Origin of the sequence: Methylosinus sporium, from assembly GCF_003113265.1 — a bacterium.
Lineage (GTDB): Bacteria > Pseudomonadota > Alphaproteobacteria > Rhizobiales > Beijerinckiaceae > Methylosinus > Methylosinus sporium.
In genome coordinates this window covers 1-226,321 of the sequence record NZ_PUIV01000001.1, presented here as the reverse complement: position 1 = coordinate 226,321, position 226,321 = coordinate 1, and the positions used below count along the sequence as shown (strand labels likewise).

The 226,321-nt window shown below is 65.1% G+C and carries 206 protein-coding genes, 2 tRNA genes and 4 pseudogenes (1 of these 212 cut by a window edge); 119 read left to right on the top strand and 93 right to left on the bottom strand.

The window, feature by feature from the left end:
- Positions 1–443 carry the 5' portion of a DUF4274 domain-containing protein gene (locus tag C5689_RS01060; protein WP_158271724.1) on the bottom strand. 103 nt of this gene lie to the left of the window's left edge, so the window shows 443 of its 546 coding nt (coding positions 1–443); the start codon lies at positions 441–443; the stop codon falls past the left edge of the window.
- Between the two features lie 529 nt (positions 444–972).
- Between C5689_RS01060 and C5689_RS01055 the strand changes: the two genes are divergently transcribed.
- The 4 genes from C5689_RS01055 to rpsA all read left to right on the top strand — a co-directional run bounded on the left by C5689_RS01055 (position 973) and on the right by rpsA (position 5,939).
- Positions 973–2,283: a TIGR03808 family TAT-translocated repetitive protein gene (locus C5689_RS01055; protein ID WP_108915407.1), complete on the top strand. Its 1,311-nt coding sequence runs from the start codon at positions 973–975 to the stop codon at positions 2,281–2,283.
- Positions 2,284–2,337: 54 nt separating this feature from the next.
- Positions 2,338–3,135, top strand: coding sequence for a DUF1217 domain-containing protein (locus tag C5689_RS01050; RefSeq protein WP_108915605.1), 798 nt, complete (start codon positions 2,338–2,340; stop codon positions 3,133–3,135).
- A 154-nt stretch (positions 3,136–3,289) separates the two neighbouring features.
- Positions 3,290–3,946, top strand: a complete 657-nt coding sequence (locus C5689_RS01045) for an outer membrane protein (protein WP_108915406.1) — start codon at positions 3,290–3,292, stop codon at positions 3,944–3,946.
- 265 nt (positions 3,947–4,211) lie between these two features.
- Positions 4,212–5,939: a 30S ribosomal protein S1 gene (gene rpsA, locus C5689_RS01040; protein WP_108915405.1), complete on the top strand. Its 1,728-nt coding sequence runs from the start codon at positions 4,212–4,214 to the stop codon at positions 5,937–5,939.
- Between the two features lie 257 nt (positions 5,940–6,196).
- Here rpsA and C5689_RS01035 read toward each other — a convergent pair whose 3' ends face one another.
- Both C5689_RS01035 and C5689_RS01030 read right to left on the bottom strand, forming a co-directional pair.
- Positions 6,197–7,915: an AAA family ATPase gene (locus C5689_RS01035; RefSeq protein WP_108915404.1), complete on the bottom strand. Its 1,719-nt coding sequence runs from the start codon at positions 7,913–7,915 to the stop codon at positions 6,197–6,199.
- A complete protein-coding gene (locus C5689_RS01030; RefSeq protein WP_167398667.1) occupies positions 7,912–9,522 on the bottom strand; it encodes a SagB/ThcOx family dehydrogenase in 1,611 nt (536 codons plus the stop codon). Before C5689_RS01030 ends, C5689_RS01035 begins: the two co-directional genes overlap by 4 nt.
- Before the next feature lie 211 nt (positions 9,523–9,733).
- Between C5689_RS01030 and C5689_RS01025 the strand changes: the two genes are divergently transcribed.
- The 6 genes from C5689_RS01025 (at position 9,734) to C5689_RS01000 (ending at position 16,983) form a co-directional block, all read left to right on the top strand.
- Positions 9,734–10,051 carry a hypothetical protein gene (locus C5689_RS01025; protein ID WP_108915403.1) on the top strand — a complete coding sequence of 106 codons (318 nt, stop codon included), beginning with the start codon at positions 9,734–9,736 and terminating at the stop codon, positions 10,049–10,051.
- Between the two features lie 304 nt (positions 10,052–10,355).
- On the top strand, positions 10,356–11,927 hold the full coding sequence (locus tag C5689_RS01020) for a 2-isopropylmalate synthase (protein WP_108915402.1): 1,572 nt from the start codon (positions 10,356–10,358) through the stop codon (positions 11,925–11,927).
- A gap of 310 nt (positions 11,928–12,237) precedes the next feature.
- A complete protein-coding gene (locus C5689_RS01015; protein WP_108915401.1) occupies positions 12,238–12,780 on the top strand; it encodes a hypothetical protein in 543 nt (180 codons plus the stop codon).
- A gap of 252 nt (positions 12,781–13,032) precedes the next feature.
- A complete protein-coding gene (acnA, locus tag C5689_RS01010; RefSeq protein ID WP_108915400.1) occupies positions 13,033–15,762 on the top strand; it encodes an aconitate hydratase AcnA in 2,730 nt (909 codons plus the stop codon).
- A gap of 106 nt (positions 15,763–15,868) precedes the next feature.
- On the top strand, positions 15,869–16,480 hold the full coding sequence (locus C5689_RS01005; RefSeq protein ID WP_108915399.1) for a glutathione S-transferase family protein: 612 nt from the start codon (positions 15,869–15,871) through the stop codon (positions 16,478–16,480).
- A 140-nt stretch (positions 16,481–16,620) separates the two neighbouring features.
- Positions 16,621–16,983, top strand: a complete 363-nt coding sequence (locus tag C5689_RS01000) for a hypothetical protein (protein WP_108915398.1) — start codon at positions 16,621–16,623, stop codon at positions 16,981–16,983.
- Between the two features lie 359 nt (positions 16,984–17,342).
- Here C5689_RS01000 and C5689_RS00995 read toward each other — a convergent pair whose 3' ends face one another.
- Together C5689_RS00995 and C5689_RS00990 are read right to left on the bottom strand one after the other, a co-directional pair.
- Complete coding sequence (locus C5689_RS00995) at positions 17,343–18,713, bottom strand: PleD family two-component system response regulator (protein WP_108915397.1); 1,371 nt, start codon at positions 18,711–18,713, stop codon at positions 17,343–17,345.
- 13 nt (positions 18,714–18,726) lie between these two features.
- Complete coding sequence (locus C5689_RS00990) at positions 18,727–19,098, bottom strand: response regulator (protein WP_108915396.1); 372 nt, start codon at positions 19,096–19,098, stop codon at positions 18,727–18,729.
- 148 nt (positions 19,099–19,246) lie between these two features.
- On the opposite strand from C5689_RS00990, the gene C5689_RS18925 reads away from it, so the two are divergent.
- Positions 19,247–19,585 carry a DUF3572 domain-containing protein gene (locus C5689_RS18925; RefSeq protein WP_108915395.1) on the top strand — a complete coding sequence of 113 codons (339 nt, stop codon included), beginning with the start codon at positions 19,247–19,249 and terminating at the stop codon, positions 19,583–19,585.
- 54 nt (positions 19,586–19,639) lie between these two features.
- On the opposite strand, the gene C5689_RS00980 is transcribed toward C5689_RS18925, so the two are convergent.
- Complete coding sequence (locus C5689_RS00980) at positions 19,640–20,053, bottom strand: GlcG/HbpS family heme-binding protein (RefSeq protein ID WP_108915394.1); 414 nt, start codon at positions 20,051–20,053, stop codon at positions 19,640–19,642.
- A 151-nt stretch (positions 20,054–20,204) separates the two neighbouring features.
- Here C5689_RS00980 and C5689_RS00975 point away from each other — a divergent pair, with 151 nt between their 5' ends.
- Positions 20,205–21,698 (top strand): FAD-linked oxidase C-terminal domain-containing protein, encoded by a 1,494-nt coding sequence (locus C5689_RS00975; RefSeq protein ID WP_108915393.1) that lies wholly within the window; start codon positions 20,205–20,207, stop codon positions 21,696–21,698.
- A 173-nt stretch (positions 21,699–21,871) separates the two neighbouring features.
- Positions 21,872–22,786 carry a LysR substrate-binding domain-containing protein gene (locus C5689_RS00970; RefSeq protein ID WP_167398666.1) on the top strand — a complete coding sequence of 305 codons (915 nt, stop codon included), beginning with the start codon at positions 21,872–21,874 and terminating at the stop codon, positions 22,784–22,786.
- Positions 22,787–22,801: 15 nt separating this feature from the next.
- On the opposite strand, the gene C5689_RS00965 is transcribed toward C5689_RS00970, so the two are convergent.
- The gene (locus tag C5689_RS00965; protein ID WP_108915392.1) at positions 22,802–23,386 is read right to left on the bottom strand and encodes a L,D-transpeptidase; all 585 of its coding nucleotides are present in this window, start codon (positions 23,384–23,386) and stop codon (positions 22,802–22,804) included.
- A gap of 242 nt (positions 23,387–23,628) precedes the next feature.
- On the opposite strand from C5689_RS00965, the gene mepA reads away from it, so the two are divergent.
- Complete coding sequence (gene mepA, locus C5689_RS00960) at positions 23,629–24,543, top strand: penicillin-insensitive murein endopeptidase (RefSeq protein ID WP_108915391.1); 915 nt, start codon at positions 23,629–23,631, stop codon at positions 24,541–24,543.
- A 30-nt stretch (positions 24,544–24,573) separates the two neighbouring features.
- Here the strand turns inward: mepA and msrA are convergent, their stop codons facing one another.
- The 3 genes from msrA to epmA all read right to left on the bottom strand — a co-directional run bounded on the left by msrA (position 24,574) and on the right by epmA (position 26,675).
- Positions 24,574–25,167: a peptide-methionine (S)-S-oxide reductase MsrA gene (gene msrA / locus C5689_RS00955; protein WP_108915602.1), complete on the bottom strand. Its 594-nt coding sequence runs from the start codon at positions 25,165–25,167 to the stop codon at positions 24,574–24,576.
- 72 nt (positions 25,168–25,239) lie between these two features.
- Positions 25,240–25,557: a hypothetical protein gene (locus tag C5689_RS00950; protein ID WP_108915601.1), complete on the bottom strand. Its 318-nt coding sequence runs from the start codon at positions 25,555–25,557 to the stop codon at positions 25,240–25,242.
- A gap of 80 nt (positions 25,558–25,637) precedes the next feature.
- On the bottom strand, positions 25,638–26,675 hold the full coding sequence (gene epmA / locus C5689_RS00945) for an EF-P lysine aminoacylase EpmA (RefSeq protein ID WP_108915390.1): 1,038 nt from the start codon (positions 26,673–26,675) through the stop codon (positions 25,638–25,640).
- 213 nt (positions 26,676–26,888) lie between these two features.
- Here epmA and efp point away from each other — a divergent pair, with 213 nt between their 5' ends.
- On the top strand, positions 26,889–27,458 hold the full coding sequence (efp, locus tag C5689_RS00940) for an elongation factor P (protein ID WP_108915389.1): 570 nt from the start codon (positions 26,889–26,891) through the stop codon (positions 27,456–27,458).
- Between the two features lie 62 nt (positions 27,459–27,520).
- Here the strand turns inward: efp and C5689_RS00935 are convergent, their stop codons facing one another.
- From C5689_RS00935 to C5689_RS00900, 8 genes are all read right to left on the bottom strand, one after another.
- Positions 27,521–27,922: a very short patch repair endonuclease gene (locus C5689_RS00935; RefSeq protein ID WP_108915388.1), complete on the bottom strand. Its 402-nt coding sequence runs from the start codon at positions 27,920–27,922 to the stop codon at positions 27,521–27,523.
- 5 nt (positions 27,923–27,927) lie between these two features.
- Positions 27,928–29,079: a DNA cytosine methyltransferase gene (locus tag C5689_RS00930; protein ID WP_108915387.1), complete on the bottom strand. Its 1,152-nt coding sequence runs from the start codon at positions 29,077–29,079 to the stop codon at positions 27,928–27,930.
- Between the two features lie 194 nt (positions 29,080–29,273).
- Positions 29,274–29,762 (bottom strand): cytochrome c-type biogenesis protein, encoded by a 489-nt coding sequence (locus C5689_RS00925; protein WP_425293389.1) that lies wholly within the window; start codon positions 29,760–29,762, stop codon positions 29,274–29,276.
- 167 nt (positions 29,763–29,929) lie between these two features.
- Entirely contained in the window at positions 29,930–31,891 is a 1,962-nt protein-coding gene (locus tag C5689_RS00920; RefSeq protein ID WP_108915386.1) for a heme lyase CcmF/NrfE family subunit, read from the bottom strand.
- Positions 31,888–32,334 (bottom strand): cytochrome c maturation protein CcmE, encoded by a 447-nt coding sequence (gene ccmE / locus C5689_RS00915; protein ID WP_108915385.1) that lies wholly within the window; start codon positions 32,332–32,334, stop codon positions 31,888–31,890. The genes C5689_RS00920 and ccmE overlap by 4 nt, the downstream gene beginning before the upstream one ends.
- 1 nt (position 32,335) lies before the next feature.
- The gene (ccmI, locus tag C5689_RS00910; protein WP_108915384.1) at positions 32,336–33,442 is read right to left on the bottom strand and encodes a c-type cytochrome biogenesis protein CcmI; all 1,107 of its coding nucleotides are present in this window, start codon (positions 33,440–33,442) and stop codon (positions 32,336–32,338) included.
- 58 nt (positions 33,443–33,500) lie between these two features.
- Complete coding sequence (locus tag C5689_RS00905; protein WP_108915383.1) at positions 33,501–34,922, bottom strand: cryptochrome/photolyase family protein; 1,422 nt, start codon at positions 34,920–34,922, stop codon at positions 33,501–33,503.
- A 4-nt stretch (positions 34,923–34,926) separates the two neighbouring features.
- On the bottom strand, positions 34,927–36,402 hold the full coding sequence (locus tag C5689_RS00900; protein WP_108915382.1) for an amino acid permease: 1,476 nt from the start codon (positions 36,400–36,402) through the stop codon (positions 34,927–34,929).
- Positions 36,403–36,684: 282 nt separating this feature from the next.
- Between C5689_RS00900 and C5689_RS00895 the strand changes: the two genes are divergently transcribed.
- Positions 36,685–37,650, top strand: coding sequence for an LLM class flavin-dependent oxidoreductase (locus C5689_RS00895; protein WP_244594520.1), 966 nt, complete (start codon positions 36,685–36,687; stop codon positions 37,648–37,650).
- A 38-nt stretch (positions 37,651–37,688) separates the two neighbouring features.
- Here C5689_RS00895 and C5689_RS00890 read toward each other — a convergent pair whose 3' ends face one another.
- Positions 37,689–38,183, bottom strand: a complete 495-nt coding sequence (locus C5689_RS00890) for a GlcG/HbpS family heme-binding protein (protein ID WP_108915380.1) — start codon at positions 38,181–38,183, stop codon at positions 37,689–37,691.
- A 300-nt stretch (positions 38,184–38,483) separates the two neighbouring features.
- Between C5689_RS00890 and C5689_RS00885 the strand changes: the two genes are divergently transcribed.
- From C5689_RS00885 to C5689_RS18740, 11 genes and pseudogenes are all read left to right on the top strand, one after another.
- Positions 38,484–39,125, top strand: a complete 642-nt coding sequence (locus C5689_RS00885) for a helix-turn-helix domain-containing protein (protein ID WP_108915599.1) — start codon at positions 38,484–38,486, stop codon at positions 39,123–39,125.
- A 219-nt stretch (positions 39,126–39,344) separates the two neighbouring features.
- Positions 39,345–41,672: a DUF1549 and DUF1553 domain-containing protein gene (locus C5689_RS00880; protein WP_108915379.1), complete on the top strand. Its 2,328-nt coding sequence runs from the start codon at positions 39,345–39,347 to the stop codon at positions 41,670–41,672.
- 17 nt (positions 41,673–41,689) lie between these two features.
- A complete protein-coding gene (locus tag C5689_RS00875; RefSeq protein ID WP_108915378.1) occupies positions 41,690–43,147 on the top strand; it encodes a DUF1501 domain-containing protein in 1,458 nt (485 codons plus the stop codon).
- Between the two features lie 75 nt (positions 43,148–43,222).
- Positions 43,223–43,636 carry a hypothetical protein gene (locus tag C5689_RS00870; RefSeq protein ID WP_108915377.1) on the top strand — a complete coding sequence of 138 codons (414 nt, stop codon included), beginning with the start codon at positions 43,223–43,225 and terminating at the stop codon, positions 43,634–43,636.
- Positions 43,637–43,652: 16 nt separating this feature from the next.
- Positions 43,653–44,543, top strand: coding sequence for a dienelactone hydrolase family protein (locus C5689_RS00865; protein ID WP_108915376.1), 891 nt, complete (start codon positions 43,653–43,655; stop codon positions 44,541–44,543).
- 16 nt (positions 44,544–44,559) lie between these two features.
- Positions 44,560–45,123 (top strand): rhodanese-like domain-containing protein, encoded by a 564-nt coding sequence (locus C5689_RS00860; protein ID WP_244594519.1) that lies wholly within the window; start codon positions 44,560–44,562, stop codon positions 45,121–45,123.
- A 7-nt stretch (positions 45,124–45,130) separates the two neighbouring features.
- Entirely contained in the window at positions 45,131–45,685 is a 555-nt protein-coding gene (locus tag C5689_RS00855; RefSeq protein WP_108915374.1) for a peroxiredoxin, read from the top strand.
- A 29-nt stretch (positions 45,686–45,714) separates the two neighbouring features.
- Positions 45,715–46,206 carry a c-type cytochrome gene (locus C5689_RS00850; protein WP_108915373.1) on the top strand — a complete coding sequence of 164 codons (492 nt, stop codon included), beginning with the start codon at positions 45,715–45,717 and terminating at the stop codon, positions 46,204–46,206.
- A 28-nt stretch (positions 46,207–46,234) separates the two neighbouring features.
- Positions 46,235–46,978, top strand: coding sequence for a cytochrome b/b6 domain-containing protein (locus tag C5689_RS00845; RefSeq protein ID WP_108915372.1), 744 nt, complete (start codon positions 46,235–46,237; stop codon positions 46,976–46,978).
- Between the two features lie 832 nt (positions 46,979–47,810).
- Positions 47,811–50,102, top strand: a pseudogene (locus C5689_RS00840) (heavy metal translocating P-type ATPase); the annotation flags it as partial.
- 87 nt (positions 50,103–50,189) lie between these two features.
- The gene (locus tag C5689_RS18740; protein WP_244594537.1) at positions 50,190–51,083 is read left to right on the top strand and encodes an efflux RND transporter periplasmic adaptor subunit; all 894 of its coding nucleotides are present in this window, start codon (positions 50,190–50,192) and stop codon (positions 51,081–51,083) included.
- A gap of 800 nt (positions 51,084–51,883) precedes the next feature.
- Here C5689_RS18740 and ftsH read toward each other — a convergent pair.
- Both ftsH and C5689_RS00830 read right to left on the bottom strand, forming a co-directional pair.
- Positions 51,884–53,779: an ATP-dependent zinc metalloprotease FtsH gene (gene ftsH, locus C5689_RS00835; protein ID WP_108915370.1), complete on the bottom strand. Its 1,896-nt coding sequence runs from the start codon at positions 53,777–53,779 to the stop codon at positions 51,884–51,886.
- Positions 53,780–53,879: 100 nt separating this feature from the next.
- A complete protein-coding gene (locus C5689_RS00830; RefSeq protein ID WP_108915369.1) occupies positions 53,880–56,105 on the bottom strand; it encodes an O-linked N-acetylglucosamine transferase, SPINDLY family protein in 2,226 nt (741 codons plus the stop codon).
- A gap of 234 nt (positions 56,106–56,339) precedes the next feature.
- On the opposite strand from C5689_RS00830, the gene C5689_RS00825 reads away from it, so the two are divergent.
- The 5 genes from C5689_RS00825 (at position 56,340) to C5689_RS00805 (ending at position 59,487) form a co-directional block, all read left to right on the top strand.
- The gene (locus tag C5689_RS00825; RefSeq protein ID WP_108915368.1) at positions 56,340–56,933 is read left to right on the top strand and encodes a hypothetical protein; all 594 of its coding nucleotides are present in this window, start codon (positions 56,340–56,342) and stop codon (positions 56,931–56,933) included.
- A gap of 19 nt (positions 56,934–56,952) precedes the next feature.
- Positions 56,953–57,426: a CYTH domain-containing protein gene (locus C5689_RS00820; RefSeq protein ID WP_108915367.1), complete on the top strand. Its 474-nt coding sequence runs from the start codon at positions 56,953–56,955 to the stop codon at positions 57,424–57,426.
- Positions 57,427–57,506: 80 nt separating this feature from the next.
- Positions 57,507–58,121: a ribonuclease D gene (locus C5689_RS00815; protein WP_108915366.1), complete on the top strand. Its 615-nt coding sequence runs from the start codon at positions 57,507–57,509 to the stop codon at positions 58,119–58,121.
- A 56-nt stretch (positions 58,122–58,177) separates the two neighbouring features.
- Entirely contained in the window at positions 58,178–58,879 is a 702-nt protein-coding gene (lptC, locus tag C5689_RS00810; protein ID WP_108915365.1) for an LPS export ABC transporter periplasmic protein LptC, read from the top strand.
- Positions 58,876–59,487, top strand: coding sequence for an LptA/OstA family protein (locus C5689_RS00805; protein WP_108915364.1), 612 nt, complete (start codon positions 58,876–58,878; stop codon positions 59,485–59,487). Before lptC ends, C5689_RS00805 begins: the two co-directional genes overlap by 4 nt.
- A 9-nt stretch (positions 59,488–59,496) precedes the next feature.
- On the opposite strand, the gene C5689_RS00800 is transcribed toward C5689_RS00805, so the two are convergent.
- The 4 genes from C5689_RS00800 to C5689_RS00785 all read right to left on the bottom strand — a co-directional run bounded on the left by C5689_RS00800 (position 59,497) and on the right by C5689_RS00785 (position 62,396).
- Positions 59,497–59,958, bottom strand: coding sequence for a YbhB/YbcL family Raf kinase inhibitor-like protein (locus C5689_RS00800; RefSeq protein ID WP_108915363.1), 462 nt, complete (start codon positions 59,956–59,958; stop codon positions 59,497–59,499).
- A 20-nt stretch (positions 59,959–59,978) separates the two neighbouring features.
- Positions 59,979–61,094, bottom strand: a complete 1,116-nt coding sequence (gene ald / locus C5689_RS00795) for an alanine dehydrogenase (RefSeq protein ID WP_108915362.1) — start codon at positions 61,092–61,094, stop codon at positions 59,979–59,981.
- Positions 61,095–61,106: 12 nt separating this feature from the next.
- On the bottom strand, positions 61,107–61,754 hold the full coding sequence (locus C5689_RS00790; protein WP_108915361.1) for a phosphoribosyltransferase: 648 nt from the start codon (positions 61,752–61,754) through the stop codon (positions 61,107–61,109).
- A gap of 75 nt (positions 61,755–61,829) precedes the next feature.
- Complete coding sequence (locus C5689_RS00785; RefSeq protein WP_108915360.1) at positions 61,830–62,396, bottom strand: cold shock domain-containing protein; 567 nt, start codon at positions 62,394–62,396, stop codon at positions 61,830–61,832.
- Between the two features lie 119 nt (positions 62,397–62,515).
- Between C5689_RS00785 and C5689_RS00780 the strand changes: the two genes are divergently transcribed.
- Genes C5689_RS00780 through C5689_RS00770 form a run of 3 tightly spaced genes read left to right on the top strand, consistent with a single transcriptional unit; the run spans position 62,516 to position 66,059 of the window.
- Entirely contained in the window at positions 62,516–63,172 is a 657-nt protein-coding gene (locus C5689_RS00780; protein ID WP_244594518.1) for a dienelactone hydrolase family protein, read from the top strand.
- The gene (locus C5689_RS00775) at positions 63,169–64,686 is read left to right on the top strand and encodes a ribose-phosphate diphosphokinase (protein ID WP_108915358.1); all 1,518 of its coding nucleotides are present in this window, start codon (positions 63,169–63,171) and stop codon (positions 64,684–64,686) included. Before C5689_RS00780 ends, C5689_RS00775 begins: the two co-directional genes overlap by 4 nt.
- A complete protein-coding gene (locus C5689_RS00770) occupies positions 64,683–66,059 on the top strand; it encodes a nicotinate phosphoribosyltransferase (protein ID WP_108915357.1) in 1,377 nt (458 codons plus the stop codon). Before C5689_RS00775 ends, C5689_RS00770 begins: the two co-directional genes overlap by 4 nt.
- Here C5689_RS00770 and C5689_RS00765 read toward each other — a convergent pair.
- Positions 66,043–67,077 carry a hypothetical protein gene (locus tag C5689_RS00765; protein ID WP_108915598.1) on the bottom strand — a complete coding sequence of 345 codons (1,035 nt, stop codon included), beginning with the start codon at positions 67,075–67,077 and terminating at the stop codon, positions 66,043–66,045. The genes C5689_RS00770 and C5689_RS00765 overlap by 17 nt on opposite strands.
- A gap of 26 nt (positions 67,078–67,103) precedes the next feature.
- Here C5689_RS00765 and C5689_RS00760 point away from each other — a divergent pair, with 26 nt between their 5' ends.
- Positions 67,104–67,712, top strand: coding sequence for a nicotinamidase (locus C5689_RS00760; protein WP_108915356.1), 609 nt, complete (start codon positions 67,104–67,106; stop codon positions 67,710–67,712).
- 3 nt (positions 67,713–67,715) lie between these two features.
- Positions 67,716–68,117: a DUF3775 domain-containing protein gene (locus C5689_RS00755; protein ID WP_108915355.1), complete on the top strand. Its 402-nt coding sequence runs from the start codon at positions 67,716–67,718 to the stop codon at positions 68,115–68,117.
- Here the strand turns inward: C5689_RS00755 and C5689_RS00750 are convergent, their stop codons facing one another.
- Together C5689_RS00750 and C5689_RS00745 are read right to left on the bottom strand one after the other, a co-directional pair.
- Positions 68,118–69,068 carry an endonuclease/exonuclease/phosphatase family protein gene (locus tag C5689_RS00750; RefSeq protein WP_108915354.1) on the bottom strand — a complete coding sequence of 317 codons (951 nt, stop codon included), beginning with the start codon at positions 69,066–69,068 and terminating at the stop codon, positions 68,118–68,120.
- A 64-nt stretch (positions 69,069–69,132) separates the two neighbouring features.
- On the bottom strand, positions 69,133–69,654 hold the full coding sequence (locus C5689_RS00745; RefSeq protein WP_108915597.1) for an Hsp20/alpha crystallin family protein: 522 nt from the start codon (positions 69,652–69,654) through the stop codon (positions 69,133–69,135).
- A gap of 195 nt (positions 69,655–69,849) precedes the next feature.
- On the opposite strand from C5689_RS00745, the gene C5689_RS00740 reads away from it, so the two are divergent.
- Both C5689_RS00740 and C5689_RS00735 read left to right on the top strand, forming a co-directional pair.
- Positions 69,850–70,791, top strand: coding sequence for a metallophosphoesterase (locus tag C5689_RS00740; protein ID WP_167398665.1), 942 nt, complete (start codon positions 69,850–69,852; stop codon positions 70,789–70,791).
- A gap of 123 nt (positions 70,792–70,914) precedes the next feature.
- The gene (locus C5689_RS00735; protein ID WP_244594517.1) at positions 70,915–71,694 is read left to right on the top strand and encodes a trypsin-like serine peptidase; all 780 of its coding nucleotides are present in this window, start codon (positions 70,915–70,917) and stop codon (positions 71,692–71,694) included.
- 15 nt (positions 71,695–71,709) lie between these two features.
- Here the strand turns inward: C5689_RS00735 and C5689_RS00730 are convergent, their stop codons facing one another.
- Positions 71,710–72,591 carry a c-type cytochrome gene (locus tag C5689_RS00730; protein ID WP_108915352.1) on the bottom strand — a complete coding sequence of 294 codons (882 nt, stop codon included), beginning with the start codon at positions 72,589–72,591 and terminating at the stop codon, positions 71,710–71,712.
- 97 nt (positions 72,592–72,688) lie between these two features.
- Positions 72,689–73,177 (bottom strand): CDP-archaeol synthase, encoded by a 489-nt coding sequence (locus C5689_RS00725; RefSeq protein WP_108915351.1) that lies wholly within the window; start codon positions 73,175–73,177, stop codon positions 72,689–72,691.
- A gap of 220 nt (positions 73,178–73,397) precedes the next feature.
- On the opposite strand from C5689_RS00725, the gene C5689_RS00720 reads away from it, so the two are divergent.
- The 3 genes from C5689_RS00720 to C5689_RS00710 all read left to right on the top strand — a co-directional run bounded on the left by C5689_RS00720 (position 73,398) and on the right by C5689_RS00710 (position 76,533).
- Positions 73,398–74,930, top strand: coding sequence for an FAD-dependent oxidoreductase (locus tag C5689_RS00720; RefSeq protein WP_108915350.1), 1,533 nt, complete (start codon positions 73,398–73,400; stop codon positions 74,928–74,930).
- 382 nt (positions 74,931–75,312) lie between these two features.
- A complete protein-coding gene (locus tag C5689_RS00715; protein ID WP_108915349.1) occupies positions 75,313–75,723 on the top strand; it encodes a Ros/MucR family transcriptional regulator in 411 nt (136 codons plus the stop codon).
- Between the two features lie 225 nt (positions 75,724–75,948).
- Entirely contained in the window at positions 75,949–76,533 is a 585-nt protein-coding gene (locus C5689_RS00710; RefSeq protein ID WP_167398664.1) for a L,D-transpeptidase, read from the top strand.
- 57 nt (positions 76,534–76,590) lie between these two features.
- Here C5689_RS00710 and C5689_RS00705 read toward each other — a convergent pair whose 3' ends face one another.
- Entirely contained in the window at positions 76,591–76,968 is a 378-nt protein-coding gene (locus tag C5689_RS00705; RefSeq protein ID WP_108915594.1) for a gamma-butyrobetaine hydroxylase family protein, read from the bottom strand.
- Between the two features lie 139 nt (positions 76,969–77,107).
- Between C5689_RS00705 and moaA the strand changes: the two genes are divergently transcribed.
- The 3 genes from moaA (at position 77,108) to C5689_RS00690 (ending at position 79,851) form a co-directional block, all read left to right on the top strand.
- The gene (moaA, locus tag C5689_RS00700) at positions 77,108–78,148 is read left to right on the top strand and encodes a GTP 3',8-cyclase MoaA (RefSeq protein ID WP_108915348.1); all 1,041 of its coding nucleotides are present in this window, start codon (positions 77,108–77,110) and stop codon (positions 78,146–78,148) included.
- Positions 78,145–78,912, top strand: a complete 768-nt coding sequence (locus C5689_RS00695; protein WP_108915347.1) for a transporter substrate-binding domain-containing protein — start codon at positions 78,145–78,147, stop codon at positions 78,910–78,912. The genes moaA and C5689_RS00695 overlap by 4 nt, the downstream gene beginning before the upstream one ends.
- A 63-nt stretch (positions 78,913–78,975) precedes the next feature.
- Positions 78,976–79,851 (top strand): NAD(P)-dependent oxidoreductase, encoded by an 876-nt coding sequence (locus C5689_RS00690; protein ID WP_108915346.1) that lies wholly within the window; start codon positions 78,976–78,978, stop codon positions 79,849–79,851.
- A gap of 162 nt (positions 79,852–80,013) precedes the next feature.
- On the opposite strand, the gene C5689_RS00685 is transcribed toward C5689_RS00690, so the two are convergent.
- Positions 80,014–80,448: a hypothetical protein gene (locus tag C5689_RS00685; protein WP_146188291.1), complete on the bottom strand. Its 435-nt coding sequence runs from the start codon at positions 80,446–80,448 to the stop codon at positions 80,014–80,016.
- 237 nt (positions 80,449–80,685) lie between these two features.
- On the opposite strand from C5689_RS00685, the gene C5689_RS00680 reads away from it, so the two are divergent.
- From C5689_RS00680 to nusG, 5 genes are all read left to right on the top strand, one after another.
- Positions 80,686–80,916 (top strand): hypothetical protein, encoded by a 231-nt coding sequence (locus tag C5689_RS00680; protein ID WP_108915593.1) that lies wholly within the window; start codon positions 80,686–80,688, stop codon positions 80,914–80,916.
- Positions 80,917–81,002: 86 nt separating this feature from the next.
- A complete protein-coding gene (gene bufB, locus C5689_RS00675) occupies positions 81,003–81,848 on the top strand; it encodes an MNIO family bufferin maturase (protein WP_108915344.1) in 846 nt (281 codons plus the stop codon).
- Complete coding sequence (locus C5689_RS00670; protein WP_108915343.1) at positions 81,845–82,636, top strand: HvfC/BufC N-terminal domain-containing protein; 792 nt, start codon at positions 81,845–81,847, stop codon at positions 82,634–82,636. Before bufB ends, C5689_RS00670 begins: the two co-directional genes overlap by 4 nt.
- Positions 82,637–82,761: 125 nt before the next feature.
- A complete protein-coding gene (locus C5689_RS00665; protein WP_207783271.1) occupies positions 82,762–85,080 on the top strand; it encodes an ATP-dependent helicase in 2,319 nt (772 codons plus the stop codon).
- Between the two features lie 295 nt (positions 85,081–85,375).
- Positions 85,376–85,918 carry a transcription termination/antitermination protein NusG gene (gene nusG, locus C5689_RS00660; protein ID WP_108915341.1) on the top strand — a complete coding sequence of 181 codons (543 nt, stop codon included), beginning with the start codon at positions 85,376–85,378 and terminating at the stop codon, positions 85,916–85,918.
- Here the strand turns inward: nusG and C5689_RS00655 are convergent.
- The 8 genes from C5689_RS00655 to C5689_RS00625 form a co-directional block, all read right to left on the bottom strand.
- Positions 85,884–87,221, bottom strand: coding sequence for a sialidase family protein (locus C5689_RS00655; RefSeq protein ID WP_108915340.1), 1,338 nt, complete (start codon positions 87,219–87,221; stop codon positions 85,884–85,886). The genes nusG and C5689_RS00655 overlap by 35 nt on opposite strands.
- Before the next feature lie 69 nt (positions 87,222–87,290).
- On the bottom strand, positions 87,291–87,650 hold the full coding sequence (locus C5689_RS00650; protein ID WP_108915339.1) for an energy transducer TonB: 360 nt from the start codon (positions 87,648–87,650) through the stop codon (positions 87,291–87,293).
- Between the two features lie 12 nt (positions 87,651–87,662).
- Complete coding sequence (locus C5689_RS18090) at positions 87,663–87,980, bottom strand: hypothetical protein (protein ID WP_146188290.1); 318 nt, start codon at positions 87,978–87,980, stop codon at positions 87,663–87,665.
- A 15-nt stretch (positions 87,981–87,995) separates the two neighbouring features.
- Positions 87,996–88,520 carry an energy transducer TonB gene (locus C5689_RS00645; RefSeq protein ID WP_108915338.1) on the bottom strand — a complete coding sequence of 175 codons (525 nt, stop codon included), beginning with the start codon at positions 88,518–88,520 and terminating at the stop codon, positions 87,996–87,998.
- Between the two features lie 16 nt (positions 88,521–88,536).
- Positions 88,537–89,256 carry a hypothetical protein gene (locus C5689_RS00640; protein ID WP_108915337.1) on the bottom strand — a complete coding sequence of 240 codons (720 nt, stop codon included), beginning with the start codon at positions 89,254–89,256 and terminating at the stop codon, positions 88,537–88,539.
- Positions 89,253–89,765 carry an ExbD/TolR family protein gene (locus C5689_RS00635; RefSeq protein WP_108915336.1) on the bottom strand — a complete coding sequence of 171 codons (513 nt, stop codon included), beginning with the start codon at positions 89,763–89,765 and terminating at the stop codon, positions 89,253–89,255. The genes C5689_RS00640 and C5689_RS00635 overlap by 4 nt, the downstream gene beginning before the upstream one ends.
- Complete coding sequence (locus tag C5689_RS00630; protein WP_108915335.1) at positions 89,765–90,406, bottom strand: MotA/TolQ/ExbB proton channel family protein; 642 nt, start codon at positions 90,404–90,406, stop codon at positions 89,765–89,767. The genes C5689_RS00635 and C5689_RS00630 overlap by 1 nt, the downstream gene beginning before the upstream one ends.
- A gap of 179 nt (positions 90,407–90,585) precedes the next feature.
- Positions 90,586–91,002, bottom strand: a complete 417-nt coding sequence (locus C5689_RS00625) for a DUF2946 family protein (protein ID WP_108915334.1) — start codon at positions 91,000–91,002, stop codon at positions 90,586–90,588.
- A 109-nt stretch (positions 91,003–91,111) separates the two neighbouring features.
- Between C5689_RS00625 and C5689_RS00620 the strand changes: the two genes are divergently transcribed.
- Positions 91,112–91,492 carry a DUF2946 family protein gene (locus C5689_RS00620; RefSeq protein ID WP_108915333.1) on the top strand — a complete coding sequence of 127 codons (381 nt, stop codon included), beginning with the start codon at positions 91,112–91,114 and terminating at the stop codon, positions 91,490–91,492.
- 78 nt (positions 91,493–91,570) lie between these two features.
- Positions 91,571–94,075 carry a TonB-dependent receptor gene (locus C5689_RS00615; RefSeq protein WP_108915592.1) on the top strand — a complete coding sequence of 835 codons (2,505 nt, stop codon included), beginning with the start codon at positions 91,571–91,573 and terminating at the stop codon, positions 94,073–94,075.
- Between the two features lie 144 nt (positions 94,076–94,219).
- Here C5689_RS00615 and C5689_RS00610 read toward each other — a convergent pair whose 3' ends face one another.
- The 6 genes from C5689_RS00610 to C5689_RS00585 all read right to left on the bottom strand — a co-directional run bounded on the left by C5689_RS00610 (position 94,220) and on the right by C5689_RS00585 (position 100,877).
- Entirely contained in the window at positions 94,220–94,582 is a 363-nt protein-coding gene (locus C5689_RS00610; protein ID WP_108915332.1) for a cupin domain-containing protein, read from the bottom strand.
- A gap of 98 nt (positions 94,583–94,680) precedes the next feature.
- Positions 94,681–96,048 (bottom strand): glutathione-disulfide reductase, encoded by a 1,368-nt coding sequence (gor, locus tag C5689_RS00605; protein WP_108915331.1) that lies wholly within the window; start codon positions 96,046–96,048, stop codon positions 94,681–94,683.
- Between the two features lie 92 nt (positions 96,049–96,140).
- Positions 96,141–96,689 (bottom strand): DUF2059 domain-containing protein, encoded by a 549-nt coding sequence (locus tag C5689_RS00600; RefSeq protein WP_108915330.1) that lies wholly within the window; start codon positions 96,687–96,689, stop codon positions 96,141–96,143.
- 48 nt (positions 96,690–96,737) lie between these two features.
- A complete protein-coding gene (gene rpiA, locus C5689_RS00595) occupies positions 96,738–97,454 on the bottom strand; it encodes a ribose-5-phosphate isomerase RpiA (RefSeq protein WP_108915329.1) in 717 nt (238 codons plus the stop codon).
- A 109-nt stretch (positions 97,455–97,563) separates the two neighbouring features.
- On the bottom strand, positions 97,564–99,378 hold the full coding sequence (locus C5689_RS00590; protein ID WP_108915328.1) for an ABC-F family ATP-binding cassette domain-containing protein: 1,815 nt from the start codon (positions 99,376–99,378) through the stop codon (positions 97,564–97,566).
- An 80-nt stretch (positions 99,379–99,458) separates the two neighbouring features.
- Positions 99,459–100,877, bottom strand: a complete 1,419-nt coding sequence (locus tag C5689_RS00585) for a M23 family metallopeptidase (protein ID WP_158271722.1) — start codon at positions 100,875–100,877, stop codon at positions 99,459–99,461.
- 233 nt (positions 100,878–101,110) lie between these two features.
- On the opposite strand from C5689_RS00585, the gene C5689_RS00580 reads away from it, so the two are divergent.
- The 3 genes from C5689_RS00580 (at position 101,111) to C5689_RS00570 (ending at position 101,877) form a co-directional block, all read left to right on the top strand.
- A tRNA-Ser gene (locus tag C5689_RS00580) sits at positions 101,111–101,200 on the top strand.
- Between the two features lie 160 nt (positions 101,201–101,360).
- Entirely contained in the window at positions 101,361–101,573 is a 213-nt protein-coding gene (locus C5689_RS00575; protein ID WP_108915326.1) for a type II toxin-antitoxin system RelE/ParE family toxin, read from the top strand.
- 4 nt (positions 101,574–101,577) lie between these two features.
- Positions 101,578–101,877 (top strand): addiction module antidote protein, encoded by a 300-nt coding sequence (locus tag C5689_RS00570; RefSeq protein ID WP_108915325.1) that lies wholly within the window; start codon positions 101,578–101,580, stop codon positions 101,875–101,877.
- A 114-nt stretch (positions 101,878–101,991) separates the two neighbouring features.
- Here C5689_RS00570 and C5689_RS00565 read toward each other — a convergent pair whose 3' ends face one another.
- Together C5689_RS00565 and C5689_RS00560 are read right to left on the bottom strand one after the other, a co-directional pair.
- Complete coding sequence (locus C5689_RS00565) at positions 101,992–102,396, bottom strand: rhodanese-like domain-containing protein (RefSeq protein ID WP_108915324.1); 405 nt, start codon at positions 102,394–102,396, stop codon at positions 101,992–101,994.
- Positions 102,397–102,474: 78 nt separating this feature from the next.
- Positions 102,475–104,256, bottom strand: a complete 1,782-nt coding sequence (locus tag C5689_RS00560) for an ABC transporter ATP-binding protein (RefSeq protein ID WP_108915591.1) — start codon at positions 104,254–104,256, stop codon at positions 102,475–102,477.
- 219 nt (positions 104,257–104,475) lie between these two features.
- On the opposite strand from C5689_RS00560, the gene C5689_RS18310 reads away from it, so the two are divergent.
- The gene (locus C5689_RS18310) at positions 104,476–104,622 is read left to right on the top strand and encodes a hypothetical protein (RefSeq protein ID WP_158271721.1); all 147 of its coding nucleotides are present in this window, start codon (positions 104,476–104,478) and stop codon (positions 104,620–104,622) included.
- Here the strand turns inward: C5689_RS18310 and C5689_RS00555 are convergent.
- Positions 104,617–105,462 (bottom strand): DUF6456 domain-containing protein, encoded by an 846-nt coding sequence (locus C5689_RS00555; protein ID WP_108915323.1) that lies wholly within the window; start codon positions 105,460–105,462, stop codon positions 104,617–104,619. The genes C5689_RS18310 and C5689_RS00555 overlap by 6 nt on opposite strands.
- A 2-nt stretch (positions 105,463–105,464) precedes the next feature.
- Positions 105,465–105,836 carry a helix-turn-helix domain-containing protein gene (locus C5689_RS00550; protein ID WP_108915322.1) on the bottom strand — a complete coding sequence of 124 codons (372 nt, stop codon included), beginning with the start codon at positions 105,834–105,836 and terminating at the stop codon, positions 105,465–105,467.
- A gap of 137 nt (positions 105,837–105,973) precedes the next feature.
- Here C5689_RS00550 and C5689_RS18735 point away from each other — a divergent pair, with 137 nt between their 5' ends.
- Both C5689_RS18735 and C5689_RS00540 read left to right on the top strand, forming a co-directional pair.
- The gene (locus tag C5689_RS18735) at positions 105,974–106,432 is read left to right on the top strand and encodes a hypothetical protein (protein WP_244594516.1); all 459 of its coding nucleotides are present in this window, start codon (positions 105,974–105,976) and stop codon (positions 106,430–106,432) included.
- A gap of 122 nt (positions 106,433–106,554) precedes the next feature.
- Positions 106,555–107,388, top strand: coding sequence for a hypothetical protein (locus C5689_RS00540; protein WP_108915321.1), 834 nt, complete (start codon positions 106,555–106,557; stop codon positions 107,386–107,388).
- On the opposite strand, the gene yidD is transcribed toward C5689_RS00540, so the two are convergent.
- Positions 107,352–107,702: a membrane protein insertion efficiency factor YidD gene (gene yidD / locus C5689_RS00535; RefSeq protein ID WP_108915590.1), complete on the bottom strand. Its 351-nt coding sequence runs from the start codon at positions 107,700–107,702 to the stop codon at positions 107,352–107,354. The genes C5689_RS00540 and yidD overlap by 37 nt on opposite strands.
- Positions 107,703–107,715: 13 nt before the next feature.
- Positions 107,716–108,051 carry a transposase family protein gene (locus C5689_RS19020; RefSeq protein ID WP_146188289.1) on the bottom strand — a complete coding sequence of 112 codons (336 nt, stop codon included), beginning with the start codon at positions 108,049–108,051 and terminating at the stop codon, positions 107,716–107,718.
- Positions 108,052–108,212: 161 nt separating this feature from the next.
- Here C5689_RS19020 and C5689_RS00525 point away from each other — a divergent pair.
- Positions 108,213–108,289: transfer RNA gene (locus tag C5689_RS00525), tRNA-Met, on the top strand.
- 147 nt (positions 108,290–108,436) lie between these two features.
- On the opposite strand, the pseudogene C5689_RS18730 reads toward C5689_RS00525, so the two are convergent.
- The 3 pseudogenes from C5689_RS18730 to C5689_RS18725 form a co-directional block, all read right to left on the bottom strand.
- A pseudogene (locus C5689_RS18730) lies at positions 108,437–108,715 on the bottom strand (OmpA family protein); the annotation flags it as partial.
- A gap of 369 nt (positions 108,716–109,084) precedes the next feature.
- A pseudogene (locus C5689_RS00520) lies at positions 109,085–111,304 on the bottom strand (copper-transporting P-type ATPase); the annotation flags it as partial.
- 44 nt (positions 111,305–111,348) lie between these two features.
- Positions 111,349–111,447: pseudogene (locus C5689_RS18725) on the bottom strand (DUF2905 family protein); the annotation flags it as partial.
- A 699-nt stretch (positions 111,448–112,146) separates the two neighbouring features.
- On the opposite strand from C5689_RS18725, the gene C5689_RS00510 reads away from it, so the two are divergent.
- Both C5689_RS00510 and C5689_RS00505 read left to right on the top strand, forming a co-directional pair.
- On the top strand, positions 112,147–113,508 hold the full coding sequence (locus tag C5689_RS00510; RefSeq protein ID WP_244594515.1) for a TolC family protein: 1,362 nt from the start codon (positions 112,147–112,149) through the stop codon (positions 113,506–113,508).
- Positions 113,509–113,528: 20 nt separating this feature from the next.
- Positions 113,529–114,905 carry a multicopper oxidase family protein gene (locus C5689_RS00505; protein ID WP_108915317.1) on the top strand — a complete coding sequence of 459 codons (1,377 nt, stop codon included), beginning with the start codon at positions 113,529–113,531 and terminating at the stop codon, positions 114,903–114,905.
- Between the two features lie 14 nt (positions 114,906–114,919).
- Here C5689_RS00505 and C5689_RS18305 read toward each other — a convergent pair whose 3' ends face one another.
- Together C5689_RS18305 and leuB are read right to left on the bottom strand one after the other, a co-directional pair.
- Complete coding sequence (locus C5689_RS18305; RefSeq protein WP_108915316.1) at positions 114,920–115,144, bottom strand: lysozyme inhibitor LprI family protein; 225 nt, start codon at positions 115,142–115,144, stop codon at positions 114,920–114,922.
- Between the two features lie 131 nt (positions 115,145–115,275).
- Positions 115,276–116,388: a 3-isopropylmalate dehydrogenase gene (leuB, locus tag C5689_RS00495; RefSeq protein ID WP_108915315.1), complete on the bottom strand. Its 1,113-nt coding sequence runs from the start codon at positions 116,386–116,388 to the stop codon at positions 115,276–115,278.
- 233 nt (positions 116,389–116,621) lie between these two features.
- On the opposite strand from leuB, the gene C5689_RS00485 reads away from it, so the two are divergent.
- The 3 genes from C5689_RS00485 to C5689_RS00475 all read left to right on the top strand — a co-directional run bounded on the left by C5689_RS00485 (position 116,622) and on the right by C5689_RS00475 (position 119,493).
- Positions 116,622–117,089: a hypothetical protein gene (locus tag C5689_RS00485; RefSeq protein ID WP_108915313.1), complete on the top strand. Its 468-nt coding sequence runs from the start codon at positions 116,622–116,624 to the stop codon at positions 117,087–117,089.
- Between the two features lie 116 nt (positions 117,090–117,205).
- Positions 117,206–117,742 (top strand): preprotein translocase subunit SecG, encoded by a 537-nt coding sequence (secG, locus tag C5689_RS00480; protein WP_108915312.1) that lies wholly within the window; start codon positions 117,206–117,208, stop codon positions 117,740–117,742.
- 122 nt (positions 117,743–117,864) lie between these two features.
- Positions 117,865–119,493: a CTP synthase gene (locus tag C5689_RS00475; protein WP_108915311.1), complete on the top strand. Its 1,629-nt coding sequence runs from the start codon at positions 117,865–117,867 to the stop codon at positions 119,491–119,493.
- A gap of 46 nt (positions 119,494–119,539) precedes the next feature.
- Here the strand turns inward: C5689_RS00475 and C5689_RS00470 are convergent, their stop codons facing one another.
- On the bottom strand, positions 119,540–120,052 hold the full coding sequence (locus C5689_RS00470) for a hypothetical protein (protein WP_108915310.1): 513 nt from the start codon (positions 120,050–120,052) through the stop codon (positions 119,540–119,542).
- 206 nt (positions 120,053–120,258) lie between these two features.
- Between C5689_RS00470 and C5689_RS00465 the strand changes: the two genes are divergently transcribed.
- Positions 120,259–121,662: a sensor histidine kinase gene (locus C5689_RS00465; RefSeq protein ID WP_108915589.1), complete on the top strand. Its 1,404-nt coding sequence runs from the start codon at positions 120,259–120,261 to the stop codon at positions 121,660–121,662.
- Entirely contained in the window at positions 121,659–122,312 is a 654-nt protein-coding gene (locus C5689_RS00460; protein WP_108915309.1) for a response regulator, read from the top strand. Before C5689_RS00465 ends, C5689_RS00460 begins: the two co-directional genes overlap by 4 nt.
- Before the next feature lie 25 nt (positions 122,313–122,337).
- Here the strand turns inward: C5689_RS00460 and C5689_RS00455 are convergent, their stop codons facing one another.
- Complete coding sequence (locus tag C5689_RS00455) at positions 122,338–122,994, bottom strand: DsbA family protein (protein ID WP_108915308.1); 657 nt, start codon at positions 122,992–122,994, stop codon at positions 122,338–122,340.
- 130 nt (positions 122,995–123,124) lie between these two features.
- On the opposite strand from C5689_RS00455, the gene C5689_RS00450 reads away from it, so the two are divergent.
- Positions 123,125–123,667, top strand: coding sequence for a P-loop NTPase family protein (locus C5689_RS00450; protein WP_108915307.1), 543 nt, complete (start codon positions 123,125–123,127; stop codon positions 123,665–123,667).
- Here C5689_RS00450 and C5689_RS00445 read toward each other — a convergent pair.
- Entirely contained in the window at positions 123,662–124,306 is a 645-nt protein-coding gene (locus C5689_RS00445; protein ID WP_108915306.1) for a uracil-DNA glycosylase family protein, read from the bottom strand. The genes C5689_RS00450 and C5689_RS00445 overlap by 6 nt on opposite strands.
- 212 nt (positions 124,307–124,518) lie before the next feature.
- On the opposite strand from C5689_RS00445, the gene C5689_RS00440 reads away from it, so the two are divergent.
- From C5689_RS00440 to C5689_RS00350, 19 genes are all read left to right on the top strand, one after another.
- Positions 124,519–126,075 carry a sensor histidine kinase gene (locus C5689_RS00440; protein WP_108915305.1) on the top strand — a complete coding sequence of 519 codons (1,557 nt, stop codon included), beginning with the start codon at positions 124,519–124,521 and terminating at the stop codon, positions 126,073–126,075.
- Positions 126,076–126,155: 80 nt separating this feature from the next.
- Positions 126,156–126,524, top strand: coding sequence for a DUF4180 domain-containing protein (locus C5689_RS00435; protein ID WP_108915304.1), 369 nt, complete (start codon positions 126,156–126,158; stop codon positions 126,522–126,524).
- 24 nt (positions 126,525–126,548) lie between these two features.
- Positions 126,549–127,274 carry a 7-cyano-7-deazaguanine synthase QueC gene (gene queC, locus C5689_RS00430; RefSeq protein ID WP_108915588.1) on the top strand — a complete coding sequence of 242 codons (726 nt, stop codon included), beginning with the start codon at positions 126,549–126,551 and terminating at the stop codon, positions 127,272–127,274.
- 478 nt (positions 127,275–127,752) lie between these two features.
- The gene (locus tag C5689_RS00425; protein ID WP_108915587.1) at positions 127,753–128,319 is read left to right on the top strand and encodes a polysaccharide biosynthesis/export family protein; all 567 of its coding nucleotides are present in this window, start codon (positions 127,753–127,755) and stop codon (positions 128,317–128,319) included.
- A gap of 75 nt (positions 128,320–128,394) precedes the next feature.
- Positions 128,395–129,759 carry an outer membrane beta-barrel protein gene (locus C5689_RS00420; RefSeq protein ID WP_158271720.1) on the top strand — a complete coding sequence of 455 codons (1,365 nt, stop codon included), beginning with the start codon at positions 128,395–128,397 and terminating at the stop codon, positions 129,757–129,759.
- A gap of 25 nt (positions 129,760–129,784) precedes the next feature.
- Positions 129,785–130,279, top strand: coding sequence for a hypothetical protein (locus tag C5689_RS00415; protein WP_108915302.1), 495 nt, complete (start codon positions 129,785–129,787; stop codon positions 130,277–130,279).
- A gap of 136 nt (positions 130,280–130,415) precedes the next feature.
- Complete coding sequence (locus C5689_RS00410; protein ID WP_108915301.1) at positions 130,416–131,825, top strand: O-antigen ligase family protein; 1,410 nt, start codon at positions 130,416–130,418, stop codon at positions 131,823–131,825.
- 45 nt (positions 131,826–131,870) lie between these two features.
- Positions 131,871–134,072: a GumC family protein gene (locus C5689_RS00405; protein ID WP_158271719.1), complete on the top strand. Its 2,202-nt coding sequence runs from the start codon at positions 131,871–131,873 to the stop codon at positions 134,070–134,072.
- Positions 134,069–134,707: a hypothetical protein gene (locus tag C5689_RS00400; protein ID WP_146188288.1), complete on the top strand. Its 639-nt coding sequence runs from the start codon at positions 134,069–134,071 to the stop codon at positions 134,705–134,707. The genes C5689_RS00405 and C5689_RS00400 overlap by 4 nt, the downstream gene beginning before the upstream one ends.
- Before the next feature lie 63 nt (positions 134,708–134,770).
- Positions 134,771–135,850, top strand: a complete 1,080-nt coding sequence (locus tag C5689_RS00395) for a class I SAM-dependent methyltransferase (RefSeq protein WP_108915298.1) — start codon at positions 134,771–134,773, stop codon at positions 135,848–135,850.
- A 9-nt stretch (positions 135,851–135,859) separates the two neighbouring features.
- A complete protein-coding gene (locus C5689_RS00390; RefSeq protein WP_108915297.1) occupies positions 135,860–136,942 on the top strand; it encodes a glycosyltransferase in 1,083 nt (360 codons plus the stop codon).
- The gene (locus C5689_RS00385) at positions 136,935–137,903 is read left to right on the top strand and encodes a glycosyltransferase family 2 protein (protein ID WP_108915296.1); all 969 of its coding nucleotides are present in this window, start codon (positions 136,935–136,937) and stop codon (positions 137,901–137,903) included. The genes C5689_RS00390 and C5689_RS00385 overlap by 8 nt, the downstream gene beginning before the upstream one ends.
- A 111-nt stretch (positions 137,904–138,014) precedes the next feature.
- Entirely contained in the window at positions 138,015–139,019 is a 1,005-nt protein-coding gene (locus C5689_RS00380; RefSeq protein ID WP_158271718.1) for a glycosyltransferase, read from the top strand.
- Between the two features lie 72 nt (positions 139,020–139,091).
- Positions 139,092–140,189, top strand: coding sequence for a glycosyltransferase (locus C5689_RS00375; RefSeq protein WP_108915294.1), 1,098 nt, complete (start codon positions 139,092–139,094; stop codon positions 140,187–140,189).
- A 117-nt stretch (positions 140,190–140,306) separates the two neighbouring features.
- On the top strand, positions 140,307–142,298 hold the full coding sequence (gene asnB / locus C5689_RS00370) for an asparagine synthase (glutamine-hydrolyzing) (protein WP_108915293.1): 1,992 nt from the start codon (positions 140,307–140,309) through the stop codon (positions 142,296–142,298).
- A complete protein-coding gene (locus C5689_RS00365; RefSeq protein ID WP_108915292.1) occupies positions 142,295–143,503 on the top strand; it encodes a glycosyltransferase in 1,209 nt (402 codons plus the stop codon). The genes asnB and C5689_RS00365 overlap by 4 nt, the downstream gene beginning before the upstream one ends.
- Before the next feature lie 107 nt (positions 143,504–143,610).
- Positions 143,611–144,663: a glycosyltransferase family 4 protein gene (locus C5689_RS00360; RefSeq protein WP_206605347.1), complete on the top strand. Its 1,053-nt coding sequence runs from the start codon at positions 143,611–143,613 to the stop codon at positions 144,661–144,663.
- Positions 144,664–144,742: 79 nt separating this feature from the next.
- Positions 144,743–145,804 carry an EpsG family protein gene (locus tag C5689_RS00355; protein ID WP_158271717.1) on the top strand — a complete coding sequence of 354 codons (1,062 nt, stop codon included), beginning with the start codon at positions 144,743–144,745 and terminating at the stop codon, positions 145,802–145,804.
- Positions 145,805–145,850: 46 nt separating this feature from the next.
- Positions 145,851–146,987 (top strand): glycosyltransferase family 4 protein, encoded by a 1,137-nt coding sequence (locus C5689_RS00350; RefSeq protein WP_108915289.1) that lies wholly within the window; start codon positions 145,851–145,853, stop codon positions 146,985–146,987.
- A gap of 337 nt (positions 146,988–147,324) precedes the next feature.
- On the opposite strand, the gene C5689_RS00345 is transcribed toward C5689_RS00350, so the two are convergent.
- The 5 genes from C5689_RS00345 to C5689_RS00325 all read right to left on the bottom strand — a co-directional run bounded on the left by C5689_RS00345 (position 147,325) and on the right by C5689_RS00325 (position 152,911).
- Positions 147,325–148,179 carry a TylF/MycF family methyltransferase gene (locus tag C5689_RS00345; protein ID WP_206605346.1) on the bottom strand — a complete coding sequence of 285 codons (855 nt, stop codon included), beginning with the start codon at positions 148,177–148,179 and terminating at the stop codon, positions 147,325–147,327.
- Positions 148,180–148,230: 51 nt separating this feature from the next.
- On the bottom strand, positions 148,231–149,694 hold the full coding sequence (locus tag C5689_RS00340) for a flippase (protein WP_158271716.1): 1,464 nt from the start codon (positions 149,692–149,694) through the stop codon (positions 148,231–148,233).
- A 268-nt stretch (positions 149,695–149,962) separates the two neighbouring features.
- A complete protein-coding gene (locus tag C5689_RS00335; RefSeq protein WP_108915286.1) occupies positions 149,963–150,313 on the bottom strand; it encodes a DUF1491 family protein in 351 nt (116 codons plus the stop codon).
- A gap of 74 nt (positions 150,314–150,387) precedes the next feature.
- Positions 150,388–151,086 carry a peptidoglycan-binding domain-containing protein gene (locus C5689_RS00330; RefSeq protein WP_108915285.1) on the bottom strand — a complete coding sequence of 233 codons (699 nt, stop codon included), beginning with the start codon at positions 151,084–151,086 and terminating at the stop codon, positions 150,388–150,390.
- Entirely contained in the window at positions 151,079–152,911 is a 1,833-nt protein-coding gene (locus tag C5689_RS00325) for a sensor histidine kinase (RefSeq protein ID WP_244594513.1), read from the bottom strand. Before C5689_RS00325 ends, C5689_RS00330 begins: the two co-directional genes overlap by 8 nt.
- A gap of 243 nt (positions 152,912–153,154) precedes the next feature.
- Between C5689_RS00325 and C5689_RS00320 the strand changes: the two genes are divergently transcribed.
- The 3 genes from C5689_RS00320 (at position 153,155) to cobU (ending at position 154,596) form a co-directional block, all read left to right on the top strand.
- On the top strand, positions 153,155–153,505 hold the full coding sequence (locus C5689_RS00320) for a hypothetical protein (RefSeq protein WP_146188287.1): 351 nt from the start codon (positions 153,155–153,157) through the stop codon (positions 153,503–153,505).
- Between the two features lie 102 nt (positions 153,506–153,607).
- Positions 153,608–154,030, top strand: coding sequence for a SufE family protein (locus C5689_RS00315; RefSeq protein ID WP_108915283.1), 423 nt, complete (start codon positions 153,608–153,610; stop codon positions 154,028–154,030).
- Between the two features lie 50 nt (positions 154,031–154,080).
- Entirely contained in the window at positions 154,081–154,596 is a 516-nt protein-coding gene (gene cobU / locus C5689_RS00310) for a bifunctional adenosylcobinamide kinase/adenosylcobinamide-phosphate guanylyltransferase (protein ID WP_108915282.1), read from the top strand.
- On the opposite strand, the gene C5689_RS00305 is transcribed toward cobU, so the two are convergent.
- Positions 154,575–155,126, bottom strand: a complete 552-nt coding sequence (locus C5689_RS00305; protein WP_108915281.1) for a TetR/AcrR family transcriptional regulator — start codon at positions 155,124–155,126, stop codon at positions 154,575–154,577. The two genes, cobU and C5689_RS00305, sit on opposite strands and share 22 nt — an antisense overlap.
- A 111-nt stretch (positions 155,127–155,237) precedes the next feature.
- Between C5689_RS00305 and C5689_RS00300 the strand changes: the two genes are divergently transcribed.
- Positions 155,238–155,546 (top strand): carboxymuconolactone decarboxylase family protein, encoded by a 309-nt coding sequence (locus C5689_RS00300; protein WP_108915280.1) that lies wholly within the window; start codon positions 155,238–155,240, stop codon positions 155,544–155,546.
- 27 nt (positions 155,547–155,573) lie between these two features.
- On the opposite strand, the gene C5689_RS00295 is transcribed toward C5689_RS00300, so the two are convergent.
- Positions 155,574–156,272, bottom strand: coding sequence for a glycosyltransferase family protein (locus C5689_RS00295; RefSeq protein ID WP_108915279.1), 699 nt, complete (start codon positions 156,270–156,272; stop codon positions 155,574–155,576).
- 205 nt (positions 156,273–156,477) lie between these two features.
- Here C5689_RS00295 and C5689_RS00290 point away from each other — a divergent pair, with 205 nt between their 5' ends.
- Positions 156,478–158,328, top strand: a complete 1,851-nt coding sequence (locus tag C5689_RS00290; RefSeq protein ID WP_108915585.1) for a cation:proton antiporter domain-containing protein — start codon at positions 156,478–156,480, stop codon at positions 158,326–158,328.
- A 21-nt stretch (positions 158,329–158,349) separates the two neighbouring features.
- On the opposite strand, the gene C5689_RS00285 is transcribed toward C5689_RS00290, so the two are convergent.
- The 7 genes from C5689_RS00285 to pdhA all read right to left on the bottom strand — a co-directional run bounded on the left by C5689_RS00285 (position 158,350) and on the right by pdhA (position 165,385).
- Positions 158,350–159,906, bottom strand: a complete 1,557-nt coding sequence (locus C5689_RS00285) for a RecQ family ATP-dependent DNA helicase (RefSeq protein WP_108915278.1) — start codon at positions 159,904–159,906, stop codon at positions 158,350–158,352.
- A 6-nt stretch (positions 159,907–159,912) separates the two neighbouring features.
- On the bottom strand, positions 159,913–160,536 hold the full coding sequence (locus C5689_RS00280; RefSeq protein ID WP_108915277.1) for a response regulator transcription factor: 624 nt from the start codon (positions 160,534–160,536) through the stop codon (positions 159,913–159,915).
- Positions 160,537–160,768: 232 nt separating this feature from the next.
- The gene (locus C5689_RS18670; RefSeq protein WP_174800228.1) at positions 160,769–161,278 is read right to left on the bottom strand and encodes a hypothetical protein; all 510 of its coding nucleotides are present in this window, start codon (positions 161,276–161,278) and stop codon (positions 160,769–160,771) included.
- Positions 161,279–161,781: 503 nt separating this feature from the next.
- Entirely contained in the window at positions 161,782–162,126 is a 345-nt protein-coding gene (locus C5689_RS00265; RefSeq protein WP_158271715.1) for an SPW repeat protein, read from the bottom strand.
- A gap of 79 nt (positions 162,127–162,205) precedes the next feature.
- Positions 162,206–163,330 (bottom strand): dihydrolipoamide acetyltransferase family protein, encoded by a 1,125-nt coding sequence (locus C5689_RS00260; RefSeq protein ID WP_108915274.1) that lies wholly within the window; start codon positions 163,328–163,330, stop codon positions 162,206–162,208.
- Positions 163,327–164,307: an alpha-ketoacid dehydrogenase subunit beta gene (locus tag C5689_RS00255; RefSeq protein ID WP_108915273.1), complete on the bottom strand. Its 981-nt coding sequence runs from the start codon at positions 164,305–164,307 to the stop codon at positions 163,327–163,329. The genes C5689_RS00260 and C5689_RS00255 overlap by 4 nt, the downstream gene beginning before the upstream one ends.
- Complete coding sequence (gene pdhA, locus C5689_RS00250) at positions 164,300–165,385, bottom strand: pyruvate dehydrogenase (acetyl-transferring) E1 component subunit alpha (RefSeq protein ID WP_108915272.1); 1,086 nt, start codon at positions 165,383–165,385, stop codon at positions 164,300–164,302. The genes C5689_RS00255 and pdhA overlap by 8 nt, the downstream gene beginning before the upstream one ends.
- A 150-nt stretch (positions 165,386–165,535) precedes the next feature.
- Between pdhA and C5689_RS00245 the strand changes: the two genes are divergently transcribed.
- Entirely contained in the window at positions 165,536–166,657 is a 1,122-nt protein-coding gene (locus C5689_RS00245) for a Glu/Leu/Phe/Val family dehydrogenase (RefSeq protein WP_108915271.1), read from the top strand.
- A 3-nt stretch (positions 166,658–166,660) separates the two neighbouring features.
- Here C5689_RS00245 and C5689_RS00240 read toward each other — a convergent pair whose 3' ends face one another.
- From C5689_RS00240 to putA, 8 genes are all read right to left on the bottom strand, one after another.
- The gene (locus tag C5689_RS00240; protein ID WP_108915270.1) at positions 166,661–167,857 is read right to left on the bottom strand and encodes an acetyl-CoA C-acyltransferase; all 1,197 of its coding nucleotides are present in this window, start codon (positions 167,855–167,857) and stop codon (positions 166,661–166,663) included.
- Entirely contained in the window at positions 167,854–168,903 is a 1,050-nt protein-coding gene (locus tag C5689_RS00235) for an enoyl-CoA hydratase/isomerase family protein (protein WP_108915269.1), read from the bottom strand. The genes C5689_RS00240 and C5689_RS00235 overlap by 4 nt, the downstream gene beginning before the upstream one ends.
- On the bottom strand, positions 168,900–169,820 hold the full coding sequence (locus C5689_RS00230) for a hydroxymethylglutaryl-CoA lyase (RefSeq protein ID WP_108915268.1): 921 nt from the start codon (positions 169,818–169,820) through the stop codon (positions 168,900–168,902). The genes C5689_RS00235 and C5689_RS00230 overlap by 4 nt, the downstream gene beginning before the upstream one ends.
- Positions 169,817–171,805: an acetyl/propionyl/methylcrotonyl-CoA carboxylase subunit alpha gene (locus tag C5689_RS00225; RefSeq protein WP_108915267.1), complete on the bottom strand. Its 1,989-nt coding sequence runs from the start codon at positions 171,803–171,805 to the stop codon at positions 169,817–169,819. Before C5689_RS00225 ends, C5689_RS00230 begins: the two co-directional genes overlap by 4 nt.
- On the bottom strand, positions 171,795–172,601 hold the full coding sequence (locus C5689_RS00220; protein WP_108915266.1) for an enoyl-CoA hydratase-related protein: 807 nt from the start codon (positions 172,599–172,601) through the stop codon (positions 171,795–171,797). The genes C5689_RS00225 and C5689_RS00220 overlap by 11 nt, the downstream gene beginning before the upstream one ends.
- Positions 172,602–172,609: 8 nt before the next feature.
- Positions 172,610–174,217, bottom strand: coding sequence for a carboxyl transferase domain-containing protein (locus C5689_RS00215; RefSeq protein WP_108915265.1), 1,608 nt, complete (start codon positions 174,215–174,217; stop codon positions 172,610–172,612).
- 39 nt (positions 174,218–174,256) lie between these two features.
- Positions 174,257–175,426: an isovaleryl-CoA dehydrogenase gene (locus C5689_RS00210; protein WP_108915264.1), complete on the bottom strand. Its 1,170-nt coding sequence runs from the start codon at positions 175,424–175,426 to the stop codon at positions 174,257–174,259.
- Positions 175,427–175,516: 90 nt separating this feature from the next.
- A complete protein-coding gene (gene putA / locus C5689_RS00205) occupies positions 175,517–178,585 on the bottom strand; it encodes a bifunctional proline dehydrogenase/L-glutamate gamma-semialdehyde dehydrogenase PutA (protein WP_108915584.1) in 3,069 nt (1,022 codons plus the stop codon).
- A 240-nt stretch (positions 178,586–178,825) separates the two neighbouring features.
- Here putA and otsB point away from each other — a divergent pair, with 240 nt between their 5' ends.
- Genes otsB through otsA form a run of 3 tightly spaced genes read left to right on the top strand, consistent with a single transcriptional unit; the run spans position 178,826 to position 182,771 of the window.
- Entirely contained in the window at positions 178,826–179,575 is a 750-nt protein-coding gene (otsB, locus tag C5689_RS00200; RefSeq protein ID WP_108915583.1) for a trehalose-phosphatase, read from the top strand.
- Positions 179,572–181,386, top strand: a complete 1,815-nt coding sequence (locus C5689_RS00195) for a glycoside hydrolase family 15 protein (RefSeq protein WP_108915263.1) — start codon at positions 179,572–179,574, stop codon at positions 181,384–181,386. The genes otsB and C5689_RS00195 overlap by 4 nt, the downstream gene beginning before the upstream one ends.
- A complete protein-coding gene (otsA, locus tag C5689_RS00190; protein WP_108915262.1) occupies positions 181,383–182,771 on the top strand; it encodes an alpha,alpha-trehalose-phosphate synthase (UDP-forming) in 1,389 nt (462 codons plus the stop codon). Before C5689_RS00195 ends, otsA begins: the two co-directional genes overlap by 4 nt.
- A gap of 51 nt (positions 182,772–182,822) precedes the next feature.
- Here the strand turns inward: otsA and typA are convergent, their stop codons facing one another.
- From typA to C5689_RS00175, 3 genes are all read right to left on the bottom strand, one after another.
- The gene (typA, locus tag C5689_RS00185; protein WP_108915261.1) at positions 182,823–184,643 is read right to left on the bottom strand and encodes a translational GTPase TypA; all 1,821 of its coding nucleotides are present in this window, start codon (positions 184,641–184,643) and stop codon (positions 182,823–182,825) included.
- Positions 184,644–185,197: 554 nt separating this feature from the next.
- Positions 185,198–186,559, bottom strand: coding sequence for a TAXI family TRAP transporter solute-binding subunit (locus C5689_RS00180; protein WP_244594512.1), 1,362 nt, complete (start codon positions 186,557–186,559; stop codon positions 185,198–185,200).
- 131 nt (positions 186,560–186,690) lie between these two features.
- Positions 186,691–187,938 carry an argininosuccinate synthase gene (locus tag C5689_RS00175; protein WP_108915259.1) on the bottom strand — a complete coding sequence of 416 codons (1,248 nt, stop codon included), beginning with the start codon at positions 187,936–187,938 and terminating at the stop codon, positions 186,691–186,693.
- Positions 187,939–188,091: 153 nt separating this feature from the next.
- On the opposite strand from C5689_RS00175, the gene C5689_RS00170 reads away from it, so the two are divergent.
- The 5 genes from C5689_RS00170 (at position 188,092) to C5689_RS00145 (ending at position 194,427) form a co-directional block, all read left to right on the top strand.
- Positions 188,092–188,535 carry a Fur family transcriptional regulator gene (locus C5689_RS00170; protein ID WP_108915258.1) on the top strand — a complete coding sequence of 148 codons (444 nt, stop codon included), beginning with the start codon at positions 188,092–188,094 and terminating at the stop codon, positions 188,533–188,535.
- Positions 188,536–188,853: 318 nt separating this feature from the next.
- Positions 188,854–190,797, top strand: a complete 1,944-nt coding sequence (locus tag C5689_RS00160; RefSeq protein WP_108915256.1) for a PrkA family serine protein kinase — start codon at positions 188,854–188,856, stop codon at positions 190,795–190,797.
- Positions 190,798–190,830: 33 nt separating this feature from the next.
- Positions 190,831–192,138 (top strand): YeaH/YhbH family protein, encoded by a 1,308-nt coding sequence (locus C5689_RS00155; protein ID WP_108915255.1) that lies wholly within the window; start codon positions 190,831–190,833, stop codon positions 192,136–192,138.
- Complete coding sequence (locus C5689_RS00150; RefSeq protein WP_108915254.1) at positions 192,138–193,661, top strand: SpoVR family protein; 1,524 nt, start codon at positions 192,138–192,140, stop codon at positions 193,659–193,661. The genes C5689_RS00155 and C5689_RS00150 overlap by 1 nt, the downstream gene beginning before the upstream one ends.
- A gap of 154 nt (positions 193,662–193,815) precedes the next feature.
- Positions 193,816–194,427 (top strand): TetR/AcrR family transcriptional regulator, encoded by a 612-nt coding sequence (locus tag C5689_RS00145; RefSeq protein ID WP_108915253.1) that lies wholly within the window; start codon positions 193,816–193,818, stop codon positions 194,425–194,427.
- A gap of 76 nt (positions 194,428–194,503) precedes the next feature.
- Here C5689_RS00145 and clcA read toward each other — a convergent pair whose 3' ends face one another.
- Positions 194,504–196,090, bottom strand: a complete 1,587-nt coding sequence (clcA, locus tag C5689_RS00140) for a H(+)/Cl(-) exchange transporter ClcA (RefSeq protein WP_108915582.1) — start codon at positions 196,088–196,090, stop codon at positions 194,504–194,506.
- Positions 196,091–196,281: 191 nt separating this feature from the next.
- Between clcA and C5689_RS00135 the strand changes: the two genes are divergently transcribed.
- From C5689_RS00135 to C5689_RS00125, 3 genes are all read left to right on the top strand, one after another.
- Positions 196,282–196,770: a DUF2852 domain-containing protein gene (locus C5689_RS00135; RefSeq protein WP_108915252.1), complete on the top strand. Its 489-nt coding sequence runs from the start codon at positions 196,282–196,284 to the stop codon at positions 196,768–196,770.
- 152 nt (positions 196,771–196,922) lie between these two features.
- Entirely contained in the window at positions 196,923–197,858 is a 936-nt protein-coding gene (locus C5689_RS00130; protein ID WP_108915251.1) for an extensin-like domain-containing protein, read from the top strand.
- A gap of 144 nt (positions 197,859–198,002) precedes the next feature.
- Positions 198,003–198,989: a sulfate ABC transporter substrate-binding protein gene (locus C5689_RS00125; protein ID WP_108915581.1), complete on the top strand. Its 987-nt coding sequence runs from the start codon at positions 198,003–198,005 to the stop codon at positions 198,987–198,989.
- Between the two features lie 263 nt (positions 198,990–199,252).
- On the opposite strand, the gene C5689_RS00120 is transcribed toward C5689_RS00125, so the two are convergent.
- On the bottom strand, positions 199,253–200,479 hold the full coding sequence (locus C5689_RS00120; RefSeq protein ID WP_158271714.1) for a phospholipase D family protein: 1,227 nt from the start codon (positions 200,477–200,479) through the stop codon (positions 199,253–199,255).
- Positions 200,480–200,549: 70 nt separating this feature from the next.
- Positions 200,550–204,884 (bottom strand): DEAD/DEAH box helicase, encoded by a 4,335-nt coding sequence (locus tag C5689_RS00115; protein ID WP_108915249.1) that lies wholly within the window; start codon positions 204,882–204,884, stop codon positions 200,550–200,552.
- A gap of 188 nt (positions 204,885–205,072) precedes the next feature.
- On the opposite strand from C5689_RS00115, the gene C5689_RS00110 reads away from it, so the two are divergent.
- Positions 205,073–207,337 (top strand): response regulator, encoded by a 2,265-nt coding sequence (locus C5689_RS00110; RefSeq protein ID WP_108915248.1) that lies wholly within the window; start codon positions 205,073–205,075, stop codon positions 207,335–207,337.
- 70 nt (positions 207,338–207,407) lie between these two features.
- Complete coding sequence (locus tag C5689_RS00105; protein ID WP_108915247.1) at positions 207,408–208,538, top strand: sensor histidine kinase; 1,131 nt, start codon at positions 207,408–207,410, stop codon at positions 208,536–208,538.
- Here the strand turns inward: C5689_RS00105 and C5689_RS00100 are convergent.
- Both C5689_RS00100 and rocD read right to left on the bottom strand, forming a co-directional pair.
- Positions 208,513–209,376 carry a dimethylarginine dimethylaminohydrolase family protein gene (locus C5689_RS00100; protein ID WP_108915246.1) on the bottom strand — a complete coding sequence of 288 codons (864 nt, stop codon included), beginning with the start codon at positions 209,374–209,376 and terminating at the stop codon, positions 208,513–208,515. The genes C5689_RS00105 and C5689_RS00100 overlap by 26 nt on opposite strands.
- Before the next feature lie 79 nt (positions 209,377–209,455).
- Positions 209,456–210,688 carry an ornithine--oxo-acid transaminase gene (gene rocD, locus C5689_RS00095; protein WP_108915245.1) on the bottom strand — a complete coding sequence of 411 codons (1,233 nt, stop codon included), beginning with the start codon at positions 210,686–210,688 and terminating at the stop codon, positions 209,456–209,458.
- A 213-nt stretch (positions 210,689–210,901) separates the two neighbouring features.
- Here rocD and amaB point away from each other — a divergent pair, with 213 nt between their 5' ends.
- Positions 210,902–212,434, top strand: a complete 1,533-nt coding sequence (gene amaB / locus C5689_RS00090; RefSeq protein ID WP_108915580.1) for an L-piperidine-6-carboxylate dehydrogenase — start codon at positions 210,902–210,904, stop codon at positions 212,432–212,434.
- A 24-nt stretch (positions 212,435–212,458) separates the two neighbouring features.
- Positions 212,459–213,856: a 2-oxoadipate dioxygenase/decarboxylase HglS gene (gene hglS, locus C5689_RS00085; RefSeq protein WP_108915244.1), complete on the top strand. Its 1,398-nt coding sequence runs from the start codon at positions 212,459–212,461 to the stop codon at positions 213,854–213,856.
- Here hglS and C5689_RS00080 read toward each other — a convergent pair.
- Complete coding sequence (locus C5689_RS00080; protein ID WP_108915243.1) at positions 213,827–214,420, bottom strand: phosphatase PAP2 family protein; 594 nt, start codon at positions 214,418–214,420, stop codon at positions 213,827–213,829. The two genes, hglS and C5689_RS00080, sit on opposite strands and share 30 nt — an antisense overlap.
- 433 nt (positions 214,421–214,853) lie before the next feature.
- On the bottom strand, positions 214,854–215,120 hold the full coding sequence (locus C5689_RS00070) for a hypothetical protein (protein ID WP_244594511.1): 267 nt from the start codon (positions 215,118–215,120) through the stop codon (positions 214,854–214,856).
- Between the two features lie 423 nt (positions 215,121–215,543).
- Here C5689_RS00070 and C5689_RS00065 point away from each other — a divergent pair, with 423 nt between their 5' ends.
- From C5689_RS00065 to C5689_RS00010, 12 genes are all read left to right on the top strand, one after another.
- Entirely contained in the window at positions 215,544–217,409 is a 1,866-nt protein-coding gene (locus tag C5689_RS00065) for a methanol/ethanol family PQQ-dependent dehydrogenase (protein ID WP_108915578.1), read from the top strand.
- Between the two features lie 120 nt (positions 217,410–217,529).
- The gene (moxJ, locus tag C5689_RS00060; RefSeq protein ID WP_108915241.1) at positions 217,530–218,423 is read left to right on the top strand and encodes a methanol oxidation system protein MoxJ; all 894 of its coding nucleotides are present in this window, start codon (positions 217,530–217,532) and stop codon (positions 218,421–218,423) included.
- 36 nt (positions 218,424–218,459) lie between these two features.
- Complete coding sequence (moxG, locus tag C5689_RS00055; RefSeq protein ID WP_108915240.1) at positions 218,460–219,041, top strand: cytochrome c(L), periplasmic; 582 nt, start codon at positions 218,460–218,462, stop codon at positions 219,039–219,041.
- Between the two features lie 130 nt (positions 219,042–219,171).
- Complete coding sequence (locus C5689_RS00050) at positions 219,172–219,423, top strand: methanol dehydrogenase [cytochrome c] subunit (RefSeq protein ID WP_244594534.1); 252 nt, start codon at positions 219,172–219,174, stop codon at positions 219,421–219,423.
- A 223-nt stretch (positions 219,424–219,646) separates the two neighbouring features.
- Positions 219,647–220,612, top strand: a complete 966-nt coding sequence (locus C5689_RS00045) for an AAA family ATPase (protein ID WP_244594533.1) — start codon at positions 219,647–219,649, stop codon at positions 220,610–220,612.
- 13 nt (positions 220,613–220,625) lie between these two features.
- Entirely contained in the window at positions 220,626–221,474 is an 849-nt protein-coding gene (locus tag C5689_RS00040; protein ID WP_108915239.1) for a DUF58 domain-containing protein, read from the top strand.
- 6 nt (positions 221,475–221,480) lie between these two features.
- Positions 221,481–222,392 (top strand): nonribosomal peptide synthetase MxaA, encoded by a 912-nt coding sequence (locus C5689_RS00035; RefSeq protein ID WP_108915238.1) that lies wholly within the window; start codon positions 221,481–221,483, stop codon positions 222,390–222,392.
- The gene (locus tag C5689_RS00030) at positions 222,389–223,420 is read left to right on the top strand and encodes a vWA domain-containing protein (protein WP_108915237.1); all 1,032 of its coding nucleotides are present in this window, start codon (positions 222,389–222,391) and stop codon (positions 223,418–223,420) included. Before C5689_RS00035 ends, C5689_RS00030 begins: the two co-directional genes overlap by 4 nt.
- Positions 223,417–224,019 (top strand): tetratricopeptide repeat protein, encoded by a 603-nt coding sequence (locus tag C5689_RS00025; protein ID WP_108915236.1) that lies wholly within the window; start codon positions 223,417–223,419, stop codon positions 224,017–224,019. The genes C5689_RS00030 and C5689_RS00025 overlap by 4 nt, the downstream gene beginning before the upstream one ends.
- The gene (locus tag C5689_RS00020) at positions 224,016–225,014 is read left to right on the top strand and encodes a vWA domain-containing protein (protein ID WP_108915235.1); all 999 of its coding nucleotides are present in this window, start codon (positions 224,016–224,018) and stop codon (positions 225,012–225,014) included. Before C5689_RS00025 ends, C5689_RS00020 begins: the two co-directional genes overlap by 4 nt.
- A gap of 41 nt (positions 225,015–225,055) precedes the next feature.
- Positions 225,056–225,547, top strand: coding sequence for an SRPBCC family protein (locus C5689_RS00015; protein ID WP_108915575.1), 492 nt, complete (start codon positions 225,056–225,058; stop codon positions 225,545–225,547).
- Between the two features lie 2 nt (positions 225,548–225,549).
- On the top strand, positions 225,550–226,050 hold the full coding sequence (locus C5689_RS00010; RefSeq protein WP_108915234.1) for a hypothetical protein: 501 nt from the start codon (positions 225,550–225,552) through the stop codon (positions 226,048–226,050).
- A gap of 42 nt (positions 226,051–226,092) precedes the next feature.
- Here the strand turns inward: C5689_RS00010 and C5689_RS00005 are convergent.
- Positions 226,093–226,321 (bottom strand): cupin domain-containing protein (locus C5689_RS00005; RefSeq protein WP_146188286.1); only part of this gene is annotated, 229 nt, incomplete at its 5' end.

The following is a 226,321-nucleotide window of genomic DNA, read 5'->3' as shown; positions in this document are numbered from 1 at the left end:
ACGAGATCGAGCGCGCCCTGGTCGAAGCGCGCCGGCAGGCGGGCCTCCCGGCGCAGGGCCTCGACCGCGTCGAAACCGATCGTCGCTTCCCGATAGAAGCCGTTGACATAGCGCATTCGGATTTCGCCGATCAAATCGAAGGCGCGTTTCAGCCGCTCGGGAACGCGGCTGCGATCGCCGTCATGGGCGATCAGCAGGCCCGGCCGGGCGAGGTAGAAAATCCCGAGCGCGGTCGCTTTCTCGCAGCGCGGCTGCCGCATGATCCAGAACAAGGGCGCGTCGCCGAGTTCGCGATTATGGCCGAGAATCATTCTGTGCCAGTCGTCGCTCGAGGCGAGCGGCAGCCAATCGGCGATGAATTGCGCATATTCGCCGTCGCCGGGGTCCGGGCTCGCGGCGCGCTCTTCGACCCAGCGTCGCAAAAGATCGTCGACCGCGAACATCGGCAGGACTCCCCATCGGCTCGAAACATGGACGAGCACAGGCCGCTCGTTTCGACAGGCGAGAGGGCGACGCGGCGACAGGCTCTGCGGGCGGGTTCGCGTGCGACCACGCGATGTCTCTTCCCGAGCGACGGTTTTTCGGGATAGAACGCGATAGAAAAGGGGCTCCCCGTCCCGCGCGTGCGCGAAACGGGGAGTTTGGACAACACCGTGAGAACCTGAACCGCAAAGACCGACCTCGACGGATGAGGCCCGCTCCGGAGGGAAGAGCGTCATCGAAAGGAGAACCGCCTCTACGAGCCGAGCGATGTCGCAAGTCGCAAAGTCGTCGAGGCGGGACCTTAACTGGTGCTTTGCAAGACGATTACCCGTTTGGGCGCTCTCTTTATGCCGCGGCTCGTTATGTAACGCAACTACATAAATTAGGCGGAATGCCCGATTTGGCGCGCGTCTCCTGCAAAAACAACCGGCAAACCGGGCTCGGGCGTTTCCGTCGCCGAGCCGGAGTCCGCTTCTATAATTAGCGACGATGCGAGCGACCCGACGAGAGTTTTTCCATTATGGCGCCGCGGCTCTGGCGGGCCTCGCGCAGCTTCGGCGCGCTCACGCCGCCGCGCCCGACGCCACGGACTGGCTGCGGCGACGTCTGGCGGAGACCGCCCGCGGAGGCGTGTTGCGCTTGCCGGCCGGCGTGCTGCGCATTCGCTCGCTGACGATCGACAGCGACATCGCCATTCTCGGCGCCGCCGCGGGGACGACTCTGCAGGCCAGCGGGCCGCCGGGCCCTCTGCTGCGCGCGGCCGCGTTCGGGGCGCTGACGCTCGAGAATTTGCGCTTCGAGGGCGCGGGCGGTCGTTTCGCCGATCCGAAACAAGGGCTCCTCGATCTCGCCGACATACCGAAGCTCGCGATCCATGGCTGCACGATCCGCCGCTCGGGCGGAAAGGGCGTCAATCTGCTGCGCTGCGGCGGGCGCTTCGCGCAGAACATCGTCGAGGATGTGCGCGACGCCGGCTATTTCTCGCTCGACGGGCTCGGCGTCGACATAGACAATAACAAGGTGCGCCGTTGCGGCGACAATGGCGTGCAGGTGTGGACGACCTCGGCCGGGCGCTACGAGGGCTCGCGCATCCGCAACAATGAGATCGTCGATATTCGCAATCTCTCCGGCGGCGACGGCGCCTATGGCAATGGCGTCGGCATATGGGGCTCCGGCTTCGTGCGCGTGGAAAAGAATGTCATTCGCCGCTGCGCCTATACGGCGGTGCGCAACAATGCGGGCCATGACGTCGAGGTCGTCGGCAATGATTGCTCCGGCTTCGGCGAGCGCGCCATGTATGCGGAGTTCGGCGCCAAGCGCGCGAGCTTCCGCGACAATAAGATCGACGACGCCGGCGCCGGAATAGCGCTCGCCAACGCCGAGCGCGGCACGGATATCGGCTTCGTCACCGGCAATCGGATCACCGGCCTGCACGAGACGCATCCCGATGACGAGTTCGGTCCGATTATGAGCTGGCTCACCGGCATAGAGGCGGAGAGCAATGTCGAGATCGCCGGTAATACGGTCATCGGCGGCTGGATGGGCGTGCGCTGCGGCGGCTATCGCCAGAACATACGCGTCGAGGGCAATCGCCTCGTCGACAATGATTATGGCGTGACCTTTCAGATCGGCGAGGGCGTCGGCCCGGCGGTCATTGCCCGCAATAAGATCATCGGCGCGAAAAAGGCGGCGATCGCGGCGATAGCGGGTCAGGATATTCAGCCGGGCGACGTCGCCCGGCCGGGCGCGGCGGCCAAATATCCGCGATTGACGATCGAGGGCAATGAGCTCGAAACTTAACATTGCGTCAACACTCTCTGGCGCAGAATGGCGGGCCTGACCCGGAACGCCTCCATGACGACGCTCTCCACCTATCTGCAGATCGCCAATAACCAGTCGAAATGGCAGGCGATGACCGCCAAATCGCCGGAGGTGGCGACGCAGACGAAATATTTCGAGGACCATATCGGCGAGGTGACGTCGGTCGACGAATTCATGAAGGATGCGCGGCTGTTCAATTACGCCATGACCGCCTTCGGCATCGGCGACATGACCTACGCCAAGGGCCTCATGCGCAAAGTTTTGGAGGGCGGCCTCACCGACAGTTCGTCGCTCGCCAACAGGATCAACAACGCCAATATCAAGGCCTTCGCTCAGGCTTTCGATTTCGCCGCCAATGGTGAGGAGACGACCTCGTCCTCGACGCTCGTCGACAATGTGGTGAGCCGCTACACCGAGCAGGCGCTGGAGACGAGCCAGGGCGAGCAGAATCCGGGCGTGCAGCTCGCGCTCTATTTCCAGCAGCGCGCGCCGAGCCTGACCAGCATCTATGGAATTCTCGCCGACAGCAAAATATTCACCGTCGTGCAGACCGCGCTCGGCATTTCGTCGAGCACCTCCTCGCAGTCGGTCGACACGCAATATCGCCTCTTGTCCTCGAAGGTGAAGCTGGACGATTTCAAGGATCCTACGAAGCTGCAGCATTTCATCGCGCGCTTCGCAGCTCAATACGACTACAACAACGGCGGCGACGCCAATTCGCAGAGCTCGCTGCTCTCGACGCTGTTCGACACGTCGAGCTCGGGGTCGAGCTTCGGGCTCGATTCGAGCTTGCTGCTGAGCGTGCAGGGGAAGAAATTCGGCTATTTCTGATCGTGCAGAGCCGACTGAGGCGGTTTCGGCGGCTCCGCCAGAAATTCGGCGCGACTTCGCCGCCGGACGGAAATATTTCCAACCTGCCGGACAAACGAAAGAAATCCTGATCGACGAAGCCGAAGCGGGGGCGTCGAAACGAGGATTTTTTTCAATGAAGCCTGTCATCACGGCTCTGGCTCTCGCCGCAGCTTACACCGCCGGCGCCGCGCAGGCGGCCGACCTGCCTTCGCAGAAGGCGGCGCCCATCGCGCCGCAGCTTACACTGCCGGCCTTCTCCTGGACTGGGCTCTACGCCGGTCTCGACATAGGCGGCGGCCTGCTGGCGGGGGGCGCTTCGAATGGCGGCGTCTCCGGCGGCGGCCTCGTGGGCTACAACCACCAGATCGGCCCGGCCTTCGTCGTCGGCCTCGAGACCGATTTTTCGGGAACGAGCCTTGCGGGCGGCGGCCGCGGGACGGACCCGCTGGGCCTGCGTCCGCCGGAGGGGCCGCGGTCATTGCCCTGGTTCGGGACGGTGCGCGGGCGCTTCGGCGTCACCGGCTTCGATTCGCGCGTGCTGCTCTATGGCGCCGGCGGCTTCGCTTATGGCGAGACGGGCGGGAGGATAAGCGAAGGCTGGACCGTTGGCGGCGGCGTCGAATGGGCCTTCGCGCCCAAATGGTCGGCGAAGACCGAATATTTGTATACCGATCTCGGCAAGAACGGCGGCCGCGAAGGGGGCGCGTCTCGCGGCGCGGATTTTCATACTGTCCGCGTCGGCGTGAATTATCACTTCGATCTGCCGATGCTGGCGAGCGCGCGGCGCTGATCCGCGAAGCACGGCTTGCTCGCCGCCTGCCGAATTGCTAGATTGAAGCGCGGATGGCTGGCGGGGTTTCCCTTCCAGCCTCTCCGTATTTGAAACACCCTGGGTATTTTCGATCGGGCCGCGCCGGCCGGTTCTCTCGCCAGAACTCTCGTTTCCTCCATGGTTCCGCTCACGCGGCGGGAGGAGACCTCCGATCGAAGACGCCCGATCCGCAACGCCAACCTCAAGCCGGCGCCGCGCCCGAAAGGGCATTCCAGGAGAACTCATGTCAACTGCCGCTGAGCGCGCCCCGTCGCGCGAGGACTTTGCCGCCCTGCTCGAAGAAAGCTACGGAGAAAACGAAGCTTTCGAGGGTTCCGTCATCAAGGGCCGCGTGGTCGCCATCGAGAAAGACGTCGCCGTCATCGATGTGGGCCTCAAGACCGAAGGGCGCGTCGCCCTCAAGGAATTCACCGGCTTCGGCCGCGACCCGGCCCCCAAAGTGGGCGAAGAGGTCGAGGTCTATCTCGAGCGCATCGAGAACGCGCTCGGCGAGGCCGTCATCTCGCGCGACAAGGCGCGCCGCGAGGAGAGCTGGGTCAAGCTCGAGAAGGCCTTCGAAAGCAATGAGAAGGTCGAGGGCGTCATCTTCAATCAGGTCAAGGGCGGCTTCACCGTCGATCTCGACGGCGCCGTGGCCTTCCTGCCGCGTTCGCAGGTGGACATTCGTCCGATCCGCGACGTCGGCCCGCTGCTGAATGTGCCGCAGCCCTTCCATATTCTCAAAATGGATCGCCGCCGCGGCAATATCGTCGTCTCTCGCCGCACCGTGCTCGAGGAGAGCCGCGCCGAGCAGCGTCACGAGATCGTGGCCAACCTCGAAGAGGGGCAGGTCATCGAGGGCGTCGTCAAGAACATCACCGATTACGGCGCCTTCGTCGATCTCGGCGGCATCGACGGCCTGCTGCATGTCACCGACGTGGCCTGGCGCCGCGTCAATCATCCGAGCGAGGTTCTGTCCATCGGCCAGACCGTGCGCGTGAAGATCATCAAGATCAATCACGAGACGCACCGCATCTCGCTCGGCATGAAGCAGCTGCTGGAAGATCCGTGGCAGGGCATCGAGGCCAAATATCCGATCGGCGCCAAGTTCCACGGCCGCGTGACCAATATCACCGACTACGGCGCCTTCGTGGAGCTGGAGCCGGGGATCGAGGGCCTCGTCCACGTCTCGGAAATGTCCTGGACGAAGAAGAATGTGCATCCCGGCAAGATCGTCTCGACGAGCCAGGAAGTCGACGTTCAGGTGCTCGAGGTCGATCCGGTCAAGCGCCGCATCTCGCTCGGCCTCAAGCAGACGCTGCAAAATCCGTGGGAGGCTTTCGCCGAGAAGCATCCGCAGGGCTCGACCGTCTCCGGCGAGGTCAAGAACAAGACCGAGTTCGGTCTCTTCATCGGCCTCGACGGCGATGTGGACGGCATGGTCCATCTCTCCGATCTCGACTGGAACCGCCCCGGCGAGCAGGTCATCGAAGAGTATAAGAAGGGCGACGTCATCACCGCTCAGGTGCTCGACGTCGACATCGAGAAGGAGCGCATCTCGCTCGGCGTGAAGCAGCTCGCCAATGATCCTTTCGCCTCGGTCGCCGAAGAGGGCGCTGGTGGCGAGGTGAAGAAGGGCGCTGTCGTCACCACCGAGGTGATCGAGGTGAAGGAAGCCGGTCTCGAGGTGAAGATCACCGGCACCGATCTCACCACCTTCATCAAGCGCAACGAGCTGGCGCGCGACCGCGCCGACCAGCGTCCCGAGCGCTTCGCCGTCGGCGAGAAGATCGACGCGCGCGTCACTTTGTTCGACCGCAAGGCGCGCAAGGTGGCGGTGTCGATCAAGGCGCTGGAAGTGGCCGAGGAGAAGGAGGCGATCGCCCAATATGGCTCCGCCGATTCGGGCGCCTCGCTCGGCGACATTCTCGGCGCGGCCCTCAAGGCCCGCGAAGAAGCGCCGAAGAAGTAACATTACGCAAAGACCCTTCTCCCACTCGTGGGAGAAGGCGGCCCTCGCGTCAGCGAGGGTCGGATGAGGGTCCTTCGCGTCTCGTGGAAATCACGAGGACACGACGGATGCAAAGAATAGGCGAATGCCGCGTCGGACCCTCATCCGACCCGGCCAAAAGCCCGTCGCTCGCGACGGGCGTCCTCGCGGACGCCCTTATGGCCGGGCCACCTTCTCCCACGAGTGGGAGAAGGAAGCGCCCTTCCTCTCGAGTCGGCTCACTCCGCCGCCGTCTTCAGCTCCTCGACCCGCGCGACATCCAATCCGCGGAAGATCGCACAGCGCTGGAACACGGCGATGTCGGGCGAGACTTGCTTCTGATGGCAGAATTTCGCCGTCAGCTTGGCGAGGCCCTTGATGTCGCGGCCCGTCGCAAAGGGGAAGACGGTGACGAGATCGTCGATCAGCGCATCGGCGAGCTTCAGCTCGAACTGATCCGACATCACGCGCCAGATGCGGCGCTTCGCGTCATCATCCGGAGGGCTGTATTTGATGAGCGCGATGCAGCGGGAAACGATCGCCTCGTCGATATCGTCGACGCGATTGGTCGTCAGGAACAGCAGGCCGTTGAAATATTCCAGCACGCGCAGGAACACGCCGACCACGGCGTTCATGGCGATATTGTCGTCGCGCCGCTTGATGTAGACGTCGGCCTCGTCGATCAGCATCACCGCGCCCCAGCGTTGCGCGCGGGTGAGGATTTCCTTCAGCGCGGTTTCCATCGTCGCGACATTGAGGCCGAGCTGGCCGGAATGCACGCGATAGAGAGGCCGCTGAATGATCTCTGAATAGACTTCCGCGGTAAGGGTTTTGCCGACGCCGGGCGGGCCGGCGCAGAGCACTGTGGTGCCGCCCGACTTGCCGGCGACGATATCGTCCATCAGCACGTCCATCTCGGCGGTCAGAATGTCGATGAGATCGGTCTGCTCGGCGGGCAGCACCAGCTTCTGCTTCAGCGCGGGCTTATATTCATAGAGCTTCATCTCGTCGACATGCACCCACACATGGTGATGCAGATCGAGATGGAACATCAGAATGTAAGGATGCACCGGAATGCGCTTGAACAAATGTTCCGGAATCTGCTGCTGCATCACCGCGAGCTCGTCCTCGACGGTGAACTTATTGCTCTTCGACGCTTTGCGGATGAAATTGCCGAGCACGTCGCCGGGCGATTCCAGCGTCAGGCTGCGCGCCGAGAGAATGGCCTCGTCATTGACGAGACGCGCGTCGCCGCCGCTGGTCGACAGCACCACGACATCCTTGCGCGACCAATCCGTGTCGCGATGCGAGGCGTTGGGGTCCTCGGCGTGAAAGCCGGTGCCGCGGCCGGTGAACTGCTGGCCATAGCGGCCGCGCCAGTCGAAATAGGTCTCGGTCGCCGCGTCGAAGGCTTCGACCAGCTCCGGCGTCTCGCGAATATAGCCCTTGGCGGCGAGGATCTCGTTGATCGTGCGTCCCGCGACCTCCGCCGCCATGATGCGAATGGCGTTGGTGGTCAGCACGCCCTTGGCGTTGGATTTCAGCTCGATCATCACCTTGCCCGCCTCGTCGTTGGAGGCCGGCACATAGTCGAAGCGGGTGATGACGTAAGGCAGAGGCTTGGAGGCGACGCTCGCCGTGAACAGCCAGCCGCGTATGGCGTCGGCGGTCAGATAACGCACCATCGCCGGCAGCACCTGCTCGAGCTCATTGGCCTCGAAGCGCTTGCCGCCGGCCTTCAGCGCGTCGCGCAGAGTCGCGAGCTGCGCGGCGCGGGCGCGCATGTCCGGGCCGGCTGCGCGATAGAGCTCCTCGAGAAAGGTCAGCTCCTCGTCGGAGAGATGGGCGAAGTCGATTTCGACCCTGTCGCTGAAGCGCAATTGCTCGGCGAGCCCGGCGCGAGCCGGGAATCGCGCCATCAGCGCTTCGACATATTGGCGTTCGATCTGAATATTCATCGCCGCTCTCGTCTGTCATCGGGATAGGGGGGAAGCGTCAGAATGCGCGTGTCTTCGACAGGCCCTCCGACGGTGAAGTGGTAGACGTCCTGGAACTGCATATCGCCCGGCGTCAGGCCCAGAAGCTCATGGACCGTGTCGTCGAAGAAGCAGCCGATGCCGGTGCCGGCGATCCCCGCCGCGGTGGCCCAGAGATAGAGAGCCTGGCCGATGAGGCCGGCCTCGAAATGCAGGCGCCGATAGGCGAAGGCCCCGTCGGCCGCGAGCGCGCGGTCGAATTCGGCGATCATCGCGACGCTGAAGCAGCCCTTGCCGGAAATGGGCTGCAGACAGGCGAGCTTGGTCGCCTCTTTTTCCACCGAGCCCGCATAGAGCCGATAGAGCGGCAGACCTTCCAGCTCGACCAGCGCCCATTCGAAGTCCTTGCGCGCGGCGTCGCGCAGCCGCGCGGCGACATCGCTGTCGCGTTGCAGCGCATAGAGGCCGGGCTCCAGACCATCGACGCGATGCATGAAGAGAATGAGCGTGATCGCCGCGCCCCAGGGGAAGGCGGAGAGCAAAGTGGATTCGCTCGGCAGCGTCGAGGCGATGAGCGCGGCGAAGGCCGCGCGCGAGATGGAGGTGGTTCCGTCCATCTTCTGCGCGCTGCGGCGCTTGCGCACGGCGGCGCCGATGGAGACGCCTTCGAAGGACGGCGCCGGCCATTGCGCGCGAATCGGCGCCGGGGGCTTCGGCTGGCGCGGCTTGCGGCAGAACTGCCCGGCGAGATCGATGATCGGCCAGCCGTCGTGATCCTCGCTCAGCCGATTGGCCTGGCCGCGAAACTCGTGCGGCGCATCGATCAGCGCGAAAAGGTCGAGCGGCGTCGCCGGCCCCGGCTCGGTCGCGATCCACATCAGCAGATCGGGATGCTCCGGCTCGCGTCTGTGCCAGGCGTCGTCGCGATCGAGGCCGATGAGCGCGGCGATCTCGCCGTCGGACGGATCGGCCAGCGCCTGCGCCCGCCAGCCGAGCGCGGCGGCGGCCTGGGCGACGGCGCCGATCGCATGGCCGGCGTCGAGCTGGCAATAGCGAAAGGCGCGCTCGCCATATTTCCACGCCTCGCGCCAGGGAATGGAGGAGAGGGCGAGCAGAAAGCCGCCCTTGGGCAGCACGCGCGGCGCCGCATAGGTCGCGCGCTCCTCGAGCGCGTGCAGCAGCGGCGCATAATGATAGAGAGCGGCGCTCCCGCCGAGCCCCTCAACCGCATCCAGCAGCACATAGCTTTCGGTGGGATGCAGATTGCCGGAGGAGGGATTGTTGCGCAGCGCCCAGGTCGAGCCCTCATAGCTCTTCCAGGCGCTTATGCCGAAGGAAAGCTCGAGGAACAGGCCGAGCGCCCGAAGATCGAGCGCCGCCGGCTGCGGCGCAGGGCCTGGGAAGGCCGGGGTCTCTTCGATGATCGGCAGCGGCGTCTGCCGCACGCCTTCGAAGAGGCGGAAGGGCGAGGGCTGCGACGTCCAATCGAGAAAGCCCGGCCCCATCGCATAGCGGTTCGGCGCATGTTTTGTGCGACGATGGTAGCCGCGAATGTCCGTCGGCATGGTGTCGCGATCGTCGAAGCTCATCTCGTCTCCCGCTCCCCGTCGCTGGAGGCGGGGAAGGTATGGATTTTGATTGTCGGCCGCTCGACCGGAGCCCGACCCGTAGCCCATGGGATTCAAGGATCGTGCCTTGTTCGCTGCGCCGCAAAAAAATGACCGAATCACGTAAAATCAGCATGTTATAAAAATTAAGCCGTATCATTCGAGGAACGGCTCAGACAAAAGGAGCCTGTGAATGTCGCAAATCGTCGAAGTCGCCGCCGCCGAGCATCGGCATTTTGGCGCATTGGTGACGATTCGCATGGGGGAGCAGCCGGTGCGGCGACTGACCCCCAATGAGGCCGGCATTCTCTCGCGGGCGTTGAAGGCGGTCGCCGATGGCGCCAGCCTCGAGAAGCAAATTTTCATGAGCCCCATCGCCAGCGATCACGAATTCGAGGCGCTGGCGCATCCGGAGGGGGTCGCGGTGAAGGCTCCAGGCTGCCCGGATGTTTTTCTGGATTGGATAGAGACGCGCGCTCTGGCCGAGGCGCTGGCGAAGCTGGCGGGCTGAGCGGGCTGCATTTTTCCTCTTGCGTCCTCATGCTTGCAACCCGAGACGAAGGCGCGTATTTTCATGAGCAGATCGGCGAAGCGCCGACGAGACCGAGGAACTGAACTTGGCGGCAATGGCCTCCATCACGAAAGACGCGGCGCGCTCCTCGGCGCGTGATGCCGCACGTCTTCTTTCGAGCCTGCTGCTTCTTAGTCGCCCCTGAACGCCCCCAGGGCCGCCCGGCCCAGGCATTCAGGGGACTGCCGAGCTAAGACGAAACGAGAGCGCCCGCAGAGCGGGCCGAGCAGTTCAGGACGATATCATGACCGACAATAACGCTTCCGCCACTCGCGACGCCGATCGCGTCGTCATTTTCGACACGACTTTGCGCGACGGCGAGCAATCGCCCGGCGCCTCCATGACCTTCGAGGAGAAGCTCGAGGTCGCCGATATTCTGGACGAGCTGGGCGTCGATATCATCGAGGCCGGCTTCCCCATCGCCAGCCAGGGTGATTTCGAATCGGTTTTCGAGATCGCCAAGCGCGTGAAGAACGCCACTATCGCCGGCTTGGCCCGGGCCGCCGCCAAGGACATAGACCGCTGCGCCGAGGCGCTGCGTCACGCTCGCAACGCGCGCATCCACACCTTCATCTCCACCTCGCCCGTCCATATGAAATACAAGCTCCAGATGGAGCCGGAAAAAGTATTGGAGATGATCGCGTCTTCCGTCTCGCGGGCGCGCAATCATGTCGCGGACGTCGAATGGTCGGCCGAGGACGGCACGCGCACGGAACATGATTTCCTGTGCCGCTGCGTGGAGACGGCGATCAATGCCGGCGCGACGACGATCAATATTCCGGACACGGTCGGCTATTCGACGCCGCAGGAATATGAGGCGCTGTTCCGCATGGTGCGCGAGCGCGTGCCCAATGCCGACAAGGCGATCTTCTCGGTCCATTGCCATGACGATCTCGGCCTCGCGGTCGCCAATTCGCTGGCCGGCGTGCGCGGCGGCGCGCGGCAGATCGAATGCACCATCAATGGCATAGGCGAGCGCGCCGGCAACGCCGCTCTGGAAGAAGTGGTGATGGCGACGCGCACGCGCCCCGATGCGCTGCCCTTCCGCACCAATATCGACGCCGAGCTGCTGACGCGCGCGTCGAAACTCGTCTCGGCGGTGACGTCATTCCCGGTGCAATATAATAAGGCCATCGTCGGCCGGAACGCCTTCGCGCATGAGAGCGGCATCCATCAGGATGGTATGCTCAAAAATGCGCATACCTACGAAATCATGACGCCGGAGAGCGTCGGCGTGTCCAAGACCTCGCTGGTGATGGGCAAGCATTCCGGCCGCCACGCCTTCAAGGAGAAGCTCAAAGAGCTGGGCTATGAGCTGGGCGAGAATGCGCTGGAGGACGCCTTCAAGCGCTTCAAGGATTTGGCCGATCGCAAGAAGCTCGTCTATGACGAGGACATCGTGGCTCTGGTCGACGACGAGATCGTGACCGCCAATGACCATATCAAGGTCGCGGCGCTCACCGTCATCGCCGGCACCGCCGGCCCGCAGACGGCGGCGCTGACCCTGGACATAGACGGCGAGAAGAAAACGCATCAGGCGACCGGCAATGGTCCCGTCGACGCCATCTTCAACGCCATCAAAGCGCTGGCGCCGCATGAGGCCGCGCTCGAATTGTTCCAGGTCCATGCCGTAACGCAAGGCACCGACGCCCAAGCGGAAGTCTCTGTGCGTCTTTCGGAGGACGGCAAATCGGTGACGGGCCGCGGCGCCGATCCGGATACGCTGGTCGCCTCGGCGCGCGCTTACGTGGCGGCGCTGAACCGGCTGATGGTCAAGCGCGCCAAGACCAAGCCCGAGGCGATGAAGGCCGGGTGAGCGCCGCGCCGACGGGCGGCTCGGACGCCGAGCGGGGCGCGGCTTCGCGTTCCATTCGGCGCCGGGCCAGCGCGATCGCAATGGCGCTCCGGAGGCAATTTTTTTGGTGGCGGGCGCTTAGGGGAAAAAACATTCCGAGTTGAGGCCATGCACCAATTGCCGGGACGCGGTTCCGCGGCGATATTGCGCCCGACACAACTTAGACTTGTGTCAATCGGCCCTATGCTACCGTGCCTCGTGAGAGTTCACGGAGATGCGGGCCATTTTTGGAAAATACAAAATTTTTAAAGATTCAAAATCGGAGTGAGACATGTCGAATACCCTCCAAGAGGTCAGCAAGGAACACGCGGACGCTCTCGCCATTCTGTCGAAAACCGCGCTCGATCAGGAAATCGCCCGCAGCGAAGCGGCGGGGAAGCAAAACGCCGCGATCGGGACCCTGCTGCGATCTCAGCCGGAGTCCAAATGCGGATGCCAACCCAAAGTGCAAGCTTGCGGCTATTTCTGCATCAGCGCGAGCCCCTGCGCCTGCGGGCCGGGCAATATCGTCGTGACCGCCGGCCCGATGGCCATCGGCAACCGGAACGTCACCTTCACCGGGACGGGCGCCAACTTCCAGCCCGACGGGATCAATATGTCGAATGTGTATTTCTCGGGACAGCTGCCCCCGGCCGAGAGCCTGGTGGGGGTGCAGGTGCGCCTGCATATCGAGATCACCCCCTATTCGGGGACGATCTATGTCTATGAGAATTTTACGCCGGTCGGAACGCTGATCGCGGCCACGCAATATGCCGGTTGGCAGGGAGCGCGGAATTTCTCGGGCGACGTGTACGGCTACTTCTATCTGTCGTGATCGCCGCCGCCGCCCATCAGGTCGGTGAAGGCGAAGCGATCGCGGCGTTGCCGCGAACTCGTTCGGGTGACGACTTACGTCACCCGAACGAAGCCGTTTCACGACCGAAGACAGAGGGCGCGCCGAAGCGCGAGCGACGGCGCGCCCACGCCGCCGCTCCAGACGAAAAGGCAGGTTTTTTCCAATAGCCGTACGGCATGGAATTTCCTACAAGACGCGAAATGCCCGGTTCGCTCTCTGCGAGGAATTCCCATGCCGTCGCTCGACAGTTTCAAATCCCTCGAGACGCTAAAGGTCGGAGACGACACCTATCACTTTTTCTCGCTGAAGGCGGCCGAGGCCAATGGCCTCGAGGGCGTCTCGCGACTGCCCTATTCCCTGCGCGTGCTGCTCGAGAATCTGTTGCGCAACGAGGATGGCCGCTCCGTCACCAAGGAGAATATCGAAGGCTTCTCCAAATGGCTGACCGAGAAGGGCAAGGCCGAGCGTGAGATCGCCTTCCGCCCGGCCCGCGTGCTGATGCAGGATTTCACCGGCGTTCCCGCCGTCGTCGATCTCGCGGCGATGCGTGACGCTTTCGTCGCGCTCGGCGGCGATCCGCAGAAGATCAATCCGCTCGTGCCGGTCGATCTCGTCATCGATCATTCGGTCATCGTCGACGAATTCGGCACTAGAAAAGCGCTCGAGGCCAATGTCGAGCTCGAATATGAGCGCAATGGCGAGCGCTATCGCTTTTTGAAATGGGGCCAATCCTCCTTCGACAATTTCCGCGTCGTGCCGCCCGGCACGGGCATTTGTCATCAGGTCAATCTCGAATATCTCGCCCAGACCGTCTGGACGAAAAAAGAGAAGACCCGCAACGTCGATGGCAAGAAGGAGACGATCGAATACGCCTATCCCGACACGCTCGTCGGCACCGATTCGCACACGACCATGGTGAACGGTCTCGCCGTGCTCGGCTGGGGCGTCGGCGGCATCGAGGCAGAGGCGGCCATGCTGGGCCAGCCGCTTTCGATGCTCATTCCCGAGGTCGTCGGTTTCGAGCTGACGGGCGAGCCGAAGGAGGGCGTCACCGCCACCGACATCGTGCTCACCGTCACGCAAATGCTGCGCAAGAAGGGCGTGGTCGGCAAATTCGTCGAATTCTTCGGCAAGGGGCTGCCGCATCTCTCGCTCGCCGATCGCGCGACCATCGCCAATATGGCGCCGGAATATGGAGCGACCTGCGGCTTCTTCCCCGTGGACGAGGAGACGCTGGATTATTTGAAAATGTCCGGCCGCTCCAATTCACGCATCGATCTCGTCGAGGCCTACGCCAAGGCGCAAGGGCTCTTCCGCGAGGCCGACACGCCCGATCCGGAATTCACCGACACCATTTCGCTCGATCTTTCGACCGTCGTTCCGTCCCTCGCCGGTCCGAAGCGCCCGGAGGGTCGCGTCGCGCTTGAGGATGTGGGAACCGCTTTCGCGAGCGCGCTCGCGACCGAATATAAAAAGCCCGGCGATGTGACGCAGCGCTTCTCGGTCGAGGGTACGAATTACGATCTCGGCCATGGTGATGTGGTGATCGCGGCGATCACCTCCTGCACCAACACCTCGAATCCGAGCGTGCTGATCGGCGCCGGTCTGCTCGCCGCCGCCGCCCATGAGCGCGGGCTCAAGGTGAAGCCCTGGGTGAAGACCTCGCTCGCGCCGGGAAGCCGCGTCGTCGCCGAATATCTCGACAAGGCCGGCCTGCAGAAGGATCTCGACAAGCTCGGCTTCAATCTCGTCGGCTTCGGCTGCACCACCTGCATCGGCAATTCCGGCCCGCTGCCGGCGCCCGTCTCCAAGACGATCAACGATCATGACATCGTCGCGGCGGCGGTGCTGTCGGGCAATCGCAATTTCGAGGGCCGCGTCAATCCGGATGTGCAGGCGAACTACCTCGCCTCGCCGCCGCTCGTCGTCGCCTTCGCGCTGGCGGGCTCTGTGGCCAAGGATCTGACCAAGGAGCCGCTCGGCCATGACAAGAAGGGCGAGCCAGTCTTCTTGCGCGACATCTGGCCGAGCAACGCCGACATTCAGAAATATATCCGCAAGAATGTGACGCGCTCTCTGTTCCGCGACACTTATTCGGATGTCTTCGAGGGCGACAAGCATTGGCGCAAGGTCGATGCGCCGTCCGGCGAGACCTATAAATGGTCGGGCGGCTCCACCTATGTGCGCAACCCGCCCTATTTCGAGGGGCTGACCAAAGAGCCCAAGCCGATTCAGGATATCGTCGAGGCGCGGATTCTCGCCCTCTTCGGCGACAAGATCACCACCGACCACATCTCGCCGGCGGGCTCGATCAAAGCCGCCTCGCCTGCGGGACACTGGCTCACCGAGCGCCAGGTCTCGCCGGCGGACTTCAACCAATATGGCACGCGCCGCGGCAATCACGAGGTGATGATGCGCGGCACTTTCGCCAATATCCGCATCAAGAACCATATTCTGCGCGACGAGGCCGGCAATACGCCGGAAGGCGGGAACACCAAGCATTTCCCCGATGGCGAGACGCTCTCCATCTATGACGCCGCGGCGAAATACGCCGAGGAGGGCGCGCCGCTGGTCGTCTTCGCCGGGGCCGAATATGGCAATGGCTCCTCGCGCGATTGGGCGGCCAAGGGCACAATGCTGCTCGGCGTGCGCGCCGTCATTGCCCAGAGCTTCGAGCGCATCCACCGCTCCAATCTCGTCGGCATGGGCATTCTGCCTCTGACCTTCGAGGCCGGGACGAGCTGGGCCTCGCTCGGCCTCACCGGCGCGGAGAAGGTGACGATCCGCGGTCTCGCCGGCGACACGCTGACCCCGCGCCAGACGCTGCACGCCGAGATCGTCTATCCCGACGGCAAGGTGACGAGCGTCCCGCTGCTGGCGCGCATCGATACGCTGGACGAGCTCGAATATTTCAAGAATGGCGGCATTCTGCCTTATGTGCTGAGGCAGCTCGCAGACTGATACGCCGCTCTTCCTTCTCCCACTCGTGGGAGAAGGAAGAGCGCGAATGCGCGACGGATGGGCCTTTCGGCGCGCAACTTGCTTCCCGCGATAGCGGAGGCGCGCGATGAAATTCTATATGACGCCGGGGTCCTGCTCGACCGGAATTCACATTCTGCTCGAGGAGATCGGCCTCGTCTTCGAGGCCTATATCCTCAATCTGCCGCGGGGCGATCATCTCGAGCCGGAATATCTGGCCATCAACCCGCATGGCACGATACCGACGCTGGTGCGCGACGACGGCACGGCGCTCTGCGATTTTGTCTCGATCGCGACATGGCTCGCCGAGACCTATCCGCGCCGCAAGCTGCTGCCCGAGGACCCCGCCGGCAAGGAGCGGGCGATGGAAGCGCTCAATTTCGCGACGCGCTACATTCATGGCGAGGGCTTCCGCCGCGTCTTCACGCCGGAGCGCTACGCCGTCGCGGGCGACATAGAGGCGGTGAAGGCGCAGGGGCGCGAGATCGTCGCCGAGGCGCTGCTGAAAGTGAACGGCGACCTCGACGGCGAGAGCTACGCCGTCGGCGCCTTCTCGATCGCCGACGCGGGCCTGTTCTATGTGGAGTTCTGGGCCGACAAGATCGGCATGGAGCTGCCGGTCAATTGCCGCGCGCATTACGAGCTGATGAAGACGCGGCCCGCTGTGCGGCAGGTGCTGGCCGAGGAAGGCTATCGCTGAGCTTCTGCCTTTGCGCGCGACAACTTGCCGCAGGAGAGCCTTCGAGGGCTCCTTGACCCTTCGCGGCCGCTCCCCTAGCGTGGCCTCTCGCAGCTCGGAGTAGGCGGCCCGTGCAAGTCGAGACCCTTTCGATCTTCAGAATGGCGAGAGCCGTCGTCGGCATGATGACGGTTGCTGTCCTTCTGTCGCAGATCGTGGCCATCGGCTTCGCGACCGGGGCGATGGCCCAGGACGGCGCGTTCGGCGTCGTCTGCGTCACCGCTCGGCCGGGTTCTCCCTCCTCCGACACCGCGCCTGTCGAGAAGCATGTCGGCCCTTGCTGTATGCTCCATTGCAGCTCGGCGGCGGAGATCGATGGCTCCGATGCGGTGGTCATCGTCCTCGCTTTCGACTTCCCTGCGGCCTCTCCCCCGGTCTTCGACGATCGGACGGCCGTGGCTGCCGCTGCGCCGCCGGAATTGCGGCCCCTCTCGCCGCGCGCGCCACCCGCCGCCTTCGCCTGATCCCATTGTGACATCGGGGACGCGTTTCGTCGTCTCCGAGCCGGGAACAGGCCGCGTCTGACGATCGAAGCGCCTCTCGCCGCCGATCGCGACGCCTGAAAGCGGGTTTGGAGAGCGATCGACTCTTCCCCGTCCTTCAATCGATGAATTTCCGCCTGTGTCTCGCCGAGCGATCGCGCGTCTCGAACGCGTGGGCTCGCAGGCTCATCAGGCGATCCCATCGGCGTAACGCCCATAGATTGGCGCGCGCCTCTCCTCTTCACTCGGAAGCTCTCCTCCGAGTGGGGCTCCCAACTTTCAACCCCGCCCGATGACGATGGTCTCGGGCGGGTCTTTTTTTGGCAGGGGAGGGGGGAAAATCAGGCCGCGGCGGCGGTGACACGATTGCGGCCGCCGCTCTTCGACTCGTAGAGCGCCTTGTCGGCGCGGCGCAGCAGCGCCTCGGCGTTGGCGTCCTTGCCGCGCTCGGCGATGCCGATCGAGGTCGTCACCGGAATGGCGCGGCCGTTCCGGTCGATGCAGAATGGCTCGGACTGTATGGCGGCGCGCACGCGCTCGGCCACTTTGGCGGCGACGACGAGGGGCGTGTCCGGCATGACGATGACGAATTCCTCGCCGCCGAGCCGGCAGATGAGATCGGCGCTGCGCACCACGCGCTTCATGCGTTGCGCGAAATGCTTCAGCACCTCGTCGCCGGCGTCATGGCCGTGGGTGTCGTTGACCGATTTGAAGTGATCGATGTCGAGCATCATCAGCGTCAGCGCGCGGCCTTTGTGGGCGGCCTGGTCGAGCAGAGCGGCGAGATGCGTCTCGAGATAGCGCCGGTTGTTGAGGCCGGTCAGCGAATCGACGGCGGCGAGCTCGATGGCGGCCTGCAGATCGGACCGCAGGCTGTCGGCGTAGCGCTTGCGGCGCAGCTGGCTGCGCACGCGGGCGACCAGCTCGTTGCGGTCGATCGGACGCAGAATATAATCATTCACGCCGAGATCGAGCCCTCGCAATACGCGATTGCGGTCGTCGGTCTCGGCTATGACGAGAATGGGCAGCGCGCGCGTGCGCTCGAGCGAGCGAATCTGGCTGCAGAAGCGCAGCGCGTCGAAGCCATTGAGGTCGAGGCTGACGGCGATGAGGTCGAAATCGCCCTCCGCGGCGCGGAACAGCGCGTCCTGCGGATCGGAGACGATCGTCACCTCATGCTGATCGCGCAGCGCCATCGTGATGCGCTCGGCCGAGCTGCCGCGATCCTCGAGCACGAGAATGCGGCCGTTCTTGCCGGCGTCGGCCATTGCGCGCGCGCCCTTGTCGCCGAGGCCGAGGCTGGCGGAGGTGTCGGCGCGGGCGCGCAGCTCGTCGAGCATCACCTTGAGGCGGGCGAGCGAGCGGACCCGTGCGATGAGCGCGATCTCGTCGACGGGCTTGGTGAGGAAGTCGTCGGCGCCGGCCTCGAGGCCGCGCAGCCGGTCGGCCGGCTGATCGAGCGCCGTGACCATCACCACCGGGATATGCGCGGTGACAGGATCCGCCTTGAGACGCCGGCACACTTCGAAGCCGTCCATGCCGGGCATCATGACGTCGAGCAGCACGATGTCGCAGCGTTCCTCGCGGCAGAGCGCGATCGCCTCCGGCCCATTGGTCGCCGAGAGGACGTCGAAATATTCGGCGGTCAGCCGCGCCTCGAGCAATTTGATGTTGGGCAAAAGATCGTCGACGATCAGAATGCGTGCGGTCATGACGCTCGGCCTCTCACCTGTCCACCAAAAAAGCGTTCACTGTTTCCAAAAAGCGGGCCACGGAGATCGGCTTCGAGAGATAGGCCTCGCAGCCGCCCTGGCGAATTTTCTCCTCATCGCCCTTCATCGCGAAGGCGGTGATGGCGATGATCGGGATGGAGCGCAGCTGCTCGTCGTCCTTGAGCCAGCGCGTGACCTCGAGCCCGGAGATTTCCGGCAGCTGAATGTCCATCAAAATGAGGTCCGGCGAGTGGCTGCGCGCCAGCGCGATCGCCTCGACGCCGCTCTTTGTCTGCAGCGTCGAATGCCCATTGGCCTCGAGGAGATCGTTGAAGAGCTTCATGTTGAGCTCATTATCCTCTACGATGAGGACTGTTTTCGGCATTGGCTGCGACTCTCGCGATTCTGCTCTCGTTTCGGCGCGGCGCGCGCCCATTGGCGTCTCGTTCCCGAAGGCGGCGGCGGAAGGTTCCGTCTCGTCTCGAAATCGAAAGCCGGTGCATTCGAAGACGATCTCGCCTTCGGGTTAGCAGATGAAGATTGATGAAATGAAAATCGAAAAGACTAGACACCGTCTCGGTGGCGAAAAGCGGGCAGCTGCGCCATCGAAATCGGAAGCCCGATCTATGGCTTTGCGATCATTGGTCTTTCTGGCTGCGGATGATGATCGCATGGGTCGCTTTCTGGCGCTCACCGGCGTCGATCCTGGCGATATTCGCGCGCTGATGGGCGAGGAAGGCTTTCAGATCGCTCTGCTCGCGCATATTTGCGGCGACGAGTCGCTGCTCATCGATTTCGCCAGCGGAGAAAATATTTCGCCCGAGAGCGTCGTCGCGGCGCTGGCGGCGCTATCCGGCCCCATAATGGATTGAGGCGCGCGAAAGCGGCGCAATAAAGTCGAAAGTGCCGAACGTCGCCGTTTTTCGTCAGGATTGCCCATCATCGAGGCTATCGGCGCCCGCTTTGGCGACGATTCCATCCTGGAAGGATTGCACGCCAGAGACGCCGATCGCTCCCACAATATCGCCGCGATAGACGAGCGGCAGGCCGCCTTCCACCGCCGTGATCCCGGGCAGGCTGAGCATGGCGACGCGTCCGCCGGCGACGATGTCCTCGAGCGCCTTGCTCGGACGCTTGAACAAAGCCGCTGTGCGCGCCTTCTGCGTCGCGATCTCGGCGGAGGCGGGCTGCGTTCCGTCGATGCGCTGCAAAAGCACGAGATGACCGCCCTCGTCCACGATGGCGATGACGACGCTCCAGCCATTCTTGGCCGCTTCCGCCTCGGCCGTGGCGGCGACATGTCTGGCGTCGGCGAGAGTGAGAGCGAATCTGGTCTTCATCGTTTGGGAGTCCTCTTCTTCGCAACCGCAGCGAGCGCCGCTCTTGCACGTCGGCGCCTGCTCGAATAGGGAGGTTACGAGCACGACACGGCCGGGACGCGCAAGCCGGTCGCAGCGCCGAGCCGCAGTTTCGGCAATTTAGTGAGACCGCATGTCCCTCCTCATGCCGCTGCCCGAGCAGGCGATAATGGCGCGCCGCGAGGAGCTGATCGCGCGCCTCCGCGCCATTCTGCCCGCAGCCAATGTCATCGCGGACGAAACCGCGCGCCGCGCCTATGAATGCGATGCGCTGGTCATGTATCGCGCTCTGCCGCTGGTCGTGGCGCTGCCGGAGACGGTGGCGCAGGTGAGCGCGATCATGGCGCTGGCGCAAGAGATGAGTGTGAAAGTGGTGCCGCGCGGCGCCGGCACCTCGCTCTCCGGCGGCGCGCTGCCGCTCGAGGACGGCATTCTGCTCGGAATGTCCAAGTTCAATCGCATATTGGAGGTGGATTTCGAGAATCGCTGCGCGCGCGTGCAGCCCGGCGTGCAAAATCTCGCCATTTCGAAAGCCGTCGAATATGCGGGCTTCTATTACGCGCCCGATCCCTCCTCACAGATCGCCTGCACCATAGGCGGCAATGTCGGAGAGAACGCCGGCGGCGTGCATTGCCTGAAATATGGGCTGACCACCAACAACATACTCGGCCTCGAGATGGTGCTGATGGGCGGCGAGGTGCTGCGCCTCGGCGGCAAGCATCTGGACAGCGAGCTCTATGATCTCATGGGGCTGATGACGGGCTCGGAAGGGCTGCTCGGCGTGGTGACGGAAGTGACGGTGCGGCTGCTGCAAAAGCCGGTTTCCGCCCGCGGCCTGCTGCTCGCTTTTCCCACAGTGGAGGCCGGCGCGCGCTGTGTCGGCGCCATTATCGCGCATGGCATTATTCCGGGCGGGCTCGAGATGATGGACGCCGCCACCATTGGCGCTGTCGAGAATTTCCAGCCCTGCGGCTATCCGCTCGACGCCGGCGCCATCGTCATCGTGGAACTGGACGGCACGCCGGCCGAGGTCGATCATCTCGTCGCCGTCGTCGAGAGCATCGCTCGCGATGAAGGCGCAACGCAGACGCGCGTCTCGCAGAACGAGGCGGAGCGGCTACGCTTCTGGGCCGGACGCAAGAACGCTTTTCCGGCGGTGAGCTGCATCGGCCCGGATTATCTCTGCATGGACGGCACGATCCCGCGCGGCCGGCTGCCGGAGGTGCTCACGCGCATGGACGGACTGGCGAAGTTTCACGGGCTTCGCGTCGCCAATGTGTTCCACGCCGGAGACGGCAATCTGCATCCGCTCATTCTCTATGACGCCTCCAAGGAGGGCGATATCGAACGGGCCGAAAAGCTCGGCGCCGATATTCTCCGCCTCTGCGTCGAAGTCGGCGGCGTGCTGACCGGCGAGCATGGCGTCGGCGTCGAGAAGCGCGATCTGATGGGCGAGATGTTCGACGAGACTGATCTGGCGCAGCAGCAGCGGGTCAAATGCGCCTTCGATCCGCAGCACAGGCTCAATCCGGGAAAAGTGTTTCCGACTCTACATCGCTGCGCCGAACTCGGCATGATGCATGTGCAGAGCGGCAAGCTGCCGTTCCCAGAGCTGCCGAGGTTTTGAGCGCGATGAATGCCGGTTTTCAACCATCTCCGTGCGCGCTCCTTCTCCCGCCGAGCGGGAGAAGGAGGGGCTGTCAGATGAAATGGATTCATTCATCATCTTACGGCAAAGCCTTTGACAAACGGACCGATCGCCTTCATGAGATGAATAAATCTCATCCATGAGAGGCGGCGATGCGGGCTCTGCCCTCGCTTGTGTCCTTGAGGGCTTTCGAGGCGGCCGCGCGGCGGGAGAGCTTCAAGCTCGCCGCCGCCGAGCTCGGCGTCACGCCGACGGCGATCAGCCATCAGATCAAGGGCCTCGAAACCGAGCTCGGCCTGCGTCTCTTCACGCGCAAGGCGCGCGAGGTCGCGCTGACGCCGCGAGGGCTGGCGCTCTATCTCGATCTGCGCGTCGCCTTCGATTCCATGGCCGAGGCGGTGGATCGCGCGCGCCGGCCGACCGAGCGCAAGCAGGCGGCGACCCTCTCTGCGACTGTCGCCTTCACCTCGCGAGCGCTGGCGCCGCGCGCGGAATCCTTCCGCGGCCGCAATCCCGGCTGGGACTTGCGGCTGCACGCCTCCGACCGGCCGGCCAATCTGCGCGCCGGCGAGGCGGACGCCGCGATTCGCTGCGGCGTCGGCCACTATTCCGGCCAGGTGGCGACGCCGCTGTTCACCGATCGCTATGCGCCCGTATGCAGCCCGCGTCTCGACATACGCCGCCCCAAGCATCTCGCCGGGGCGACGCTCATTCACCGCGAATGGGGCCCGCACGCCAATGGCCCGCGCCTGCCGAGCTGGCGCCGCTGGGCCGACGAGCGCGGCGCCAAGAGCTTCGACCCGGAACTCGGAATCGTCGTCGCGGACGAGGAGAGCGCCATTCGCGCCGCGGTCGCCGGTCGAGGCGTGGCGCTGGCCAGCCTGTCGCTGGTCGCCGCCGAACTCGCCTCCGGCGCGCTGACGCAGCCCTTCGGCCCCGTGCTCGACGGGTTGCAATATGACTTCGTCCACCCGCTCGGCGCGGAGGACCGTCCGGCGGTCGCCGCGCTCAAAGACTGGGCCGTCGCCGAATTCGCGACCGAGCCGGCAAAGGCCGCGCTCGGCTGAATCGGCTGCGCGACGTCAATAGCCGAAGGGGCTCGTCATCGGCGCGGATTGCCAGCTCTTCACGCTCGAGGTGATGGAGCGATAGCGCTGGCTCGGCCCATAGGCGAGCGCATGGGAGCGGTGCGGCCGATGCAGCTTCGCCACCTGGGCGCGATGCGTCTTATGCGCCGCATAGCGCGTGGGCGACGAGCCGGTGATGGAAATCTGCGCGCCTTCCTCTTGCACGAGCTTATAGAGCGTCGCGGCGTTGGCCGGCGAGATGCGCACGCAGCCATGCGAGGCGGGGCGGCCGAGCGCGCCGGTCGCATTGGTGCCGTGGATCGCATAGCCGCCGTTGAAGAAGATCGAATGCGGCATGGGCGAATTGTGATATTTGCGCGAATAATGCATTTTTTGCAGGCTGGTCGGCGAATAGACGCCGCGCGGCGTCACATAGCCCGCGCGCGCCGTCGAGACAGGCCAGCTATGGGAGCCTTTGGAGGACTCGACCTGCATTCTCTGGGTCGAGAGATCGATATGGATTTGCACGGTCGCCTGAGCCGCGCCGATCGATGCGAACAGCGCGACGAGAACGAGCCCGAGGGCTTTGAAACAACGCATCACAACACTCCCCACGAACACGAGACACATGCCGCACAGTTAGGGCGGCATAAAATGGCGCCTCTTACGTAGGGGCAATCTATATCCGAGGGTAAGGTTGACGCGAAAGCCAAAAAACGAGGCGATTCGATTCGCCTTCTCTTTCCGATGCTGCGCGGACTGGCGAAAAGACCGAAAAGCGACCAGATTCCGACCGATTCTCGCTTTACCTTCCCCCCTCATCGCTGCGAAGGGCCGCAAAAATGATCCAACCGAGATCGGCCGCATTCGTTCTCTGGCTCGCCGCGATCGCCCCGGCCTTCGCGCAGGACAAGGGCACGCTGGATCCCAAGCCCTTGCCGCCGCTCGCCCATCCCGATGATCCATCGACGCCCGCCAAGGAGCTCTTCGGCCGCGCGACCGGCCCGGCCCCGCTCGATCCCGATCCGGTCGGCTTTTATTCGCATGGCTGTCTCGCCGGCGCCGAGGCGCTGCCGGTGAACGGTCCGAATTGGCAGATCATGCGCTTGTCGCGCAATCGCTTCTGGGGCCATCCGGCGCTCATCGGCTTTCTGCAGCGTCTCGCCCCGACGGCGTCGCAGGCCTCCGGCTGGCCGGGCCTGCTCATCGGCGATATTTCGCAGCCGCGCGGCGGGCCCATGCTCACCGGCCACGCCTCGCATCAGATCGGCCTCGACGCCGACATTTGGCTCACGCCGATGCCGCAGCGGGAATTGTCCCGCGCCGAGCGGGAGGAGATGTCCGCCACCGATATGGTGCGCGAGGATCGGCTCGATATCGATCCCGAGGTCTGGACCGAGGGCCATCTCGCCGTTCTGCGCACGGCGGCGCGCGCGCCGGAGGTGCAGCGCATCTTCGTCAACGCCGCCATCAAAAGAGCGCTGTGCCGGCAGGCGACCGGCGACCGCTCCTGGCTCGCCAAGGTGCGCCCCATGTTCGGGCACAATTACCACTTCCACATCAGGCTCTATTGCCCGAAGGATGCGGAGAGCTGCAAGGATCAGGACCCCGTGCCGGCGGGCGACGGCTGCGATTCATCCCTCGCCTGGTGGTTCACCGACGAGGCGCTGCACCCGAAGAAATCGACCAAGACCTGGCCGCCCATGACCATGTCCAAGCTGCCCGCCGAATGCCGCCAGGTTCTGAAGGCGAAGTAGCTCGTTGAAGGCGCGATAGGTGAATTGAATTCAGCCTGGATTCGCGCCCGGCTCGACGCCGAGCCCCACGGGGCAGGCGACGCCCGTCCCGCCGAGGCCGCAATAGCCGTCGGGGTTCTTGGCGAGATATTGCTGGTGATACTCCTCGGCGTAATAGAAGTGCGGGGCCGGCGCGATCTGCGTCGTGATCGGCCCGAAGCCTCGGCCCGCCAGCGCCTCGCCATAGGCGCGCTTGGACGCCTCGGCGATCCGCAGCTGCTCGTCCGAATAGCAGAAGATCGCCGAGCGATATTGTGTGCCGACGTCATTGCCCTGCCGATTGCCCTGCGTCGGGTCATGGCTCTCCCAAAAGACGCGCAGCAGCTCCTCATAGGAGATTTTCGCCGGATCGAAGACGACGAGCACCACTTCCGCATGGAAGGTGCGGCCGGTGCAGACCTCCTTATAGGTGGGGTTTTCGGTGGTCCCGCCGGCATAGCCGACGGCGGTCGTATAGACGCTCTCACCGAGCTTCCAAAAGCGCCGCTCCGCGCCCCAGAAGCAGCCGAGGCCGAAGACGGCCTGTTCCAGCCCCGGCGGGAAGGGACCGCGGATCGGGTGATGATTGACGAAGTGATCGGTCATCTCTGTCGACCTTTCGCTCATTGAGCGCCGAGACCTCGATATGGCCCTGCGGCGCCGGCGGCGTAAGGGCGGTCAGCGTAAAGGATAGTCGATCGCCCGGCGGCGCTTGCGGCTCAAAGCAATGAGCAGGCCACCGAGGCCGGTGAGCGTGAGGCTCAAAGGCGCGAGCAGAAGCGCGAAGACGATAGAGGCCCAGATTTGCGGGGCCTTTTCTTCCAAGGCGATGCGGAAAGCCTTCATCTGAGCCGGAAAGAGATCGGCCGCGCCTTCGCTCAGCGGCGTGACATGGAGCCCATCCCCGGCGAGCGAGCGCGTGCCGTCGACGATGAGCGCCGCGAATCCGCCGGCGAGGAGGAGAAGACCGAGAAAACGAATGAGCAATCTCAGCATGGCGGTTTCGACCCCGATGCGCAGGCTCATGAATAGAATGGGCGGGGCCGTCTGTCCATGGAGGCGGCTACGCGGCGCCGCTACGTTCCCTTTTCCGCCACCGGCGTCCACAAAACCTGCTCGATGCGCTCCGCCCCGCTGGCCAGCATGACCAGCCGATCGAAGCCGAGCGCGATCCCGCTCGCCGGCGGCATATGGGCGAGCGCGGCGAGAAAATCCTCATCCACCGGATAGCGGTCGCCATAGATGCGGGCGCGCTTTTCCATCTGCTCCTCGAAGCGGCGGCGCTGCTCGGCGGGGTCGGTCAGCTCGCCGAAGCCATTGGCGAGCTCCACCCCGCAGGCGAAGAGCTCGAAACGCTCGGCGAAGCGCGGGTCGTCCGCCTTGGGCCGGGCCAGCGCCGCCTCGCTCGCCGGATAATCGCAGAGCAGCGTCGCGCGCGCCCGGCCGAGCTGCGGCTCCACTTTCTCGGAGAGAATCTTGCTGAAGAGATCGGACCAATCATCATCCTCGGCGACGCGGATCCCGTCCAGCGCGGCGACGCGGGCGAGGCCGTCGCGGTCGCCGAGCAGAGCGGCGAGGTCCATGCCGGCGTAGCGGTCGAAGGCCTCGCGGCAGGAGATCGCCTCCGGCTCCTCATAAGGATCGACGCTCGCGCCTCTATAGGCGAATCGCTCGACGCCCAGCGCCTCGGCCGCGGCGGCGAGCAGGCCGGCGCAATCCTCCATCAGCCGCTCCGGCGGCTCATGCGCCCGATACCATTCCAGCATGGTGAATTCGGGATGGTGGAGGGCGCTGCGCTCGCGGTTGCGGAACACGCGGGCGAAGGTGAAGATGCGCTCCTCCCCCGCCGCCAACAGCTTCTTGCAGGAAAACTCCGGCGACGTATGGAGATAGAGCCGGCTCGCCGCGCCCGCATCGGAGACGAGATCGACGCCGAAAGCGCTGATATGCGTCTCATTGCCGGGCGAGAGCTGAAGGGCCGCCGTCTCCACCTCGGCGAAGCCTTGGGCGGAGAAAAACTGCCGCAGGGCGGCGGCGATCTTCGCGCGAGCCTTGAGAAATGGCTTGCGATCGGCGTAAACATCCCGGGCCCACCAGGGCGACACTCGCGTCATTCGTCGGGCCATCATAGGTTCGAGGGCGGCGGCCGGGACCCGCGCGAGATGCGCGGACGAGCCATCAGAGCGCTTTCCGCTCGAACGGGACCGTTCGAGCGATCAGAATTCGCTCCCTGCAAATTGGACTCTTTTCCGATCCCTTCGGATCGGAAAAGAGTCCAAGGCGTTCATAGACCGGCCGAACGCGGCCAGCAATCGAGGATAAAACACGTGAAAGTCATCGCCAGTTCGATCCGAAAGGGCAATATCATCGAGAAAGACGACGGCCATCTCTATGTCGTTCTGAAGGCCGAGAGCTTCTTCCCCGGCAAGGGCACGCCCACGACGCAGATCGACATGCGCCGCCTCGCCGACGGGGTGAAGGTCGCCGACCGCTACAAGACCACCGAGCAGGTCGAGCGCGCCTTCGTCGAGGATCAGGATTTCAGCTATCTCTTCGGCGATGACGACGGCTACACCTTCATGAACACGGCGACCTATGATCAGGTCATCGTGCCCAAGGACGTCATCGGCGATCAGGCGCAATGGCTGCAGGAAGGCATGGTCTGCATCCTCTCGCTGTTCAACGGAACGGCCGTGGCGATCCAGCTCCCGGCCCGCGTGACGCTCGAGATCACCGAGACCGAGCCGGCGATGAAGGGCCAGACGGCGTCCTCTTCCTACAAGCCCGCCATCGCCTCCAACGGCGCCCGCGTGATGGTGCCGCCGCATATTCAGGCCGGCACGCGCATCGTCATCCAGACGGAAGACGGCTCTTACGTCGAGCGCGCGAAGGATTGATGAGGGAGTGAGTGGTGAGTAGCGAACTCGTGAGTGGCCTGCTCACGATTGCCTACTCACTACTAACTCAAAAATCCCCGCAGCTTCGCCTCCAGCGAAGCGCGATCTTTCAATTCGCATTCCCACACGATGAGCGCGCGCCAGCCGAGGCTCGCGAGCTTTTCCTGATGCGCAATGTCGCGCGCGCGATTGCGCGCGATCTTGGCGCGCCAATAATCGGCGTTGGTTTTCGGCATTCGCGCGCCCCGCGCGCAATCATGTCCATGCCAGAAGCAGCCATGCACGAATATGGCGCGCTTTCTCCCCACATAGGCGATGTCGGGATTGCCCGGCACATCCTCGCGATGCAGCCGGTAATGCGGCGCGAAGCCGCGCAGCATCTCGCGCACGGCTTTTTCGGGAGAAGTGTCGCGCGATTTCACCGCGCGCATGATGGCGGAGCGTTTGGCGGGGTCTTCGGCCATCGCCGTCAGGCGGCGGCTCTCGAGAAGCCGCGCAGCGCGATGAGCAGCGGCTCGAGAATATGCGCCGCTATATGGCGCGCCACCGGCGCGACGACGCCGTCGCCGGTGAGGTGATAGGCCTCGTTGTAATTGCGCGGCAGCTGGTAATCCTCGGGCAGGCCCATCAGCCGCGCCGTCTCGCGCGCCGAGATCAATCGCGAGCGCACGCGGCCCTTCTCGACGATCAGCACGATTTGTCGGCTGGAGCCGCCAGCGGGCGTGCGCAGGCAGCCGGCGAGATCGTCGAAACGCGCCTCGGCGCGCTGCATCTTCTCGCCATCGGCGCCATAGCGCGTGCGGCGATAGAGCGTTCCCACCATGCGCCGCCCGGCGCGCTTCGCCGCCTCCACCTTGGCGCGATTGAGATCGCTCATCTTGGCGAGCAGCGCTTGCGTTTCTTCTCGATCATGCCAGGCGACGCCTTCCGGCCTGTCGTCGATAATATCGGCGAGGCGCGTGTTGCGCGCGGCGGGCGCGGCGAGGCGCCACCAAATCCACTTCTCGCGTAGCGCGTGCGGCAGACGCTCCTGCGCCGTGAGCAGCGCGCGCGTATGCCAGAGCGGCGAGGGCTCCGCCGTCGTCAGCTCGGCGGGGGCTACGAAATCGCCATGCAGCGCGACGATGAACAAGCGCGGCCGCGATTGCGGCACGAACAGCGCCGCGTCTATGACCAGCGCGCCGAAGCGATAGCCTTCGCCGGCGAGCGCGCCGCAGAGCGCCGTAAAATCCTTGCCGCCATGCGAGGTCAGCGCGCCGCAGACATTCTCCAGCACCAGCAGCGGCGGATGGCGACCTTCCTTGCGCAGCGCTTTGACGATCTCGAAAAACGGCCAGAAGGTCCCGGAGCGCTCGCCCTTCAGCCCCGCGCCGGCGCCGGCGAGCGAGAGGTCCTGACAGGGGAAGGAGGCCCAGACGAGATCGGCGCGGCCCGGCAGATCGGTGGTGGTCACCTTGCGCACATCGCCGGGGAAGAGCTCTTCGCCGCCCCAATTGGCGCGATAGGTCTCGCATTTCTTGAGGTCGAAATCATTGGCGAAGAGGCATCGCCAGCCGGAGCCGAGTCCGGCGCGCGCCATGCCGCCGCCGGCGAAGAATTCGTAATAGCTCGGTCTGTCCATGCGGCGAGTCTAGCGCGATTCGAGAGGCTGCGACATGCCCCCTTGTCCAGCCGTCCGCCGCTATGCGCTATCGGATTCACACATAGCGAGACACTGCGGCCGTCATGGCCAGGAAAAGCCCGGCCATGACGTCACGGGGGCGAGAGCGTGCATTCGATAGCCCGCTATGCGGAAGAGTGGGCGGACTCGGCGTTTCATGAAGGTTGCGCGTCGCCTTTGCCGTTTCCCTCTCCCGCGTCTCTTCGAGAGGGAGGGGGCTCGACGCCCAGCGCCCGCAATTGCGCGCGCTCTTCCGCGGTGAGGGCGGCGGCGCCGGAGCGGCGATTGCGGCGCATGGCGGTGAAGATTGCCCAGACGCCGCCGATCAGCGCCAGCGCCGGAGCGGCCCAGAGCAGCAGAGTCTCTCGCTTCACGGGCGGGCGGAGCAGCACGAAATCGCCGTAGCGCGCCACAACATAGTCGCGCACCTCGGCGTCGCTCGCGCCGTCCTTCAGCCGCTCTCGCACGATGACGCGCAGGTCCTTGGCGAGCGGCGCGTCGGAATCGTCGATCGATTGATTCTGGCAGACGAGGCAGCGCAATTCGCTGGCGATGGCGCGGGCGCGGGCTTCGAGCTTGGGATCGGCGAGCTTTTCGGAAGGCTCCACCGCGAGAGCGGGAGACAGAAGCGCCGTGCTCAACAGAAACGCGGAAACGATGTGCGCGACTCCCCTCTCCCGCTTGCGGGAGAGGGTGGCCCTGCGAAGCAGGGTCGGGTGAGGGCTCGTGGGACCCCCGTCCGCCGCGCATTCGCGCGCCTTCTCGCGCAGGCGGGAGAAGGCGCGCTCGCCGAGATTCCGCGACATCCGCATCACTCCGCCGCCTGTGGCTGCGCAGCCGTGCGGGCGCGGCTGGCGACGCCGATGCGCAGGCGGCGATCGGCCAGCGACAGGCCGCCGCCGAGCGCCATCACCACCGCGCCGAGCCAGATCAGCAGCACCAGCGGCTTGTAGTAGAGCCGCGCGTCCAGCGTGCCGTCCTCATGCTGCTCGCCCAGCGCCGCATAGACCTGGCCGAGGCCGAGCGTGACGATGCCCGCCTCCGTGCGCGCCATGCGCCGCGCCTGATAGAAGCGCTTCGCCGGCTCTATGCGCGCGATCGTCTCGCCGCCCTTGCGCAGCGCCATGACGGCGTAAGTTTCCGCATAATTGGGGCCGGCGCGGGAGGCGATGTCCTCGATCGTGACTTGATAGGGGCCGACCTCTTGGGCGACGCCCGGCTTCATGGCGACGATCTGCTCGACGCCCCAGCCCGTCGCGGCGAGGCCGAGCAGCGACAGCCCCATTCCCGCATGGGCGATCGACGTTCCCCAGGCCGAGAGCGGCAGCCCGCGCAAACGTGCGAGCGCATTGCCTTGCGCGGCGCGCTGCGCAATGTCGGTGAAGGCGCCGATGACCAGGTAAACGGCGAGGCCCGCGCTGACGATGGAGAGAGCCGGCGCGCCATAGAGCGCGCCGAAAGCCGCCAGCGCGACGACGCCGGCCGCAAAGGCCGCGCGCAGCCGCTGTAAGGCGGCGAGGAGATCGCCGCGCTTCCAGGCGAGCATCTGGCCGATCGGCATCAGTAGCACGAGCGGCAGAGCGATCGGGATCAGCACCGTATCGAAGAAAGGCGCGCCGACCGAAATCTTGTCGCCGGTCAGCGCCTCCAGCGCCAGCGGATAGAGCGTGCCGATGACGACGGTCGCGCAAGCGACCGTCAGCAGCAGATTATTGACGACCAGCGCGCCCTCGCGCGAGATCGGCGCGAAGAGGCCGCCCGTCGGCAGAGCGCTCGCGCGAAAGGCGAACAGCGCCAGCGCGCCGCCGATGAAGGCGACGAGTATGGCGAGGATGAACACGCCGCGCTGAGGATCGCTAGCGAAAGCGTGCACGGAGGTGAGCACGCCCGAGCGCACGAGGAAAGTGCCGAGCAGCGATAGCGAGAAGGCGAGAATGGAGAGGAAGATCGTCCAGACCTTCAGCGCCTCGCGCTTCTCCATCACGGCCGCGCAATGCAGCAGCGCCGTGCCGGCGAGCCAGGGCATGAGCGAAGCGTTCTCGACCGGATCCCAGAACCAGAACCCGCCCCAGCCCAAAGTGTAATAGGCCCAGTAGGAGCCCATTGCGATGCCGAGCGTCAGGAAGATCCAGGCGGCGAGCGTCCAGGGCCGCACGAAGCGCGCCCAGGCGGCGTCTATGCGTCCGCCGATCAGCGCCGCGGCGGCGAAGGAGAAGACGATCGAGAAGCCGACATAGCCGAGATAGAGCAGCGGCGGGTGAATGGCGAGGCCGGGGTCCTGCAGAATGGGGTTGAGGTCGCGCCCTTGCCAGGGCGGATCGGCGACGCGCGCGAAGGGATTGGAGGTCAGCAGGATGAAGGCGAGAAAGGCCGCGCCCATCAATCCCTGCACGGCGAGCGTATCGGCGCGCAGCACATCCGGCATGGCGCGCGAGAGCAGAGCGATGGCCGCGCCGCAGGAGGAGAGCACCAGCACCCACAGCAGCATGGAGCCTTCGTGATTTCCCCACACGCCGGAGATTTTATAGATCATCGGCTTCAAGGAATGGGAGTTCTCGATCACATTGACGAGCGAGAAATCCGAGACGACATGCGCATAGGTCAGCGCGCCATAGGCCGTGGCGACGAGGAGAAATTGCGCCACCGCCACAGGGCGCGCGACGCGCATCAGCGACACATCGCGAAGCCGCGCGCCGACGAAGGGAAGAATGGCCTGCGCCAGCGCGAGAGCCAGCGCCAGAACGAGCGCGAAATGGCCGGTCTCGACGATCATTTCTTCGTCCCTTCGCCTTGCCACACGCCCTGCTTCTTCAGCGAGTCGGCGACTTCGCGCGGCATGTAGCGCTCATCATGCTTGGCCAGCACGCTGTCGGCGCGAAAGGCGCCGTCGGCGCCGAGCGTTCCATCGACGACGACGCCCTGTCCCTCGCGGAAGAGGTCCGGCAACAGGCCCTTATAGGTGACGCTGAGATCGGCGGTTCTGTCGGTGACGGTGAAGGCGACATTGCGATCATCGCCGCGCTGCACCGAGCCTTCCTTGACGAGGCCCCCGATGCGCAGCCTGGTCCCTGGCGCGACACGCTTTTGCGCGAGCTCGGCCGGCGAATAGAAGAACACGATATTGTCGCGCAGCGCGAACAGCACCAGCCCGACGGCGATAGCGAGAACCGCGAGCGCGCCGGAGATGAGCGCGAGCCTCTTGCCCTTGCGAGTCATATCAACCTCCAACGCCCAATTCGCGCGCCAGCGCATCGACGCGGGCGAGCCCGTCCTTGTCCTGCGCCAGCGCCTTGCGGGCGCCGTCGAGCGCGGTCTTGGCCTTTTCCGTCTCGGCCAGCACGCTATAGGCGCGAATGAGCCGCAGCCAGCCCTCGACATCGGCGCCGTCCTGCTCGAGCTTGCCGCGCAGCCGCTCCACCATTGTGCGAATGGCGTCCATTCGCTGCGCCTCGGGCATTGCGGCGATCTTCGCGCCTTCCTCGCTCGCCGGCGCGGATTCGGGCGCTGGCGCGCCGCGCAATTGCGCGAGCAGCGTTTCGACGCGCGGACGCCAGGGGGCGTCGGCCGGGCCGTCGGCGAGCAGCTCGGACCAGATCTGCTCGGCCTTTTCGCGCTCGTTCTGCTGCGCCGCCTCGAGGCCCTTATAGAAGCGCGCCATGGCGGATTTCGGGTCGAGCGCCAGCGCCGCCTCGAATTCGCGCATGGCTTCCGGCGTCACGCGGCCTTCCGAGGCGAGCACGCGCGCCTCGCCCAGCGCATTGTGGCGATGCGGCGTCGGCCCCAGCAGGCGCAGCGCTTTCTCATAGGCGGCGGCGGCCTCGGCCGGGCGGCCATTGCGCAGATAGAAGGGCGCGATCACCTCATAGCCGCGTCCATCCTCGGGATGCTCCGCGAGATGCGCCTCTATGCGCGCCACGGCGCTCGCTATGTCGGTGTGGCCGGGCTTGGCCTCGAGCCGCGCCTCGAGCGAGGCGTCCGGCAGATCGGGACGGCCGAGCTTGCCATAGAGCAGCAGAGCGAGAGCGGGGATCAGAACGATCGCGCTCGCCGCCGCCACAATGGCGTTGCGGCGGGAGAAGGCGGCGGCGCCAGAGCTCGCGCCGCGGGCGCGCAGCAGGCGGCGGGCGGCCTCGGTCCGCGCGGTCTCTGCGTCGGCGGCAGAAAGACGCCCCTCGGCGCTCTCGCGCTCGATCTCGGCGATCTGCTCCTCGAAAAAGGCGATGTCGGGGGCGGCGGCGTCCGCGGCGTCGCTTTTGCGGGCGAGCGGCCATAGCACGCTCATGACTGCGGCGCCGGTCAGGAGAGCGAAGAGAAGCCAGATCATGGCCCGGCTGTTTAGAGGGAATCCGACTAAGAGGGAAGGGAGATAGAATTTCCGCACGTCACCGCGAACGGAGCGTCGCGAAAGCTTCGAGCGCGCGTCGGCGCGCGTCGGCGTGATCGACGATGGGGCGCGGATAGGTCTCGCCGAGCGTCACGCCGGCCTCGCGCAGAATGCGCTCCGGCGCGGCCCAGGGCTTGTGGATGTATTTGGCGCCGAGCTGCGCCAGCTCCGGGACGAAACGGCGGACGAAAGCGCCGTCGGGATCGAATTTCTCGCCCTGCAGCACGGGATTGAAGATGCGGAAATAGGGCGCGGCGTCGGCGCCGCAGCCGGCGACCCATTGCCAATTGCCGGAATTATTGGCGAGATCGGCGTCGACAAGCGTGTCCCAGAACCAAAGCTCGCCCTCCCGCCAGGGAAGCAGCAGATGCTTCACCAGAAAGGAGGCGGCGACCATGCGCAGCCGATTATGCATGAAGCCCATGCGCCACAGCTGGCGCATGGCGGCGTCGACCAGCGGATAGCCGGTCTCGCCTTTTCGCCAAGCGGCGAGGGCGGCTGCGTCATTCGCCCAGGGGAAGCGCGTGAAGGATTTGTCGAGCGGCGCCTCCGGCATATCGGGATGGGCGGCGAGCAGATGGTGGCAAAATTCCCGCCAGCCGAGCTCGCGCAGAAAGGCGCTGCGCCCCGCCTCTGGGGCAGCGGCGGTCGCGCTCCAGATCTGCAATGGCGAAATCTCGCCCCAATGGAGATGCGGCGAGAGGCGCGAGGCGCCGTCTTTCGCCGGAAAATCCCGCAGCAGAGCATAGGCGCCTATGCCATCGCGCAGAAAATCGGCGAGGCGCCGCTGCGCGCCGGCCTCGCCGGGCCGCCAGCTCTCGCGCAGGCCTTGCGCCCAATCCGGCTTTTTGGGCTGCAGTCGCCAATCGTCGAGCCGATCGCTCGCGGGCGCGGGCGCGGCGCGGAGCTTCTTCGGCGCGGGCAGCGGCGGCGCGGGCTGCAGAAGCTTGGCGAGCGCGCGCCAGAAGGGCGTGAAGACGCGGAAGGGCTTCCCTTGCGCATTGCAGACCGAGCCCGGCTCCGCGAGCAGCGCGCCGGGGAAGCTTTGCGCCGTGACGCCCTTCTCGCGCAGCTGCGCCTCGATGCGCGCGTCGCGCATCGTCGCCCAGGGCTCATAGATTCGGTTGCGATAGACGGCGGCGGCGCCGGTCTCCGCGACGAGGCGCAACAGCTCCGCCTGCGCGTCGCCGCGCCGCAGCGTGAGCGGCGCGCCGCGCTTTTCGAGATCGCGCGAGAGGGCGGCGAGGCTCTCGCGCAGCCACCAGCGCGAGGCGCCGCCGAGCCGCCATTCGCCGCCTTCTTCCTCGTCCAGAATAAAGGCGGGGATCAGCGGCGCGCCGGAGGCGACGGCGGCGGTCAGGGCGCAATTGTCGGCGAGCCGAAGATCGCGCCGAAACCAGACGATGGCCGGCGCGCTCAACGCCTCACCTGCGGCGGGTGCGCAGGCTGCCGTAGAAATAATAGAGCGCGAGCCCGGCCGCCATCCAGACGAAGAGGCGGATCCAGGTTTCGATCGGCAGCGCGCCCATCAGCGCGAGACAGGAGAAAATGCCGCAAATCGGCACCCATGGAATGCCCGGCGCGCGGAAGGGACGATGCAGCTCCGGATTCTTGCGACGCAGATAGAGCACCGCGCCGCAGACGAGCGCGAAAGCCGAGAGCGTGCCGATCGACACCATCTCGTCGAGAATCTCGATGGGGAAGAGGCCGGCGGCGATCGCCACCAGCGCGCCGACGACGACCTGGCTGATCGCCGGGGTCTTATAGACGGGATGCAGCCGCGCGAAGACGGAGGGCAGCATTCCGTCATGCGCCATGGAGTAGAAGACGCGCGTCTGACCGAAGAGTAGCGCCAGAATGACAGTGGTGAGGCCGGCGAGCGCGCCGATCTTGACGATCCAGGCCATCCAGCCGGCGCCGGTGGCGTCCATGGCCACGGCGATCGGATCCGGCACATTGAGCGTCGTATAGGAGACGACGCCGGTCGCGACCGCGGCGACGCCGACGAACAGAATGGTGCAGATGGCCAGCGAGCCGATGATGCCGATCGGCACGTCGCGCTGCGGCAGCTTGGCCTCCTGCGCCGCCGTCGAGACCGCGTCGAAGCCGATATAGGAGAAGAAGACGACGGAGGCGCCGCGCAACACGCCGCTCCAGCCGAAATGGCCGAATTCGCCCGTGTTCTCCGGCACGAAAGGCGTCCAATGCGCCTGATCGATATAGGAGACGCCGAAGAAGATGACGATCAGCACCACGGCGAGCTTCACAAAGACGATGAAATTGTTGAAGCGCGAGGATTCGTGCGTGCCGCGCGCGAGCAGCAGAGAGAGCGCCAGCACCACCAGCGCCGCCGGCAGGTTGAAGACGCCATGGCCGGCCGCCGCGCCCGCATGGCTCGGATCGGCGAAATAGGCCGTCGTCCATTCCGGCGGCAAATCAATTCCCAATCCATGCAGAACGCGGTTGAAATAGCCGGCCCATCCGACGGCGACAGTGGCGGCGCCGAGGCCATATTCCAGCACTAGATCCCAGCCGATGATCCAGGCGAAAATTTCGCCCAGCGTGGCGTAGGTATAGGTGTAGGCGCTGCCCGCGACGGGAATGAGCGCCGCGAGCTCGGAATAGCAGAGCGCGACAAAGGCGCAGGCGAGTCCGGCGAGCGCGAAGGAGAAGACGACGCCCGGCCCGGCGAATTTCGCCGCCACAGTGCCGGTGAGCACGAAAATGCCGGCGCCGATGATGCCGCCTATGCCGAGCGCGGTGAGCGAGAAGGGCCCGAGCGCGCGCGCGAAATTGCCGCCGTCCTCGAGATGATTCTCGGCGAGAATTTCATCTACGCTCTTGCGAGCGAAAAAATTGCGCGTCGGCGCAGGCGCGCCGGTCGTCGTGTCTTGCACCACGAGGAGACCCCTTCTCAGCATCGGCGCCGACGCGAAATCGCGCAGCCCGTGATCGGGCCGCGATTATGGTTGCGCTGTGAATAGGATACAAGAGGCGCAGGCGCGACCGGAGCCATGGCGGAATTGTCGTGTTTCCGACGCGGGCCGCCGCGCGACTTCGCCGAAAGAGCCGAATCGTGCGGTTTCGGTCGCGAAACGCCGAGGCGCTCGCGTGCGGCTCGGTTGTTGCAAGTCTTCGCCGATACTCCCCCGGCGCCCGGCCGGGCCAGCTGGAGCGGCGCGATGAATCCGCGTTTTGGTTATCTCTGCCTGTTCGACAATCCGACCTCGGAGGCCGGCCGCGCCTTGACGCGCCAGCTCATTTTGGTGCGCGAAGCCGAGCGAATGCGTTTCGACGACATATGGTTCGCCGAGCATCATTTCGACGATTATTTTCCGAGCGGCGCCTGCTCGGTGATGCTCGGCTATGCGGCCGGCGTCACCATGCGCGCGCGCATCGGCTCGGCGTCCTTCCTGCCGGCGCTGCGCGATCCGGTCCAGCTCGCGGAAGACGTCGCCAGCATCGATCTCCTGACCAAGGGGCGCTTCAATTTCGGCGTCGCCAGCGGCGCGGATTTTCCCAAGCAGACGGTCGATTTCGGCATTGCGCCGGAAGACGCCAATGCGCGCGGGCTGGAGGCGCTGGAGCTCGTCGAGCGCCTGTTCGCCGAGAGCGAGGTCACGCATAAGGGCAAATATTTCTCGGTCGAGAAGCTGAGCCTCGCGCCGCGGCCCGAGCAGAAGGTGCCGACCTGGATCGCGACGACGGAGGAGAGCACGATTCGTCTCGCCGCGCGCAAGGGCTATGGGCTCATGGCCGCGGCGACTTGCGGCAATGAAGAGCTACGTCGCATTCTCGACATCTATAAAAGCGAGGCGCCGGAGGGCGATCCGCGTCTCATTCTGGCGCGTTTCGGCTTTGCGACGCAGGAACGCGACGAGGCGGTGTCGATCGCCACGCCCTATCTCGAGGATTATTGCGCCAAGGCCAATGCGACGCGCGTCGGCGAGGCGCTCGATCCGCAGGCGCTTTTGTCCATGTCGCTGGTCGGCAGCTATAAGGAGGTCGCCGACCATGTGAACAGGCTGAACGAGGAGTTCGGCGTGCATGGAATCGCGGTCATTCCGACGAGCGCGCAATTCGATACGGTGAAGCGCTGCCTCGCGGCCTTCGTCGACGAGATCCGTCTGCGCCTGCCGGTGGATTGAGGCGGGAGCCGCTTCGCGCCAGCGGCTCTCGCTATTTCTCACTTGAGCTGATCGGCGACTTTGTCGAGCGCCGCCTTGGCGCAGGCCTCGTCCTTGTCGCCGCCCGGCGCGCCGGAGACGCCGACGCCGCCGATCACGACATCGCCCGCCTTGATCGGCAGAGCGCCCTGCGCCGCGATCACATTGGCGAGATGCACGGCGCTCGTCGTCGGATTGTCCTTCACCCGCTGCGCGAATTCGCCCGACGGCGTGCGGAATGTGCGCGAGGTGTAGGCCTTGCGATGGCTGTTTTCGAAAGTATGCGGCGAGGCGCCGTCGCCGCGAATGGCGATGAGAATCTGACCCTGCTCGCCGACCACCGTCACCGAAATGCGATAGCCCTGCTGATAGCAGGCGTCATAGGCCGTTTGCGCGATGGCGAGCGCGATCGGCGTCGAAAGAGTTTTCTGCGTGACGAGTTCGGCATGGGCGGGAGCGAGCGTCGCTATGAGCGCGCCGGCGGCGGCGAAAGAGGCGAGGATTTTCGACTTCATAGTCACTCCAAGGAATGCGCGATGTCGTGACGGAATGTCTCGATCGAACCCGAATGGGACGATAAATCGATAATTGCTATAGGCTATATTTCAAGTCAAGCGATTTGCTAGGGTTTGGCTGCGCGGCTCCCATTCTTCGAGCATCGGCGCCGCGAGACGATAATTCTCTCATTATATCCAATAAAAGAAGGATAATTCGTTGTACGCGGATGCGGCGCCATCGTCGAACGACGCGGCCAAAAATGCTTGACCATGGCCGAAATCGCCCATTACAAAATATGTTCCAAATGGGATTTATGGATGACGAAATCGAAGCCTTCCGCCGTCGCCGAACCGCCGTTCCGCAGTGGGATGGAAAATCCCGAGCGCCTCGCAGATACGGTCGCGCGGCGGCTCGAGCGATTGATCACGCGCAAGGGACGCAGCTTGGAGCGCATCGCCGAGTTGAGCGGCGTCGACGCCGCGGAGCTGCGCGCGATCGTGGACGGATCGACGGCGGCGACGATCGCGCATCTGTGGCGTATCGCCAATGCGATCGGCGTTCCCTTCGGAAGCCTCGTCGCCGCGAAGGAGCGCAGCGGCGTGCTCGTGATGCGCAAGGCCAGCCCGCAGGTCATCGGATCGCAGGACGGAAATTTTCTGTCCCGCCCTTTGTTTCCTTACGACAGCGCGCGTCCTGTGGAGTTCTACGAAGTCACCATTGCGCCGCTGCATCGCGAGCGCGCCGAGGCCCATGCGCCGGGCGCGAAGGAGACGCTGGTCGTCGCGCAGGGCGAGATCGAGATCGTCGCGGGACGTGAGCCGCCGGTTCGCCTCGCAGCGGGCGATGCAGTCGATTTCCTCGCCGACGTGCCGCACAGCTATCGCAATCTCGGCGAGACGCCGGCGATAATGTTTTTGGTGATGTCCTACGCAGACCCCGAAGCGACGATCGACGATTGATCGAGGGATGCGGCTGCACCCGACGTCGTGACGGCGGCGGCGTGGAGCGGGCAAAATTTCGACCATAATCCTGTCTTTTTTGTAGACTTTATGAATCGCCCCGCTTAAACTACACCTATAGCATCGGAAATAAGCCGTGCATGTCACGGAATTCAGAGGCTACCTCTTACGAAAGCACATGCAGTCGATAGGCTGTCTTGAAACGAGGGTTGCGGGCTCATGACGAAGACATTGAAAAGATCCGTGATCGCAATGATGTTGAGCGCCTCCGCGGCCGCCCTCGCGATCGCCGAGGAGCAGAAGGCTCCGGCCCAGGATTCGCCGCGCGCGAGCAAGCCGCATTGGGCGTGGCAGCCGGTCTATCAGCCCTTCGCGCCCGATGTGCAAAAGAAGGATTGGGCGCGCTCGTCCTTCGACGCCTTCGTGCTCGCGAAGATCGAAGCGCGCAAACTGACGCCGTCGCCGGAGGCCGATCGCGCCACTTTCATCCGCCGCGCGACGTTGGACGCCTGGGGCCTCATTCCGACGCCCGAAGAGGTCGCGGCTTTCGAGAGCGACGCCGGCCCCGACGCCTATGAGAAGCTCGTCGATCGTCTGCTCGCTTCGCCGCGCTACGGCGAACGGCAGGCGCGGCTGTGGCTCGATCTCGCGCGCTACGCCGACAGCGCCGGCTTCCAGAACGACAATAATCGCCTCAACATGTTTCGCTATCGCGATTATGTGATCGGCGCCTTCAACGCGGACAAGCCCTATTCGCAATTCATCCGCGAGCAGATCGCGGCGGACGAGATCGCGCCGGGCGATCAGGAGGCCCTGGTCGCGACCGGATTTCTCGCCGGCTATCCGGACAACAGCAATTCGCGCGATCTGGTGCAGCGCAAATATCAGATCACGACGGATATAGTGGACACGGTCGGCCAGGCGATCCTCGGCACGACGGTCGGCTGCGCGCGCTGCCACAATCACAAGACCGACAAGTTCACGCAGAAGGATTATTACTCGCTGCAGGCCTTCTTCGCCAACACCGCTTTCGACGAGCGGCTGCCGGCCAAGAAGGGCGAGGTGGAAGCCGAATTCCAGAAGGAGCAGGCCGTCTATAACGAGGCGACCAGGGCCATTCGCGCGCGGCAGAAGGAGATCATCGACTCGGTCCGCGAGGCGGCGCTCAAATATCACAAGGAGCGCTATCTCACCGACAGCCGCGAATCGATCTTCAAGCCGAAGGACCAATGGACCGCATTGGACCGCTGGGTCAATCACCGTCTCGATTCGGTGACGAACGACGCCGCCCTCGCCGGCTTTCTGCGTTATGCCGCCGATGACAAGAGCGCGCCCGAGCACAGCAAGGAGATCGTCGAGAAGGCGGACGAATATCAAAAGCTGACGCAAGAGCTGCGCAAGTTCCAGAATGTGCGCTCGAACAAGGGCTCGCTCAATTATACCGCCGCCACCGAGCTCGGCCATAGCGATGCGCCGCCCACCTATATTTTCTTCGGCGGCAATCACGAGAAGCCGCTCGAGGAGGTGCAGCCCGCCTTCCCCGATGCGATGACGAGCGAGACGCCGGACATAAAGCCGACGGCGACCTCCTCCGGCCGCCGCACCGCGCTCGCCGATTGGCTGGTGAGCGAGAAGAACCCGCTCACCGCCCGCGTCTTCGTCAATCGTGTTTGGAACCAATATTTCGGCAAGGGAATCGTCGGCACGGTCAGTGACTTCGGCAAGGCCGGCGACAAGCCGGCCAATCAGGAGCTGCTCGATCATCTCGCCTTCACTTTCGTGAAGGACGGCTGGAGCGTGAAGCGGCTGCATCGCTCCATCCTGCTCTCGGCGACTTATCGTCAATCCTCCGACTATCGTGAGGATGTCGCCAAGGCCGATCCCGAGAACAAGCTGCTCGCCGTCTTCCCACGCAAGCGTCTCGAGGCCGAAGAGATTCGCGATTCCATTCTGCTGGCGTCCGGCCATCTGAACGAGCGCGTCGGCGGACCGAGCGTGTTTCCGCCCATTCCCGCCAATCTCGTCGGCAGCGGCAATTTCAACAATACGGATCCTTCCTGGACGACCTCGAAGGACCCGCAGGATCACGTGCGTCGCAGTCTCTATATTTTCACGCGGCGCAGCCTGCCCTATCCGCTGCTGGAAACCTTCGACATGGCGAATCCGCAGCAGATCCACAGCAAGCGCGATGTGACGACGACGCCGCTGCAGGCGTTGACGCTCTACAACAGCGATCTCGTCTTCCAATGGTCGCAGGCGCTCGCGGGCCGGGTGATCGAGGAGGCGGGCGACAATGAGCGCGCGCAGATCGAGCGGCTCTATCTGGTCCTCTTCGGCCGCAAGCCGAGCGAGGCGGAGACGAAGGCGCTGAACGCCTTCCTCGACCAGCATCAAAAAACGATCGCCGCCAAGGCGGAGAACGGCAAATTGTCGCTCGCCGTTCCAGTGACGACGAAAGCGCGTTTCGTCGATCCGCTGCGGGCGTCGGCCTTCGTCGATCTCGTGCACACCGTCGTGAACAGCAACGACTTCGTCTATCGCTTCTGAACCAGGGAGAGCAGACAATGCTCATCGAGACATCGCGTCGCGAATGGCTGCGCAGCGCAGCCTATGGAGTGGGTGGTTTCGCCGTCGGCGGCATGATGCCCGGCGGCGGCTGGCTCGGCGTTCCGCAGGCCAACGCCGCGAGCTTCGTCGATCCGCTGGCGGCCAAGCAGCCGCATTTCCCGGCCAAGGTGAAATCGGTCATCTGGCTGCATATGGACGGCGCGCCGAGCACGCTCGATCTCTACGACTACAAGCCCGAACTCGAGCGGCTCGCCGGGCAGGACATTCCGGCCTCTTTCCTCGAGGGCATCAAGACCTCGACTCAGGGCGGCGTCGGCAAGCTCTTCGTCTCCAACAAGCGCAGCTGGAAGCAATATGGCGAGAGCGGCGCCTGGTTCTCCGACCTCCTGCCCAATCTCGCCCAGCATGCCGACAAGCTGACCTTCGTCAAATCCAGCGTCACTGTCGGCGCCACGCACGACATTTCGATCTTGAAGCTCAACACCGGCGATTTGAGCCCCGGCCGTCCCTCGCTCGGCGCCTGGGTGGCTTATGCGCTCGGCGCCGCGAACCCCGATCTGCCGCCCTATGTCGTGCTCTATGGCGGCCAGCGCGAGCCGCGCGCCGGCTCGGTCAATTGGAGCTCGGGATTTCTGCCGGCGGTCTATCAAGGCACGGCGTTCCGTCCCGGCGCGCAGCCGATATTGCATCAGGCGCCGCCGGAGCTGATCGGCCTGGAGCAGCAGCGCGAGAGCCTCGACCTCCTGCATCGGCTCAACGATCTTCGCTCCGCCGCGCGCCCCGACGACAGCGAGCTCGCGGCGCGGACCAATTCCTACGATCTCGCCTATCGCATGGAAGCCACCGCGCCGGAGGCCGTCGATCTCTCCAAGGAAACCGAGGCCACCAAGGCGCTCTACGGCCTCGACAATGAGGCGACGGTCAACATGGGCACGGTGCTGCTGCGCGCCCGTCGTCTCGTCGAACGCAATGTGCGCTTCGTGCATGTCGTGTCCGGCCCGATCAATGCGCTCGGCCAGGGCGACGACGCCAGCTGGGATGCGCATCGCGCGCTCGAGCGCAATCACGGCAATCATGCGCGCGCGATCGACAAGCCGGTCGCCGGCCTGCTCGCCGATCTGCAGTCGCGCGGCCTGCTCGACGACACGCTCGTCGTGTGGACGTCGGAATTCGGCCGCACGCCCTACGGCCAGAGCGGCGATGGGCGCGATCATAATCCGTGGGGCTATACGCAATGGCTCGCCGGCGGCGGCTTGAAGCATGGCCTCACCTATGGCCGCACCGACGAGCTCGGCCTCAAGACGGTCGAGAATCCGGTCGACACCTATGACCTTCACGCAACTGTGCTGCAGCTCCTCGGCCTCGATCATCTGAAGACGATCTATCTGCGCGCCGGCCGCGCCGAGCGTCCGACGGTCGTCTATGGCAAGGTCGTGAACGACATTCTCGCCTGACGAGAGGCGCCGGAGCCATGGGGCTCCGGCGCGCCCCGCATTCGAAAACCTCGAGCAGGATTTCAAAGCAGCGTCATGAGCCGCAATCCCGCCTATCGCATTTTCCTCACACGTTCGGCGCTCTGCGCCATCCTCGTCGCCACGCCGGCGCTGGCGGCGCTGGACCTGCGCGATTACGACGACGATCTGATGCGCGATCTCGAAAAGACCATCAAATATTTCGAGCCGGACATCACCGCGCAAAATGCGCAGGCGGCGAAAGAGGATGCGGAAGTGCTGCTCGATGGATTTCGCTATACGGAGGACTATTTCGCCAAGCGCGGCAAGGACGACGCCGTGGCGATCTCCCGCGACGGCGCGCGCCTCGTCGCCGATGTCGTCGCCAAGGTCGAGATCGGCGAATTCGAAGCCGCCGCCGCCTCGGCGCGCGAGGCGACGCAAGTCTGCAAATCCTGCCATGAAATCTACAAGCCCCGTCTCGCACGCTGAGCCAGAGGAAATTTCGATGACGCGTAAGACCGCAAACGAGTTCCCGCCCGGAATTTTGAAACTCTTCGATCTCTTCGTGCATGGCGACATCGATCGCCGCGGCTTCGTCGAAGGCGCCAAGACATTCGCCATCGGCGCCGCGGCCGCGACGGCCTTCCTCGAGGAGCTGCAGCCGCGCTTCGCCGAGGCGGAAGTGGTCAAGAAGGACGATCCGCGCATCATCGGCAAGACGATCGAGGTTCCCTCGCCGGAGGGCAATGGCGTGGCGAAGGGTTATTTCGTGCAGCCCGCCAAGCCGCAGGGCAAATTGCCGGCGGTGCTGGTGATCCACGAAAATCGCGGTCTCAATCCGCACATAGAGGATATCGCCCGCCGCCTCGCGCTCGCCGATTTCATCGTCTTCGCGCCGGATGCGCTGGCGCCGCTCGGCGGCTATCCCGGCGACGAGGACCAGGCGCGCCAGCTCTTCCAAAAGCTCGATCAGCCGAAGACGCGCAATGATTTCATCGCCGCCTTCGGCGCGCTGAAGAATTCCCCGCTCGGCAATGGCAAGGTCGGCGCTGTCGGCTTCTGCTATGGCGGCGGCGTGGTGAATTTCCTCGCCACCAAATTGCCCGACCTCGCCGCCGGCGTTCCCTTCTATGGCGCGCAGCCGCCGGCCGAGGAGGTCGCGAAGATCAAATCCCCGCTGCTCATCCAATATGCGGGCGTCGACGATCGCATCAACGCCGGCTGGCCCGCCTATGAGACGGCGCTGAAAGCCGCTCACGTCGATTATCAGGCCTTCGTCTATCCGGGCGTGCAGCACGGCTTCAACAATGACACGACGCCGCGCTATGACGCCGCGGCCGCCGAGCTCGCCTGGAAGCGCACCGTCGATTTCTTCAACGCGCGTCTGCGCGCCTGACCGGATAGGACACGCTATGAAAGCCACGACGCTCTTCCTCGGCCTCGCGCTCGGCGCCGCCTCGACGGCGCTATTCGCCGCCGGCGCCTTTGCGCAGCAGGCGGCGACGCCCGCTGCTCCTGCGCCCGCCGCTTCAGCGCCTGCTGCTCTTGCGCCCGCTGCTCCTGCAGCCGCCGCGCCCGTCACGCCGCAGAACGATCCGGCCTATACCTATAAGACGCTGCGCCTCAATCGCGCCGCCTTCGACGCGCTGCTGGCGAAGCCGGAGACGCTGCTGGTTCTCGACATTCGCCGGCCCGACGAACTGACCAAGATCGGCGGCTTCCCCGCCTATCTGAGCATTCAGACGAAAGACATTCAGAAATATCTCTCCTTCATTCCGCGCGACCGGCTGATCGTCACCGTCTCCAATCGCGCGCATCGGGCCGGCGCCGTGGGCGATATTCTCGCCGGGCTCGGCTATCATGTCGTCGGTGCGATCGGCGTGCGGGACTATCAGGACGAGGGCGGAGTTCTGACCAAGATCGAGCCCCCGGCGCCGACGGCCGCCGCTGCGGCGCCGGCCAATAGCGCCAAGTGAGGCGAAGATGCGTAAATCTGCAATTGTCTCGGCGATGCTGGCGGCGTTCGCCGCTTCTCCCGCCTCTGCCGCTCTGAAGACGGGCGCCGCCGCGCCCGATTTCAGCGCGCCGGCCGCGATCGGCGGAAAGGACTTCGTCTTCTCTTTGGCCGAGGCGCTGAAGAAAGGACCCGTGGTCCTATATTTCTACCCCAAATCCTTCACGCGCGGCTGCACTATAGAAGCGCATGAGTTCGCCGAAAATTACGACAATTTCGCCGCGGCCGGCGCATCGCTGATCGGCGTTTCCGCCGATTCGATCGCGACGCAGCGCGAATTCTCCACCAAGGAGTGCCGCGACAAATTCCCCGTCGCCGCGGACCCGAATTTCTCCATCATCGACGCCTATGACGCCAAGCGCGACCGCCCGGCGCAGAATGGCGCCGCGGTCTCGGACCGCATCTCCTATGTCGTGACGCCGGACGGCAAGATCGGCTCGACCTTTGTGAGCGCCGATCCGCTCGAGCATGTCTCACAAACGCTGCAATTCGTGCGACAATGGCGGGACAGCCACAAGCACTGAAAGTCCAACCTCTGCATAAAGGGACGAATATGAGTCGGCATTTCAATTCCGCGCGCGCGCTCGTCGGCGGCGCGCTCGTCGCCGCTTGCGTTGCGATAAGCACGGCCGATGCGCAGGCGCCCGGCCCCTCTCCGGCGAAAATCGCGGTCGAGAATCGCAAGGCGGAATTCACGCTCGTCGGCAATTTCTTCCGCTGGTTCGGCGCAGTCGCCAGGGGCAACGCCCCCTATGACGAGGCCGAGGCGAAGAAGCGCGCCGCGCGCATCGCTTATCTCGCAGAGTTTCTCGACGAATCCTTCCCCGAGATTTCCAATGTCGGCGAGCCGGACAGCAAGGCGAAGCCGGAGGTCTGGAAAGAGAAGGCGGATTTCGACAAGAAGCTCGCCAAATTCAAGGACGACGCCCGCATTTTCGCGGAGACGGTCGCCAAGGAGAAAGGCGCGACCGAAGCCTTCAAGACCGCGGTGGCGAACCTCGGCCAGGACTGCAAGGGCTGTCACGACTCCTACAAGGCGAAGTGAGCCCGAACGCGACAGCGCGGCGAGACGAATGACAGCAGTAATCGACAGGCCGCCCGACACAGGGGCGGCCGCGCATTCGAAAGAACGGCGGCTGGTGTGGGATCTGCCGGTGCGGCTGTTCCACTGGTCGCTCGTCGTCTCCTTCATCGGCGCCTATGTGACCAACAGGCTCGGCGTCGCCTGGTTCGATTGGCATGTGCGATTCGGCTACGCCGTCCTCACGCTCGTCGTCTTTCGCGCGCTCTGGGGCCTGTTCGGCGCCGAGCACGCGCGATTCGCGAGCTTTCTGCGGCATCCGCGAGAGGCGTGGCTCTATGGGCGACGCCTTTTGCGTAACGAGGCGCCGCTCTACCCCGGGCACAATCCGCTCGGCGCGCTGATGGTCGTCGCTCTGCTGCTCGGCCTATTGGCGCAGGCGACGATGGGGCTGTTCGCCAATGACGAGATTTTCAATGTCGGCCCCTTCGCCGGCGCGGTGAGCAAGGAGACGAGCCTTCTGCTCACCTCGCTGCACAAGAGGGGTTTCTATGTGCTGGCGGCCGCGGTTTTCATTCATGTCGCGGCGGTGATCGCCTATCTGGCGGTGAAGCGCGAAAACCTCGTGCGCGCCATGATCACCGGCTATAAGCGCGCCGAATCCGTCCATCCGAAGGATGAGATCACGAGCTCTCGCCTGCCGCTCGCGGCGCTATTGCTGCTGCTCGTCGCGCTCGCGCTCGCCGCGCTGACCTCGCTCACGCCTGTCGCCGGCGCCGGGAGCGATGGGTTTTGAGCGTAGCGCGTCGTTTGTTGTGAACCGCCAATCGGCTTTGGCGTTGCGTTTGTTTCGATCGGCGACCCGGGCTTCGACCTGCGTGAGGAGCGCGGCTTTGTCTGCAATGCGACGAGCGAGACATTGCGAGGACAAAGCGCCGAGTTCCGACTCGGCCATTGCGCGTGCGGAGCCACTCTGTGCGTCGCGACGGACGGGCAGATGCGCGGCAAGACAGTCGCGCCGATCGAGCGACGCGCCATAGTCATTCGAGCCGCATCGCGCTAAGCTGCCGAAGGCGGTGCGAGGACTCCGGCTCGACGAATTTGCCGGGCAGCGCTCGCAAAGCGTCAAGAGGTCGTTTCTGAATGGATATTTTCCATCGTGAAGCAATCTGGACGGCGCCTCTGCCGCGACCGACGAGCGGATTTGACGACCGCTCGCGATCGAAGGTCTTCGGGCTTTCGAATCCGCTCGCTACGAAGGAGCGGCCTTTCCGGATTTCACCGCCCGGACCTCATTGAAGCATCGAAATGGTCATTGTCGAGCTCCGTAGTAGGGGCTGCGACTTTCGCCGAGCGTCTGCTGCGTCTGTCTAGAATTTCCGATGCAGAAGCGGCGGCTCGAGGCGGCGCTGCGAAGCTCGATCTTCGCGACAGGCGTTGCCTTATTGGCGTTCCGAGTTGCAAAAGGATATTTCAACCGGGTGGGTCGTGCGCGAGCCGCCTTTCAGACCTTGATCGTGGGCGGATTCGCAGCTGCGGCGGCCTTCGGATCGGCTCGTGCTTTCGGTCGAGCCGATCTATTCGGCGATCCGCGCGCGGGTCCGTCGCGACGTTTCGGCGTGGACAGAATGAGTCCGACAGCGAAAGAACGGTTCTGGCGCCGAGCCCTGATCCTATTCTCCCTCGCATCTTTGATGGCGGGCCTCGTCGTCGCTTTCATCGGATCGCCCGGCTTCGCGCGCTGGATCTGGGCCGCGGGCGCGGTCCCAGTTGCAGCGAGCCTCGCTATCGCGATCATTCGTGACCTTCGCGCCGGGCGCACCGGCGTCGACGCCATCGCCTTTCTGTCCATGGCGGCGGCCTTGGCGCTCGGCGAGGCGCTGGCCGGCGTGATCGTCGCCGTCATGTATGCGGGCGGCAATGTGCTGGAGGATCTCGCCGTCGGGCGCGCCGAGCGCGATTTGAGATCGCTGGTCGATCGCGCTCCTCGCTCCGCCCATCGGCGCGTCGCGCAAGAGATCGAGGACGTCCCCCTCGATGCGATCCGGGTCGGCGACATGCTGCTGGTCCGCGCCGGCGAGGTCGTCCCGGTCGATGGCCAGATCGCCAGCTCAGAAGCTTCGCTCGACGAATCGGCGGTGACGGGCGAGCCTCTGCCGGTCCTTCGCCACGCCGGCGAAGCCGTGCTGAGCGGAACCGTGAACGCCGGCGAAGCCTTCGAGATGCAGGCCTCCGCTCTGGCCGGGGAGAGCACTTACGCCGGCATCGTCGCCCTGGTGACGGCGGCGCAGAGCGCCAAGGCCCCCTTCATGCGGATGGCGGATCGCTACGCCTTGCTGCTCTTGCCCACCGCGCTCCTGGTCGCTGGCGCCGCCTGGGCGCTCTCGCATGACCCGGTTCGCGGCCTGGCGGTGCTCGTCGCGGCGACGCCCTGTCCTTTGATCCTCGCCGCGCCGGCGGCTTTCATCGCGGGCGCCTCTCAGGCTGCGCGGCGCGGCATATTGATCAAAGGGGGCGGGCCTCTGGAGGCGCTCGCGCGAACCCGCACAGTCATGTTCGACAAGACCGGGACGCTGACGGTCGGCGGCGCGCGGCTCGTCGCGATCGAGACGGCCCCGGACGAGGCCCAAGATGAAGCGCTGCGGCTCGCCGCCTCGCTCGAGCAGGCGTCTCATCATGTGGTCGCCGCCGCCATCGTCTCCGCCGCGACGCAGCGGGGCCTCGCGCTGCAGCTTCCGCGCAATGTCCGCGAGACGCTCGGGACGGGAATCGCAGGCGAGGTCGAAGGCGCTGCGCTGCGCGTCGGCTCCCTTTCATTCGTTCACCAGGGGGCGCCCGTCGCGGACTGGGCGGCCCGCGCCGCGCGTCGCGCCTCCTGGCGCTCCGCGCTCACGGTCTTCATATCCGTGGACGGACAGCCCATCGCCGCCCTGCTGCTCGCCGACGAGCTTCGCCGCGAAGCGCCGCGCGCGGTTCGCGCCCTTCGCGACATTGGCGTCGCGAAGATCGTCATGGTGACCGGCGACCGGCCGGACGCGGCCGAAACGATCGCGGCGGCTCTCGATCTCGACGCCGTGCTCGCCGACAGAGTCCCCTCCGATAAGGTCGACGCGGTCGCGATGGAGCAGCGGCTCGCGCCGACGCTGATGGTCGGCGACGGAATCAATGACGCCCCCGCTTTGGCTGCCGCCGATGTCGGGGTCGCCATGGGCGCGCGCGGCGCCAGCGCCTCCTCGGAGGCCGCCGACGTCGTCATTCTCGTCGATCGCATCGACAGCGTGCCGGAGGCGGTGGCCATCGCGCGCCGCACCCGCGCCATCGCACTTCAAAGCATAGTGGTCGGGATGACGCTGTCCGGCGTGACGATGACCGCCGCCGCTTTCGGTTTCGTGACCCCGGTCGCCGGAGCGCTGATCCAGGAGGCGATCGACATCGCCGTGATCCTCAATGCGCTGCGCGCGCTCGGCCCCGGCGTCGCCGCTGGCCGAACGCCGATGCCGGAGACCGCCGCGCGCGCCTTGCGGAAGGGCCATGAAGAAATCACAGCGTGTCTCGATCGCCTGCGGCAGATCGCCGACGCATTGGACGAGGCGCCGCCGCAGCGCGCGGCCGATTATATCCTCGAGGCCGATCGGCTCGTCGGCGAGACGATCCTCGCGCATGAGCGCGAGGACGAGAGCGCCATCTATCCGCGCATTTCGAGCTTTCTTCCGGACGGCGCGGCGCTCGGCGCCATGAGTCGCGCCCATCGCGAGATTCGTCACCAGGCGAGGCTCCTGACGCGCCTGTCGGACGGACTGCGCGACAATGAGCCCGACAAATATGCGATCCGCGACGGACAGCGCATCATCGAGTCGATCGAAGCTCTGGCGCGCCTGCACAATGCGCAGGAGGAGGACATTTACGAGCAGGCGGCTTCGCCGCCGCTCGGTCGGGAGCGAGCTCGGACTATCGAACGCGCGAGAACCGAAGGAGCGGCGTCGGCGCTCGACCGGGTCTCGGACGCGATGCGCGGCGCGAGATGGCGCCGACGGCTGGCGCTCGGCGCGCTCGCGCTCGCGATCTTGCTGGGAAGCGCCTGGCTCTATGGCAGGTGGGGGAGCCCCTTTCGTTCGCCGTCGGTGACGGCGGAAGGCGTCGTCGCGGCGATCGGCACGACGCCGATCGAGACGCGCATTTCGGGAAGGATCGAAGCGGTCTATTGCGATCGTGGAACCAAGGTCGTGGCGGGCCAGATCTGCGCCGAGATCGATCCTGGGCCGTATCGGACCATCGCCTCGCAGAGCGAGGCCGATCTCGCCTCGGCGACACGCCGGCTCGAGCAGGCGAAGGCCCATCTGGCGCGCGTGAGGAAGCAGATCGAAAGCGGCCGGCCGAAGGCCCGTTTTATGGCGATGCTCGAAGCGGCGCAGCGACGCGTGGCGGCGGAGGAAGAGTCCTACGCCTCGAGCCGCGCGGCTCTGCGCGCAGCGGAAGACGATCTCGCCCGAACGAAGATCGCGGCGCCGGTCGCGGGAACGGTGGTCGCGCGTGACGCGGAGGTCGGACAAACGGTCGGCGACGCGCACAAGGCGCTTTTCCTCGTCTCCACCGACCCTGGCGTCGTGAAGATCGACGCGATCGTGCATGAAGCGGACGAGATAGGAGAGGTGAGAATCGGAAGTCTCGCGACCTTCGTCGTCGCGTCTCTCCCGAAACGCGTCTTCTCCGGACAAGTGACGCAAATCTCCAGGCTGGCGCCCGGCGCCGCCAAAGCCGCTTCATATAGAATCGTTCTCGAAGCTCCCAATGCGGACTTGCTGCTCGAACCAGAAATGACCGCGACCATCACCATCGAGCCGGAAAAAAACGCGCCATCATTTCATCATCCGAGCGGCGTCGAACCACGTCCCATCGAATGACGACGCCTGGCGCCGCTGTCTCGCTCCATTCTTCTCGAGCTCGGGGCGCAGGTCGATTTCCGCTGCGGCGGGCTCGACGCCGGACGCCGCAGCGCCGGAGCTTTTTCGTCGCCGCGGCGCCGCGCGCGTCAAACTCGAGCGCCTATACCCTTCGCTTTAGATGCTCGGGCCACTAGCCGGAGATTGGCGAACGCCCTCATGCGGTCCTGGCGCCGAAAACGCCCCGCCTTCTGAGCCCGGCGGCGCGTTCGACATAGGCCGCGATGGTCTGCGCGGTCGCCGACATTTCGATATCCTCGACCTGAACGAGGACCTTCCGTAACGGCTGTGACTCTTTCGACAGTGCTGTCACTGTCATCGACGGCGTAGATCATGTAAATGGCGCGAAGGTACGAGAGGCGGCTAACGAGCGGACGCCGATCGGGCGTCGTCGATGCAAAGTCGCGATCGAAGAGCGGCAAGGGCGAGACATGGCAAAAGCGGGACGAGAAACCGCCATCCATACTCGTCGCTGCAGCGAATTCATCGGTGCGGAAGTCCGAGTCGACGAAGCGAGCAGGCGCCCCGGCCCAGCGGCCGAGGACGATCGGCCGTCCCGCCGCCGCGAGACGGAAGCGGAAGGCCGCTCGCGCGCAGCGAAATGGATTGGCGCGAGAGCGAGAAAAAATCGCGGCTGAAGAGGTGTCGCCCCCGCTCGCTTCCTCTACGATCCTCAGCTTGGACGCCAGCAGCCATGCCCGCCTACGCAGGCGACGCCAGGAAGCGGATGGCGGAACGGGAGACGGCTCCGAGGAAAGCGGTCACTCGCCGCTCGTCACGGAAAGCGAGCCTGAAGGCTCGCGGTCCGGGGAGCGGATCGGACCGCGAGTCTTCAGGCTCGCTTCCACCTCCGCGCGGATCGGCTCCAACTCCTCCTCCGAAAAGGTCTCCTTATCGAGCAGCCGCTTCGCCGACTCCTCATGAATGCTCGCGCACGCCTTCAAAATCCCAGTCGCGCGGATGAAAGCGTCGTTCACCAGCTCCCGCACGGCGCGGTCGATGCGGGCGCTGGTCTCCTCGCTCGCCTCAGAGCGCTGGCCGAGATCGCCGATGTCGAGATAGCGCGGACGCTCGGCGATATAGGAGGCCTGACCGACCGCGGGCTCCATGCCGTAGCGCGTCGCCATGGAGCGGGCCATTTCGGTGGCGCGTTGCAGATCATCGGCGGCGCCGGTCGTCGCCTCGTGGAAGACATTCATCTCCGCCGCGCGGCCGCCGAGCAGAACCGTCATGCGATTCATCAGCTCCGAGCGCGTCATCAGATAGCGGTCCTCGGTCGGCATTTGCATCGTATAGCCGAGCGCGCCCATGCCGCGCGGAATGATCGAGACCTTCTTGATCGGGTCCATATCCGGCAGCGCCATGGCGACGATCGCATGGCCCATCTCGTGATAGGCGACGATGCGCCGCTCGCGCGGATGCAGCAGGCGATTGCGCTTCTCCGGCCCCGCGATCACGCGCTCGATCGCAGAAGTGAAGTCGTCCAACGTCACCGAGACCGCGCGCCGCCGCGTCGCCAATGTCGCCGCCTCATTGACGAGATTGGCGAGATCGGCGCCGGTGAAGCCCGGCGTCATCGCCGCAATCTGCGCGGGATCGACATCGGCGCCGAGCTTGATCTTGCGCAAATGCACCCCGAGAATCGCGGCGCGGCCGATCTTGTCCGGCCGATCGACAGAAATCTGCCGATCGAAGCGCCCGGCGCGCAGCAGCGCCGGATCGAGCACCTCGGGCCGATTGGTGGCGGCGAGCAGCACGACGCCGGAAGAAGGATCGAATCCGTCCAATTCGGCGAGCAATTGATTGAGCGTCTGCTCCTTCTCGTCATGCCCGCCGGAAAGGCCGGAGATTCCGCGCGCGCGGCCGAGCGCATCCAATTCGTCGATGAAGATGATGCAAGGCGCGGAGGCGCGCGCCTGCGTGAAGAGATCGCGCACGCGCGCGGCGCCGACGCCGACGAACATCTCCACGAATTCCGAGCCGGTGATGGAGAAGAAGGGCACGCCCGCCTCGCCCGCCACGGCGCGGGCGAGCAGGGTCTTGCCGGTGCCGGGCGGGCCGACGAGAAGAATGCCTTTGGGAACGCGCGCCCCGAGACGCCCATAGGTCTTGGGGTCTTTGAGAAAAGCGACGATCTCCTGCAATTCCTCCTTCGCCTCCTCGACTCCGGCGACATCGGCGAAGCCGACCTTCACATCCGTCTCGACGAAAATCTTGGCGCGGCTCTGGCCGATCTGCATGACCGAGCCGAGACCTTGCGTCATGCGGCGCGACAAATAGCTCCAGACGAGAAAAAACAGCGCGATCGGCACGACCCAGGAGAGCAGAGTCGAAACCCATGTGTTTTCGACGACGCCGGAATATTGAACCTTCGCCGCCTCCAGCTCCGCGGCTACGTCGGTCGGCACGCGCACGGCGACGATCTGCTTGCGGCCATCCTTCATCGGCTCCTTCAGAGTCGCGCGCATGATGTCGGCGCCGACCTCGACCGAGGCGATCTTGCTGTCGCGCAGAAGGGTCTGGAACTCGCTATAGGGAACCACCTCGGTCTGGCGATAGACTGTCCACATCTGCTGCAATATGAGCACGCCGGTCAGCGCCAGAAGAAAATAGGCGATGTGAAAAGACCAAGCCTTGTCTTTCGGGGGCTTCTCCATCGTCGGGCCTCGTCGTCGCTCTATGTGGCTCGCACGGAGAGGCGAGCCGTTTACATATAGGCGCCGACGCGAGCTTATCCACTCCGCGACGACCGCACGCTCAGACGAGGCGCCCGCGCGCCGCGGCCTCGAGGAAATCCTCGAGCGCATGGATGTAATCCATATCCTCGAAAGCCCTGTGCTTGTTCGCGGCGACGAAGCCGGCGAGCGAAGCGCGCGCGGCGCGGTCGCGTCCCAGGCGCACGGCGATCTCGACATAATCGTCGAGCGAAGAGGCGATCGTCTCCTCGCAGCCGATGCGGCGCAATATCGCCGCCGTATGGCGCCCGCGCATGAAATCGCCCGGCAGCGTCACGATCGGGCGATCGGCGCCGAGCAGGTCGAGCGTCGAGCGGCCGCCCGACCAGCCGGGCGTGTCGAGAATGAGGTCGGAAGCGGCCGCGGCCGCGATGAACAGCTCCTGCGGCATTTGCGGCAGGATCACGCAATGGTCGTCCGCACGGAGCCCCGCCGCGGCGAAGACGCGCTCCATCCGCGCGCGAAACGCCGCCGTCACCGCCTCGCTCTTGGCGAAGGCGATGAAGAGGAATTTGCACGGACCGACCGCGGCGGCGATGCGCGGAAAGACGGCGTCGTAGCAGGGCAGATATTTGTAGAGCGCCTGTCCCGAGAAGAAGATCGGCGCATAGGGCTCCGCGCCGAAGAGCGTGCGGTCGAGCTTTTGCGGCGCGAGCGTCTCCGCTGTATAATGCAGGCCGAGATTGGGCATAGGCGCCAGGCGCTCCGTATAGAAGCGTTCGGCGCCGTCCGGCTCCATCAGCGCGCTCGACAGAAAATAATCGATCGTCGACAGTCCGCTCGTCTCCGGCTGGCCCCAGGCCATGCATTGCACGGGCGCGAGACGCTGCGCCGCCAGCCAGCCGGACACGGGATCCATGCCGATCTCGGGATAGAGCAGAACATGCGGAGCGGCGGCGACGATGGCGTCGCGCCAGCCTTCCGGCGTCGAAGGCTCGCGCGGAAAATGCTCGCAGGCCTGCGCGGCGCGAATCGTGTCGGCGTCCTCGGTCTTGCCCGTATGAAAGCCGATGAGCTCGAAGCGCGCGCTGTCGAGCTCGGCGATCCAGCTCTCGAGAAAGAGACGAAAAACCGTGTGACGGCAGAAGAAGCCGCTCACTATGCCGACGCGTATGCGCTCGCCGGCCGCCGGCGGCGCGGCGAGCGGCGCCGCGGGATAGGCCCGCGCCAGAACGCGGCAGGCGAATTCGCCATAGAGCGTCTGCAATTTTCGATCGTCTTCGCCCTGATAGGGAAGGAAGAAGGGCTGCGTCGCGCCGATCGCCGGCGCGAGCGCGGCGGCGATCTCCGCATCCTGTGAAGATTCGGCGAGACGATCGAGCGCTTGCGCATAGCGCGCGCGGCGCAGGGCGATCTCCTCCTGCGTGTCATAGAGGATCGGCAGCTCGGCCATTGCGAGCGCGATGCGCGCGCCGCCGTGACGCGGATCGGCCGCGATCGCGGCGCGATGACGCGCGACCGCGTGATCCGTGCGTCCCTCGAGATGCAGCAGGCAGCCGAGATTATAATGCGCGTCGGACAGGTCGGGCTTCAGCGCGAGCGCGCTCTCATAGCAGACGATCGCTTCCGTATGGCGGCCGAGCTCTTGCAGCACGACGGCGAGATTGTTCCAATAAGCGGCGTCGCCGGGCGCGAGACGAACGGCGATCGAGAGCCGCGTCGCCGCTTCGCTCCAGCGTCCGCGCCGCATCAGCCAGGCGCCGAAATTGCCTTGCGCCTCGACGAGCCGCGGCTCGAGCTCTATGGCGCGCAGAAATGCCGCTTCCGCCTGCGCGGCCGGTCCGATCTCGGCCAGCGCATTGGCGAGATTGTACCAGATTTCCGGCCGGTCCGGCGCGCAGTGCGCGGCCTCGGCGTAATGCACGGCGGCTTCCGCGCGGCGGCCGAGCTCGGTCAGCGCGATGGCGAGATTGCAATGCAGCTCGCCCGAGCCCGGACGCAGCGCCACGGCGGCGCGATAATCCTCCACCGCCTCGTCGCGCCGCCCGAGCGAGCGCAGCGCGAGCGCGCGGCTATGGTGATAGATCGCATGGCCCGGGGCGATCGCCATCGCCTCGTCGATCAAGCAGAGGCCGGCCTCCATCGCGCCGCGCTCCACCTCGAGCAGACCGAGAAGATGCAAACTGTCGGCATGTCTCGGATGCGAAGCGAGAACGCCGCGATAGAGCGCGGCCGCTTCCTCGACCTCGCCCGCCTCATGGCGCGCGCGCGCCTCTCGAAAAGCCGAATCCGGCGTAACATCGTTCATGAGCGTCGCGAATCGTCCCGCGTCGGTCGCGCCCGAATCGGGCAGGATCGCAATCTTTGCTCTATCTCGGCCATAGCTGTTGCGCCAGCTTGTTCGGCGTGTTTCTGAAACGCGAATGAATGCGCCATGCTCTGCGCCGCGCGCCGCGCTACATGTCGTTGGCGACGCGAGGCGACATTGCAAGCCTCGGTAGGTCGTTCGCCGGCGGCGCTCGCCGTGAGAGTGAGAGGTCCAATGGACGCGCTCCAGCCGAATGCGGCTCCCCGCTGGGAATGGCGCATCTTCGGCGCCGATCTCGCGGCGCTGGAGGCCAGGCTCGGCTCGCCGACGAGCCCGCCGCGCCGCAGCGACGAAATCTATCTGCTGAACGCGCTGACGCCGCATTCGGCCAAGATTCGCGACGCGGCGCTCGAGGTGAAGCGTCTGCTGCGCGTCGACGACGGATTGGAATTATGGGAGCCGGCTTTCAGAGCGGCGTTTCCGCTGACGGCGGAGCGCCTCGCGGCGGCCGCCGCCGCTCTGGCGCTGCCGCCGAGCCGTCTCGATCGCAGCGCCTACGACGAGGCGCATTTTCTCGAGGAGGTCGTCGCCCCTTGCCCCGCTCTGCGCGCCGTCGCGGTGCGAAAATCGCGTCTGCGCTTTTCCTTTCACGATTGCCCGGCCGAATTCGTGCGATTGCAGATCGGCCCCGCGCCGATGGAGAGCGTCGCGCTGGAGAGCGCGGACGAGCGGCGGCTCGCCGAAGCGCTCGACGCGCTCGACGCCGATCCGCGGGTCAATGTGAATTTTCCCAAAGGCGTCGAACGCGCCGCCGCTCTGGCGAGCTGATCACGACGAGGAGGATGGGATGGGCGTGGAGATCGAGCGAAAATTTCTGGTGACGCGCGAGCTGTGGCGGCCGCGCAACGACGGCGTCGCCTTTCGCCAGGGCTATCTCTCGCGCGTCGAGGATCGCGTGGTGCGCGTGCGCACCGCCGGCGGCGCCGCCTTTCTGACGATCAAGGGCCGCACGTCCAACGTCACCCGCTCGGAATTCGAATATCCCATTCCCGTCGAGGATGCGCAGCTCATGCTCGATCGCCTCTGCGAGCGCCCGCTCATCGAGAAGACGCGCTATGAGGAGGTATTCGGCGGCCATATCTGGACTGTCGACGTGTTCCAGGGCGAGAATGACGGTCTGATCGTCGCCGAGATCGAGCTCGGCTCGGAAGAGGAGATTTTCGACCGCCCCGGTTGGCTCGGCCGCGAAGTCTCGGGCGATCCGCGCTATTTCAACTCGGAATTGTCCAAACGGCCCTTCGGCTATTGGGACGCGCCATAGGCCGCGGGCCGCCCCGCTTCGACAAAACCCCCGGAAATCGGCTAAAGCTCGCTCTCCCTCGAGAAAGCGAATCAAAAGCCATGACCATCCGCCTGCATTCGGGCGACCTGCCGGACGGCGCCGATCTCGGCCCCGTCGTCGCCATCGATACGGAAACGCTCGGCCTCAATCCGCATCGCGACCGGCTCTGCCTCGTCCAGCTCTCCGGCGGGAACGGCGACGCCGATCTCGTGCGCATCGCCCCGGGCCAGACCGCCGCGCCCAATCTGACGCGTCTGCTGGCCGACCCGAAAGTGCTGAAGCTCTTTCATTTCGCGCGCTTCGACATCGCTATTCTGGCCAAGACCTTCGGCGTGATGGCGGAGCCCGTCTATTGCACCAAGATCGTCTCCAAGCTCACCCGCACCTATACGGATCGGCATGGGCTGAAGGATCTCGTGCGCGAATTGCTCGGCGTGGAAATCTCCAAGCAGCAGCAATCCTCCGACTGGGGCGCGGCGACGCTCTCGGACGCCCAGCTCGCCTATGCGGCCTCCGACGTGCTCTATCTCCACGCGCTGCGCGAGAAGCTCGACGCCACGCTGGCCCGCGAGGGGCGCGTCGATCTCGCCGCCCGCTGCTTCGACTTTCTGCCGACGCGCGCGCGGCTCGATCTCGCGGGCTGGCCGGAGACAGATATTTTCTCGCATGAATGACGCCTCGAATTCGCCATGCGGCCGGCGTTATCTCGCGGACCTCGAGCAGGGACCGAATGAACGACGCATCGCCGCCGACCGATAGACGCGATCGGCTCGCCTCTATCATCGCCCCGCGCCGCGACGCCATTCCGCAGGCGCGGCGCCATTCGCAGCGCGTCGCCCGGCTGCGGCGCTGGCTGCTGTGGGGCAGCGGCGCGATCATCGCCGCCGTGGCCGTGGGCGTCGCCTTCCATTCGCTGCGCTTTCTGCCGGCCGATCTGCGCTTTTCGCGCATCGCCACAGAGGGCACGCGCATCACCATAGAGAGCCCCAAGCTCGTCGGCTATCGCAAGGACGGCCGCCCCTATGAGCTGCGCGCCCGCACCGGCGTGCAGGATATCGCCAAGCCCGATGTGTTCGAGCTGGAGCAGCTCGAAGTGCGCATACAGAGCGACAACGAGTCCAACGTCGTGCTGACGGCGGAAAAAGGCCTCTATGACGCCAAGAAGGACCGCGCCAATCTCTCCGGCGGCGCCCATCTCTATGACGGCAAGCATTACGACTTGCGCACCGACGCCGCCGTCATCGACTTTCGCGGCAATATCGTCACCTCGGACCAGCCCACGAGGCTGACGTTGGACAAATCGATCGTGACGGCGCGATCGGTCGAATTCTCGCAGAACGAGCGGCGCGCGACATTTTCCGGCGCCGTGCATACGACGCTGCCCGGCGACGACGACGCGGAGACCGGCGCGGCGCAAGGATCGTCTCCATGAAAATCGTCTCCATGAAAATCGGCTCCCTCAAAGTCATTGTCCTCCCCGTCGCCATGGCCGCGCTTCTGGCCGCTTCGCCAATCGCCGCCAAAGGCCGCTCCGGCGGCATTCTCCCCGGCTCCAGCGCCAAGGATCCGGTCGACATAGATGCGGGCAAGCTCGACTATTTCGACAAGGAGCAGAAGCTCGTCTATTCGGGCGGCGTCGTCGTCGTGAACGGCCCGTCCACGCTGAAGGCCTCTCGCCTCATTCTGCTGCTGGACAAGGCGCAGCAGGGCCAGGAGGGCAATGGCGGCAGCGACCGCGTTCGCCACATCGACGCGGAAGGGCCGGTGACGCTCGTCTCCAAGGACCAGATCGGAACCGGCGACCGCGGCAGCTACGACCGCAACGACAATAAGGTCTATCTCATCGGCAATGTGACGCTCACGCAGGGCGACAGCGTCGTGAAAGGCGACAAGCTCATCTACGACACCTCGACAGGCCAGGCGACGGTGATCGAAAAGCCCGGCCAGCGCGTGCGCAGCATCTTCACGCCCGGCGAGGCCAAGGGCGAGAAGAAGGAGAAAAAAGAGTCGGCCCCCGCCGCGGAGCGCCGCGCCGACTGAGCCCAGCTCTCAGCGCCGATAGACGCCGACGAGCGCCGTCTCCTCGAGCAGGGCCTCATTGGCGGCGCGCTCCACCTCGAGACAGCTCGGCTCCTTGCGCGCCACCGGCAGCGAGGCCGTCGAGAGCGCCATCAGGCGGAAGCGGTAGCGATGCGCGCCATGGCGCGGCGGCGGACAGGGCCCGCCATAGCCCGAACCGTCGAAATCATTGATCCCTTGCGAGAAGCCGCGCTGCGGCCCGGGACGCCCGGCGCCCTCGGGCAGCCCGGCGGCGTCGTGCGAGAGATCATAGACCGCCCAATGACGCCAGACGCCCGCCGGCGCGTCGGGATCGTCGCAGAGCAGAACGAAGCTCTTCGTATTCGCGGGCGCGCCGCTCCAGCTCAGCGGCGGCGAGACATTGGCGCCGTCGCAGGTGTATTTGCGGGGGATCTCTTCGCCATGGGCGAAGGCGGACGATTGCAACCGCATGTGACGCTCCTCGTGGAACCTCAAGCTTTCAAAAACGCTTCCGCCGGCGTGAAAGCCAGGCCGAGCGCCGCGGCGACGGAGGCGTTGACGATCGCGCCGCGCACCACTGTGAGGCCCGCAGCGAGATGAGGATCGTCGCGCAATGCGCCGAGCCCTTTGTCGGCGAGCGCCAGCACGAAAGGCAAAGTCGCGCTGGCGAGCGCGAAAGTGGAGGTGCGCGGCACGGCGCCGGGCATGTTGGTCACGCAATAATGAACGACGCCGTCGACGACATAGGTCGGATCGCTATGCGTCGTCGGCCGCGACGTCTCGCAGCAGCCGCCCTGATCGATCGCCACATCGACGATGACCGCGCCGGCTTTCATGCCCGCGATCATGCCGCGGCTGACGAGCTTGGGCGCCGCCGCGCCTGGAATGAGCGCGGCGCCGATGACGAGATCGGCGCGGCGTACGAGCTCTGCGATCGCCGTCGGCGTCGAGAATATCGTACGCGCCGCGCAGCCGAAGCGCGCGGAGAGGCGCCGCAACGGCTCGGCGCCGCGATCGGCGACGATGACGCTCGCGCCCATGCCGAGCGCGATCATCGTCGCCTGCGTCCCCACTGTTCCGGCGCCGAGAATCACCACTTCCGCCGGCGGCGCGCCCGGCGCGCCGGAGAGCAGCACGCCGCGCCCGCCCATGGATTTTTCGAGACAGCGCGCGCCCGCCTGCGGCGCGAGACGCCCGGCGATCTCGGACATCGGCGTGAGCAGCGGCAGGCCGCCGAAGGGCGACGTCACTGTCTCATAGGCGATGCAGATCGCGCCGGAAATCATGAGCTCCTGCGCCTGCGCGCGATCGGCGGCGAGATGCAGATAGGCGAACAGCAACTGCCCCGGCCGCAAGCGCGCGCGCTCCTGCGGCTGCGGCTCCTTCACTTTCACGATGAGATCGGCGGAGGAAAAAATCGACTCCGGCCCCTCGACGAGAGCTGCGCCCGCCGTCTGAAATTCGCCGTCGGAAATCCCGGCGCCGACGCCGGCGCCGCGCTCCACCATGACGAAATGGCCCCGCTGGACGAGCTCATAGACGCCCGCCGGCGTCAACGCCACGCGAAACTCATTGTCCTTGACTTCCCTCGGCGCGCCGACGCGCATCAGCGTCTCCCATCATGAAAGCGGCGTGAAGCGATCGAGAACGGCGATCACCTCTTCATCGTCGACTTGATGAAAATTCTCATAGAAAAATCCGATCGCGCCGAAGTCCCGATAGTGTTCGAGGCAGACGATCGCATCGGCCTCGCGGCGCAATGCGGCGAGTGCATCGGTCGGCGCGACGGGAATAGCGAGAATGAGCTTGCGCGGATGCAGCGCGCGCACGGCGCGCAGCGCGGCGCGCGTCGTCGCGCCGGTGGCGACGCCGTCGTCGACGACGACGGCGAGCTTGCCGGCCGGATCTGGCCGCGCCCTGCCGCCGAGATAGGCCTCGCGCCGCCGCTCGATCTCGGCGCGCTCGCGCGCGCAAACGGCCTGGAAGACCGACTCTGTCACTTCCGCCGCGGCGATCACATCCTCATTGCGCACGATGATCGGCGCACCGCCATCGGCGAGCGCGCCCATGGCGAGCTCTGGCTGATAGGGAACGCCGATCTTGCGCACCAGCACGAGATCGAGCGGCGCCTTCAGCCGCTCTGCGATATGCGCGGCGACGGGAACGCCGCCGCGCGGCAACGCATAGACCACAGCCGCTTCTCCCGCATAGGCGCCGAGCGCATCGGCGAGGCGACGACCGGCGTCGTCACGATCACGAAACGGCATGGCGTAGCGGCTCCGGCGGAAATGCGCGACGCGCTCGATATAATCGAGCGCCGCGCCGATGCGAGGGCCGCGCGCTCACGAAGGCGCCCGTTCTCCGAGCGGCCGCACGGCGCTCGCCTGCGGGCCTTTTTCACCATCTTCAGGCACATAGCGCACGCGATCGCCGCGTTCGAGCGCTGCGAATCCCGCGCCTTCGACGCTATTGCGGTGAAAATAGAGTTCGAGTCCGTCTTCGCTTTCTAGGAATCCATAGCCGTCCTCGCGCATCAGCCGCCGCACCACGCCGATCACCGGCTCGGCATGTTGCTTCACATGCCCCTCGAGCCGACGAACCTGATCCTGCAAGCGCCGCCGCGCGCGCTTGAAGGCGTCATTCAGCGCAAAGTCGAAATCCTGATAGCGCTCGTCCTCCGGCGGCGTGCGCTCGACGATCGCCTCGCGCCCATCCGGCAGAGCGAGACGAATATTGATCTCATATTGCCCGCCCGTCTGATGGCGCGCGCTCGGCGCCTTGATCACGACGCGGCAGGCGGTGACGCGGCCGAAGCGCGTCTCGAGCTCGTCTATATGGCGCGCGATGCGCGCCTGCGCCTGCGGCGAAGCCTCCATGCCTTGAAAATCGATTTCGGGCGTCGTCTGCATGGCCGAGCCTCCGTCCTCGTGACGCGAATTTCGCCGACGCTCGCGCGGCGGCGCGATAGTTAGATAGGGCGGGCGCGAGAGCGCATCATGCGCGGCAGCGACGACGAAGGATGCGCGTCATGACCATCGTGGAATCGGAGGTCGCCATCGGCCAGTATCGCCTCGGCGCTGCGCTGGCCATTCCGCAACAGGCGCGCGGACTGGTGATTTTCGTCCATGGCTCGGGCTCCTCGCGATTCAGCCCGCGCAACCGCTTCGTCGCCGCAGCATTGCATGAGCGCGGCTTTGCGACGCTGCTGCTGGATCTCCTGACCGAGGCCGAAGCGCAGGATCGCCGCAATGTCTTCGACATCCCTCTGCTCGCCGAGCGCGTCGTCGAGGCGATCGACTGGGCTGCGGACGAGCCTCTGCTCTGTGAATTGCCGATCGGCCTCTTCGGCGCGAGCACGGGCGCGGCGGCGGCGCTCATGGCGGCGGCGGAGCGTTCGCAAAACGTGCAGGCGATCGTTTCGCGCGGCGGTCGGCCCGATCTCGCGGGCGAGGCTTTGGCGCGAGCGCACGCGCCGACATTGCTCATCGTCGGCGGTCTCGATTCGCAAGTTCTTAATCTCAATCGCACGGCCGCGGGACGTCTGCCCGACGCCCGCCTCGACATCGTGCCCGGAGCGACACATTTGTTCGAGGAGCCTGGAACTCTGGAGCAGGTCGTCGCACTGGCCGCGACATGGTTCGCCGAGAAGCTGACGCGGCGCGATCACAGCGAGAGGTTCGCATGACGACGCTGGCCGAGACGCGACCCTTTCTGAAGCGTCTCTTCGAGCGCCTCGATTTCGCGCCGCGCCCGATCGGCGTTCAGACGAAGCACGCGCTCGACCATTGGCTGACGTCGCGCCGCGGCGTCGCTCCGACCTTCGCCGATGTCGTCGCGGATCTGCGCCATTGCGGCTTCGCCTTTCGCGCCGTTCCCGACGCGCGCGATTATGAGATCGTCATCGGCGCCAAGGCGGCCGCCGCCCTGCTCGGCGCGGTGGCGGACGGCGCGCGCTTGAGCGAAGCGCCCAATCGACGCGGCGCCGTGCGCCTGCGCCGGCTCTTCGACGAAGTCCTGCGCGCCGGCGAGCCGGCGCTCGTCGAATTCACGCTCGTCGCAAAAGGCCGCGATCGCGCCGGCGTCGAGCTCCTCGCCGCGCCGCTCGCGCTCGCCGACGGAACGCTCGGCGCCGTGCTCGGCGCGCTGAACATAGAGCGCTATGAAACGCCGGCGCCATCGCGCGAGCCGCCCGCTCAGAGCGACGAGCAAATCCTCCTATTCGCGCTCGGCTCGAGCCGCGCGCTCGGCGAACGAATCGCGCATGAAATGGGCTGCTCGCTCGCGCCGCATGAAGAGCGCCGCTTCGAGGACGGCGAGCGCAAGGTCCGGCCGCTCGTCGGCGTGCGCGACAAGGATGTCTATGTCCTCTCGAGCCTCGAGGGAGAGACGGGCGACAGCGGCGCCGACAAGCTCCTGCGCCTTCTCTTCTTCATCGGCGCGCTGCGCGACGCCGGCGCCGCGCGCATCACCGCCGTCGCCCCTTATCTCTGCTATGCGCGCAAGGATCGCCGCACCAAGCCGCTCGATCCTGTCGCGACGCGCTATGTCGCGCAATTGCTGGAGAGCGTCGGCGCCGATCGCATCGCGACCATAGACGCGCATAATGTCGCGGCCTTCGAGAACGCCTTCCGCATCGAAAGCGTCGCGCTCGACGCGCAAGCCTTGTTCGCGCGCTATTTCGCGCATCGGCTCGGCGCCGATCCGGTCGCCGTCGTCTCGCCCGATCTCGGCGGCGAGAAGCGCGCCGAGCTGTTTCGGCAGCGCTTGGAGACCATTCTCGCGCGGCCGGTCGCCAAAGGCTTCATGGACAAGCATCGCAGCATGGGCGAGATCACCGGCGAGATTTTCGCCGGCGATGTGGCCGGCCGCGCCGTCGTCATTCTCGACGATCTCATCAGCAGCGGCGCCACCATGGCGCGCGCCGCGCGCGCCTGCCGAGCCAATGGCGCGACGCGCATATTCCTCGCCGCGACCCATGCGCTATTCGCGCGCGACGCCGAGGCCGCGCTGCGCGAGGCGCCGATCGAGGAGATCGTCGTCACCGACACTGTCGCGCCGAGCCAGGCCGCCGCGCTGCGTCTGCGTGGACGCCTCGTCACGCTCGGCGTCGAGACGCTGCTCGCCGAAGCGATCGTCTGTCTGCACAGCGGCGGCTCCATTGACGAATTGCTCGACGCTGGTCCGAAAGGCGCCCCATGACGGCCTCTGCTCTCTTCGTCGATCTCTATGAGATCGCCATGTTGCGCGCCTATTTCGAGCTCGGCATGGCGGAGCGCCGCGCCAGCTTCGGCCTCTTCGTGCGGCGCCTGCCGCAGGAGCGCAATTTCCTGCTCGCCTGCGGCCTCGCCGATCTGCTCGAAGAGCTGCGAGCGCTTCGCTTTGACGACGACGATTTGCGCTATCTCGCTTCGCTCGGCTCTTTTCCGACGGAGTTTCTGGACTGGCTCGCGCGATTGCGATTCACTGGCGACATTCGCGCGCTGCCCGAGGGAACGCCCGTCTTCGCCAATGAGCCCATACTCGAAGTCTCGGCGCCGATCGGCGAAGCGCAGATCGTCGAGACGCTGATCCTCAATCAGATCGGGCTGCAGACGATGCTCGCCTCCAAGGCGGCGCGCATGGTCTTCGCCGCGCGGGGACGCGCGATCGTCGATTTCGGCGCGCGCCGCGCGCAGGGCTTCGACGCCGCCGTGAAAGGCGCACGGGCCTTTCATATCGCCGGCGTCGCCGCGACCTCCGATCTCGCCGCCGGCCGCGCGCATAAAATTCCCGTCGCCGGAACAATGGCGCACAGCTTCGTCGAGGCCTGTCCTTCGGAGGCCGCCGCCTTCGAGGCCTACGCCCGCATTTTTCCCCGAACCACGCTGCTCGTCGACACTTATGATACGCTCGAAAGCGTGCGCAAAGTCGTCGCGCTGGCGCGGGAGATGGGCGCGGATTTCGACGTCCACGCGATCCGGCTCGACTCCGGCGATCTCCTCGCGCTGTCGCGGCAGGCGCGGCGCATATTGGACGAAGCCGGCCTCACCCATATCGAGATCGTCGCCAGCGGCGGCCTCGACGAAGCGCGCATCGATCGCCTCGCCGCCGCCCATGCGCCGATCGACCTGTTCGGAGTCGGCACGGAAATGGCCGCCTCCACAGACGCGCCCGCGCTCGACATCGCCTATAAGCTCGTCGAATACGCCGGCGAAGGGCGCATGAAGCTCTCGCCGGGAAAACGCAGCCTTCCCGGCCGCAAGCAGATCTTCCGCCAGTTCCACGACGGCGTCGCCGTGCGCGACGTCATCGCGCGCGAAGACGAGCGCTATTCCGGCGTTCCGCTGCTCGAGCCCGTGATGCGCGACGGCGAGATCGTGAAGGCGCCGTCGAGCCTCGCCGACATTCGCGACCATGCGCGCGCCGCTATGGCGGCGCTGCCGGCGGATGTGCGCGGCCTCGCGCCTTGCGCCTCGCCCTATCCGGTGACGATCAGCCTGCGTCTCGTCGAATATGAGCGCGAAGTAGAGGCCTCTCTGGCGCGGCGGACGTGGCCGCGCGCGAGACAGCCGCATCTCACCCGATGTTCGTGAGGCGCGCGCGTGCGAGCGCGAGATAGCGGCGCGCGAGCGGCTCCCACTTCTCTTTTCGACGCGGCGCAGGATCGAGCAGATGAGCGAGACAAAGACGCGCGCGCAAAAGCGCACGACAGGCGCCATAGAGCGCAAAGAGCGCAGGCGGCGGCGCGCCGCTGAGACGCTGCGCCGTGGCGGCGACGATCGCCGCGCCGATCTGCGGCGCGCCGAGCAAATCGCATTCGAGAGCGAGAAAGGCGAGCTCGTCGAAAGGATCGACCTGACGCAATCGATCATTGAATTCGAGACAATCGAAAATCGCCAGCGGCTCGCAAAAGCAGATATGCTCGGGCCTCAAATCCCCATGTCCGTCGACGATGCGCTTTTCGCGCACGCGCGCCGCGAGCGCCGGCTGTTGCGCGACGAGCAGTCGATCGGCCTCGTCGAGCACAGCCTTTGCGTCGCAATGATCGAGCGCGAAGTCGCGCATGGCGATGATGCGGCGGCTTTCCGCCTGCTCCCGAACGAAGCGCGCGATGTAATCGCGCTCGGAAATCGTCGAGCGCGCGGCGGCTGCGTAGAATTCGGAGAGTCGCGCCGCGAGCTCCTCTATCCGGCCCGTATCGACGTCCCCGCTCGCGAGCAGCCGATCGAGCATCAGCTCGGCGGGCAGGCGCTTCATCACGACGAGCCAGTCGATAGTCTCGCCTTCGCCTCCGATCGACAATTTTCCCGCGTCGAACGTCAGCGGAACCACATCGAGATAGACATCCGGGGCGAGCCGCCGGTTGAGCCGCAGCTCGGCGCGGCAATCAGCCTCGCGCGCGAGCGGCGTCGAGAAATCGAGGAAGGCGAAGCGCACCGGCTTCTTCATTTTGTAGACGCGGTCTCCCGCGAGGAACAAGTGAGACATATGTGTCTCGAGGAGATCGACGCGCGCGGGCGCGTGCGGATAGGCGGAAGGCTCGGCGAGACGCTTCAGCTCATCGGCGAGAGACGGGCGATCGATCTGTGCTCGGCTGGGATCCGAAAGCATGTGCGGCTTCATCGGAGGAGGTCGCGATGAGAAAGAAGATAGGGCTGCGCTCGACCGACGCTCTGCTGATCGTCGATCTGCAGCTCGACTTTTTTTCGGGCGGCAAGCTCGCGGTTCCGCACGCCGAAGAGATTCTTCCCGTCGTGAATGATCTCGTCGACGAAGCGCGCAAGTCGGGAACGCAGATCATCGTCTCGCGCGATTGGCATCCACCGGATCATATCAGCTTTGCCGCCCAGGGCGGCGATTGGCCGCAGCATTGCGTGCGTGGCACCAGAGGCGCGGAATTTCATCCGCAGCTGCGCCTGCCGGCGGGCGTGCTGTTCGTCTCCAAGGCCAAGCGTCCCGAGCGCGAGCAATATTCCGATTTCGACGGCACCAGCCTCGCCGAGGAGCTGCGCCGACGCGCGATCGATCGCATTTTCGTCGTCGGCCTCGCCGAGGATTTCTGCGTGAAATGCAGCGCGATCGACGCCGCGCGGCTCGGTTTCGAGACCCATGTTCTGCGCGCCGCCACTCGTCCGGTGACGCGAGAGGGCGGCGAGAGTGCGCGCGCGGAAATGCGCGCCGCGGGCGTGACGGTGATCGAGTCGTCGCGCTCCCCCCAAGATGTCGATCACCTATCGAGGATATGAGCCATGCCGGAGATCAATACCGACAAAGTGTGTTTCGTCATCGTCAAAGCGCGCGAGCTCGAGGCCGAGGATGAAGGAATGCGGCCCGACGCGTCCAATCCATCCGACGATAAATTCGTGAGCGTGCTGACGGAAGAAGGCTGGTCGCCCAATCGCCGCGAGCTCGTCGAATTCATCGAGGCGATGGATGACGACGAGCAGGCGGAGCTGGTCGCGCTCTGCTGGGTGGGGCGCGGCGATTTCACCGCCGATGATTGGGATTCCGCCGTCATTCAGGCGAAGGAGCGGCGCAAAGGCCCGACGTCGAAATATCTGCTCGGCATTCCGCTGCTCGCGAGCTATCTCGAAGCGGGACTCGACGAATTCGACGAGAGCTGCGAAGGCTTCGAGGACGATCGACAATAGTCACAAGCGAAAGCGCGCGACGAGCGGCGCGTGGAGCGATCCGAGGATCGGGTCCGGCGCCGTCGCTTCGTCGGCGAGGCCCTGATTCAATATCGTCACGCCCTCGCAACGCGCCGCCAGCGCGGGCGAGGCCATTATCTGGTCGAGAAGCGTCTTTCTGCCCGCGTGAATCACGGTGAAGCGCGCCGGCTCCGCGATACGCAGGGCGAGCGGCGTCAGGCTGCGCGGCCCGTCCGCTGCCTCTTCCGCGCCCCATAATATGCGCGCGGGCGCGTCATAGGCGTCGCAGTTGAGATCGCCGCAGAGCGCGATGAGCGGCGCGCTTTCCGCATCGAATATCCGATCGACGAAGAGCCGCGCCTCCAGCGCCTGCCCTTCGCGCTTTTGCGCGGCGAGCCATTGCCCCTCCGCATAGGCGCGACCGGCTCTGCGATCCGCTTCTCCCGGCAGAGGCACGGCGCGCGGCGCGCGCAAATGCAGATCGAGCACATGCAAGGCCGCGCCGCCTGGAAGCGCGATGCGCGCATAGAGAATTGGACGTTCGAACAAAATATCGATGGGCTGGGCGACAGCGTGATCGGCGGGCGGCGTCCAGCGCCAGGGCGCGACAATGTCGTGAAAGAGCTGGCGCCGCTCGACGATCGGCCAGCGCGAGAGCAGGGCGAGATTATGGATGTCCGCCGGCGCATCTCCGCCCGGCCGCAATGTCGTCGCGCGGAAGAAACGCTCGTAGCCGCCGCCCGCGACGAGGCGGTCGAGCGCGACGAAGCGGCGCGGCTCATGCGCGCTCGGACGCTGCGCGTCGACTTCCTGAAGGCAGAGAATATCGGCGTCGATGGCGGCGAGCTGCGGCCGCAACACGGCGAGGCGCCGCTCGAATTCGTCCTGCGCCGAAGGCGACCAGTCCAAATTCTCTATGTTGAAAGTCGCGAGGCGAAAGCGGCCCGCCATTCGTCGGAAGTCCGGCGCGCCCTCTCCCGCGCGCTGCGGGAGAGGAAGATTGCAAATGTCCGCGTCACGCGGCCTTTATGTCGATGGTCTTCTCGGCCTTTTTCGCCTGCGCGGATTTCGGCAGGCGGACGGTCAGCACGCCTTTGGCGAAGCTGGCGTCGATCTTGTCGGCCTCGACATTCTCCGGCACGCGAAAGGCGCGACGGAAAGAGCCATAGCGACGCTCGGACAGGAAATAGCTTTTGTCCTTCTCCTCGCGCTGCTCTTTCTTCTCGCCGCTGATGATCAGCGAGCCATTGGAGAGCTTCACCTCGACATTCTTCTCGTCCATGCCGGGAATTTCCGCGGTGATCTGATATTCCTGGTCCTTCTCGACGAGATCGACGGCGGGCGTCGCCGCCCAGCCTATGGTGAAGCGGCCGAAGGGCTCGAGATCGGGCGTCGCTCCCTTCTGGAAAGGCGCGTCCTCGAACAAGCGGTCGATCTGCCGCCGCAAGGTTTCCAGAGGATGCCAATCGAACAAGCCATAGTTCGGCAGCGTCTCCTTCGATTCTTTCACGGGAACTCTCGTCTGCGCTTCCGCCATTTCCGCCTCCTGATGCAAGTCTGGGAAACCGGCGCTGGCGCGCCGGCGCATCGCGCTCGCACGACGCCTCAGACGTAGGAGAGCGGCGAAAAAAAACAATCGGGCGCGAGCGGCCTTCGGGCCGCATAGGCAAATGGTCGCAGCCGTTTATATTGATCACAGGCGGAGCGCTGCGACATGTCCGAAGAGCCGGCGATGACCGAAGACGACATCATGCGCGCGCTGGAGACGCGGCTCGGGCGTCTCCATGCGCGCCAGCGGCTCGGCATAGAGCGCGACCATGAGGCGCAGATATTCGGCCAGGGCCTCAATTTCTTCCATCCGGAAAATCTCGCCGCCTCGCCATTGCTGATCCGCGCCGCGCTCACGATCGCCGGACTCTATCGCCGCGGCCTGGGCAATGCGGAGAATGTGCGGCTGCGCGAGAATACGATCGTCAGCGCGAGGCTGCCGCGCGCCTTCGACGGTTACACGATTCTTCACTTGAGTGATCTGCATGTCGACATGTGTCCGCAGGCGATGGCGCGCGTGCGCGCGCTCGTCGCGGATCTCTCTTATGATCTTTGCGTGCTGACCGGCGATTATCGCGGCGCGACGCACGGTCCGCACGAGGCCGCGCTCGCCGGCATGGCGGAGCTGCGCGACGTTCTGCGCGCGCCGATCCTCGCCGTGCTCGGCAATCACGACACGATCATGATGACGCTGCGGCTCGAGCAAATGGGAATGCGCGTTCTGCTCAATGAGCGCGAGACGCTCTGGCGCGAAGGCGCATGTCTTCATGTCGCGGGCGTCGACGACGCGCATTATTTTCGTGTCGACAATATAGAGAAGGCCGGGGAGGGAATTCCGCAAGGAGAATTCTCCATTCTCCTCTCGCATACGCCGGAGATTTTCCGCCAGGCGGCCCATGCCGGCTTCGACATTCTTCTCGCCGGCCACACCCATGGCGGGCAGATCTGCCTGCCGGGCGGTGTCGCGCTCACGCTCGACTCCGCGCTGCCGCGCGCCTATGGCGCCGGCGCTTGGAAATATCACGACATGCAGGGCTATACTTCGGTCGGCGCCGGCTCCTCCGTGCTGCCGGTGCGCTTCAATTGCCCGCCGGAGATCACGCTTCATCGGCTGATGACGGCCTGAAAGGCGAAATCGTCCGCGCATCTGGTCGAGCTTGTCGGCGCCCGCTAGAATATGACGCTAGCGTGAAGGAAAGGGCGTTCGATGCGAGGCGGTGTGCGAAGGACGGGCGCGGGGCGTCGCGGCTTGCGGACGGCGATCGGCGCGGCGCTGCTGCTCGCGGCCAGCGTAGCTGCGGCCGTAGCTGCGCTCTATCCGCGCGAGGCGCGGCGATTCATGGCGGAGGAGGATTTTCGGCGCTATCCCGGCGCCGGCGTGCTGATGTGCCGGACCGAGGAAGGCGTTCCCGAGCGGGCCGCCGCCGCTTGGCTCATCGGCGACCGCGGGCTCGTCGTCCTCAACGCCCATAATTTCGTCGATCGCAAGCTGCGGCCGACCCATCCCATCGACGATTGCACTTTCTTCATCGGCGAGAAGGAATATTTCTTCGAGACGGAGAGCCTGCGCTTCGGCTTTTCCCGCGACGCCAAGGCGCTGAACATCACCGACGATTGGGCGCTGGTGCGGCTGCGCGAGCCGGTCGACGCAGCCATAGCGCCGCAGCCGATCCCCGACGGGCCGATGCCGCCGACCGGCGTCGGGACCCTGCGCGTGGTGATGGTGTCGCCCGCCGGCCACTCCAATTTCCGCCGCGCGACCAGTATAGAAGAATGCCAGATCCGCCAGATCGACGCGCCGACGGAGGCCGGGATTCGCCGCGCGCGGCATGATTGCAACGACGGCTATGGCGGCTCGGGCTCCGGGGTTTTCGCCGATGACGGACGGCTCATCGCCATGCACAGCGCCTCGCTGGATATGAATTCGCGCCGAGATTTCGACATGGAGCGTCATTTCGGCATGGCGCTGCTGTTCGAGGGCGAATTGCTGGACGCCATTCGGGCGAATCTGCGCGCGGACGCGCGCTGAACGTGGCCTAGCGGCTCACGGCCCCCCGCGCGGTGGAATCGTTCGCAGCCAGAGGATGAGCGCGTCCAAATCCTGTGGCGTCATCTTGGCGAAATGCGCCTTGGAGAGATTGGCCATGGTCGGCTTGAGCGGCCTGCCGTCGCGGCCGACGCCCTTGGTGATGGCGGCTTTGATCTCCTCGTCGCTCCAGACGCCGATCCCGGCTGTCGGATGCTGTGTGATATTGGCGCCGACCGCCGTTCCCGCCGGCGTGCGGAACAGCTTACCGCCGGCGCCGAGCTTCTCTCTATGGTCGAGCGCGCCATTGGTCTCGCCGCTGTGGCATTCCATGCAGCGCGCCAGAGTCGCGACATAAAAGCCGCGCCGTAGCGGATCGTCGAGCGCCTTCTCCTCGAAGGGCGCCTCGGCGCCGGGGAAGGTTTCGGCTCTCGGCTCGCCGTCGCGGCGCTGCTCCGGCCGCGCCGAGGCGACGGGCGCCGCCTCGCGCAGATAGGCGACCACCGCCTCGAGGTCGCGCATGGTGAGAATGCGGTAATATTCGGAGGGCATGGCCGGCGCGAGGCGCCCATCCGGGCCGATCCCGGCGACGATGGCGGCTTTCACCGCATCGTCGCTCCAGACGCCGATTCCCGACGCGGCGTCGGACGAAATATTCGGCCCGCGGACGCTGTAATTCGGCCCGTTGAAAGTCTGCGGCCCGCCGGAGAAGCGCTTCTCCCGCACATAGCCGTCGGGGCCGCGCGGCGTATGGCAATTGTCGCAGGCGGTCAGCGCCTCGACGAGATAGCGGCCGCGCTCGACATCGGCGGCGGCGGCGGCCGGGGCGGCGAGGGCGAGAGCGAGACAGAGCGGCGAAAGAACGCGGCGCGCCCAGAGGCGGAGGGAGGTGGCGGACACAGCCTATCCAATCGATCGGAATGTCGCGCTAAAATAGACAGCGGCGCGGCGCGCTTCATTTCAAAAAAGTCTCGAAAAGCTCGGCGAATTCTCCCGCTCAGAACGGGCGCTCGCGCACGCGGAGGTCGAACATCAGCCGCGAGAGCGCTTGCGAGCCGAAAAAGAACAGGCCGGTGACGATGGCGATCTCCGCCGCGCCGAGGCCTGCGGGCGCGGCTATGGCGAGCAGCGGAAGCAGCGCCTCGGGAATTTGATCGAGGCCGGGCGCGCGGCTGCTGGCCGGCAGGCCGAGCCGGCGTTTGACGAAGCTCGACAAGAGGTCGCCCGCCATCGCGAAAGCCGCGAGCCGCGCGCCGAGCCCGGCCGGCAATCCGACGAGCGGCGCGCAGACGGCGGTCGCGACGAGGGCGAGAGCGACGCCGCGCCAGGTCTTCGCCGCGCCCAGCAGCGGCCGCCCGTCGAAAAAGCGCGCGCCTCTGTCGATCGGCCGAGCGAAGGCCGCGCCCAGCAGCCGCTTGCCGAGGACCGGCGCGCCATTGGCGACGATCAGCAGAAACAGCAGACGGAGAATCAGAACTCCATCCATGCGCGCATCCTCGCCTGCGGCGCCCTAACCACACCAGACGAAACCCACGCCAGGGCTCATGGCTTCCTCGCCATATAGCGGGCGCTGCGGCGTCGTCATGGGCGCGAATAGCCTCTCGATCCGATCAGGCGCCTTTTCATGCGTCGTGACCTTGTCGGCGGACTCTCTCCTCTCTACATGACGACCGAAATCCCGCGTGGCGCGGTCTTCGAGGCGGACTATGGGCGAGGACGCAGTGGCGGCCGAGGGCCCCGATTTCTCGCTCGGCGTCGCCGTCGCCGATCTGGCCGACGGCGCGATGCGCGTCGGCCGCGTCGGCTCCGAGCCGGCGCTGCTCATTCGCCGTGGCGACGAGTTCTTCGCGATCGGCGCCGTCTGCACCCATTATCAGGGCCCGCTCGCCGAGGGCCTCGTCGTCGCCGACACGATCCGCTGTCCGTGGCATCACGCCTGCTTCAGCCTGCGCAATGGAGCGGCGTTGCGGGCGCCGGCGCTCGACCCCGTTCCCTGCTGGCGGACGGAAAGGCGCGGCGCGCTCCTTTTCGCGGTCGAGAAGATCGATCCGACGGAGCGCGAGCGTCCGCCGCCGCCGCTGCGCCTCGGCCGCGTCGTCATCATCGGCGGCGGAGCGGCGGGCCTCGCCGCCGCCCACGAGTTGCGGGAAGAGGGCTATTCCGGCTCGCTCGTCATGATCAGCGCCGATGCCGCCGCGCCCTATGACCGGCCCAATCTGTCGAAGGATTACCTCGCAGGCTCGGCGCCGGAGGAATGGCTGCCGCTGCGTCCGCGCGATTATTACGAAGATCGGCGCATAGAGCTGCTGCTCGAGACGCGCGTGAGCGCCATCGATCCCGGCGCGCGCCTCGTCGCGCTCGAGCATGGCGAGCCGCTGCGCTATGACGCGCTGCTGCTCGCGACCGGCGCGGAGCCGCTGCGCCTCGCCATTCCCGGCGCCGCGTTGCCGCATGTGCATTATCTGCGCAGCCTCGCCGACAGCCGCGCGCTCATCGCCGCGGCGGCGCCGCCCTCGCGGCGCGTCGCAGTGATCGGCGCGAGCTTCATCGGCCTCGAGACCGCGGCCGCGCTGCGCGAGCGCGGGCTCGACGTCCATGTCGTGGCGCCGGATGCGACGCCTATGCAGAAGACTCTCGGCGAGGACATAGGCAGGCTGGTGCGCGCCGAGCACGAGGCGCATGGCGTCGTCTTTCATCTTTGCGAGAGCGTCGCGGCGATCGGCGAAGATCATATCGTTCTGGCCAGCGGCGCGACGATCGCCGCCGATCTCGTCGTCGTCGGAATCGGCGTTCGCCCGCTCACGCGCCTCGCCGAAGACGCCGGACTCGCGGCGGATCGGGGCGTCCTCGTCGACGAATATCTCGAAACCAGCGCGCGCGGCGTCTTCGCGGCCGGCGACATTGCGCGCTGGCCGGATCGCCGTAGCGGCGAAAAGATCAGAATCGAACATTTCGTCACCGCCGAACGCCAAGGCCAGACAGCGGCGCGCAACATGCTGGGCGCGCAAGAGCGCTTCGAAGCGGCGCCTTTCTTCTGGAGCCGCCATTACGACATGACGATCGCTTATGTCGGACACGCCCGCGCATGGGATCGCGTCGAAATTGCCGGCAGCGTCGAGAAAAAGGATTGCGTCGTCGCCTATTTCTGTCGCGATCACAGAATGGCCGTGGCGACGATCGGCCGCGACTTGGACAATTTGCGCGCCGAAGTGGAGCTCGAGGAGTCGACCGGCGGTTGAATCAACATAGTCTGCGCGCAGGCGCTGCATTCGACTTCGATCCGCGACTTGAATTCGGCCAATTCTTCTGCCGAATGACGGCGGGTTCCTTTCGCGTTACGCCTGCGGAGCCTGCTGTCGAAGTCAAACGGCGGCGTCGACGGCCGCTCGATTTCCGAGCGTAGTTCTACGTAGCAGTCGCAGCAAATATTTATGCCCAGATTTAGTGGAGCTTGGTTAGGAATTAGTTGCGAGGGGTAGAGCATTGATGTATAGCTGACAATGTCTTTGCGGTCGATACGGCGCAGACTAGTTCGCCCTGGAAATTGCCGGGCTTCGGCCCTTCGACCGCGCCGCCTGTCAGGAATAGCGGCGCCGAAACGAGAAAGTGAAGAGTGAAGAGATGACATCGACGAACAACATCGAACTCGCGGCCGACATCGTTTCCGCCTATGTGAGCAACAACTCGGTTCCCGCCGGCGATCTCCCAGGCCTCATCAACGAAGTCTATGGCGCGCTCATGCGAGTTGGCTCCGGCGTGGTCGTCGAGCCGGCCGAAGCGCCCAAACCCGCCATTTCGGTGCGCAAATCCGTCACCAACGACTTCATCGTCTGCCTCGAGGACGGTAAGAAGTTCAAGTCTCTCAAGCGCCATCTGCGCACGCAATACGGTCTCTCGCCGGAAGAATATCGCGAGAAGTGGGGTCTTGCGGCCGATTATCCGATGGTCGCTCCCAATTACGCCAAGGCGCGCTCCACGCTCGCCAAGCAGATGGGCCTCGGCCAGCAGCGCCGCCGCCGCGGCAGCCGCTGATCCGCGTGTCGACGAGGCGCGCCCGGCTCCGGCGCGCCCGAGGGCGACGGCTCCGCCGCAATCGCTTCGTCGCCGCGAGAGTCTAAACGATCATCCCGCGCGCTTTCGCCTTGAGCGAGGGCGTGCGAAGAAACGACGCCGGATCCGACATCCGGCCTCGCAACGCGGTCGCGCCAGCGGCCGCGGCCGCTCGATTGTTGTCACTGAGGCGAATGGGGGAAGCTCATGCGGCGTATCGCAGTTGCTCTGTGCATTTTATTCACGAGTTGCTCGGCCGGGTCTGCGTACGAAACAGGGGGCTTGGCCGGATTGTTCGATTTGAGTCCGCGTGGACAACAGCAGCCGGCCGACGGCCGGCCGCAGGCGACCGCCGTCGCCCGCGAGATCGTGTCCTATCCCGGCGGCTATTCGCCTGGCACCATCATCGTTTCGACCAATGAGCGGCGGCTCTATTACGTGCTCGGCAATAATCAGGCGATCCGCTATGGCGTCGGCGTCGGCCGGCCGGGCTTCGAATGGACCGGCACGCGCGTCGTCTCCAGTAAGCGCGAGTGGCCGGATTGGACGCCGCCGGCGCAAATGCTGCGTCGACGTCCCGACCTGCCGCGCCACATGCAGGGCGGGCTCGCCAATCCGCTCGGCGCGCGCGCCATGTATCTCGGCGGCTCGCTCTACCGCATCCACGGCTCCAACGAGCCGGAGACCATCGGCCAGGCGGTCTCCTCCGGCTGCATCCGCATGACCAATGAGGATGTCGTCGATCTCTACGAGCGCGTGCACGTCGGCGCGCGGGTCATCGTCAACCGCTGATCTCCAAACACGTAAAAATCGCGCGCCGAGGCCCGCAAGGGTCCGGCGCGCATTTTTTTATCGCTCGCCGGGCCGATCCCGATCGAGGCCCTTTTCCGCGAGTTCCTGTTCATAGGCAGCGAAATCCGCCGCGCCGCCGGCGCCGAGCTCGTGGAGATAGCCCCAGGTGTAGATGCCCGTATTGTGCAGATCGTCGAAATCGAGCCGCACGGCGTAATGGCCCACCGGCTCGACGCCGATTATGGCGACATTGCGCTTACCGCCGACCGTCTTGCGCTCCTCCGGCGAATGGCCCTGCACCTCGGCCGAGGGGCTGCGCACCCTCAAATGCTCGGCGGAGAGATCATAGCTCGCGCCATCCTCGAAGCTCACCTTGAGCTTGCGCCCCTCTTCCATGAGGCGTATCTCGCTCGGCCATATATCCGCGTCGGCCATATCCTTCTCCCGCTCGGCTCGTCGCCCGCCCGCCCTCTCCACTCGTCACTCGGGGCTTCACGCGCGGCCATTCCGTCAATATATAGGAACCCTCTCGGGACCCTATACGCCGGACGGAACGCCGCAAACGGTCGACTATATGAATCCGCATCCGAAAATCGCCTATGATCCGACGGCCCCCGCGCCGCTTCTCGACCCGTTCGGACGGGCCATTTCCTACCTGCGCGTTTCGGTCACGGATCGTTGCGATTTCCGCTGCGTCTACTGCATGTCCGAGCACATGCAATTTTTGCCCCGCCGCGATCTGCTGACGCTGGAGGAGCTCGACCGTCTCTGCACCGCCTTCATCGAGCGGGGAACCCGCAAGCTGCGCATCACCGGCGGCGAGCCCTTGATGCGGCGCGACATTCTCTCGCTGTTCGAGCGTCTGTCCCGCCATCTCCTCTCCGGCCGGCTGGAAGAGCTGACGCTCACCACCAATGGCTCGCAGCTCGAGCGTTTCGCGCGAGCGCTCGCCGATTGCGGCGTCAATCGCATCAATGTCTCGCTCGACACGCTCGATGCGGAGCGTTTCCGACAATTGACGCGCACCGGCGATCATGCGCGCGTGCTCGCCGGAATCGACGCCGCGCTGCGCGCCGGTCTTTCCGTGAAGCTCAACGCCGTGGCGCTGAAGGGCGTCAATGAGGACGAATTCGTCGCTCTGACGCGTTTCGCCCATGAGCGCGGCATGGATATGACTTTCATCGAGGTGATGCCGCTCGGCGAGATCGATGGCGGCGAGCGCATCGATCAATATGTCCCGCTCACCCTGGTGCGCGAGCGTCTCGCCGAGCGCTTCACCCTGGCGGAGATCGACTATCGCAGCGGCGGCCCGGCCCGCTATATGCGCGTCGCCGAGACCGGCGGGCGCGTCGGCTTCATCACGCCGCTCTCGCATAATTTCTGCGAATCCTGCAATCGTGTGCGCGTCACCTGCACCGGCACGCTGTTCATGTGCCTCGGCCAGGAGGACGCCGCCGATCTGCGCGCCCCGCTGCGCGCCGATCCGAGCGACGTCTCGCTCAACGCCGCCATAGACGAGGCCATCGCCCGCAAGCCCAAGGGCCATGATTTCGTCATCGACCGGGCCACGCGGGCGCCGGCCGTCGCGCGGCATATGAGCACGACCGGGGGATGAGCCGGCGCTTCGTCCTCGCCGCGGCGACGATCGCCCTCCACTTCGCGCCGGCCGCCGCCGAGCCGCGCCATTTGCGCGTCGCCAGCGAGGGCGCGCGGCCGCCCTTCAACTATCTCGACGCCAATAATCAGCTCGCCGGCTTCGAGATCGAGCTGACGCGCGAAATCTGCCGGCGGATCGAGGCCGATTGCGTCTTCGTCACGCAAGAGTGGGAGAGCCTGATCTCCGGGCTCGAGAGCAAGCAATATGATCTCGTCGCCTCCGCCATGGAGATAAACGACGACCGGCTGCGCAAGATCGTCTTCTCCAAGCCCTATGCGCATACGCCCTCGGCGCTGATCGCGCAGCGGCAGTCGGCGCTCGCCAGCGCGGAGCCAAAAGCGCTGCGGGGCCAGCGTATCGGCGTCGTCGCGGACAGCGCCCAGCAGGCCTACGCCGAGGACAAGCTCGAGGAAAGCGAGGTGCAGCGCTATGCGACGCTCGAAGCCGCCATGCTGGACCTCGCCGAGGGCCGCGTCGACATCGTCGCCGAGGACAAGCTCGCCGCCGTCGATTTTCTGCGCGAGCGCAAGGAGGGGCGCTGCTGCCGCATCGTCGCCGATCTGCCGCAGGACGCCGCCTATTTCGGCGGCGGCTTCGGCTTCGGCCTGCGCAAAGGCGATATAGCCTTGAAGAGCGCCATAGACGCGGCGCTCGACGCCATCGTCAATGACGGAACCTATCGCACGATCCGCAGCAAATATTTCGATTTCGACATACGCTGACGGGAAGCGGCCGGCCTCCGCCTTGCTTTCTCGCACGCGCATCTCACCCGAGAGGACCGACCAATGACCGAGCCGACCGTCGCTTTCATCGGATTGGGCGTGATGGGCTATCCGATGGCCGGCCATCTCGCCACGCGCGGCGGGCGCAAAGTCGTCGTCTACAATCGCACGCCGGAGAAGGCCGCGCGTTTCGCCGCGCAATTTTCCGCGAAGACGGCGCCGACGCCGCGCCTCGCCGCTGAGGGCGCGGATTTCGTCTTCTCCTGCGTCGGCAATGACGATGATCTGCGCCAGGTCGCGATCGGCGCGGACGGCGCCTTTCACGCGCTGAAAGCCGGCGCGGTCTTCGTCGATCACACCACCGCCTCGGCGGAGGTGGCGCGCGAGCTCTATTCGCACGCGCAACAGGCCGGCTTCGGATTCATCGACGCGCCGATCTCCGGCGGCCAATCGGGCGCCGAGAATGGCGCGCTCACCGTGATGTGCGGCGGCGATGCGGAGGATTTCGCCCGTATCGAGCCGGTGGTCGCGGCCTATGCGCGCGCCTGCCGGCTGATGGGGCCGCCCGGCGCCGGACAGCTCACCAAAATGGTCAATCAGATCTGCATCGCCGGCCTCGTCCAGGGACTCGCGGAAGCGCTGGATTTCGCGACCCGCGCCGGGCTCGACGGCGCCGCGGTCGTCGATCTCATCAAGAATGGCGCGGCGCAATCCTGGCAGATGGAGAATCGCCACAAGACCATGCTGGCCGGCGAATATGATTTCGGCTTCGCGGTCGAATGGATGCGCAAGGACCTCGGCATCTGCTTCGCCGAGGCGCGCCGCAATGGCGCCAGCCTGCCGGTCGCCGCGCTCGTGGACCAATTCTACGCCGAGGTGGAGAAAATGGGAGGCCGACGCTGGGACACGTCGAGCCTCATGGCGCGGCTGCGCAAATAGCGCGCGCTCGAATTCTCATGCTCTTTTCCGAAAAACCGCTTCGCACTTTTCGGGAGCATTCCCTAGAGTCTTTCCGTGTTTCATTGAAACACGGAAAGACTCTAGGCCTTTGTTTTGACGCGTTTCCAACGCCGAACCGGGCGTCCACTGCGGCTGGATACTCTAGCGCAGCAGCAGATAGCCCCGGCGCTCGAGGCAGGCGTTCACGACGAGAACATAATCCTGCATCGCCTGCTCCGCCGTCATGGCGCCATGCCCGGCCGCCGCCGAGCCGACGGCCTCCGCCGCGCTGCCGCCGGCCCATAGGCCCTGCGCCGCGCCGAAGCCCGGAACGGGCATGTAACGCGCGATATTGCCGGCCGTCGCCAGCGCCGCGCCGCCCACCGCCTGGCCCGCGCCCTCGCGCGCCAGGCGCTCCTGCGGCAGAGCGCGATTTCGGCAAAAGGCGAGGTCCTTGGCGTATTTCCCCTCTTTGAAGCCGCGGGCGTCGCGATCGACGAGCGGCTCGTAGAGCGGCTCCTCCTGAGCGCGCGGCAGCGAAGGCGAAGAGAGCAGCGCCGCAATGCCGCAGGCGAAAGCCACGCCGATCGAAGTCAATTTTCCTATATGAGCCATATTCGAAACCCTTACTCGACTATTCGCCGTCCCCAGCTGGGCGGACGCGGGAAGAATGGGAAGCTGAAGCGGAACTGTCAACCATGCCGGGAAACCGCCGCCGCGAGCGGAATCGAAGCGGCGTTTCAAATCGTTCCGTGAGTGTTATGGTCCCGCCCGGCCCTGGAAAACCGGGTCGCGCGCGCCGCCCGCGGGCGGCGCGCGAAAAAGGAGAAAAAAATGAAAGCCAAGATCGTTTCGGGCTCGACCATCGCCGCGGCCGCTATCGCGCTGGCGCTCGCGGGCGGCGTTTCGACGCAGGCCTCCGCCAAGCATTCCAAACATGTCTGCAATATGGAAAAAGGCCATTGCGGCGGCAAGACGAAGTGCATGACCAAGAAGGGCGTCTGCAAGCACAAGAAGAGCCATAAGGCATCTTGCAGCGCCAAGGGCTCCTGCGCCGGCCGCTGAAAGGTTGAAACCGTCGATCGCGCCAATGTCGGGCGCGATCGATCTCGCGGCGGGGGCGACGCGAAAGAGCACGTGGAGCGCGAGACATGACCAGACCCCCCGCTTTGGGACACGGCCTCGGACTGAGGCCGATCTATTACGACGAAATTCTCTCGACCCGCCCCGCGGTCGACTGGTTCGAGATCATCTCGGAAAATTACATGGTGGGCGGCGGCCGGCCGACCGCCATGCTGGAGCGCGTGCGCGCCGATTATCCGATCGTCATGCATGGCGTCGCAATGTCGCTCGCCTCCACCGATCCGCTCGACTTCGACTATCTGAGCGAATTGAAAGCCCTCGCCGAGCGCATCGAGCCCGCTTGGGTCTCCGATCATCTCGCTTGGACCGGCGTGCATGGCGTGACGCTGCATGATCTTTTGCCGATTCCTTATACGGAGGAAGCGCTCGCCCATGTCGCCGAGCGCGTGATGCGCGTGCAGGATTTCCTCGGCCGCCGGCTCGTCGTCGAGAACGCCTCCACCTATGTCGCCTTTCGCGAATCCGAGATGAGCGAATGGGCCTTCGTCAACGAGCTGGCGCGGCGCGCCGACTGCCTGCTGCTGCTCGACGTCAACAATGTCTTCGTCTCGGGCTTCAATCACGGCTTCGACGCCAATGAGTTCATCGACACGATAGATCCCGATCGCGTCGCGCAATTCCATATGGCTGGCCATACCGACAATGGCACGCATCGCATCGACACGCATGACCAGCCGGTCTGCGACGAGGTGTGGGCGCTCTATGAGCGTGCGCGGCGACGCTTCGGCGCCGTCTCGACGATGATCGAGCGCGACGATAATTTTCCGCCTTTCGACGAATTGCTCACCGAACTCGGCCATATGCGCGAGATCGCCGCGCGCATAGACGCCGAAAACACACGGAGCGCCGCGTGAGGCTCGCCGATCTGCAGGCCATGTTCCAGGCCGGCGTGCTGGCCGGTGCCGAGGATGGCGCGCGCATTCTCGAATCGGTGAAGAATTCGCGTCAGGCCGACCGCACCACGCTGTTCGGCGTCTATGTGAACGCCTATCATGCGCGGCTCGCGGAATTTCTCGCGGCGGATTTCCCCGCCCTTCGCGCGCTCATCGGCGAAGCGGCCTTCGACGCGCTCGCCGACGCCTATATCGGCGCGCAGCCCTCGCGCGAGCGCAACGCCCGCTGGTACACGACGCGCTTTCCCGACTTCCTGCGCGAGCAGGACGCTTGGTGCGACAATGCGCGGGCGATCGACCTCGCAATGTTCGAGCGCGCGCTCACCGACGCTTTCGACGCGCCCGACGCCGAAGCTCTGCCGATCGAGGAACTGGCCGCCTTCGCGCCCGAGCAATGGCCGCGCCTCTCCTTCACCTTCCACCCGAGCCTCATATTGCTGGAGCTGGAAGACGGGACGATCGCGACGCATGAGGCGGCGATGGAGCAGCAGGACCTACCGCCGCCGGGCGAAGGCCGCGGCCATGTCGCGATCTGGCGCGCCGATCTCGACTCCGTGCATTGCCCGCTGGAGGCGGACGAATTCCTGGCGCTGTCGCTGGCGATGGAAGGTCACGCTTTCGGCGACATCTGCCAAATGGCCGCCTTCCGCGATCTCGCGGACGCCTCGCCGGAGCGCCTCGCGCAAATGCTCACCGGCTGGTTCCAGGAAGGGCTGGTGGTGGGCGCAAAGGCGCGCGAGGAGGGCTGACGGCGCAGCCTTTCGAGCCGCGACGGTCGCGCTTTGCGGTCTCCACATTTGGGGGCATATCGCCAATCGGGCGGTGATTCGCCTTCCGTTCTCCTGTATTCTCCGCGCTTCGAAGGAGAATCGCCTTGTCACCAGCGCCGGAAGATTTCACCCCGCTCGAGGGCGGCGTCGCCGCGCGCGCCGCGGCGCTCGCCGGACGCGGGCGCTTTCTGGAGGCGCTGAACCCAGAGCAGCGCGCCGCCGTCGAGACCATAGACGGCCCGCTGCTGGTGCTCGCCGGCGCCGGCACCGGCAAGACGCGCGTGCTGACGACGCGCATCGCGCATATTCTCTCCAGCGGGCGGGCGCGGCCGTGGGAAATCCTCGCCGTCACCTTCACCAACAAGGCCGCACGCGAAATGCGCGAGCGCATCGAGAGCTTGGCCGGCCCCGGCGCCGAGGCGCTGCAATGGCTCGGCACGTTTCACGCGATCAGCGCGAAAATCCTGCGCCGCCATGCCGAGCTGGCGGGGCTCAAATCCAATTTCACCATTCTCGACACCGACGATCAGATCCGCCTGCTCAAGCAGGTGCTGCAGGCCGAGAATATCGACGACAAGCGCTGGCCGCCGCGCGCGCTGGCGCATCAGATCGACGCCTGGAAGAACAGAGGACTTTCGCCGGATCATGTTCCCGCGGGCGAGGCGCAGAGCTTCGCCGATGGCAAGGGCAAGAAGCTCTATGCGCTCTATCAGGAGCGCTTGAAGGTGCTGAACGCCGTCGATTTCGGCGATCTTCTGCTCGAGACGCTGCGGCTCTTTCGCGAGAACGCCGATGTGCTCGACGAATATCGGCAGCGCTTCAAATATATTCTCGTCGACGAATATCAGGACACCAACACCGCGCAATATTTGTGGCTGCGCCTCATCGCGCAGGGGCGGCACAATGTCTGCTGCGTCGGCGACGACGATCAGAGCGTCTATGGCTGGCGCGGCGCCGAGGTGGAAAATATTCTCCGCTTCGAGAAGGATTTTCCCGGCGCGAAAATCGTGCGGCTGGAGCGCAATTATCGCTCCACGGGGCATATTCTCGCGGCGGCCTCGCATCTCATCGCACGCAATGAGGGCCGGCTCGGCAAGACGCTGTTCACCGAAGGCGCCGATGGCGAGAAGCCGACCGTCACCGGCGTCTGGGACAGCGAGGAAGAAGCGCGCGCCATCGGCGAAGACATAGAGCAATTGCAGCGCAAGGGGCATGATCTCGAGGAGATCGCCATTCTCGTGCGCGCCTCGTTCCAGATGCGCGAGTTCGAGGAGCGCTTCATTACGCTCGGCCTGCCCTATCGCGTGATCGGCGGCCCGCGCTTCTATGAGCGGCTGGAGATACGCGACGCGCTCGCCTATCTGCGCTGCGTCGCGCAGCCTTTCGACGATCTCGCCTTCGAGCGCATCGTCAACACGCCCAAGCGCGGATTGGGCGACGCCACTCTGCAAGTGCTGCACGAATATTCGCGCCGCGAGAGCGCGCCGCTGATGCAGGCGGCGCGCGTGATCGTCGAGACGGAGGAGCTGAAGCCCAAGCCGCGCGCGACATTGCGCACGCTGATCGCCGATTTCGATCGCTGGCGCAGCCTCATCGAGACGACGCCGCAGAACGAGCTCGCCGAAATGGTGCTGGACGAATCCGGCTATACGCAAATGTGGCGCGACGACAAGACGCCGGAGGCGGCGGGCCGGCTCGAGAATTTGAAAGAGCTGGTGCGCGCCATGGAGGAATTCCCCGATCTCGCGGGATTTCTCGAGCATGTGTCGCTGGTGATGGAGACGGATGAATCCGCCGATCAGCGGCGCGTGTCGATCATGACGCTGCATGGCGCCAAGGGGCTCGAATTCGAGACCGTCTATCTGCCCGGCTGGGAGGAGGGGCTGTTCCCGCATCAGCGCTCGCTGGACGACAGCGGCCGCGCCGGCCTCGAGGAAGAGCGCCGCCTCGCCTATGTCGGCATCACGCGCGCCAAGCGGCGATTGAAGATTTTCTTCGCCACCAATCGGCGCATTCACGGCCTGTGGCAGACGACTTTGCCCTCGCGTTTCCTCGATGATCTGCCGGCCGCCAATGTCGAGGTGAAAGAAGCCTCCGGCGGCTCGCAATACGGCTCTTACGGCGTCTCGCGCTTCGCCAATATGGACAGCTATGGCTCGAGCTATTCGACGCCGGGCTGGAAGCGCGCGCAGACCGCGCGCGAGAGCGGCGCGAGCAAGCCCGCGCGCCGCACGCCGCCGATGATCGAAGGCGAAGTGCTGGCGAAATCCTCCGCCAGCGCGCGCTTCGTGGCGGGCGCGCGCGTGTTCCACCAGAAATTCGGGCCCGGCACCGTGGCCAATGTGGACGGCAACAAGCTGCAGGTCGATTTCGACAAGGCCGGACGCAAAATGGTGCTGGAGAGCTTCGTCGAACCTACGTGATCGCCACAGGTCATAGGCGTCTTCCGGCAATTTACAGGGCGGGATTGCGCCGTATATGATCGCCGCATTGAGTGAATAGAGAACGGATCGATCATGTTTTCCATCGCGCCGCGGCTCGTCACGACCGGTTCCTGAGCTTTCTCACGCAAAGGCATATCGGCGTCTCGCCGTCCGGCGAACGCAGCGATCGGCTGCGTCTTTCGAAATTTTGATCGCATCGGCCGAACCGACGCGGACCCTCCGCGCCGGAAGGGCTCGCGGCGTCGCCGCATTGCGAAAACAGTCGAGGTTCGTCATGGCGTCATTGGTGGAAAGAGAGACTGTCGAAATCGATTTCTCGGATCGCCCGAATGGTTGGGTCGTCGTGAATACGCGGCCCCATCAAGAGCGCCTCGCTCTCGAAAATCTCCATCGTCAGCAATATCACGCCTACTGCCCATGGGCGCTCAAGCGCGTCCGCCATGCGCGCCGCACGCAGGACGTCCCCCGGCCTTTGTTTCCGGGCTATATTTTCGTCGAGATGACATCGCAGTCGCGATGGGCGCCGATCTGCTCGACATTCGGCGTGAGAACGCTCGTTCGCCTGGGCGATGGACCGAGCTTCCTTCCGTCGGATTTTGTCGAGACTCTCAGATCGAGAGAGATCGACGGCTTGATCGCCAAGCCGGAGCAAGCCTTCGAGATCGGCCAGAAGGTTCGTATCGCCGGCGGAGCCTTCCACGATTTCGTCGCGACGATCGTCGATATGAACGAGCGTGATCGCATCGTCGTTCTGATGGAATTGCTCAATCGACCCGTAAAGGTCAAAGTGACGCAGACGCAGCTCGTCGCCTGCTGACGATCGGCGTCGGCGCCGCTCGCTGTTTCTTCGCGAGCCCCGCAGTCGCGTTGCGCGCGGGCGCTCGCGCATGGTCCCGCTGCAGCGGGATCAGCCGATAGCCCTCCTCATGCGTCAGCCAGGAGAGATAGACGACGCCCTTGCTCTCGGCGAGGAGCGGATGATCGGAGGCCTCGGCGGTCTGCGCGAGCGCGCGCGGCGCGTCGAAGCTCTTGCCGCCGTCGCGCGAGATCTGCGCGAGGATCGTCGTCGTCGTTCCGTCGAACTCTTTCCAAGCGCGATAGAGCGCGCCGCCAGAGGCGAGCAGCTGCGGACGCTGCGGGGCTCGCTCGGCGTCGCCGATGCGCTCGGGCTCGGAGAAGCTCTTGCCGCCATCCTCGCTGCGCGCATAGAAGAGGCCCTGGCGCGTCTTGCCGCGCGTGAACCAGGCGATATGCCAGCGCCCGGCGGCGTCGATCGCCAGGGCCGGGCCCTGATGCGGGCAACTCGTCGCCCAATCGTCGAGGCTGACGCGCGCGCCGGTCAGCGTCTTGCCGTCGGCGGAGAGCTTGGCGGCCATATGGTCGCGGCGATTATTCTCGAACACATGCCGCCAGATGAAGACGGGCTGGCCGTCGCGATCGAGCGCCGCGCCGATGCGGCAGCATTCGCAGCTGTGATCGAGCAGAATGCTCTTGCCGGAAAAGCTCTTGCCCGCATCATCGGACCAGGCGACCGCTATGCCGCTGCCCTCGAAGCTCTCGCCGGCGGCTTTCGCTCTGGCGGCGTCGCGCTTGTCGAGCCAAGCGGCGAAGAGGCGCCCTTTGGGGCCGAGGATGAAGGTCTCGAAGCGCTGGCCCTTGTCGTCGACGAGCGGCTGCGGCGGCGCGAAGCTCCGGCCCTCATCGGTCGAGCGCGTGACGAACACCGTGCCTTCGTAACTTTTCTCGGGCCGCGTGGTGTAGCTCGCCAGCAAGGTCCCATCGGCCAGAGCGACGATCTTGGGCCGCGCCTCGCCATTGTCGTCGAGCGTTCCCGCCGGCGCCGCTATGACGAAAGGCGGCGCGAAGCTCCCGCCATTGTCGCGAGACATTGCGCCATAGACCTTGCCGGCGACGGAATAGGTCAGCCACAGCCGCCCATCGGCGCCGAAGGAGGGCGTCGCGCTGACTGCGCATCTGGGCAGCGGATCGGCGCAGGCGGGCGCCGCGGCATGGGCCATCCGGCCCATTTTCTCTTGGGCGCCTTTCTCCGCTTCTTTCTCCTGCGCGAGCGCGCTCGAAGCGGCGAGAAGGGACAGCAGAGCGAGCGCGGCGCGTTTCATGGCGATGTCTTTCTCAGCGGAAGCGGAAAATCTGGTCGAGGGAATGGAGAGCCGCCGCCCTCCCGCGCGTCAGTGGAAGTTGAACCTCTGCGATCCTTCGAAGGAGCCGCCGGGCGGCGGCGGGGCCTCGAGGCCGGTGAGTATTTTGCGGACGATCTCCGCATGTTTCGGGCTGCTCGATTGGGCGATCGTCACCTTGTCGACCTTGCCCGCGGCGTCGATGTGAAAGCTGGCCGTCGCCGAGCCGGGCCCGGCGGGACTCGCCATCGGCGTGCGCTTGGCGATCTCGCTATAGAGCAAGCCGAGGAATTTACTCTGCGAGAGGCCCGAAGGGGCCGGCGCGGCAGGAGCCGGGCCATTGGCGTCGCCGGCGGCCTGCGCCGCAATGGCGAAGAGCGCAAAAGCGAGAACAAAGATCGAGCGTCTCATCTGGCCTGTCCTTCACGCACGAAAACGAAACGATAACGCAGGTGGTATTGTCCTCGGGGGCGGCGGCGGCAGGCTGACCCGCGCCAGCCTGTCGCGCGCCAACGTCACGAGGCGCGCATCGGAACCCCGCAGGCGGGAGGAGACGACATATCCGTCAGCGCCTATCTCGATCTCGGCGTCGACCCGTCCTGCGGGATGCGGCGCCGGAAAAGTCTGCCGGTCCAGCACGCCCTTTACGAGAAGGACATAAACGGTCGGATGCTTCGGCTCGCCGCCGAGGGCGGCCCCCGCGCAGAGTGAGAGCGCTATCGCGAGGGTCAGGGATTTCATTAGCCTTTCTGCCGATCAGTGGAAGTTGAATTCCTGCACCGCGGAAAAGGAGCCGCCGGGCGGCGGCACGGTGCGGACCGCAGCGAGTATATGCGTAACGACAGGCTCGAGCGCGGGATTGGACGCGCTCTGCACCTTGTGCGACACGACGCGGCCGGCGGCGCCGATGGTGAAGGCGACATGGATCGAGCCGGTCTGCGCCTCCGAGGACTTCGGCGCATGGCGCTTGATCTCCGCGGCGAGCAGCTTGACATAGGCCTGCCTCGAGACGGCGGGCTTCGCCTTCTCGGCCTGCTTTTTGTCCTTGTCTTTGTCTTTGCTCTTGTCCTTCGCCTTGGCGCTCGTCTCTTTGACGCTCACCGCCTCGGCGTTGCCCGCCTTGGGGGCGCTGGTCTCGGCGCTGCTCGCTTCGGGCTTGGCCTCGACAGCATGGTCGGAGGCGACGGGCGCGATGGTCGCCGGGGCGGCCGCTTCATTTTCGACCGCGAGGACGGCCGTGGAGACGAGCGTCGCGGCGATTGCGTAGGAGATCAATCTCATAATGTGCCTCTGCTGGTCAGTGGTCGCTGAAATTGAAATGTTGCCGGAAGGAAAAGCCGCCGTCCGGCGGACGCGGGGCGTGCACCGAAGCCATGATCTGGCGCGCCAATGTGGCATGGGCGGGGGATGAGCCGGTTGCGGAAATGCTGGTGATGGCGCCGCTCGCGGTCACATAGAAGGTGACATCCGCGGAGCCCGCTCCGATCGCCGTCCGCGCCGGGCTACGTTCGCGAATCGCCTTCGCCAGCAGCGCCTTATAGACGCTCTGCGACATTCCCTGGCTCTGCGATTGGCCTTCCGGCGCGCCGATCCGGCGTTTGGCCTGCGCCTCACGCTTTTTATCGTGCTCGATTTCCTTTTTCTTCTCGACGATCTTCTTCTTTTTCTCGACGACTTCTTTCTGCTGCGGCAGCGGCGGCGCCTCCGGCGACATCACTTGCGGCGGCGGAATGGCGAGATCTGGCGTCTCGATCTCTTCCGGCGGCGGCGGTTCCTCATCCGCGGCGCTCACTTCTTGAGATTCGAAGAAATCGCCCTGCGGAACGAGTTCCATGCTGATGGAATCGAGGCTGGCGATCGAGGGGACGGCCAGCCTCAACAGCAGCCAGCCGACCGCCGCATGGGCGACGACCACGCCCGCGACGCTCGCCGGCCGCAGCCACGCCGGCTTGACGGAGGGTGGATCGCCCACTGGCGTGCCGCCGCTCTCGAAGGATGAGAGGATCGCATCCGTCATTTCGTCGCCCCTCCCGCGGGGACCGCCGCCGCAGGAGCCGGGGCCGCAGGAGCGGAGGCCGCAGGCGTCGCAGCCGCTGCGCCCTTGGGCCGCGAGTCGGTGAGTATGGCGATATGGGTGATGCCATTGGTCGCCAATTTGTCCATCACGGCGATCACCTCGCCGTAATTGGCCTCCTTGTCGCCGCGAACATGAACGATGCGGCTCGTGTCGGAGCCCATCATCGCCTTGATGCCGTCGACCAGCGCTTCGGCCGACACTTCATCGGCGCCGAGCGCCACCTTGCCGTCCTTGGAGACGGCGACGACGATCGGCTCCTTGGGATTGAGCGGCTGCGCCGCCTTGGACTGCGGGAGATTGACCTTCATGCCCTTGGCGAGCAGAGGCGCCGTCACCATGAAGATGATGAGCAGCACCAGCATAACGTCGACGAGCGGCGTCACATTTATCTCGGAGAGCGGCTGATAGAGGCTGTCGCCGTTCTTGAAGCGTGTCGGAAGTCCGGCCATCACGCAGCCTCCCGCTTTCTGGAGGCGACGATGTGGCCGCTGGTGACGGCGAGCGCCTTGTCCTCGACATAATGGGCGACCTGCTGGCCGGCGCGGGAGAAGGAGGCGCCGATGCGGTTATAGCCGACCGAGGCGGGAATGGCGGCCGCGAGGCCATAGGCGGTGGCGGCGAGCGCCTCGGCGATGCCCGGCGCGACCACAGCGAGGCTGGTGTCCTGCGATTGGGCGATGCCGGCGAAGCTCGTCATAATGCCCCACACCGTGCCGAACAGGCCGACGAAAGGCGCGACCGAGGAGATGACGGCGAGATTGGGCAAGCCGCCCTCCGCCTTGGTCATCAGCTCGCGGCCGACGCGGCTCATGATCTCGGCGACGCGCTCGCGCTTCTCGCCGATCGACTCGCCCGGAAGGTCGAAGCCCGCGGCATGTTCGCCCGCCGCCTCTATGGGCGCGAGCAGGCCGGCCGGCCCGCCGGAGCGCGCGATCCGCGCCGCCTTGCCGATGCGAACGGAGGCGACGACGCCTTCGACGATGAGCACCCAGGTCCATACCGAGGCCAAGAGCAGGACGGCCATCACGACCTTGCCTACCGGGCCGGCGTTGATGAACATGGTGACAGGAGAAATTGAGCCGTATTCCATAGGACGCACTCGCGCTTGGGGTTCCCCGATCTCACGGCGCCCGCCGCGGATCAGCAGATTGTTGTTGCTTGTGATTTTGTTCGTCCAACGGCAATGTCCCGTCCGCGAGGGAAGAGGACGCTCCGTCGAAGCCCGTCTTCGCCGATCCCGCGCGCCAGCGGCGCGGAACCCGCCTGTCGTCAGGAGAGAGCGAGCGGACCGGCGGGCGGCGCCCTTGCGCCATTGACCGCCTGCGACAGAGTGAAAGGCGGCCGCGCGGCGGCGAAGACTCGATAGACGGCAGGCTGCGCCGCGACCTCCCGGCGGAGGGCGGCGGAAATGCGGTCGGGCAGCACGGCCGGACCGGAATGCGCGGCGAGGCAGCAGGGGCAATTCGCCCCTTTCTTCATAGGCCGGCCCGGCGTTCCGACATTCGCATCCGTGAGCGCGTCATGGCACACGCCGCGGACGATCTGATCGCCCGCGCGTCCATCGGCGGCGGCGCTCGAAAGCCGATGCGGCGCGCCGGAAACGAGGAGAGCGAAAACGAGCGCGAAAACGGCGGCGATCGCGCAGATCGCCCGCAGTTCTATGCGCTGGCCCCCCGTGTGTGACATAAATGTCTCTTAATGGATTTTTTAACTTCTGACAATCTGCGGGGTCTTGGATTTATTTGGAAGAGCGCGCTAATTCGCGTCTGGTTAATCGGTAGAGTCAACGCGCGCGATGGCGGCGGTCGCCAAGCTCCTCTTCCTTTTCGCACTGCTGGGTCAGGCGCTGAGCGCGCCTCTCGGCGGAGCGCGCGCGCATGTCGCGGGCGGCGAGGCGACGAAGCTCTGCGTCGTCGCCCATGTCGTGGCGAGCGCTGCTTCCGCGGCGAGCGATCGCGGCGAGCCCGCGCGCAAAAGCGATCCATCGCATCGGCACGGCGCTTGCGGCTTTTGCGAGCTCGGCGCCGGCGGTCTCCCGTTTCTCGCTCTCGCCGAGCGGGTCGGCGCGCCGCCTTTGCGCGCGGCGACGACGCGCCCGTCCACGAAATTCGCCGCCATTCCCTTCTCGCGCGACGACAGCAACGCGCCGACCCGCGCCTCCCCCTCCTTTTCCTGACGCGACATGACCGCGGCGCGCGAGCGCCGCAATTCGACGCGCGCCCTCGCGAGGGCGTCAGGGGAAGGATATCCGAATATGCATCGCCATCATTTGCTGCGCGGCGTCTCCGCCGGCGCGCTCTTCATCGTCTGTTCCGCGGCGCTTCCGCCGGCCCGCGCCCAGGAGGCGCTGCCGACGATCGACATCGCCGGGGACGGGCGGCCCACACAGTCACGGCCCGCGCCGGCCTCCGTCTGGTCGCCGACGCTTCCCGACGGCAAGCCGGCCTTCGTGCAGAAATTCGCTCTGCCGAACACTGTCACCAGCATCACCCGCAAGCAGATCGACGAGACGATCAACGTCATCGACACGGAAGACGTGGTCAAATATCTGCCGAGCCTGTTCGTGCGCAAACGCAACAACGGCGACACGCAGGCCGTGCTGCAGACGCGCACATGGGGCGTCTCGTCGAGCGCCCGCAGTCTCGTCTATGCCGACGATCTGCTGCTCACCGCCCTCATCGGCAATGACAACAGCATCGGCGCGCCGCGCTGGGGCCTCGTCGCGCCGGAGGAGATCGAGCGCGTCGACATGCTCTACGGGCCGTTCTCGGCGCAATATCCGGGCAATTCGATGGGCGGCGTGCTGCAGATCACCACGCGCATGCCCGACAAGCTGGAAGTCACCGCCAAGCAGAGCGTCTCGCTGCAGGACTTCTCGCTCTATGGAACGAGCAAGCTGTTCCACACCGAGGTGACGAGCGCCTCCGTCGGCGACAAGATCGGCGATTTCTCCTGGTTCCTCACCGGCAATTACGCCCATGGCACGACGCAGCCGCTCACCTATGTGACCTCGAGCAGCCTCTACGGCTGGCCTGGCGCCTATTTCAGCAACACCAAATTCGGCGGGCCGGCCACCGTTCTCGGCTCCTCCGGCAATCTCGAGAACGATCAGGTCAACGCCAAGCTGAAATTGGCCTACGACTTCTCGCCGACCATCCGCGCGACCTACACGCTCGGCTTCTGGAGCAATGACGGAACCTCCATTCCGCAATCCTATGTCTCCGGCGGCCTGCAGGCCTTCGGCGCGACGAGCGGAACGGGCAGCATCGGCTCCGCGGCGATGCAGAGCTTCGGCAGCGGCTATTACCGCGTGCAGGAGAAGATGCTCACCAATGCGCTGGCGGTGAAATCCAACACGGGCGGACCCTTCGACTTCGAGGTCTCGGCCTCGCATTTCACCTATCTGCAATCCGATCAGCGCTCGCCCTATACGGCCGCGCCGGTGGGCTATTCCTCGACCGGCAAGGATGTCCGCTACAACGGCACCTATTGGACGCTGCTCGACCTCAAGGGCATTCTGCGGCCGGACGGCGTTCTCGCCGGCCACGACATCAGCTTCGGCCTGCATGGGGATCAGTTCCATCTGAACAATCCCACCTGGCTCACCACCAATTGGACGAGCGGCATGGCCTCGTCCTATGGCGTCGCAGCCTCGATCGGCAATGGCACGACGCGCACCCAGGCTCTATGGGCGCAGGACGCGTGGAGGATATCGAAAGAGTTCAAATTCACCGTCGGCGGCCGCTGGGAGCATTGGGTCGCGTCGGACGGCTATAATCAATCGCTTGGAAGCATCAACGCCAATGGCTTCGGCTCGACGGCCACGGCGCTCAGCATGTTGCCGACCTATCAGCCCGTTCTCAATCATACGCGCTTCTCGCCCAAGGGCTCGTTGCAATGGACGCCGGACGAGGATTGGACGATCACCGGCTCGATCGGCCTCGCCAATCGCTTCCCGACTGCCAAGGAACTCTATAATCTGACGACGATCGCCGGCGCCTCGGGCACGCTGGTCAATCCCAACCCCAATCTGCGGCCGGAAGTGGCGCTCAGCAAGGAACTCGCGGTCGAGCGCAAGATCGGCGCGGACGGCTCGGTGCGCGTCTCTCTCTTCGACGAGGAAGTGCGTGACGCGATCATCTCGCAGAGCACTTTCGTCACTGGACAGAATTTCACCGCGTCGCAGACGACCAATGTCGATCGCGTCCGCAACAGCGGCGTCGAGGTCGCGGCGCGCAAGGACAATGTTCTCGTGCAAGGGCTCGAGCTCGTCGGCAGCGCGACCTATCTCAACGCCCGCGTGATCTCCGACAGCAAATGGGCGCCTTCGGGCGGCACGAACTACGACAATTGGGCGTTGTCGGTGGCCGGCAAGCGCGTGCCCAATGTGCCGGATTGGCGCGCGACCATGCAGGCGACCTATCGGCCCGACGATCATTGGGCCTTTACGGTCGCCGCCCGCTATCAGGGCCAGATGTGGACGACGCTCGCCAATAACGACATCGCCCACGGCGTCTATCAGAGCTTCGACCGCTTCTTCGTCGTCGACACGAAAATCCATTACAAATGGAACAAGCACATCAGCTTCGACTTCGGCGTCGACAACATCGGCAACTACAAATATTTCCTGTTCCACCCCTTCCCGCAGCGCACCTACACGGTCTCGGCGAAATATGAATTCGGCCGCGAAAAGGGCGAGCGCGGCATATTCTTCGAGGGCGACGAGCCGCCGCTGTTCGACGTGTCCTTCGTGAAGTAAGAGTGAAAAGCGAGGCGATCCGAAACGCTCGGATCGCCTCGTCACGCGGATCGAGCGCCTCTGCTCGAGACGATTCCCCATGCGGCGTCGCGACGCGTCACGAGAGATTCGGGTCGATGACTGTTCGCCCACAGGTCGCAGACATCAAATCACGACGCCTTGCGGAGCGGTGAAGGTCTCATCGACGACATTGCCCGTATTGCGCGTCTCCGCGGGCTCGAAGATGATGATTTCGGCCTCCTCGTCTGCGGCTGTGCGATGTTCGACGCCGCGCGGGACGACGATATATTCCCCCGGCCCCAACTCGACGATCTTATCCCTGAACTCGACCCGGAAGCGTCCCTTCCAGACGACGAACATCTCCTCGCAGTCTTCGTGAAGATGCCAAGGAAAGACGCCCTGAACCTTCGCGAGCTTGACCTCTTGTCCATTCGTGGACGCGATGACCTTCGGCCTCCAATGCTCCGAAAACGCCGAAAATTTAGCGGCGATGTCGCCTTGCTGCATGATGAGGGAACTCCTCGGGAAATCGGCGTTCGTTCTCGTATCGGCTCGTTTCGAACGCGGTCGCGGCGCCGTGCCGGCGTCCGCTTCGACAGGAAGCGCTATTCCACGATGCGGCTCGGCGTGCGCATCGTCACCAGCTCTTCGGCGAGCGTCGGATGCAGCGCCATTGTGGCGTCGAAATCGGCCTTGCGCGCGCCGAGCCGCAGCGCGATGGCGAGAAGCTGCGCCATCTCTCCCGCCTCCGGTCCCAGAATATGCACGCCGACGACGAGATCGCTGGCCGCCTCGACCAAAATCTTCATGAAGACTTTTTCCGCGCGCTTCGACAAAGTCGCGCGCATCGGCCGGAAGCTCGTCTCGAAGATCTCGAGCCGGCCGTATTTCTCATGCGCCTCGGCCTCGCCGAGGCCCACGGTTCCGATCTCCGGCGTGGTGAACACGGCCGTCGGCACCAGCTCGTGACTGACGCGGACATCCTTGCCGCCGAACACCGTATCGGCGAAGGCATGGCCCTCGCGAATGGCGACGGGCGTCAGATTGATGCGATCCGTCACATCGCCGACGGCGTAGACGGACGGAACATTGGTGCGCGAATAATCGTCGACGATGATCGCGCCGCTCTCCTTCATCGCGACGCCCAAAGCCTCGAGCCCCAGACCCTGCGTCAGCGGCGCGCGGCCGGTCGCCAGCAGCGCGGCGTCTATGTCGAGCCGCGCGCCATTCTGCAGCGTCGCGACGAGTCCGCTCGCGGTCTTCTCGAGCTCGGTCGGCAGAGCGCCGCGGTGAATCTCTATGCCCGCATTGACGAGGCCCTCGTCGAGCAGGCGGCGCAGATTCTCGTCGAAGCCGCGCAAGGGCAGATCGGCGCGCAGCGACAAATGGACCTTGGAGCCGAGCCGCGCGAAGACGCTGGCGAATTCCACGGCGATATAGCCGCCGCCGACGACGAGCAGGCTCTTCGGCAGTTCCGGCAGATCGAAAATCTCATTGGAGGAGATGGCGTGCTCGAGGCCCGGAATGTCCGGCCGCAGCGTCGGCGCGCCGCCGGTGGCGACGAGAATGTAGCGCGTCGAGACGCGCTTGCCGCCGGCGAATGACACTTCATTCGGCCCGGCGATCACCCCGCGCTCGCGAATGACCTCCACGCCGGCCTTCTCGAGATTTTGCGCATAGAGGCCGGAAAGGCGGGTGATCTCCGCCTCCTTGGCGGCGACCAGCGCCTTCCAGTCGAACGCCACTTCGCCGACGCGCCAGCCGAAGCCAGCGGCGTCCTCGAAATCATCGTGGAAGCGGCTCGCCATCACATAGAGCTTTTTCGGCACGCAGCCGCGGATCACGCAGGTTCCGCCGATGCGGAACTCCTCGCATATGGCGACTTTCGCGCCATAGCCGGCGGCGATGCGCGCCGCGCGAACGCCGCCCGAGCCTGCGCCGATGACGACGAGATCATAATCATGCTCTGCCATTTCGAACCCCGGAATCTGCGACCCGAGGGCGAACGGCCCGCACGGGTCCCGCCAGAGCTCGCCCGCTCCAGATTTCTCCGTTCATGGGGCGGCTAGAGCTCGTGGCCCTTCTTGCGCATCTCTTCGCGCACGCGCGTCATCATGTCGACGGAAATCTTCTGCGACCACGCCTGCATGGCGACGAACATGTCGCTCATCAGCACCGGCTGCATCCCGACATATTTGCGGCCCGAGGCGCTCTTGAAGAAAGCCGCGACATCCTCGAGCTCCTTGGGCGAGAAGCGCTGCGTGTAGAGCTGCGCGGCGCTGTCGATCATCTCCTCGACCTTTTTGTCGAACTCCGGCCGCACGGCGGCGAGCACGAGATTGAGGTCCGGCACCATTTCGGGCCGCGTGCGCGTCACCGAAAGGGCGATTTGCTCGAGATATTGCGGAATGATGAGCCGGAAAGACGAAGCGATCCCGGAATCGACGACGATGGTGCGCGCCAACGCCAGTTGCGCCGGCGTGGCCGCGACCGTCGGAGCGGAGGCGATGGGCGGCGAGACGGCCGCCGCCGGGACGGCGCCGGGCCGCTCGCCGGCCAGAGCCGCGGTCGCCAGAATGAGCGTGGCGAAACCAATCGTCGGGCGAAAAATCACTCGGGACGTCTCCTCGTGAAACCAATTCGGCGGCTTCGCGTCGCTCGGTTACGCCGCGCCCGTCCGGCCGAGCGTAACGACGCCGTCGCGGCCGGCGACGACCACCGCCGTGGCGAGGCCGATGAACAAACCATGCTCGACGACGCCGGGAATCGCCGAGAGGCGATCGGCCAGCGCGTCGGGATCGGAAATCGCGCCGAATGCGCAATCGAGGATCAAATGGCCGCCGTCGGTGACGAAAACATGGCCGCCCGGCTTCAGCCGCGGGCCGACGGTCCCGATTAGGCCGAGATCGCGCGTGACCCGCTCCACATGCAGCCGCGTCGCCTTCGCGCCGAAAGGATCGATCTCGACCGGCAGCGGGAAGGCGCCCAGCGTCTCGACCCGCTTCGATTCGTCGGTGATGACGATGAAGCGTTTCGACGCCGCAGCGACGATTTTTTCGCGCAGCAGCGCGCCGCCGCCGCCCTTGATGAGGCGCATTTTCGCGTCGAACTCATCGGCGCCGTCGACTGTGAGGTCCAGCTCCGGCGCCTCATCCAGCGTCGCCAGCGGCACGCCCAGCGCTGCGGCCTGCGCGCGCGTGCGCTCGGAAGTCGGCACGCAGAGCACGTCGAGCCCCGCCTTCACCTTCGCCCCGAGCAGATCGACGAAATGCGCCGCCGTGGAGCCCGTGCCGAGCCCGAGCCGCATTCCCGGCGCGACGGCCTCGAGGGCCACGGCGGCCGCCTGTCGTTTCAGCTCATCGGCGGAAGGGGCGGGCATGGGCGGCGTCCTCTGTCGGTCGATTAGGAGAAAAGGCCGGATAGTCGTTTCGTCGGCCGAAAGCAACGGCGGGGCGGCCGGCTTTCCTTAAAGGGGAGGGTGAAGCGCCTCACCCGCCGATCTCCTCCCGCTTGATCTCGAGCTCCAGCCAGCTCTCCTCGGCGGCGGCGAGCTCTTCCTCCACTTTTGCGAGGAGCTTGCCGGCTTCGGCGAATTTCGCGGGATCGCGCGCATAGAGGCCAGGATCGTCGAGGAACTTCTGCAGCTTCTCCCTTTTGCCGCGCAACTCCTCCATTTTCGCCGGCAGCGTCGTCAGCGCATGCTGCTCGGCGAAGGAAAGGCGCGGCTTGGCGGCGGCCTTCGGCCTCGGCCCGCCGGCTGCTTTCGGCTTCTCCTCGCGCGGGGCCGCGGCGGCGCTGCGCGCCTGCACGCCTTCGCCGCGCTGCGTCACCATGTCGGAATAGCCGCCGGCATATTCGAGCCAGCGGCCATTGCCCTCCGACATCAGCACGGAAGTGGCGATGCGATCGAGAAAATCGCGATCATGGCTGACGACGATCAGCGTGCCCGGATAATCGGCGAGCATCTCCTCCAAGAGATCGAGCGTCTCGAGATCGAGGTCGTTGGTCGGCTCGTCCAGCACCAGAAGATTGGAGGGCAGCGCCAGCGCGCGGGCCAGCAGCAGGCGCCCGCGCTCGCCGCCGGAGAGCCGGCCGATGGGCGTGCGCGCCTGCTCGGAGCCGAAGAGGAAGTCCCGCATATAGCCGATGACATGCTTGCGCTGGCCGTTGATCTCGACGAAATCCGAGCCGCCGCCGGTCAGCGCGTCCTTCAATGTCGTCTGCGGATCGAGGCTGGCGCGGCTCTGATCCAGCGTCGCCATCTCGACCGAAGCGCCGAGCCGCACATGGCCGCCGTCCGGCGCCAGCGTCCCCGTCAGCATTTTGATGAGCGTCGTCTTGCCCGCGCCATTGGCGCCGACAATGCCCAGCCGATCGCCGCGCAAGACGCGCGTCGAGAAATGATCGACGATGGTCCGCTCGCCGAAGGCCTTGGAAATTCCGCGCGCCTCGACCACCAGCGCGCCGGAGGCCTGCGCCTCGGCGACCTCGAGCTTTATGTCGCCCGTGGGCCCGACATGCCGGCGCCGCCGCGCGCGCATCTCGTGAAGGTCGGAGAGGCGCTTCTGATTGCGCTTGCGGCGGCCGGTGACGCCATGCTGCAGCCAATGCTCTTCCGCGACGATCTTGCGGTCGATCTTGTGCTGCTGCTTTTCCTCTTCCTCCAGCTCGCGGTCGCGCCAGGCCTCGAACTCCTTGAAGCCGCGCGACAAATATCGCGTCCGCCCGCGATCGAGCCAAACCGTCGAGCGCGTCAGATCCTGCAGGAAGCGGCGATCATGGCTGATGATCACCATCGCCGAGCGCAGGCCGGCGAGCCGCTCCTCGAGCCAGAGAATCGCCGGCAGATCGAGATGGTTGGTGGGCTCGTCCAGCAGCAGCACGTCCGGCTCCGGCGCGAGGATGCGGGCGAGCGCGGCGCGGCGGCCCTCGCCGCCGGAGAGGCTGCGCGTATTCTCCTCGCCCGTGAGGCCGAGCTCGAGCAGCAGCGCCTTGGCGATATAGGGATCGTCGGTCGGGCCGAGGCCGTCGACCACATAATCCAGCGTGGTCGCAAATTTGGAGAGATCGGGCTCCTGCGGCAGATAGCGCAGGCTCGCGCCCGGCTGCAGGAAGCGCGCGCCGGAATCCGCCTCCACCTCGCCGGCGGCGATTCGCAGCAGGGTCGATTTGCCCGAGCCGTTGCGGCCGACGAGGCACAGCCGCTCGCCGGGCGAGACGGAAAGATCGGCCGATTCGAACAGCGGCTTGCCGCCGAGCGTCAGCCCGACATTCTGGAGCGTCAAAAGAGGTGGCGGGGCCATGGGGTCCGATATGTCCGCGCCGGCGGGACGAGGCCGGCCCCGCGTCTTTTATCGCACTCGCCCCATAACGCCAGCCCGGCTCAACGGCTCTCCGCCAGAGTCGAGGCCGCGCGCAGGAAGCGCGAGGGGTCGACCGGCTCGCCGTCCACCCGCACCTCATAGTGCAGATGCGGCCCGGTGGAGCGGCCCGTCGAGCCGAGGCGCCCGACCGTCTCGCCCGGCGCCACCTCCTGGCCGACGGCAACGGCGATGGCCGAGAGATGCGCATAGCGCGTGGCGAGGCCGGAGCCATGGTCGATCTCGACCATCTGCCCATAGCCGCCGCTCGGCCCGGCGCTGACGACGACGCCGCCCGCCGTGGCGCGCACGGGCGAGCCGTAATCATCGCGCAGATCGACGCCCGTATGCAGCGCCGCCCGCCCGAAGAAAGGATCGGTGCGATAGCCGAAGCCGGAGGTGGTCTCCACCGCGCCGGCGAGCGGCTTACGCAGCGGCACGCTGGGCAGCGCGCTGCGCAGCCCCTCGAGCGTGGTGGCAGCGGTTTCGGCGGCGCCGAGCTCGCGCTCGAAGAGATCGCTGCGCTCGGCCGGCACGAAAGGCCCGCCGGCGAAGCTCTGGCCGTCGGCCTTGGCGCCGCCCTTGGGAAGAAAGCGCTCGACCGGCAGGCCGGCGACATCGAAAGCGCGTCGCAGCTTCGCGGTCGCCGCCCGAATCGGCTCGACCAGCCGGCCGAGCCGCTGGGTCTGCTCGCGCTCGGCGCGATTGAGCGCGGCCTCCAAATGCGCGAGGCGCGACTGCATCGGCAGGCCGGCGTCGGCGGCGAGGCGGGGCGATTCGGTCTGCGGCGCGAGCGCTGCCGAGGCGCCGCCGCGTTCGGCCGTCGGCTCGGCCGAAGAGTTGGCCGTAGATTTGGCCGGCGCGTCCTCCTCGCGTCGCAGCCGCAGCTCCAGACCCTCCGGCTGCGGCTTGTCGAAGCCGGCGAAAGGCTCTGGCCGCTCCTCGGGCGCCGGCGCATAGGCGCTGGTCCCGGACGGCAATCCCACAGGCGCTACGACGCTCGCGCGGCGCGGCGCGGCGACGGGGACTCTGCCCTCCTTGGACGCGACGCCGTCGACGAGCCGCGCCACGAGAGCCGCCCGCGTCTCCAGCTTGGCCTGGCGGGCGACCAGGGTCTGCACCTTGCTCTCGACATCGCCCTGGGCGAGAAACTGCCGGCTCGTCGCCTGATCGAGCCGCAGCCGCATGGCGGCCAAGCGATCCTCATAGGCGTAGCGCATCTGAGTCTGGCGATCGACCAGCTCGGCGAGCATGTCGTCGCGAAAGGCGAGATAGGCGGCCGCGCAAGGCGCCAGCAGTCCCGCGGCGACCGCCGCCGCGCCGGCGACGACCAGAATCGGGGCGGAGAGCTCCACCCGCCGCGAATGCGCGCCGAGCGAGAATTCGATGACGAAGGGACGCCGCTCTCGTCGCGGTCTCGGTTCATTGGCTTTGGGCGTCATACGCATGTTCCAGAGGCCCGCCCTCACGCGAGAGCCGCGAGCGCGCGAGGGAGGCAGGCCGATCCGTTAGACCTCATTAAGGTTAACGATCGGCAAATCTGCGCCGCCGGCCTGGAGCGAGGCCGAACGAAGAGAAGCGCGCGCCAATCGCTTCGCCGAGCCTTGATCGCCGACGCGAACGCGTGCTATTGGGCGCTTCGCCGCGAGCGGGGCAAGTCCTCGCTTTCGCCTCCGGAGAGGTGGCTGAGTGGTTGAAAGCACCGCACTCGAAATGCGGCATACGGGCAACCGTATCGGGGGTTCAAATCCCTCCCTCTCCGCCAGCTCTCTCAAATCTACTCCTCCGCCTCATTCTAGGCCGCGGACGTCCTCTCACGAGCCGCCTGTCGATCCGCTCCGGCGTCCACCGGCGACGCCGTCCGCTTGCCATGCGGCGACCTGCGACTAGCTTGTCTTTCTGTATCCACTTGGATACGGTCGGACATGTTTACGCTCGTTCGATCATCGCCCTTCGACGAATGGCTCTCCGGTCTCGCCGATCGAAAGGGCAAGGCCCGCATATTGGCGCGGCTGACGAGCGCCGCGCATGGCAATTTCGGCGATTGCGGCGCGACCGTGCTCTGCGGCGGCGACAAGGGCTCGCAGCGACGCGACATCGAGCGCGCGAAGGAATTGGCGCGGGAGCTGAAGGAGTGACCCTATGACCAAGAATTTCGCCGCCTTCAACGTTTCCGATTATCTCGATAACGAGGAAACGATCGCAGAATATCTGACAGCCGCCGCAGAGGACGAAAACTCCGACGTCTTGCTCGCAGCGCTTTCGGAAGTAGCGAAGGCGCGCGGCATGGCGCAGGTCGCGGCAGCCGCCGGGCTCGGACGCGAAAGTCTCTATAAAGCCCTCGCCCCCGGCTCACATCCGCGGTTCGAGACGATCAGCGCGGTCTTGCGCGCGTTGAACGTCAAGATCGCTTTGATTCCGGCCTCTTCGACGACGCCGTGACCGGCGTTGCGCTTTCATTTTTTCATAAGGCGCGAGGCCGGCGGCCGGGCCTCGACTGGACGATCGAGCTTTCGCGCGCCGAACTTGCGCGCGCGCCTCGAGACGCAGCGGTCGTCAACAGGCGCAGCCCGTAACGCCGCCGGCGCGTGATTGCGCACCTTCGGTGGCGTAGCCGTCGCGCTTCCACCAGTCGAGGCCGCCGATCAGCTCTTTGACGCGAAACCCCAGGCGGGCGAGGTTCAAAGCGCCTTTGGTGGATGCGTTGCAGCCGACGCCGTCGCAATAGGTCACATAGAGCACATCGCGACGAAGATGCGTCGTCGTCTCCTCGGTCATTATCCGATACGGAAAGCCGATGGCGCCGGGAATGTGCTCTTTTTCATAGGCCTCGGGCGAGCGCGCGTCGACGATGACCACCTCCTCATCACATGCGCGAAGGTCCCAGGAGTCGATCTCATATTCGAGCTTCGCCGCATAATGGGCGATCCGCGCCGCGTCGATTTTCGATTCCTCGGCCATTCGTATCGCCTCTCTGCTCTGGTGACGGCAATTCATTTTCGATAACGGAAAATTCGTATCGCCGAAGGGGCGGGGCTCTCACCCCGCCCTCTCGATCGCCTCTTCCAGCGAGTCGCCGGCGCCGACTTGCGTCTCGAACAGGCGCCGATAGACGCCGCCCGAGAGGCGCAGCAGCTCCTCATGCGAGCCGTCCTCGACGATACGGCCGTGATCGAACACCAATATGCGGTCGAGCCGCTGCACCGTCGACAGGCGATGCGCCACGACGATCGTCGTGCGTCCCGCCGATAATTGCTCGATCGCCGCGCGAATATGGAATTCGGACACGGAATCGAGCGAGGAGGTCGCCTCGTCCAGCACCAATATGGGCGTCGCCGCGAGAATGGCGCGCGCGATCGCTACACGCTGGCGCTCGCCGCCCGAGAGCTTCACGCCGCGCTCGCCCACCAGAGTCTCATAAGCGTCGGGCAGACGCTCGATGAATATGTCCGCATGGGCGAGACGCGCGGCTTCCGCGATCTCATATTGCGCGGCGTCCGGTCGGCCGTAGGCGATATTCTCGCCGAGCGGCCGGTGGAACAGGATCGGCTCCTGCGCGACGATGCCGATCGCCTGCCGCAGCGAGGCTTGAGTCGCCGCGGCGATGTCCTGGCCGTCGATGAGAATGCGGCCGGCGTCGAGATCGAATTGGCGCTGCAGCAGCTTGACGAAGGTCGTCTTGCCGGCGCCCGAGGCCCCGACGAGGCCGACGCGCTGGCCCGGTCTGATCGTCAGCGAGAAATTCTCATAGAGCTTCCTGCGCGCATTGGGATAGCCGAAGGTCACATTGTCGAAGACGATCTCGCCGCGCGTCACTGCGAGCGGCGTCGCTCCGGGGGCGTCGACCACATCCGGCTCCTGCGCGTCGAATTCGACGACATCCTCCATCTCGTTGACGGCGCGCTGCAGATTGCGCACATGCTCGCCAATGTCGCGCAAATAGCCGTTGATGAGCCCTTGTATGCCGATGAGGCTCACCACGTCGCCGGTCGTCATGCCGCCCTGCGACCACAACATCAGCCCGCAGCCGAGCAGCACGGCCTGCATGACGATCATCACGATCGCCTGCAGCAGCCCCACGGTGGAGCCGCGATACCAGGCGACGAGCGTGCGTTTCCGCCATTCGGCGATCAGCGCCGCAAAGCTCGCATCCTCCCGCCCCTCGGCGGCGAAGCCTTTGACGATCTGATTGCCGGTGATCGAATCGGCGAGCCGCGCGCTCACCGTGGAGTCGAGCGCCTGCGAGACTTGCGCGGCCGGGCTGATCCAGCCGAGCGACAGCCCGATTCCCATCGCCAGAAACAGCGCTATGCCGATCGCCACGACGAGGCCGAGCAGCGGCCAGCGCCAGGACAGCAGCGCCGTGATCGCGACAATGACCGTCGCCGCCGGCAACATGCCGAAGATGAGCGTGTCGGTCAGCGAATCGAACGCCCAGACGCCGCGCGTGACTTTGCGCACCGTCGCGCCGGCGAAGGCGTTGGCGTGCCAGTCGGCGGAAAATCTCTGCACGCGCGCGAAAGACTCGCGCACCAGCGCCGCCATGCCATGCGCCGCGACATGGCAGACGGAGAAGGCGACGAAATTGCGCAGGCAATGAAACAGCAGCACCGTGCCGAGAAACGCGGCGAGCGCCCAGAGCGCGGGCGTGAGCTCGCGGCTCTCGCCGGCGACGACATCGGCGAGATGGCCGGAGGCGACCGGCACGAAGACGTCGACGACATTGGAGACGAGGCGAGCGACGAGCATCGCCGCCAGCAGACGCGGCGAGAGCAGCCAATAGCGGAGCGCGAAGCGCAGCGTTTTCAAATAGGCGGACATGAATCCTGCGGGACGCGCCAACGCCCCGATCCCTTTTTGCGACGAAAGGAAAGCGACGCGGGCTCCAGCGCCCCGTCGCGGCTCGTTCCGGAATGTCTTTCGAGAGAAACTCGTCAGCGCCGACAGTGTCGGCGCGACGCGCGAGAGAGAACAGCCCGGATTTTTTGAACCGGGCTCACTGCCTGAACTCTCTAGGCGCGGCCCGGGGAACGATGAGACATGACGAATTTCATCATGGCGACTCCCCGATTCGAAGATGACGACCGCATCGCCTGGGCGATGCGCCATATTGCGCTGCAATATGGCGAGACTCATGCGCCCAAAGCGCGGCTCTGTCAACCATGCCGCCTGACGCCCGGCCTATGAGATCGTAGGACGATAATCCTCAGCGCCCCAATGCAGCACATCGCGCGCACGGGCGGGCCCTCGCGCCTCGCCGGCCAGCCCATAATGCAGTGCGAGCCGCTCGAGCGCGATTTTCAGCACCACTTTGGCGGAACGCTGCGGCCAGCCGCGCTCGCTTTCGACCAACTCCAGCCCTTTCAAATAGCCGCAGACGTCGGTGAGCAGGCCGCCGAGTTCCGGCCCCACGGCGTCGAAGGCGCGGGCGAGGCGCCGGCGCGCGTCGATCGCCACATCGGCGATATTCGCGCCGGCGCCGCCGCCGCGCGCCGAGCCGAGCGCGGCCTCCCAATCGGCGGTGACGCGCTGGAGAATAGCGGCCTGCGTGACGTCGCGGCGAAAGCGCTCGCCGGCCTCGATCTGCTCCGGCGCGAGGAAGGGCCGCCCGGCGCGATCCTTGCGGCGGGCGAGCCAGGCGAGCGGGCTCTCCCCTGCGTCGACGAGCGTCGGGCGCGCGCCTTTCTCCATTATGCGCGGCGAGAGATCGCTGTGCTGGGCGAAAAACGGATTCGCCTCGGCGGGCGCGGCGAGGCGCCTCAGATGCGCGCGGCCCGCTTCCGTCAAACGCAGACGGCGCGCCTGTTCCGCCCCCTCCCAGCGCGCCAGCCCGCGCGCGGCCGCCGCATCGGCGATGGAGCGGGAGAGGCGCGCCCGCGCCACTGTGATCCCCTTGCGAGGCGCCGCCACGACGATCGAGCGCGCGCCGAGCGGGTCCGTCATCGCCTCGGCGCCGGGCTCGCTCATCGCCTCCAACAATCGGCGGAGTGCGCGCGTATCGTCATTGTCGTTATGCCGCTGGCTCATGCTCATGACTCCTCTCCGGTCGGATGCGAGATGAAAGAAAAAGCGAGCGCCTCGAGCAGGCGCTTCTGCGCGCCGAGCGCCTGTTCCAGAGCGACGACCGCGCGATCGAAATTCGCGTCGTCGCGGCGATCCTCTATGCGCGCGCAAGCATGGCGAACGCTCGCGCGGTCGCGCGACAGGGCGCGCCCGCAGGCCGAAAGGCTCGCGCCGAAAGCGACGTGGTCGAGATAGAGAGCGAGATGGCGGGCGTCGGCGACAGGGGCGCGGCCGCGACTGCGCGCGCCGAGCTCGCGCGGGGCGACGCCGCAGGCCGCCGCGACGGCGGCGACGCAGAGTGGGGAAGTGCGGATAGCGGCGTTTCGTCGGGGGCGCATTTGGTCTCGCCTTGCAGGCGTCGCGGCTCTCGGCCGACGACTCTCATGAGGCTATCATGAATTTAATCCTATACAACGGACAAAAAACTTATCCCCGTCTCTCTCCGTTCGGCGATGGTCGGCGCGGGAGGACCGCCATGCCGCGTCGAACATCATCTGCCCATGATCCTTTCCAGGCCCGAGATCCTTTCCAGACCTGCGATCATTCGGAAGCCCGCGATCGCCTTCGCGCGGCAGCGCGCAAAAGCCTGCAGATCGCGCTGCGGGAGAAGGCGGGCGCCTATCGCCGCGAGGACTTCCTGCGCTCGTTTCATCGCCTGTCGCGCGACGCCATCGCCGCCGAGACGCCGGAGGCGGCGGCCGCCGTGCTGAAGGAGCTCGAGCGCGCGCTACGAGCCGAACGCGCCCGCGCCGGACATTGGACCTATGATCTCTCCCGCCATATCGCGCTTCTCGTCGCCCATCGCGCCGAGCAGGCGCGCGCGCTGCGCCTGACGCGCCAAGCGTCCAGCAAGGCGTCCGGCAAGGCGTCCCGCAAAGGAACGGGCAAAGAAACGGGCGAGGGGGGAGACAATTCAGCTCGCCCCGCCATGTGATCCTGGGACGCCGTGTCGCGTGACGCCCTTTGTCGGCCGGCGGGTTTGGGCTAAAAAGCGGTTTCATTCGTCGATGCGTTCGAAGGTCCATTTCGCGTCGTGGGCAAATCGAGAGACCGACCATGTTCTTGGAGAGGCTGCTCGCTCTGGCGACCGGCGCGTTCGTCGCGATCTGTCTCGGCTTCGGACTGACGATGATGGCGCTCGGACCCGGCCGTCGCCTCGCCGAGGCGGCGCATGACGCGCCGCTCGCCGAAGCCGCGCCCGCGGAAGCTCCCGTCGAGCCGCTCCTTTTGGCGCGCGACCGCGTCGAGCGGGCGATCGCCGCCACGGAGGAATACCGGACCTTCTTCTTGCGCCTGCATGAGGACTTTCCGGCCGATTACGCCGCCGCGATCGATTCCTTTTCGCAGGAGCAGCCCGCCGGCGCGGAGGCGGCGAGCGTCGATTTCTATCTCGCCGAATCGGTGCGCCGGCTACGTCAGGCGCGCGGCGTGCTCGCCGCCCGAGCGGAGCCCTCTGTCCTCGCCCGCGTCTTCGATCTGCAGCTCGATGTGCTGCGCGCCATTTCGTCGGAGAACAAAAAGCTCTGCGCCGCCTTTCTCTATGGCGGCGTCGATCAGGATTTCCACAGTTTCGCCGCGCGGCGGCGTGCGCTGGTGGCGGAAATGGCGCTGGTCGGCCTGGAGGCGATCGCCAGCGGCCAGGCCAAGCAGCTCGAGCGCTCGGCGCCGAGCGAGGAGGATTTTCGCGCCTTGGAGAAGGCTCTGGCCGCGCGCGGGCTGCGCAAGGCGGAGATCGACTCGCTGCTCGACGGCAAAACGCCCGATCCGCCCTTCGACGACAAAAAAACCTGCGCTCTCGGCCAGACCTATCTCGAGGCGCTGCGCGCCCTGCCGGAGCCGGTCCGCCTGCGCATCTACGGCCTCGCCGTGGAGCTGATGGCGCGGTCCTGATCCCCGCCCTCGACAGCCTCGCAGACAGGCGGCCGCCGCCATGCGCCATAGCGCCAAGGCGCGAGCGGATGCGCCGCCTCCGGCGTCGTCTGCGGAACCGGATCATATCCATCGCCGCCGCCCGGCCGGCATCGGCAGACGCGCGCAAAGCCCATCCAGCCGCCGGCCCAGAGGCCATGACGGGAAATCGCCTCATCGGCATATTCGGAGCAGCTCGGCAGATAGCGACATTCGCGCCCGATCAACGCCGACAGGCTGAGCCGATAGAGCAGAATGAGCGCGCGAGCGGCGCGGGCGGGAAGCGACCGGAGCATGACGCGGAGCCTATCACGCCCGCGCTCCACAACCGAGGACCGACCGGGCCGAAAGTCGCGCTCGCGCTCGATCGGCGACGACCTCGCGGGCGAGCGGACGCACCGAGGCCGTCCAGGCGGCGAAGCGGGTCGAGCAGGCGGAAGACCTTGCGCAGGGTCTGGGCGGCGGCGACGCCGTTTTCAAACGGCAGATAGCCCCGCAACCAATCCAAGGCCCCCGCCGCCGCGACTCCTCGACGCCGTCCCAGTCGTCGGCCCCGCAGACGACGCCGACAAGGGCCGTCAGCAAAATCTCGTCGAGCGGATAGGTCACCATCCCAGGGATGCGGTGGTCCGGCACAATCCGCATATGAGCCAAGAAATCCGTCACTATGGCGCGTTAGCATGGTCAACGAATCGTTGACGATTTAAGACTCGGCTTTGTCCGGTCTCGCAGCGGGACCGGACCACGGCTTGACACTTTTGACGGGCGTCGACTATACCCGCCGACGCTCGCCCGAAAGGGCGTGAGGCGGAGTAGCTCAGTCGGCTAGAGCAGAGGAATCATAATCCTTGTGTCGGGGGTTCGAATCCCTCCTCCGCTACCACGAACAGAATTTATTATGTAATTTCATATAGTTGGCGACTTTCTGGCCCGCTGATTACGCGCCGTGCCGCTACGAAGCCGCTACCATCAGCGGCGTTCGCGCATTCGTCGTTGCGACGGATATTGGCATTCGCTGGCCTTCAAAATCTCACTTCAGCCGCACGCCGAGCAGCAAACCGCTGTCCGCCACTGAATTTTCGCTCGATCCCGTGGCGCCAGAGGGCTTCGACGCGAGCGCCAGCGCACGGAGACGAGCGGCGTTGACGCCCAGGCGCGTCAACGCTGCGACCACGGCCTCCGCCCGCCGCTTCGACAGTCTCTTGGCGTCGCCATAAGCCGCGACCGTCGCTCTGGCGCGAGGATGAGCGGCCAGAATGTCGGCGACCGCCCGCAATTGCGTCTGCGCGGCGGGCCGCAGGGCCGCTCCGCGCGGTTCGAAAGCGACGCCGTCGAGCTCGAACCAGGCAATTTTTCGCCCGGGAGCCGCCTCGCCGACGAGGAAGGCGCGCAACTTCGACTCCACCCCTTCGCTCGCAACGACGCTGGACCGCGTTTCCGCTTTCTGCGTTTCGGCTGAGCGCTCCGTCGGGAGAGTCGGAACGACCCCGGCCGTCGGCGCCGCCTCGGACTGCGCTGATGGAAGCGGCGGCGTTTCGGCAAGGGGAAGGCTCGGCCGCCATGGGCGCCACCACGCCAGAACGGCCACGATCGCCAGCGCGGCGGCCGTCGCCCCCGCCCATATCGAGCGTCTCGAGCCCGCCGAGCGGCGGAGGGCGTCGGTAGGGGCCGGCTCGTCGATGCGTGATCGGCGCAGCCGTAGCGAGTTGGCGATCACGCTCACCGACGACAGCGCCATGGCGGCGGCGGCGATCGTCGGCGACAGCAGCAGTCCGAAAGCGGGATAGAGCGCGCCGGCGGCGACAGGCACGCCGGCGGCGTTGTAGATGAACGCGAAGAAGAGATTCTCGCGAATGTTGCGCATCGTCGCGGCCGAGAGCCGCCGGCCGCGAACGATGCCCTGCAGATCGCCCTTCAGCAAGGTGACTCCGGCGCTCTCGATCGCGACATCGGTTCCCGTCCCCATGGCGACGCCGACATCGGCGGCGGCGAGCGCCGGCGCGTCATTGACGCCATCGCCCGCCATGGCGACGACACGGCCGGCCGCTCTCAGCCGGCTCACCACCTCGCTTTTGTCTTCTGGAAGAATCTCGGCTTCGACCTCGTCTATGCCGAGCCGCTTCGCCACGGCGCGCGCGGTAGTCCAATTGTCGCCCGTCAGCATGACGACGCGCACGCCATCCTTCCGCAGCGCCTGCAGGGCGACGGGCGTCGTCTCCTTGACGGGGTCGGCGATGCCGATCACGCCGGCGACGAAGCCGTCTAGGGCGACGAAAATCGCGGTGACTCCGTCTTCTCTGAGCCGCTCGGCTTCTGCATCGGCGGCGCCGGCGTCGACGCCGATCTCGTCCAGGAAGCGGCGATTGCCGATAATCAGCGATCGACCATCGACCACGCCCGTCACGCCTTTGCCGACTGGCGAATCGAACTCCTTCGCTTCGGAGAGCTCGAGCCCGCGCGCGAGCGCCGATTGCACGATCGCCTGCGCCAGCGGATGCTCGCTCGCCCGTTCGAGGCTGGCGGCGAGACGCAGTAGATCATTCTCGGCGAGCTCGGCTGTCGGTCGGACGTCTGTCACGCGAGGCTTGCCTTCGGTCAGCGTGCCGGTCTTGTCGACGACGAGAGTGTCGATCTTCTCGAAGCGCTCCAACGCCTCGGCGTTCTTGATGAGTACGCCGCTCTGCGCGCCGCGTCCGACGCCGACCATGATCGACATGGGCGTCGCGAGGCCTAGCGCGCAGGGGCAGGCGATGATGAGGACGGACACGGCCGCGACGAGGCCATAGGCCATGCGCGGCTCCGGTCCCCAGATGGCCCAGGCTATGAAGGCGAGGACGGCAACGCTGATGACGGCCGGAACGAACCAGCCGGAGACCTGATCGGCGAGCCGCTGGATCGGCGCGCGGCTGCGCTGCGCCGCGGCGACCATCTCGACGATGCGCGCCAGCATCGTGTCGCGGCCGACCTTGTCGGCGCGCATGACGAAGCCGCCGCTCTGGTTGAGCGCGCCGCCGATGACTTTGTCGCCGGCGTTTTTAGACACCGGCAGCGACTCGCCCGTGACCAGAGATTCGTCGACCGAGCTGCGGCCGTCGAGTAGTTCGCCGTCGACGGGGATCTTTTCGCCAGGGCGCACGCGGAGCCGATCGCCGACTGCGACTTGCTCGAGCGGAATATCCTCGTCCGATCCATCGGCGGCGACGCGCCGCGCGGATTTCGGCGCGAGATCGAGCAGAGCGCGGATCGCGCCGCCGGTCTGTTCCCTCGCGCGCAGCTCCAGCACCTGTCCGAGCAGAACGAGGACAGTGATGACCGCGGCGGCCTCGAAATAGATCGGAGCCGAGCCGTCGGCGTTGCGGAAGGCCGGCGGAAACAGCGTCGGAGCGAAAGTCGCGAGCACGCTATAGGCCCAAGCGACGCCGGCGCCCATTGCGATGAGCGTGAACATATTGAGATTGCGCGTCACGAGAGACCGCGCCGCCCGCTCGAAGAACGGCCAGCCGGCCCACAGAACGACGGGTGTCGCGAGAGCGAATTGAATCCAAATGGAGAGCTGCGGTGAAAGCAATCGATGCAGGCCGAAGAGATGTCCGCCCATCTCCAGAGCGAGGACAGGAACGGCGAGGGTGAGGCCGATCCAGAAGCGCCGCGCCATGTCGACGAGCTCCGGGCTCGGCCCGGTCTCGGCGCTTGCGACGACAGGCTCGAGCGTCATTCCGCAGATCGGGCAATTGCCCGGCTTCGGCTGGCGGATTTGCGGATGCATCGGGCAGGTGTAGATCACCTCTGGATACGCGCCTCGGCCGCGCTGTTCCCTGGGCGCCGCCCTCGCCGGAGAATGCAGATGCTCCTCGCGAGAGTGTCGGTTGGCGTGCTCATGGGCATGTTCATGGGCCATGGGAGAACCCCTAAATCGCCGCTACGACTTAGAATGCGCAGACTTCACCGACTGAAAAACCAGAACATGACGCTGAGCGCCACGCTGACGATCAGCGACGTCGTAAGGGGAATATAGGGGCGGAAATCGCCGCATTCGACAGCTTGGTCGCCGGGTGGCGGCCGAGGGCGAACCGCTTAGCGACGAATCGCGCCAGCCCGACGAGGAACGAAAAAGAAGATTTCGACGAACGAGCGGTCGCCATGCCCCGCATGACACTGTTCTTCAGCGCGCGCTTGCCGACGCGCCGCCCGAAGGGTTCGTGAAGCGACCAATAGCTTTTCCCTGCTCGAGCGAGTTAGCGTTTTTCGTTGTGATTCGGTGGCTGGCGTAAGAATCCCCTGCGACCGAGGTCTCTCAATGTCGTCGCGCGCACGAGCTTCCGCCGCTGAGCCGAAGCGACAGAATTTATTCTTTATCTACATCCTCGGGAAACTCGGCCCTGCTTCGTTGATCGTTGGAGCAGCGCATGGCTGCGCGCCAATTCCACTGCCGCTCGTCGCCCCTGAACCGTTCGACGCCGGAGCGCCTGCGCCCGCTACATATTATCGATCTACGGTCGGTTCGTATGTCAGCCAACGGCCGATCCAGCCGGGCTCCTGGAAAGAGCAAAATGCGCAACTGGCCCGATCATCGGAGCGAGCGCATCACGGCGGTTCGGAGCATGAGCATTGAAACGGCTCCCATGCTCTCTATCGACGCTGCGACGGTGGCGGAACAGTGGTCTGAGGCTTCGAGCCGGCGCGGCGCTGCTCTCTGCCATGACGCTTTCCGCTTGTGTCGGCTTTTCAGACGACGGCGGCATGAGCATTGTCGCGGACGTCGCCGGTAGCCGGCTCGAGAAGGACGTGCTGGCGATTCGCACGCCGGAGGACGCCGCATCCGCTCGGGCTCGTGTCGAGCATCTGCTCTCGCGAGCGCTGACGGCCGACTCCGCGGTGCAAATCGCCCTGCTCGACAATCGCGGCCTCCAAGCGGAGTATAATGCGCTGGGCTCCGCGGAAGCGGCGATGGTGAAAGCGATCCTTCCGCCAAACCCGAGCTTTTCCATTTCGCGGATCGCCGGACCGTTGAAATTGGAGCTCGAGGCGATCATCGCCGCCGATATTCTCGCATTGGCGACTTTGCCGGCGCGGGCGGAAATCGCTGCAGATCGATTTCATCAGGCGCAGCTGCGCGCCGCCGAGGAAACGCTCCGGCTCGCGACCCGAGCGCGCAAAGACTATTATCGCGCCGTCGCGGCGCAGGAGCTCGTCGCTTTTCTCACCAAAGCAAATTCGACGGCCGAATCGGCCGCGCAGCTCGCCAGAGCCTTGGGCGAAACCGGCGCGATGAACAAGCTCGATCAGGCGCGCGAGCAAGTCTTCTACGCCGATCTTACCGCCCAGCTCGCGAAGGCTCGCCAGCGCTCGATCGCGGAGCGCGAACAGCTGATCCGGTCGCTGGGCCTGTGGGGCGCCGATCTCGATTTCAGGCTGCCCGCGGCTCTGCCGGCGCCGCCCTCTCGTCCAAACAACATGCCCATGGTCGAGCAGGAAGCGGTGGCGCGCCGCCCCGATCTTTTCGTGGCGGGCACAGAGCTCGACGCGCTCGCAAAGTCGTACGGGCTCGTCGAAGCCACCCGCTTCGTCAATGTCTTCCAATTGTCCGGCATCTACAAGGACACTCGTGAAATCGTCACCAGAGTTTCGAGCGACGGTACGATCGACACCGAGCGTGTTCGATTCAGGGTTTTTGGCCCAGGCGCCACGATCGAAATTCCGATTTTCGACTTTGGCGAGGCGCGCACGCGCGAGGCGGAGCAGAATTTTTTGCAGGCGTTCAACCGCCTCGCCGCAAAAGCGGTCGAGGTTCGGTCGGAAGCCCGTCTCGCTTACCAGACCTATCGCTCCGCGTGGGACATAGCGAATCATTATCAGCGCGAGATTTTGCCGCTGCGCAAAATCATCATGGATGAGAGCCTGCGGCGCTACAATGCGATGCTGATCGACGTCTTCCCGCTGCTCGCCGAGGTGCGCCAGAGGATAATGGCGAATATCGCGGCGATCGAGGCCAAACGGGATTTCTGGCTCGCCAATGCCGATCTTCGGGCCGCGGTCATCGGCGGCGTCGAAACGCGAGTCGAAGAGGCGCCCGTATCGCGGATGGATGCTATCGGCCAGTGACGCATGAGGGAAGACAGACAATGATGTCTCGAAGGAACTTCATCGGCGCCGCGGCTGGATTTGCGAGCGTCGCCGCCCTGAGCGGCCGTGCGCAGGCGGCGAGCATTCCGGAGGCGCATTATGCGACGAGCGCGGAGACGCAACCTCCGCTGCTTCCCTCGAATGGTCCCGAATTTCATCCCGTCGTGACGTTGAACGGGTGGAGCCTGCCATGGCGCATGAAGGAAGACGTCAAAGAGTTCCATCTCGTCGCGGAAGCGGTCGTGCGCGAGTTTGCGCCCGGGATGAAAGTGCATCTTTGGGGCTATAACGGTCAATCGCCGGGTCCGACCATAGAGGCGGTCGAAGGCGACAAGGTCCGCATTTTCGTGACGAACAAGCTGCCGGAGCCGACCTCGGTCCATTGGCATGGAATTTTGTTGCCGAACGGCATGGACGGCGTGGCCGGCGTCACGCAGCCTCACATTCCGTCGGGCAAGACCTTCGTCTATGAATTCGAGCTGAAGACGAGCGGGACCTTCATGTACCACACGCATTCGGACGAAATGGTGCAGATGGCGATGGGCTTGATGGGAATGATCGTCGTCCATCCGCGCGATCCCGAGCAGCATAGAGTCGATCGAGATTTCGTCTTCATGCTGGCCACCTATGACGTCGATCCCGGGACCTATGTGCCGAAGGTCGTGGAGATGACGAACTTCAATATGTGGACATTCAACAATCGCGTCTTTCCCGGCATCGATCCGCTCGTCGTGCGCTTGAACGATCGCGTGCGCGTGCGGATGGGCAATCTCAGCATGACAAATCATCCGATTCATCTGCATGGCCACCATTTTTACGTCACCGGCACGGATGGGGGCTGGATTCCTCGATCGGCGCAATTGCCCGAAGCGACCGTCGACGTCCCCGTCGGAACGATTCGCGCTTTCGAGCTCGTCGCAGACAATCCGGGCGACTGGGCTTTGCATTGTCACAAGTCGCATCACACGATGAACGCCATGGGCCATGACTTGAGAACGTTCATCGGAGCAAAGCAGAGCCCCAGAGTTGCCAAAGCGATTGCCAAGCTGGTTCCGGATTACATGCCCATGGGCTCGTCCGGTATGGGCGACATGGCGTCGATGCACATGCCGGGGCCGGATAATGCGCTTCCCATGATGACCGGAACGGGCCAATTCGGGCCCATCGAAATGGGCGGCATGTTCACGCTCATGAAAATCCGAGAGGGGCTGGCGCGCAATGATTACAAAGACCCGGGTCCGTACAAGTTTCCGGAAGGAACCGTGGCTCACGACGTCGAGGGTCGACCGGCAGAGGCGTCGCGGCACGAAGGAATGAAGAGCTCGAAAAGCCCTGCGCCGAGGCCCTCCGGCCACGGCTACCATGAGCATCATTGAACAGAGGAAAATTGTTAGACTGATTTGTTCAGCTTCTCGTCGGCGGCGCGAAAGTCGTTCATCGCGCAGTCGGTCATATCGCGCTGTGATATGGCCCCGTCCCAGCACGAACCGGCGCGCGGCGGCGTAGAATTGGCTGCGGTTTCGGCGTGAGAGGCCGCGCCGAACGCAATCGATAGAATCGCCGCAACGGTAACGGTGGAGCAGGCGATGTCGAGATGTACGCTACGCCCTCGCATTCGGCGCCCTCTTTCGATTTCGCAAGTCAAATTACTTCGAGCGAGCAATTGTCGTTAATTACCGCACGCCAGGGCGCAAAAAGTCGGACCGCAATGGAACGCGCCGAGGCGCGTTCCTTCTCGCGATCGTCTCACCCCAGCGTCTTCTTCAGCTCGGCCAGAATCGCGTCGCCCATCTGGCTCGTCGAGACGGGCTTGTCGTTCGGCCCGGCGATATCGGCGGTGCGCAGGCCGGCGGCCAGCACATCGGCGATCGCCTTGTCGATCGCGTCGGCGACCGGGATCAGGCCGAAGGAATAGCGCAGCGCCATCACCAAAGAGCCGATCATGGCGATCGGATTGGCGAGCGCCTTGCCGGCAATGTCCGGCGCGGAGCCGTGACAGGGCTCGTAGAGCGCCTTGCGCTTGCCCGTGGCGGCGTCTTCGCCGCCGAGCGAGGCGGAGGGCAGCATTCCGAGCGAGCCGGTCAGCATGGAGGCGACGTCCGACAGAAGATCGCCGAAGAGATTGTCGGTGACGATCACGTCGAACTGCTTGGGCCGGCGCACCAGCTGCATTCCGAGCGCGTCGGCGAGCATATGCTCGAGCTGCACGTCGGAATATTCGCGCGCGTGCAGGGCGGTCACCACCTCGCGCCACAACAGGCCGGACTTCATCACATTCGCCTTCTCGGACGATGTGACCTTGTTGGAGCGCTTGCGGGCGAGCTCGAAGGCGATGCGGGCGATGCGCTCGATCTCATAGGTCTCATAGACCTGCGTGTCGACGCCGCGCTTCTGGCCATTGCCGAGATCGGTGATCTCCTTGGGCTCGCCGAAATAGACGCCGCCGGTCAATTCGCGGACGATCATAATGTCGAGGCCGTCGACGAGATCGGGCTTCAGCGAGGAGGCGTCGACCAGCGCCGGATAGCAGATGGCGGGGCGCAGATTGGCGAAGAGGGCGAGATCCTTGCGCAGGCGCAAGAGGCCGGCCTCGGGGCGCACCTCGTAAGGCACGCCGTCCCATTTCGGCCCGCCGACGGCGGCCAGCAGCACGGCGTCGGCGCTTTTGGCGAGAGCCATGTCGGATTCGCTGATCGCCTGTCCATGGGCGTCATAGGCGGAGCCGCCGACGAGGCCCTTCTCCGTCTCGAAAGAGGCGACGCCCGCCCGGCTCAGGAAAGAAATGAGCTTTTCGGCCTCGGCCATGATTTCCGGGCCGATGCCGTCGCCCGGCAGGAGAAGGAGCTTGTAGGCGGCCATGAAATCCTCTCTATCTCTGGTTCGCGGGGTTGCGCCGTCAATAAGGCGCGCGCCGTCGCAAGGCAACATCGCGGAGAAATCCATCGTGATGCGACAATCTGTCCGAGGCGGCCGGCTTGCCGGGATCGCGACGGCCGTGCAGCCTGCGTTCCGAGCCCCATAAGGAGCCCCGCTTCGCGCCGATCCCCAATCGGCGGGAGCGAAGGAAAAAACGAAAAGAGGAGACGCGTTTCATGTCGACATCGAAGATCGTGGCGGCCGCTCTGCTCGTGGCCGCGCTCACCGCCGGCCGCGCCGAGGCCTTTTGCCTCTTCTCCTGCGAGCCGACCGCCGACAACGCCCGCTCGGTGTTCGAGAACCGGCTGAAGAAGAAATTCGATCCGGACGCGAAAGTGGTGAAGTTCGACGTGTCGCGCTTCTGGCGGCTGGACGTCGAGGGCGCCGGCCACCATGCCGTCGAATTCTACTTCACCGGCTCGGCGGAATTCCCCAAGGGCGCCAATCTCGACTGCAAGCCGGACGAGGCCGGCGCAGTCAAGGCCGGCTGCTCGGCGAGCAAATATTATTCGACCACGGTCTCCAATCAGGAGATCAAGGACCGGCAATATATAGAGCCCGGCGCCAAGATCGACTTCAACGACGAGACCCGCTTCGACGAGAGCCCGAAGGGTTGGAAGGGTCAGGACGGCAACGTCTATTGACCCCGCCCCGGCGGCGGCCCCTTCCCTAGGCCCGTGAAATTGGTGTAGAAGGCCCGCGACAGAATATGCGCGGGCCGCGGGGCGGGCGGAACCGAAGCGCCGGGAGACAGCGGTTCATGCAGCAGGTTATCATCGTCATCCACCTGATGGTGGTGGTCGCTCTCGTCGTTCTGATTCTCTATCAGAAGTCGGAGGGCGGCGCGCTCGGCATCGGCGGCGGCGGCCTGTTCACGGGCCGCGGCCAAGCCAATGCGATCACGCGCGCGACCGGCATTCTCGGCGCCGTCTTCTTTTTGACCAGCATCGCCCTCACTGTCCTTCCGGCCTGGGAGCGCGGTCCCGAGGGTTTCGATCCCGCCAAGCTGGAATTCAAGGAACTGCCGCCGGCCGGCGCGCCGGCTCCGGGCTCTTCTGCTCCCGGCGCTTCTGCTCCCGCTCCGGCGGAGAAGAAGGAAAGCATTTTCGATCAGCTGCAGCGCGCCCAGCAGCAGCGCCAGGGCGTGACGCCGCCTGCCGCCGAGCCGCCTGCCGCTCCGGTCGAGACCGCTCCGGCGACTCCGCCGGCCGCGGAAGGCTCCAAATCGCCCGAGGCCGCGGCTCCCGAGATCAAGGCTCCCGAGGGTTCCGACAAGGCTCCGGCCGAGGAGAAGTGAGGCGCGGGCGGCCGCAGGGCCGCCCTTCGCAGCTTCGACGCGAGAACGCGCCGGTGGAATTCCCGCCGGCCGACGAAAAAACCTTTTCCGAATCGATCCCGAGGCGATAAGCGTAAGACCCCATGGCGCGGTACATCTTCATCACCGGCGGTGTGGTCTCCTCACTCGGCAAGGGCTTGGCGTCTGCGGTGCTCGGAGCGCTGCTACAGGCGCGCGGCTACACCGTGCGACTGCGCAAGCTCGATCCCTATCTCAACGTCGATCCTGGCACGATGAGCCCGTACCAGCACGGCGAGGTCTTCGTGACCGACGACGGCGCCGAGACCGATCTCGATCTCGGCCATTACGAGCGCTTCACCGGCCGTCCCGCTTGTCGCCAAGACAATGTGACGACCGGGCGCATCTATCAGGACATCATCGCCAAGGAGCGGCGCGGCGACTATCTCGGCGCGACGATCCAGGTCATTCCTCACGTCACAAACGCGATCAAGGACTTCGCCCTCGAGGGCAATGATCATGTCGATTTCGTGCTGATCGAGATCGGCGGCACGGTCGGCGACATAGAGGGCCAGCCCTTCTTCGAGGCGATCCGCCAGCTCGGCAATGAGCTGCCGGAGAAGCATTGCGTCTATATCCATCTGACGCTGCTGCCCTTCATCCCCAGCGCCGGCGAGCTGAAGACCAAGCCGACGCAGCATTCGGTGAAGGAACTGCGCTCCATCGGCATTCAGCCGGATATTCTGCTCTGCCGGACCGATCGCGAGATTCCGCGCGAGGAGCGCCGCAAGCTCGGCCTCTTCTGCAACGTCCGCGAGAGCGCCGTGATCGAGGCGCGCGACGCCGCCCATATCTATGACGTGCCGCGCGCCTATCACGCGGCCGGGCTCGACGCCCAGGTGCTCGCCGCCTTCGGCATAGACCCGGCGCCCAAGCCGGATATGAGCCGCTGGAATGCGGTGACACAGCGCGTCAACAATCCCGAAGGCGAGGTGACGATCGCCGTCGTCGGCAAATATACGGGCATGAAGGACGCCTATAAGAGCCTCATCGAGGCTCTGGCGCATGGCGGCATCGCCAATCGCGTGAAGGTCCATCTCGACTGGATCGAATCGGAAGTGTTCGAGAGCTCCGATCCGGCGGCGCATCTCGAGCATGTGAACGGCATTCTCGTGCCCGGCGGCTTCGGCCAGCGCGGCGCCGAGGGCAAGATTCTCGCGGCCCGCTTCGCCCGCGAGCGCAAGGTCCCCTATTTCGGCATCTGCTTTGGAATGCAGATGGCGGTCATAGAGGCGGCGCGCGCCCTCGCCGGGATAGAGAAGGCCAATTCGACTGAATTCGGCCCCTGCGAGGAGCCCGTCGTCGGCCTGATGACCGAATGGCTGCGCGGCAATGCGCTGGAGCAGCGCTCGGCGAGCGGCGATCTCGGCGGCACCATGCGCCTCGGCGCCTATCCAGCCCATTTGAAGCCCGGCTCGCGCATCGCCGCCATTTATGGCCGCTGCGACATCTCCGAGCGCCATCGCCATCGCTATGAGGTGAACGACGCCTATCGCGAGCGGCTGGAGGCGCACGGCCTCTCCTTCGCCGGTTCCTCGCCGGATGGCGTGCTGCCGGAGACGGTCGAGATTCCCGACCATCCCTGGTTCATCGGCGTGCAATATCACCCGGAGCTGAAGTCGCGGCCCTTCGAGCCGCATCCGCTCTTCGCCAGCTTCATCGAGGCGGCCAAGGCGCAGAGCCGGCTGGTGTGACGGCATAAGCGAGAGCGAGCCTCTAAGGCTCGCTTCGCGCTCGGAGTTACTCGGCTCGCTCGAGGCTCCGAGCGACCGTCGGCGCCGCCGCCGCGTCGCCGGCCCGCCACGCCGCGCGAACGGCGAGGAAGGCGGCCGTCAGAAATCCCACTGTCGTCAGAGTGAAGCTCACGCCCGCGATCAGCGGAAAATGCGGCTCGACCGGCGGCAGCGTCGCCGGATCGATCTTCGGCCTCAGCGCCCGTAGCGCGAAGGAGAGCGGATTATTGAATGTTCCGAAGCAGATTGAGGCGATCATCCAGATCGGCGGCCGTATGGCGTATTGGCGGAACAGCAGCCCGAAGACGAACACGAACTGGGCCATCATCAGATAATCGATATGGGCGCGGATAAGATCGTCGCGTCGGTGGATCGCCCGCGCCAGCTCGCCGTCGGGGTAGAACAAAGTGACGCCCAAGACCCAGGCGATGGCGAGCGCCATGCCCAGCAGCAAGGTCGCGAAGGCGAGTATAAAAGCATTGCGCGACGGCAGGCGCGCCCGGATCGAAAGCGGTTTCATCGTCGAATCTCCAAAGCCCCTGGTCGGGGAGGGCGCGACCGTCGCGCGCGGCGCACGCGCCGAAGAAGAGCGCAGGGACCGTTCTGCGCCGGGCATTTTGCCCGATATTTCCCGGCGAGCGCGGCGCTTCCTGCGGATCGCATTGGCGGTGAAGGCGATTCCTGCTTTACTCGGCGATGCTGGGAGACAAGCCGGAGCGAAGCCCGATGCAATTGATCATTCGCCTCATCATGCGCCTCGTCGCCATTGTGGGCTTTTGCCTCGCGCTCGCCATCGGCTGGGTGATGGACGACGCCAATCGCTCCATTCGCGCGGAGACGCAGGCCTCGGCCGAGCGCGTCGCTCATGAGCTCGAGCATCTCTTCTGGCGGGAGATTCTCTGGCGCGGCAGTCTTCGCCGCGACAATATTCTGCCCATTCCCAATTGGGAGTCGCTTTCGACGGTGAAGCTCGTCTCGCCGGGCGTCTGCATCACTTTCGCGCCGGGGACGGAGGAGCCGCGCGTCTTGTGCAGCCAGATGGACGGCGTCGGCGCCGAGGCGCCGCAGTGGTTCGCCCGTGCTTTCGAGCTTCTGTTCGGCGCGCCGGCGCCGGTGTCGCGGCCGCTCACCGTGCGCCAGCCGGAGACGGGCGCGGTGGTTGCGCGCGCCGATCAGGGAGCCGCGGTGCGGCAGGCATGGCGTGAAATCTCCATCGTAGCCGGCGTCGCCGCCTCCATGGCGGTCGGCGTCTGCCTGCTGGCGGCGCTCGCCATCTTCCATGCGCTGGCGCCGACTCAGACGATCGTCGACGGCCTGCGCCGGCTCGAGAACGGCAATTATCGCCATCGCATCAAATCCTTCACCAGCGGAGAGTTCGGCCTCATCGCCCGCGCCGCCAATGATCTCGCCGAGCGATTGGCGCAGACGACGGCGGAGCGCGTCGCGCTGACCAAGCGGCTGTTCGAGGTGCAGGAGGAGGAGCGCCGCGCTCTCGCGCGCGATCTCCATGACGAATTCGGCCAATGTCTGACGGCGACCAGCGCCTTCGCCGCGGCGATAGAGGCGGGGGCGTCCGACCGGCCCGATCTCGCCGCCGACGCCCGCTCCATCGGCAAGGTGGCGCGGCGCATGACGATGACTCTGCGCGAGGCGCTGGCGCGGCTGCGCTCGCAGGATCTCGATGAGCTGGGCCTCGAGGCCTGCCTCGTTCAGCTCGTCGCCGGTTGGAACGCGCAGACGGCGCCCCGCGCGGTCGTGCATCTCGATCTGATGGGCGATCTCGCCGGCGTGCCGCCCGCGGTCTCCACCAGCGTCTTCCGCATCGCGCAGGAATGCCTCACCAACGCCATGCGCCACGGCCGGCCGAGCGAGGTTTTCTTGCGCGTGGAGCGGCTCGCCTCCAATGACGGTTTCGTCGCGCTCACTGTGGAGGACGACGGCGAGGGCGATCCGACGCGCATCGATTTTTCCGCCGGCCATGGCCTGCTCGGAATGCGCGAGCGCGTCTCCGCCTTCGGCGGCAGCCTCTCCATCGATCGCGCCGCGCACGGCGTCTGCGTCGCGGCGCGCATTCCGCTGGCGCCGGCCAATTCCAACGCGGCGGCCAGCGCATTCGGGCGCGCGGCGTGAGCGGCGTCTCGGTCCTGCTCGTCGACGATCATCCGATCGTGCGCGAGGGGTATCGCCGATTGCTGGAGCGTCAGCCGGGCTTTCGCGTCGTCGGCGAGGCCGACAGCGCCGCGACGGCCTATGAGGCCTATCGCAAATTTTCGCCCGATGTCGTGGTGATGGATTTGCAGCTCGCCGGGGGCGCCGGCGGGCTGGAGGCGGTGCGCCATATCCGCCAATGGGACAAGAAAGCGCGGATTCTCGTCGTCACCATGCATGACGCCGCGGCCTATGCGCTCAAGGCTTTCGAGGCCGGCGCCAGCGGCTTCGTCACCAAGGGCGGCGAGGCGGTGGAGCTGGTGCGCGCGGTGGAGACGGTCGCCCGCGGGGGCCGCGCGCTCGGCGACGACATTGCGCGGGAGATAGCGGCGGAGCGCCTCGCCGAGGGCCGTTCCCCGCTCGACGATCTCGGCCCGCGCGAGACGGAGATTCTCCGTCTCGTCGCCTCCGGCCGCACGACCGACGAGATCGCGCGCGCGCTCAATCTCAGCGCCAAGACGGTGCAGAATTATCACTATCAGATCAAATCCAAGATGGGCGCCCGCACCGACGCGCATCTCGTCTGGCTCGCCATCGGCGCCGGCCTGGTCGGCGCCGAGAGGTCGGTGTGAGAAGTCGCGAGCCTCGCGCGGGGCTTTACGACTTCGCCTTCTCGGACAGAATCTTGTCGAAGTCGGCCGCGGGAATCTCGCCGCTGTAGCGTTCGCCGTTGATGAAGAAGGTCGGCGTCGAATTGATGCCGAATTTCTCCGCCGCGCGGTCGCGCACCTTGCTCACATTCTCGTAGAGCTGCTGATCCTTGAGCGTCGCCTCGAATTTCTCCTGGCCGAGACCGGTCTGCTTCAGCACATTGGCGAGGCCGTCGAGCGGCTTGTCGACAAAGGCCCAGTTCTTCTGCTGGGCGAAGAGCAGATCGACGACCGCGTCGCGCTTTTCGCCGGCGTTGCGGGCCAGCATGAAGGCCGCCGTCGCGAGCGGATCGAGCGGGAACTCGCGCAGAATGAACTTCGCCTTGCCGGTGTCGATGAAATTCTTCTTCAGCGTCGGATAGACGTCCTTGTGGAAGGCCGCGCAATGGCTGCAGGTCATGGAGGCGTATTCGACGATGGTGACGGGCGCGTCGGCCTTGCCCTCGACGATATCCGGCAGAGCATTGGGCGCCATCAGCTCCTCGACCGGGACTTTGCCGCTCGGCGCCTTGTCGGCGAAGGCGGGCGCAGAGAGGCCGAGGACGGCGGAAGCCGCCGCGGCGAGCGCGGCGCGACGGGTGAAACGAAGGTCGAAGCTTTGCATGGCCGCTCCATAGGGTCGCGAAACGGGCGGACCATAGAGCATTTTCGCCTCGCGGGGAATCGGCCGAGCGCGAGGTTTCCGGCGCCGTCGACAGGACAAGGATCGCCGCGCACAGAGGGGAGAACGGACAATGCCGCGAATTCACATATTCGGCGCGTCCGGATCCGGCGTCTCGACGCTCGGCGCCAGGATCGCCGATCTGTTGTGCGTTCCGCACATAGACTCGGACCGGCTCTATTGGGCGCCGACCGATCCACCCTTCGTCGCGCCGCGGCCTCTGTCGGAACGGTTCGCTCTGCTGCAGGAGCTCACGCCAGCGACGGGAAATTGGGTGTTTTCCGGCTCGGCGATCGGCTGGGCGGCGCCAATCGAGCCTTTTTACGAGCTGATCGTCTTTCTTCGGCTCGACCCCGCGATTCGGATGGATCGGCTGCGCCGGCGCGAGCTTGAACGCTACGGCGCGCGCATCGAGCCCGGCGGCGACATGGCGAAGGCGAGCGCGGCATTCTTCGCCTGGGCCGCCGCCTATGATACGGCCGGCGTGGATCGACGCAGTCGCGTCGCGCACGAGAGGTGGCTCGGCTCCCGGACGGCTCCGATTCTGCGCCTCGATTCTTCGCAACCGGTCGAGGCTCTGGCGCGCGCGGTCCTGTCGGCGGTCGAAGCTCTATAGGACGAGGCGCGCTACCTCCGCCCGCACCGCCGGCAAAAGCTCCTCCGCGAACCAGGGATGGCGTTTCAGCCAGCCCGTGTTGCGCCAGGAGGGATGCGGCAGCGGAACGACCTTCGGCGAAAGCGCCGAAAATTCCCGCCAGCGGCCGACCGTTTCGGCGACGCTCGCACCCGCCCGCAGCGCCACGCCGAGCCGGCGTAGATGATAGGCCTGCGCATATTTGCCGACGGCCAGTATCGTCTCCACCTGCGGCAGAGCCGCAAACAGCGCGTCATGCCAGAGCGGCGCGCATTCGCGGCGGGGCGGCAGATCGCCGCCATGGGCGTCATAGCCCGGAAAGCAGAAGCTCATGGCGGCGACGCCGACGCGGGAGACGTCGTAGAAAGTCTCGCGATCGACGCCCATCCAGTCGCGCAGCCGGTCGCCGGACGGATCATCGAAGGGAAGGCCGGAACGATGCACGCGCATTCCGGGCGCCTGGCCGGCGATCAGCAGCCTGGCTCGTGGCGAGACGCGCAGCACCGGCCGCGGCTCATGCGGCAAAGGCGCGCCTTGCGGCCGCTCGACGCAAATGCGGCAGGCGCCGACGCCCGAGACGAGCGTGGCGAGAGCGGATTTGTTTGCGGTGGAAAAGCTCAATTCAGCGCTCGCTCGGGCGGATAATCCATCGAATTCGACAAATGTCGTGAGTCCCCCGTTAACGTTTCCGTCCCATTATCGGCGACGCTCGACCTGACGCCTAGATTGCAGAGATTTATTTCGGCTTCTGGAAAGGGTCGTGACGACGTTTCCCGTCTGGGGCCGTCGATGGAATGCTTCGAGTCGCCGTTGCTTTCGGGTCCCAGCGTATCATGAATGACATAACCGCCGAGATGATCGAGCGCGGCCGGGGCAAGGACCCCCGTGCGCTCGCAGAGCGTCGCCGCCGCAGCGCCAAAGTGCGTCAAGCGCGCGAGCGGCTCACTTCTTCGGACACGGGTCATAGAGGCTGCGACGTCGGCCTGCTGCGCGCCTACGCCTCCGCGCGCATTCATTCCGCCGTGCCGGCCACGGCGCTGATCGCCATGGTGGCGGCGCTGACCCGCTATTGGATGGAGGGTGAGCTCGTCATCATTTGGACCGTGCTCGCCTTTTCGAGCCTGCTGCTGTGCTACGGCCTCGCCAAGAAGCTCGAGCGTCTCTTGGACGACGAGATCAATGTGGTCGGCTGGCGCAGCAAGTTCGTCGCCGCGGAATTTTTGCACGGCCTCGTCTGGGCGGCGATGGCTCTGCTGCTGCTACAGGCGAAAGACCCCAACGCCAAGGCTTTCGTGACGGCTATGCTGATGCTGGCGGCGGCGTTCAACACTATGGTCACGGCGACCATACCTTTCGCCGTCTATGCGACGATCACGCCCATTTCGCTCGCCATCGTCGCCTGCCTGCGCATAGACGGAATGGAGGACACCAGCCTGTCGCTGCTGGCGCTGGTCGGCGCGGCGCAGGTGTTTTTCGTCGTGCTGGCCAAGCGCGTTCATCATGTGACGCGCGAGGGCCTGTTCTTTCGCATCGAGAAGGACGATCTCATCGGCGAGCTGGAGCAGGCCAAGGCCAATTCCGACGAGGCGCGTCGCCGCGCGGAGGAGGCCAATCTCGCCAAATCGCGCTTCCTCGCCACCATGAGCCATGAGCTGCGCACGCCGCTCAACGCCATACTGGGCTTCTCGGAGGTGCTGAAGAACGAATTGTTCGGCGTCCATGCGGTGGCGGCCTATAAGGATTACTCCAATGACATTCACTCGAGCGGCCAGCATCTCTTGATGCTCATCAACGAGATTCTCGATCTCTCGCGCGTCGAGGCGGGCCGCTACGAGCTCAAGGAGGAGAGCGTCTCGCTGGCCGGCGTCGTCGAGGATTGCCGCCATTTGCTGACCATTCGCGCGCAAAAGCGCGGCATAGAGATGATCGAGGCCAAGGAGCCCGACCTCCCGCGCATTTGGGCCGACGAGCGCGCGGTGCGGCAGATCGTGCTCAATCTCCTGACCAACGCCATCAAATTCACGCCGCAGGGCGGGCAGGTGACGCTCAAGATCGGCTGGACCAGCGCCGGCGGCCAATATGTGGCGATCCGCGACACCGGGCCGGGCATTCCAGAAGAAGAGATCGCTGTCGTCATGTCCTCCTTCGGCCGCGGCACGCTGGCCCAGAAGAATGCGGAGGAGGGCACCGGCCTCGGCCTGCCGATCGTCAAAGGCCTCGTCGATCTGCATGGCGGTCTGTTCAAGCTGAAGTCCAGAGTGCGCGAGGGCACGGAGGCGATCGTCGTCTTCCCGCCGGAGCGCGTGATGAACGCGCTGCCGAAATTCGAGGAAGAGGAAGAGGCGCAGCATTACGCGAGCGCCGAGCGCAGGCGGAATGCGGCGGCGTGAGAGGGGGGTTGCGCGGCGGCGGACGCCCGAGGCGATTTCAGTTAGAATAGTCCCTCATCCGCGCCGGCGGAGGGAGCGATATGACAGATTGCGCGCAGGATTTTCACGGGGTTCGCACACTCGTCTGCTGCGCCGACGGCGCGAAGCTCGAGGCCGAGCGCGACGCGACCGATTTTCTGAGCGCGGCCTGGGAGCATCGGGCGAGCATGGTCGCCATTCCGGTCGCCCGCCTCGCCGACGACTTTTTTCGTCTCGAGACGCGCCTCGCGGGAGAAACGATCCAGAAGTTCGTCAACTACGAGCTTCGCTTGGCGATCGTAGGGGACATATCGGCGCATGTGAGCGAAAGCCGCTCTCTGCGTGATTTCGTTTATGAAGCCAATCGGGGGCGAGCCCTATGGTTCGTCGACGATCTGGAAGCGCTCGCGCGCAAGCTTGGCGAGCCGTGACGTAATCAAAGAGGCAAGATGTCGATGACGACGCCTTCTCCATCGACGAGCGACTCCGCTCTCGTCCTCTTCTCCGGCGGCCAGGATTCCGCCACCTGCCTCGCCTTCGCTCTGTCGCGCTTCGCGCGCGTCGAGACCATCGGCTTCGATTATGGCCAGCGCCATCGCGTCGAGCTCGAGCAGCGTGGGAAAATTCGCGAGGGGCTCGCGCGCATCTCCCTGCTCTGGGCCGAGCGGCTCGGCGAGGATCACACCATCACGATAGAAGCGCTCGGCGCCATCTCCGACACGGCGTTGACGCGCGAGGCGGAGATCGCCTTCGACGCCTCGAGCCTGCCCAATACTTTCGTGCCCGGACGCAACATTCTCTTTCTCACCTTCGCCGCGGCGCTCGCCTATCGGCGCGGGATCGGCCAGCTCGTCGGCGGCATGTGCGAGACCGATTATTCCGGCTATCCCGATTGCCGCGACGCGACGATCCGCGCGACGCAGACGGCGCTTTCGCTCGGCATGGATCGCCCGCTCGAGATTCTCACTCCGCTGATGTGGATCGACAAGGCCGCGACCTGGAAGCTCGCCGAGGAATTGGGCGGCGAGCCCTTGGTGCGGCTCATCGTCGAGGAGAGCCACACCTGCTATCTCGGCGAGCGCGGCACGCGCTTCGACTGGGGCCATGGCTGCGGCGAATGTCCCGCCTGTCGCCTGCGCGCCGCCGGCTGGGAGAAATATCGCGCCGCTCGAGAGCAATGAAGCTCGTCTCGTCCTCCGCTATTCGCCGCGAATCGGCGGCGCTCTAAACGCAGACCGGCCGCCGCCTCTATGTCGTCGCGCGCGCTGCGCGGCGAAGGCGAGCCCTCCGTCAATTCCCGCAGGCTCGGGGATTCGCAAAAAAATTTGCGACGCGACAACGATCCGCGATCATAGCAGAAACCGGCCTGCAATAATGATTTGTGACGGAACCCCGCTGGCCGTACGAACATGACCGGATAGCTCGGCCGACGCTCGCCGCGGTATATCCGCTCGACACTTGGATCAGGCGCGTGTGGCCTGATCGGGGGCGGGCAGAGTGATTGCTCACCCGAAGTGCGGTAGCGTGGAAACAGGCGCCGAAGCAAATATCGTTTCGAGTGATCATTGTTCGAGCGCAGCGCCGCATGATGCGCGCCGTTTCTTTTTGCACATTCGACCCGAGGGGCAGACTTTGGCGTCGCTGACGACAAAATGCAGAATGCGTATTCTTCTCGTCTGCCTCGCGCTCACGGGTTGCGATGGAGGGACGAATCTCGGTCCCGTGTCGGAGGAAGATCGTGAGGCGCTGATCCGATCCGCCGCCACGACGTCGCCGAATCTGAATCCCGGCGAAAAGATCAAAATCAATGTCTTCGGCGAGGATCGTCTCTCCGGGGAATATGAGATCGACCCTGCGGGCTATGTCTCCTTGCCTCTCGCCGGCACGATCAAGGCGGCGGGTCTCAGCAAGCCGCAGCTCGAACAAGAGCTCGCGAAGAAATTTCGCGGCGAATATCTGCGCAATCCGAAAGTCACCGTCGACGTAGCGAGCTTTCGACCGTTCTACATCCTCGGTGAGGTCAGCAAGCCCGGCGAATATCCGTTCAAGAGCGGGCTCAATGTGCTGAGCGCGATCGCTCTGGCCGGCGGGTCGACCTATCGGGCCAGTCGCTCGAACATTCTCATTCAGCACATAGGCGACGCCGGGTTCAGGGAATATCCGCTCTCGCCGACGATTCCCGTGCTGCCGGGGGACCTCATTCGTATGCCGGAACGCTATTTTTGAGCCGACCGGATGGCGCGCCGCGGCCGGCGTCCATTCGCCTTTCGATTTTCGAGGGGCCGCCTAAGTCAGGTTATCATGCCGAGGCTCTCGAGACCGAAATTCCTCGCCATTCTCATCGGCGCCGCAAGCGCGTCGATGGCGCTCGCGCTCGATCGAAGCGCTGCGGCGGACGAGGCCGTCGCGACTGTCGGCGGAGCGAGCGGCCCCGATCCCGAGCAGGGAATTCCGATCGCGGGATGGATGTTCTATCCGAACTTTTTCGCGGGCGCGGTCTTCAACGACAATATCTATGCGACGCCGATCGACCGGAAGTCCGCTTGGGGCGTCCGCCTGCGTCCCGCTGTTCAAGGCTCTCTGGACAATGGTCTGCATAGCACCGCGCTGCTTCTTTCCGCGGATGCGCAAATCTATCCCGGTTCCGGCGCTCTGGCGGGCTATGCCTCGCCGACGAATGTGACGGCGAGCGCGGGAGCGCGGCACCTATGGAAACCGTTCCCGGATTTGACCGTGCAAGTGACCGGCTCCTACACGCGTCAGAACGGTTTGTTCGGCTCGAGCTTCGGCCTGTTTTCGTCGGCGGTCATTCCAAACGCCAGCACGATCTCTAGTCAGCAACAATACGCCAACCAGTTCAATGGCTCGATTTCCGTGCAAAAGAGTTTTGGACATTGGTTCCTCGGGGGGGCGACGGGAATCAATTACATCTTCTACGATAGCCGCCCATGGGACTCGTCGAGCACGGGTAACCAAAATCGCGGGCAGGCCGGGACGAGCTACGTCGCATCGCTGCGTGGCGGCTATTGGGTGACGCCATCGATCTATGCCTTTGCGGAGCCTGGCGCCGTTATCAACCGCTATCGAATTTCCACGTCGGATTCGAATGGCTATCGCGTGATCGGCGGTCTCGGTTCCGATCCGAACGGACTGCTCCGCGGCGAAATTTTCGGTGGGTACAGCCAGCAAATCACTGTCGCGACAGGCGCGGCGATCTCGAGTCCGACATTCGGCGCTCGGCTGATCTATCGTCCGACTCCTTATTTGACCTTGACGACGTCCGTCGATCAATCGATCGGATCGGGCGCGCCGGGCAATTTCTTCGGCCTGCAGATCGGCTCCGGCGCCGGGAGCAAAACATGGCAGGCGCGGGCTCAGGCCGAGTATGCGCTGTCGCCCTATTGGTCGGCGAGCCTGCGCGGCGGCTATGGCGAAAGTCGCTGGTTGAACGACGGGTGGTGGAACGGCGGCGGCTTCAACCTCAATTGGACGGCGGGCGCGCATCTGAATTACGATTTCTGGCGCAATTTGAGCCTGACGTTCGACTATCAATTCACACGGGCTATGGGTTATGGCGGCTCGAACGCTTGGCCGCTGCTGAACCCATTCGCTCCGAATGGCTATGCTCAGAACCTCGTCACGGCGGGATTGACGTATCGTTATTGACATTCGGCGCGAATGGGAGCGCAAAATGAAAAATATCGTGCTGTCGCTATTGTCTGCGGCGCTGCTCGTTTGCGTCTCCGCCGAAACCTTCGGCCAGCCTCGAGATGTGACCGAATCGACGACGGCGTCGTCGATCGCTGGTCTATTGTCGACATATCCCCAAGGGGGCGAGGCGCTCACCGCCGAGGTGAAAAGCGCTCTTCTGAATGATCCCGCGACCGCGGACCTCGTGGTTATGGCCGGCAATAAGGCGAACGCAGAACAAGCGGGGGCGATCGCTCTCGGAATTTTGCAGGCGCTGAGGGATCTGGATCAAAGCAACCGAGAAGGCGCGGCGCAGGTACGGCAGGCGCTTCGACTCGCGAACAAGACTTTGGCCGCAGTGTTGGCGGCGGTCTCCGCGCAGCAAAATGCGGATGGTTCGGCGAACTCGGCATCGCAATTTTTGAGCGAGGGCGGATTTTCGTCCAGCGGCGGCGGCGGGGGGCTCGTGGTTCCGCCGAACGTCAGCCCGAATTGAGCGCTTCGTTTCGGACCAGCGGCGCCATGGAGCAATCGATCTGAGCGATCCGCCCGAGACATCGCAAATCACTCGGATCGGCGTAAAAGCGCCGGAGGATCGCCTTCGAGGCGACGCCGCTCGGACAGCAGAGCCGGTGGAAACCGGTCTCGCGATCGCTCTCGCAGCCGGACTCGCATGGGCGCCGTTCTGGCTCGGCGGCAATCGCTTGCCGCCATGGAGTGTGAACGGCGTCTTCTTTCCTTCGCTCATGCTCATTTACGAGGGCTATCTGCTCTCGACGGGACGCCGTCATCCGATCGCGATCGGACGGGTCGGCGTCTCTGTCGCTCTTTTCGGCGCAGCTCTATGCTGGGCGATCATTCAGTCCTCGCCCGCGCTCGCTCCGTCGCTCGCGCATCCGATATGGGCTATGACGTCCGACGCTCTGGGGCGGGCGGTCGCCGGAACCATCTCCGTGAATCCCGGCCTCGGCATGATCTCGACCTTACGTCTGGTCACGATCGGCAGCGTTTTTTGGCTCTCCCTGCAAATCGGCCGCAATGAGGAGCGCGCGCAAGGACTGTTGAACGCCATAGCCTCGATAGTCGCGGCCTATTCCGCTTATGGAATCGTTCTTTCCGCTTTCTTCGGAGGCGCGATTCCATTTTTCGGCGTTTCAGACGGCGGCTTTTCGGTCCGATCAACTTTCGTCAATCGCAACAATTTCGCCACCTATGCAGGCCTCGGGCTGATCGTCACATGCGGGCTGTTCCTGAACTCGCTCGGGCGCTCTGCGCGAGACCTCACGGAGGTCTGGACCTATCGCCTCACCAGACTGATCGAAGCGACGGGACGCGATGCATGGCGCATCCTCGGGGGCGGGCTGCTCAGCCTGGTCGCGCTTCTCGGTTCCGGCTCGCGCGGAGGCGTGATCTCGACGCTCCTCGCATTCATCGCTTTTCCGATCCTCGCGGCTGCGAGAAGTCGCCGACGTCGCAATGCGCCGATCGAGGCGATCATTCTGATGACGTTCGTGCTCGTCGCCGGATTTTTCTTCTATGGCGATCTCGTCGTCGGGCGCATATCGTCCGGCGGAATTTTCGATACGAATAGATTGTCCGTCTACTCCATGGTCGTTCGCTCGATTTTCGATAATCCGATTCTGGGCCTCGGCTACGGAGCTTTCGTCGACGCCTTTCCCATGTATCGCGATCGTTCGATCAGCGCCTTCGAGGTGTGGGACAAGGCGCATCAGACATATCTCGAAACATGGCAGGGCTTAGGGCTGATATTCGGATCGGCGTGCATAGGAGCGACGGCCCTGCTGGTCGGTAAGTGTTTCGCCGGCGCGATAGGGCGACGACGAAACGAGACGCCGGCGCTCGTCGCGGCATGTGCGTCTCTGCTCGTCTGGAGTCACGCGCTCGTCGATTTCAGCATTCAGATCGACGCGATCGCTTTGACCTATTCGGCAATTCTCGGAATCGGCGTCGCTCAATCGGAGAGCTCCCGCCATACGATTGCAAATCGAACGACACGGAGCTTCGACGATGACCGAAGATGAGAGGGCGCCGTGCTAGACACGCACAACATGCCGCGGGCGTCCGCCATGGCCGAAGAGACCAGCGGGCTCGATTTTCGCGACGTCGTCAACTTTCTTTGGCGTCGCTGGAAATTCATCGCCAGCGTCGCCGCCTTCGTCGTGCTCGCGGCCGCCGTCTACGTTGCGCGGCAGACGCCTCTCTACACCGCGAGCGCGCAGATGCTGCTCGATCCACGCAAGGAAAAGATCGCGGGACAGGAAGCGTTTCTGACCGAAATGGCCTATGATCAATTCGCCCTGGAAAGTCAGATTTCGATTATTCGCTCGACAGCCTTGTTGCGGCGCGTGGTCGAGAAGGAGCATCTCGTCGGCGATCCGGAATTCGGCGTCGACGCGGTCGTCGGCACCGGCGCGCTCGCGTCGATTCGGGCGCTTTTTTCGCCGCCGGAACAGAAGGCGGCGGGCCGAGCGAGCGATGATGCGATCGCCAGCGCGGCTCGTCTCCATCGGGCGGTAGAGGCGGTGAAAAGGTCGCTCGCGGTGACCCGCGCGCAAGGCGAGGGATTGGTGCTGACGATCGCCTTCACATCGCCCGATCCCGCAAAGGCCGCTCGACTCGCCAATGCAGTCGCCGACGCCTATGTCGTGGACAAGCTCGACGCTCGCTTCGACGCGGCGCAACGCGCTTCCGCATGGCTCGCAGATCGAATTGCGGAGCTGCGGCAACAGTTGCGCGCATCAGAGGAGGCTGTTGCGCGATTTCGTGCGGAGAACAACCTGTCCGGCGCGACGTCGTATACGTCTCTCAGCCAGGAGCAACTCGGGCAGTTGAATGCGCGGCTGGTCGGGGCGAGGTCGGAAACCGCCGAGAAAAAGGCGCGGCTCGATATTTTGCATAAGATCGAAGCACGCGGCGACAATATCGCCGGCCTCCCGGATGTCGCGAACTCCGGCTCGCTGGGGGATCTCCGAAAGCAGCTGGCCGACCTTTCGCGGCAGGAGGCGGATCTGCTCGCCCGCTATAGCGGCAATCACCCGGCCGTCGTCAATCTGCGCGCCCAGATCGCCGATGTTCGGCGGAGCGTCGCCGCAGAAATTCAACGCGTCGCAGCGAATATCCGCAACGACTTCGAATTTGCGAAGGCGCGGCAGGACGCCGTGGAGCGAACGCTGCGGGAGGCCACGGGACAGACCGATCTCGACGCGACCAATGCGATAACGCTGCGCGAGCTCGAGCGCACTGCCGCCGTGAATAAGAGCATGTTCGAGGATTTCCTGCAGCGCGCCAAGATCACGCAAGAGCAGTCTACTTTCGAAGCGCGCGATGCCCGGGTGATAACGCCGGCGATGCCGCCGGGGGGCCCCTCCTATCCTAAAAAGATGCTCATATTGTTGGGAGCGCTCGCCGGAGGCTTGGCGATAGGCGGCGTAGGGGCTTTTGCGCTCGAGAAGCTCAGCAACGGCTTCATGACTCCCCGCGAGGTGGAGGACGCGCTCGCGCTGCCTTTGCTCGCTTCATTTTCGAAGATAGATGCGCGCGAGCTCATCGTGGACGGCTCGGCTCTGAGCATCCCCGAATATTTGGCAGTCAAGCCGTTGTCGCGTTTCAACGAAGCGTTTCGCTCCCTTCGCGGCGCCGTTCAAATGTGCGATGTCGACCATCCGCCGAAGGTTCTCCAATTCACATCGACCATCCCGAAGGAAGGCAAATCGACTTTGGCATTGGGATTTGCGGCCTCGGCGGCTCAGTCCGGCGTCAAAGTGCTGCTGATCGACGGCGACCTGCGCCAACCTTCCGTGTCTCATTCCTTGAAGGCGGAGAAAAAATCGGGACTGGTCGACTATCTCTTGGGCGACGCCGAGCTGCAGTCCGTGCTGATCTATGACGACAAATTGCGAATTTGGGGCCTGCCTGCGGGGAGGAAAGCCCAAAATCCCTCCGATTTGCTCGCTTCTGAAAGGATGAAGGCTCTAATTGCGGCCTTTAGAGAGAAGTTCGATCTCGTCATCATCGACAGTCCGCCGATCGGGCCGGTCATCGATCCTTTGATCGTCTCTCGGATCGTCGACAAGGTCGTCTATATCGTCCGCTGGGCTTCCACCGTGCGCGAGATGGTCGCGCATTCGGTCGATCGATTTGGCGGACACAGCAAGGTCGCCGGAATCGTTTTCAATCAGGTGATCGACGCTCAGGCGCAGAAATACGGGAAGCACGCCTATTCCTATTATTACGGCGTCCGCGACTACAATCAGTATTACACGGAATGATACGCCGGAGAACGCCGCACGTCTGCACATCGCTGACGGGCGTCGTTTTGTGCCTGCTCACGATATCGCAATCGGCTCGCCTGCTGCGTTACGCGGTCGCGGAAGCGACGCTGAACGCCGACGAGGTGGGCGAAGAGCTCACGCCGTTCTCGAATGATCCCATGGTCGGCTATCTGGCGCGCGCCAAGAGCGTCGAGCTCGATAAGACGGGCGACGCGGCGCGCCGCGCGGAGCAATTCACCGCGCTTCTCCTCGCGACGCCCCTGAACAGCAACGCATGGCTCGGACTCGCCGCCGCTCGGCTCGAACTCGGGGCCTCGAACGAAAAAATTCTCAGCGCGCTCGCCATGTCCTATTTGAGCGCGCCCCATGAGGCGCGACTGATGGCCGAGCGCGCGGTTTTCGCTCTGCCGCTCTGGCCTGTTCTTCCGCCCGCGAGCCGCAGCGCGCTCATCGGCGACCTGACGGGCGGCTGGTGGTGGATCGGCGCGCCGCGGCGCGTCGCGCTGCGCGCGTCTCTCGCGCTGGCAAAGAGCGACACGCGAGAGGATTTGAGCGCCGCGCTGCTTCTCACAGGAAAACAGGGCGCGGCGATAGCGGCGGAGCTCGGCGTCGAAGTGCGTCGCGCGCATTGACGCCGAAGACGCGGATCCCGCCTCGTTCGAGAACGATCGCGAAATCGAAAGAGGCAGCACACGATGTCTGCGACAGCATTGGACGAGCGCAAAGTTCCGCCATCGGACATTCCATGGCCGGAAAACGAACTGCAATCTCAGCAGACTTGTCCAGTATGCGGGGCCTCGGAGCGCTCGGCGCTCTATCGAGACTTGGTCGACAATGTGTTTTTTTGCGCGCCGGGCAAATGGACGTCCTGGCGCTGCTCGGCATGTGGCTCCGCCTATCTCGATCCGCGCCCATCGCCAGCGTCGATCCATCTCGCCTACGCGACCTATTACACGCATGGCGAGGCGGCGCCGAAAGCAGATTACGCCGATCTGAGCTCGTTTCGGAAAATTCGCCGACGTCTCGTGAATGGCTACACGAATTGGCGCTTCTCGACCAATGAGCAACCTGCCAGCAGACTCGGCGTGCTCGCATTGTCTGTTGCGAGAACGCAGCGAGATCGCCTCCATCAAGAGTACCGCCATTTGCCGCCTCGACGTCGAGTCGGAAAGGTGCTGGACATAGGTTGCGGGAATGGCGCGTTTCTCCGAATTGCCGGATCCTGTGGCTGGGAGACATTCGGCGTCGATCCGGATCCCGAGGCGGTGGAGACTTGCGTCCGGCAAGGATCGAATGTCCGCCTGGGCGGAGCGGAGCAGTTTTGCGACGAAAGCGGATCGTTCGACGTCATCACGATGAATCACGTGATAGAACATCTGCACGATCCGATCGCCGTCTTGAAGATGTGCAATCGCTTGTTGAAGCCGGACGGACGGCTTTGGCTGGAGACGCCGAACATAGACAGCCTCGGCCATCGACGCTATGGCCGCGATTGGCGCGGGCTGGAGCCGCCCCGCCATCTCGTGCTTTTCAATTCGAGATCCTTGACGATGGCGCTTCACGACGCGGGCTTCGCCCGCATCGCCGATCGAGGCGGCGCGATGTCGCTCGCTTCGATCACCAAGGCGAGCGAAGCTATTCGGCGGGCTCTTCCCGTTGGCGCAGGCGTCGAATTGAGCGTCGGGCAGAGCCTAATGGTGACGAAAAACGAGATTGCGCAGAGGATCGTCCCATCTGTCAGGGAATTTCTGACCTTCGTCGCTTTCAAGAGATAGAGTCTCCTTATGAAGACGCCCAAAATCTCCATCGCAATGGCGACCTATAATGGCGGGAAATATATTTCCGAGCAGCTCGAGAGCCTGGCAAAGCAAACGATCGCCCCTTATGAACTCGTCGTATGCGACGACGGCTCGACCGACGCGACGGTTTCGATCGTAGAAGATTTCGCGGAGCGCGCGCCATTTCCGGTCCGGATATATGTCAACGATGAAAATCTCGGATACGCCGATAATTTTCTTGGGGCGGCGAGCCGATGTGCTGGCGACTGGATCGCTTTTTGTGACCAGGATGATGTCTGGCTGCCGAGGAAAATAGAGATCCTATCCAAAAAACTGAGAGAGGCCTCGAGCGCCGAATTGATGTGGATCGCTCATACGTCCCTCGTCTCAGATGAAAAGCTGAATTTGACTGGAGCCAGATGGCCCGACATCCCGCGCGACGCGCACAAGTCCAGGTCGACGCATTACGGATTTTTCGGCTGTGTCGGATTTTCGACGGTTTTCAACGCCAGGCTGGCGAAGTCTATAGACCATTCGCTGAGGCCCCGCATGTATTGGCCGATTTTCAATGGTCCGCCAGGACATGATCTCTGGATAGGAATCTTGGCGAACGCAATGGGCGACATGGCTTTCGTATCGGAGCCTTTGGCGATTTGGCGACGGCATGGACGATCGGCGACCGGCACTCCGACAAGGACATCTATCTTGGACGGCGCGCGCCGATCCATGATTGCGACAGATCCAGAGCACTATATTTTTTCCGGCGACATGGCGGCGGAAACGAGCAGTTGCTTCAAAAAAATCGCGCAGTCGTCGTGCGATCCGTTGATTTCCTCGAGAGCCTCGGAGGCGGCCGCACGCTTTCAGATCTTATCGGAGAATTTGACGCTGCGCGGCGCGCTATACAGGAAAACCGGGCATGTCGATCGCGCAGCCATTTGTTGGAAGCTCATATATAGAAATGCATATTTTGGAAAAGCGTTTCACTCGCTCGGAGCAAAGTCCTTCGTCAAGGACATGTTGTTTGCGTTTGGCGGCCTTTATTTATTGAGGCGATTGGCTTCCGCCGGGAGCCCCACGCATGATTAGCGTCGTTACGCCGACCTTGAACCGCGGCGGCTATCTCGAGCGTGTCTGGCGCGGGCTCGACCGCCAGACCTACCGCAACTTCGAATGGATTGTCGCCGACGACGGGTCGACGGACGGCACGGACGCCAAATTGCGCGATCTGGCGGAAAAGTCGCGCTTTCCCATCACCGTCATCAGCGCGAGCGAGCGTGTCGGCAAGGCGCGCATGGACAATGAGGCGATCAAGCGGGCTCGCGGCGAATTCATCATCTGGTGCGACTCCGACGATTATTTTCTGCCGCATGCGCTCGAGCGGCTCGTCTCTGTCTGGATGTCCATTCCGGAGGACGAAAGAGACGATTTCGTCGGCGTGACCGCGCTCTGTTCCGACAATCTCGGGGTGACGCCATCGGTGTTGCCGGATTCCGATTGCAGCTGGAACGATCTTTCGGAGCGCCACAAGGTCGTCGGCGATCTCGCGCTCTTCGCACGCGCCGACGCTTTGAAAGCGCATCCCTTCCCGGAGGTCGACTTCGTCATTCCCGAAGGAGTCGTTTGGACGACGATCGGAAACCGAAAGGCGAGGCCGTGTCCGGAGGTCGTCAAGATCGTCGAGTATCAGGCGCCCGGATGCATCTCATTCAGCGGGAAGATGGAGTATTCGCGTGGCCGCGCATACGCTTTGGCCATATGCGAGCGAAATCTCGCGCGCTATCCGCGGAGCTCGGGTCAGCGCCTATGGCGGGCGATCACCTTTCTTCGATATTGCTTTCACGGCGAAGTCGGACCGATGGAGGCTCTGAGTTTGTGGAGCTCGAATTCGCCCGCGTGGCTGATTGCTTCGATTTGGCCGATCGCATGGACGCTCGCGTTCCGCGATATCGCTCAGGGAAAGGTCGTAAAAACCCACCGGAAGTTTCTGTTCGCCGCGACGCGGGCAAAAATCACTACGAAAACCTCGGAAATGTGTCGCCTCTCGTGAGGCGTCGACGCGAGCGCCTCTTCGTCATCGAAGGCCTGAGCCCAGGAGGTCGTTTTCGCGGCGGACATGCGATCCAGTCGAAGAACGCGCATATCGAAAATGGAAAAGGCCATGTTGGATATTTATGTGTTTTCCTACAATCGTCCGCAGTTTCTCGATAACTGCCTGACATCCATCTCGCGCCACGCGCCGGGAGCGCGGGTCCGCGTTTTCGACGACAACAGCTCGGACCCCCGCGTCGCCGAGATTTTGAAAAAAAAAGCGGAAAGCGACTCGATCGAAGTTATTTTACATGATGGGAACGTGTTCGGGCTTCACGGAGGCCTCTATTGCAATATGCAACGCGCCTATGAGCATGGCCTAACCAATGATGTCGATATTGCTCTTTTTATTCAGGACGATATGCAGTTGGTGAGAGATGTCACGAATAGTGACTTGTGCAACATACGTGGATATTTTGCCGAGACGCCAGATGCGATCCAAATATACGTAAGTTTTCTCAAGGCGATAAATCATGATAAGACCGTCGATCAATTACATATATCACGACGTTGTGTGGCCTACCTTAATAATACATCATCTAAATGGGCGGCGTTTTTCTGCGATGTGGGCATATTTCATTTTGGCCGCATGAAAAATCTGCAGTGGAAATTCGAGCCGGGCGAGGGAGAAAACAATGCAAAAGCGCAAATAGATCGCCTGTGTCTAGGGTATTATGCATATCCATTTATGATGTACCTGCCCTATCCGACCACAGAATACTATAGAGTCAAGCCCCTCTTGCTCCGCGTTGCAGAATGGTGGGTCGGTTCCGGATTTTATCCCTACGACCCGATGTCCCCGGCCGATGTGCAGCGTCTTTTTCAACGTGAGCTCACGGAGCTACCAGAAGCAGAGGCCTATCTCGCGCCGCGTGGTCTCGACAAGCCCGAGCCTTGGCTCTTTGGCGGCGCCCTTATCGATCTGATTCAAACCGGCGGGGTGCAAGGCTGGATCGCTGGAAAATTGGGACGGATCATCAAGACGACGAACGACTGCAAAGCGGAGCTCGCGCATTTGGCGGAACTCCTTCCGTTCAGCGCCAAGCCCGCTTCGAACGTCGATCGGAAAGGATAGTGCGCCAGTGAAACGCCGCTCCCGACGCCGTGCATTGCGCCGCTCCGAACATTGCCACGAGGCCACCCTACCGTGATTTCCATCCTTCTCCCCAACCTGCGCATCGGCGGCGCCGAGCGCGTGTCGGTCGATCTGGCTCGAGAACTGGTGAGGCGCGGGCATAGTGTCGAATTCATTCTCATGCAGGCGCAGGGCGAACTTATCTCAGAACTGCCGCGTGGCGTCGAGGTCGTGGACTTGAACGCTCGTCATTACCGCAATCTTCTCGCGCCGCTCTCGGCCTATCTTCGCAGCCGCTCGCCGACCGTCTTGATAGCCAATATTTGGCCGCTCACCTCTGCAGCGGTTTTCACCAAGCTTCTCGCCCGTTCCCGAACCCGCATCGTCACCGTGGATCATTGCTCGCTGTCGGCGCAGTATTCGAACCATGGGCTGCTTCACCGGATGGGGCTGCGCGCCAGCATCGCGATGTTCTACCCCCATGCGAACGCGCGTATCGCTGTGTCGCATGGCGTGGCGCGAGACAGCAGCGCATTGGGTTTCCTCAAATGCGAGAGTTTCGATGTCGTCTATAATCCGGTTCCTCTCGCGCAAGTCCGGAACGAACCCGAGGAGCGGGTGGAAAAATTATGGGGCGATCGGAAGGGTCGTAGAATCATCACCGTGGGAACATTGAAGAGGCAAAAGAACCACGCGCTGCTCATTCGAGCTTTTCGCCGACTGCTCGATGTCTTCGATGCGAAATTGATGATTTTGGGCGCTGGAGATCTTTTCGAAGCGACGGCCGAACTCGCGCGGGCCGAAGGAGTTTCCGACAAGGTCGTCATGCCTGGAGCGACGTCGAATCCGACTCCCTTTTATCATTCCGCCGATCTATTCGTGCTGTCGTCGGATTATGAGGGGTTCGGCAATGTCGTCGTCGAAGCGCTGGGCTGCGGCTTGCCGGTCGTCTCCACCAATTGCCCGAGCGGGCCCGCCGAAATTCTCGAAAACGGGCGTTACGGTCGGCTCGTGCCGGTCGGGGACGCCGATGCGCTCGCTGAAGCCATGGCCGAAGCTCTCGAAGCGAAGCACGATCGCGAGGCGTTGCGGCGACGCGCGGCCGAGTTCTCGCCCGAACATGCGACAGATCAATATCTACATTTGCTTTTCCCCGCGTGTTCCAACTAGAGCGCTTACCGATCGAATGGAATTGTTCGATCGATCGGAATTCGCTCCCAAATAGAGAAATCTAGAACGAGATCCGATCGGATCGGATCACGTTCCGAGTCTCGAAGTAGGAAATATATGTGTGGGATAACGGGCTTATTCAAAGCTGGCGCGTTCGACGCGGGTGCGAATTGCATCGAGCGCATGACGCGCGCCCTGGGCCACCGCGGTCCCGACGGCGCGGGCGTCTGGATAGACTCGGAGGCCGGTATCGCGCTCGGACATAGGCGGCTGGCGATCGTCGAGCTTTCTGAGCGCGGCGCGCAGCCGATGCATTCGGCATGTGGACGCTACGTCCTCACCTTCAACGGCGAAATCTACAATCACGCGGCGCTTCGCGCGGAGCTCGAAAAAACGGAGAGGATCGCTTGGCGCGGAACCTCGGACACGGAGACGCTGCTCGCGGGATTTGCCGCCTGGGGCGTGAGGGGAATGCTCGAGAAATGCGTCGGCATGTTCGCGCTCGGCCTGTGGGACGAGGCCGAGCGGCGCCTGACTCTGGCGCGTGATCGGTTTGGAGAAAAGCCGCTCTATTACGGCTGGGCGGGGCGAGGAGAACGCCGCGCGTTCGTTTTCGGTTCCGAGCTCAAGGCTTTGCGCGCCTATCCCGGCTTCGACAGTGCGATCGATCGCGGCGCGGTCGAGTTGTTCATGCGCTTTTGCTATGTGCCGGCTCCTTATTCGATCTATGAGGATATCTTCAAGCTCGGGCCGGGACAGATTTTGACGCTCGAAGGGAGAGGGCTTTCGCGCGAGCAGCTCGTCGTCGAGTCTTATTGGAGCGTCGAGCAGGCGGCGCTGAGCGGCGTCGCCGATCCGATCGAAGACGAGCGAGAGGGGCTGGAGAGGCTCGAGCAAACGCTTCGCGAGGCCGTTCACCTCCAGCTCGTCGCCGATGTGCCGCTCGGCGCTTTTTTGTCCGGCGGCATCGATTCCTCGACGATTGTCGCGCTGATGCAGCAAGAGTCGCGGCGCCCGGTGAAAAGCTTCACTGTCGGCTTCGACGAGGCGGCCTTCGACGAATCTTCGCACGCGGCCGCAGTGGCCCGTCATCTCGGCACCGACCACCACGAGATCCGGGTTGCGCCGCACGACATCCAGGCCGTCATCCCAGAGCTTCCGACGACCTATGACGAGCCGTTCGGCGATAGTTCGCAAATTCCGACCCGGATCATTTGCGCGCTCGCGCGACAATCCGTCACCGTGGCGCTTTCCGGCGACGCCGGCGACGAATTGTTCGGCGGATATGATCGCTATTTGGTGGGGCCCGCGTTTTGGCGATGGGCGGGACTGGCTCCCGCCGGCTTGCGGCGTGCAGTGGGGATCGGCATCGGCCGAATTCCGTTCGAGCGATGGAACGCCCTCGGTCGATCGACTCCGCTGCGAACGCGAGTCGATCTGCTCGGCGACAAGGCGTACAAGCTCGCGAGCCGCCTGAAAAATGTCGCTTCTGTCGACGAGCTCTTTCATAGTCTGGTGACGCAATGGAATGTCGGAGACGCGCCCGTCGTCGCGACGTCGCTCTTGCCGACGCGCCTCGACCACGAAGGGAGCGAGGCGCAGCTCGCGCAGCCGGAGCTTCGGATGATGCTGCTCGATACGCTCACCTATCTGCCCGACGATATTTTGACGAAGGTCGACCGCGCGTCCATGGCGGTGGCGCTCGAAACGCGGATGCCGTTCCTCGATCACCGCGTCGCGGAAGTCGCCTGGCGATTGCCCCTGTCGATGAAGATCAAGGGCGGCAGAAGCAAATGGGCGCTGCGTCAGGTCCTTCACAAATACGTGCCGGAACGTCTCGTCGAGCGCCCCAAAGCCGGCTTCGGCGCGCCTGTCGGACAGTGGCTGCGAGGCCCTTTGCGGGACTGGGCGGAGACCTTGCTCGCCGAAGACAGGCTTCGCGACGACGGCTATCTCGATCCGGCGCGTGTGCGAACGCTGTGGCGAGAGCACCTCTCCGGCGAGCGCAACTGGACCGAGCGCCTTTGGAACGCGCTGATGTTTCAGGCATGGCTGGAGGCGGAAAAAGCCATGCGCGGTGAAGCGATGCAAAGCGAGCTGGAACGATGATCCCTGCGCGGAGGCCGGGCGTTCTCTACATCACTTACGATGGCGTGCTGGAGCCGCTCGGCCAGAGTCAGGTGCTCGCCTATCTGGAGCGCCTGGCGACGGATTGGCCGATTTTTCTCATTTCTTTCGAGAAGCGGCGAGATCGGGAGGACGGCGAGCGCATGGCCGCCATGCGCGAGCGTCTGCGGCGCGCCGGCGTCTCCTGGACTCCACTCGCCTATCACAAACGGCCTTCGGCGCCTGCGACGGCCTTCGATATTTGCGTGGGAATATCGATCGCGCTGCTTCTCGTCGCACGGCGTCGAATAGGCTTCGTGCATGTGCGCAGCTATGTGCCCGCGCTGATCGCCCTGGCGGTGAAAAAAGCGACGGGCGTGAAGCTCTTGTTCGATATGCGCGGGTTTTGGGCCGATGAGCGCATCGACGGCGGTCTGTGGCCCGCCGACGGGGTTCTCTACAAAACTGCGAAATCGCTCGAGCGGAATTTCCTCGAAGCCGCAGACCATGTCGTCACATTGACGCGCGCTTCGGCGCGCGAGCTCGAGACCTTCTCTTATTTGATCGATCGGATGCCGCCCTTGAGCGTGATCCCGACATGCGCGGACCTCGATCGCTTTCGGCCGCGGAGCCGTCGTCCCGAGGGTCCTTTCGTGCTCGGTTACGCGGGATCGATCGGCACTTGGTATTTGTTCGACGAGTTTCTCGCTTTCTATAGCGCGCTGCGCGCTCGCCGTCCCGATGCGCGGCTTCTCATCGTCAGCCAGTCGGAACGTCGGGCGATCGAGGCCGCCGTGGCGCGGGCCGGTCTCGATCCCGCAACGGTCGAGCTCGTCGCTGCGGATCCGCGAGACATGCCGACGCTGATCGGGCGGATGGATGCGGGCGGAGCGATCATCAAGCGCTCCTATTCCAAAATCGCCAGCGCGCCGACCAAGCTCGCGGAATATCTCGGCTGCGGAATTCCCTGCGTCGGCAATGTCGGCGTCGGCGACATGGCCGAGATTCTCGAGGGCCGCGAGGTCGGAGTCGCCTTGACGGATTTTTCGCCGGCGGATCATGCCCGCGCTGTCGACCGTCTGCTGGCGCTCCTCGACCGAGTCGACATCCAAAGCCGTTGCGTCGAAACCGCTCGCGACTTGTTCTCGCTCGACGCGGGCGTCGCCGCCTATCACGAAATTTATTCGAAGCTTTCCGCCTCTTCGTAAGCGACTCTTCCGACGATGAGGAGGGCGGACGAGACATTGGACAGTCGATGAAGCGAATGAAGCTCTTGATGCTCACGCGCTATGACCGTCTCGGAGCGAGCAGTCGAGTGCGAAGCCATTTGTATCTGCCCTGGCTGAAGGACGCCGGGATCGATGCGACAGTCTCGGCGCTGTTCTCGGACGACTATGTCAGCAGATTGCAGCGTGGTCAGAAGCGATTGTCCGAGATAGCGACCGCCTATCCGGCGCGTCTTCGCGCCCTCGGCGAGGCGAAGGATTTCGAGCTGATTTGGATCGAGAAAGAAGCTTTGCCCTGGTTGCCGTTCTGGATCGAAGCCAATCTCTTCCCGAGGGACGTTCCCTATGTGCTCGATTACGACGACGCGATTTTTCATTATTACGATACGCATGAGCGGCGTTTCGTGAGAGCCGTGCTCGGCGGGAAGATTCCGGCCCTGATGCGAGGCGCCGAGCTGGTTCTGGCAGGTAATCGATATTTGGGCGATTTCGCACGTAGATCGGGAGCGCGGCGTCTCGAAATTCTTCCCACCGTGATCGATCTGCAACGCTATGGCGAGGAAGCGCTCGCACGAAGATGCGATCGCGCGGAGCCGCCTCTCATCGGCTGGATCGGCCAACGCGCCACCGCGCCCTTGTTGCTGCCGTATCGAGATTTATTCGCTCGAATGTCGGCGAGCGGGATCGCCCGCTTCGCCGCGGTCGGGATCGATGCGGCGGCGCACGGATTATCCATGGAATCCGTTCCGTGGACCGAAGAGACCGAAGTCGCGTCGGTCGCTCGATTCGACATTGGAATCATGCCGCTCGTCGACAAGCCATTCGAGCGCGGGAAGTGCGGATACAAGCTCGTCCAATATATGGCCTGCGGTCTACCGGTTGTCGCATCGCCGGTCGGCGTCAATCGACAGCTCGTCGAGCATGGCGTGAATGGGTTCTTGGCGGAAACCATGGAGCAGTGGGAATCCTCTCTCCGCGCGCTGCTGTTCGACGCCGATCTGCGCCGGCGCATGGGGCAGGCGGGGAGGCGGAAGGTCGAACGTGAATATTGTGTTCAAGTCACCGGACCGAGATTTGCGTCCTTGCTGATGGAAGCGGCGGGACGACGCGTCGATCACGACACATTTTCGAAAACTCACTGAGATGTGGCTGTATTGGACGATGTATCTGTTGCCGGCGGGAGCGGCGCTATTCGCGGGACGATCTGGACGCGGCGCCGCGATGAGGGAGATGGCGCCGAGCTTCACATGGGGCTCGGTGTGGCTGGCGCTGACGATCGTCATCGGATACCGCTATCGGGTCGGCGCCGATTGGTTGAACTATCTCGCTCAGATGGAGGCGATCGGCGGTCTGTCGCTGGGCGACATTCTGACGAAGTCCGATCCCGGTTATGGCGCGCTCAATTGGCTCAGCGTGGAAATGGGATGGTATATTTATGGCGTCAATCTGATCTGCGGAGGGGTTTTCGCTTTCGGCCTGATCGCGTTCTGCCGGACGCAACCGAGGCCTTGGCTCGCGCTGTCGGTTGCAATTCCCTATCTGGCGATCGTGGTGGCGATGGGCTACAGCCGTCAAGGCGTCGCGCTGGGGCTGGAAATGTTGGGCCTCATCGCGCTGAGCCGCGGGTCCACGATCGAATTCGTCGGATGGCTGGCGTTGGCGGCCACATTTCACAAATCGGCGATTGTCGTCCTGCCGATCGCCGCCCTCGCCGGCGCACGCAACCGGTACTTGACCATCGCTTGGGTCGCAGTCGTCGGCGTGGCGCTCTACCTGCAGTTCCTGGCGAAGGACGTCGACTATTTTTATAAGAACTACATCGAGGCGCAATACCAATCCGAAGGGGCGATGATCCGCCTTCTGATGAATGCGCTGCCCGCCGCCTTGTTTCTGATCTGGCGGAAGAGATTTGATTTCGGCCATGCGCAAGCGCGTCTGTGGACCTATTTCGCGCTATTGTCGCTCGTCATGCCCTTTGTCGTCTTGGCGTCTCCGTCGAGCACGGCGGTCGATCGCATCGCGCTCTATTTGTTGCCGCTTCAATTGGTCGTATTCGCGCGATGGCCGGATGTCGTCGTGAATCGTGGAGCGCGCGGCGTCCAGAAAGAGCCGATCCGCCGTTCGTCGGAACGTTTCGGATCCGCGGACAAAGAAACCTCGCTGATATTGGTGTCGAGCGTGCTGCTCTATTATGGAATAGTCGAATTCGTTTGGCTGAACTTTGCGAAGCTCTCCATCACATGGTTGCCTTACCGATTTTATCCCCTGGAAGACTCGTTTTGAAGCCGACCTTCGCTCGGCGCGTTTCCATGTCAGACAGGATATTCCATTGAAGCTCCTCTTTTTCGCGAATACCGATTGGTATCTTTTCAATTTTCGCCGCTCTCTCGCAGCGAAGTTGCGCGACGAAGGCCATGAAGTGGTTCTGGTTTCTCCCCCCGGTCCTTATGCGGAAAAGCTGCGGCAGCTCGGCTTCCGACTGGTTCCGGCCCCGATGGATCGCGCCAGCCTCAATCCGCTGCGTGAATTGGCGCTGATCGGTTGGCTATGGCGATTGATGCGCCGAGAACGGCCCGATGTCGTGCATGGATTTACGGTGAAATGCGCCATCTACGGCGCGCTCGTCGGGCGAATGCTCGGAACCGGAAGCGTCAATGGAATCGAGGGCAGGGGCTATGTCTTCGTCAGCGACGCCTTGAAAGCGCGATTGCTGAGGCCCGTGCTCTGCTCATTGCTTCGCGCGTCGATGGGCGGCCGTCGTAGCCGGCTGATCTTGCTGAACTGCGATGATGTTTCCTTTTTCGAGCGCGCGCGCATCGTCTCGGCGCAGAAGATTCGACTGATACGCGGACCCGGAGTCGATTGCGCGCAGTTCTCGGCGAGCGAGGGCGCTTCGCATCGCGATCTCGGTCCGATGCGCGTCGTGCTCGCGGCCCGATTATTATGGGACAAGGGGATCGCAGAGTTCGTGGAGGCGGCGCGTTTATTGAGGCGAGAGCACAGGCCTCTGCAATTCCTGCTCGCGGGCGCTCCAGACAAAGGCAATCCCGCGGCGGTTCCGGAAGAAACGATACTCGGATGGCAGATGGATGGGCTCGTGCAGTGGCTCGGGCATGTGAACGACATGCCGACGCTCTACAGAGGCGCCGACATTGTGGTGTTGCCGAGCTATTACGGAGAAGGGCTGCCGAAAAGCCTGATCGAGGCCGCCGCTTGCGCGCGGCCGCTGATCACGACCGACATGCCGGGCTGTCGGGAGGTCGTGACGCATGAGAAGGACGGCCTGCTGGTGCCGCCGCGCGACGCCGCGGCGTTGGCGCGCGCGATCGCGCGCTTGCAAGACGATCCAGCGCTCGCGCATCGTCTGGGGGCGGCGGCGCGAGCGAAGGCGCTGGCGGAGTTCGACGAACGTATCGTGATCGCCCGGACCTTGGCGGTTTATCAGGAGGTCCTATCGGAAGGATGATCTACGCTTCGTCGGGGAAACGACGGCCGCGCTCCCCTCGATGCAGGCGAGGAGGACGTCTCGGACTCGCGCTTCGAGCCGCGTCGGGAAGTCACGCTCGGCTCGAGCCGAGCCGAGCGCCTTCTTCGAGCCGATCGGCCCGATTCATCGAGCCAGACCAGCCTCGGAGCAAGGCGTGAAGCTCGAGTCTTTCCATGTTTCATTGAAGCACGGAAAGACTCGAGGCCTTTTGTTTTGATGCGTTTCCAACGCCGAACCGGTGTCCGCTTCGGTTGGAAACGCTCTCGCCGTCGGGCTCGTCCATCATGCGACGAGCTTCGGGACGAGCGTCGATCGATTACACCTGCCAATAGACGCCGGTGAAATCGATGGTCTCGATTTCTGGCTCTAAGGACCGAGCCGCGAGAAAGTCGTGGACGGCTTTTCGACAGGATGGCCAGGAATTGTAATCATCGACGATGACATACCCGCCCGGACTGACCTTGTGATAGAGATTTTCGAGCGCGTCCATGGTGGAGCTGTACAAATCGCCGTCGAGCCTCAGAATGGACAATTGGTCGATCTTCGCCGTTGGAAGCGTGTCGCAGAACCAGCCCTGGAGGAATTCCACCTGGCCGTCCAGGAGATCGAATTTCCTGAAATTCTCCTTCACCTGTTCCAGAGAGACTTTCAGGTAGGCGACGTCGCTCAAGTCCCATCCGTCAGTGTCGTTTTTCGGCTTCGGCAGCCCTTCGAAGGAATCCGCCACCCACACTTTTCGAGAGGACTCGCCATAGGCTTTCAACAAGGCGCGCATGAAAATCGTGGTCCCGCCTCGCCAAGCGCCAGTCTCGATGAAGTCTCCGGGAATTCCGTTCGCCAAAACATCGTCCACGCAGCTCTGCACATTGTCCAATCTCAGATGCCCCGCCATCGTGTAGCCGAAAAGAGGCCAGTCCCTGCCTTCATGACGTGACGAGCTGTCGAGCGGCCGACGCTTCACGATCGAAATCGCGCGCTTGTTCAGCTCCGCCAGGATGAGGTTCCTGATCGGATTCTTGGAGGCCGATACGCTCTCCCAGCCGCTCTCGTCATAGACAGAAGCGGTCAGCGTCTTCTTCATCAAGTCGATGTAGAGCTGTCTGGCGTCATGACCGTTTTGCATCGCTTCACTCACTGCTGGAAATAAAATAGCTGCTGCGATTTCGTTCAAAAATCCCGGCTCTGCTTCCGAGTGATTCTCGTCATTCGAAAACGCATTGCGTCACGCAGCGTCTTTCAAAGCAATAGCCTCGCCCTTCAATCGGGCGAAAAGGCTTTTGATATTCTGATCGATAGCGAATGCTATGGCCGAGGTGGAGACGGCGAAAGCGGAGGCGATCAGCAGAGACTCGAACAGGCCCGGTCGCACGAGCCGAACTAGGACGAAGGCCGTCATAACACATCCGAAAGGCAAGACGAGCTGTGCGTAGCGTGTTTTTTCGAATCTCATCATCGCCAGCAAGAAAAGCAAATGCACGGGAGCGCGGGCGACCCATGCGTATGCGGAGCCTTCTATGCCGAAATGCCTGGTCGCCAACCAGAGCACGAGCAGGAACGGAAAGAGCTCCAGCGCCAGATATTTTGAAATTATGTCTGGGCGTCCCTGTCCCTGCAAATGCGCGAACGGAAGAAAAGCGATTCCGTTGATCCATGCGCCGATCATCAGTATCTCGGCGATCGGCGCCGCGACCACGGCGAAGTCCGGCCCCATCCATAGATTCATGAATGGTCCGATGAGAACGATCGCGACAGAGCAGGCGACGGCGTAGCCATGGGCGAGCGTGCCGATCGCGCTTTCGGTCAGCCGTCGCGCATCGTCTCCCTGCAAGCGAGACATGCGCGGAAATAGCGTTCTGGACAGAGCCGCGGCAAAAATTTGCGTTCGTAGCACCACGTTCAACGGAACCACATAATAGGTGACGGCCGCCAAGCCGAGCGCCGAGCCGATCACCAATTGGTCGAGAGACACGATCAAGGGGGCCAAGAAATTGGTCACGCTGATCCATCCGCCATAATTCAGCAATGCGCCTGCGCGGGGGCGATCGAAGCTCGTGAGGCTCAGCGGCCCCTCGCGTCGAATCACGAACGCCAGCATCAGGAGAAACAGCGGAAAGCGCGCCAGTACCGCGGCGGGAACGACAACCGAAAGGCTCGGCGAAACGAGCACGGCGCAAAGGACGGGAAGCACTTGGCCGACGATGGAGCCGGCTATCTGCAACGCGTTGATCGTCAGGAATCGCTCGCGCGACTCGAGCGCTCCGCTCGCCACGCCCGTCAGGAGCGTCATCGGAACCACGCAAGCCAGCCACGGAAACACGCTGTCGAGCTCGCCTTCGAGCTCGGGAGGCACATCGAGCAGATATTGGAGAAAAACCCTGCCGCCGATGTAGAGAACCAGTCCGCCGGCGACGCCGAGGGCGAGATTGATCGCAAAGGCCGTCACCAGTATCGATGAACGCTCCCGCGCCTCTTCATGCTTTGCGAGCGCGTTGGCCGAGGCGCGCGACATGCCGAGGTCGAGAAAGCCGAAATAGCCGAGCAGCACCCAGACGATCGACAACGCCCCGTAGCGCGCCGCTCCGATGTGCGAGACATAGATCGGGACAGTGACCAGTGCGATGATCAGCGGCGCGAGCGCGCCGGCCACGTTGAACATGAAATTCGTGCGAATTCCGCGAGCGTTCATAGGCCATCCGATTGCAGGCGGCTGGATCGTCGATGTCGAAGCGCGCCACGCTTCCGCCCCTCGGGTGAATCGTCTCACCCGATCGTCTTCTGAGATGCGACGCCGGCGTGGAGGCGCGCTGACGCCGTCGATCTCGGCGCGATCGTTTTCGCACCCCATCGATTTCGGGGCGAGTGAGGTTTTGTTACTAGGTAGCGGTTCCGGGGGTGCGTCGCCGACGCCGAGTCGGCGTCCGGCTCGGCTGGAAACATTTGCGATCGATCGAGCGCTATCGCTCTCGCGCGGCGAGGTCGACGAAGCCGCGGCCCTCGCGATCCTCGATCTCGACCAGCCAGAGATCGGAGTCGAAGGCGATTTCCTTGCGCGCGCGCTCCTCGGCCTCGAGCGGCGTCACCCATTCTTCCGAATGCAGCCGGGCGAAGAGGCGGTCGACTCCTTCGGGAAGGTCGACGCTCTGCGGCGCCGGGCCGAGCAGCGCCGCGCGTCCGTCCAGCCGATCGATCTTGACGAAGATCGCGCCGGCCTCCTCGGAGCCGCGACGGCGCAGCATGGCGATCGAGCCGGCCGTCTCGGCGCGGCGGATGAGAGCGGAGACAAAGAAGTCTGAGCGCAGACGCATGAGTTCTTTTCAGCCGATCGAGGCCGTCCGCGCAAGGGCCTTCACCGACGACTGGGCTTTCACCGACGACCCCGTCAATGCGCGACGAGGCGCGCTCGGGTCTGCTCCAGCTTGTGCAGCAGTTTCGGCGTCACCGCGCCGGTGACGGGGAGGCGATTGTCGCGCTCGAATTTCTCGATCGCCTGCTTGGTCGCGCCGCCCATCCTGCCGTCGGCGTTCAGCGCATAGCCGAGCTTGGCGAGCGCGCGCTGGGCGGCCAGCACATTCTTGTCGGCCTCATCCGTCTTATGGGCGTCCTTCTTGGGCGCGAGCAGCGCGCCGATCGCGTCGCGTTTCTCGGCCTGCGTCGACTCCGGCTTGGCTGTGGGCTTGGCCGTCGGCTTGGTCGCGGACATGGCGACGGCCGCGGCATGAGCCGTCGGCGCGGGCTGGATCGCCGGGGGCTGCGCCGGGGCCGCCACGGCCTGCGGGCGTGCGGGCGGGAGCGGCGCCTGCGCCTCGGCGGCAGCGCGCGGCTCGGGGGCGAAGGAGCGGAACAGCGGCGCCGGATGGCGTCCGTCCTGGAAATAGAGCGCGTTCAACGGCACGCCGATCGCCGTCGCGCCGGCGAGGCAGAGGAAGACGATCCCGCGCCTGCGGCCGCCGAACAGTCTCGTCAGCGGGCCTTTTTCGGCCTTGGCGCTGGCCTTGGAGCCGCGGCCGCGCCGCGTTTCGCCGCGATCCTCGTCGCGGAGCAGGAAATCATGATTGGCGCCGGCGAGAGCTTCACGCAATTTTCTTCACCCTGTCTTCGGTCGCCTCGAACTCGTCGGCGGGACGGATGACGCCGCGGCGGGCGATCGTCTCGATCCTGGCGAGAACGGGGGCTTTGTTCTGAAAGGGACGGCAATCGAGCGGCAGGCGCACGGTGACGCTGGTGCCGCTGCGCGGCGCGCTTTCCACCGCAATGGTTCCGCCATGCAGGCCGACGAGGCCGCGCACCACGGAGAGGCCGAGGCCGGTGCCTTCATAGGCGCGATCATGACTGGCGCTGGCCTGGAAGAAAGGATCGCCGAGCCGGCCGAGATCGGAGGCGGAAATGCCGATGCCGCTGTCGCTGACGGAGAGCGCGAGGCAATTGCCGTCCGGAGCGAGGCGAATGCGCACGCGGCCATTGGCGGGCGTGAATTTCACCGCATTGGAGAGAAGATTGATGATGATCTGTTTGCAGGCGCGCTTGTCGCCGACGATCTCCTCGAGCCGCTCGCCATAATCGCGCGCGAGCGTCACCTGGCCCTGCTCGGCCTTCAGCTGCATCATGCTCACGCATTGCTCGACGAGCTCGGGCAGAGAGAAAGGCTCGGGCGAAAGCTGCATGGAGCCCGATTCGATCTTCGACATGTCGAGAATCGTATTGACGACGGCGAGCAGATGCTGGCCCGAATTGCGGATGATCTCCGCATATTCGCGGCGCTTGGCCGGATCGGCGGGCGCGAGCTGCTCGCTCGCCAGCATTTCCGAGAAGCCGATGATGGCGTTGAGCGGCGTGCGCAGCTCATGGCTGACATTGGCGAGGAAGCGCGTCTTGCCGGCGGCGGCCATCTCGCTCTCGCGGCGCGCCGCTTCGATCGTCTCGGCGGCGTGACGCTGCGCCGTCACATCGCGCAGAATGCAAACGACGCCGGCCGCGCTTTCCCCCTCGGCGGCCTCCATCTGGCTGCTGCGCGCCTCGAAGAAATGAAACACCGGCTCGAGGAACTCGCCCTGCTCGTTGCGCGAATGGCCGATGCGCAGCCGCAGCGTCGCCCGTATCGTCTCGCCGGTCGCTATGGCGTCGGAGACGAGCTTGAGAAAGGCCGGGCGGTCGCCGACATGGACGCGCTGGAAAAAGCCGCGTCCCATCAATTCGCGGGCGTCGAGGCCGTAAGCCTCGGCCGCGTCGCCGATGAGGGAGGAGACCGCGCCGCCTTCGTCGAAGCCGATGACGAGATCGCCGGCGGCCTCCGAGACGAGCCGCAGATCGCGGGCGCTGCGCGCCTCCGCCTGCGAGCGGATCGTCTCGACCCGCGCCGCACAGCGGGCGAGCAGAACGACATAGAGAACGAGAGGCGCCGCGAGCAGCGTCTCGAGAAATCCGCCGCCGTCGGCCGCGGTCAGAGCGGCGGAGGCCAGAACCGCCAGCGCCCCGAAGGCGACGGTCGTGACCAGAGTGAGATCGAGCGCGAGCGTCGCCTCGATCAGGGCGAGCGCGCCGAACGGCGCCGCGGCGCCGGAGTGCTCGCCGGCCGCGAGGCAGGCGGCCGCGAGCGCGAGCCAGCCGAAAGCGGCGATCGACTGCGCGACCTTCAGATCGTCGAGGCGCAGCAGAGCGACCACCGACAAGAGCGGCAATTGCGCCAGAGCGAAGATCGCGCTCTCGCCGAGCGTCGGCGCGCCATGGACGACGATCCACAGCGGGGCGGCGATGAGCACGCCAGCGGCCAGGGCCAGATGCGAGAGGAGGAAGGCTTCGCGCCGCGCGCGCTCCATCGAATCGATCGGGCGTCCGGATTGCGCCAGACGCTCGATCCACTCGCTCGACACGGCCGCCCAAGGTGCAGTTGGCTTACGCAAATTCACGCTCCCGATCGAGCCCAATGTGACAAATCGGTGTTAAGTGACTGCTAAACCGACCATAGAAATGGAAGAAATCCGTTTTCGTCGGGGACGGAAAGCGGCTTATGGTTTGCGACTTCTTAGCCCTCCGGCCCCGCTCGCGCCGGCGTGTTTCGCGACACTCGACATTTACGAAGCGGTAAGGGACGCAGGCGAACGTTTCGCCGACGCGCGGCGGCTCCGCGTCGGCGAAGCGAGGCGGCGATCGTGGGATTCTTGCTCAAAACTCTGTTTTTTTTAGGGGTGGTCTGTCTCCTCGTCATGCGTGACGCGGACCACGATCCGGCCCCGCGCGAGCGCGCCGCGCCGGCGCGTTTTCCCGCCGCGGCTCGGGCCGAGCCGGCTTCGAGCGCCGAGCGCAAGGTCTCGCCGGTCGAGACGGCGCGCGGCGCCCTTTCGGAGCTCGCGGAAGAGGCGGCGGGCCGAATCGCCGCCGTGGCCCGCGATCATTGCATGGCGTATCCGATGGAATGTCTGCGGGCGGCCGAGCGAATCGGCCGGGCGACGGCGCCGGTCGAGCCGCCGCGGCGCCCCACTGGCCTCGGCGCGGCGCCGTGATTGCATCGACGCAGGCGATCGAGCCAATGCGCCGGCGATTGCGCCAAAACGGACAGTGGCCATATAAAAGTCGGCATGGCGTCTCCAGCGGGCGAGCGAACAATGGTGATAGACGAGATCATCGGCAATTTCGAAATGCTCGACGAGTGGGAGGACCGGTATCGATATCTCATCGAGCTCGGCCGCACTCTGGAGCCGCTGCCGGACGAAGCCCATACGGAAGAGAACAAGGTTCGCGGCTGCGCGAGCCAGGTGTGGCTGGAGAGCAAGGTGATCCGCGAAGGCCGCGGCGCGCCGATCCTCTCGCTGCGCGGCGACAGCGACGCCCATATCGTGCGCGGGCTCGTGGCGCTGATCCTGGCGCTGTATTCCGGCCGGCCGGCCGATGAGATCGCCGGTCTCGACGCCATGCCGCTGTTCACCGAGCTCGGCCTCGCCCAGCATTTGACGCCCCAGCGCAGCAATGGCGTCCGCGCTATGGTCGAGCGCATCAAGAACGAAGCCCGCGCCGCTCTCGCGGCGTGATTTGCCCGTCGCTCGCGAACGGGGTAAATCCCGCCCGGGCGTGACGGAGCATGACTGAAAACCCGCATCTGACCTTCGTCCTCGGCGGGGCCCGCTCCGGCAAGAGCGGCTTCGCGGAGCGGCTCGTCACCGCCGGGCCCGGTCCCTGGACCTATATCGCCACCGCGCAGGCTTTCGACGAGGAGATGCGGAGCCGCATCTCCGCGCATAGAGAGCGGCGCGCCGGCGATTGGCGCACGATCGAAGCGCCGCAGGCGCTGGCGCAGGCCATTGGCGAGGCTCCGGCGGAGCATCCGCTGCTGGTCGATTGCCTCACGCTCTGGCTGAGCAACCGCCTGCTGGCGGAGGCGGATCTGCGCGCCGATCGCGCGGCGCTGCTCGAAGCCCTCGCCGAGCGGCGCGCGCCGACCGTCGTGGTCTCCTCCGAGGTCGGCCTCTCCATCGTGCCGGAGAATGCGCTGGCGCGGCGGTTTCGCGACGCCGCCGGCGAATTGCATCAGGCGGTCGCCGGCGCTGCGGGGCGGCTCTATCTCGTCGTCGCCGGTTATCCGCTCGCGGTGAAGTGACGCGCCGCCATGCGCGCGGTCGCTTTCTCCAACATGGCCGGATCGTCCATGGCGCGAGCGAGCAGCACGCCGCCCTCGAAAGCCGCGAGAATCGCCTCCGCCTCGGCGGCGTCGCCGCGCAGCGCGACGCGCAGCCAGGCCAGCGTCTCGGCGAAGAAGCGCCGCGCCTCGGCGCCGACCTCGGAGGGCAGGCCGCCGACCTCCGCCGCCAACATGCCGAAAAGGCACATGCGCTTCTTCTCGGCCACGGTGCGGCGGAACATTTCCGCGAGCATCCCCACCGCCTCCACTGGCGTGCGGGTCAGCGGATCGCCGAGTTCCTCGACGCAGAGATCGGCGTAGCGCCGCGCCACCGCGGCGACCAGCGCCGGCTTGGTGGGGAAAAAATAATGGACGCTGGCGCTCTTCACTCCGACATCGGCGGCGATGTCGCGAAAGCTCACGCCATTATAGCCGTAGCGGCAGAGCCGCTCCTCCGCGCTGTCGAGAATTCTCGCGGCAGTCCCTTCGCCGCGTCGCGCCGTCGCCATCCCGTCTCCCCCTTTCCTCGGAGAGGAAGCGCCATTGACAGGCCCTTCGTCAATGGCGCATGGTTCACCTATCATCTGATAGGTAAGCGCTCATCGCAAGGAGGGAAGGCCATGTACGACATGCAGAATGTGAAGCGGCTGAAAGCGGTCGGCGAATCGGCGCCCACGGCCTGGGAGGCGTTCAAGCAATTCGACGCGGCGGCCATGGCCGAGGGCGCCATCCCCAAGAAATACAAGGAGCTGATCGCCCTCGCCGTGGCCATGACGACGCAATGCCCCTATTGCCTCGAAATCCATCGCAAGCAGGCGATCGCCGCCGGCGCGACCGAGGCCGAGCTCGCCGAGACCGTCTTCATCGCCGCCGCGCTGCGCGCCGGCGCCGCCGTCACCCATGGGACGCATATCGCCGGCATGGAGTGAGTCTTTCCCGACAGATTTCGCCCGAGCTCATTGCGCCGCGAGCCGATCGGCCGCGGCGATTATTTCCGCCAGAGTGAAATCGGTGCGGCCCGCAAAGCTCTGAAAGATCGCCTCCAGGCGCGGCAGATCGGCGAGGCTCTCGAGCCCGAGCCGCAGATCGGGCCGCGCGACCTCCGCCGGGGCTTTCAGGCTCAGCGGGCGATAGATGCGGCTGTTCTCGCGCAGAAAGGCGGGGCCGCGGCGACGCTGCTCCGGCTCGCCGCAGCGCTTTTCCGCCTCGGTCAGCGCCGCGGCGGTGAAGCCGTCGATCTCCATGCCGCGCGGATAGGCCGGCGCCAGCGTATTGCCGATCCAATCCAGCATTCCATCGGTCATTTGCAACAGATCGGCGACTTGCGTGACGAGCGCCGGATCGATCAGCGGATTGCGGGCGTCGAGCGAAATCCCGCCCTTGGCGCCCGCCGCCGCCATCGCCGCGAGCTGGCGGCCGATGAGATCGTCGCGCCCGCCGGTCTGGCAGGGCGTTCCACGCGCGGCGCAAAAATCGCGAATCGGCGCGTCTTCCGGCTCGTCGCTGGTGGTCACGACGATTCCGACGAGTTTTTCCGCATGGGTCAATCGATCGAGCAGCCGCCCGAGCAGAGGCCCGCCGGCGAGCGGCGCCAGCGCGCCGGTCTCGCGGCCGTCCTGCATCGTCGTAGCGGAAATAATGGCGAGGACGTTCATGAACGCCGCCTTTCATCGCAGAGCGCAGCCGCCCACAGCGGCCTTTCCGCACGCAGCAAAAGCAAGCGATGCGCCATGTCGCCGACAGGTTCGTCGCGACGCGAAGCTCTCGCCGCGTAAATCGGCTTCATAAGCGGGCGCCGGAGCCCTTATGCTGAACCGCGAATCGGCGCGGAGCGCGCGCCGCGATGCGGAAAGGATGGCGATGTCGGGGACTGCTGCGTTCCAGTGGGGCGAATATCGCGAGGCTCTGCTGTTTTTGGGCACGGCGGGCGTCGTCGCGCCGCTGTTTCATCGATTGCGCGTCAGCCCCATCATCGGCTTTCTGCTGGCCGGCGCGGCGCTCGGGCCCTTCGGCCTCGGCAAACTCGCGGAGCGTCACGAATTTCTCTCCGCCATCGCGCTGAGCGATCTCGAGGGCGTCGCCAAAATCGCCGAATTCGGCCTTGTCTTTCTCTTGTTCATGATCGGCCTCGAGCTCTCCTGGGAGCGCCTCGCGCGGATGCGGCTGCTCGTCTTCGGGCTCGGCCTGTCGCAAGTCGTTCTCTGCGGCGGCGCGATGGCGGCGGCGGGCGTGTTCTGGGCCGGGCTCGGCCCGGCTCCCGCGGCGCTGCTGGGCGCGGCTCTCGCAATGTCGTCCACGGCGATCGTCATTCCTCTGCTCGCCGAGCGCCGGCGCCTCAATCGCGCCGCCGGCCGCGCCGCTTTTTCGGTGCTGCTGCTGCAGGATCTGATGGTCGCGCCGCTCTTGTTCCTCATCTCCTTTCTCTCCGAGCCCCATGCCGAGACCGAAGGGCTGAAGGCGCTGCTCGCCTTTCTGCCGGCGCTCGCGGCCATGGCCGCGCTCATCGTCGGCGGCCGCCTTTTGCTGCGGCCTTTGTTCCATCTCGTCGCGGCGGCGCAATCGATCGAGCTCTTCACCGCGACGAGTCTGCTGGTCATTATCGGCGCCGGCGTCGCCAGCGCGGCGGCGGGCTTTTCGATGGGCATGGGCGCCTTCATCGCCGGCCTGCTGCTCGCCGAGACGGAATATCGCCGCGAGATCGAGGTGACGATAGAGCCGTTCAAAGGACTGCTGCTCGGCCTCTTCTTCGTCTCCGTCGGCGCCGGGCTCGATTTCGATCGCGTGATCGAAGATTTGCCGCAGGTGCTCGTCATCGCCATAGGCGTGATCGCGATCAAGACGCTCGTCGTCTTTCTGCTCGGCCGCGCGTTTCGGATGCGTCCGCGCATAGCGGCGGAAGTGGCGCTGCTGCTCGCGCCCGGCGGCGAATTCGCCTTTATTCTCGGCGGCGCGGCCATCGCCTCCGGCGTGCTGCCGAGGAATCTCGGCGCCGACGCGATGCTCGCCGTGACGCTCGGCCTGTTCGCGCTGCCGGCGCTGGCGCGGCTCGGCGAATGGCTCAATCCCGGCCGCCGTCTGCAAGACGACGAGGCCGAATTCGCGCATCTCGCGCCGGAAGGCGATGTCGCCGCCGGCAAAGTGGTCATCGTCGGCTATGGGCGCGTCGGCGCGCTCATCGGCGATATGCTCGGCCGCCACGAGATTCCTTTCGTCGCCGTGGACAATGACGTCAATCTCGTCGCGCAGACGCGTGACAAGGGCGTCGATATCTGCTGGGGCAATTGCATGAGGCGCGAGTTTCTCGTGCTGCTCGGCGTGGCGCAGGCGCGCGCTCTGGTGGTGACGGTGGAAAATCCGCAGGCGGCGCAGGAGATCGTGCGCCTCGCCCATCAGGAGCGCGCCGATCTGACGATCGTCGCGCGCGCTCGCGACGCCTGGCACGCCACGGATCTCTATGAGCTCGGCGCCAGCGACGCGATACCGGAGACGATCGAGGCGAGCCTGCAACTCGCCGAGACGGTGCTCGTCGATGTCGGCGTGCCCATGGGCTATGTGATCGCCTCCATTCACGAGAAGCGCGACGAATATCGCAAGCTTTTGCAGCCGACCGGCGAGGCGGCGCGCCAGCGCGCCGATCGCGCCTCGACCCGGCTTCTGGAACTGAAGAAGCGGCGCGCGCGGCCGGCGCAAGGGCTGGAAGACGAAGCGTAGCGACGCGTCCAAATCCCGGGCTCAATCTTCCGCGATCGCGCGCAAGAACTCCTCCGCCGCGATGACGCTCTCGCCATCGAGCGTCCGGGTGACGGCCAGACGCCGCAACACGGCGTCGCTCGCCACCGCGCGCGGAGCGAGACGGCGGCGCTTGGCGATATCGAGACGCAGCCGGATCAACTCGCGAAAGAGCCGCTCCTCGGCCACGCTGAGCCGCTCCTCTGTCGGCTCGACGGAGAGGCCCGGCGCCACGGCGGGGATAGGCGTCTCCTCCGGCTCGTCCAGGCTCTCGGAGTTGGCGCCGGAGAAACGCGCGAGCGCCGCCACGCGCCAGCCGAGCGTCACCTGCCCGGCGCGGCGCGGCAGCGCCAGCAGGCCGCCGCGGCAATTGTCGCAACGGCCGCAGCGGCCGCTCTCCTCGCCGAAGGCGGCGAGCAGCGTCTGGAAGCGGCAGGAGGGGGTGAGGCAGAGCCGGGCCATGGCGCGACGGCGCTCCGTCTCTCCCAAAGCGATGGGATCGTCGGCGGGCGGCGCGAAGCCGAAGCGGCCGGCGAGCTCGCGCGGATCGAAAAGGGCGAGCGCGTCGGCGGGCAGGCCGTCGCGGCCGGCGCGGCCGATCTCCTGATAATAGGCCTCGATCGAATCTGGCGTATCGGCGTGGAAAACGAAGCGCAGGTCTTTTTTGTCGACGCCCATGCCAAAGGCGATGGTCGCGACCATGGTGACGCCGGCGCGCTCGAAGAAAGCGTCCTGATGCGCCGCGCGCGTCGCCGCATCGAGGCCGGCGTGATAGGCGAGCGCGTCGAAGCCGAGCCGGCGCAGCGTCGCCGCCATAGCGTCGGCCTTGCGGCGCGAATTCACATAGACGACCCCGCTCTCGCCCTCTCGCCGGCGCAGGAAGCGCGTCAGCCGCCCCAGCGCATCGCCGCGGGGAGCGAAGGAGAGGCGCAGATTGGGCCGCGAGAAGGAGGAGACGAAAACCTCCGGCTCGCGCGCGAACAGGCTGGCGATGATGTCGGCGCGCGTGCGCGGGCCGGCGGTCGCCGTCACCGCCAGCACCGGCGCGCCGAGCCGCGCGGCGATCGCGCCGAGACGGGCGTAATCGGGCCGAAATTCGTGACCCCAATGCGAGACGCAATGCGCCTCGTCCACCGCGAGCAGCGCGACTCCGGCGCCGCGCAGAAGCTCGATGGTTCCGTCTTTGGCGAGGCGCTCCGGCGCGAGATAGACGAGCCGCGCCCGTCGGTCCGCTATGGCGGCGACGGCTTCGCCATAATCCTCCTCGCTCTCTCCCGAGTGGAGCGCGACCGCGGCGACGCCCGAGCGCTCGAGGCCGCGCAATTGATCGCGCATCAGCGAGATGAGCGGCGAGACGACGACCGCCGGGGCGATCCCCATCGCCGCCGGCAATTGATAGAGCAGCGATTTGCCCGCGCCTGTCGGCATCACCGCGAGGACGTCGCGCCCCTCGAGCAGAGCGGCGACCGCCGCCTCCTGGCCGGGAAGAAAATCGTCATGGCCGAAGCGTGCGCGCAGAATGCGCCGCGCTTCGTGCAGATCGGCGGGAGCGCGGCGCAAGGCGGCTCAGATCGACGCGGCGCGCGGGACGAGCACCGAAATGCGCGCCAGCTCCGAGAGGCTCTTGGCGCGCATTTTCACCATCAGCCGGGCGCGATGGACCTCCACCGTGCGCACGCTGATGCCGAGCTCATGGGCGATGATCTTGTTGGGCCGGCCGTCGAGCACGCCGACCAGCACCTCGCGCTCGCGCGAGGTGAGGCTCGCCAGACGATCGCGCGCGGCCGCGGCCTCGGAGCCGAGGCCCCCGGCTCCGCCGCGTCCGCCCAGAGCGTGGCGCACGGAGTCGAGCAGAGACTCGTCGTCGAAAGGCTTCTCGAGCAGATCGACGGCGCCGGCCTTCATCGCCTGGACAGCGAGCGTCACATCGGCATGGGCGGTGATGACGATGACCGGCAGATCGAGGCCGCGGGCCTCGATCTCCGCGAGCAGCTCCAATCCGCTGATCTCCGGCATACGCACGTCGGTGACGACGCAGCCGCCTTCGCCCCGGCCGACGCTCGCCAGAAAATCGCGCGCGGAGGCGTGGGCGCGCACGTCGAAATCTTCCGTCTTCAAGAGAAGCTTCAGGGAATCGCGGACGGCGGCGTCATCGTCGACGATATGAACGATGGCCGGCGCGCTCGTCATAGCCGGCCTCCGCCGCGCCGAGACCGGCCGTCGCCTGAAAAGCCGAGATCGAAAAAACCGTTCGGTCGCATCGAGAATAGGGTCCGACCACCCGGGCGGTTCTGCGCCCCGACAGGCGCTGTCGAGCCGGGATGATCCTATGCGGCGGGCCGATTGGCAATAGCCCCGGGCCTCTGGTCACATCTCTGGTCCGGAGCGCCGACGAAAATCGACGAAGAGGGCGGCGGCGCGGTCAGCGCTCGCCCCGCTGATAGAATAGGCGCGAGCCGAAGCGGGCGATGATCGGCTCGCCGCCTCGCAGCGGCTCCGCCGACTCGCCCCGCGAAGAGCGCCGGCGTCCTTCGCGCGCGGACTCCCGCGCGAAGGAGAGCACCACTCCCGGCTCGCGCAAAGCCCCGCCGCCGGAGGCGCAACCGCGCCGGACGTCGAGGTAATGGCCGAGCAGAGCGGCCTCGAAGGTCGCCTCGGCGGCACGCGGACGGGCGACGATGCCGGCCTCCGGATGGGCGGTGAGCAGCAGCCGCAGCACGATCATGAGATCGGCGGCGCGCGCGGTCACGCCGAGATCGAGAAAGCCGCGCAGATCCGCGACGATCATCTCGCGCACGGCGGAAAGTCCGCGATGGCCGTTGAGCAGATAGCTCTCGAGCAGCGCGTCATGCTCGGGAGAGGGGCTGGCGCCGAGAACCAGCTCGTGTGAAGCCAGGCCCGCCTGGGCCGCGCATTGCGACACGGTAATCATGGGACGCTCCTTACGCGTTACGCAAACTCGTTACAGTTCGATGGAGATGCGGTCAGCCGGCGACAAACGATGCGCGGCTGTCGGCGAATGGGCAAAGGGACCGGACGAGCGGATCGCAATAGACGAGACGCCGGAAGAATTGCTTCAAATTGATCGGTTGCGTACGGAGATAAAATTGATGGATGGATGTCATCTGCGCCAAATCTCCCTGGTCGGCCGGATCGCGGCAGGCCTTGTAGATCGTCAATACTTGTTGCTCGGCAAAACCAAAATTAGGACATGTACTTATACGCCGCGCACGCGCCGCGGGCTACGAGCAAACGTATTATTTTTCAATATGTTGAATGGGGGCTGCAAGGCGCGTCCGGAGCGCTTTTCTGCGATGTTGGACGAAAGAACAGAAAACTCTATTCATTTATCGGTCCAATATACTACAAATCTATTCAAATTCGATCTATTCGAGCCGCGCGCTGAAGGCGACGCTCGCCGGGAATGGCCCGAGTCTAATCGCGAAAGGCGGAGACGCCCCAGATTTCCCAAGCGACATAGGCGACGAGTCCGCCGCCGAATAGGAGATGCACGAGCAGCGCCCGCGTGTCGGGCCAAAAGCCCAGCATCCAGGGCGAGATCACGAGCCACACGCCGACGATGAGATATTCGGGCGCTTCGCTGTCGTCGAGCTCCGCGAAAGCGACGGCCGAAAGCGCCAGCAGGATGACGGCCGAGAAGCTCGTCGCCAGCGTCGCCATCCAGCTCGTGTAGTGGAGGATCCAGGGCGCGAGCAGCAATATCGCCGCGACGGCGAGGCTGCTCCAATCGGGAGTGTGAGAGATGCGCTGCGTCGGCATGGATGCCTTCCCGCCCGCCCAGCCTTTGGACGATGAGCGGCGCATATGGCGTCGGGCGGCCCCGCCTTCAAGCGGTCGCTCAGACGGGGCTCCCGAGATCGGCGATGACGGCGCCGAGGAAACGCGCCGCCTCGCCCCCGGTGACGACGCGATGGTCGAAAGTGAGGCTCAGCGGCAACATGCGCCGCGCGACGGGACGGCCCTCGTCATCGGCTACGATCGCGCGGCGAATGCGCCCCGCGCCCAGAATGGCGACGGTCGGCGGCAGCACGATGGGCGCGGCGTAGCGCCCCGCGATCATGCCGAAATTGGAGAGGGTGATGGTGGCGCCGCGCAATTCGTCCGGCGGAATGCGGCGCGAGTCGATGTCGGCGCGCATTTTGTTCAGCCCGGCGCGCAGATCGGAAGGATCGCGCTCGGCGACATTGCGCAGCACGGGCACGAACAGCCCGCCCTCGGCGGAATCGACGGCGATGCCAAGATCGACCTTGGCGAGCACGCGCCGCGCCAGCGCATGGGATTCGAACCAGGCGTTGAGCCCCGGCTCGACGCGGCAGCCGGCGACGAGCGCGCGAATGAGCCGCAATGTCGTATCCTCGCCCTGGCCCCAAGCCTCTATGTCGGCGTCGTCGACGACGGTCGCGGCCGCCACCTCGGCCTGCGCCTGCGCCATATTCTGCGCCATGGCGCGACGAAATCCGCGCAGAGGCTCGGCCGGCGCCGCCTCCGACAATATGCGCGCCACGCGCTGCACATCGGCCGCGGTGATGACCCCATCGGCGCCGGAGGGCGTCACCATCGCAAGATCGACATCGAGCCGTCGCGCCAGCGCGCGCACCGCCGGCGTCGCGCGCAGGCCGGCGCCGTTGCGGCCGAGCGGCGCCGCGCCCTCTTGCAGCACGCGGCCGCTCGTCTCCATCGCGCCGACGACGGTTCCCTTGTCCTCTCGCGCCTGCTGCGGCGCTTCGCCGTCGCCGACGAAAGCGATGAGCGGCCCGCCGATGCGGATGATCTCGCCTGCCTGCGCGAACAGCTTTTCTATGCGTCCGGCTTGCGGCGAAGGAATCTCGACCACCGCCTTGGCCGTCTCGACGGAGACGAGCGGCTGATCGACGGCGACATCCTCGCCCGGCGCGACATGCCATTGCACCAGCTCGGCCTCTTGCAGGCCCTCGCCGAGATCGGGAAGCTTGAAGACGCTCATTCCGCCTCCATCGTCTTGCGCACGGCGTCGGCGATGCGCGCGACGCTCGGCAAATATTGTCCCTCGAGCCGCGCCAGCGGCATGACGACGTCATAGCCGGTGACGCGCCTCACCGGCGCTTGCAGAAAATACAATCCGCGCTCGGCGATTATGGCGGCGATCTCGGCGCCGAAGCCGGCGGTGCGCGCGGCCTCCTGCACGATGACGCAGCGGCCTGTCTTCTCGACCGAACGAAGAATCGTCTCGGCGTCGAGCGGCTTCAGCGTCGCGACGTCGACGACCTCGCAATCGACGCCCTCGCTCGCGAGACTCTCGGCGGCCGCGAGCGCCTCGTGCAACATGCCGCCCCAGGCGACGAGCGTGACGTCGCGTCCTTCGCGCGAGACGAAGCATGTGTCGAGCGGCAGGGGCTCGCCATCGTCGATCACCTCTTGCTTGAAGAGGCGATAGAGCCGCGTCGGCTCGAGGAAGACGACCGGATCGGGATCGCGTATCGCGGCGAGCAGCAATCCATAGGCGCGTGCGGGCGAAGACGGAATGACGACGCGCAAGCCCGGCGTATGCGCGAGCATGGCCTCGGGACTTTCCGAATGATGCTCGGGCGCATGAATGCCGGCGCCATTTGGCGCGCGCAAGACCATGGGGCAGGTGAGCCGACCGCGCGTGCGATTGCGCAGGCGCGAGGCGTGATTGATGAGCTGATCCATCGCCGGATAGATGAAGCCGCTGAATTGAATCTCCATCACCGGCTTCAGCCCCATCGCCGCCATGCCGACGGCGACGCCCGCGATGGCCGCCTCGGCGAGCGGCGTATCGATGACGCGCGCCGAGCCGAAACGCTGCTGCAAGCCGAGCGTGGCGCGAAACACGCCGCCATTGACGCCTATGTCCTCGCCGAGCAGCAGCACGGCGGGGTCATGTTCGAGCTCATGCGCCAGCGCGCGATTGACCGCTTCGACGAGAGTGAGCTCAGCCATTGCCGCCTCCCTTCGGAGCGAAACGCCGCGCCTCCTCATATTGATCGCGCATCGACTCCGGCAGATGCTCGAAGAGATGATCGAACATCGCCGAGAATTCTTGCGGCGGCGTCGCCAGATAGGCGGCGACGGCGCGCTCCACTTCGTCTGCGCAATCCTTCGCGAGCGCCTTCTCCTGCTCCTCGCTCCACAATCCGCGCGCTGTGAGATATTTGCGCAGCCGTGCGATCGGCTCCTTCTCCGCCTCGCGCCGCACGATTTCGCCATCGCGATAGCGCGAGGCGTCATCGGCCGTCGTATGATCGCCGAGTCTGTAGCTGAGCGCCTCGATCAGCGTCGGCCCGCCGCCGTCGCGCGCCTTCTCTATCGCGGCGCGCGCGACATGACGCATGGCGATCACATCATTGCCGTCGACCTGACATCCCTCGACGCCGGCGGCGACCGCCTTTTGCGCGAGCGTCACCGTCGCCGATTCGCGCTCGCGCGGCGTCGAGATCGCCCATTGATTATTATTGATGACGACGACGAGCGGAACGCGCCAGACGCCGGCCATGTTCAAGGCGGAATAGAAATCGCCTGTCGAGGCGCCGCCGTCGCCGATGATCGTCACCGCGACGCGTTTCTCCTTGCGCAGTGCGAAGGCGTAGGCCGCGCCCGCCGCATGGGCGATCTGCGTGCCGACGGGAACGCAGATCGGAAAATCGCTGCGCGGAACGGCGTAATCGCTGCCGCGCTCGTCGCCGCCCCAATAGACGAGATTTTCCACCATGGTCATGCCGCGCAGCAATTGCGCGCCATGGTCACGATAAGATGGCGCGAGTACATCCTCGCTGCGCATGGTCGAGCCTATGCCGACGCCGATTGCCTCCTGCCCCAGAGCGGAAGCGAAAGTGCCGAGCTTGCCGGTGCGCTGCAGAGCTATGGCTTTGCCATCGTAAGCGCGCGTGCGCGTCATGGCGCGATAGAGTCCGAGCAGAAGCTCGGGGTCTATCGCTTCGCGCGGGGTCGCAGGGTCGAGCTCGCCCGCCGCGGAGAGGAAACGAAGAAAGTCGATCTGGAAGGAGACGCCAATGGTCATCGGCCTGCCTCGAGCTTCGTCGAAGTGAGGTAAGGCGCCGCGTCGCGCTTTTCATCGGCTCTAGGGAATTTTTTGGCCTCTACGGAATTTTTTGCCGCCGCAAGCCGCGCGCGCTTGAATGCGTCTCGCCTCGCGCCCAGTTTTTGGTCCATGTCCGCGTTGTTCAAATCTGACACTTTCTCCTTCGTCGACGAATTCGGTCCGGCGAAAATCGTCTATGCCAGCACGCCCGGCGTCGGCCTCGAGGCGATCGTCGTGATCGACAATGTCGCCGCCGGCCCCGCGATCGGCGGCGTGCGCATGGCGCCGGATGTCGGCGTCGAGGAATGCTTCCGCCTCGCGCGCGCGATGACGTTGAAGAACGCCGCCTGCGGCCTGCGCCATGGCGGCGGAAAATCCGTCATTTTCGGTGATCCCGCAATGCCGCCGCAGGAGAAGGAGCAGCTCATTCGCGCCTTCGCCAAGGCGATCGAGCCCCTGACCGATTACATTCCGGGGCCCGACATGGGCACGAATGAAACCTGTATGGCCTATGTGCATGACGAGATCGGCCGCGCTGTCGGACTGCCCGCCGCGCTCGGCGGTATTCCGCTCGATGAAATCGGCGCGACCGGCTATGGCGTCGCCATAGCCGCGGAAGCCGCCGCGCCCTTCGCCGGGCTGACGCTCGCCGGCGCCCGCGTCGTCGTCGAAGGCTTCGGCGCCGTCGGGCGACATGCGGCGCGATTCCTTTCGCGCAAAGGCGCGATATTGGTCGGCGCCTCCGATAGCCGCGGCGCGATCTATGACGCCGCCGGTCTCGATATAGACGCATTGGCGCAACTGCGCAGAGAAGGCGCCAGCGTCGCCAGCCATGCGCGCGGCGAAGCGCTGGCGCCCGATGCGCTGCTCGCCGCGCCCTGCGATATATTCATCCCCGCCGCGCGGCCGGATGTGCTGCGCGCCGACAATGTCGGCCGGCTGCAATGCAAGCTCGTGGTGCAGGGCGCCAATATTCCGGCGACCGCAGAGGCGGAGCGTGAGATGTTCGAGCGCGGCATTGTCAGCGCGCCGGATTTCATCGCCAACGCCGGCGGCGTCATCTGCGCATCGGTCGAATATGCCGGCGGCGACGAGAAAGCCGCCTTCGCCGCCATAGACGAAAAAATCTCCCGCAACATGCAGGAGATCATCGCGCGCGCATCCCTCGGGCGCGTCTCGCTGCGCGACGCCGCCACTGCATTGGTCCAGGAGCGTCTGCGCGAGATGATGGCGACGCAGCGCTGGCGCTGAACGTCAATTCACGGCTTCTATCGCCAGCGCGATCGCCTCGCCGCCGCCTATGCACAGTGCGGCGACGCCGCGCCGCAGCCCATATTTGCGCAGCGCCGCCAGCAGCGTGACCACGATGCGCGCGCCCGAGGCGCCGATCGGATGGCCGAGCGCGCAGGCGCCGCCATGCACATTCACTTTCTCGCGCGGCAGGCCGAGCTCGCGCATGGCGGCCATCACGACAACAGCGAAAGCTTCGTTGATCTCGAAGAGATCGACGCTCGCGAGCGGCCAGCCGGCCCTCTCGGCGAGCTTGCGCATGGCGAGGATCGGCGCTGTCGGAAAAAGATTGGGCGGCCCGGCATGAGTCGCATGGGCGCGGATGATCGCGAGCGGCGTGAGGCCGGCGCGCTCGGCGCGGCTACGCCGCATCAGCACCAGTGCGGCGGCGCCGTCCGAAATGGCGCTAGAATTGGCGGCCGTCACCGTGCCGCCATCGCGAAACGCCGGCTTCAAATCGGCGATCGACTCGATCTTCGCCTTCGCCGGCAATTCATCGCGCGCGATCGTCGCCGTCGCGCGACCCTGCGTTTCGATCGGCGCCATCTCCCAATCGAAAGCGCCCTCGCGCGCCGCCTGCTGCGCGCGCGTCAGCGAGAGCATCGCATAATCGTCCTGCATCAGACGCGTGAATTGATGTGTCGTCGCGCAATCCTCGGCGAAATCGCCCATCGGCCGACCTTTGTCATAGACGTCCTCGAGCCCGTCGAGAAACATATGATCGACGAGCTTTTTATGACCCATGCGATAGCCCTCGCGCACGCGCGCGAGAAGATAAGGCGCATTGCTCATGCTCTCCATGCCGCCGGCGACGATCGCGTGCGCGCTGCCGGCCAGCAATTGATCATGCGCGAGCGCGACCGCCTTCATGCCGGAGCCGCACATTTTGTTGATCGTCACGCAGCCCGCCGCCTCCGGCAGACCGGCGGCGAGCGACGCCTGACGCGCCGGCGCCTGGCCGAGGCCCGCCGAGAGCACGCAGCCCATCAGCACATCGTCGATCTGATCTGTCGGCGCATCGGCGCGCGCAACGGCCGCGCGAATAGCGGCAGCGCCGAGTTGCGGCGCCTCGAGGCTCTTCAATTCGCCGAGCATTGCGCCGATCGGCGTGCGCGCCGCGCCGATGACGACGACGGGATCCGTACTCTCGCTCGTCGTCATGTCCAGCTCCTAAACGCGAGCTCCGGCGCCGCGCCGCCGTCGAGCAGAGCCTTCACCGAAGCCTCGTCCACTTCCGCGAGCGTCGCCGGCGACCAATGCGGATCGCGGTCCTTGTCGATGACGGCGGCGCGTATTCCCTCGAAGAGATCATGCGTCGACAGCATATTGCAAGCGGTCCGAAACTCCTGGCGCAGACACGTCTCGAGAGAGGGAGCTTCGGCGGCGCGGCGCAGCAGCTGCAGCGTCGCTTTCAGCGCCGTCGGCGAGCGCTTCGAGATCGTCGCCGCCGCTTCGCGCGCGAAATCGGAACCCTCCATCTCCAGCGCGGCGATGATGCGCTCGACGTTCGAATGCGCCATCACGCGGCGCAGCAGCGCTTCGCGCCGCGACAGAGCGCCGAGGCCGCTCGATTTCGCAAAGCGCGCCAGCAGCGGCCGCGCCTCCTCGGCGTCGCCTATCTCGCGCAGGAGCGCGAGCAGCTCGGGAAGCGACGCCGAATCGACGAGCACGTCGGCGAGGCCGGCGAAAATCGCATCATGCGGACCGACCGTCTCACCCGACAGCGCCATGAAACGACCGACGCCGCCATTGCGCGTGAGCAGCCACGAGCCGCCGACATCGGGAATGAAGCCTATGCCTGTTTCCGGCATGGCGAGCCGTGTGCGCTCGGTCACGATACGCAAATTTCCATGCGCGGAAAGACCGACGCCGCCGCCCATGACGATTCCGTCCATCACCGCGACATAAGGCTTGGGAAAGGCGGCGATGCGCGCGTTCAGCTCATATTCTTCCCGCCAGAATGTCTGATAGAGGTTGCGCTCGTCGCTGCGCAGCTCATAGAGCGCGCGTATGTCGCCGCCCGCGCAAAAGCCGCGTTGGCCTTCGCCCGTCGCCACCACTGCGACGATCTCGCGATCCGCGCCGAATGAATCGAGCGCGCGTCTGAACTCTCGGACCATGTCGAGCGTCAGGCTGTTGAGAGCCTTGGGCCGATTCAGCGCGATCGAGCCGACATTGCGCGTGCGCGCGACGAGAATATCATTCATCCGACGCCGTCCTTGCGCCGCTTTTCCAGCAGCGCGAGCGCGGCGCGGCTGCGAGTCGTCCGGCCGAGCCTTTCGCAAATGAAGACGCCGGCGTCGATGAGCGCGGCGAGATCGACGCCGGTCGCTATGCCGGAGCGCTCCAGCATATAGACGACATCCTCGGTTGCGACATTGCCGCTCGCGCCGGGCGCGAATGGACAGCCGCCGAGGCCTGCGACAGAAGAGTCGATGGTCGCGACGCCCATCTCGAGCGATGCGAAAATATTGGCGAGCGCCTGGCCGTAGCTGTCATGGAAATGCACGGCGATCTGCGACATTCGAATATCGCGGCCGACCTCTTCCAACAATCGGCGCGCCTGTAGCGGCGCGCCGACGCCGATCGTGTCGCCGAGCGAAATCTCATGGCAGCCGAGCGCACAGAGATCGCACGCCAGCGTGGCGACGGCGCGCGGGGCGACATCGCCTTCGTAAGGACAGCCGAGCGCGCAGGATATATAGCCGCGCACCTCGAGCCCGGCGCCAATCGCCGCTTCGACCACCGGCGCATAGCGCGAAAGGCTCTCGGCGATGGCGCAGCCGATATTCCGCTTCGAGAAGCTCTCGCTCGCGGCCGCGAAAACGGCGACGCCGCGCACGCCGCAGGCGATGGCCTCCTCGAGCCCGCGCATATTAGGAACGAGAACGGACAAATGGACATGCGGCGGCGGCCGCAGCCGCGCGAGCACGGCTTTGGTTTCCGCCATTTGCGGAACGCGACGCGCCGAGACGAAGCTCCCGGCCTCTATATTGCGAAGCCCCGCGGCGGCGAGCTTCTCGATCAAAGCGACCTTGGCCTCCACGGAAACGATCGCGCTTTCGTTTTGCAGCCCATCACGCGGGCCGACCTCGACGATGCGCACGCGCTTTGGAATGGTCATGTCGCTTTCCCTTCGGCGAAGACGACCAGCGCTTCGCCCTGCTTCACCATGTCGCCGACCGCCGGACGAATTGAGGATATGCGCCCGTCGCGCGGCGCGGACAATGATATCTCCATCTTCATCGCCTCGAGCGTCAGCAACTGGGCGCCCTTCTTCACGCTTTCGCCGACGCCCACATAGAGACCGGTGACGCGCCCCGGCAGCGGAGCCGTGAGCTCCGCGTCGGCTTCACTCTGCGCGCGCGGCGGCGCGAGCGGATCGACGACCGACAGCTCGAAATTTCGTCCATCCGATATGACGACGAAGCCTTGCCTGCGTTCGATGATGGAGAGCTTTCGCTCGACACCGTCGACGCGCAGGCTCATGCGGCGCTGGTTCGTCTTATATTCGACGAGGACATGCGATTTCGGCGTCTCGAGCCGAAAGGCGCCCGGCGCCAGCGGCGCGAGCGCGACTGCAATGTCGCGATCGCCGAGACGAAAGCAGAGCTTCTGCCGCGCCGCGCCATTGAGGCGCCAGCCGTCGGTCGCATCCCATGGCGTCGTATCGCCAGATTCTGCGCGAAGAGCGGCGAGCCAGGCCGCGGCCCCTGCGGAAACGACGATGGTCTCGGCTTCTTCATCCAAGGCCTCTTCTCCCGCGAGGATCAGATCGAGGTGGCGCGGCAGAAATTGCGTATCGATGCGCGCCGCTTCATAGGCTTCGCTGTCGAGAATCGCGCGCAGCAGGAGCAGATTGGTGCTCACGCCGACGATCTCGCAGGCGCGCAAGGCCGCGAGCAGACTCCTGCGCGCTGCGTCGCGATCCGTTCCCTGCGCGACGATTTTGGCGAGCAGCGGATCGTAGAAGGGCGTGACGACGTCGCCCTCGCGCACGCCCGTCTCCACACGAATCGAAATGGTTTCGCGCGGCGTACGCCAGTGATCGAGCCGACCGACGGAGGGAAGAAAATCCTGCGCCGGCGCTTCCGCATAGAGTCGCGCTTCGATCGCATGTCCCTGAAGCGCGATCTTCTCCTGCGTCGCCGGCAAAGGCTCGCCGGCCGCCACCAGCAATTGCCATTCGACGAGATCGATTCCCGAAATCATTTCGGTTATCGGATGCTCGACTTGCAGCCGCGTATTCATCTCGAGAAAATAGAAGCTCTCGCCCATGATGAGGAACTCGATCGTCCCTGCGCCGATGTAAGCGACGGCGCGGCCGGCGGCGAGGGCGGCCTCGCGCAGCGCAGACCGCAGCTCGGTCGAGAGCCCCGGCGCGGGCGTCTCCTCCATGATCTTCTGGTGACGGCGCTGGATCGAGCAGTCGCGCTCTGGGAACGCCACGAGGCCGCCATGCGCATCGCCGAAGATTTGCACTTCGACATGACGCGGCGCCTCGAGCGCCTTTTCGATCAGCAAGGAGTCGTCGCCGAATGCGGAAGCCGCCTCGCGTCGCGCGCTCCCTATCGCCCCGCGCAGCTCGCTCGCCGTGGCGACGAGCCGCATCGCTTTGCCGCCGCCGCCGGCCGAGGCTTTGACGAGAACAGGATAGCCGATGCGCGCCGCCGCCTCGACGAGACTGGCCGTGTCCTGCGAGTCATGAAAGCCGGGGACGATCGGCACGCCGGCGCGCTCCATCGTCAAGCGCGCCTGCGCCTTGGAGCCCATGAGGCGCATGGCTAGAGGCGTCGGCCCGATGAAGACGAGGCCGGCCTCGATGCAGCGCTCGGCGAATTGCGCATTTTCCGATAGAAAGCCATAGCCGGGATGCACGGCCTCGACGCCCGCAGATTGCGCGACAGCGAGGATTTTCTCGATCGAGAGATAGCTCTCGCGCGCAGGCGCGGCCCCCAGCGGATAGGCTTCATCCGCGCGCGCCACATGAAGCATATGCCGGTCGACGTCCGAATAGACGGCCGTCGTCGAAACGCCCAAGCGTTCGGCGGTGGCGATGATCCGGCAGGCGATTTCGCCGCGATTGGCGATGAGGATTTTACGAAACATCGTCGACGTTCCGATCTCTTCGCCAAGAGGGCGGGCGCTTCTCCAGAAAGGCCGAGAGGCCTTCCTGTCCTTCGGGAGACGCGCGCCGGGCGGCGATTCGCTTCGCGGTGGCGCGCATCAGCGCGTCATCGATCGCGACATCGCCGAACAATGCGGTCGAAGCCTTCGCCTCCGCTTGCGCGCCCGGCGCGCCCAGCAGTAGCGCGTCCGTGATTCGGGCGACGCGCGCATCGAGTTCCTCGATCGGCGCGATCTCGTGAACGAGACCGAGCGCGCGCGCATGAGCGGCAGGGATCGTCTCTGCGGTGAGGAAATAGCGCCGCGCCTGGCGCGCGCCGATGGCGCGCTGAACATAAGGGCCAATGACCGAGGGCGTGAGGCCGATCCGCACCTCGCTCAGGCAAAAGCTCGCCGTATCGGCGGCCAAAGCGATATCGCAGCAGGCGACGAGCCCAACGCCGCCGCCATAGGCGGCGCCATGGACGCGGGCGATCGTCGGCTTGGGCAGAGAGTCGAGCGTGTGCATCGCGCGCGCCAGCAGAAGCGCGTCGTCTTCATTGGCCTGTGACGTGTCTTCGGCGACGCGCTTCATCCATTCTATGTCGCCGCCCGCGCAAAAGGCCGCGCCTTCGCCAGCGAGCACGAGCAAACGCGTCTCGGCGTCACGCGCGGCCAGCTCCAGAGCGGCGACGAGCTGCGTCGTCATCGTGTAATCGAGAGCGTTGCGGCGCTCCGGCCGCGCGAGCGTCAGCGTCGTCACGCCGCGGGAATCGAGGGATGAAGCGATAAAGGACATGCCGGGCCTCACATGCGAAACAGGCCGAAACGCGTCGCTTCGAGAGGCGCATTGGACGCCGCCGTGAGACAGAGCGCGAGCACGCGGCGCGTGTCGCACGGGTCGATGACGCCATCGTCCCAAAGACGCGCGCTCGCATAATAGGGATGTCCCTGCCGCTCATATTGTTCGCGGATAAGCGCTCGGTAAGCGTCATGCTCCGACTGTGGCCAGTCGAGTCCTTTGGCGGCGTAGCTGTCGCTGCGCACGCGCGTCAACACTTCCGCGGCTTGGTCTCCGCCCATGACAGAGATGCGCGCATTGGGCCAGCTCCAAAGAAAGCGCGGACTATAGGCGCGGCCGCACATTGCGTAATTTCCGGCGCCGAAGCTGCCGCCGACGATGATCGTGAATTTCGGCACGGCTGCGGTCGCCACCGCCGTGACCAGCTTTGCGCCGTCTTTGGCGATGCCGCGCGCTTCGTAATCGCGGCCGACCATGAAGCCGGTGACGTTTTGCAAGAATAGCAGCGGAATGCCGCGTTGCGCGCAGAGCTCGATGAAATGCGCGCCTTTGAGCGCGCTCTCGCCGAATAGCACGCCATTATTGGCGAGCACGCCGATGCGATAGCCGCAAATATGCGCGAAGCCGGCGACGAGCGTTTCGCCATAGAGCTTCTTGAATTCGTCGAGCTCGCTGGCGTCGACGAGCCGTGCGATGAGCTCGCGCGCGTCATATTGCCGGCGACGATCCGCGGGAACGAGCCCGTAGATTTCCGTTGCGTCATAGATCGGTTCGCGCGGCGCGTCGCGCTGGAGCGACGACTGCGGCGGCGCGCCGAGATCGGCGACGATCATTCGCGCGAGCCCGAGCGCATGGGCGTCGTTTTCCGCATAATGATCGGCGACGCCGGATTGGCGCGTATGGACGCGGGCGCCGCCGAGATCTTCGGCGCTGACGATTTCGCCCGTCGCCGCGCGCACCAGATGGGGCCCGGCGAGGAAGATGGCTCCGGTGTCGCGCACGATGATCGTCTCGTCGGACATGGCGGGCACATAGGCGCCGCCGGCGGTGCAGGAGCCCATGACGATGGCGATTTGCGCGATGCCGGCCGCCGACATTTGCGCTTGATTATAGAAGATGCGGCCGAAATGCTCGCGATCGGGAAACACTTCATCCTGGCGCGGGAGATTGGCGCCGCCCGAATCGACGAGATAGAGGCAGGGAAGCCGGTTCTGCGCGGCGATCTCCTGCGCGCGCAGATGCTTTTTCACGGTCAGCGGAAAATAGGCGCCGCCCTTCACCGTCGCGTCATTGGCGACGATCATGCAGGCGCGCGCGCGAATGCGTCCGACGCCAGCGACGACGCCGGCGCATGGCGCCTCTCCATCATAGAGGTCATAGGCGGCGAATTGGCCGATCTCCAGAAAGGGCGACATCGGATCGATGAGCGCGTCTATGCGCTCGCGCGCCGTCATCTTGCCGCGGGCGACATGCTTTTCGCGCGCCGTCGCGCCGCCGCCCTCGGCGATGCGCGCGGCCTCGGCGCGCAAATCTGCGACGAGGTCGCGCATCGCCTGCGCATTGGCCGCGAATTCCGCGGAGCTCGTGTCCAATCGTGTTTCTAAAACGGGCATTGGCAATTCTCTCGTCGCGACGAACGCCGCCGCGAAGCTTCACGCAGTCTCGCTGAAGAGCTCACGACCGATCAACATGCGACGAATTTCGCTGGTGCCGGCGCCGATCTCATAGAGCTTGGCGTCGCGTAGCAGCCGGCCGGTGGGATAATCGTTGATATAGCCATTGCCGCCGAGGCATTGAATGGCTTCCAGCGCCATGCGCGTCGCGCTCTCTGCGGCGAAGAGAATGGCGCCGGCGGCGTCCTTGCGGGTGGTGCGTCCACGGTCGCAGGCGCGCGCAACGGCGTAGACATAGGCGCGCGCGGCGTTGAGCGTCGTATACATATCGGCGAGCTTGGCCTGCATGATCTGGAATTCGCCGATCGGCTGGCCGAACTGCTTGCGGTCATGCACATAGGGGACAACGATGTCGAGGCAGGCGCGCATGATGCCGATGGGGCCGCCGGCGAGCACGGCGCGCTCGTAATCGAGCCCACTCATCAGCACATTCACGCCGCGCTCGGGCAGGCCGAGGACATTTTCTTCCGGCGCCTCGCAATCGGCGAACAGCAATTCGCAGGTATTGGAGCCGCGCATTCCGAGCTTGTCGAGCTTTTGCGCGCGTTCGAATCCCTTGAAGCCTTTTTCGATGATGAAAGCCGTTATGCCATGCGCGCCGGCGCCGGGGTCGGTCTTGCCATAGACGATCACGACATCGGCGTTGGGACCATTCGTCACCCACATCTTGTCGCCGTTCAGCACATAGCGATCGCCGCGCTTTTCGGCGCGCATCGACATATTCACGACATCCGAGCCGGCGCCGGGCTCGGACATTGCGAGGGCGCCGATGTGCTCGCCGGAGACGAGCTTCGGCAAATAGCGGCGCTTCTGCTCGCTCGTTCCATTGCGGCGCAGCTGATTGACGCAAAGATTGGAATGGGCGCCATAGGAGAGGCCGACGGAAGCGGAAGCGCGGCTCAGCTCCTCCATTATGACGACATGCTCGAGATAGCCGAGGCCGGCGCCGCCATAGTCCTCCTCGACGGTTACGCCGAGCAGGCCGAGGGCGCCCATTTTGCGCCAGAGATCGGAAGGGAAATCATTCTCGCGATCGATCGTCGCGGCGCGCGGCGCGATTTCTCGCGCTGCGAAAGATTCGACCTGGTCGCGCAACATATCGGCGGTTTCGCCGAGCGCGAAATCGAGCGAAGGAATCCAGTGACGCATCGGTCCCGAGCCTCCGGACGCGATAGGGCCGTATATTTGGCGCCGGCGCGCAGTTTCAAGACCGAGAACGCGGGCGAGTGTCGCCTTGCGTCACTCCTTCATCGCCAGCAGCCGCGCGTCGCCGCCGAAGGAGGCGGTGTTGATGGTCACCGTCTCTTCGCGCAGAAAGCGGCGCAGATAGTCGGAGCCTCCGGCCTTGGGCCCAGTGCCGCTCATGCGGGATCCGCCGAAAGGCTGGCTGCCCACGACGGCGCCGATCATATTGCGATTGACGTAGAGATTGCCGGCGGGCGTCGCCTCGGCGAGCGCGCGAATGCGCGTCTCTATGCGCGTATGCAGGCCCATTGTGAGGCCGAATCCATTGGCCGCAATGTCTTTGACCAGCGTTAAAAAATCCTCGTCTTTTTGCGCGCGCCATGTCGCGACATGGAGAATGGGGCCGAAAATCTCCTCGCGGAGATCGCTGGCGCGATCGAGCCTCACAATATGCGGCGCGACGAAGCTGCCGCTCTCGGGCGCCGCGCCGGCATAGAACACGCGCCCCTCCGCACGGCGCTGCGCGAGATAGGCGCAGAGCCGCGCTTTCGCCGTGTCCTCGATGACCGGCCCGATGTGTGTCGATGGATCGCGTGGATCGCCGATGCGCAGCTCTCTCGTCGCGCCGATCAGCATTGCGAGCGCATCCTCCGCTATATCCTCCTGGAGGCAGAGAAGCCGCAGCGCCGAGCAGCGTTGACCGGCGGAGCGGAAGGCGGAAGCGATGACGTCGTCGACGACTTGCTCGAGCAGAGCCGTCGAATCGACGATCATGGCGTTGACGCCGCCGGTCTCGGCGATGAATGGAACTATTGGCCCAGTCGACGCTGCGAGCGCTCGATGAATGGATTGGGCGGCTGCGGTCGAGCCGGTGAAGACGACGCCGGCGACATTGGCGTCGCCGATGAGTGCGGCGCCGAGCGCGCCATCGCCGGGGAGACAATGAAGCGCCTCGTGCGGAACGCCGGCTTCGTGCAGAAGCGCGACAGCTTCGCTCGCGATGAGCGGCGTTTGCTCGGCTGGCTTGGCGACTGCGGCATTGCCGGCGACGAGCGCCGCAACGATCTGGCCGATAAAAATCGCCAGCGGAAAATTCCACGGCGAGATGCAGACGAAAACGCCGCGCCCACGCCGGCGCAGGCGATTGTCTTCGCCGGTGGGGCCGGGGAGGGCCTTCTCCTCGCAGAGGCGACGGGCCTGTCCCGCATAGTAGCGGCAGAGATCGGCGGATTCGCGCACTTCCGCGAGCGCGTCGTCGAGCGTCTTGCCGCCTTCGTCCTGCAGCAGGGCGATGAAGAGCCCGCGTCGCGCCTCGATGAAATCGGCGGCGCGTTCGATAATGTCGGCGCGCGCTTCGACGGGCGTCGCTTCCCATGCGGGAAAGGCGCGAGCGGCGGCAGCCATGGCGTCGCGCGCGGTCTGCGCATCTGCTTCGACGACGGAGCCGATGAGCGCGGCGTCGATCGGCGATCGCAAATCACGCGGAGCGACGCCGCTTTTTCCATATGACGGCGCCGCTACGCGCAGCCGGTTGCGCTCGGCGTCGCGCTCCGCCAGCAGAGCGTCGCGCGCTCGACGATCGCCGAATTCGACGCCTTTGGAATTTGCGCGCAGCGGCCGATAGAGATCGGAGGGGAGCGGTAGATGAGAATGACGAGTGCGCATAGCGTCGCCGATGATCGCGCGCGGCGGCGCGAGCAATTCGCTCTGCGGCGTCGCGGCGTCGGCGGCGCGCGCGACAAAGGAGGAATTGGCGCCGTTTTCGATGAGGCGCCGCACCAGATAGGCGAGCAGATCGCGATGCGGGCCGACTGGCGCGTAAACGCGGCAGCGTGCGCGCTTCTCTTCGTCGAGCAGCGCCGCGTAGAGCTCTGCGCCCATTCCATGCAGACGCTGGAATTCATAGGTCGACGGATCGCGGGCGCTCTCGACGATCGTCGCGATGGTCAGCGCATTATGCGTCGCGAATTGTGGAAAAATGCGCGGCGCTGCGAGCAGGCGGTCGGCGCAGGCGGCGTAGTTCAGATCGGTCATCGCCTTGCGCGTGAACACGGGATAGTCTGCGAGCCCGCGTTCTTGCGCGCGTTTGATCTCCGTGTCCCAATAGGCGCCTTTGACGAGGCGGATCATGAAACGCCTGTCATGCGCCTCCGCCAGCGCTTCGATATGATCGATCACGGCGGCGGCGCGCTTTTGATAGGCCTGGATGGCGAGGCCGAAGCCGTCCCAGCCGGCGAGCGAGGGGTCGGCGACGACGGCGTCTATCACGTCGAGCGACAGCTCGAGACGTTCGGCCTCCTCTGCGTCGATCGTGAAGGCGAGATCGTGAGTCTTGGCGAGGCGCGCGAGCTCGAGCAGACGGGGCGTGAGCTCGCGCAGCACGCGCTCCTGCGACAATGGCTCGAAGCGCGGATGCAGAGCGGAGAGCTTGACCGAGACGCCGGGCCGGTCGGGAAGTGGGCGCGCGCCGGCCTTCGCGCCTATGGCTGTGATCGCCGAAGCATAGGACTGGAAATAGCGCTCGACGTCCGCGGCGCTGCGCGCGCCTTCCCCGAGCATGTCGAACGAGTAGCGCCAGCGCGAGTCGGCGGATGCGTTGGCGAGCGCCTCCTCGATCGTCTCGCCGAGAACGAAATGATCGCCCATCAGTCGCATGGCCTGTCGGGCGGCGCTGCGCAGCGCCGGCGCGCCGAGCCGCCGGGCCGCTTGTGCGACGAGGCTGCGCGGCGTCTCATCCGCAGCGAAAATCTTCGTCGAGACGCCGAGCGCGAAGGCGGTCGCCTGCACGAGCAGCGCGTCGGAGACGGGCGCGTGACGATCGAATGCGCCGGCGGCGAGCTTGTCGGCGATGAGACGATCGAGAGTCGAATCGTCGGGCACGCGCAGCAGCGATTCGGCGAGCGCCATCAGCGCCACGCCCTCGCGGGTCGACAGCGAATATTCTTGCATCAGCCGCTCGATATGGCCGATTCCCTCGGGCGCGCGCACGGCCGCGAGCAGGCGCTGCGCCAGTTTGTCGGCGCGCGCGCTATGCTCGAAATCGAAAGGCGCGGACAGGAGCGCCGCCGCGATCTCCTCATCGGCGGGAAACCAAGGCGCACAAAACGGCTTCAGTCGCGGCATCTCGCTCCGTCCCGAAATGTGTCCGTCGGCGAAGCTCACGAAAAGGAGACGCGAGCGTCGCCTTTACATCGCGGCGATATCGTCATTGAAAACGTCGAAGTCGTCCATAGTTGTTTCACAAGCGAGGGCGGGAACGAACGCGAGAGCGCGAATCGGCGCGAACGTCGCTGTTCCGTCATATCCGAAATATGCATGACGGGTCGCCGCGGCAAGATGCGGCCGGAGGGAGACGCTCGATCGATGTTGCCCAAAGTCGATGATATCGGCCGCTTCGCGTTGTTTCTCGATCTCGACGGCACGGTCGCCGAAATCGCCGAGCGACCGGAGGCCGTGCGAGTCGAAGCGTCGACCATCGCGCTTCTCGGCGCATTACGCCGCGCCGCCGGCGACGCTCTCGCTGTGGTCTCAGGCCGCGACATCGCCGTCATCGACGCTCTGCTCAGCCCGCTTCGGCTCCCGGTGGCCGGCGTGCATGGATTGCAACGCCGCGACGCAGCGGGGCGCCTGCATCGGAGCGGCGACGTATGCGCCGATCTCGAGCGGGTCATTCGCGCGATAGAAGCGGATGTCGTCGGCGACGCCGGCGTCATCGTCGAGCGCAAGACCGGCGCGGTCGCTCTCCACTATCGCCTTCGCCCGGAACTGGAGGCGAGATGCCGCGCCATTGCGGAGCGCGCCGTGCGCGATCATCCCGAGCTCGAGGTCCTGCCTGGAAAGAAAGTTTTCGAGATTCGCTCGCAGGGCGGCGACAAAGGCGACGTGATCGAGGCATTTCTGAAGGAAGAGCCGTTTCGCGGACGCGTGCCGATCTTCGCCGGCGACGACGTGACGGATGAGGTCGGCTTCGGCGTCGTCAATGCGCGCGGCGGCGTCTCCATCAAAGTGGGGAGAAGCGCCACTCTGGCGCATTATAGAGCGGCGGATCTGCACGAATTGCATCGCTGGCTCGCCGAGCTCGCGCGCGTGGCGGAAGCGGAGCGGGCGCGATGAGCGATGCGCAGCAGCAGGAGCGCAAGGTCAGCGATCTAGAGCTCGGCGTCGTCGGCAATTGCTCCTTCGCCGCGCTGATCGATCGCGACGCCAGCGTCGTGTGGTGCTGCCTGCCGCGCTTCGACGGCGATCCCGTGTTCCACAGCCTGCTCGGCTCGCCACCCGACATGGAGGATGGCGGCTTCTTCGCGATAGATCTCGAGGATCGGGTTCACAGCGAGCAGGATTATTGCGGCAACACGGCGGTGCTCGAGACGGTGCTGCATGGCAAGCAGGGCTCGGTGCGCATCACCGATTTTGCGCCGCGCTTCTTCTGGCGCGATCGTCTCTATCATCCCAACATGCTGATCCGCCGGCTCACGCCGGTCTCCGGCACGCCCCGCATTCGTATTCGGCTGCGGCCGCGCTACGATTATGGCGCGGCTCTTCCCAGCCTCACCTTCGGCTCGCACCACATTCGTTATGTCGGCCCGCATTCGGTTCTGCGGCTCACCACCAATGCGCCGCTCGATTATGTGCGCGAGGAGACGCTGTTCAATCTGAGCAGCCCTGTCGATCTCCTGCTCGGCCCGGACGAGACATTGCACGAGGGCATCGCGCATACGGCGCGCAATTTCGAGGAGCGCACGCGCGACTATTGGCGCCGCTGGGTGCATCGGCTGGCGATTCCGTTCGAATGGCAGAGCGCGGTGCTGCGCGCCGCGATCACGCTGAAGCTCTGCACCTATGAAGGAACCGGCGCCATCGTCGCCGCGCTGACGACGAGCATTCCCGAGGCGCCGGGCACGCAGCGCAATTGGGATTATCGCTATTGCTGGGTGCGCGACGCCTACTTCGTCGTGCGCGCGCTCAATCGCATGGCGGCGATGCGCAAGATGGAGAATTATTTCGATTGGCTGATGAATATCGTCGCTTCGGCGGCCGGCTCGCATATTCAGCCGGTCTATGGGCTCGGCCTCGAATCGGAGCTCACCGAGCGCATCATTCCCAATCTGCCCGGCTATCGCGGCATGGGGCCAGTGCGCGTCGGCAATCAGGCGTATCAGCATTTTCAGCACGATTCTTATGGCAATGTGATCCTCGGCGTCGCGCAGGCCTTTCTCGATCGGCGCCTGATGTCGCCGCCGACGCGCATGGATTTCCTGCGGCTCGAGGATATGGGCCGGCAGGCGCTCGCCTGCTACGACAAGCCCGACGCCGGCATGTGGGAGCTGCGTTCGCGCGCGCGCATTCACACGACGTCGAGTCTCATGTGCTGGGCGGCGGCCGATCGCCTCGCGCGCATCGCCGATTACATCGGCGAGCCGGAGCGCGCCCGCGATTGGCGGCAGGAGGCCGAACGCATCAAGCAGGTGATTCTCGAGCGGGCCTGGTCGCAAAAGCGTCAGGCCTTCGTCGAATCGCTCGACGGCGAGTATCTCGACGCCGGCGTTTTGCTGATGACCGAGGTCGGCTTCATCGATCCCAATGATCCGCGCATGGTTTCGACGCTCGAGCAGATCGAATCGGCGCTCGGTCGCGGCGCGCATATGATGCGCTATGAGGCGGCCGATGATTTCGGCGAGCCGACGACCGCCTTCACCACCTGCTCCTTCTGGCGCATCGACGCGCTCGCGCGCATGGGGCGCCGCGAGGAGGCGCGCGACTATTTCGAGGCGCTGCTCGCGCAACGCAACCGGCTCGGCATGATGTCCGAGGACATAGACGTCAAAACCGGCGAAGCCTGGGGAAACTATCCGCAGACCTATTCCATGGTCGGCGTCATCAACTGCGCCATGAGGCTGTCGCGTTCTTGGGAGAAAGCCATATGAAACGCCTCGTCGTCGTCTCCAATCGCGTCGCCGAGCCCGGCTGCAGCCATGCCGCCGGCGGGCTCGCCGTATGCATTCTCGACGCGCTGCGCAAGCGCGGCGGCGTATGGTTCGGCTGGAATGGCGAAATCGTGCCGGACGACGCCGAGATCGACGTATCGCGCGTCAAATTCGACGAGCTGACGCTCGCCACAATGCCGCTCACCGAGCGCGACTATCGCGATTATTATCTCGGCTTCGCCAATGCGGCGCTATGGCCCGTGCATCATTACCGGCTCGATCTCGCGCGCTTCACGCAAGAGGCGATCGACGGCTATCGCCGGGTCAACGATCGCTTCGCGGAAAAGCTCGCGCCCATGCTGATGAGCAATGATCTCGTCTGGGTGCACGATTATCATTTCATTCCGCTCGGCGCCGCTCTGCGCGAGCGCGGCGTCGCCAATCGCATCGGTTTCTTTCTGCATATTCCATTTCCGCCGCCGGATGTGCTCTGCGCCATGCCGGAGCACGAATGGCTGATGAGCGCGCTCGTCGAATATGATCTCGTGGGCTTTCAGACCAAGACGGACCAAGCCAATTTCTTGCGCTTCATGTGCGACTTCATGCAGGGCGAGATGCTGACGCCCGATCTCGTGCGCGTCGGCGGCAAGACGGTCACGGCGTCGGTCTTCCCTGTCGGCATAGACGTCGATTCATTCTCCGCAATGGCCGAGAGCCCGAGCGCGGCCGAGCGCATTCAACGTCTGCATCGCGCCGGCGAGCCGCGCATAAATGTCATCGGCGTCGATCGGCTCGACTACACCAAGGGCCTTCCGGATCGGCTGCGTTCCTTCAAGCGCCTGCTCGAAATCTATCCGCAGAATTGCAAGGCGGTGACGCTGATGCAGATCGCGCCGCCGACGCGCGAGGATGTGCAGGCCTATGCCGACATACGTCACGAGCTGGAGGCCTTGTCGGGCGAGATCAACGGGCAGTTCGGCGATTTCGACTGGACGCCGGTGCGCTATCTGCATCGTCGCGTCGATCGCGACACGCTGGCGGCGCTCTATCGCGGCTCACAAGTGGGGCTGGTGACGCCTCTGCGCGACGGCATGAATCTCGTCGCCAAGGAATATGTCGTCGCGCAGGATGCGGAGAATCCGGGCGTGCTGGTGCTGTCGCGCTTCGCCGGCGCGGCGGAGGAGCTGCAAGAGGCGCTGATCGTCAATCCTTACGACGCGGACGAGGTCGCCAATGCGATGCAAAAGGCGATCGTGATGCCGCTCGGCGAACGCAAGGAGCGCCATGCCGCGCTGCTCGCGCGCGTACGCAAGCATGATTCCTATAATTGGATGGATGGATTTTTGCGCGCGCTCAGCGCCTGCCGGCTGCCGCTGGCGGCGTGAGGCGCGCGCTTCCTTCTCCCGCAGGCGGGAGAAGGAAGCGCGCGTCGAGATTTACGCTATAGCGGCGGTCTTGCCGCGCGCGCGCTTGCGCTCATTGGGATCGAGATAGGTCTTGCGCAGGCGGATCGACTTGGGCGTGATCTCCACCAGCTCGTCGTCCTCGATATAGGCCAGCGCCTTCTCCAGCGTCATCTTGATCGGCGGGGTGAGGCGCACGGCCTCGTCCTTGCCGGCGGCGCGGATATTGGTCAGCTGCTTGCCCTTGAGGACGTTGATCTCGAGGTCGTTGTCGCGCGTATGTTCGCCGACGATCATGCCGCGATAGACCTTCCATCCCGGCTCGATCATCATCGGGCCGCGATCCTCGAGCTTCCACATGGCGTAGGCCACGGCCTCGCCCTGCTCATTGGAGATCAGCACGCCATTGCGGCGGCCGGCGATCTCGCCCTTATAGGCCGCATATTCGTGGAACAGGCGGTTCATGATCGCCGTGCCGCGCGTGTCGGTGAGAAGCTCGCCCTGATAGCCGATGAGGCCGCGCGTCGGCGCATGGAAGACGAGGCGCAGGCGATTGCCGCCGGAGGGGCGCATCTCGATCATCTCGGCCTTGCGCTCGGACATTTTCTGCACGACGACGCCGGAATGCTCCTCGTCGACGTCGATCACGACCTCCTCGATCGGCTCCAGTATCTCGCCGGCCTCGTCCTTCTGGAACACGACCTTGGGGCGGGAGACGCCGAGCTCGAAGCCCTCGCGGCGCATGGTCTCGATCAGAATGGCAAGCTGCAATTCGCCGCGGCCGGAGACGATGAAGCTCTCGCCGCCGGGCGAATCCTCGACGCGGAGCGCCACATTGCCCTCGGCCTCCTTGAACAGGCGGGCGCGGATCATGCGGCTCGTGACCTTGTCGCCCTCGGTGCCGGCGAGCGGCGAGTCGTTGACGAGGAAGGTCATGGAGAGGGTCGGCGGGTCGATCGGCTGGGCCTGCAGCGGCTCATTGACCTCGAGCGCGCAGAGCGTGTCGGCGACGTTATATTTCTCGAGGCCGGCGATGGCGACGATATCGCCCGCCTCCGCCTCGTCGATCGGCTGGCGCTCGATGCCGCGGAAGGCGAGAATCTTGGAGACGCGGCCCTGCTCGACGACCTTGCCGGAGCGGTCCAGCACCTTTACCGCCTGATTGGGCTTCACACTGCCGGCGAAGACGCGGCCGGTGATGATGCGCCCGAGATAGGGATTCGCCTCGAGCAGCGTGCCGAGCATTCGGAAGCCGCCCTCTTCGATCTTGGGCTCCGGCACATGCTCGATGACGAGATCGAACAGCGGGGCCATGCCGTCCTGCGGGCCGGTCGGCTCCTCCGCCATCCAGCCCTGCTTGGCCGAGCCGTAGATGATCGGGAAATCGAGCTGCTCGTCGGTGGCGTCCAGCGCGGCGAAGAGGTCGAACACCTCATTCACCACCTCGCTGATGCGGGCGTCGGGCTTGTCGACCTTGTTGATGGCCACGATCGGTTTGAGGCCGATTTTCAGCGCCTTGCCGACGACGAATTTGGTCTGCGGCATCGGGCCTTCGGCCGCGTCCACCAGCACGATGGCGCCGTCCACCATGGAGAGGATGCGCTCCACCTCGCCGCCGAAATCGGCGTGGCCGGGGGTGTCGACGATATTGATGCGCGTATCCTTCCAGGCGATCGAGGTCGCCTTGGCCATGATGGTGATGCCGCGCTCTTTCTCGAGGTCGTTGCTGTCCATCACCCGCTCGGCGACGCGCTGGTTCTCGCGGAAGGCGCCCGATTGCCGGAGCAGCTGGTCGACGAGCGTCGTCTTGCCGTGGTCGACGTGGGCGATGATGGCGATGTTGCGCAGCTTCATGGGATTATGGCCGATCGGTTCGCGGGCGAAGCGCGGCCCGGCGCTCCTTTCGGGCGCGAGGCGGACCGCGGCTTTTTGCAGTGCGGCATCTCATACAGGAGCGCGACGCGAATGGGAAGCGTGGCGGCAGGGGGGACGAAGAGGGGGCGTCGGCCGCTCGATCGCTCGAAACCTGACGTGATTTCAATTATCTGATACGAGATTCCCCAGGCTCGACGAACTCATTGACGGCATTGCGAGAAAAAAGGCTCGGCTCGACCGGCTGCGCCCTTTGCGGGCCGATGCGGTCGCTCAGCTGCAAAAGCATTACGACGTCGAGCTCACCTACACGTCCAACGCCATAAGGGAAACACGCTGACGCTGCGAGAGACCGCCGAGGTCATCGAGCATGGCGTCACCGTGGGCGGCTAGTCTCTTCGCGAGCATCTCGAGCGACCATTACGAGGCTCTGCTCCCGATGCGCGAGCTAGCGGCGAAGAGTGCGGCGAGGATGCGGTATGCGAGCTGCATTGGCGGATCGTCGTCGCGCGTAGCCAGTCGGGCGTCGCCGGAATCTATTCCGCCGCCGGAATCTTCCGCAGCGCCGGAAAGGCGGCGACCTCCCCCTTCGCGGTCTCCCCCTTCGCCTCGCACAGCGCGCGGCGGCGGTCCTGGATCGCGAGACGGGCCTGATCCAGCGCCAGCGAGACCACATGCAGCGAGGTTCCGTCCATATGGCGCAAGCGGAGATCGGCGACGGAGCTGACCAGCGCCTGGTCCAGCTCGCGCTCATATTCGTCGAGCTCGGCGAAATCCTGCGCCGCGCGGGCGGCGGGCAGAATTTCCAGCAGGCGCTCGATCAGCCGTTCGGAATGCTCGTGCGTCTTCGTCCGCACGCGGCTGGCGAGCGCCGCCGCGGCCGAGCCGACGAGCGAGGCCAGCATCGCGCCGAGATAGAAGAAGTCGCTGTATTTGTCGAAGAATCCGCGTTCCTCGCCGTCGATGAAATCGATCACGCCCTGATGCGCCGGCACGACCGAATCCTTGTCGGTGGCGGGCGCCTCCATATTATTGGCGAGCGGCGCGAGAGCGGCGACGGCCGAGCGGCTGGTGAGAAAGGCGCGCGTCGCCTCGCCGGCGACGCTTCCCTGGAGCGACGGCCGCGCCACCAGCAGCACGGCGACGCTGGTGGTCTCCAGCGCCTGGTCCGGCCGGGGCGGATCGCCGCCGAAGGCGCCATGGACGATCTCGGTCGGCTCGAGCGTCGGATAGCGCTTGGCGATCGCCTTCGCCTCCGCCACCGCGAGAAAGACCGGCGGCTTGCCCTTGGCTCCGCTCGCGGCGATCGTGCGGATGATGTCGCTGGCCGGACCGATCTGCGGAATTGCGACCAGAAAGACGGCGTCGATTTTTTGCGCCCGGAGCGCCGCCTCGACCTCCGCCGGCTGTAGCGTGACTGTCGCAAATCCCTGCTCGGAAATGTCATATTGAGCCAGGATTGTCTCGAGCAGCCGGACATTGCCGCGCGCGCCGGCGATCTCCTGGACGACGCCGATCGTCTTGCCGCGCAGATCGGCGACGCGCTTGACCTTGGAGCCGCCCGGCGCGACCAGCACGGCGGCATTGCGATGGAGCACGACGATCGCCTGCGCCGAGGGCGGCAGCGCATCGCTGCGCGCCACCGCCAGCTCGGCCGCGCCTTGCTCCAGCGCCGTCGCCGCAGCGGCGGAATCGGCGACCGGCATGACCTTCAGCCGCACCGGCTCGTGCTGATGGGAGAAAGTCTGCGCCGCCGCGGTCAGCAGGCGGAAATCCTGCGTCCCTTGAACGACGGCGACGCGCAGCTCCGCCGGACGGTTGTAGAGATGCAGCGCAGTCGCCACCCCGCCGACGAGGGCGAGGCAGACGATCAGCGCCGCGAGAATGGTTCGCAGCATGGGATCAGCCTCGGTTGCGAAGCCGAATTTCCTCATATAGTGCGACCATTTCTCGAGTTCTCGAAGGCGAAGTCGTGGAGGCTAGAGCATTTCTGCGCAAAAATGCTCCAGCTTTCGTCGCAGGCGGCCGCTCAGGGCTTTTCCTTCGCGCCGCGAGCGCCGCGCTTGGCCAGCGTGCGCAGGCGCAGCGCGTTGAGCTTGATGAAGCCCTCGGCGTCGCGATGGTCATAGGCCACCGCGCCCTCCTCGAAGGTGACGAGCTCCTTATCGTACAGCGAATAGGGGCTCTCGCGGCCGACGACATGGACAGAGCCCTTGTAGAGCTTCAGCCGCACGCGGCCGGTGACGAACTCCTGGCTCTTGTCGATCAAGGCCTGCAGCATCTCGCGCTCCGGGGCGAACCAGAAGCCGTTGTAGATCAGCTCGGCGTATTTCGGCATGATCTCGTCTTTCAGATGCGCCGCGCCGCGGTCCAGCGTCACGCTCTCTATGCCGCGATGGGCGATGAGCAGGATGGCGCCGCCGGGAGTCTCGTACATGCCGCGCGATTTGATGCCGACGAAGCGGTTCTCGACGAGGTCGAGCCGGCCTATGCCATGGGCGCGGCCGAGCTCATTGAGCTTGGTCAGCAGGGCGGCCGGCGAGAGCGCCACGCCGTCGACGGCGACGGCGTCGCCCTTCTCGAAATCGACAGTGACATATTGCGGGACGTCCGGCGCCTTTTCGGGATCGATGGTGCGGGAATAGACATAATCCGGCACTTCCTCCGCCGGATCCTCGAGCACCTTGCCCTCCGAGGAGGTGTGCAGAAGATTGGCGTCGACCGAGAAGGGCGCGTCGCCGCGCTTGTCCTTGGCGATCGGAATCTGGTTCTTCTCGGCGAAATCGATGAGCGCGGTGCGGGAGGTCAAATCCCATTCGCGCCAGGGGGCGATCACCGTGATGTCCGGCTCCAGCGCATAATAGCCGAGCTCGAAGCGGACCTGGTCGTTGCCCTTGCCGGTGGCGCCGTGGCAGACGGCGTCGGCGCCGAGCCTGCGGGCGATCTCGATCTGCTTCTTGGCGATGAGCGGGCGGGCGATCGAGGTTCCGAGCAGATAGAGCCCCTCATATTGGGCGTTGGCGCGGAACATGGGGAAGACGAAGTCGCGGACGAACTCCTCGCGCAGATCCTCGATGAAAATATGCTCGGGCTTGACGCCCAGCAGCTCGGCCTTGGCGCGGGCGGGCTCCAATTCCTCGCCCTGGCCGAGATCGGCGGTGAAGGTCACCACCTCGCAGCCATAGGTCGTCTGCAGCCATTTGAGGATGATCGAGGTGTCGAGGCCGCCGGAATAGGCGAGAACGACGCGTTTGATGTCTTTCTTGGAGCGGGTCATTCGAGATTCTTCTTTCGGCGCCGCCTCGCGCGGGCGCGCATCGCGCCGCGACTATAGAGGCGCGCCGCGCGCGCGCAAGCCGGAGCTATCGGCAGCCGGCGCGTCGACCCCGACGCGTCTCGTCAGCGCGGCCGCGACGCGCTACAATGGCGCATGACCATCAAGCGAGCGGCGCCGGGAACGACGGCGCGGGGCCTCACGCCGGCGCGCCGCGCCGCGCTGGACGTTCTCATCAAGGCGAACCGCCCGGTCGGCGCCTATGAGATGATCGATCTTCTCGCCGATGAGAAGGGCAAGCGCCCGGCGCCGATCTCCGTCTATCGCGCGCTCGGCTATCTGCTGGACCAGGGCCTCGCCCATCGGCTGGCCTCCCGCAACGCTTTCGTGGTCTGCGGCCATGCGCATGAGGCCGGCGAGCCGGTGATCTTCCTCATCTGCGACGAATGCGGCGAGGTGAGCGAGGCGACCTCCCCCGAGCTTACCAGCGGCCTCGCCGGGCTCACGGCGGCGGCCGGCTTTCAGCCGCGCACGCGCGTCGTCGAGATCGCGGGCCTGTGCGGGCGCTGCTGCGCCGCCGCGGAGCGAAAGGAGGGCTGAAGGCCGCTTCTGCTCGAGAACTTTACCATCGGACGAAGGATTCGTGTCGACGCGTGCGCCGATCTTCGTCAATATCGTTGGTCGCGCCCCAACTGATGAGGGAATCCACCGTCACGTCTACCCTGAGCGACGATCGATGCTCATATGAGGATAAGGCTTCCCGCCGCGACCGGCATGAACCTTGCCACGAAACTCCCGAACTCGGTCCTGGACCAGTCGACAGGGGTGGGGCGGTCGACGGCGAAGACGAGAGGGCGGCCGATGTGTTCGCGCCGTCTCGATGATCGTGAGCCATAGCGCTCGAGCGACAGGTGCCCCATGACGAACTCGGACGTTTTTGCGGATTTTGCGCGGAGCTACAGAGGCAGACGGGCGGTCGAGATGACCCTCTCCGACTATCTCGACCTATGCCGCGAAAATCCGAAGACCTATGCGAGCGCGGCAGAGCGCATTCTCGACGCGATCGGCGAGCCGGAGCTGATCGACACCTCGCGCGACCCTAGGCTCGGCCGCATCTTCATGAACCGCACAATCCGCGTCTATCCCGCCTTCGCCGAATTCTTCGGCATGGAGGAGACGATCGAGCGGATCGTCAGCTTCTTCCGCCATGCGGCGCAGGGGCTCGAGGAGCGCAAGCAGATCCTCTATCTGCTCGGCCCGGTCGGCGGCGGCAAATCCTCGCTCGCCGAGCGCCTCAAGGCGTTGATGGAGATCGATCCGATCTATGTGCTCAAGGCCGGCGACGAGCTCTCGCCCGTCTTCGAGAGCCCGCTCGGCCTCTTCGACCCGGCGATCGCGGGCGACATGCTCGAGGAGCGCTACGGCATTCCGCGCCGGCGGCTCACCGGGCTGATGAGCCCCTGGTGCCTCAAGCGTCTCGACGAATTCGGCGGCGACATCACCAAATTCACCGTGGTGAAGATCACGCCCTCGCGCCTGCGCCAGATCGCCATCGCCAAGACCGAGCCGGGCGACGAGAATAATCAGGACATCTCCTCGCTCGTCGGCAAGGTGGACATTCGCAAGCTCGAGAATCTCGCGCAGGCGGACCCGGACGCCTACAGCTATTCCGGCGGCCTCAACCGCGCCAATCAGGGCCTGCTCGAATTCGTCGAGATGTTCAAGGCCCCGATCAAGATGCTGCATCCTCTGCTGACGGCGACGCAGGAGGGAAATTACATCGGCACCGAGAATATCGGCGCAATTCCCTTCTCCGGCATCGTCATGGCCCATTCCAACGAGGCGGAATGGCAGAGCTTCAAGAACAACCGCAACAATGAGGCCTTCATCGATCGCATCTATGTGATCAAGGTGCCTTATTGCCTGCGGGTGACGGAGGAGCAGCATATCTACGAGAAGCTGCTGCGCGGCTCGGAGCTCGCCGAGGCGAGCTGCGCGCCGAGCACGCTGGAGATGCTCGCGCGCTTCATCGTGCTCTCGCGGCTGAAGCCGCATGAGAACTCCAATCTCTTCTCCAAAATGCGAGTCTATGACGGCGAGAGCCTGCGGGAGGTGGACCCCCGCGCGCGCAGTATGCTCGAGTACAAGGACGCCGCCGGCGTCGACGAGGGCATGGACGGCTGCTCCACACGCTTCGCTTTCAAAGTGTTGGCGGCGACCTTCAATCACGACACGGTCGAGGTCGCGGCCGATCCCGTGCATCTCATGTATGTGCTGGAGCAGTCGCTGCGCCGCGATCAGATGCCGCCGGAGACCGAGAAGCGCTATCTCGAGTTCATCAAGGCCGAGCTCGCGCCGCGTTACGCCGAATTCATCGGCAATGAGATTCAAAAGGCCTATCTGGAGTCCTATCAGGATTACGGCCAGAATCTCTTCGACCGCTATATCGACTACGCCGACGCCTGGATCGAGGATCAGGACTTCAAGGATCCGGACACCGGCCAAATGCTCGACCGCGACCTGCTGAATCAGGAGCTGACCAAGATCGAGAAGCCCGCGGGCATCGCCAATCCCAAGGACTTCCGCAATGAGGTGGTGAAGTTCGCGCTGCGCTGGCGCGCGGCGAACGAGGGGCGCAATCCCTCCTGGGCGAGCTATGAGAAGATCCGCGACGTCATCGAGCGGCGCATGTTCTCGCAAGTCGAGGAACTGCTGCCGGTCATTTCCTTCGGATCGAAAAAAGACACGCAGACAGAAAAAAAACATGCAGAATTTGTAAGCCGCATGATGGCCCGCGGCTATACGGAGCGCCAGGTGCGCCGTCTGGTCGAGTGGTACATGCGCGTAAAGCAGGCCGGCTGAACGAAGCGCCGGCGAAGAACGGGTGATGGAACGATGCACATCGTCGATCGTCGGCTCAATCCCGGAGGCAAGAGCTTCGCGAACCGCCAGCGCTTCTTGCGCCGCGCCAAGGATATGGTGGAGAAGGCGGTTCGCGAGGCGAGCAAGGACCGCGCGATCGGCGACCTCGATAGCCCCGGAGAGATTTCCATTCCCTCCGAGGGCACGCGCGAGCCCACTTTCCGCCATACGCAAGGCTCGCGGCGCGATCTCGTGCTGCCCGGCAACAAGGATTATGTCGAGGGCGATCTCATCGAGCGTCCGCGTGGCGAGGGCGATGGCGACGGCTCCGGCGGACAGGTCGGCCGCGGCGACGGCCAGGAGGACGCATTTCGCTTCATCCTGACACGTGACGAATTTTTGAGCATATTCCTCGACGATCTCGAGCTGCCCGATCTCGCCAAAAGACGCGTCGCGCAGACAGAGAAGGAAGGGCTGCGCCGCGCCGGCTACACCACCACGGGAACGCCGGCCAATCTCGCGCTGCATCGCACGCTGCAAACATCGCTCTCGCGCCGCATCGCGCTGAAGCGTCCCAAGCAATCGGCGGTCGACGATCTCGAGCGCCGCCTCGCGGAGGCGCAGAGCCGCGACGAGGTGGAGGTCGAGCGCCTTTCCGCCGAGCTGGAGGCGCTGCGCCACAAAAGGGCGCGCATCTCCTATCTCGATCCCATCGATCTGCGCTATCGCCGCTTCGAGCGTTTTCCCAAGCCCGTGACGCAGGCGGTGATGTTCTGCCTCATGGACGTCTCCGGCTCCATGACCGAGCATATGAAGGATCTCGCCAAGCGCTTCTTCATGCTGCTGCATGTGTTTTTGACGCGCCGCTACAAGCGCGTCGAGATCGTCTTCATCCGCCATACGGATCGCGCCGGCGAGGTGGACGAGGACACATTCTTCCGCTCCGCCGAGACCGGCGGCACAATGGTCTCCTCCGCGCTGCAGGAGATGCTGAAGGTCATTCGCGAGCGCTATGATCCCGGCGTCTGGAATATTTACGCCGCGCAGGCGTCCGACGGCGACAATCTCTCCAGCGACAATCCGCAGACGCGCGAATTGCTGCAAAATCACATTCTGCCGCTGTGCCAATATTTCGCCTATGTGGAAGTGAGCGGGCCGAATGCCGAGACGCATGGCTATGTGCCGCATCACGGGCAGAGCTCGCTGTGGCTCACCTATGCCGCGCTGCAAAAGGAAAATGAGAAATTCCAGATGCGGCGAGTCTCGCGGCGCGAGCATATTTATTCCGTGTTCCGGCAATTGTTTCAGCGGCGCGTGGCCAAGACGGCGGAGGTCGGCTGATGCGCGGCGAGCTGCTCTATGAAGGCAAGGACTGGGATTTCGGCACGATCCAGCGCATCCACGACGCGGTCGCGGACATTGCGCACAAGGAGCTCGGCCTCGACACATTCGCCAATCAGATCGAGATCATCACCGCCGAGCAGATGCTCGACGCCTATGCCTCGACCGGAATGCCGCTCTTCTACAAGCATTGGTCGTTCGGCAAGCGCTTCGCCCAGCACGAGGGCATTTATCGCATGGGGCTGCAAGGCCTCGCTTATGAGATCGTGATCAACGCCGATCCCTGCATCAGCTACATAATGGAGGAGAATTCCGCCACTATGCAGACGCTGGTGATCGCGCACGCCGCCTTCGGCCATAATCACTTCTTCAAGCATAATTACCAGTTCCGGCAATGGACCGATCCCGAAGGCATTCTCGACTATCTCTCTTTCGCCAAGGCCTATATCGCCAATTGCGAGGAGCGCTACGGCCATGCGGAAGTGGAGCGCCTGCTCGACGCCGCCCATGCGCTGATGCCGCAAGGCATAGACCGCTATCCGCGCAAGCGTCCGCTCAATCTCCATATGGAGGAGAAGCGCGAGCAGGATCGCAAGGAGGAGCGCGAGCGCGTCTATGACGATCTCTGGCGCACCGTGCCCGGCCGCGCGCGCGGCGCAAAGCAGATGGCGGGCGACAAGCGCCGCGCCCTGCTCGGCCTGCCGCAAGAGAATATCCTCTATTTTCTCGAGAAGGCCGCGCCGCGCCTGAAACCCTGGCAGCGCGAGGTGCTGCGCATCGTGCGGCTCATCGCGCAATATTTCTATCCGCAGCAGCAGACCAAGGTGATGAACGAGGGCTGCGCCACCTATTGCCATTATCGCCTGCTGGGCCGCCTGCACGAGACGGGGCAGATCGGCGACGGCAGCTTCCTCGAGTTCCTCACCTCTCACACCAACGCCACGCGGCAGCCTTTCTACGACAGCCCGTCCTACAATGGCATCAACCCTTATGCGCTCGGCTTCGACATGATGCGCGACATAGAACGCATCGTGCGCGAGCCGACCGAGGAGGACCGCTATTGGTTCCCCGAGATCGCCGGAACCGGCGACGAGATGGAGGTGCTGCGCCACGTCTGGGCGAATTATCGCGACGACAGCTTCATCGCGCAGTTCATGAGCCCGCGGCTCATCCGCAATTGGCGCCTGTTCCATGTCGTCGATGATCGCGAGCAGCCGAATCTCGAGGTGTCGGCGATCCATAATGAGCGTGGCTATCGCGATCTGCGCCGCAGCCTCTCCGCGCAATATGACGTGGGGGGCTATGCGCCGGATATTCAGATCGTCGATGTCGATCTCGCCGGCAATCGCAAGCTGGTGCTGCATCATCGCGTGCGCGACGGCAAGATGCTGGAGCTGACCAACGCCGCAATGGTGCTCGGGCATTTGGCCAATCTCTGGGGCTATGAGGTGCTGCTGCAAGAGATCGACGCCGGCACCGAGCAGGTGCTCAAAGAGCATATGGTGCGACCGGAGCAGGGCTGAACTTCCGCCTTCTGGAGCTCGTCGTGCCGAGGAGCGCTCGAAAGGCGCGTCTCGAAGCACGCCGGGCCCGACGGTTCGGCGCGCCCACTTCCCTTCCTCGCCCATCTGTGCGACCCCTGCGCCGAACTTTTCGCCACGACGCCCGCCGCCTGGAATGACCATCAAGCGCAAATATCACCATGGCGCCCTCAAGGAGGCGCTGGTCGAGGCTGCGCTCGAGCTGCTGGCGGAAGGCGGGCCGGCCAATCTCAGCCTCGGCGAGGCGGCCAAGCGCGTCGGCGTCACGGCGGCGGCGCCCTATCGGCATTTCGCCAGCCGCGAGGATTTGCTGAACGAGGTCGCCCGGCGCGGCTTTCTCTCCTTCGGCGCGGCGATCGAGAAAGCCTGGGACGAAGGGCGCCCCGACGCCGCCGCCGCCATGTGGCGCATGTGCGCGGCCTATCTCGCCTTCGCCCGCGAGGAGCCGGGCCTCTATGCCGCAATGTTCGGCTCGGCGGCGACGCTGGCGAGCGAGCCCTCCGCCGACGCCGCCGATCATGCGCTGGAAATCCTCTGGCGCTCGGTGGTCGCCTTTCTTCAGCAGCGCGGAGCGCCGGCGCAGGGCGCGCGCAAGCTGGCGCTGCAGCTCTGGGCGCTCGCCCATGGCGTCGCCATGCTGTCCATCTCCGGCCATCTCGACGCCGCCAAGGGGCTCGATCCCGCGCCCGTGCTCGACGCCGCCGCGCGCAATCTGATGGAGGCCGCCGTCCGCCGCGCGGAAGGTTAGCGCATCCAGCCGAAGTGGACGCCGGTTCGGCGTTGGAAATGCGTCTTTCCGTGTTTCGATGAAACTCGGAAAGAGTCTAGGTCTCCGCCCGCCGCGCGAGACGCGCCGAGCGATCCTTCAGCGCGTCGTAGATCGGCTCATTGCGGCAGACGGCGGCGATCGCCATTGCGGAAAAGCAGGCCGCCAGCATGGGCAGCAGAAGCTCGGAATTATCCGTCATCTCGGTGATGAGGATCATGCCGGTCAGCGGCGCGCGCACCACGGCGGCGAAGAAAGCCGCCATGCCGATGAGCGCGAATTTCATGCCCATCGCCTGCGCATCCTCGCCGGGAATGAAAAGGCCCGCGATCAGCAGGCCGAAGAAGAGGCCGATCTCGGCGCCCAGCGCCAGCAGCGGGGCGAATAGGCCGCCGGGAGTCCCCGCTGCATAGGAGACGACTCCGAGCGTGAAGCGCAATGCGAAGACGAGCGGCAGAGCGTCGAGCGCAAAGGCGCCGTCCAGCGTCTTTTGCGTGAGATTATCGCCGCCGCCGACGAGGTCGGGCGCGAGAAAGCCGATGGCGCCGACGCCGGCGCCGACGAGCGCGGCTTTCGTCTCGGCCGGCCAGCGCGAGCGATCGGCGATGTCCAGCGCGCCGAGAATGGCGCGATTATAGGCGAGGCTGGCGAGCCCCATGGCGGCGCCGAGCGCGAGGCCGAGGGGAACGTCCAATGTTCCGGTCTGATAATGTGTGGCGACGCTCAGCTCCGGAGTCGGCCCGTCCATCAATCGCACCACCGATATGGCGCCGACCGAAGCGCCGAGCGCTATGGTCGCGTGGCGCATATCGAAGCGGCGCAGCAGTTCCTCGAGCACGAAGGCCGCGCCGGCGAGCGGGGCGTTGAAGGCGGCGGCGAGCCCGGCTCCGGCTCCGGCGGCCAGCAGCGATTGCTGATCGCGCCAGTCATAGCGGAAATAGCGGCCGAACTGATGGGCGAGCGTCGCGCCCATCTGCACCGAGGGCCCCTCCCGGCCGAGCGCGAGGCCTGCGCCGATCGCCAACAGGCCGCCGACGAATTTCACCGGCAGCAGCAGCGGCGGCGAGGGCGGCTCGTCGCCGTCGATCACCGATTCGACATGTGGAATGCCGCTGCCGACCGCCGCCGGAACAAAACGGCGCACCAGAAAGGCGGCGAGCCCCGCGGCGAGCGCCGCGCCCGCCGCCATGATCGCGACGCCGAGCAGAGGACGGTCCGCGAACCAATCGGGGATCGAGGAGCGCAGACGTCCGGCGGCGTCCAGCGCGAGGCGGAAGGCGCCGCAGAGCGTCCCCACGGCGACGCCGGCGAAGAGCGAGACGAGACCGAGCGGAAACAGCCCCTGGAGCTGAGAGGGCTCTTGCGGCTCCTCGGCCGGCGGCGGCGCGGCGGCGGCGACATCGGCTTCGACGGCGAGATCGCTCTTTTCGCCGAGCAGGAGCAGCCGCTCGGCCCCGGCAGTGCGCAGCAGCACGAGGCGTCGCCGCCGGCCGAGCGCGAGCGCGACCGAGACGAAAGCGCGCGAACGACCCTTGCGCCTGCGCCGGCCGAAGGCGAGGCGAAACAGAAAAGGCAGCGCCGCGGCGCCGATGAAGGTCGCCAGAGCGAGGAGCGCGCGGGCGTTCTCCTCGGAAAATTCGGGCATGATGCGATTCGCCAGAGAGCCGCGCGCAGCATAGCGCGCCGGCGCGCCGGAATCGAAATGAAGGCGGCCGAAATGGCGGGGACCCCTTGGCGAAACAGCGATGTTAATGTATATTACATTTACATCGCAGCGGCGGCGCACGGATCGTCCGCGCGCGCCTGCGATGGGCGAAGGAACTGGAGAGTCCGAATATGGGCTGTCATCGTCACTCCCGCATGGGCTACGATCCGCAAGATCGCTTCGGAGATTGCGGACGGCCGTGGAAGCCGCTCGAAATTTTCGCGATGGTCCTCGGCTTCATCGTCTTCTGGCCGATCGGGCTCGCTATCGTCCTCTTCAAGGTCTGGCAGCGCAAATTCGGCTATGAGGGCGATCTCTTCGCCTTCGCGCAGGAGCGCGCGGCCGATGTCCAGGCGCGCTGGAACGAGGCCAGCGGGCGGCAGAGCGGCCGCTCCTCGGGCGGCTGGCGCGGCCCCGGCTTCATGCGTTCCTCGGGCAATGTCGCCTTCGACGATTGGCGCGAGAGCGAGCTCGCCCGCCTCGAGGAGGAGCGCCGCAAGCTCGCGGAAGCCGAGCGCGAATTCGCCGAGCATATCGAAGAGCTGCGTCGCGCCCGCGACCGCGCGGAGTTCGAATCTTTCATGCGCGCGCGCCGCGACCGCGAGCAGCCGCAGGGCTGATCGCCTCCCGCGAATTCGACGAATGCGCCGCGGACGAAGACGTCCGCGGCGCTGCTTTTTCGTCGTCGCCGCGGGCCGCAAAGCCGAGAAAGCGCTGGCGTTAACCAAGCTTTTCGACGCCGCGTTAACGCTCCCCCGCCATTGTCGCGGCTATGGCTCGTCGCGTAACGCCATTGCTGCTTCTCGTCCTGACGCCGCTCGCCGCGGCGGGACTGTCGGGCTGCGGCTTCATGGCCAAGCCCCAGCGCCCGGCCTGGCGCGCGCAGGCGGAGAACGCCTGCCTCGCCGAGAAGCGCGTGCAGCCCTCCGCCTATGTGCAATTCGCGCCCGAGATCGACGGCCCCGGCATTTGCGGCATGACACGGCCGCTGAAAGTCACGGCGTTGCAAGGCGGCGCCGTCGCTTTCAACGCACGGGCGACGCTCGATTGCTCCATGGTGGCCGAGCTCGACCAATGGCTCGCCGATGTGGTGCAGCCCTCGGCCATGGCGCGCTTCGGCCAGCCGGTGGCGCAGATCAATTCGATGGGCTCCTACGCCTGCCGCGGCATGAACGCCCAGGCCGGCGCGCCGCTCTCGGAACATTCCTTCGGCAATGCGCTGGACATAGGCGGCTTCGTGCTCGCCGACGGGCGTGAAATCTCCATCGTGCGCGATTGGACGCGCGGCGATCAGCAGGTGCAGGATTTTCTCGCCGAAGTGCATGGCGGCTCCTGCCGGCATTTCACCACCGTGCTGTCGCCGGGCTCCAACGCCTTCCACTACAATCATATTCACGTCGATCTCGCCATGCATGGGCGTCATGGCGACCGGCGCATCTGCAAGCCGGTTCCGCGCGACGTCTCGCCGCCGCCGGGGCAGGACCCGCAGCTCGTCGCCCATGGGCCGGACGACGACGACGTCGACACGCCCGGCGGCCAGCCGCCGCTCGCCGCCTTTCAGGCGCAGGCCTCGCGCGGCGTCAATGACAGCCTCATTCTGGCGGCTCCCTTGCCGCCCATTCGGCCGAGGCCAACGGCGCTCGCCCCGGCGGAGGGCGCGCCCAAGGATTGGGACATCACCTCCAGCATCCGCCCCCGCAATCGCTGACCTTCGAAGCGCTTTTCGCCCTCGGCCCGGTTGCGCGCGACTCTGCTTTGCCGATATGGATATCAATCCAATAGAGTAACTGATGATCGTCATTCGAGGAGCGACATGCAGACGACCTCCGGCCTTTTCCCGTTCCGCACGCTCATGCGCGCGATCGGCCTTGCCTTTTTCGTGAGTATCGCGACCGAGGCCTCTTGCGAGACCCTGCTCAACGTCTCCTATGATCCGACGCGGGAATTGTTCAAAGCCGTCGACAAGGCCTTCGCCGCCGATTGGAAGAAGAAGACCGGCCAGGACGTGCAGATCCAAGCCTCGCATGGCGGCTCCGGCGCGCAGGCGCGGTCTGTCATAGAGGGGCTGGCCGCCGATGTGGTGACGCTGGCTCTCGCCAATGACATCGACGCCATCGCCAGCAAGACCGGCAAGATTCCGGCCGATTGGCAGAAGCGCCTGCCCAATAATTCCTCGCCCTACACCTCGACGATCGTGCTGCTGGTGCGCAAGGGCAACCCCAAGAGGATCAAGGATTGGGACGATCTCGCCAAGCCCGGCGTCGTCGTCGTCGCGCCCAATCCCAAGACCGGCGGCGGCGCGCGCTGGAACTTCCTCGCCGCCTGGGCCTATGGGCTGAAGAAGTTCGACGGCGACGAGGCCAAGACGGCCGCGCTGGTGAAGGCGATCTATAAGAACGCCCCGGTGCTCGACTCCGGCGCGCGCGGCTCGACGACGACCTTCGCCCAGCGCGGCTTCGGCGACGTGCTCGTCGCCTGGGAGAACGAGGCCTTTCTCGCGCTCGGCGAATTCGCCAAGGACAAATTCGAGATCGTCGTTCCCTCGCTCTCCATTCTCGCCGAGCCGGCCGTCGCCGTCGTCGACGGCAATGTCGACGCCAAGGGGACGCGCAAGGCGGCGGAAGCCTATCTCGATTTTCTCTATACGCCGGCGGGACAGGCGCTGATCGCCAAGCACGGCTATCGCCCGTCGCAGCCGGAATTCGCGGCGCCCGAGGATTTGAAGCGCTTCCACAAGCTCGAGCTGGTGACGATCGACAAGAGCTTCGGCGGCTGGCCGGCGGCGCAGAAGAAATTCTTCGTCGACGGCGCCATCTTCGACGAGATGCAGAAGCCCTGACAGCGGCGGCGATTTGGCGCTTCTTGTCCGAAGCGGCGGGTGTGTCGAACCGGCTCCACTTCGCTGGAAGCGCTCTTACCTCGATCGTCGCGCTCCAGCGCGCGGCTGAGGGATGCCCCTTTAGCCGCCGCAGAGGCTGATGACTCCTGCTGACGTTCGAGCTTTTTTTGCCGACGTTCGACTCGATGATGAGCGGTAGGCTAGTCACGCTCAAGAAAGCGCGCGTGATACGTTATAGCGAGACGGCGGAGCCTGATTATGGACTATTCGAAGGTTGCGACGCATCCATTTTGTCGAAACTTGGGTCTTGGTTTCCCGTGCTGGGAAGGGTCGTCTTCAAAGGTGAATATCTTTATTTTCTCGCCTCCGCGAATTTCCTCCCTTATTTTAACGATTCTACCCCCTCGGCACGACTTCTCCTCATTATCAGTGAAGACTCTAATAATATCGCAATCTAACTCGGGTCGACGCCAAAACCCAGATTCGAAAAATCCGCTTTCGATTGCCCTTAGCCTTTTGTGGTCGTCCATGACATTCAGAATTTTCGTCTTTGATATATATTTTTGATAAAAACTACCAAATTCTATGTGTTTTGCATCTAATTTAGATCCACGTACCTCATTTTTATAAAATTCCGCCACTGCATTACGCCATGATGACAGTATGCCAGTGCTGGAAAATCCATATATTTTTGAAATTTTGTGCATAAAATATAGCGGCGGCAAGCTATCGCTCTTCCATTCATTTTCATTTCTTTCCCAAAACCCGTGGAATTCTACTGAATTTTTGTTAACATAAAACAGAATTAAGTTGGCACCTGTTGGCACATGCCAACGAACCGCGTCAATGCTTCTATCAGATCTGTGCTTGTTCTGCTCTATTTTGACTCGGCGCATGTCTGCGGTGGTGAGAAGCGAGCCGTAAACGCCTACAAATATTCTTTTGCTTTCGAATATTTCTGGGCGAGCCCGAAGCGCCTTTGCCAAAGAACCAGAAGCAGTTACCTGCGGTAAGGCAGATGCTCTGCGCTTAGAGAACGCCAATTCTGCGTTTTTTAGGTCATCGGAGGTGATCTCGTCGGTTATAAGTGCGCTGAACCACTGACTAGCGGCCTGCCATAATACAGGGTCATTTGTCAGAATATTTGCCTCGCTCCACCCTGAAATCTCTTTTCCCTGGAGAGCAAGTCCATTAGCAGATGCGTTCGATGAACCGACAATTACGCAATTATCGAACAGATATACCTTTCCGTGAAGCGTGCTGCATTGCCTAACAGATATTTTATTTCCTAATAGATACTCTATTTCGTTTGGGTTTGTGCCGCCTGAGTTTAAATTACAAATAACAGTTACGTCGTTTTTCTTGCTCATAAGGCCGAGTTCTTCGCTCGCTCCCTTGCCCCAAAAAGCAACTGCCATCCGCACTGTCTTTGATGACATAACAAGTCTTTTAATTTCTGCGGTTGCGGCAGCGCCATCTAGGAATTGCATAAGGCGGTCTCCTGAAAGCATTAAATGCGCACGTATTATCAATGTGTTTTGCAGTTGTGTCCAGTCCAGTTTACGCCAAATCCGCGAGCTGCCCTCTCGCCGCCGAGCGGATGAGATGCTTCTCCGCCTCCCATCGCGTCGTTTCGTCGACGCTCGTCAGAAATTCGATCTTGCCGCCCGCGAGCGCGGCGATCGGCAATCCGTCGCGATAGAGCAGGCGATTGCCGGTGAGGGCGGCGAGCTTGCCGCCCGGCGTCAGCACGCCGATGAGATTGAGCGGATCGGCCGCCGACAGCGACACAAATTGCCCGTCGGCCGGCCGCCGGCGGATTTCGCGCAGCAGGCCGACGGCGTCCGGCAGCGCATATTGCTCGCCGGAAAATCCGGCGACGAAACGCCCGCCGCGAATTTCGCCGCGCGCCTCGAGGCGCCGATAGACGCGCAGGAGATCGCGCCAGGGCGGCAGCCAGCCGCCTTCGCGCGCCAGAAGGCGCCAGAAGACGACGCCATAACGGCGCAGCAGCGCCTGCGCGACATGTTCGACAGAGGCGTGACGCGCCTGCGAGCCCGGCGCCGCATAGGCGCGCCGAATGAGCGACCAGCGGCCGGCGCTCTCCATGCCGAAGGAAAGCACTTTGCCGCGCCGCCGCGCGCCGTCGAAAGGCTTGCGCTTCTCGGAGGGCACCAGCAGCGCGCGCAGCCCGCCGAAACTATCCGAGGTGACGAGGCCGAGCGCTGCCAGCTCGCCCAGCGCCGTCTCCAGCTCCGAGCGCAGCAGGCGCGAGGCGTCGACCAGCTCCTCGAAGAACAGCGCCCCCTCGGCGCGCAGCGTCTCGAGCGCCAATTGCGCGCGGCCGCTCAGCGCAGGCGGCTCGGCGGGGGTGGCGATAGAGGTCCAATCGCCGAGCCTTCGCCGCTCCAAAAGGGCGACCGGCGAGCTCTTGATCGGCGAGACCATGCGGGCGCCCTTGGCGGCGGAGGGCGGCGTCAGCCGCGCCCAGGCGATGCGGCCGGAGAGACAGAGCGAGTCGAGATATCCGGTCTCGTAATCGGAGAGGCGCGCGGGGAGGATTTCGGTCTCCCAGGCGCCCGCCGGCGCTTCATATCCTTCGAGGCCCGAGAGCGCCGCGGGCAGCGCCTCCGGCCCTTTCAGCCTCGCGTCCTCGGCGACATGCTGCCAATCGAAGAGAAAGCGCAGGAAGTCGCGCGCCGCCACCGGCTCGATCTCCGCGCGCAGACGCTTGATCGTGTAATGGTGGATGCGCGCCAGCAGGCGGCGGTCGCACCATTGCTCGTCATTAGCGCCGGGCAGGAAACGCCCGCGCATGATCGTGCCCTCGGCCTCCAGCGCGACGAGCGCGGTTGCAAGACTCGCGGGCTCGAGGCCGAGCGCTGCGGCGAGCCCCGTCTGCGTGACCGGGCCCAGCCCCTCGAGCCGGCCGCGCAAAATCTCGATCAGCGCCTGCTCGCTGGACCATAGCGCCGACGCCTCGCTCTCGGGCGGCGAAATCTTCGGCGCGAGCCGCGCCTTGGGCCAGAGCGCGTGAAACTGCGTCAGCCGCTCGGCCGCGACCCAAAAGGCCGCCTGCCCGGTCTCGAAACGCGTCGCGCGCTTTTGGCGGGCCAGCGCCTCGAGCCAGCCGGCCCAGTCCGGTGCGCCGGCGACCTCCGCCTCGGTCAGGCAGCCGATCCACAGCAGCGCGTCATGCAGCTCCTCCGGGTCGATGGGCTCGGGCCAGGACTCGGACTTCACGCGCGCGATCGCCTCCTCGTCCAGCCGGCCGAGATCGGAGGCGCTCTGCGGGTCTTGCCAGCGGCGCGCCATCACCGCCTGCGCGCGGCGCTCCTCGAGCGGGGCGTCGTCGAGGAAGGCGTAAGGCCGTGCCGACAGCACTTCCAGCGCCAGCGGCGAAGGCTGGGTGAGATCGCAGGCGACGACGCGCACCTCGCCCGATTCCATGCGCCGCAGCAGCCGCTCCAGCCCGTCTATGTCCATCGCCTCATGCAGACAGTCCCAAATCGTTTGGTTGGTCAGCGGATGGTCGGGAACCTCGCGCTCGCCGGCGAGGTTTTCGGCGCAGGCGATCTGATCGGGAAAGACGGCGGCGACGAGATCCTCCGCCTGCATTCGCAGAAATTGCGGCGGCGTTTTCTTGCCGCCCTGGAAGCGCGGCAGAGCGAGCGAGATTCCCGCCGTCCAGCGCCAGCGCGTCATGAACATGGGCGCGGCGAGCATCGCCTGCACCAGCACGCCGCGCACGCTGTTGGAGTGAAGATAATGCGCGACCTCGGCCAGCTCGAAACTATGCGCCGTGGTGAGCGAGAGAAGTATATTGTCCTCTGTGGCCGCCGCCTGCAACTCGAAGTTGAACTTGCGACAAAAACGCTTGCGCAGCGCGAGGCCGAAAGCGCGATTGATGCGCCCGCCGAAAGGCGAATGCACGACGAGCTGCATTCCCCCCGCTTCGTCGAAGAATCGCTCCAGCACGAGCGTATCCTGCGTCGGCAGCACGCCGCCGAAGGCGCCGAGCGCGCCGGCGAGATAGTCGACCAGCTGCTCCGCGGCGGGTGGCGCGACGCCTGCCTCTTCCATCAGCCAGCGCTGCGCCTCGCCGCCGCCGGGGTCGCGACGCAGACGCTCGGCGATCTCGGCGCGCAGCCGCGAGACGGAGAGCGACAGCTCATCGGCGCGCGCCGGCGCCTCGCCTAGCCAGAAGGGAATGGTCGGCGGCTGGCCCTGCGCATCCTCCACGCGCAATGTGCCGCGCTCCACACGCTGCACGCGATAGGAGGCGTTGCCGAGCTGGAAGATGTCGCCGGCCATGCTCTCGACGGCGAAATCCTCATGCACCGTGCCGACGATGTGATTCTCCGGCTCCAGCAGCACTTGATAATCGGCGGTCTCGGGGATGGCGCCGCCGGAGGTGAGCGCCGTCATGCGCGCGCCGCGCCGCTCGCGCAGAATGTGATTCACCGCATCATGATGCAGCAGCGCGCCGCGCCGTCCGCGCCGCGTCGTATAGCCCTCGGCGAGCATCTTCACCACATCGTCGAATTCGGCGCGCTCCAATGCGCGATAGGGCCAGGCGCGCTTGAACCGCTCATAGAGCTCGGCCTCGCCCCATTCCTGCGCCGCCACCTCGGCGACGATCTGCTGGGCCAGCACATCGAGCGGGCGATGCGGAATTGTGAGCCGATCCAATTCGCCGCGCCGCACGCTGTCGAGCAGCGCCGCGCATTCGACGAGATCGTCGCGCGACAAGGGAAACAGCCGCCCCTTGGGCAGGCCGCCGACGACATGGCCGGAACGCCCGACGCGCTGCAGAAAACTCGCAATGGAGCGCGGCGAGGCGATCTGGCAGACGAGCGTCACATCGCCGATATCGATGCCGAGCTCCAATGAGGCGGTCGCCACCAGGGCTTTCAGCTCGCCGCGCTTCAGCCGCTGTTCGGCGAGCAGGCGGTGCTCCTTCGCCATGCTGCCGTGATGCGAGGTGACGACCTCCTCGCCGAGGCGATCCGACAATTCCCGCGCGATGCGCTCGGCGAGCCGGCGCGTGTTCACGAAGACCAGAGTAGTGCGATGCTCGGCGATCAGTTCGGCGAGCCGGTCGTAGACTTGGCTCCACACCTCCGCCGACATCACCGCCTCGAGCGGCGCGCCGGGAACTTCTATGGCGAGATCGCGGGCGCGATGATGCCCGGAATCGACGATTCCGGGCTCCCGCGCCGGCGCCGTCTGCGATCCCGCGCCGACCAGAAAATGCGCCACCGAGGAAATCGGGTTCTGCGTGGCGGAGAGACCGATCCGCTGTAATCCATCGCCGCAGAGCGCGGCGAGCCGCTCCAGCGAGAGCGAAAGATGCGCCCCGCGCTTATTGGGCGCGACGGCGTGAATCTCGTCCACGATGATGGCGCGCGTCGTCGAGAGCGCCTTGCGGCCCGATTCGGAGCCGAGCAGCACATAGAGCGATTCGGGCGTGGTCACGAGAATATGCGGCGGGCGCTTGCGCATCCGCTCGCGCTCGGCCGAGGGCGTGTCGCCGGTGCGCACCAGCACGCGAATGTCGACGTCCGGCAGGCCGGCCTGTCGCAATCGCTCGCGCACGCCGGCTAGCGGGGCCTCGAGATTGCGGCTCACATCGTTGGAAAGCGCTTTGAGCGGCGACACATAGACGATACGCGTCTCGTCCGGTAGCGTTCCGGCGAGGCCTTGCCGGATGAGATCGTCGATGGCCGCGAGAAAGGCGGCCAGCGTCTTGCCGGAGCCGGTGGGCGCTGCGATCAGAATATTTCGGCCGGATTTGATTTGAGGCCAAGCTTCCGCTTGCGCCGGCGTCGCATTGCGGAAATGATCGGCGAACCATGCCGTAACCGCCGGATGAAAAAGGTGCGACAGATGCATGGCCGCCTGGTGAGGAAGGGCCCCGGAGAGTTCTTAGGCTAGCGGCGAACAGCCCGCAGGCCAACAGCGAGAATTGGAAATTTCGCCCGCGCGCGACGAGCCGCAGGCGAACTGCGACCAGCATTGCCGTCGGGCGCGCCACGCCGCCGTCGAGCGGACGAACCCGCCATTGCGCCGAAAGGAGTTACATGCGCACCAGATTCATCGACACATCGTCCTTTCTCTACGCGGGCTTCGCCATACTCGCGGCGTCCTTGTTCGCCGCCTTCGCTTTCGTCGGCAAGCAGGCGACCGATTATCGCGACGTCGGCCAGTTGATCGGCGAAAAGCAGATTCAGCACAGCATTCTCGATCGCCTCCAGGAAGCCGAATCGGCCCAGCGCGGATATTTGCTCACCAATGACGCGGCCTATCTCGCCCCGCTCGACGCCGCGACGGCCCATATCGCCGGGGATTTCGACGTTCTCACGCGCGGGAGCGAGCCCGGCGAGGAGCGCGACGCGCTGGAGGCGCTGCGCGGATTGGCCAATGAAAAGCTCGCCGAAATGCGCAAGACGGTCGAGCTGCAGGCGAGCGGAAGGCATGAGGAAGCTTTGGCGGTCGTGCGCGCGGGCTCCGGCCGGGCGAGCATGGAGCGCCTGCGCGTCGGTCTCGACGCCAAATCCGCGCGGCAACAGCAGATGATCGACACGCAATCGCGCATCGTGGAGCGGAGCGGATCGCTGCTGCGCGCAGGAGCGGCGATCGCCATTTCCGTCACCATTCTCATCGGCGCGGCGACGATCGGCCTGCTGCGCAACCGGCTCAACGAAATCGCCTCCGCGCAAGCGGAGCTGCGCGACGTCAATGTCGCTCTCTCGGCGGAGGCGGCGCAGCGCGAGCAGCTCGCCGAGCAATTGCGGCAATCGCAGAAAATGGAGGCGATCGGCCAGCTCACCGGGGGACTCGCGCATGATTTCAACAATATGCTCGCCGTCGTCATCGGCAGCGTCAATCTCGCCAAGCGGCGACTTTCGACCGACCCGACGGAGACGCTGCGCTATCTCGACGGCGCGTTGGAAGGCGCCGAACATGCGGCGACGTTGACGCATCGCCTGCTCGCTTTCTCGCGCCGCCAGCCGCTCGCGCCAGAACCGATCGACCCAAATAAAATGGTTTCGACGATGGCCGAGATGCTCCGCCGCACGCTCGGCGAGGATGTGTGTCTCGAGGCGGTCTTCGCCGGCGGCCTGTGGCGCGCCTTCGCCGATCCGAGCCAGCTCGAGACGACGATCCTCAATCTCGCGCTCAATGCGCGCGACGCCATGCCTCAAGGCGGAAAGCTCACGATCGAGACGAGCAACGCCTATCTCGACGAGAATTATTCCGCGCGCGAGCTGGACATTCCGCCGGGCCAATATGTGCTGATCGCCGTCACCGACACCGGAACCGGAATGAACCGCGACACTGTCGCGCGCGCTTTCGATCCTTTCTTCACCACCAAGCCGGCCGGCCGCGGCACCGGGCTCGGCCTCAGCCAGGTCTATGGATTCGTGCGGCAATCGGGCGGCCATGTCCGCATCTATTCGGAGCAGGGTCTCGGCACGACGATCAAGCTCTATCTGCCGCGCCATCACGGTCCGGCGACTGTGGCGCCGGCCGCGGCCACTCATGCGCGCTCCACGCCGCGCAGCGAGAAGAGCGAGACGATATTGATCGTCGAGGACGATGTGCGCGTACGCGATCTCACCGCCGACACGCTCGCCGAGCTCGGCTATAATGTGCTCGCCGCCGAGAGCGCCGCCGCCGCGCTGCGCCAGCTCGAGGTGTGCCCGAATATTTCCCTGCTGTTCACCGATGTGGTGATGCCGGACACCAATGGCCGCAAGCTCGCCGAGGAGGCGTGGAAGCGCCGGCCCGATCTGAAGATACTCTTCACCACCGGCTACACGCCGAACGCCGTCGTCCATAATGGCGTGCTCGATCCGGGCGTCGAGCTCATCGTCAAGCCCTATTCGATCGATCGTCTCGCGCGTAAGGTCCGCGACGTGCTCGATGGCGCGCGCGCCGTCCCGTCGGAGACGAAGACGATGCGGCGAAAAGTTCTGATCGTCGACGACGACGCCGCCGTCTGCGAGGCCATGGCCGAGCTGCTGCGCCTCGAGAATTACGAGGTCTGCGTCGCGAGCGACGGATTGCGCGCGCTGGAGGCGGCGCAGACGTTCAAGCCGGATGTCGCCTTGCTCGATCTCGGCCTGCCCGGCATCAATGGCTATGAGACGGCGCGCAGGCTGCGCCAGCTGCCGGAGACGCGCGATCTTCTCCTGCTCGCCGCCACCGGCGCCGGCGGCGACGAGGTGCGGCGGCTCTGCGAGGCGGCGGGATTCGATCTCCATCTCGTGAAGCCGATCGATCTGGACGCGCTGAAGGCTCTGATCGACGGCCAAAGGCCGCACCCCACTCGTTCGGCGTGACAGGCTCCCCATATAAGAGCGCCGAAAGCCAGCGATGGGAAACGCCCGGGGAAACGGCCGGGGAAGCGCTATGAATGCGACGCCCGAACAGCTGAAGATGATCGTCGAATCGGCCTTCGCCGCCCGATTTCTGATCGGCGACGATCATATTCTCTATGTCAATCGCGCGACCGAGGACATGTTCGGCTATTCGGCCGAAGAGCTCGTCGGCGGCACGGTCGACATTCTGCTGCCGGACGAGGCGCGCGCGCGTCATCCGGCGTTGCGCGCGGATTACTACAGAGCGCCGCGCCGCATCTTGCTCGGCGTCGACAAGGACCTTCGCGCGCGCAAGAAATCGGGCGCCGAATTTCCCATCCACCTCGGCCTCGCGCCGATTCGCGACGAGGATGGACGCTTGTTCGTCGCCGTGACGGTGTTCGACATCTCGCATCACAAAGAGGTCGAGCGTCAGCTCGTCGAGCGCGCCAATGAGCTTCAGCTCGCCAATGAACGGCTGGGGCGATTCGCCTATATCGCCTCGCATGATCTGCAGGAGCCGCTGCGCAAGATCGCCGCCTTCGCCGATATCGTCGCGGCGTCGATCGCCAAGGGCGATCTCGTCGAGGCCGCCCACGCGAGCGAGGTGGCGCGCGCCTCGGCGCTGCGCGCGCGGGAACTCGTCGACGGACTGCTCGCTTTCTCGCGGCAGGTCTCGACGCCGCCGCGGCTGGAGACGCTCGACATTCGCCGCGAGATCGAGTCCGTCGTCTCGGATTTCTCCGAGCTGATCCGGCAGACGCAGGCGAGAGTCGTCGTCTCGGTTCCGCCCGGCGTGCTGATGGAGGCGGACAAGCCGCAATTCGAGCGCTGCCTCGGGAGCCTGCTCTCCAATGCGATCAAATATCGCAAGCCGGGCCTTACGCCGAATATTCGATTTTCCATACGGCGCGAGCCGGAACTCGCTCTGTCGGTCGCCGACGACGGCATAGGCTTCGAGCCCAAATATGCGGAGGCGATATTCGAGCCGCTGCGCCGGCTCCATAGCTTCGCGCAATATCCGGGAACGGGCGTCGGCCTCGCTCTGTGCAAATCCATGTGCGAGCGCCACGGCTGGCGCATAGAGGCGACATCCCAGCTCGGCGCCGGCGCGACATTCACGATGACGATCCCGCAGGGTGAGGCGGCGCCGAAGGTCAGTCCTCTGAAAGCTTCAGCGTGAGGCATTTGGCGGCGCCGCCCGCCTTCATGAATTCCGAGAGCGGCGTGAGGACCGGAACGAAGCCGGCGTCGCCCAGACGCTTCTGCAGCTGCGGCGAGGCGTCGTTCATCGCGACGCATCCGTCGAGATCGACGGCGTTGCAGGCAAAGCGCATCGCATCGGCTTCGTCGATCGCTATGCGCTTCTCGCGCGGAACCACCGCCTCGATCGCGGCGCGCGAGGCTGCGTCGAAGGCCGGCGGATAATAGAGAAGATAGCCGCCGGCCAGCGGGCAGCAGCAAGTGTCGAGATGATAGAAGCGCGGATCGACGAGCCTCAGCCCGATCACGCGGCGCCCGATGATGCGCTCCAGCGCCGCCGGCGCCTCATCGGCCGAGCGCATTCCATGGCCGCACCAGACGACATCGGCGCCGCGATCGATGAGCGCGTCCCCGGCGCCTTCGAAGGCGAGCTCATCGGGCCAAGCCGCGACGGCGAATCCGCGCGCCTCGAAAAAAGCGCGAAACAAAGGTTCCTCCGGCCTTCGCTGCTCGGCGCGGAAACGGCTGACGACGGCGACGTTCCGCAGCACGAAGCCGGCGTTGGCGGTGAACACCATGTCGGGCAGGCCGGCCGCCGGCGTGACCAGCTCGACCTCGGCGCGCTCCGCGACGAGCGCGCGAAGATTTTGCCATTGCTCGCGCGCCAGCGAGCGCGCGGTGCGGCCGATCTGATGCTCCATCCAGGGATTGATGACATAGCGCACGTCGAAATCGTCCGGCGCGCACATCAGCACGCGCTGGCGCTTCTCCTCGCGCGGCGGGCGCGCGGGCTCGAACATGGAATGCGGCTGCGTCATCTCGAGTCCTTTCGTTTCCCGGCATGACGACGGCGCCGAGACCGTTCCGTCCCGGCGCCGCAATGATGACAGGCGGCGATCAGCTCGCCAGCGCGCGCTTGGCGGGACGCGCGCGCTCGACGAATTCGGCGAGCGTTTCCTCGAAGCGATCGAGCGCCCAATCCAAATCCTCGCGCGCGATGACGAGCGGCGGCGACAGGCGCACGACGCTGTGATGCGTCACCGTCGACAGCACGCCCTTTTCGCACAGGCTCTCGCACACTTCGCGGCCGGTGGCGTAGCGCGGATCGATCTCGGCGCCGGCCCAAAGGCCTATGCCGCGCACGTCGCGCAGCGCGGGACTGTCCATATTGCGCAGACGGCGCAGCATATGCTCGCCGAGCGTGCGGCTGCGCTCGACGAGCTTCTCGTCGCGCATCACATGCAGCGCCTCGAGGCCCACAGCTGCGGCGAGCGTATTGCCGCCGAAGGTCGAGCCGTGCGAGCCCGGCGTGAACATGTCCATCAGCGCGCGCGTGCCGACGAAAGCCGAAACCGGCAGCACGCCCCCGCCGAGCGCCTTGCCGAGCATGACGCCGTCCGGCTTCACATTCTCGTGCTGAAACGCGAACCAGGCGCCGGTGCGCCCCAATCCCGCCTGCACTTCGTCGACGATCAGCAACAGACCGCGCTCGTCGCAGAGCTTGCGCAGGCCGGAGAGCCAGCCGACCGGCGGCACGATGACGCCGGCCTCGCCCTGCACGGGCTCGACCATAATGGCGACCGTGTCGGGGCCGATCGCCGCTTCCGTCGCGGCGAGATCGCCGTAAGGAACCGCGCGGAAGCCGCCGCCATAGGGACCGAAATCGTCGCGATAGGCAGGCTCCGAGGAGAAGCCGACGATGGTCGTCGTGCGGCCGTGGAAATTGCCCTCGGCCACGATGATCTCGGGATTCTTGAGCCCGCGCACGCGGCGGCCATAGCGGCGCGCGGCTTTGATCGCAGTCTCCACCGCCTCGGCGCCGGTGTTCATCGGCAGAGCTACATCGAGGCCGGTGAGCGCGCACAATTCCGTGAGGAAGGCGTCGAGACGATCGTCGTAATAAGCGCGCGAGGGCACGGCGAGCCGCTGCGCCTGCTCGGTCAGAACTTTCAGAATGCGCGGATGCGCATGGCCGTGGCTGACGGCGGAATAGGCGCTCATCATATCGACATAGCGTCGTCCATTCACATCGAACAGAAAGGCGCCTTCGCCGCGCGAGAGCGTGACGGGAAGCGGCGCATAATTGCGCGCGCGATGCGGATTGTCGGCGGAGTTGACCTTGGCGTTCATGAACGAATGACCTCGCTTGTTCGTTATGTGGGCGTCGCCTCGACGATTTTCATCTATGGGCGATCGGCGGCTCACGGACACGAAGCCTCTGCGAGCCATTTTCTCGTGGAGCGCGTCGTTACGCCGCTCCGACGTTCGCGTTGCAAATACATCGAACACGGGCTATTTGCGAGACAAATAAAGCAGCAAAACGGCGAGATGGGAAGCACAGCGATGGAATCTCGTACAAAATCCAGCGATATAGCAGCGAGAGCTGAAGAGCTGATGTTCCGTATTACTGTTCCGTCTGCGCTATTCCATGATGGAAAATTAAACACGCGGACGCCGATCACCGGCGAAGTCATCGCCAGAGTGAAGACACAAGACAGCGATGCTTTAGATGTGGCGATCGGCGAGGCGCACGCCGCCTTTCGCGAATGGCGCAATATTCCGGCTCCGCGCCGCGGCGAATTGGTGCGTCTCTTCGGCGAGGAATTGCGCGCGGCGAAGAATGAGCTCGCCGAGCTCATCACGATAGAGGCCGGCAAAATCGTCTCCGAAGCGCGCGGCGAAGTGCAGGAGATGATCGATATTTGCGACTATGCCGTCGGCTTGTCGCGGCAGCTCTTCGGCCTCACCATAGCGACGGAGCGCCCCGGCCATCGCATGATGGAGACATGGCATCCGCTCGGCGTCGTCGGAATCATCACCAGCTTCAATTTTCCCGTCGCGGTCTGGGCGTGGAACGCCGCCGTCGCGCTCGTCTGCGGCGACGCCCTCGTCTGGAAGCCCTCCGAGAAAACGCCGCTCACCGCTCTCGCGACTCATGCCTTGTTCGAGCGTGCGCTCGCGCGTTTCGGCGAGGCGCCGAAGGGACTTTCCGCTCTCGTCATCGGCGGGCGCGAGCTCGGCGAAAAGCTCGTCGACGACCACCGTGTCGCGCTCGTCTCGGCGACTGGCTCCACCGCGATGGGCCGCGCCGTCGGGCCGCGTCTCGCGCAGCGTTTCGCGCGCTCCATTCTCGAGCTCGGCGGCAATAACGCCGCCATCGTCTGTCCGTCGGCGCCGCTCGATCTTTCTGTGCGCGCCATCGCCTTCGCGGCCATGGGCACCGCCGGCCAGCGCTGCACCACGCTACGCCGCCTCATCGTGCACGAGTCCGTCTATGATCAGTTGATCGGCCGGCTCTCGCTCGCCTACGCCTCGGCGCCGGTCGGCGATCCGCGCGAGGGCAAGACGCTCATCGGCCCGCTCATCGACGGCGATTCTTATCGCGCCATGCGCCATGCTCTGGACGAAGCGGCCTCGATCGGCGGAAAAATCTATGGCGGCCAACGCCTGTTCGCGCAGGAGCGGCCGGACGCTTATTACGCGCGGCCGGCGCTGGTGGAGCTGGCCGAGCCTTCGCCGGTCTCGCGCCGCGAGACTTTCGCGCCTATCCTCTATGCGATGAAATATCACGATCTCGGTGAGGCGCTGCATATGCAGAACGATGTGAGCCATGGCCTGGCCTCGTCGATCTTCACCACGGATCTGCGCGAGGCGGAGCGTTTCCTCTCGGCGGAAGGCTCCGATTGCGGCATCGCCAATGTGAATATCGGCCCGTCCGGAGCCGAGATCGGCGGCGCCTTCGGCGGCGAGAAGGAAACCGGCGGCGGCCGCGAGGCGGGCTCGGATTCCTGGAAGGCCTATATGCGCCGCGCCACCAACACGATCAATTATTCGAGCGCGCTGCCGCTCGCGCAAGGCGTCGTCTTCGACGTGTGAGTCCGCGTCTTCGAGGAGTCCGACATGACCGAGACCCATGTTTCCGCCGACACGATCCGCTCGATCTTCTCCGCGGCGATGACGCAAATGTATCGCGACGAAGTTCCGCGCTATCTCGAGATGGCGCGCATCGTCGGCGAAATCGACGGCGAAGCGCTGGCGCGCGATCCTGCGCTCGAGGCGCGGCTTCGCCGCTCCGGGGCTTTCGATCTCATCGGCGTCGAGCGCCACGGCGCCATTCGCGTCGGACGGCCGGAAGAGCTTACGGGACTGCGGCGGCTGTTCGCCGTGATGGGCATGTATCCGGTCGGCTACTATGATCTCACGCCTGCCGGCGTGCCGGTCCATTCGACCTGCTTCCGGCCGGTCGAAACGGCGTCGATCAGGCGTTGCCCTTTCCGCATCTTCACCTCGCTATTGCGGCCGGAGCTCATCGAGGGCGAGGACCTGCGTCGCGAGGCGCAGGAGATTCTCGCGCGGCGCCGCATCTTCACGCCGCGCTGCCTGCATCTCATCGAGCTTTTCGAGGCCAATGGCGGGCTCGGCGAAGCGCAGGCGATCGATTTCGTGCATGAGGCGCTGCACACATTCCGCTGGCGCGGCGAAGCCACAGTCACCGCCGGCGTCTATGAGGCCTATCGCAAGGCGCATCCGCTCGTCGCCGATGTCGTCTGCTTCCACGGACCGCACATCAATCATCTCACTTTGCCGACGCTCGACATGGACGCCGCGCAAGCGGCGCTCGCCGAGCATGGCCTCGATCCGAAATCGATCGTCGAAGGCCCGCCGCAGCGGCAGTTTCCGATTCTGCTGCGACAGACGAGCTTCAAGGCCGTCGCCGAGCCGGTGCGCTTCGCCGGGCGAGACGATGTGCGCGGCGAGCATCGCGCGCGCTTCGGCGAGATCGAGCAGCGTGGCGCGGCGCTGACCGCAAAGGGCCGCGCGCTCTATGATCGGCTGCTCGCCGAAACGCTCGCCGTCGCGCCGCCGCGCGAGGATGCCATCGCGGATTATAGCGCCGAGCTGAAGCGCCGCTTCGCCGATTTTCCCGACGACGCCGCGACCTTGCGCGCGCAGGGCCTCGCCTTTTTCCGCTATGCGCCCGGCGAAACGCGCGCGAAGACGAATGCCGGAACGTGCGATGTCGAGGCGCTGCTGCGCGACGGCGCGCTCGTCGCCGAGCCGATCACTTACGAAGATTTCCTGCCGGTGAGCGCGGCGGGCATATTCCAGTCCAATCTCGGGGAGGGCGGACGGCGTGAGCTATCGGCTGCGTCCAATCGCGAGGCCTTCGAACATGCGCTCGGAACCAAGGTCGCCGATGCGATGGCGATCTATGCGCATGAGGAGAAAAGCTCGCTCGAGCGCGCGCTGGCCACGCTCGGCCAGCGATCACCAATGGCCGAGAATGCAGGCCGATAGCGGATAGCCCATGGCGACGCCCATCGTCAGCCCGCCGAGCACGTCGCTGGGATAGTGATGCGCCGTGGCGATGCGCGACCACGCCATGGAGAGCACGAGCGCCGCGGCGGAAGCGGCTGCCGAAGGCCAGGCCAGAACGATGGGCGCCAGCACGCCGCTGAGCGTCATCATATGGCCGCTCGGGAAGGAATGCTCGTCGAGTATTTTCAGCAGCGACGTCAGCCGCGGATCGACATGGAAGGGACGCTTGCGCCCGATGCGCTTCTTGATGATCGGAAACAGCGTGTGCAGCAGAGCGGCGTTGAGTCCGCCGAGCGCGATCACCGGCCAGGCCTCGTGACCGACGAGAGCGAAGATCGTCGCTGCGAGGATCGGATAGATCCATCCGTTGCCGAGCTTGCTGATCGTGATCGCGAGCATTCGCGTCAGCGAAAATCGCGTGGATCGCGCCACCAGATGCACGCCGGCGAGATCGGCGCGCAGCAGACGATCGCGCCACAGGAGCGCCGTCTCGGCGAGAACGAGACGTTCGAGAGAAAGACGACGGTTGGATGCGAGCAGCATGGCGAAAAAGCTAGGCGCCGCGTGCTGCCGTTTCGTGACACATGAGCGACGTTTCCATTGCAGCGCGCGCCGCGAACGTCACATCACTGTCAATCGCACGCGAGAGCCCGCGCGCGGAAAGGGGATAGATCGCGAGCGTCGCCGTGAAGCTTCGCCCGAAGTTTTTTTTTCGTGGATGCGCTTTTCGATGCGAGACGGATCGACGGGCGCGGGCTCGAAGGCGGAAGCGCGACAATGGCGGCGGATCGGGAGACTCGCCCGGCTCAGAGCCGCGCCGCCGGCATGTCCCATTTCCGACCAAAACGGGACGAAAGGGGGGCGCGCCCGCGCCATTCCGGGACCGGCGGACGGGCCCCTCGCGCTCCGCGGGGAAGTTTCCGGAGAAATTTTCCCGACGCCGCGCCGGGCTCGGCCGCGATGCGGCCGAAAGGCGCTATTTGCGCCGGGTCTTGATTTTGGACGCCGAGGGCTCCGAGGCCCGCGGCTGGGGCTCGAAAATGAAATAGCGGCCCCCGACAGCCCCCTCGAATGGCGCGTCCTCGCTCGGCCGTCGCAATTCGAAACGGATCACGGTATTGGGCACGAGCACGCGAAGCGTCGACTCCATGACCCGCTCGACCTCCACTTCCAACGGCTCGTCCGGGCGGTCGACATCGATCAACTTGATACGGCTTTCCATCGCGATCTTTCTCGAGACCATCGTCCCTGTGTCGTCCCGGATCGTTCTGGTCGACCGGAGCGACTCCCGCCGTCTTGAAATGGAACGAATGGCAATCGGCTCGGCGTCGCATCAAAGGCCATGCCGCTTTGTCCAGATCGCGGCGCGATAGCGGTGAGAACAGGATGTCTCGTCCCGCAAATCGTGACGAAGGCGCGGCGTCGATGCCGATTCTTCCCGTGTCAGATTACCGACAAATCATACAGACAGAGGCGCGGCCGAAAACCTATATCTCCTCGGCCCCGCCTCTCGCATTTTCGCGTCCCCGCGTTGCGACGACGTCGAGGACGGCGGCCGACAAACAAAGACATGGCTCGAGAGATCGCGAGCCGATGCTTCACGAGGCGACATCTCCATTCCGCTCTGCGATCCGCCGGGCGATGGCTGTTGCAGGAGGACTCGTCGATGAGGAAACTACTGAATTCGGTATCGCTGCTCGCCGTGCTGACGGTTGCGCCGATCGGCGTCGCCTCGGCCAACGACAAGCTCGACCAGCTCTCCAAGAGCGAAGAAAATTGGGTGATGCCGGGTAAGAATTATCACTCGGACAATTACAGCACGCTGACGCAGATCAACACGAGCAATGTCAAGGATCTGAAGGTCGCCTGGACCTTCTCGACCGGCCTGCTCAACGGCCATGAGGGCGCGCCGCTCGTCGTCGACGGCAAGATGTATATCCATACGTCTTTCCCCAACAACACTTTCGCGCTCGATCTCGACGATCCGACCCGCATCCTGTGGCAGGACAAGCCGAAGCAGAACGCGGCCGCGCGCGCGGTGGCGTGCTGCGACCTCGTCAATCGTGGTCTGGCCTATTGGCCGGGCGACTCCAAGACGCCGCCGCTCATCCTCAAGACCTTGCTCGATGGCCATATCGAGGCGCTCAACGCCAAGACCGGCGAGCTCGTGTGGAAGATGGAGAACTCCGACTATAAGGTCGGCTCGACGCTCACCATCGCTCCCTATGTCGTGAAGGACAAGGTTCTCGTCGGCTCCTCCGGCGCCGAGCTCGGCGTGCGTGGCTATGTGACGGCCTATGACGTCCACACCGGCGAGCAGGCTTGGCGCGCTTACGCGACCGGCCCGGACGAGGACGTGCTGCTGGCCAAGGACTTCAACAGCAAGAACCCCCATTACGGCCAGAAGGGCCTCGGCACTTCGACCTGGGAAGGCGACGCGTGGAAGATCGGCGGCGGCACCAATTGGGGCTGGTACGCTTATGATCCGGGCACGAATCTCTTCTACTACGGCTCGGGCAATCCGGCGCCGTGGAACGAGACGATGCGTCCGGGCGACAATAAATGGACGATGACCATCTTCGGCCGCGACATCGACACGGGCGAAGCCAAGTTCGGCTATCAGAAGACCCCGCATGACGAGTGGGACTTCGCCGGCGTGAACTTCATGCTGCTCACCGAGCAGAAGGACAAGGAAGGCAAAGAGCGCAAGCTTCTGACGCATCCTGACCGCAACGGCATCGTCTACACGCTCGACCGCACCAACGGCGATCTGATCTCCGCGGACAAGATCGACGACACGGTCAATGTGTTCAAGACAGTCGATCTCAAGAGCGGCCTGCCCGTTCGCGATCCGGAGTATGGCACCCGCATGGACCATCTCGGCAAGGATATTTGTCCTTCCGCCATGGGCTATCACAATCAGGGCCATGATTCCTACGATCCGACCAAGCAGCTGTTCTTCCTCGGCGTGAACCACATCTGCATGGATTGGGAGCCCTTCATGCTTCCCTATCGCGCGGGTCAGTTCTTCGTCGGCGCGACGCTGAACATGTATCCGGGTCCGAAGGGCGATCGTCAGAAGGGCGAAGGCCTCGGCCAGATCAAGGCCTACAACTCGATCACCGGCAAGTTCAAATGGGAGAAGTTCGAGCGCTTCGCGGTTTGGGGCGGCACCACCGCCACCGCCGGCAATATCGTGTTCTACGGAACGCTCGACGGCTTCATCAAGGCCCGTAACAGCGACAATGGCGAGCTGCTGTGGAAGTTCAAGCTTCCCTCCGGCGTGCTCGGCTATCCGATCGTCTACAGCCACAAGGGCACCGAATATGTCGCCATTCTCTACGGTGTCGGCGGTTGGCCGGGAGTGGGTCTCGTGTTCGATCTGCAGGACCCGACCGCCGGCCTCGGCGCGGTGGGCGCGTTCAAGCAGCTCGCCAATTACACGCAGATGGGCGGCGGCGTCGTCGTCTTCTCGCTGGGCGGCAAGGGTCCCTACGACGATCTGAGCCTCGGCGAATATAAGGCCCATTGATCCGTCGGCAGTCGTCGGTCGCGTCCTCCCCTGTTCGCGACCGACACAGCGCGCCGCCCGGATGCATGAAGCGCGTCCGGGCGGTCTTGCCACAGGATGCAAACCCATCGGATCGAGCCAATGTCGCGTATCACTCCTTCGCGTCTCGTCGCCTCCGGCTTCGCGCTCGCGCTGCTGACCGGCGCCGCTGGCGCTCTCGCGCAAGAGACGAAGCCTTCGGCCGCCGCCGCCACGAGCAAGGCGGACACTCTGCGCATCTGCGCTTCGGAAGCGCAGTCGCCGCTCTCCCTCAAGGACGAATCCGGCCTCGAGAATCGTATCGCCGTCGCGCTCGCCGAGGCGATGGGCCGCAAGGCGGAATTCGTCTGGTCGTCGAAGGCGGCGATCTATCTCGTGAGGGATTATCTCGACAAAAATCAGTGCGATGTCGTCATCGGGCTGGACACGGGCGATCCGCGCGTCGCGACGAGCAAGCCCTATTTCCGCACCGGCTATGTGTTCGTGACCAAGGCCGAGAAGAATCTCGACATAAAGTCCTGGTCGGATCCGCGCATCAAATCCTTCAATCACATCGCCGTGCCGTTCGGCTCTCCGGCCGAGGTGATGCTGAAGGAGATCGGCGAATATGAGAACGACATGGCCTATCTCTATTCGCTGGTGAATTTCCGCTCGCCGCGCAATCAATATACGCAGATCGACCCGGCGCGCATGATCGGCGAAGTGGCGAGCGGCGGCGCCGAACTGGCGTCGGCCTTCGCGCCCGATGTGGCGCGTTTCGTCAAATCCTCGCCGACGCCTCTGCGCATGACGCTGATCGACGACGATTCCAAGCGCAGCGACGGACAGAAGATCGGGCAGCATTACGATCAATCGGTCGGCGTGCGTCTCTCCGACAAGGAATTGCTCGCGCAAGTGAACGCCGGCCTCGAGCGCGCCAAGCCGAAGATCGACCAGATCCTCGCGGCCGAAGGCGTTCCGCTGTTGCCCATCGTCAATCCGGTCGCGGCGCATTAGGCGCTCGCCGGCGAAATCTCAAAGAGACCGACAGAAATGAAATCGAGCAAGAAAAAGCCCTATGTCCTGATCGGCGGCGCGCTCGCCAGCATGATCGCCCTCTCGGCGATCGCGCAGAATGCGGGCATCACCTTTCGCAACACGATCACCGGCGAAGTGCTGAACTTCGACGACGCGCTTCCCGAGGGCAAGGATACGCCCGGCGTGAAGAAATTCATGCAGACAGGCGTCAATCCTTACAATGAGGATGTGAGCTGTCTGAAGCAGGGAGAGCAGCTCTTTCTCTCCGCCTGCTCCGGCTGCCACGGCCATTTGGGCGAAGGCAAGATCGGCCCCGGCCTCAACGACTCCTATTGGACCTATCCGCAGAACGCGACAGATGAAGGATTTTTCTCCACGATCTTCGGCGGCGCTCAGGCGTCCATGGGGCCGCAATACGCCAATCTTCAGCTCGACGAAATGCTGAAGGTCATGGCCTGGGTCCGCCATCTCTATAAAGATCCCGTTGCCGGAGCGACCTGGCTGACGCCGGAGCAGCGCGCGAAATACAAGCCCTATCCTGGACACGAGACATTCCCCGACGATCCGCCCGGTCAGTGCAAGACCTCGGGAAAATGAAAGACGTCGGGAAAATGAAAGTCGCGTACGCGTGAGCGGCGCGGCGGCCGCGGCGAGAGCCGCGCATAAATTGGAGGAAGGCACGATGGGAGTTTTGAAGATTGCGGCGGCCGTCGGCGTCGCGTTCGTCATGAACGCGGCTGCGATCGGCGCGGCCTCGGCCTATGACGGCACCAAATGCAAGGCCCCCGGCGACTGCTGGGAGCCCAAGCCCGGCTTTCCGGAAAAGGTCGCCGGCTCCAAATACGATCCCAAGCACGATCCGAAGGAACTCGCCAAGAACCAGTCCGCGATCGCGGCCATGGAAGAGCGCAACAAGAAGCGCGCCGAGCATTTCAAGAAGACGGGCTCGTTCGTCTATGACGTGAGCAAGATTCCCTGAGCGCTCGCGTGAGAAATGCCGTCCCCGCGCCCCCGGGGACGGTCGTCATGCGGCCACGATCCGGGTCCGGCGTCATTCGACAACAACGCGTCGGATCCTTTCCCGGGATCGTGGCCGCAACGCCTTTTCTTCCGACGAGCCGTTGGACCTGTTCAGCGTGACAGACACCGCCGCAACCGACGCAGTCTTGGCCGACTGGCGCGCCAAGGCGCAACAATTCGAGATGCGCGTCGCACGCGCCGTCATCGGCCAGAGCCGGGTCATTCGCCTCGTGACCATCGCGATCTTCGCGCGCGGCCATGTGCTGCTCGAGGGCGATGTCGGGGTCGGCAAGACGACCCTTCTGCGCGCCGTCGCGCGCGCCCTCGGCGGCGCCTATTCGCGCATAGAGGGCACGGTCGATCTCATGCCGAGCGACCTCATCTATCATACCTATCTCGCCGATGACGGACGCCCGCGCGTCGAGCCCGGCCCGGTGCTGCGGCAGGCGGAAAATCTCTCCATTTTCTTTTTCAACGAGATCAATCGCGCGCGTCCGCAGGTGCATTCGCTGCTGCTGCGGCTGATGGCGGAGCGCAGCGTTTCCGCCTTCAATCGCGAATATTCCTTTCCGGCGCTGCAGGTCTTCGCCGATCGCAATCTCGTCGAGCGCGAAGAGACATTCGAGCTTCCCGCCGCCGCGCGCGACCGCTTCCTCATGGAAATCTCCATGAAGACGCCGAGCGACGAGTCCGTGCGTCGCGCGCTGATCTTCGATCCGCGTTATCACGACGTCGATCGTCTGCTCGACGACATCGGCGAGCCGGCGTTCGATTATCGCTCGCTCGCCTCTGTCGCCGAGCTCATCCAGAACCGCGTCGCCGCCAGCGAGACGCTCGAAGCCTATGTGACGAAGCTCTGGGAAGCGCTGCTCGATCCGTATGCGGCCGGCGTCACCCTGCCCGATGTGGAGATGCGCGGCCTGGTGCGCGGCGGCGCGAGCCCGCGCGGCCTCGCCTTTCTGGTGCGCGCGGCGCGCGTGCGCGCCTGGCTCGAGGGCCGCGATGCGCTGACGCCGGAGGATATTCGCGAAATCTTCCTCGAGACGATGGCGCATCGCATTTTCGTCGATCCGATCTATGCGATGCGCGGCGACGATATCGTCCGCGATCTCTGCCGCGCCGCTTTCGCCACGGTGCCGGCGCCTTGAGACGGAAGGCGTGATGACGGAGCGCTTCGACATCGCCTATCGCCCCCGCGGCCACGTCTCCAACGGCTCCGTCGGCGCGCATAGCGGCGTCGACGTCGGCGGCATAGGCGTGTTTCGCGATCACGCGCGCTTCATTCAATTTCCCGATGCGCGGCGTATCGACATTCGCGCGACGATGCGCGATCCGACCGGTGAGACCCATGTGCGCCGTTTCGAGCAGCGCAATTCGATCGACGTCTATGCGCTCGTCGATCTGTCGGCGTCCATGGGCTTTCAGGGCGCGGCGCGCCGCCTCGATCTCGTCGCCGATCTCTGCGCGGCGCTCGCCTTCTCGTCGACGCGCATCGGCGATCGCTTCGGCCTCGCCGCCTGCGACGCGACGCTGCGCAATGACCTTCTGCTGCCGGCCACGCGGGCGCGGGGCGCAGCTGTCGCCGCGGCCGAGCGGTTGCGCGATGCAAAGCCGCGCGGCGCCTCCGCACAAGGGCTGCTCGAAGCCGCCGGCCTCATCGCCGGCCGTCGCAAGCTCGTGCTGCTCATTTCCGATTTCCGTTGGCCGCCGGACTTTGCGAGGCGTCTCTTCGGCCGGCTCGCGCAGCATGATCTCGCGCCCATTCTCCTCGCCGATTCCGCCGAGGAGCGCGATCTTCCGCGCTTCGGCCTCGTCGAGCTCGACGATCTCGAGAGCGGCGCGCGGCGGCTCGTGCTCATGCGCCCGAGCCTGCGCCGCCGCTGGCGCGCGCGCGAGGCCGAGCGCCGCGACGCGCTGCGCCGTCTCGCGCTGGAGCATGGGCGTCCGCCTTTCGTCGTCGACGACACGTTCGACGCCGATGCGCTGTCGCGCCATCTGCTCGGACTGTGAACGGCGATGCGCGCCCGCTTCCTCGCCCTGTCCTTTCTTTTCGCTTTCGTCGCGGCTCCGGCGGCGGCAGAGGTGAAGTCCGTCCGTCTCTACGCCGAGCGCGGCTTCGGATTCTTCGTCGGCGATCTGGTGAATGCGCGGCTCGAGATCGTTGCCGATTCCGCATCGCGCTTGCAGAGCGCGTCGCTGCCGCGGCCCGGCGCCCTCGACTATCGGCTCGATCTACGCGACATTCGCGTGCGCGAAGAGCCCGTCGGCGATGGGCTCACGCGCTGGAACATCGATCTCGTCTATCAAATCTTCTATGTCGCGCTCGATGTGCGTGATCTGCAAATCCCGCCCTTCGCCTTGCGTTTCCTGCACGAGGGCGAGACCGAGACCGTGCGGGCACCCGCCTGGGCGATCGGCGTTTCGCCCTTGCGCGAAGTCTTGCCGCAGCGTCGCGACGACCCCACGGATTACATGCGCCCGGACAGGGGCGTCGCGCCGAGCGACGCCGCAACTCCGGCGATTCGCGCCGGCGCCTTTGTCGCGCTCGCATTGGGCGCGCTGGCGCTGGTCGCGCATGATCGCGGTTGGCCGCCTTTCCATCGCCGTCGCGCGCGCGTCTTCGCCGCCGCGGCGCGCCGCATCGCCATTCTGACGAAGCGCGGCGACGAAGCGGCGCGGCGCGCTGCGATGCTCGCCTTGCATCGCGCGATCGACGACGCCGCCGGCCGCCGTATCTTCGCCGAGGATATCGACGCCTTCGTCGCCGGCCATGCGGAATTCGCCGTCGCGAAAGAGCGGCTCATCCGCTTCTTCGCCAGCTCGCGCGCGCTCTTCTTCGGCGTCGCCGATGCGGGCGCCGATCTGCCGCTCGGCGAAATCCTGTCGCTGGCGAGGTCGCTGGCGGCGCAGGAGCGGAGCGCGCGATGAGCTTCGACGTCGCCTCTCCGCTCGCGCTTTTGCTGCTGCCGCTGGCTCTGGCGCCGCTGTTCTTTTCGGCGCTGCGACCGTCGTCCATTTCCTCCGTCGCCGCCGCGCCGCGGGATGCGCTCTCCAGCCTCGTCGCATGGACTCTGCGCGTCGCCGCCATGCTCGCGATAAGCGCCTGCGCGCTCGCGGTCGCGGGCCCCTTTCACGAAGGTCGCGCAATCGCGCGCTATGGCGAGGGCGCGGAAATCTCGATCCTCATCGATCGCAGCGCGAGCATGAACGAGACTTTCGCCGGCCGCACGCCGGCGGGCGGCGAGGAATCGAAAGCCTCCGCCGCCAAGCGCATCATGAGCGATTTCGTCGCGCGCCGCGCGCATGATCTCTTCGGCGTCACCGCCTTTTCGACCTCGCCCATATTGGTGATGCCGATGACCGATCATCGCGACGCGGTGCGCGCGGCGATTCGGGCGATCGACCGGCCGGGGCTCGGCTACACCAATATCGGCCGCGGTCTCGCAATGGCGCTTTCGCAATTTCCCGCCGGCGGCGAAATCGAATCGCGCGTGATATTGCTCGTCTCCGACGGCGCCGCGGTCATCGATCCGCGCATACAGGATCAGCTGCGCGCTGATTTCCGCAAGATCAAGCCCAATCTCTATTGGCTGTTTCTGCGCACGCAGGGTTCGAAGGGCTTGAGCGACAAGCCCGGCGCCGACGAGCTCGACACGCCGCAGGCACTGCCCGAGCGCCATCTCGATCTCTTCTTCAAATCGCTCGGCGTCGGCTATCGCGCTTTCGAGGCGGAAGGCCCCGCCGCCGTCGCCGAGGCCATAGGCGAGATCGATCGGCTCGAGCGCCGGCCTTTCCGCTACGCCGAGCGCATTCCGCGTAAGGATTTGACCGATGAGACGCTGCTCGTCGCGGCCTTCGCCACATTTTTGCTCGTCGCCGCCAAATTCGCCGAGACGAGCTTGAAGCAGAGCGCGCGCGCCGATGCGCCGCGCGCGCGCGCGAGGAGGCTCGCATGAACGACGCCGCGCGCTCCGAAAACATGCGGCCGCTGGCGCGGCTCGTCGCGCGCTGGCGATCGAGCCTCTTGTCGCTGCTGCTCGTCGCGGCGCTCGCCGGCGCGTTGCAGGGCGCCTATGCGGCGTGGCGCGCGCGCGCCGACAATGCCGCGATCAGCGCGCTCGCGGCGGGGCGGGACGTCGAGACCGACTCGGCTTCCGCGCCGGAGCTGATCGCCGCGCGCGCGGGCTTTCTCGCGGCGCGCGCGCAATTCGACAAAGCGCGCGCGCTGCTGGAGCCGCTCGATTCCGCCGGCCGCGAAGAGCTTTCCGCCATCGCCCATTACGATCTCGGCAATGCGCTGCTGCGCAATGCCTTCGATCTCCTGGAGCGCGGCCAGCTGGAGCCGGCGGGGCCTTTCGTCGAGCTGGCGCGGCGCGAATATCGTCGCGCATTGCAATTTCGGCCGGAGTTCTGGGACGCGAAATATAATCTCGACGTCGCCGCGCGCCTCGTGCGCGACAATCCAGAACTCGAGCATTCGGGCGGCGACGAGCTGCCCGCCGACCCCAAAAAAATCTGGACCGACATTCCCGGCGCGCCCAAGGGGTTGCCATGATCGCCCGTCTCGCGGACGCGCGCTTTCCGTCGCTCGCCTTCGCAATGGCGATGCTGGTCGCGGCCTTTCTGTTTCCGCGCGCCGAAGCGACGCGCAACGGCGCCGATCTGCTGCTGACGCTGGACATCACCGGCAGCATGAACACGCGCGATTATGCGCTGGACGGCGCGCCGGCGAGCCGGATCGAATTCGCGAAGCGCGCGATGCGGCGTCTGGTCGCCGATCTTCCCTGTCCCTCGCGCGTCGCCCTCGCCATTTTTACCGAGCGCGAGCCTCTTCTTCTGTTCGAGCCGATCGACGTCTGCGAGAATTTCGCGGCGATCGACGCGGCCATCGCCGGCCTCGATTGGCGCATGGCCTGGGAGGGCGACAGTCGCATTTCCGCCGGCCTGTTCCGAGCCGTCGAAATGGCGCGCCGCATCGACGCCGATCTCGTCTTCATCACCGACGGTCAGGAGGCGCCGCCGCTGCCGGCCTATGGCGCGCCGGCGTTCGAGGGCGAGCACGGAAAGGTTTTCGGCCTCATTCTCGGCGCCGGCGGCTATGAGCCGGCGCCCATTCCGAAATTCGACGAGCGTGGCCGCGAGACCGGCTTCTATGGCGTCGACGAAGTGCCGCATGAGAGCCGCTTCGGCCTGCCGCCGCCGGGCTCCGAGCAGCGCGAGGGCTATAATCCGCGCAATGCGCCTTTCGGCGGCGAGATGGCCGCCGGCTCGGAACATCTTTCCAGCGTGCGCGAGCCCTATCTGCGCCAGCTCGCCGAGACGACGGGCCTCGCTTACGCGCATTTGGAGAAGCCGGAGGCGATCGCGCCCGCGCTTCTCGCCGTCGCGCATCGGCGGCCGAGCAGAGCGCCCGTCGATCTGCGTCCCGCCTACGCGGCGGCGGCGCTCGGGGGCTTCGTCATCCTCTATCTCGTGGTTCCGCTCGCCGAATTTTTCGCGCGGCGCCGTCGTTCCCGTCCCGCAACCGCACTTTCGAGGAGACTCCCGTGAAACTGAAAATCGCGCTCGCCTTTCTTCTGTCCGTGACGCCAATGTCCATGACGCCGGCGCTGGCGCATGGCCCCACTCCGATCAAGGTCGACGAGAAAATCACCGTTCCCGTCGATCCCAAAGCCGTATGGGCGCTCGTCGGCCATTTCGGCTCGCTGGACTGGCATCCCGATGTCGCCAGCGTGAAGGCGACCGGCGGCGACGCCAATGGCGCGGTGCGCGAGATCACGCTGCGCAAGGGCGGCGTCGTCACCGAGAGCCTCGACGAATATGATCCGCAGCAGATGAAGCTCAGCTATCGCATGTCGGACGCCAATCTCGACGCTCTGCCGATCAGCTCCTATTCGGCGACTTTGGCGGTGAAGCCGGCCGCGGGCGGCGGCAGCGAGGTGCAATGGTATGGCCGCCTCTATCGCGGCGACACCAGCAATGAGCCGCCGGACAATCTCAATGACGACGCCGCGCGCGAAGCGATGACGACCTTCTTGAAGGACGGCCTGCAAGGCATCGCCAAAAAGCTGCAAGGCAAGTGACGATGAGCGCGCCGCGTCTCGCCGCCCTCTGCGCGACGCTCGCGGCGCTGCTCTGCGCTTGCAATGACGCGAACCCGCAGCAGCCGCCGGCCGTCGAGGTGACGCGCAAGGACGAGCTGCCGAAATGGCTGACGCCGATCGACCGCGTCGATCCGGCCTATTGGCTCGCCGCGCGCAAGAGCGGCGGCGCGCCGGTCGATGAGGGCAGGGAGGCGCGATTGCGCGCTGCGCTCGAGGTCGGCGCCGCGCATTTTTTGGAATCGCCGCGGATGCTCGCCAATCGCACGGCGCAGCTCGCCGATATGATGGCGGAGATCGGCGCGGCGGAAGACGAAGCGGAATCGATCGAAAGCCTCGCGCGCGTCGCGGCCGCGACGGGAAGCAAGCAGACCTTCGGCGATCTCTGCCAGCATTATTTCAATCTGCGCAAGCAGGGCGCGACGCGAGACTCGGCGCTCGCCGATCTGCGCGAGCGTTACAGCGCGCAGAATCGGGGACAATAGGCGGAGGAAAAATTGCTTCAGGCTCGCCTATCGCAAATCCCGTCAGCCGCGATTATAGACGTCCTGCAGGCGGACGATGTCGTCCTCGCCGAGATAGGAGCCGGTCTGCACCTCGATGATCTCGAGGTCGATCTTGCCCGGATTGGTCAGCCGGTGAATGCAGCCGATCGGTAGATAGACCGACTCGTTCTCATGCACGAGCAAGGTCTCCTGATCGCGGCCCACTTCCGCCGTGCCCTTCACCACGATCCAATGCTCGGCGCGGTGAAAA

Excerpts from the sequence above, each read along its gene's own strand:
- putA (WP_108915584.1), bottom strand. The coding sequence starts at position 178,585 with ATGCCGCGACTGAAGCCGTTTTGTGCGCCTTGGTTTCCCGCCGATGAG.
- C5689_RS18090 (WP_146188290.1), bottom strand. The coding sequence starts at position 87,980 with ATGAAATCCCTGACCCTCGCGATAGCGCTCTCACTCTGCGCGGGGGCC.
- C5689_RS00800 (WP_108915363.1), bottom strand. The coding sequence starts at position 59,958 with ATGCGGTTGCAATCGTCCGCCTTCGCCCATGGCGAAGAGATCCCCCGC.
- C5689_RS00770 (WP_108915357.1), top strand. The coding sequence starts at position 64,683 with ATGACGGCCTCTGCTCTCTTCGTCGATCTCTATGAGATCGCCATGTTG.
- clcA (WP_108915582.1), bottom strand. The coding sequence starts at position 196,090 with ATGCCCGAATTTTCCGAGGAGAACGCCCGCGCGCTCCTCGCTCTGGCG.
- C5689_RS00315 (WP_108915283.1), top strand. The coding sequence starts at position 153,608 with ATGGTGATAGACGAGATCATCGGCAATTTCGAAATGCTCGACGAGTGG.
- typA (WP_108915261.1), bottom strand. The coding sequence starts at position 184,643 with ATGAAGCTGCGCAACATCGCCATCATCGCCCACGTCGACCACGGCAAG.
- C5689_RS00170 (WP_108915258.1), top strand. The coding sequence starts at position 188,092 with ATGACCATCAAGCGAGCGGCGCCGGGAACGACGGCGCGGGGCCTCACG.
- C5689_RS00070 (WP_244594511.1), bottom strand. The coding sequence starts at position 215,120 with ATGGTCTCGAGAAAGATCGCGATGGAAAGCCGTATCAAGTTGATCGAT.
- acnA (WP_108915400.1), top strand. The coding sequence starts at position 13,033 with ATGCCGTCGCTCGACAGTTTCAAATCCCTCGAGACGCTAAAGGTCGGA.
- moxG (WP_108915240.1), top strand. The coding sequence starts at position 218,460 with ATGAAATCGAGCAAGAAAAAGCCCTATGTCCTGATCGGCGGCGCGCTC.
- C5689_RS01025 (WP_108915403.1), top strand. The coding sequence starts at position 9,734 with ATGTCGCAAATCGTCGAAGTCGCCGCCGCCGAGCATCGGCATTTTGGC.
- C5689_RS00875 (WP_108915378.1), top strand. The coding sequence starts at position 41,690 with ATGCTCATCGAGACATCGCGTCGCGAATGGCTGCGCAGCGCAGCCTAT.
- C5689_RS00160 (WP_108915256.1), top strand. The coding sequence starts at position 188,854 with ATGACGAACTCGGACGTTTTTGCGGATTTTGCGCGGAGCTACAGAGGC.
- C5689_RS00040 (WP_108915239.1), top strand. The coding sequence starts at position 220,626 with ATGACGGAGCGCTTCGACATCGCCTATCGCCCCCGCGGCCACGTCTCC.
- C5689_RS00740 (WP_167398665.1), top strand. The coding sequence starts at position 69,850 with ATGACCGAAGACGACATCATGCGCGCGCTGGAGACGCGGCTCGGGCGT.
- C5689_RS00935 (WP_108915388.1), bottom strand. The coding sequence starts at position 27,922 with ATGGCCGAAGACCCCGCCAAACGCTCCGCCATCATGCGCGCGGTGAAA.
- C5689_RS00385 (WP_108915296.1), top strand. The coding sequence starts at position 136,935 with ATGATTAGCGTCGTTACGCCGACCTTGAACCGCGGCGGCTATCTCGAG.
- C5689_RS00690 (WP_108915346.1), top strand. The coding sequence starts at position 78,976 with ATGACCGAGCCGACCGTCGCTTTCATCGGATTGGGCGTGATGGGCTAT.
- msrA (WP_108915602.1), bottom strand. The coding sequence starts at position 25,167 with ATGACCGATCACTTCGTCAATCATCACCCGATCCGCGGTCCCTTCCCG.
- C5689_RS00825 (WP_108915368.1), top strand. The coding sequence starts at position 56,340 with ATGGACGCGCTCCAGCCGAATGCGGCTCCCCGCTGGGAATGGCGCATC.
- C5689_RS00560 (WP_108915591.1), bottom strand. The coding sequence starts at position 104,256 with ATGTCCGCCTATTTGAAAACGCTGCGCTTCGCGCTCCGCTATTGGCTG.
- C5689_RS00610 (WP_108915332.1), bottom strand. The coding sequence starts at position 94,582 with ATGCAGCAAGGCGACATCGCCGCTAAATTTTCGGCGTTTTCGGAGCAT.
- C5689_RS00260 (WP_108915274.1), bottom strand. The coding sequence starts at position 163,330 with ATGAGCGTCTTCAAGCTTCCCGATCTCGGCGAGGGCCTGCAAGAGGCC.
- C5689_RS00125 (WP_108915581.1), top strand. The coding sequence starts at position 198,003 with ATGCGCGCGATCGGCCTTGCCTTTTTCGTGAGTATCGCGACCGAGGCC.
- C5689_RS00045 (WP_244594533.1), top strand. The coding sequence starts at position 219,647 with ATGCGCGTCGCACGCGCCGTCATCGGCCAGAGCCGGGTCATTCGCCTC.
- C5689_RS00635 (WP_108915336.1), bottom strand. The coding sequence starts at position 89,765 with ATGGCCGGACTTCCGACACGCTTCAAGAACGGCGACAGCCTCTATCAG.
- C5689_RS00255 (WP_108915273.1), bottom strand. The coding sequence starts at position 164,307 with ATGGCTGAGCTCACTCTCGTCGAAGCGGTCAATCGCGCGCTGGCGCAT.
- C5689_RS00850 (WP_108915373.1), top strand. The coding sequence starts at position 45,715 with ATGAGTCGGCATTTCAATTCCGCGCGCGCGCTCGTCGGCGGCGCGCTC.
- C5689_RS00025 (WP_108915236.1), top strand. The coding sequence starts at position 223,417 with ATGAACGACGCCGCGCGCTCCGAAAACATGCGGCCGCTGGCGCGGCTC.
- C5689_RS00340 (WP_158271716.1), bottom strand. The coding sequence starts at position 149,694 with ATGAACGCTCGCGGAATTCGCACGAATTTCATGTTCAACGTGGCCGGC.
- C5689_RS00870 (WP_108915377.1), top strand. The coding sequence starts at position 43,223 with ATGAGCCGCAATCCCGCCTATCGCATTTTCCTCACACGTTCGGCGCTC.
- C5689_RS00485 (WP_108915313.1), top strand. The coding sequence starts at position 116,622 with ATGTCGACATCGAAGATCGTGGCGGCCGCTCTGCTCGTGGCCGCGCTC.
- C5689_RS18925 (WP_108915395.1), top strand. The coding sequence starts at position 19,247 with ATGAAGATTGATGAAATGAAAATCGAAAAGACTAGACACCGTCTCGGT.
- C5689_RS18735 (WP_244594516.1), top strand. The coding sequence starts at position 105,974 with ATGCCGCGTCGAACATCATCTGCCCATGATCCTTTCCAGGCCCGAGAT.
- C5689_RS00355 (WP_158271717.1), top strand. The coding sequence starts at position 144,743 with ATGAGGGAGATGGCGCCGAGCTTCACATGGGGCTCGGTGTGGCTGGCG.
- C5689_RS00245 (WP_108915271.1), top strand. The coding sequence starts at position 165,536 with ATGTCCGCGTTGTTCAAATCTGACACTTTCTCCTTCGTCGACGAATTC.
- C5689_RS00725 (WP_108915351.1), bottom strand. The coding sequence starts at position 73,177 with ATGGATGGAGTTCTGATTCTCCGTCTGCTGTTTCTGCTGATCGTCGCC.
- C5689_RS00765 (WP_108915598.1), bottom strand. The coding sequence starts at position 67,077 with ATGCTTTCGGATCCCAGCCGAGCACAGATCGATCGCCCGTCTCTCGCC.
- epmA (WP_108915390.1), bottom strand. The coding sequence starts at position 26,675 with ATGACGCGAGTGTCGCCCTGGTGGGCCCGGGATGTTTACGCCGATCGC.
- mepA (WP_108915391.1), top strand. The coding sequence starts at position 23,629 with ATGATCCAACCGAGATCGGCCGCATTCGTTCTCTGGCTCGCCGCGATC.
- pdhA (WP_108915272.1), bottom strand. The coding sequence starts at position 165,385 with ATGACCATTGGCGTCTCCTTCCAGATCGACTTTCTTCGTTTCCTCTCC.
- C5689_RS00295 (WP_108915279.1), bottom strand. The coding sequence starts at position 156,272 with ATGAACGTCCTCGCCATTATTTCCGCTACGACGATGCAGGACGGCCGC.
- ald (WP_108915362.1), bottom strand. The coding sequence starts at position 61,094 with ATGCGCGTCGGCGCGCCGAGGGAAGTCAAGGACAATGAGTTTCGCGTG.
- C5689_RS00365 (WP_108915292.1), top strand. The coding sequence starts at position 142,295 with ATGATCCCTGCGCGGAGGCCGGGCGTTCTCTACATCACTTACGATGGC.
- C5689_RS18670 (WP_174800228.1), bottom strand. The coding sequence starts at position 161,278 with ATGATTACCGTGTCGCAATGCGCGGCCCAGGCGGGCCTGGCTTCACAC.
- C5689_RS00290 (WP_108915585.1), top strand. The coding sequence starts at position 156,478 with ATGTCGGGGACTGCTGCGTTCCAGTGGGGCGAATATCGCGAGGCTCTG.
- ftsH (WP_108915370.1), bottom strand. The coding sequence starts at position 53,779 with ATGGAGAAGCCCCCGAAAGACAAGGCTTGGTCTTTTCACATCGCCTAT.
- otsA (WP_108915262.1), top strand. The coding sequence starts at position 181,383 with ATGAAACGCCTCGTCGTCGTCTCCAATCGCGTCGCCGAGCCCGGCTGC.
- C5689_RS00240 (WP_108915270.1), bottom strand. The coding sequence starts at position 167,857 with ATGACGACGAGCGAGAGTACGGATCCCGTCGTCGTCATCGGCGCGGCG.
- C5689_RS00235 (WP_108915269.1), bottom strand. The coding sequence starts at position 168,903 with ATGAATGATATTCTCGTCGCGCGCACGCGCAATGTCGGCTCGATCGCG.
- C5689_RS00625 (WP_108915334.1), bottom strand. The coding sequence starts at position 91,002 with ATGTCACACACGGGGGGCCAGCGCATAGAACTGCGGGCGATCTGCGCG.
- C5689_RS01015 (WP_108915401.1), top strand. The coding sequence starts at position 12,238 with ATGTCGAATACCCTCCAAGAGGTCAGCAAGGAACACGCGGACGCTCTC.
- C5689_RS00130 (WP_108915251.1), top strand. The coding sequence starts at position 196,923 with ATGGCTCGTCGCGTAACGCCATTGCTGCTTCTCGTCCTGACGCCGCTC.
- C5689_RS00440 (WP_108915305.1), top strand. The coding sequence starts at position 124,519 with ATGAATGACATAACCGCCGAGATGATCGAGCGCGGCCGGGGCAAGGAC.
- moaA (WP_108915348.1), top strand. The coding sequence starts at position 77,108 with ATGAATCCGCATCCGAAAATCGCCTATGATCCGACGGCCCCCGCGCCG.
- C5689_RS01005 (WP_108915399.1), top strand. The coding sequence starts at position 15,869 with ATGAAATTCTATATGACGCCGGGGTCCTGCTCGACCGGAATTCACATT.
- C5689_RS00710 (WP_167398664.1), top strand. The coding sequence starts at position 75,949 with ATGCGGCGTATCGCAGTTGCTCTGTGCATTTTATTCACGAGTTGCTCG.
- C5689_RS00030 (WP_108915237.1), top strand. The coding sequence starts at position 222,389 with ATGAGCTTCGACGTCGCCTCTCCGCTCGCGCTTTTGCTGCTGCCGCTG.
- C5689_RS00640 (WP_108915337.1), bottom strand. The coding sequence starts at position 89,256 with ATGACGGATGCGATCCTCTCATCCTTCGAGAGCGGCGGCACGCCAGTG.
- C5689_RS00395 (WP_108915298.1), top strand. The coding sequence starts at position 134,771 with ATGTCTGCGACAGCATTGGACGAGCGCAAAGTTCCGCCATCGGACATT.
- C5689_RS00155 (WP_108915255.1), top strand. The coding sequence starts at position 190,831 with ATGCACATCGTCGATCGTCGGCTCAATCCCGGAGGCAAGAGCTTCGCG.
- C5689_RS00405 (WP_158271719.1), top strand. The coding sequence starts at position 131,871 with ATGGCCGAAGAGACCAGCGGGCTCGATTTTCGCGACGTCGTCAACTTT.
- C5689_RS00435 (WP_108915304.1), top strand. The coding sequence starts at position 126,156 with ATGACAGATTGCGCGCAGGATTTTCACGGGGTTCGCACACTCGTCTGC.
- C5689_RS00590 (WP_108915328.1), bottom strand. The coding sequence starts at position 99,378 with ATGGCCCCGCCACCTCTTTTGACGCTCCAGAATGTCGGGCTGACGCTC.
- asnB (WP_108915293.1), top strand. The coding sequence starts at position 140,307 with ATGTGTGGGATAACGGGCTTATTCAAAGCTGGCGCGTTCGACGCGGGT.
- C5689_RS00990 (WP_108915396.1), bottom strand. The coding sequence starts at position 19,098 with ATGCCGAAAACAGTCCTCATCGTAGAGGATAATGAGCTCAACATGAAG.
- bufB (WP_108915344.1), top strand. The coding sequence starts at position 81,003 with ATGACCAGACCCCCCGCTTTGGGACACGGCCTCGGACTGAGGCCGATC.
- rpiA (WP_108915329.1), bottom strand. The coding sequence starts at position 97,454 with ATGCCCGCCCCTTCCGCCGATGAGCTGAAACGACAGGCGGCCGCCGTG.
- C5689_RS00010 (WP_108915234.1), top strand. The coding sequence starts at position 225,550 with ATGAGCGCGCCGCGTCTCGCCGCCCTCTGCGCGACGCTCGCGGCGCTG.
- C5689_RS00720 (WP_108915350.1), top strand. The coding sequence starts at position 73,398 with ATGGGCGAGGACGCAGTGGCGGCCGAGGGCCCCGATTTCTCGCTCGGC.
- C5689_RS00145 (WP_108915253.1), top strand. The coding sequence starts at position 193,816 with ATGACCATCAAGCGCAAATATCACCATGGCGCCCTCAAGGAGGCGCTG.
- C5689_RS01055 (WP_108915407.1), top strand. The coding sequence starts at position 973 with ATGCGAGCGACCCGACGAGAGTTTTTCCATTATGGCGCCGCGGCTCTG.
- C5689_RS01000 (WP_108915398.1), top strand. The coding sequence starts at position 16,621 with ATGGCGAGAGCCGTCGTCGGCATGATGACGGTTGCTGTCCTTCTGTCG.
- queC (WP_108915588.1), top strand. The coding sequence starts at position 126,549 with ATGACGACGCCTTCTCCATCGACGAGCGACTCCGCTCTCGTCCTCTTC.
- C5689_RS00065 (WP_108915578.1), top strand. The coding sequence starts at position 215,544 with ATGAGGAAACTACTGAATTCGGTATCGCTGCTCGCCGTGCTGACGGTT.
- C5689_RS00455 (WP_108915308.1), bottom strand. The coding sequence starts at position 122,994 with ATGCAAAGCTTCGACCTTCGTTTCACCCGTCGCGCCGCGCTCGCCGCG.
- C5689_RS00970 (WP_167398666.1), top strand. The coding sequence starts at position 21,872 with ATGCGGGCTCTGCCCTCGCTTGTGTCCTTGAGGGCTTTCGAGGCGGCC.
- C5689_RS00755 (WP_108915355.1), top strand. The coding sequence starts at position 67,716 with ATGCCGGAGATCAATACCGACAAAGTGTGTTTCGTCATCGTCAAAGCG.
- C5689_RS01030 (WP_167398667.1), bottom strand. The coding sequence starts at position 9,522 with ATGAGCTTCGACGATCGCGACACCATGCCGACGGACATTCGCGGCTAC.
- C5689_RS00470 (WP_108915310.1), bottom strand. The coding sequence starts at position 120,052 with ATGAAACCGCTTTCGATCCGGGCGCGCCTGCCGTCGCGCAATGCTTTT.
- C5689_RS01050 (WP_108915605.1), top strand. The coding sequence starts at position 2,338 with ATGACGACGCTCTCCACCTATCTGCAGATCGCCAATAACCAGTCGAAA.
- C5689_RS01035 (WP_108915404.1), bottom strand. The coding sequence starts at position 7,915 with ATGAATATTCAGATCGAACGCCAATATGTCGAAGCGCTGATGGCGCGA.
- C5689_RS00120 (WP_158271714.1), bottom strand. The coding sequence starts at position 200,479 with ATGCAATTCCTAGATGGCGCTGCCGCAACCGCAGAAATTAAAAGACTT.
- C5689_RS00620 (WP_108915333.1), top strand. The coding sequence starts at position 91,112 with ATGGCGGCGGTCGCCAAGCTCCTCTTCCTTTTCGCACTGCTGGGTCAG.
- ccmE (WP_108915385.1), bottom strand. The coding sequence starts at position 32,334 with ATGACTCGCAAGGGCAAGAGGCTCGCGCTCATCTCCGGCGCGCTCGCG.
- C5689_RS00180 (WP_244594512.1), bottom strand. The coding sequence starts at position 186,559 with ATGCTGCGAACCATTCTCGCGGCGCTGATCGTCTGCCTCGCCCTCGTC.
- C5689_RS00020 (WP_108915235.1), top strand. The coding sequence starts at position 224,016 with ATGATCGCCCGTCTCGCGGACGCGCGCTTTCCGTCGCTCGCCTTCGCA.
- C5689_RS00450 (WP_108915307.1), top strand. The coding sequence starts at position 123,125 with ATGCCGCGAATTCACATATTCGGCGCGTCCGGATCCGGCGTCTCGACG.
- C5689_RS00115 (WP_108915249.1), bottom strand. The coding sequence starts at position 204,884 with ATGCATCTGTCGCACCTTTTTCATCCGGCGGTTACGGCATGGTTCGCC.
- C5689_RS00415 (WP_108915302.1), top strand. The coding sequence starts at position 129,785 with ATGAAAAATATCGTGCTGTCGCTATTGTCTGCGGCGCTGCTCGTTTGC.
- C5689_RS19020 (WP_146188289.1), bottom strand. The coding sequence starts at position 108,051 with ATGCGGATTGTGCCGGACCACCGCATCCCTGGGATGGTGACCTATCCG.
- C5689_RS00575 (WP_108915326.1), top strand. The coding sequence starts at position 101,361 with ATGTTTACGCTCGTTCGATCATCGCCCTTCGACGAATGGCTCTCCGGT.
- C5689_RS00930 (WP_108915387.1), bottom strand. The coding sequence starts at position 29,079 with ATGGACAGACCGAGCTATTACGAATTCTTCGCCGGCGGCGGCATGGCG.
- C5689_RS00050 (WP_244594534.1), top strand. The coding sequence starts at position 219,172 with ATGAACGCGGCTGCGATCGGCGCGGCCTCGGCCTATGACGGCACCAAA.
- ccmI (WP_108915384.1), bottom strand. The coding sequence starts at position 33,442 with ATGATCTGGCTTCTCTTCGCTCTCCTGACCGGCGCCGCAGTCATGAGC.
- C5689_RS01045 (WP_108915406.1), top strand. The coding sequence starts at position 3,290 with ATGAAGCCTGTCATCACGGCTCTGGCTCTCGCCGCAGCTTACACCGCC.
- C5689_RS00265 (WP_158271715.1), bottom strand. The coding sequence starts at position 162,126 with ATGCCGACGCAGCGCATCTCTCACACTCCCGATTGGAGCAGCCTCGCC.
- C5689_RS00335 (WP_108915286.1), bottom strand. The coding sequence starts at position 150,313 with ATGCGTCTGCGCTCAGACTTCTTTGTCTCCGCTCTCATCCGCCGCGCC.
- C5689_RS00425 (WP_108915587.1), top strand. The coding sequence starts at position 127,753 with ATGCGTATTCTTCTCGTCTGCCTCGCGCTCACGGGTTGCGATGGAGGG.
- C5689_RS00305 (WP_108915281.1), bottom strand. The coding sequence starts at position 155,126 with ATGGCGACGGCGCGACGCGGCGAAGGGACTGCCGCGAGAATTCTCGAC.
- secG (WP_108915312.1), top strand. The coding sequence starts at position 117,206 with ATGCAGCAGGTTATCATCGTCATCCACCTGATGGTGGTGGTCGCTCTC.
- C5689_RS01020 (WP_108915402.1), top strand. The coding sequence starts at position 10,356 with ATGACCGACAATAACGCTTCCGCCACTCGCGACGCCGATCGCGTCGTC.
- C5689_RS00715 (WP_108915349.1), top strand. The coding sequence starts at position 75,313 with ATGACATCGACGAACAACATCGAACTCGCGGCCGACATCGTTTCCGCC.
- rocD (WP_108915245.1), bottom strand. The coding sequence starts at position 210,688 with ATGAACGCCAAGGTCAACTCCGCCGACAATCCGCATCGCGCGCGCAAT.
- C5689_RS00210 (WP_108915264.1), bottom strand. The coding sequence starts at position 175,426 with ATGCGTCACTGGATTCCTTCGCTCGATTTCGCGCTCGGCGAAACCGCC.
- C5689_RS00895 (WP_244594520.1), top strand. The coding sequence starts at position 36,685 with ATGAATCCGCGTTTTGGTTATCTCTGCCTGTTCGACAATCCGACCTCG.
- C5689_RS18740 (WP_244594537.1), top strand. The coding sequence starts at position 50,190 with ATGCGCGGCGCGAGATGGCGCCGACGGCTGGCGCTCGGCGCGCTCGCG.
- C5689_RS00950 (WP_108915601.1), bottom strand. The coding sequence starts at position 25,557 with ATGCTGAGATTGCTCATTCGTTTTCTCGGTCTTCTCCTCCTCGCCGGC.
- C5689_RS00650 (WP_108915339.1), bottom strand. The coding sequence starts at position 87,650 with ATGAGACGCTCGATCTTTGTTCTCGCTTTTGCGCTCTTCGCCATTGCG.
- C5689_RS00015 (WP_108915575.1), top strand. The coding sequence starts at position 225,056 with ATGTCCATGACGCCGGCGCTGGCGCATGGCCCCACTCCGATCAAGGTC.
- C5689_RS00540 (WP_108915321.1), top strand. The coding sequence starts at position 106,555 with ATGTTCTTGGAGAGGCTGCTCGCTCTGGCGACCGGCGCGTTCGTCGCG.
- C5689_RS00815 (WP_108915366.1), top strand. The coding sequence starts at position 57,507 with ATGACCATCCGCCTGCATTCGGGCGACCTGCCGGACGGCGCCGATCTC.
- lptC (WP_108915365.1), top strand. The coding sequence starts at position 58,178 with ATGAACGACGCATCGCCGCCGACCGATAGACGCGATCGGCTCGCCTCT.
- C5689_RS00655 (WP_108915340.1), bottom strand. The coding sequence starts at position 87,221 with ATGAAACGCGCCGCGCTCGCTCTGCTGTCCCTTCTCGCCGCTTCGAGC.
- C5689_RS00150 (WP_108915254.1), top strand. The coding sequence starts at position 192,138 with ATGCGCGGCGAGCTGCTCTATGAAGGCAAGGACTGGGATTTCGGCACG.
- C5689_RS00780 (WP_244594518.1), top strand. The coding sequence starts at position 62,516 with ATGACCATCGTGGAATCGGAGGTCGCCATCGGCCAGTATCGCCTCGGC.
- C5689_RS00080 (WP_108915243.1), bottom strand. The coding sequence starts at position 214,420 with ATGCTGCTCGCATCCAACCGTCGTCTTTCTCTCGAACGTCTCGTTCTC.
- C5689_RS00805 (WP_108915364.1), top strand. The coding sequence starts at position 58,876 with ATGAAAATCGTCTCCATGAAAATCGGCTCCCTCAAAGTCATTGTCCTC.
- C5689_RS00785 (WP_108915360.1), bottom strand. The coding sequence starts at position 62,396 with ATGCAGACGACGCCCGAAATCGATTTTCAAGGCATGGAGGCTTCGCCG.
- C5689_RS00550 (WP_108915322.1), bottom strand. The coding sequence starts at position 105,836 with ATGCGCCCCCGACGAAACGCCGCTATCCGCACTTCCCCACTCTGCGTC.
- C5689_RS00475 (WP_108915311.1), top strand. The coding sequence starts at position 117,865 with ATGGCGCGGTACATCTTCATCACCGGCGGTGTGGTCTCCTCACTCGGC.
- C5689_RS00105 (WP_108915247.1), top strand. The coding sequence starts at position 207,408 with ATGAATGCGACGCCCGAACAGCTGAAGATGATCGTCGAATCGGCCTTC.
- C5689_RS00280 (WP_108915277.1), bottom strand. The coding sequence starts at position 160,536 with ATGACGAGCGCGCCGGCCATCGTTCATATCGTCGACGATGACGCCGCC.
- C5689_RS00585 (WP_158271722.1), bottom strand. The coding sequence starts at position 100,877 with ATGACGCCCAAAGCCAATGAACCGAGACCGCGACGAGAGCGGCGTCCC.
- C5689_RS00820 (WP_108915367.1), top strand. The coding sequence starts at position 56,953 with ATGGGCGTGGAGATCGAGCGAAAATTTCTGGTGACGCGCGAGCTGTGG.
- C5689_RS00680 (WP_108915593.1), top strand. The coding sequence starts at position 80,686 with ATGAAAGCCAAGATCGTTTCGGGCTCGACCATCGCCGCGGCCGCTATC.
- hglS (WP_108915244.1), top strand. The coding sequence starts at position 212,459 with ATGACCGAGACCCATGTTTCCGCCGACACGATCCGCTCGATCTTCTCC.
- C5689_RS00865 (WP_108915376.1), top strand. The coding sequence starts at position 43,653 with ATGACGCGTAAGACCGCAAACGAGTTCCCGCCCGGAATTTTGAAACTC.
- C5689_RS00705 (WP_108915594.1), bottom strand. The coding sequence starts at position 76,968 with ATGGCCGACGCGGATATATGGCCGAGCGAGATACGCCTCATGGAAGAG.
- C5689_RS00890 (WP_108915380.1), bottom strand. The coding sequence starts at position 38,183 with ATGAAGTCGAAAATCCTCGCCTCTTTCGCCGCCGCCGGCGCGCTCATA.
- C5689_RS00135 (WP_108915252.1), top strand. The coding sequence starts at position 196,282 with ATGGGCTGTCATCGTCACTCCCGCATGGGCTACGATCCGCAAGATCGC.
- C5689_RS00380 (WP_158271718.1), top strand. The coding sequence starts at position 138,015 with ATGTTGGATATTTATGTGTTTTCCTACAATCGTCCGCAGTTTCTCGAT.
- nusG (WP_108915341.1), top strand. The coding sequence starts at position 85,376 with ATGGCGTCATTGGTGGAAAGAGAGACTGTCGAAATCGATTTCTCGGAT.
- C5689_RS00390 (WP_108915297.1), top strand. The coding sequence starts at position 135,860 with ATGAAGACGCCCAAAATCTCCATCGCAATGGCGACCTATAATGGCGGG.
- C5689_RS00175 (WP_108915259.1), bottom strand. The coding sequence starts at position 187,938 with ATGACCCGCTCCAAGAAAGACATCAAACGCGTCGTTCTCGCCTATTCC.
- C5689_RS00570 (WP_108915325.1), top strand. The coding sequence starts at position 101,578 with ATGACCAAGAATTTCGCCGCCTTCAACGTTTCCGATTATCTCGATAAC.
- C5689_RS00035 (WP_108915238.1), top strand. The coding sequence starts at position 221,481 with ATGCGCGCCCGCTTCCTCGCCCTGTCCTTTCTTTTCGCTTTCGTCGCG.
- C5689_RS00195 (WP_108915263.1), top strand. The coding sequence starts at position 179,572 with ATGAGCGATGCGCAGCAGCAGGAGCGCAAGGTCAGCGATCTAGAGCTC.
- leuB (WP_108915315.1), bottom strand. The coding sequence starts at position 116,388 with ATGGCCGCCTACAAGCTCCTTCTCCTGCCGGGCGACGGCATCGGCCCG.
- C5689_RS00465 (WP_108915589.1), top strand. The coding sequence starts at position 120,259 with ATGCAATTGATCATTCGCCTCATCATGCGCCTCGTCGCCATTGTGGGC.
- C5689_RS00400 (WP_146188288.1), top strand. The coding sequence starts at position 134,069 with ATGATACGCCGGAGAACGCCGCACGTCTGCACATCGCTGACGGGCGTC.
- C5689_RS00980 (WP_108915394.1), bottom strand. The coding sequence starts at position 20,053 with ATGAAGACCAGATTCGCTCTCACTCTCGCCGACGCCAGACATGTCGCC.
- gor (WP_108915331.1), bottom strand. The coding sequence starts at position 96,048 with ATGGCAGAGCATGATTATGATCTCGTCGTCATCGGCGCAGGCTCGGGC.
- moxJ (WP_108915241.1), top strand. The coding sequence starts at position 217,530 with ATGTCGCGTATCACTCCTTCGCGTCTCGTCGCCTCCGGCTTCGCGCTC.
- C5689_RS00505 (WP_108915317.1), top strand. The coding sequence starts at position 113,529 with ATGATGTCTCGAAGGAACTTCATCGGCGCCGCGGCTGGATTTGCGAGC.
- C5689_RS00555 (WP_108915323.1), bottom strand. The coding sequence starts at position 105,462 with ATGAGCCAGCGGCATAACGACAATGACGATACGCGCGCACTCCGCCGA.
- C5689_RS00100 (WP_108915246.1), bottom strand. The coding sequence starts at position 209,376 with ATGACGCAGCCGCATTCCATGTTCGAGCCCGCGCGCCCGCCGCGCGAG.
- C5689_RS00790 (WP_108915361.1), bottom strand. The coding sequence starts at position 61,754 with ATGCCGTTTCGTGATCGTGACGACGCCGGTCGTCGCCTCGCCGATGCG.
- C5689_RS18305 (WP_108915316.1), bottom strand. The coding sequence starts at position 115,144 with ATGCGAGGGCGTAGCGTACATCTCGACATCGCCTGCTCCACCGTTACC.
- C5689_RS00300 (WP_108915280.1), top strand. The coding sequence starts at position 155,238 with ATGTACGACATGCAGAATGTGAAGCGGCTGAAAGCGGTCGGCGAATCG.
- C5689_RS00215 (WP_108915265.1), bottom strand. The coding sequence starts at position 174,217 with ATGCCCGTTTTAGAAACACGATTGGACACGAGCTCCGCGGAATTCGCG.
- C5689_RS00965 (WP_108915392.1), bottom strand. The coding sequence starts at position 23,386 with ATGCGTTGTTTCAAAGCCCTCGGGCTCGTTCTCGTCGCGCTGTTCGCA.
- amaB (WP_108915580.1), top strand. The coding sequence starts at position 210,902 with ATGGAATCTCGTACAAAATCCAGCGATATAGCAGCGAGAGCTGAAGAG.
- yidD (WP_108915590.1), bottom strand. The coding sequence starts at position 107,702 with ATGCTCCGGTCGCTTCCCGCCCGCGCCGCTCGCGCGCTCATTCTGCTC.
- C5689_RS18310 (WP_158271721.1), top strand. The coding sequence starts at position 104,476 with ATGACGAATTTCATCATGGCGACTCCCCGATTCGAAGATGACGACCGC.
- C5689_RS00225 (WP_108915267.1), bottom strand. The coding sequence starts at position 171,805 with ATGTTTCGTAAAATCCTCATCGCCAATCGCGGCGAAATCGCCTGCCGG.
- C5689_RS00645 (WP_108915338.1), bottom strand. The coding sequence starts at position 88,520 with ATGAGATTGATCTCCTACGCAATCGCCGCGACGCTCGTCTCCACGGCC.
- C5689_RS00855 (WP_108915374.1), top strand. The coding sequence starts at position 45,131 with ATGCGTAAATCTGCAATTGTCTCGGCGATGCTGGCGGCGTTCGCCGCT.
- C5689_RS00230 (WP_108915268.1), bottom strand. The coding sequence starts at position 169,820 with ATGACCATTCCAAAGCGCGTGCGCATCGTCGAGGTCGGCCCGCGTGAT.
- C5689_RS00510 (WP_244594515.1), top strand. The coding sequence starts at position 112,147 with ATGAGCATTGTCGCGGACGTCGCCGGTAGCCGGCTCGAGAAGGACGTG.
- otsB (WP_108915583.1), top strand. The coding sequence starts at position 178,826 with ATGTTGCCCAAAGTCGATGATATCGGCCGCTTCGCGTTGTTTCTCGAT.
- cobU (WP_108915282.1), top strand. The coding sequence starts at position 154,081 with ATGACTGAAAACCCGCATCTGACCTTCGTCCTCGGCGGGGCCCGCTCC.
- C5689_RS00750 (WP_108915354.1), bottom strand. The coding sequence starts at position 69,068 with ATGGCGGGCCGCTTTCGCCTCGCGACTTTCAACATAGAGAATTTGGAC.
- C5689_RS00630 (WP_108915335.1), bottom strand. The coding sequence starts at position 90,406 with ATGGAATACGGCTCAATTTCTCCTGTCACCATGTTCATCAACGCCGGC.
- C5689_RS00615 (WP_108915592.1), top strand. The coding sequence starts at position 91,571 with ATGCATCGCCATCATTTGCTGCGCGGCGTCTCCGCCGGCGCGCTCTTC.
- C5689_RS00885 (WP_108915599.1), top strand. The coding sequence starts at position 38,484 with ATGACGAAATCGAAGCCTTCCGCCGTCGCCGAACCGCCGTTCCGCAGT.
- C5689_RS00995 (WP_108915397.1), bottom strand. The coding sequence starts at position 18,713 with ATGACCGCACGCATTCTGATCGTCGACGATCTTTTGCCCAACATCAAA.
- C5689_RS00760 (WP_108915356.1), top strand. The coding sequence starts at position 67,104 with ATGAGAAAGAAGATAGGGCTGCGCTCGACCGACGCTCTGCTGATCGTC.
- C5689_RS00880 (WP_108915379.1), top strand. The coding sequence starts at position 39,345 with ATGACGAAGACATTGAAAAGATCCGTGATCGCAATGATGTTGAGCGCC.
- C5689_RS00830 (WP_108915369.1), bottom strand. The coding sequence starts at position 56,105 with ATGAACGATGTTACGCCGGATTCGGCTTTTCGAGAGGCGCGCGCGCGC.
- C5689_RS00975 (WP_108915393.1), top strand. The coding sequence starts at position 20,205 with ATGTCCCTCCTCATGCCGCTGCCCGAGCAGGCGATAATGGCGCGCCGC.
- C5689_RS00110 (WP_108915248.1), top strand. The coding sequence starts at position 205,073 with ATGCGCACCAGATTCATCGACACATCGTCCTTTCTCTACGCGGGCTTC.
- C5689_RS00695 (WP_108915347.1), top strand. The coding sequence starts at position 78,145 with ATGAGCCGGCGCTTCGTCCTCGCCGCGGCGACGATCGCCCTCCACTTC.
- C5689_RS00745 (WP_108915597.1), bottom strand. The coding sequence starts at position 69,654 with ATGGCGGAAGCGCAGACGAGAGTTCCCGTGAAAGAATCGAAGGAGACG.
- C5689_RS00860 (WP_244594519.1), top strand. The coding sequence starts at position 44,560 with ATGAAAGCCACGACGCTCTTCCTCGGCCTCGCGCTCGGCGCCGCCTCG.
- rpsA (WP_108915405.1), top strand. The coding sequence starts at position 4,212 with ATGTCAACTGCCGCTGAGCGCGCCCCGTCGCGCGAGGACTTTGCCGCC.
- C5689_RS00845 (WP_108915372.1), top strand. The coding sequence starts at position 46,235 with ATGACAGCAGTAATCGACAGGCCGCCCGACACAGGGGCGGCCGCGCAT.
- C5689_RS00420 (WP_158271720.1), top strand. The coding sequence starts at position 128,395 with ATGCCGAGGCTCTCGAGACCGAAATTCCTCGCCATTCTCATCGGCGCC.
- C5689_RS00565 (WP_108915324.1), bottom strand. The coding sequence starts at position 102,396 with ATGGCCGAGGAATCGAAAATCGACGCGGCGCGGATCGCCCATTATGCG.
- C5689_RS00920 (WP_108915386.1), bottom strand. The coding sequence starts at position 31,891 with ATGATCGTCGAGACCGGCCATTTCGCGCTCGTTCTGGCGCTGGCTCTC.
- C5689_RS00220 (WP_108915266.1), bottom strand. The coding sequence starts at position 172,601 with ATGTCCTTTATCGCTTCATCCCTCGATTCCCGCGGCGTGACGACGCTG.
- C5689_RS00775 (WP_108915358.1), top strand. The coding sequence starts at position 63,169 with ATGACGACGCTGGCCGAGACGCGACCCTTTCTGAAGCGTCTCTTCGAG.